General features: G+C 41.6%; 192 protein-coding genes, 1 tRNA gene, 1 other RNA gene and 1 CRISPR repeat array (2 of these 195 cut by a window edge). Of the genes, 106 read left to right on the top strand and 88 right to left on the bottom strand.

Going from position 1 to position 230,686, the window contains the following annotated elements:
* A protein-coding gene (locus UYC_RS0125450; protein WP_016874473.1) for a transaldolase crosses the window boundary here: on the bottom strand, window positions 1-37 show its 5' portion. The gene continues 959 nt to the left of window position 1, outside the view; 37 of the gene's 996 nt are visible here — the first part of the coding sequence; it begins with the start codon at window positions 35-37; its stop codon lies off the left edge, out of view.
* Window positions 38-347: 310 nt separating this feature from the next.
* A complete protein-coding gene (gene gap, locus UYC_RS0125445) occupies window positions 348-1,397 on the bottom strand; it encodes a type I glyceraldehyde-3-phosphate dehydrogenase (protein ID WP_016879711.1) in 1,050 nt (349 codons plus the stop codon).
* 323 nt (window positions 1,398-1,720) lie between these two features.
* Between gap and UYC_RS0125440 the strand changes: the two genes are divergently transcribed.
* Window positions 1,721-2,401, top strand: coding sequence for a Uma2 family endonuclease (locus UYC_RS0125440; protein WP_016874475.1), 681 nt, complete (start codon window positions 1,721-1,723; stop codon window positions 2,399-2,401).
* Window positions 2,402-2,489: 88 nt separating this feature from the next.
* On the opposite strand, the gene UYC_RS0125435 is transcribed toward UYC_RS0125440, so the two are convergent.
* The 4 genes from UYC_RS0125435 to UYC_RS0125420 all read right to left on the bottom strand — a co-directional run bounded on the left by UYC_RS0125435 (window position 2,490) and on the right by UYC_RS0125420 (window position 8,091).
* Window positions 2,490-4,871, bottom strand: coding sequence for a phosphoketolase family protein (locus UYC_RS0125435; RefSeq protein ID WP_016874476.1), 2,382 nt, complete (start codon window positions 4,869-4,871; stop codon window positions 2,490-2,492).
* 961 nt (window positions 4,872-5,832) lie between these two features.
* Entirely contained in the window at window positions 5,833-6,501 is a 669-nt protein-coding gene (gene rimM, locus UYC_RS0125430) for a ribosome maturation factor RimM (RefSeq protein ID WP_016874477.1), read from the bottom strand.
* Between the two features lie 43 nt (window positions 6,502-6,544).
* Window positions 6,545-7,828 carry a valine--pyruvate transaminase gene (locus UYC_RS0125425; RefSeq protein ID WP_016874478.1) on the bottom strand — a complete coding sequence of 428 codons (1,284 nt, stop codon included), beginning with the start codon at window positions 7,826-7,828 and terminating at the stop codon, window positions 6,545-6,547.
* 38 nt (window positions 7,829-7,866) lie between these two features.
* Window positions 7,867-8,091 carry a hypothetical protein gene (locus tag UYC_RS0125420; protein ID WP_016874479.1) on the bottom strand — a complete coding sequence of 75 codons (225 nt, stop codon included), beginning with the start codon at window positions 8,089-8,091 and terminating at the stop codon, window positions 7,867-7,869.
* 324 nt (window positions 8,092-8,415) lie between these two features.
* Here UYC_RS0125420 and UYC_RS0125415 point away from each other — a divergent pair, with 324 nt between their 5' ends.
* On the top strand, window positions 8,416-9,528 hold the full coding sequence (locus tag UYC_RS0125415; protein ID WP_016874480.1) for an S-(hydroxymethyl)glutathione dehydrogenase/class III alcohol dehydrogenase: 1,113 nt from the start codon (window positions 8,416-8,418) through the stop codon (window positions 9,526-9,528).
* Between the two features lie 336 nt (window positions 9,529-9,864).
* On the opposite strand, the gene UYC_RS0125410 is transcribed toward UYC_RS0125415, so the two are convergent.
* The gene (locus UYC_RS0125410) at window positions 9,865-11,364 is read right to left on the bottom strand and encodes a hypothetical protein (protein WP_016874481.1); all 1,500 of its coding nucleotides are present in this window, start codon (window positions 11,362-11,364) and stop codon (window positions 9,865-9,867) included.
* A 302-nt stretch (window positions 11,365-11,666) separates the two neighbouring features.
* On the opposite strand from UYC_RS0125410, the gene UYC_RS0125400 reads away from it, so the two are divergent.
* From UYC_RS0125400 to glgA, 6 genes are all read left to right on the top strand, one after another.
* On the top strand, window positions 11,667-12,029 hold the full coding sequence (locus UYC_RS0125400) for a Spx/MgsR family RNA polymerase-binding regulatory protein (protein ID WP_016874483.1): 363 nt from the start codon (window positions 11,667-11,669) through the stop codon (window positions 12,027-12,029).
* A gap of 114 nt (window positions 12,030-12,143) precedes the next feature.
* Complete coding sequence (locus UYC_RS0125395; protein WP_016874484.1) at window positions 12,144-12,821, top strand: class I SAM-dependent methyltransferase; 678 nt, start codon at window positions 12,144-12,146, stop codon at window positions 12,819-12,821.
* A gap of 170 nt (window positions 12,822-12,991) precedes the next feature.
* The gene (locus tag UYC_RS0125390) at window positions 12,992-13,234 is read left to right on the top strand and encodes a DUF433 domain-containing protein (protein ID WP_016874485.1); all 243 of its coding nucleotides are present in this window, start codon (window positions 12,992-12,994) and stop codon (window positions 13,232-13,234) included.
* Window positions 13,218-13,592: a DUF5615 family PIN-like protein gene (locus UYC_RS0125385; RefSeq protein WP_016874486.1), complete on the top strand. Its 375-nt coding sequence runs from the start codon at window positions 13,218-13,220 to the stop codon at window positions 13,590-13,592. Before UYC_RS0125390 ends, UYC_RS0125385 begins: the two co-directional genes overlap by 17 nt.
* Window positions 13,593-13,659: 67 nt before the next feature.
* Window positions 13,660-14,067: a hypothetical protein gene (locus UYC_RS0125380; RefSeq protein ID WP_016874487.1), complete on the top strand. Its 408-nt coding sequence runs from the start codon at window positions 13,660-13,662 to the stop codon at window positions 14,065-14,067.
* A gap of 194 nt (window positions 14,068-14,261) precedes the next feature.
* Window positions 14,262-15,740, top strand: coding sequence for a glycogen synthase GlgA (gene glgA, locus UYC_RS0125375; RefSeq protein ID WP_016874488.1), 1,479 nt, complete (start codon window positions 14,262-14,264; stop codon window positions 15,738-15,740).
* A gap of 87 nt (window positions 15,741-15,827) precedes the next feature.
* Here the strand turns inward: glgA and srmL are convergent, their stop codons facing one another.
* Window positions 15,828-16,853, bottom strand: a complete 1,026-nt coding sequence (gene srmL, locus UYC_RS0125370) for a PheS-related mystery ligase SrmL (RefSeq protein WP_016874489.1) — start codon at window positions 16,851-16,853, stop codon at window positions 15,828-15,830.
* Window positions 16,854-16,982: 129 nt separating this feature from the next.
* Entirely contained in the window at window positions 16,983-17,960 is a 978-nt protein-coding gene (locus UYC_RS0125365; protein ID WP_026087449.1) for a 2-hydroxyacid dehydrogenase, read from the bottom strand.
* 58 nt (window positions 17,961-18,018) lie between these two features.
* Here UYC_RS0125365 and aroC point away from each other — a divergent pair, with 58 nt between their 5' ends.
* The 7 genes from aroC to UYC_RS0125330 all read left to right on the top strand — a co-directional run bounded on the left by aroC (window position 18,019) and on the right by UYC_RS0125330 (window position 23,642).
* A complete protein-coding gene (aroC, locus tag UYC_RS0125360) occupies window positions 18,019-19,107 on the top strand; it encodes a chorismate synthase (RefSeq protein ID WP_016874491.1) in 1,089 nt (362 codons plus the stop codon).
* A 129-nt stretch (window positions 19,108-19,236) separates the two neighbouring features.
* Window positions 19,237-19,896 (top strand): hypothetical protein, encoded by a 660-nt coding sequence (locus UYC_RS0125355; RefSeq protein ID WP_016874492.1) that lies wholly within the window; start codon window positions 19,237-19,239, stop codon window positions 19,894-19,896.
* Window positions 19,897-19,928: 32 nt separating this feature from the next.
* Window positions 19,929-20,183, top strand: coding sequence for a SemiSWEET family sugar transporter (locus tag UYC_RS0125350; RefSeq protein ID WP_016874493.1), 255 nt, complete (start codon window positions 19,929-19,931; stop codon window positions 20,181-20,183).
* 71 nt (window positions 20,184-20,254) lie between these two features.
* Complete coding sequence (locus UYC_RS0125345) at window positions 20,255-21,898, top strand: B12-binding domain-containing radical SAM protein (protein WP_016874494.1); 1,644 nt, start codon at window positions 20,255-20,257, stop codon at window positions 21,896-21,898.
* 68 nt (window positions 21,899-21,966) lie between these two features.
* A complete protein-coding gene (locus UYC_RS0125340) occupies window positions 21,967-22,155 on the top strand; it encodes a CPXCG motif-containing cysteine-rich protein (RefSeq protein ID WP_016874495.1) in 189 nt (62 codons plus the stop codon).
* 17 nt (window positions 22,156-22,172) lie between these two features.
* Complete coding sequence (locus tag UYC_RS0125335) at window positions 22,173-22,625, top strand: SRPBCC family protein (protein WP_016874496.1); 453 nt, start codon at window positions 22,173-22,175, stop codon at window positions 22,623-22,625.
* 258 nt (window positions 22,626-22,883) lie between these two features.
* Window positions 22,884-23,642, top strand: a complete 759-nt coding sequence (locus UYC_RS0125330) for a hypothetical protein (protein ID WP_016874497.1) — start codon at window positions 22,884-22,886, stop codon at window positions 23,640-23,642.
* 249 nt (window positions 23,643-23,891) lie between these two features.
* Here UYC_RS0125330 and UYC_RS0125325 read toward each other — a convergent pair whose 3' ends face one another.
* Entirely contained in the window at window positions 23,892-24,710 is an 819-nt protein-coding gene (locus UYC_RS0125325) for an SDR family NAD(P)-dependent oxidoreductase (RefSeq protein ID WP_016874498.1), read from the bottom strand.
* A gap of 395 nt (window positions 24,711-25,105) precedes the next feature.
* On the opposite strand from UYC_RS0125325, the gene UYC_RS0125320 reads away from it, so the two are divergent.
* A complete protein-coding gene (locus UYC_RS0125320; protein ID WP_016874499.1) occupies window positions 25,106-25,297 on the top strand; it encodes a chlorophyll a-b binding domain-containing protein in 192 nt (63 codons plus the stop codon).
* Between the two features lie 232 nt (window positions 25,298-25,529).
* On the top strand, window positions 25,530-26,315 hold the full coding sequence (crtW, locus tag UYC_RS0125315) for a beta-carotene ketolase CrtW (protein ID WP_016874500.1): 786 nt from the start codon (window positions 25,530-25,532) through the stop codon (window positions 26,313-26,315).
* A gap of 87 nt (window positions 26,316-26,402) precedes the next feature.
* On the opposite strand, the gene UYC_RS0125310 is transcribed toward crtW, so the two are convergent.
* On the bottom strand, window positions 26,403-28,208 hold the full coding sequence (locus UYC_RS0125310; protein WP_235082940.1) for a hypothetical protein: 1,806 nt from the start codon (window positions 28,206-28,208) through the stop codon (window positions 26,403-26,405).
* Window positions 28,209-28,801: 593 nt separating this feature from the next.
* On the opposite strand from UYC_RS0125310, the gene psaA reads away from it, so the two are divergent.
* Together psaA and psaB are read left to right on the top strand one after the other, a co-directional pair.
* Window positions 28,802-31,060 carry a photosystem I core protein PsaA gene (psaA, locus tag UYC_RS0125305; RefSeq protein WP_016874502.1) on the top strand — a complete coding sequence of 753 codons (2,259 nt, stop codon included), beginning with the start codon at window positions 28,802-28,804 and terminating at the stop codon, window positions 31,058-31,060.
* A 172-nt stretch (window positions 31,061-31,232) separates the two neighbouring features.
* The gene (psaB, locus tag UYC_RS0125300; RefSeq protein WP_016879709.1) at window positions 31,233-33,464 is read left to right on the top strand and encodes a photosystem I core protein PsaB; all 2,232 of its coding nucleotides are present in this window, start codon (window positions 31,233-31,235) and stop codon (window positions 33,462-33,464) included.
* Window positions 33,465-33,560: 96 nt separating this feature from the next.
* Here the strand turns inward: psaB and UYC_RS0125295 are convergent, their stop codons facing one another.
* On the bottom strand, window positions 33,561-33,965 hold the full coding sequence (locus tag UYC_RS0125295) for a GFA family protein (RefSeq protein WP_016874504.1): 405 nt from the start codon (window positions 33,963-33,965) through the stop codon (window positions 33,561-33,563).
* Between the two features lie 223 nt (window positions 33,966-34,188).
* On the bottom strand, window positions 34,189-34,470 hold the full coding sequence (locus tag UYC_RS0125290; RefSeq protein ID WP_016874505.1) for a helix-turn-helix transcriptional regulator: 282 nt from the start codon (window positions 34,468-34,470) through the stop codon (window positions 34,189-34,191).
* 30 nt (window positions 34,471-34,500) lie between these two features.
* Between UYC_RS0125290 and UYC_RS0125285 the strand changes: the two genes are divergently transcribed.
* The 4 genes from UYC_RS0125285 to UYC_RS0125265 all read left to right on the top strand — a co-directional run bounded on the left by UYC_RS0125285 (window position 34,501) and on the right by UYC_RS0125265 (window position 37,887).
* The gene (locus UYC_RS0125285) at window positions 34,501-34,701 is read left to right on the top strand and encodes a DUF433 domain-containing protein (RefSeq protein WP_016874506.1); all 201 of its coding nucleotides are present in this window, start codon (window positions 34,501-34,503) and stop codon (window positions 34,699-34,701) included.
* Between the two features lie 157 nt (window positions 34,702-34,858).
* Window positions 34,859-35,326 (top strand): REP-associated tyrosine transposase, encoded by a 468-nt coding sequence (locus UYC_RS0125280; protein WP_016874507.1) that lies wholly within the window; start codon window positions 34,859-34,861, stop codon window positions 35,324-35,326.
* A 358-nt stretch (window positions 35,327-35,684) separates the two neighbouring features.
* A complete protein-coding gene (locus tag UYC_RS0125275; RefSeq protein ID WP_016874508.1) occupies window positions 35,685-36,593 on the top strand; it encodes a DNA-methyltransferase in 909 nt (302 codons plus the stop codon).
* Between the two features lie 265 nt (window positions 36,594-36,858).
* A complete protein-coding gene (locus tag UYC_RS0125265) occupies window positions 36,859-37,887 on the top strand; it encodes an SGNH/GDSL hydrolase family protein (protein WP_016874510.1) in 1,029 nt (342 codons plus the stop codon).
* A 93-nt stretch (window positions 37,888-37,980) separates the two neighbouring features.
* Here UYC_RS0125265 and UYC_RS0125260 read toward each other — a convergent pair whose 3' ends face one another.
* A complete protein-coding gene (locus UYC_RS0125260) occupies window positions 37,981-38,625 on the bottom strand; it encodes a response regulator transcription factor (RefSeq protein ID WP_016874511.1) in 645 nt (214 codons plus the stop codon).
* 861 nt (window positions 38,626-39,486) lie between these two features.
* Between UYC_RS0125260 and UYC_RS0125255 the strand changes: the two genes are divergently transcribed.
* Window positions 39,487-40,209, top strand: a complete 723-nt coding sequence (locus UYC_RS0125255) for a rhomboid family intramembrane serine protease (protein ID WP_016879707.1) — start codon at window positions 39,487-39,489, stop codon at window positions 40,207-40,209.
* Between the two features lie 131 nt (window positions 40,210-40,340).
* Here the strand turns inward: UYC_RS0125255 and smpB are convergent, their stop codons facing one another.
* The gene (gene smpB, locus UYC_RS0125250) at window positions 40,341-40,808 is read right to left on the bottom strand and encodes an SsrA-binding protein SmpB (RefSeq protein ID WP_016874513.1); all 468 of its coding nucleotides are present in this window, start codon (window positions 40,806-40,808) and stop codon (window positions 40,341-40,343) included.
* A gap of 257 nt (window positions 40,809-41,065) precedes the next feature.
* On the opposite strand from smpB, the gene UYC_RS0125245 reads away from it, so the two are divergent.
* Window positions 41,066-41,353: a WGxxGxxG family protein gene (locus tag UYC_RS0125245; protein ID WP_016874514.1), complete on the top strand. Its 288-nt coding sequence runs from the start codon at window positions 41,066-41,068 to the stop codon at window positions 41,351-41,353.
* A 324-nt stretch (window positions 41,354-41,677) separates the two neighbouring features.
* On the opposite strand, the gene UYC_RS0125240 is transcribed toward UYC_RS0125245, so the two are convergent.
* Both UYC_RS0125240 and UYC_RS0125235 read right to left on the bottom strand, forming a co-directional pair.
* Entirely contained in the window at window positions 41,678-43,111 is a 1,434-nt protein-coding gene (locus tag UYC_RS0125240; protein WP_016874515.1) for an IctB family putative bicarbonate transporter, read from the bottom strand.
* Between the two features lie 184 nt (window positions 43,112-43,295).
* Entirely contained in the window at window positions 43,296-44,843 is a 1,548-nt protein-coding gene (locus UYC_RS0125235; RefSeq protein ID WP_016874516.1) for a GAF domain-containing sensor histidine kinase, read from the bottom strand.
* A gap of 667 nt (window positions 44,844-45,510) precedes the next feature.
* Here UYC_RS0125235 and UYC_RS0125230 point away from each other — a divergent pair.
* From UYC_RS0125230 to UYC_RS0125215, 4 genes are all read left to right on the top strand, one after another.
* On the top strand, window positions 45,511-46,677 hold the full coding sequence (locus UYC_RS0125230; protein WP_016874517.1) for a DegT/DnrJ/EryC1/StrS family aminotransferase: 1,167 nt from the start codon (window positions 45,511-45,513) through the stop codon (window positions 46,675-46,677).
* Window positions 46,678-46,720: 43 nt separating this feature from the next.
* Window positions 46,721-47,665 carry a cyanoexosortase B gene (gene crtB, locus UYC_RS0125225; RefSeq protein ID WP_016874518.1) on the top strand — a complete coding sequence of 315 codons (945 nt, stop codon included), beginning with the start codon at window positions 46,721-46,723 and terminating at the stop codon, window positions 47,663-47,665.
* 49 nt (window positions 47,666-47,714) lie between these two features.
* Window positions 47,715-48,371, top strand: a complete 657-nt coding sequence (gene msrA / locus UYC_RS0125220; protein WP_016874519.1) for a peptide-methionine (S)-S-oxide reductase MsrA — start codon at window positions 47,715-47,717, stop codon at window positions 48,369-48,371.
* 640 nt (window positions 48,372-49,011) lie between these two features.
* The gene (locus tag UYC_RS0125215; protein ID WP_016874520.1) at window positions 49,012-49,920 is read left to right on the top strand and encodes an SDR family NAD(P)-dependent oxidoreductase; all 909 of its coding nucleotides are present in this window, start codon (window positions 49,012-49,014) and stop codon (window positions 49,918-49,920) included.
* A gap of 20 nt (window positions 49,921-49,940) precedes the next feature.
* Here the strand turns inward: UYC_RS0125215 and UYC_RS0125210 are convergent, their stop codons facing one another.
* From UYC_RS0125210 to UYC_RS0125175, 8 genes are all read right to left on the bottom strand, one after another.
* A complete protein-coding gene (locus tag UYC_RS0125210) occupies window positions 49,941-51,140 on the bottom strand; it encodes a serine/threonine protein kinase (protein ID WP_016874521.1) in 1,200 nt (399 codons plus the stop codon).
* 237 nt (window positions 51,141-51,377) lie between these two features.
* The gene (locus tag UYC_RS0125205; protein ID WP_016874522.1) at window positions 51,378-51,956 is read right to left on the bottom strand and encodes a hypothetical protein; all 579 of its coding nucleotides are present in this window, start codon (window positions 51,954-51,956) and stop codon (window positions 51,378-51,380) included.
* A 521-nt stretch (window positions 51,957-52,477) separates the two neighbouring features.
* Entirely contained in the window at window positions 52,478-55,225 is a 2,748-nt protein-coding gene (locus UYC_RS0125200; RefSeq protein WP_016874523.1) for a cation-translocating P-type ATPase, read from the bottom strand.
* A gap of 746 nt (window positions 55,226-55,971) precedes the next feature.
* Window positions 55,972-57,906: a hybrid sensor histidine kinase/response regulator gene (locus UYC_RS0125195; protein WP_016874524.1), complete on the bottom strand. Its 1,935-nt coding sequence runs from the start codon at window positions 57,904-57,906 to the stop codon at window positions 55,972-55,974.
* A gap of 256 nt (window positions 57,907-58,162) precedes the next feature.
* Complete coding sequence (locus UYC_RS0125190; RefSeq protein ID WP_016874525.1) at window positions 58,163-60,163, bottom strand: ATP-binding protein; 2,001 nt, start codon at window positions 60,161-60,163, stop codon at window positions 58,163-58,165.
* Between the two features lie 314 nt (window positions 60,164-60,477).
* Entirely contained in the window at window positions 60,478-60,888 is a 411-nt protein-coding gene (locus UYC_RS0125185; RefSeq protein WP_016874526.1) for a response regulator, read from the bottom strand.
* A complete protein-coding gene (locus UYC_RS0125180; protein WP_016874527.1) occupies window positions 60,881-63,250 on the bottom strand; it encodes a PAS domain S-box protein in 2,370 nt (789 codons plus the stop codon). The genes UYC_RS0125185 and UYC_RS0125180 overlap by 8 nt, the downstream gene beginning before the upstream one ends.
* Window positions 63,251-63,342: 92 nt before the next feature.
* The gene (locus tag UYC_RS0125175; protein ID WP_016874528.1) at window positions 63,343-63,786 is read right to left on the bottom strand and encodes a response regulator; all 444 of its coding nucleotides are present in this window, start codon (window positions 63,784-63,786) and stop codon (window positions 63,343-63,345) included.
* Window positions 63,787-64,001: 215 nt separating this feature from the next.
* Here UYC_RS0125175 and UYC_RS0125170 point away from each other — a divergent pair, with 215 nt between their 5' ends.
* The 4 genes from UYC_RS0125170 to UYC_RS0125155 all read left to right on the top strand — a co-directional run bounded on the left by UYC_RS0125170 (window position 64,002) and on the right by UYC_RS0125155 (window position 69,030).
* Entirely contained in the window at window positions 64,002-65,093 is a 1,092-nt protein-coding gene (locus UYC_RS0125170; RefSeq protein WP_016874529.1) for a DNA polymerase III subunit delta, read from the top strand.
* A 358-nt stretch (window positions 65,094-65,451) separates the two neighbouring features.
* Complete coding sequence (locus tag UYC_RS0125165; RefSeq protein WP_016874530.1) at window positions 65,452-67,179, top strand: glycoside hydrolase family 15 protein; 1,728 nt, start codon at window positions 65,452-65,454, stop codon at window positions 67,177-67,179.
* A 335-nt stretch (window positions 67,180-67,514) separates the two neighbouring features.
* A complete protein-coding gene (locus UYC_RS0125160; protein WP_016874531.1) occupies window positions 67,515-68,528 on the top strand; it encodes a zinc-dependent alcohol dehydrogenase family protein in 1,014 nt (337 codons plus the stop codon).
* 121 nt (window positions 68,529-68,649) lie between these two features.
* Window positions 68,650-69,030 (top strand): GNAT family N-acetyltransferase, encoded by a 381-nt coding sequence (locus tag UYC_RS0125155; protein WP_235082942.1) that lies wholly within the window; start codon window positions 68,650-68,652, stop codon window positions 69,028-69,030.
* On the opposite strand, the gene UYC_RS0125150 is transcribed toward UYC_RS0125155, so the two are convergent.
* Together UYC_RS0125150 and UYC_RS0125145 are read right to left on the bottom strand one after the other, a co-directional pair.
* Window positions 69,017-70,609, bottom strand: coding sequence for a hydantoinase B/oxoprolinase family protein (locus UYC_RS0125150; RefSeq protein WP_016874533.1), 1,593 nt, complete (start codon window positions 70,607-70,609; stop codon window positions 69,017-69,019). The genes UYC_RS0125155 and UYC_RS0125150 overlap by 14 nt on opposite strands.
* A gap of 117 nt (window positions 70,610-70,726) precedes the next feature.
* Window positions 70,727-72,826, bottom strand: coding sequence for a hydantoinase/oxoprolinase family protein (locus UYC_RS0125145; RefSeq protein ID WP_016874534.1), 2,100 nt, complete (start codon window positions 72,824-72,826; stop codon window positions 70,727-70,729).
* A 279-nt stretch (window positions 72,827-73,105) separates the two neighbouring features.
* Between UYC_RS0125145 and UYC_RS0125140 the strand changes: the two genes are divergently transcribed.
* The 5 genes from UYC_RS0125140 (at window position 73,106) to ptsP (ending at window position 80,476) form a co-directional block, all read left to right on the top strand.
* Window positions 73,106-74,122, top strand: coding sequence for a mechanosensitive ion channel family protein (locus UYC_RS0125140; protein ID WP_016874535.1), 1,017 nt, complete (start codon window positions 73,106-73,108; stop codon window positions 74,120-74,122).
* Window positions 74,119-75,462 (top strand): DUF2254 domain-containing protein, encoded by a 1,344-nt coding sequence (locus UYC_RS0125135; RefSeq protein ID WP_016874536.1) that lies wholly within the window; start codon window positions 74,119-74,121, stop codon window positions 75,460-75,462. Before UYC_RS0125140 ends, UYC_RS0125135 begins: the two co-directional genes overlap by 4 nt.
* A gap of 106 nt (window positions 75,463-75,568) precedes the next feature.
* A complete protein-coding gene (locus UYC_RS35755) occupies window positions 75,569-75,943 on the top strand; it encodes a response regulator transcription factor (protein WP_016874537.1) in 375 nt (124 codons plus the stop codon).
* Between the two features lie 7 nt (window positions 75,944-75,950).
* Window positions 75,951-77,369 (top strand): sensor histidine kinase, encoded by a 1,419-nt coding sequence (locus tag UYC_RS0125125; RefSeq protein ID WP_026087451.1) that lies wholly within the window; start codon window positions 75,951-75,953, stop codon window positions 77,367-77,369.
* A 482-nt stretch (window positions 77,370-77,851) separates the two neighbouring features.
* Window positions 77,852-80,476, top strand: a complete 2,625-nt coding sequence (ptsP, locus tag UYC_RS0125120; RefSeq protein ID WP_016874539.1) for a phosphoenolpyruvate--protein phosphotransferase — start codon at window positions 77,852-77,854, stop codon at window positions 80,474-80,476.
* Between the two features lie 210 nt (window positions 80,477-80,686).
* Here the strand turns inward: ptsP and UYC_RS0125115 are convergent, their stop codons facing one another.
* From UYC_RS0125115 to UYC_RS0125090, 6 genes are all read right to left on the bottom strand, one after another.
* Complete coding sequence (locus UYC_RS0125115; protein WP_016874540.1) at window positions 80,687-81,475, bottom strand: DUF2182 domain-containing protein; 789 nt, start codon at window positions 81,473-81,475, stop codon at window positions 80,687-80,689.
* Between the two features lie 8 nt (window positions 81,476-81,483).
* Window positions 81,484-82,089, bottom strand: coding sequence for a DUF1326 domain-containing protein (locus tag UYC_RS0125110; RefSeq protein ID WP_026087452.1), 606 nt, complete (start codon window positions 82,087-82,089; stop codon window positions 81,484-81,486).
* A gap of 462 nt (window positions 82,090-82,551) precedes the next feature.
* Window positions 82,552-84,891 (bottom strand): WD40 repeat domain-containing protein, encoded by a 2,340-nt coding sequence (locus tag UYC_RS0125100; protein WP_016874543.1) that lies wholly within the window; start codon window positions 84,889-84,891, stop codon window positions 82,552-82,554.
* A gap of 239 nt (window positions 84,892-85,130) precedes the next feature.
* Window positions 85,131-85,253: a hypothetical protein gene (locus UYC_RS40005; RefSeq protein ID WP_268743993.1), complete on the bottom strand. Its 123-nt coding sequence runs from the start codon at window positions 85,251-85,253 to the stop codon at window positions 85,131-85,133.
* 482 nt (window positions 85,254-85,735) lie between these two features.
* A complete protein-coding gene (locus UYC_RS0125095; RefSeq protein ID WP_016874544.1) occupies window positions 85,736-86,125 on the bottom strand; it encodes a hypothetical protein in 390 nt (129 codons plus the stop codon).
* Window positions 86,126-86,251: 126 nt separating this feature from the next.
* Window positions 86,252-87,325 (bottom strand): SMI1/KNR4 family protein, encoded by a 1,074-nt coding sequence (locus UYC_RS0125090; RefSeq protein ID WP_016874545.1) that lies wholly within the window; start codon window positions 87,323-87,325, stop codon window positions 86,252-86,254.
* A 114-nt stretch (window positions 87,326-87,439) separates the two neighbouring features.
* Between UYC_RS0125090 and UYC_RS0125085 the strand changes: the two genes are divergently transcribed.
* A complete protein-coding gene (locus UYC_RS0125085; RefSeq protein WP_016874546.1) occupies window positions 87,440-87,727 on the top strand; it encodes a DUF2087 domain-containing protein in 288 nt (95 codons plus the stop codon).
* On the opposite strand, the gene UYC_RS0125080 is transcribed toward UYC_RS0125085, so the two are convergent.
* On the bottom strand, window positions 87,718-89,196 hold the full coding sequence (locus UYC_RS0125080) for a CoA-acylating methylmalonate-semialdehyde dehydrogenase (protein WP_016874547.1): 1,479 nt from the start codon (window positions 89,194-89,196) through the stop codon (window positions 87,718-87,720). The genes UYC_RS0125085 and UYC_RS0125080 overlap by 10 nt on opposite strands.
* 140 nt (window positions 89,197-89,336) lie before the next feature.
* Between UYC_RS0125080 and UYC_RS0125075 the strand changes: the two genes are divergently transcribed.
* From UYC_RS0125075 to UYC_RS0125050, 7 genes are all read left to right on the top strand, one after another.
* Window positions 89,337-89,549, top strand: a complete 213-nt coding sequence (locus UYC_RS0125075) for a type II toxin-antitoxin system HicA family toxin (protein WP_016874548.1) — start codon at window positions 89,337-89,339, stop codon at window positions 89,547-89,549.
* Window positions 89,542-89,760, top strand: a complete 219-nt coding sequence (locus UYC_RS0125070) for a type II toxin-antitoxin system HicB family antitoxin (RefSeq protein ID WP_016874549.1) — start codon at window positions 89,542-89,544, stop codon at window positions 89,758-89,760. Before UYC_RS0125075 ends, UYC_RS0125070 begins: the two co-directional genes overlap by 8 nt.
* Before the next feature lie 40 nt (window positions 89,761-89,800).
* Window positions 89,801-90,409 (top strand): hypothetical protein, encoded by a 609-nt coding sequence (locus tag UYC_RS0125065; RefSeq protein ID WP_016874550.1) that lies wholly within the window; start codon window positions 89,801-89,803, stop codon window positions 90,407-90,409.
* Between the two features lie 92 nt (window positions 90,410-90,501).
* Window positions 90,502-91,866, top strand: coding sequence for a tRNA (N6-isopentenyl adenosine(37)-C2)-methylthiotransferase MiaB (miaB, locus tag UYC_RS0125060; protein WP_026087454.1), 1,365 nt, complete (start codon window positions 90,502-90,504; stop codon window positions 91,864-91,866).
* A 189-nt stretch (window positions 91,867-92,055) separates the two neighbouring features.
* Entirely contained in the window at window positions 92,056-92,199 is a 144-nt protein-coding gene (locus UYC_RS38140; RefSeq protein WP_157171277.1) for a hypothetical protein, read from the top strand.
* A gap of 326 nt (window positions 92,200-92,525) precedes the next feature.
* Complete coding sequence (locus UYC_RS0125055) at window positions 92,526-93,467, top strand: glycosyltransferase family 2 protein (protein ID WP_016874552.1); 942 nt, start codon at window positions 92,526-92,528, stop codon at window positions 93,465-93,467.
* A gap of 616 nt (window positions 93,468-94,083) precedes the next feature.
* Entirely contained in the window at window positions 94,084-94,728 is a 645-nt protein-coding gene (locus UYC_RS0125050; protein WP_016874553.1) for a M23 family metallopeptidase, read from the top strand.
* A gap of 337 nt (window positions 94,729-95,065) precedes the next feature.
* Here UYC_RS0125050 and ftsH read toward each other — a convergent pair whose 3' ends face one another.
* Entirely contained in the window at window positions 95,066-96,979 is a 1,914-nt protein-coding gene (ftsH, locus tag UYC_RS0125045; RefSeq protein WP_026087455.1) for an ATP-dependent zinc metalloprotease FtsH, read from the bottom strand.
* A 285-nt stretch (window positions 96,980-97,264) separates the two neighbouring features.
* Here ftsH and UYC_RS0125040 point away from each other — a divergent pair, with 285 nt between their 5' ends.
* On the top strand, window positions 97,265-97,810 hold the full coding sequence (locus tag UYC_RS0125040; RefSeq protein WP_016874555.1) for an NADPH-dependent FMN reductase: 546 nt from the start codon (window positions 97,265-97,267) through the stop codon (window positions 97,808-97,810).
* A 122-nt stretch (window positions 97,811-97,932) separates the two neighbouring features.
* Here UYC_RS0125040 and UYC_RS0125035 read toward each other — a convergent pair whose 3' ends face one another.
* A complete protein-coding gene (locus UYC_RS0125035; protein WP_016874556.1) occupies window positions 97,933-99,051 on the bottom strand; it encodes a ferrochelatase in 1,119 nt (372 codons plus the stop codon).
* A 440-nt stretch (window positions 99,052-99,491) separates the two neighbouring features.
* Between UYC_RS0125035 and UYC_RS0125030 the strand changes: the two genes are divergently transcribed.
* From UYC_RS0125030 to UYC_RS0124990, 9 genes are all read left to right on the top strand, one after another.
* A complete protein-coding gene (locus UYC_RS0125030; RefSeq protein WP_016874557.1) occupies window positions 99,492-100,064 on the top strand; it encodes a hypothetical protein in 573 nt (190 codons plus the stop codon).
* A 155-nt stretch (window positions 100,065-100,219) separates the two neighbouring features.
* Window positions 100,220-101,482, top strand: a complete 1,263-nt coding sequence (locus UYC_RS0125025) for an MFS transporter (RefSeq protein ID WP_016874558.1) — start codon at window positions 100,220-100,222, stop codon at window positions 101,480-101,482.
* A 193-nt stretch (window positions 101,483-101,675) separates the two neighbouring features.
* On the top strand, window positions 101,676-103,568 hold the full coding sequence (gene ilvB, locus UYC_RS0125020; protein ID WP_016874559.1) for a biosynthetic-type acetolactate synthase large subunit: 1,893 nt from the start codon (window positions 101,676-101,678) through the stop codon (window positions 103,566-103,568).
* Window positions 103,569-103,688: 120 nt separating this feature from the next.
* Window positions 103,689-104,750, top strand: coding sequence for a YheT family hydrolase (locus tag UYC_RS0125015; protein ID WP_016874560.1), 1,062 nt, complete (start codon window positions 103,689-103,691; stop codon window positions 104,748-104,750).
* A 562-nt stretch (window positions 104,751-105,312) separates the two neighbouring features.
* On the top strand, window positions 105,313-105,906 hold the full coding sequence (locus UYC_RS0125010; RefSeq protein ID WP_016874561.1) for a superoxide dismutase family protein: 594 nt from the start codon (window positions 105,313-105,315) through the stop codon (window positions 105,904-105,906).
* A gap of 259 nt (window positions 105,907-106,165) precedes the next feature.
* Window positions 106,166-107,638: a D-alanyl-D-alanine carboxypeptidase/D-alanyl-D-alanine endopeptidase gene (gene dacB, locus UYC_RS0125005; RefSeq protein WP_016874562.1), complete on the top strand. Its 1,473-nt coding sequence runs from the start codon at window positions 106,166-106,168 to the stop codon at window positions 107,636-107,638.
* Between the two features lie 555 nt (window positions 107,639-108,193).
* Window positions 108,194-110,971, top strand: a complete 2,778-nt coding sequence (locus UYC_RS0125000) for a tetratricopeptide repeat protein (RefSeq protein WP_016874563.1) — start codon at window positions 108,194-108,196, stop codon at window positions 110,969-110,971.
* Window positions 110,952-111,158: a hypothetical protein gene (locus tag UYC_RS0124995; RefSeq protein WP_016874564.1), complete on the top strand. Its 207-nt coding sequence runs from the start codon at window positions 110,952-110,954 to the stop codon at window positions 111,156-111,158. The genes UYC_RS0125000 and UYC_RS0124995 overlap by 20 nt, the downstream gene beginning before the upstream one ends.
* A gap of 347 nt (window positions 111,159-111,505) precedes the next feature.
* Window positions 111,506-111,745 carry a hypothetical protein gene (locus UYC_RS0124990; RefSeq protein WP_016874565.1) on the top strand — a complete coding sequence of 80 codons (240 nt, stop codon included), beginning with the start codon at window positions 111,506-111,508 and terminating at the stop codon, window positions 111,743-111,745.
* A 605-nt stretch (window positions 111,746-112,350) separates the two neighbouring features.
* Here UYC_RS0124990 and UYC_RS0124985 read toward each other — a convergent pair.
* The 9 genes from UYC_RS0124985 to csx18 all read right to left on the bottom strand — a co-directional run bounded on the left by UYC_RS0124985 (window position 112,351) and on the right by csx18 (window position 126,148).
* Window positions 112,351-113,814, bottom strand: a complete 1,464-nt coding sequence (locus tag UYC_RS0124985; RefSeq protein WP_016874566.1) for a hypothetical protein — start codon at window positions 113,812-113,814, stop codon at window positions 112,351-112,353.
* A gap of 7 nt (window positions 113,815-113,821) precedes the next feature.
* Window positions 113,822-115,759 (bottom strand): RAMP superfamily CRISPR-associated protein, encoded by a 1,938-nt coding sequence (locus UYC_RS0124980; protein WP_016874567.1) that lies wholly within the window; start codon window positions 115,757-115,759, stop codon window positions 113,822-113,824.
* A gap of 4 nt (window positions 115,760-115,763) precedes the next feature.
* Window positions 115,764-116,153, bottom strand: a complete 390-nt coding sequence (locus tag UYC_RS0124975) for a hypothetical protein (protein WP_016874568.1) — start codon at window positions 116,151-116,153, stop codon at window positions 115,764-115,766.
* A gap of 41 nt (window positions 116,154-116,194) precedes the next feature.
* Complete coding sequence (gene cmr4 / locus UYC_RS0124970; protein ID WP_016874569.1) at window positions 116,195-116,986, bottom strand: type III-B CRISPR module RAMP protein Cmr4; 792 nt, start codon at window positions 116,984-116,986, stop codon at window positions 116,195-116,197.
* A gap of 12 nt (window positions 116,987-116,998) precedes the next feature.
* Window positions 116,999-118,129: a type III-B CRISPR module-associated Cmr3 family protein gene (locus UYC_RS0124965; protein ID WP_016874570.1), complete on the bottom strand. Its 1,131-nt coding sequence runs from the start codon at window positions 118,127-118,129 to the stop codon at window positions 116,999-117,001.
* Between the two features lie 17 nt (window positions 118,130-118,146).
* On the bottom strand, window positions 118,147-121,125 hold the full coding sequence (gene cas10 / locus UYC_RS0124960; protein ID WP_016874571.1) for a type III-B CRISPR-associated protein Cas10/Cmr2: 2,979 nt from the start codon (window positions 121,123-121,125) through the stop codon (window positions 118,147-118,149).
* 243 nt (window positions 121,126-121,368) lie between these two features.
* Window positions 121,369-124,397: direct repeats of the CRISPR family, unit length 36 nt; unit sequence GTTTCCAATCAATTATTTTCTCTAGCGAGTAGAGAC.
* Between the two features lie 185 nt (window positions 124,398-124,582).
* On the bottom strand, window positions 124,583-124,861 hold the full coding sequence (cas2, locus tag UYC_RS0124955) for a CRISPR-associated endonuclease Cas2 (RefSeq protein ID WP_016874572.1): 279 nt from the start codon (window positions 124,859-124,861) through the stop codon (window positions 124,583-124,585).
* 4 nt (window positions 124,862-124,865) lie between these two features.
* On the bottom strand, window positions 124,866-125,858 hold the full coding sequence (cas1, locus tag UYC_RS0124950) for a CRISPR-associated endonuclease Cas1 (RefSeq protein WP_016874573.1): 993 nt from the start codon (window positions 125,856-125,858) through the stop codon (window positions 124,866-124,868).
* A 5-nt stretch (window positions 125,859-125,863) separates the two neighbouring features.
* Entirely contained in the window at window positions 125,864-126,148 is a 285-nt protein-coding gene (gene csx18 / locus UYC_RS0124945) for a CRISPR-associated protein Csx18 (protein WP_016874574.1), read from the bottom strand.
* Between the two features lie 215 nt (window positions 126,149-126,363).
* Here csx18 and UYC_RS0124940 point away from each other — a divergent pair, with 215 nt between their 5' ends.
* Window positions 126,364-127,560 carry a helix-turn-helix transcriptional regulator gene (locus UYC_RS0124940; protein ID WP_016874575.1) on the top strand — a complete coding sequence of 399 codons (1,197 nt, stop codon included), beginning with the start codon at window positions 126,364-126,366 and terminating at the stop codon, window positions 127,558-127,560.
* A gap of 235 nt (window positions 127,561-127,795) precedes the next feature.
* Here the strand turns inward: UYC_RS0124940 and UYC_RS0124935 are convergent.
* Together UYC_RS0124935 and UYC_RS0124930 are read right to left on the bottom strand one after the other, a co-directional pair.
* Window positions 127,796-127,868, bottom strand: a tRNA-Phe gene (locus tag UYC_RS0124935).
* Window positions 127,869-127,944: 76 nt separating this feature from the next.
* Window positions 127,945-128,790: a metal ABC transporter permease gene (locus UYC_RS0124930; RefSeq protein WP_016874576.1), complete on the bottom strand. Its 846-nt coding sequence runs from the start codon at window positions 128,788-128,790 to the stop codon at window positions 127,945-127,947.
* A 113-nt stretch (window positions 128,791-128,903) separates the two neighbouring features.
* Between UYC_RS0124930 and UYC_RS0124925 the strand changes: the two genes are divergently transcribed.
* Window positions 128,904-129,314, top strand: a complete 411-nt coding sequence (locus UYC_RS0124925; protein WP_016874577.1) for an ArsR/SmtB family transcription factor — start codon at window positions 128,904-128,906, stop codon at window positions 129,312-129,314.
* A 103-nt stretch (window positions 129,315-129,417) separates the two neighbouring features.
* On the opposite strand, the gene UYC_RS0124920 is transcribed toward UYC_RS0124925, so the two are convergent.
* On the bottom strand, window positions 129,418-130,209 hold the full coding sequence (locus UYC_RS0124920; protein ID WP_016874578.1) for a metal ABC transporter ATP-binding protein: 792 nt from the start codon (window positions 130,207-130,209) through the stop codon (window positions 129,418-129,420).
* A gap of 210 nt (window positions 130,210-130,419) precedes the next feature.
* On the bottom strand, window positions 130,420-131,442 hold the full coding sequence (locus tag UYC_RS0124915; protein ID WP_026087459.1) for a metal ABC transporter substrate-binding protein: 1,023 nt from the start codon (window positions 131,440-131,442) through the stop codon (window positions 130,420-130,422).
* A gap of 306 nt (window positions 131,443-131,748) precedes the next feature.
* Here UYC_RS0124915 and UYC_RS0124910 point away from each other — a divergent pair, with 306 nt between their 5' ends.
* Complete coding sequence (locus UYC_RS0124910; protein WP_016874580.1) at window positions 131,749-133,380, top strand: iron uptake porin; 1,632 nt, start codon at window positions 131,749-131,751, stop codon at window positions 133,378-133,380.
* Between the two features lie 479 nt (window positions 133,381-133,859).
* Here the strand turns inward: UYC_RS0124910 and UYC_RS0124905 are convergent, their stop codons facing one another.
* Complete coding sequence (locus tag UYC_RS0124905; protein WP_016874581.1) at window positions 133,860-134,585, bottom strand: DUF3891 family protein; 726 nt, start codon at window positions 134,583-134,585, stop codon at window positions 133,860-133,862.
* Window positions 134,586-134,688: 103 nt separating this feature from the next.
* On the opposite strand from UYC_RS0124905, the gene UYC_RS0124900 reads away from it, so the two are divergent.
* The 3 genes from UYC_RS0124900 (at window position 134,689) to UYC_RS0124895 (ending at window position 136,620) form a co-directional block, all read left to right on the top strand.
* On the top strand, window positions 134,689-135,579 hold the full coding sequence (locus UYC_RS0124900) for a carbohydrate ABC transporter permease (RefSeq protein ID WP_016874582.1): 891 nt from the start codon (window positions 134,689-134,691) through the stop codon (window positions 135,577-135,579).
* Window positions 135,580-135,655: 76 nt separating this feature from the next.
* Window positions 135,656-135,802: a hypothetical protein gene (locus tag UYC_RS38135; protein WP_157171276.1), complete on the top strand. Its 147-nt coding sequence runs from the start codon at window positions 135,656-135,658 to the stop codon at window positions 135,800-135,802.
* 197 nt (window positions 135,803-135,999) lie between these two features.
* A complete protein-coding gene (locus UYC_RS0124895; protein ID WP_016874583.1) occupies window positions 136,000-136,620 on the top strand; it encodes a hypothetical protein in 621 nt (206 codons plus the stop codon).
* Here UYC_RS0124895 and UYC_RS0124890 read toward each other — a convergent pair.
* Entirely contained in the window at window positions 136,617-142,175 is a 5,559-nt protein-coding gene (locus UYC_RS0124890; protein ID WP_016874584.1) for a translocation/assembly module TamB domain-containing protein, read from the bottom strand. The genes UYC_RS0124895 and UYC_RS0124890 overlap by 4 nt on opposite strands.
* A 76-nt stretch (window positions 142,176-142,251) precedes the next feature.
* Between UYC_RS0124890 and UYC_RS0124885 the strand changes: the two genes are divergently transcribed.
* Window positions 142,252-142,491, top strand: a complete 240-nt coding sequence (locus tag UYC_RS0124885; RefSeq protein ID WP_016874585.1) for a hypothetical protein — start codon at window positions 142,252-142,254, stop codon at window positions 142,489-142,491.
* 374 nt (window positions 142,492-142,865) lie between these two features.
* On the opposite strand, the gene UYC_RS0124875 is transcribed toward UYC_RS0124885, so the two are convergent.
* Window positions 142,866-143,354, bottom strand: a complete 489-nt coding sequence (locus UYC_RS0124875; RefSeq protein ID WP_016874587.1) for a hypothetical protein — start codon at window positions 143,352-143,354, stop codon at window positions 142,866-142,868.
* A 387-nt stretch (window positions 143,355-143,741) separates the two neighbouring features.
* Here UYC_RS0124875 and UYC_RS0124870 point away from each other — a divergent pair, with 387 nt between their 5' ends.
* Complete coding sequence (locus UYC_RS0124870) at window positions 143,742-144,356, top strand: superoxide dismutase (protein ID WP_016874588.1); 615 nt, start codon at window positions 143,742-143,744, stop codon at window positions 144,354-144,356.
* 100 nt (window positions 144,357-144,456) lie between these two features.
* Here the strand turns inward: UYC_RS0124870 and UYC_RS0124865 are convergent, their stop codons facing one another.
* Window positions 144,457-145,869 (bottom strand): reverse transcriptase family protein, encoded by a 1,413-nt coding sequence (locus UYC_RS0124865; protein WP_016874589.1) that lies wholly within the window; start codon window positions 145,867-145,869, stop codon window positions 144,457-144,459.
* Window positions 145,870-146,521: 652 nt separating this feature from the next.
* Between UYC_RS0124865 and acsF the strand changes: the two genes are divergently transcribed.
* Entirely contained in the window at window positions 146,522-147,598 is a 1,077-nt protein-coding gene (acsF, locus tag UYC_RS0124860; RefSeq protein WP_016874591.1) for a magnesium-protoporphyrin IX monomethyl ester (oxidative) cyclase, read from the top strand.
* 90 nt (window positions 147,599-147,688) lie between these two features.
* Window positions 147,689-148,381, top strand: coding sequence for a hypothetical protein (locus tag UYC_RS0124855; protein WP_016874592.1), 693 nt, complete (start codon window positions 147,689-147,691; stop codon window positions 148,379-148,381).
* A 99-nt stretch (window positions 148,382-148,480) separates the two neighbouring features.
* Here UYC_RS0124855 and UYC_RS0124850 read toward each other — a convergent pair whose 3' ends face one another.
* The 5 genes from UYC_RS0124850 to UYC_RS38125 all read right to left on the bottom strand — a co-directional run bounded on the left by UYC_RS0124850 (window position 148,481) and on the right by UYC_RS38125 (window position 151,604).
* Window positions 148,481-150,001: an FAD-dependent oxidoreductase gene (locus UYC_RS0124850; protein WP_016874593.1), complete on the bottom strand. Its 1,521-nt coding sequence runs from the start codon at window positions 149,999-150,001 to the stop codon at window positions 148,481-148,483.
* Between the two features lie 385 nt (window positions 150,002-150,386).
* On the bottom strand, window positions 150,387-150,605 hold the full coding sequence (locus UYC_RS0124845; RefSeq protein WP_016874594.1) for a hypothetical protein: 219 nt from the start codon (window positions 150,603-150,605) through the stop codon (window positions 150,387-150,389).
* A 170-nt stretch (window positions 150,606-150,775) separates the two neighbouring features.
* Entirely contained in the window at window positions 150,776-151,123 is a 348-nt protein-coding gene (locus UYC_RS0124840; protein WP_016874595.1) for a type II toxin-antitoxin system PemK/MazF family toxin, read from the bottom strand.
* Window positions 151,120-151,329, bottom strand: a complete 210-nt coding sequence (locus UYC_RS0124835; protein ID WP_016874596.1) for a hypothetical protein — start codon at window positions 151,327-151,329, stop codon at window positions 151,120-151,122. Before UYC_RS0124835 ends, UYC_RS0124840 begins: the two co-directional genes overlap by 4 nt.
* A gap of 89 nt (window positions 151,330-151,418) precedes the next feature.
* Entirely contained in the window at window positions 151,419-151,604 is a 186-nt protein-coding gene (locus UYC_RS38125) for a hypothetical protein (protein WP_127011319.1), read from the bottom strand.
* A 158-nt stretch (window positions 151,605-151,762) separates the two neighbouring features.
* Between UYC_RS38125 and UYC_RS0124830 the strand changes: the two genes are divergently transcribed.
* Entirely contained in the window at window positions 151,763-153,253 is a 1,491-nt protein-coding gene (locus UYC_RS0124830) for a site-2 protease family protein (RefSeq protein ID WP_016874597.1), read from the top strand.
* An 82-nt stretch (window positions 153,254-153,335) separates the two neighbouring features.
* Here UYC_RS0124830 and UYC_RS0124825 read toward each other — a convergent pair whose 3' ends face one another.
* On the bottom strand, window positions 153,336-154,556 hold the full coding sequence (locus UYC_RS0124825) for a glycoside hydrolase family 10-like protein (protein ID WP_235082943.1): 1,221 nt from the start codon (window positions 154,554-154,556) through the stop codon (window positions 153,336-153,338).
* 573 nt (window positions 154,557-155,129) lie between these two features.
* On the opposite strand from UYC_RS0124825, the gene UYC_RS0124820 reads away from it, so the two are divergent.
* From UYC_RS0124820 to UYC_RS0124795, 6 genes are all read left to right on the top strand, one after another.
* Window positions 155,130-156,806 (top strand): hypothetical protein, encoded by a 1,677-nt coding sequence (locus UYC_RS0124820; RefSeq protein WP_016874599.1) that lies wholly within the window; start codon window positions 155,130-155,132, stop codon window positions 156,804-156,806.
* Between the two features lie 19 nt (window positions 156,807-156,825).
* Window positions 156,826-157,506, top strand: a complete 681-nt coding sequence (locus UYC_RS0124815) for a class I SAM-dependent methyltransferase (RefSeq protein WP_016874600.1) — start codon at window positions 156,826-156,828, stop codon at window positions 157,504-157,506.
* Between the two features lie 430 nt (window positions 157,507-157,936).
* Window positions 157,937-158,536 carry a gamma-glutamylcyclotransferase family protein gene (locus tag UYC_RS0124810; RefSeq protein ID WP_016874601.1) on the top strand — a complete coding sequence of 200 codons (600 nt, stop codon included), beginning with the start codon at window positions 157,937-157,939 and terminating at the stop codon, window positions 158,534-158,536.
* A 587-nt stretch (window positions 158,537-159,123) separates the two neighbouring features.
* Window positions 159,124-159,879 carry a tryptophan 2,3-dioxygenase family protein gene (locus tag UYC_RS0124805; protein ID WP_016874602.1) on the top strand — a complete coding sequence of 252 codons (756 nt, stop codon included), beginning with the start codon at window positions 159,124-159,126 and terminating at the stop codon, window positions 159,877-159,879.
* Between the two features lie 135 nt (window positions 159,880-160,014).
* On the top strand, window positions 160,015-161,139 hold the full coding sequence (locus UYC_RS0124800; protein WP_016874603.1) for an aminotransferase class V-fold PLP-dependent enzyme: 1,125 nt from the start codon (window positions 160,015-160,017) through the stop codon (window positions 161,137-161,139).
* Window positions 161,140-161,255: 116 nt separating this feature from the next.
* Window positions 161,256-162,608, top strand: coding sequence for a selenium-binding family protein (locus UYC_RS0124795; protein ID WP_016874604.1), 1,353 nt, complete (start codon window positions 161,256-161,258; stop codon window positions 162,606-162,608).
* A 19-nt stretch (window positions 162,609-162,627) separates the two neighbouring features.
* On the opposite strand, the gene UYC_RS0124790 is transcribed toward UYC_RS0124795, so the two are convergent.
* The 3 genes from UYC_RS0124790 to UYC_RS0124780 all read right to left on the bottom strand — a co-directional run bounded on the left by UYC_RS0124790 (window position 162,628) and on the right by UYC_RS0124780 (window position 166,136).
* Entirely contained in the window at window positions 162,628-164,559 is a 1,932-nt protein-coding gene (locus tag UYC_RS0124790; RefSeq protein ID WP_016874605.1) for an ABC transporter ATP-binding protein, read from the bottom strand.
* A 240-nt stretch (window positions 164,560-164,799) separates the two neighbouring features.
* The gene (locus UYC_RS0124785; protein WP_016874606.1) at window positions 164,800-165,216 is read right to left on the bottom strand and encodes a DUF1824 family protein; all 417 of its coding nucleotides are present in this window, start codon (window positions 165,214-165,216) and stop codon (window positions 164,800-164,802) included.
* Between the two features lie 77 nt (window positions 165,217-165,293).
* A complete protein-coding gene (locus tag UYC_RS0124780; RefSeq protein WP_016874607.1) occupies window positions 165,294-166,136 on the bottom strand; it encodes a prohibitin family protein in 843 nt (280 codons plus the stop codon).
* Between the two features lie 104 nt (window positions 166,137-166,240).
* Here UYC_RS0124780 and UYC_RS0124775 point away from each other — a divergent pair, with 104 nt between their 5' ends.
* The 4 genes from UYC_RS0124775 (at window position 166,241) to UYC_RS0124760 (ending at window position 173,483) form a co-directional block, all read left to right on the top strand.
* Window positions 166,241-168,049: an ABC transporter ATP-binding protein gene (locus tag UYC_RS0124775; RefSeq protein ID WP_039751182.1), complete on the top strand. Its 1,809-nt coding sequence runs from the start codon at window positions 166,241-166,243 to the stop codon at window positions 168,047-168,049.
* A gap of 186 nt (window positions 168,050-168,235) precedes the next feature.
* Window positions 168,236-168,664, top strand: coding sequence for a beta-carboxysome assembly chaperone CcmS (gene ccmS / locus UYC_RS0124770; protein ID WP_016874609.1), 429 nt, complete (start codon window positions 168,236-168,238; stop codon window positions 168,662-168,664).
* Between the two features lie 317 nt (window positions 168,665-168,981).
* The gene (locus UYC_RS0124765; RefSeq protein ID WP_016874610.1) at window positions 168,982-171,339 is read left to right on the top strand and encodes an alpha-glucosidase; all 2,358 of its coding nucleotides are present in this window, start codon (window positions 168,982-168,984) and stop codon (window positions 171,337-171,339) included.
* Between the two features lie 32 nt (window positions 171,340-171,371).
* Window positions 171,372-173,483, top strand: a complete 2,112-nt coding sequence (locus tag UYC_RS0124760; RefSeq protein WP_016874611.1) for a cation:proton antiporter domain-containing protein — start codon at window positions 171,372-171,374, stop codon at window positions 173,481-173,483.
* Window positions 173,484-173,516: 33 nt separating this feature from the next.
* Here UYC_RS0124760 and UYC_RS0124755 read toward each other — a convergent pair whose 3' ends face one another.
* Window positions 173,517-173,801, bottom strand: coding sequence for a hypothetical protein (locus UYC_RS0124755; protein ID WP_016874612.1), 285 nt, complete (start codon window positions 173,799-173,801; stop codon window positions 173,517-173,519).
* A 185-nt stretch (window positions 173,802-173,986) separates the two neighbouring features.
* Window positions 173,987-174,238, bottom strand: coding sequence for a photosystem I reaction center subunit PsaK (gene psaK / locus UYC_RS36810; protein ID WP_026087461.1), 252 nt, complete (start codon window positions 174,236-174,238; stop codon window positions 173,987-173,989).
* Between the two features lie 89 nt (window positions 174,239-174,327).
* On the opposite strand from psaK, the gene UYC_RS0124745 reads away from it, so the two are divergent.
* Window positions 174,328-174,966, top strand: coding sequence for a phosphoribosylanthranilate isomerase (locus tag UYC_RS0124745; RefSeq protein WP_016874615.1), 639 nt, complete (start codon window positions 174,328-174,330; stop codon window positions 174,964-174,966).
* 82 nt (window positions 174,967-175,048) lie between these two features.
* Here UYC_RS0124745 and folE read toward each other — a convergent pair whose 3' ends face one another.
* From folE to UYC_RS0124720, 5 genes are all read right to left on the bottom strand, one after another.
* Window positions 175,049-175,756: a GTP cyclohydrolase I FolE gene (gene folE / locus UYC_RS0124740; RefSeq protein WP_016874616.1), complete on the bottom strand. Its 708-nt coding sequence runs from the start codon at window positions 175,754-175,756 to the stop codon at window positions 175,049-175,051.
* Between the two features lie 42 nt (window positions 175,757-175,798).
* Window positions 175,799-176,524: an SDR family oxidoreductase gene (locus UYC_RS0124735; protein ID WP_016874617.1), complete on the bottom strand. Its 726-nt coding sequence runs from the start codon at window positions 176,522-176,524 to the stop codon at window positions 175,799-175,801.
* 374 nt (window positions 176,525-176,898) lie between these two features.
* Window positions 176,899-177,879 carry an acetyl-CoA carboxylase carboxyltransferase subunit alpha gene (locus UYC_RS0124730; RefSeq protein WP_016874618.1) on the bottom strand — a complete coding sequence of 327 codons (981 nt, stop codon included), beginning with the start codon at window positions 177,877-177,879 and terminating at the stop codon, window positions 176,899-176,901.
* Between the two features lie 198 nt (window positions 177,880-178,077).
* The gene (locus tag UYC_RS0124725; RefSeq protein WP_016874619.1) at window positions 178,078-179,097 is read right to left on the bottom strand and encodes a long-chain acyl-[acyl-carrier-protein] reductase; all 1,020 of its coding nucleotides are present in this window, start codon (window positions 179,095-179,097) and stop codon (window positions 178,078-178,080) included.
* A 189-nt stretch (window positions 179,098-179,286) separates the two neighbouring features.
* Window positions 179,287-179,982 carry an aldehyde oxygenase (deformylating) gene (locus UYC_RS0124720; RefSeq protein WP_016874620.1) on the bottom strand — a complete coding sequence of 232 codons (696 nt, stop codon included), beginning with the start codon at window positions 179,980-179,982 and terminating at the stop codon, window positions 179,287-179,289.
* A gap of 396 nt (window positions 179,983-180,378) precedes the next feature.
* Between UYC_RS0124720 and UYC_RS0124715 the strand changes: the two genes are divergently transcribed.
* The gene (locus UYC_RS0124715) at window positions 180,379-181,206 is read left to right on the top strand and encodes a carbohydrate ABC transporter permease (protein ID WP_016874621.1); all 828 of its coding nucleotides are present in this window, start codon (window positions 180,379-180,381) and stop codon (window positions 181,204-181,206) included.
* A 321-nt stretch (window positions 181,207-181,527) separates the two neighbouring features.
* On the opposite strand, the gene UYC_RS0124710 is transcribed toward UYC_RS0124715, so the two are convergent.
* Entirely contained in the window at window positions 181,528-182,847 is a 1,320-nt protein-coding gene (locus UYC_RS0124710; RefSeq protein WP_235082944.1) for a YncE family protein, read from the bottom strand.
* Between the two features lie 487 nt (window positions 182,848-183,334).
* Window positions 183,335-184,957: a P-loop NTPase fold protein gene (locus UYC_RS0124705; protein ID WP_016874623.1), complete on the bottom strand. Its 1,623-nt coding sequence runs from the start codon at window positions 184,955-184,957 to the stop codon at window positions 183,335-183,337.
* 101 nt (window positions 184,958-185,058) lie between these two features.
* On the opposite strand from UYC_RS0124705, the gene menB reads away from it, so the two are divergent.
* A complete protein-coding gene (gene menB, locus UYC_RS0124700; RefSeq protein WP_016874624.1) occupies window positions 185,059-185,892 on the top strand; it encodes a 1,4-dihydroxy-2-naphthoyl-CoA synthase in 834 nt (277 codons plus the stop codon).
* 321 nt (window positions 185,893-186,213) lie between these two features.
* Here menB and UYC_RS0124695 read toward each other — a convergent pair whose 3' ends face one another.
* Together UYC_RS0124695 and UYC_RS0124690 are read right to left on the bottom strand one after the other, a co-directional pair.
* Window positions 186,214-186,510: a hypothetical protein gene (locus UYC_RS0124695; RefSeq protein ID WP_016874625.1), complete on the bottom strand. Its 297-nt coding sequence runs from the start codon at window positions 186,508-186,510 to the stop codon at window positions 186,214-186,216.
* 654 nt (window positions 186,511-187,164) lie between these two features.
* The gene (locus UYC_RS0124690) at window positions 187,165-187,725 is read right to left on the bottom strand and encodes a DciA family protein (RefSeq protein WP_016874626.1); all 561 of its coding nucleotides are present in this window, start codon (window positions 187,723-187,725) and stop codon (window positions 187,165-187,167) included.
* Between the two features lie 190 nt (window positions 187,726-187,915).
* On the opposite strand from UYC_RS0124690, the gene UYC_RS0124685 reads away from it, so the two are divergent.
* The 7 genes from UYC_RS0124685 (at window position 187,916) to UYC_RS0124655 (ending at window position 194,807) form a co-directional block, all read left to right on the top strand.
* Window positions 187,916-189,220 carry a RodZ family helix-turn-helix domain-containing protein gene (locus UYC_RS0124685; protein WP_016874627.1) on the top strand — a complete coding sequence of 435 codons (1,305 nt, stop codon included), beginning with the start codon at window positions 187,916-187,918 and terminating at the stop codon, window positions 189,218-189,220.
* An 83-nt stretch (window positions 189,221-189,303) separates the two neighbouring features.
* Window positions 189,304-189,981, top strand: coding sequence for a PspA/IM30 family protein (locus tag UYC_RS0124680; protein ID WP_016874628.1), 678 nt, complete (start codon window positions 189,304-189,306; stop codon window positions 189,979-189,981).
* A gap of 156 nt (window positions 189,982-190,137) precedes the next feature.
* Complete coding sequence (locus UYC_RS0124675) at window positions 190,138-190,917, top strand: PspA/IM30 family protein (protein WP_016874629.1); 780 nt, start codon at window positions 190,138-190,140, stop codon at window positions 190,915-190,917.
* A 203-nt stretch (window positions 190,918-191,120) separates the two neighbouring features.
* Window positions 191,121-191,450: a thioredoxin family protein gene (locus tag UYC_RS0124670; RefSeq protein ID WP_016879702.1), complete on the top strand. Its 330-nt coding sequence runs from the start codon at window positions 191,121-191,123 to the stop codon at window positions 191,448-191,450.
* A gap of 58 nt (window positions 191,451-191,508) precedes the next feature.
* The gene (locus UYC_RS0124665; RefSeq protein ID WP_016874631.1) at window positions 191,509-192,714 is read left to right on the top strand and encodes an LL-diaminopimelate aminotransferase; all 1,206 of its coding nucleotides are present in this window, start codon (window positions 191,509-191,511) and stop codon (window positions 192,712-192,714) included.
* 309 nt (window positions 192,715-193,023) lie between these two features.
* Window positions 193,024-193,860: an alpha/beta fold hydrolase gene (locus UYC_RS0124660; protein ID WP_016874632.1), complete on the top strand. Its 837-nt coding sequence runs from the start codon at window positions 193,024-193,026 to the stop codon at window positions 193,858-193,860.
* A 77-nt stretch (window positions 193,861-193,937) separates the two neighbouring features.
* Window positions 193,938-194,807 (top strand): hypothetical protein, encoded by an 870-nt coding sequence (locus UYC_RS0124655; RefSeq protein ID WP_016874633.1) that lies wholly within the window; start codon window positions 193,938-193,940, stop codon window positions 194,805-194,807.
* 45 nt (window positions 194,808-194,852) lie between these two features.
* Here UYC_RS0124655 and UYC_RS0124650 read toward each other — a convergent pair whose 3' ends face one another.
* On the bottom strand, window positions 194,853-195,659 hold the full coding sequence (locus UYC_RS0124650) for a creatininase family protein (protein ID WP_016874634.1): 807 nt from the start codon (window positions 195,657-195,659) through the stop codon (window positions 194,853-194,855).
* A 360-nt stretch (window positions 195,660-196,019) separates the two neighbouring features.
* Between UYC_RS0124650 and UYC_RS0124645 the strand changes: the two genes are divergently transcribed.
* Entirely contained in the window at window positions 196,020-196,235 is a 216-nt protein-coding gene (locus UYC_RS0124645) for an ATP-grasp domain-containing protein (RefSeq protein ID WP_016874635.1), read from the top strand.
* Here UYC_RS0124645 and UYC_RS0124640 read toward each other — a convergent pair.
* Window positions 196,232-196,492, bottom strand: coding sequence for a DUF7219 family protein (locus UYC_RS0124640; protein WP_016874636.1), 261 nt, complete (start codon window positions 196,490-196,492; stop codon window positions 196,232-196,234). The genes UYC_RS0124645 and UYC_RS0124640 overlap by 4 nt on opposite strands.
* Before the next feature lie 475 nt (window positions 196,493-196,967).
* Here UYC_RS0124640 and UYC_RS0124635 point away from each other — a divergent pair, with 475 nt between their 5' ends.
* Window positions 196,968-197,993 (top strand): SDR family oxidoreductase, encoded by a 1,026-nt coding sequence (locus tag UYC_RS0124635; RefSeq protein ID WP_016874637.1) that lies wholly within the window; start codon window positions 196,968-196,970, stop codon window positions 197,991-197,993.
* A gap of 119 nt (window positions 197,994-198,112) precedes the next feature.
* Here the strand turns inward: UYC_RS0124635 and UYC_RS0124630 are convergent, their stop codons facing one another.
* The 7 genes from UYC_RS0124630 to UYC_RS0124595 form a co-directional block, all read right to left on the bottom strand.
* The gene (locus UYC_RS0124630; protein ID WP_016874638.1) at window positions 198,113-199,312 is read right to left on the bottom strand and encodes an FtsW/RodA/SpoVE family cell cycle protein; all 1,200 of its coding nucleotides are present in this window, start codon (window positions 199,310-199,312) and stop codon (window positions 198,113-198,115) included.
* 178 nt (window positions 199,313-199,490) lie between these two features.
* Window positions 199,491-199,661, bottom strand: a complete 171-nt coding sequence (locus UYC_RS38120; protein WP_157171274.1) for a hypothetical protein — start codon at window positions 199,659-199,661, stop codon at window positions 199,491-199,493.
* Between the two features lie 164 nt (window positions 199,662-199,825).
* Entirely contained in the window at window positions 199,826-200,500 is a 675-nt protein-coding gene (locus UYC_RS0124620; RefSeq protein WP_016879701.1) for a hypothetical protein, read from the bottom strand.
* 577 nt (window positions 200,501-201,077) lie between these two features.
* Entirely contained in the window at window positions 201,078-202,538 is a 1,461-nt protein-coding gene (locus UYC_RS0124615; protein WP_016874641.1) for an ATP-binding protein, read from the bottom strand.
* 7 nt (window positions 202,539-202,545) lie between these two features.
* Window positions 202,546-203,097, bottom strand: coding sequence for a heme NO-binding domain-containing protein (locus UYC_RS0124610; RefSeq protein ID WP_016874642.1), 552 nt, complete (start codon window positions 203,095-203,097; stop codon window positions 202,546-202,548).
* A gap of 214 nt (window positions 203,098-203,311) precedes the next feature.
* A complete protein-coding gene (locus tag UYC_RS0124600; RefSeq protein ID WP_016874644.1) occupies window positions 203,312-204,046 on the bottom strand; it encodes an iron-containing redox enzyme family protein in 735 nt (244 codons plus the stop codon).
* Window positions 204,043-204,813 carry a class I SAM-dependent methyltransferase gene (locus UYC_RS0124595; RefSeq protein WP_016874645.1) on the bottom strand — a complete coding sequence of 257 codons (771 nt, stop codon included), beginning with the start codon at window positions 204,811-204,813 and terminating at the stop codon, window positions 204,043-204,045. Before UYC_RS0124595 ends, UYC_RS0124600 begins: the two co-directional genes overlap by 4 nt.
* 710 nt (window positions 204,814-205,523) lie before the next feature.
* Here UYC_RS0124595 and UYC_RS0124590 point away from each other — a divergent pair.
* Window positions 205,524-206,513, top strand: a complete 990-nt coding sequence (locus UYC_RS0124590; RefSeq protein ID WP_016874646.1) for a hypothetical protein — start codon at window positions 205,524-205,526, stop codon at window positions 206,511-206,513.
* 329 nt (window positions 206,514-206,842) lie between these two features.
* On the opposite strand, the gene UYC_RS0124585 is transcribed toward UYC_RS0124590, so the two are convergent.
* From UYC_RS0124585 to UYC_RS0124565, 5 genes are all read right to left on the bottom strand, one after another.
* Entirely contained in the window at window positions 206,843-207,049 is a 207-nt protein-coding gene (locus UYC_RS0124585) for a phycobilisome linker polypeptide (protein WP_016874647.1), read from the bottom strand.
* Between the two features lie 224 nt (window positions 207,050-207,273).
* Window positions 207,274-207,759, bottom strand: a complete 486-nt coding sequence (apcB, locus tag UYC_RS0124580) for an allophycocyanin subunit beta (RefSeq protein WP_016874648.1) — start codon at window positions 207,757-207,759, stop codon at window positions 207,274-207,276.
* Window positions 207,760-207,822: 63 nt separating this feature from the next.
* On the bottom strand, window positions 207,823-208,308 hold the full coding sequence (gene apcA / locus UYC_RS0124575; RefSeq protein WP_026087462.1) for an allophycocyanin subunit alpha: 486 nt from the start codon (window positions 208,306-208,308) through the stop codon (window positions 207,823-207,825).
* A gap of 403 nt (window positions 208,309-208,711) precedes the next feature.
* On the bottom strand, window positions 208,712-212,122 hold the full coding sequence (locus UYC_RS0124570; RefSeq protein WP_016874650.1) for a phycobilisome rod-core linker polypeptide: 3,411 nt from the start codon (window positions 212,120-212,122) through the stop codon (window positions 208,712-208,714).
* Between the two features lie 381 nt (window positions 212,123-212,503).
* The gene (locus UYC_RS0124565) at window positions 212,504-213,232 is read right to left on the bottom strand and encodes a 2-phosphosulfolactate phosphatase (protein ID WP_016874651.1); all 729 of its coding nucleotides are present in this window, start codon (window positions 213,230-213,232) and stop codon (window positions 212,504-212,506) included.
* Between the two features lie 133 nt (window positions 213,233-213,365).
* On the opposite strand from UYC_RS0124565, the gene UYC_RS0124560 reads away from it, so the two are divergent.
* The 12 genes from UYC_RS0124560 to UYC_RS0124510 all read left to right on the top strand — a co-directional run bounded on the left by UYC_RS0124560 (window position 213,366) and on the right by UYC_RS0124510 (window position 222,626).
* Window positions 213,366-214,547 carry a class I SAM-dependent methyltransferase gene (locus UYC_RS0124560; RefSeq protein WP_016874652.1) on the top strand — a complete coding sequence of 394 codons (1,182 nt, stop codon included), beginning with the start codon at window positions 213,366-213,368 and terminating at the stop codon, window positions 214,545-214,547.
* Between the two features lie 473 nt (window positions 214,548-215,020).
* Window positions 215,021-215,479: an ATP synthase subunit I gene (locus UYC_RS0124555; RefSeq protein ID WP_016879700.1), complete on the top strand. Its 459-nt coding sequence runs from the start codon at window positions 215,021-215,023 to the stop codon at window positions 215,477-215,479.
* 96 nt (window positions 215,480-215,575) lie between these two features.
* Window positions 215,576-216,331 carry a F0F1 ATP synthase subunit A gene (atpB, locus tag UYC_RS0124550; protein ID WP_016874654.1) on the top strand — a complete coding sequence of 252 codons (756 nt, stop codon included), beginning with the start codon at window positions 215,576-215,578 and terminating at the stop codon, window positions 216,329-216,331.
* Window positions 216,332-216,446: 115 nt separating this feature from the next.
* Complete coding sequence (gene atpE, locus UYC_RS0124545) at window positions 216,447-216,692, top strand: ATP synthase F0 subunit C (protein WP_016874655.1); 246 nt, start codon at window positions 216,447-216,449, stop codon at window positions 216,690-216,692.
* Window positions 216,693-216,844: 152 nt separating this feature from the next.
* Window positions 216,845-217,279, top strand: coding sequence for a F0F1 ATP synthase subunit B' (locus UYC_RS0124540; RefSeq protein ID WP_016874656.1), 435 nt, complete (start codon window positions 216,845-216,847; stop codon window positions 217,277-217,279).
* Between the two features lie 161 nt (window positions 217,280-217,440).
* Window positions 217,441-217,998 (top strand): F0F1 ATP synthase subunit B, encoded by a 558-nt coding sequence (locus UYC_RS0124535; RefSeq protein ID WP_016874657.1) that lies wholly within the window; start codon window positions 217,441-217,443, stop codon window positions 217,996-217,998.
* Entirely contained in the window at window positions 217,995-218,549 is a 555-nt protein-coding gene (gene atpH / locus UYC_RS0124530; protein ID WP_016874658.1) for an ATP synthase F1 subunit delta, read from the top strand. The genes UYC_RS0124535 and atpH overlap by 4 nt, the downstream gene beginning before the upstream one ends.
* Window positions 218,550-218,808: 259 nt before the next feature.
* On the top strand, window positions 218,809-220,329 hold the full coding sequence (gene atpA, locus UYC_RS0124525) for a F0F1 ATP synthase subunit alpha (RefSeq protein ID WP_016874659.1): 1,521 nt from the start codon (window positions 218,809-218,811) through the stop codon (window positions 220,327-220,329).
* Window positions 220,330-220,475: 146 nt separating this feature from the next.
* Window positions 220,476-221,423 carry a F0F1 ATP synthase subunit gamma gene (locus UYC_RS0124520; protein WP_016874660.1) on the top strand — a complete coding sequence of 316 codons (948 nt, stop codon included), beginning with the start codon at window positions 220,476-220,478 and terminating at the stop codon, window positions 221,421-221,423.
* A 148-nt stretch (window positions 221,424-221,571) separates the two neighbouring features.
* Window positions 221,572-221,963, top strand: a transfer-messenger RNA (tmRNA) gene (ssrA, locus tag UYC_RS36115).
* Window positions 221,964-222,123: 160 nt separating this feature from the next.
* A complete protein-coding gene (locus UYC_RS0124515; RefSeq protein ID WP_016874661.1) occupies window positions 222,124-222,363 on the top strand; it encodes a hypothetical protein in 240 nt (79 codons plus the stop codon).
* Window positions 222,360-222,626, top strand: coding sequence for a type II toxin-antitoxin system RelE family toxin (locus UYC_RS0124510; protein ID WP_016874662.1), 267 nt, complete (start codon window positions 222,360-222,362; stop codon window positions 222,624-222,626). Before UYC_RS0124515 ends, UYC_RS0124510 begins: the two co-directional genes overlap by 4 nt.
* 413 nt (window positions 222,627-223,039) lie before the next feature.
* Here UYC_RS0124510 and UYC_RS0124505 read toward each other — a convergent pair whose 3' ends face one another.
* Window positions 223,040-223,381 (bottom strand): hypothetical protein, encoded by a 342-nt coding sequence (locus tag UYC_RS0124505; protein ID WP_016874663.1) that lies wholly within the window; start codon window positions 223,379-223,381, stop codon window positions 223,040-223,042.
* Between the two features lie 509 nt (window positions 223,382-223,890).
* On the opposite strand from UYC_RS0124505, the gene UYC_RS0124500 reads away from it, so the two are divergent.
* From UYC_RS0124500 to UYC_RS0124485, 4 genes are all read left to right on the top strand, one after another.
* On the top strand, window positions 223,891-225,609 hold the full coding sequence (locus UYC_RS0124500; protein ID WP_016874664.1) for a diflavin flavoprotein: 1,719 nt from the start codon (window positions 223,891-223,893) through the stop codon (window positions 225,607-225,609).
* Window positions 225,610-225,771: 162 nt separating this feature from the next.
* On the top strand, window positions 225,772-227,487 hold the full coding sequence (locus UYC_RS0124495; protein ID WP_016874665.1) for a diflavin flavoprotein: 1,716 nt from the start codon (window positions 225,772-225,774) through the stop codon (window positions 227,485-227,487).
* Between the two features lie 1,275 nt (window positions 227,488-228,762).
* On the top strand, window positions 228,763-229,824 hold the full coding sequence (locus UYC_RS0124490; protein ID WP_016874666.1) for a cyclic di-GMP-binding domain-containing protein, MshE-related: 1,062 nt from the start codon (window positions 228,763-228,765) through the stop codon (window positions 229,822-229,824).
* Window positions 229,825-230,203: 379 nt separating this feature from the next.
* Window positions 230,204-230,686, top strand: the 5' portion of a protein-coding gene (locus tag UYC_RS0124485) for a trans-splicing intein-formed DNA polymerase III subunit alpha N-terminal partner DnaE-N (protein WP_016874667.1). It continues 2,151 nt past the right edge of the window; 483 of the gene's 2,634 nt are visible here — the first part of the coding sequence; its start codon is at window positions 230,204-230,206; its stop codon lies beyond the right edge, outside the window.

Raw genomic sequence — 230,686 nt, 5'->3', positions numbered from 1 at the left:
TCATTTCTCGCAATTGTTCAAGTAAATTCTTCGACATTTTTAACCTCTTGAATGTAGTTGGTTCAGGACAGATACCATTTAGCTGTGATGCTATTGATGCTTAAATTTAGTGGTAATGAGTAATTGGTTATTTAGGGATTCATTAATATTCTTGATTACTGATTACCAATTACACATTAAGAATTTTGGAAAAAGTCCTGAGTACTCCCCTCCTGGCCTATTCTAGGCAGTTTCTTTGCAGATTGGTTGTGCGATCGCATGCAATTTCGTTAAATCATTTTGCAATTTTGGTCAAAAATATCCCCGACTTTTTGAAAAAGTCGGGGATCTGAATCTTATCCTCTCAATTAAACTGCTGCTACTGCCGTGCGCTCTAAAAGCCCTTCTTTTTGTGCCATTGACAACATCAGGTCAACTACCCGATTGGAATAGCCCCACTCATTGTCGTACCACGCCACAACCTTAAAGAAGTTGGAATTAAGCTCAATACCCGCACCAGCGTCGAAGATGCTAGAGCGAGAATCGCTTTGGAAATCTGTGGAAACTACTTCCTCATCTGTGTATCCTAGTACACCTTTCAATTCTCCCTCAGCAGCCTGCTTCATAGCAGCACAGATTTCTTTATAACTAGTAGCCTTAGCTGTCTTAAAGGTTAAATCAACAACTGAGACATCAGGTGTAGGAACCCGGAATGCCATACCAGTCAACTTGCCTTTCAACTCTGGTAAAACTAGTGCTACTGCTTTGGCTGCCCCAGTAGATGAGGGAATGATATTCTGCGCCGCACCACGTCCGCCGCGCCAGTCTTTCTTGGAAGGGCCATCTACGGTGGGTTGGGTGGCAGTCATAGCATGGACTGTCGTCATTAAGCCTTCAGTTAAACCAAAGTTATCATTGATCACCTTGGCAATGGGGGCAAGACAGTTAGTAGTACAGCTGGCATTAGAAACAACTGTATCTTTGGCTGGGTCAAACAAGTTATGGTTGACACCTACCAACAAAGTCTTAACTTTTTCTGGATCTTTGGTAGGAGCAGAAATTATCACTCGCTTTGCTCCTGCCTTTAGATGGTTTGCCGCTCCATCAAAATCTGTAAAGAGTCCTGTAGATTCGACAACGTAATCTGCACCTAATTTACCCCAGGGCAATTCGGCCGGATTCCGAATTGACACGCAAGGGATAAATTGTCCATTAACAACGATACCGTCATCTTTTGCTTCCACCTGGCCCTGATACATACCGTGGGTGGAATCATATTTTAATAAGTAAGCGAGGTTATCTGGCGGCACCAAGTCATTAATACCCACAAATTCAATGTTAGGGTTATTGATGCCAGCGCGAAACACCAGACGCCCAATCCGACCAAATCCGTTAATACCTACTTTCAACTTAGCCAAGATATAATCTCCTATTCCTGAAACTCTACCAAGAGTTATTTTCTTCCCCTTCACGCTGCATTCAGCAGGGATAATTCATTTGGCTTTAGTCACTACAAAGTCTGACTTACCCGATCCTGACAGCCTGAGTCAACAAAAACGGTTTTAATTGGCATCTTTTAAGATTCTTGTAATATTCTTAGGTTTTAACTTCATAAAAATACCGACAATATACCAAAATCAACAACGTACTTAAAATCCAGAGGCGGCTAATGAGTTTATTTAAGATTGTATCTAGCGATGGCTAAAATAAATCCATAACTACTTGATGCCGCAACAATTCTATGACTATTACTCAAGAATTAGGTTCTCAAGGAGGCATCTGCCAAGATGTTATTTTTCCACCTGGTGATTTATATAGTGATGAGCCTCCCTTGGAAAGCGAACTGCATCTACGACAAATAATTTTACTTTTGACATGTCTAGAATGGCTGTGGCGAGACAGAAATGATTTCTATGCTGCTGGAAATTTGACTATCTACTATAGTCCACGCCAACTGAAATCAGAACATTTCCGAGGGCCAGACTTTTTTGTAGTGCTGGGAACCGAACGTAAAACCCGTAAAAGTTGGGCGGTTTGGGAAGAAGATGGGAAATACCCTAATCTAATTCTAGAAATTCTTTCCGATTCAACAGCGAATACAGACAAAGGTTTAAAAAAAGAAATTTATCAAGATACTTTCCGCACGCCGGATTATTTTTGGTTTGACCCATACACATTAGAATTTGCAGGATTTCATTTAGTAGATGGAGAATATCAACCTCTGCAAGCATCGGAACAAGGATATTTGTGGAGTCATCAGCTAGGGTTATATTTGGGAGTTTATCAGGGATTATTGCGGTTTTTTACACCAGATGGGCAACTAGTAGCAACACCTGAAGAAACAGCACAACAAGCAGAACAAAAAGCGCAACGTTTGGCAGCGAAATTGCGGGAGTTAAATATCGACCCGGATACAATTTAGACTCAAGCAGTGTGCTAGAAATTCTATTTTTGATAAACCCAGCTTTTTCAAAAAGCCAGGTTTATTCCTAATGTCCTAGTTTTGCCATTTAATAGGGCCACTTCCAGTCACGAATTTCCGGCATATCTTCACCGTACTTGGCGATGTAGTGTTTGTGCTCAATGAGCTTATCATGGAGCATCTGCTTTACATAAGCTGCTTTATAACCCAACTTTGGTACTCTATCTATCACGTCATCTGCTAAATTAAAGCGGTCTAAGTCGTTTCTTACAACCATATCAAAGGGTGTGGTGGTGGTTCCCTCCTCTTTGTAGCCGCGCACGTGCAAGTTATTGTGGTTAGTACGGCGATAGGTAAGACGATGAATCAACCAGGGATAGCCATGAAAGGCAAAGATAATTGGTTTATCTGTAGTGAAAATACTATCAAAGTCTTTATCACTTAAACCGTGAGGATGTTCGCTCGGTGGTTGCAATACCATCAAATCGACTACATTTACTACCCTCACTTTCAAATCGGGGAAGTTCTGCCGCAAAATGTCTACTGCTGCCAAGGTTTCCAAAGTAGGAATATCGCCAGCACAAGCCATGACTACATCGGGTTCGCTACCTTGATCGTTACTTGCCCATTCCCAAATACCAATACCTTTGGTACAGTGCTTGATTGCTGCGTCCATGCCAAGGTACTGTAAAGCAGGTTGTTTTCCGGCAATGATGACGTTGACATAGTCACGACTTCTCAGACAATGGTCGGTTACTGACAACAGGCAATTGGCATCGGGGGGTAGATACACCCGAATCACGCCTGCTTTTTTATTGACAACAATATCAATAAAACCCGGATCTTGGTGAGAGAAGCCGTTGTGATCTTGCCGCCAAACGTGGGAAGTGAGCAGATAATTGAGGGAAGCAATTGGTCTGCGCCAGGGAATGTCACGGGAAGTATCCAGCCACTTGGCGTGCTGGTTAAACATTGAGTCTACGATGTGGATAAATGCTTCGTAGCAAGAAAAGAAGCCGTGACGACCTGTAAGGAGGTAGCCTTCTAACCATCCTTGGCAAGTGTTTTCACTGAGAATTTCCATGACTCGTCCATCGACAGACAAGTTTTCGTCTTCAGGGACAGTGTCGGCTACCCAAGTTCGATTGGTAACTTCAAATACAGCGTCTAAGCGATTGGATTTAGTTTCGTCCGGGCCAACAATCCGAAAATTACGGCTTTCTTGATTTAGTTTTAATACATCCCGTAGGAAGTTTCCCATTACCTTTGTAGCTTCGGCAACAACCTTACCTGATTCGGGAACATCCACAGCGTAATTTTGAAAGTCGGGCATTTTCAGATCGCGTAGTAAAATGCCACCATTGGCGTGGGGGTTATCACTCATGCGCCGTTGCCCTTTGGGGGCAAGTTCTGCCAGTTCAGGTTTGAGTTTGCCGTGCTCATCAAAAAGTTCTTCTGGCTTGTAACTTTTCATCCAATCCTCTAACAGTTTGAGGTGTTCTGGCTTACTTGCTAACTCGCCAAAGGGAACTTGGTGCGATCGCCAAAAATCTTCTGTTTTTTTCCCGTCTACTTCCTCTGGGCCTGTCCAGCCTTTAGGGCTTTTCATTATAATCATTGGCCATTGGGGGCGCTTGCGAAAGCCATGATTGCGGGCTTCTTCTTGAATATCTTTAATTTCTCTGATGATTGTATCTAATGTTGCCCCCATCAATTGGTGCATGGCTTCCGGATCAGAACCTTCAACGTAATAGGGCTTATAGCCATAACCAACAAACAAACTTTGCAATTCTTCGCGGCTCATCCGTGCTAACACGGTGGGATTGGCGATTTTATACCCGTTTAAGTGCAGGATGGGAAGAACTGCACCATCATGCACTGGATTAAGAAACTTGTTGGAATGCCAGCTAGTAGCTAAAGCACCAGTTTCTGCTTCGCCATCGCCAACAACACAGGCAACAATTAAGTCTGGATTATCAAAGGCAGCGCCATAAGCGTGGGATAACGAATAACCAAGTTCACCGCCTTCATGGATAGAACCGGGAACTTCAGGAGTGCAATGGCTGCCGATACCACTGGGGAAAGAGAACTGTTTGAACAGCCGTTTCATCCCTTCTTCGTCTTGGGAGACGTTAGGATAGTACTCACTGTACGTGCCTTCCAAGTATGTATTGGCAACTATACCAGGACCGCCATGGCCAGGCCCGGCAATATAAATCATGTTCAGATCATCTTTCTTAATGATCCGGTTGAGATGAACGTAGAGAAAGTTGAGTCCCGGAGTTGTTCCCCAATGCCCTAAAAGTCTAGGTTTGATATGTTCTATTTTCAGTGGCTCTTTCAGCAGGGGGTTGTCGAGGAGATAAATTTGTCCAACCGTTAAATAGTTAGCTGCGCGCCAGTAGGCGTTCATTTTGCGCAATTCTTCATCTGATAACGGTTTTGTTTGGGGAGGGCTTGCTAAAGTCATATCCAAACTCCATGACAATAATTCATTTTTATGAAAGTTTATTTACCTTCAGCATGAAGATCATCTTACTTGCGAAAAATTTTTCCTGGTATTTACCAGAAGTTGATGTTAGTAGTGGTTAAAGCAAATTAGTTATTTTTTGAAATTCAAAATAAGTATGTAGAGTGTTTTGAGAACCCTTATGAGAGGCTAGCAAATAAAATATTTACTTACGAGTATTTTTAATAATAATTTTAGCTAATTATCAAAAATTACATTAATTCTTATAAAATCTGTAAATATTTTTGATAGTTTAAATATAAAAATATAACTTTGGGTAGAAGTATAATTTCTGCTTATTATAAACATTGATTTACATTCAAATCAGCCAAATAAGTATCTTCTTGCTAAAGCTGGAGAAATAATCTAGACTTGCTTCTAATATTTGGCTGGGAAAACGGCTTTTTCTTGGCTTCATCTGATTCTAAGTTTTTCTTGCGGGCTACAAACTAATCCAACAACTTAAAGAAATAGTTAAAAGCTTCTTTCTCGTCATGAGTATATAATCGAATAATATTTATCCAATATTAACTGTTTATAATTTAATTTTTGATTGTAATTAAGACTAAAACTCTCGATAAAATTCAATTTATTTTTCGTCTTTTCTATCCTGGCAACTTGCATCATTCTCAGCGAGAGCCAGAATGCTTTAATTCTCGTTACCAGGTTGAACTTGGTAACGAGGGTGGTGGGCTGCCGCCTCCGGGCTGTTGCATAAGCGTGAAAAATATCAGTATCAATTAATTAAGTCAACATAAATACACTAAAAACAGATCCCCGACTTCTTAAAGAAGTCGGGGATCTAGAGCGCATTTTACATACAACTGTGGGTAAATAGTAGCACTCTTAAACGCACTAGGTAGCCGCCTTCTCTTAGAGTAAGAGTGCAGAGATTTGAGATAGAGAAATTCGTTAGGAATTATTAACTATTAATTTCCAACAAACCGTCAGGAGGAGTAATTTCAATACGACCAGTTTCTAAATCAACCACTGGGGCGATCGCTTTCACAAATGGAATCAAAACAGTCTTGGATTTTTTGATTTTCTCCCCTTCCTCTTTTTGATGCAACTCGACTTCCAACAAATCATTGCCAGCAGACAGAACATCTATCACCTTGCCAATCAATTGCCCAGTTTCCTGCATAAAAACTGGCAAACCAATTAAATCGAGAATATGATATTCATCTTCTGCTAACTGGGGGCGATCGCTTTGGGGCACTAACAACTTACAACCGCGCAATTCTTCTGCTTGATTACGATTTTCCACACCAGCTAAGGTGATGACGTACAAGTTTTTGCCTTCGATGTAACGCCCTGCCAGTAATTCTATCGGTTGTGGTTCAGTCTGCCCAGGATGCAACAACCAACGTTTACCTGGCACCTCAAATCTTTCTGGAAAATCCGAGTCTGGGTAAACTCGCAGTTCCCCACGCAAGCCTTGAGCTGCAACAATAGTGCCGATTTCTAACCAACTATCTAATTTGGAAGATGGGGAGGTGGGGAGATGGGGAGATGGGGAAAGGAGTTGTTTATTTTTACCCTTGTTCCTTTGCTTTCCCTGCTTCTGTTGCTTCCCTGTCTCCTGATTCATCTCCTTCTGCCTCCTGCCATCTGCCTACTGCCTTGCCTAGAGCTTAAACACTCACAGATGCACGCTGATAAACTTCTTCTGCCACCTTTGCCAAACGTTGCATTGCAGTTGCGATTTCCTCGTCAGTACCAGTGAGGCTTATCCGCAAACATTGCTGCTTGTGCTGCCACTCTTCCTGCAAACCTGGGAAGAAGGTGCTACCGGGTACAACAATCACACCCACTTGCTTGAGTTGTTGGTAAAATTCCCAGTCAGTGATTGGTAAATCTTGCAACCACAACCAAGCGAAAATGGCTCCTTCACCGCGATGCAAAAACCAAGGTAAATCTTTAGGCATGGTTGCATCTAAAGTACTTTCTAAAATTGTGAATTTATTTTGGTAGAAAGAACGAATCACGGTTTTGGAAATTTCTACCAAGGCACCAGAGTTAATAGCACGGGCAGCGATCGCTTGTCCGTAGCGTGATGGGTGAATGCACAAATTTGTTTGGAAGCACTCCAGCACGTGAATCAGATTTTCATCACCAATGGCAATACCGATGCGTTCTCCTGGTAATCCTACCTTCGATAGACTCATACAGTGAATAATATTGCCACCAAACACAGGCATCATTTCGGTAAAATTTAATGCCGGGAAAGGAGGCGCGTAGGCGGAGTCAACTAATACTGGCACATCATAAGGTGCAGCTAGGGCAGCGATTTTTTTCACTTCCTCATCGCTTAAGACATTACCCGTAGGATTGCTGGGGCGAGATAAAATTACACAACCCGTACTTTCTGTAATCGATAATTGGCTAAAGTCAGGACGATATTTGAATCTATGGGCAGTCGCGTCAATATCTAGAGTTGGTTTATAAGCAATTAAAGCTTCTGGAAATAAACAAACTCCACCGTAACCAGTGTAATCTGGGCTGAGAGGCAAAACAATTTGTTTGAGTTCACCGCTGTTAGTGTAACCACCAAAAGCATTGGCGGCATAAAAATAGAGGCTTTGGCTACCAGGGGTAACCAAGATATTGCGATCGCTTAAGTTTAAACCGTAGCGCTTGTTAAAATCATCGGCGATCGCTTCAATTAATGGTGCATAGCCTTGACTGGAACCGTAGCGGCAAACGACTTCACCGTATTCTGAGCTAGCTAGTAACTCTGCCGTACAATCTCGCCATAACTGTTCTACTTCAGGCAATATCAACGGATTACCAGCACTCAAATTAATAAATTGCTGCCCTGCACCCGCTCGCAATGTTTCGATAATATCTTTCATAATCGCTCTGACGCCCGTTAAGTTAGACATTTGAGCGCCAATTTTAGTCAGGGCAGGATTCATAAGCTATGCACAATACGAGCAATCGAATAGTCTATTAATTATAGAAGAATTTCCATCTTTTCACTTAGCAATAAGGCAGAGGGGCAGAGTGGAAGATTGAAAAACTGGAACTTCGAGATTAGAAGCTCAACTTCCACCTTCAGAAGCTCAACTTCCACCTTCAGAAGCTCAAACTTCACCTTCAAAAGCTCAAACTTCACCTTCAGAAGCTCAACTTCCACCTTCAAAAGCTCAACTTTCACCTTCAGAAGCTCAAACTTCACCTTCAAAGGGACTTCCAATTAAAAAAATGTCGAATTTGTGATACATCAAAAACTACATAATTGGATAATTTATTTTTTGTTACTCTTAAAAGCTCAATCCCCGTGTCTCCCTATCCCCTTGTCCCTTATTCTAATTTCCTTCTGCCTCTCCGCAGTCGCCTCAACGGAGGGGAACCTCCGCACGGCGCTGCTCTCTGCCGTCTGCCTTATTTCCCATCTTCGCTTTTAGCTTTATTTGCTAAAAAGTTACAAACAAGTCCACAATCAATAGCCTGCAATAAACTCAGATTAGCTGACTAAGCAAGCTAAACAGGAGACTTGACAGTGGAAGTTAAAGCAGCAGTAGCCTACGAACCAGGTAAACCATTGACTATTGAAAGCGTACAATTAGAAGGGCCAAAAGCTGGGGAAGTGCTGGTTGAAATTAAAGCCAGCGGAGTTTGCCATACGGATGCTTACACTCTTTCTGGTAAAGATCCAGAAGGTTTATTTCCAGCAATTTTAGGACACGAAGGTGCTGGTGTTGTAGTTGAGGTGGGGCAAGGTGTCACCAGTGTTAAACCTGGGGATCATGTGATTCCCCTGTATACTCCCGAATGTCGTCAGTGTGAATATTGTCTGAGCTTTAAAACTAATCTTTGCCAAGCTATCCGTGCTACTCAAGGGCGCGGTGTCATGCCCGATGGCACGAGTCGCTTTTCCATTGATGGCAAAAAGATTCTTCATTATATGGGAACTTCTACTTTTGCAAACTACACGGTACTGCCGGAAATTGCCGTCGCCAAAATTCGCGAAGATGCCCCTTTTGATAAAGTTTGTTACATTGGCTGCGGCGTAACAACGGGTATTGGTGCAGTCATAAATACAGCAAAAGTAGAACCGGAAGCAAATGTAGTAGTTTTTGGTTTGGGTGGCATCGGTTTGAATGTCATTCAAGGAGCGCGGATGGTAGGAGCAAATATGATTGTTGGGGTAGATATCAATCCTAAAAAACGCGCTTTAGCAGAAAAATTTGGCATGACGCACTTTGTTAACCCCAAAGAAGTTGAAGGCGATTTAGTTGCTTATTTAGTGGAGTTAACCAAAGGCGGTGCTGACTATAGTTTTGAATGCATTGGTAATGTCAAAATTATGCGCCAAGCCTTGGAATGCTGTCATAAAGGTTGGGGTGTGAGTGTGATTATTGGTGTTGCTGGAGCAGGCGAGGAAATTAGCACCCGTCCTTTTCAGCTTGTCACTGGGCGCGTTTGGAAAGGTTCGGCGTTTGGTGGTGCAAGGGGACGAACAGATGTACCGAAAATTGTTGATTGGTACATGGAAGGCAAGATTAACATTGACGATATGATTACCCATGTGATGCCGATTGAGCAGATTAATGATGCTTTTGATTTAATGCACAAGGGTGAATCGATTCGCAGTGTGGTGACGTTTAATTAAGTTGGTATCAAGAAAGAGATTTTCTGTGGAGGCTGGTAGTAAATAATCAACCACTAACTACTGTATAGGAGGGTTTAAAAGATAAATTACGTCTGATGTGAATTAAAATAACAAGCAAAAATCATATTTTAGAAATCGACCACAGATAAACACAGATGCACACGGATAATTTATCTGTGTTTATCTGTGTCCATCTGTGGTCGTTATCGCCTAAAAATTGGATACGGCAAGATTATCAGCAAAACCCACCGTTACCAACTACTGTACGGGCGGGTTTAAAAGAGAAATTGTCGATTTAACCGAAAAATAATCAATAAAACCCGCCCCTACTAACTCCTAACGATTTAACGCCGCTTCACCACGCTGATACAACTCTCGTGCATAATCAGTCCAAGTTCCTTGTCCCCAGTAGCGAAAACAACTAGTTTGCAACAATAAGTTATATAGCAAAGCTTCTTGGTAGTCAGGGCTTTGCGTTACTGAAGAATCTTGTTGCACCAAAGAGTCGTATTTTTTGTGAAACAGAACGCTAAGTTTTTTCATCGGATCTAAGACATTTTCATAGCCTTGCACCCAACTTAAATGATTTGTCCAAGAAGCACCATCCATATGAAATTGATAGTCGCTTGCTTTTAAATCAGCGATCGCTTTTTCTACAGCTTCTGGTGTAGCATGATCCGGATCGACTCGTTGCCAAATTTTGTGTTGAGAAATGGCTTGACACGTCGGATAATCTTCAGAATTAACACCAGCTGCTTCAATTAGTTCTAAATATTCTGTACCATTCAGTGCTACTACACCTGCATAATTGCCACCGCGATCGCGGATTTCGTGATACACCCGAAATAAATCGCGGGGATATTCATTCATCATCACGCCCCCATTTTCCCCATCGGCAATTTGGGTAACTAACGAAGGAACAGCCACATTACCAATTTGCTGCTTTCCTCTACCCTTTGCTTCAAAATAGGGTTGCATCTGCGCCACTAATTTTGTATCTGAACCCTGAGTTTTAATTAATGCTGTGATGCTGATAGTTTCACCGTGAGAATTGCGGGCAAGCAAACGGTTAGGAAGATATTTATCTTCGTGGCGTAAAGCAGAACCGTCGAGACGTTCAACAGAATGTTCTTGCACCATCAACCAGCGATAGCCACATTCTTTTAACGCTTTGATGTATTCAAATAAGCTATCGGGGTGATTGGGTAGGTGCATTTCTGGAGGAGAAAAGCCCTTGACGCGCTTGAGGGCATCGTAACCAAACATCGCTGCAAAATAATGTTGCCACGCTTGAATATGCAGTTTTAGATCGGGAATGGGAGTAGAAGGAACAACTGCATGGCTCCACATCGTTCCCAACCATTCCACATAAGGCTGATATTGGGGATCGCAGGTGATGCGCTTGAGATTGTTGAAGATATCATCCCTTCCCATTTGGCATAATCCCCAGAGTAAATTGCCCGAATAGTCGAGCATAATTCGAGGATTGCAACCTTGGGAAATCAATTCGGGAATAAATTCTCCCATGCGGCTGTAACACCAGGCAAAGGTTCCGGCGTTGTGGTTATCCCCTTCATGGGGATGTTCAAACATATACTGGAGATTACTGATGAGTTGACCGTTTGCACCTGCGGGAATAGTGGGTTGATGCATATGTAGAGCGCAAGCAAATCCCGCCGTGATGTTTTCCAAACGCAGATTAGTAGTAGTCAAAAATACTGGATTATTCTGTTGAACCACTGACTGAATTTCTGCTTCCCAACCACAAATATTAGGCAATCCCGATCTTGATTCCGTTAATACAGGTAAGTTGGGTGATGATGCTGTTGCAGTCATGAAAATTCCCTGTGAGCGATCGCCTTCATTTTGACTTAATTAGTGCGATCGTCCAGAGCGAGCGCAAGAATTATTAATTATGCTATTGCAACTTACAAAGCTTATTGAAAGAAAAAACCAGCAATCAAAAGCGGCACGAGCAGTAGAACAGACACAATTAACAGAAGAGTTCCCGGATCGATTTTAATTTCTGGATCGCGCATTTTCTCAGAAAATAGGTTACAGGTTACACAAGAGGAGTGGGGGAGGGGAAGAAGTATTTATAATATTACTCCTGTCCCCTGTCCTCTATCCCCTATACTATGTCAATTCAAGTTTACGGTATACCTAACTGCGGAACCTGCAAAAAAGCTTTCCAGTGGCTACAAGACAACGGTATTGATTATGAGTTTATTAATACCAAAGAAAAGCCGCCCAGTCGCCAGACAATCCAAAACTGGGTAAAATCTTTAGGTTCTCAGTCAATGCGAAACACCTCCGGACAATCTTACCGTGCCCTTGGTGATGAGAAGAAAACTTGGACTGATGAAGAGTGGATTGAGGCGTTTGCTAAAGATGCGATGCTTCTCAAACGTCCCCTTTTCGTTAAGGATGGTACGGCAGTAATGGTTGGCTTTAAAGATAAAGACGAAGCGATCCGAGAGAAATTCGGTTTGAAAGAATAATTTGATAGAACAATTTGGTGAGAGCGATCGCATCACAAATCAAGAGTAATCTACCCATCACGAGCATAGTAGTTACGTATAATTACTATTTAGCTAGTGAAAGAATTGACAAATATGGAACCACTCAGCGATGCCAAGATAGTAGACTCATGGCAAAAGAACGCGTTAACGTGGATAAGCGCAGTGCGTGAGGAACAGATTGAGAGTCGTAATTTAGTCACAAACCAGGCAATAATTGATGCTATTTTGAGTCGCTCACCCAACTCTGTTCTCGACATTGGTTGCGGTGAAGGCTGGCTTGCCCGCGAACTTACTGCCAAAGGAATCCACGTGATGGGAGTAGATGTGATTCCCACCCTGATTGAACAAGCCCAAGCAGCTGGTGGTGGCGATTTTTTTGTGGCTTCTTATGAGGAGATTGCTGAAGGCAAGCTCAGAGCCTCTGTTGATGTCGCGGTTTGTAACTTTGCGCTGTTTGGCAAGGAACCAGTCGAAGGATTGTTTAGAGTTGTACCATCGTTACTGAAACCCCGTGGTTTATTTATTGTCCAGACTTTGCACCCAGTAGTAGCGTGTGGTGATTCCCCATACCAGGAGGGTTGGCGACAAGGCTCATGGGCTGGATTCAGTTCTAATTTCACCGATCCGGCTCCTTGGTATTTCCGAACTTTAGAAAATTGGATCGAGCTTTTTGTTGTTAGTGGATTTCGGCTGATGGAGATGCACGAGCCGATTCATCCCAAAACTCAACAGCCCGCCTCGGTGATATTTATCGCAGAAGTAGCTGGTTAACTATGCGATCGCTACTTATGTACTGTATGGCAAAATATGCAGCAATTTCCTACATATTATTCCTAAAGAGCTTTTAACTGGAAAAAGTCGCTCTAATTGCTCAAAGGGGATATTAGAAAAAAGTTTCTATATAATAACGATGACTTTTGCAAGGAGATAGAGTTACTCTCATGAAATTAGATCGTATCACCAGCAATCCCAATCGTATGAATGGACAACCCTGCATTCGTAATCTTCGCCTCACTGTTCGCCGACTAATTGAGTTACTTGCTACTTATCCTAATCGAGAAGAACTACACCAAGAGTTCCCAGAAATAGAAGATGAAGACATTCGCCAAGCTCTGATTTTTGCATCCTCCTACTTAGACGATCGGATCGTCGAACTACCTGCAAATTATGAAACTGTTGCTTGATCAGGGATTACCACGCTCTACGGCAATACTACTACGTGAGTTAGGAATTGACACAATTCATATAGGTGAAATTGGGCTATCTGAAGCCGAAGATACAGAGATTATTAAAATGGCAAGAGAGGAAGGGCGTGTTGTTGTGACACTCGACGCAGACTTTCATACATTGTTAGCTCTTGATGAAGCAACTTTTCCCTCGGTTATTCGTATTCGTATTGAAAGGTTACGCGCCCCAGCATTGACTGAATTGCTGTTGAAAGTGATTGATGAATGTGAGGAAGAACTACAGCAGGGGGCGGCTGTGACGATCGAGCCAAGCCGAATTCGTATTCGTCGCTTACCGTTGTTGCCTGATGTTTAAAGTGCCTTCTGCCATCTGCCTCCTATTATGACAAGATGGGAAAAGTGTCTACCCTAATCATTGCCCGATGTCTTCTCACAACCCATCTTTAGATGCCACACTGCAACAACTACGGCAAGTACGACAAGCGCTACTCAGTCTTCACAAAGCTTTGCTGGAGTCTGAACGTGTTGGTTATGAACAATTTTACGGACGCATTAAATCCAAAGGGGAATTTTTTCAACTAGTGGTTGGGCATGAATGGTTTGATTGGCTACATCCTATTTCTCAATTTATTGTTCAAATTGATGAAGTTATGAGTAGCAAAGAACCCGTGACGATCAACCAAGCCAATCAGCTATTGGCAGAAGCACGAATGTTGCTCCAACCTTCAGAAGAAGGAACTACCATGCAAATACGTTACTATCAGGCAATCCAACGCGATCCTGATATTGCCTTTATGCATTCAGAAGTATCAAAATTGCTTGCACGGTAAATGATGATTAGCGATCGCACTTTTCCCTTCAAGCGATCGCAAAGTTTTTATTACACTTTTTATATTCTATGGATTGCACCGTTTTAATTTATACATAATTCCTGTATCATCCCACCAGTCGCTTGTCAATGAGTACATCTTTCATATAATGAATGAGAATATAAAAATAAAGTTTTGTTAAGCGAGGAGTAGGGATGTACATTGTACAGATTGCCTCGGAATGCGCTCCTGTGATTAAAGCTGGGGGTTTAGGGGATGTCGTTTACGGGCTGAGTCGTGAGTTGGAGACGCGGGGGCATTGCGTCGAGATTATTCTGCCAAAGTATGATTGTATGCGCTACGACCATATTTGGGGGCTTCATGATGCCTACTTAAATTTATGGGTGCCCTGGTATGGCGCTGCTATTCACTGTTCTGTTTACTGTGGTTGGGTACACGGACGAGTCTGTTTCTTCATTGAACCTCATTCTCAGGATAATTTCTTTAATCGGGGTTGCTATTACGGTTGTGATGATGACAATATGCGCTTTGCCTTCTTCAGTAAAGCCGCTTTAGAATTTTTGCTCAGAAGTAATAAGCGCCCTGATGTTATCCATTGCCATGACTGGCAGACTGGTTTAATACCACCCCTGCTGTTTGAAATTTATAAGTATCACGGCATGGAGTATCAACGAGTTTGCTACACCATTCACAACTTTAAACATCAAGGAATAGCTGGTGCTGATGCTCTGCGGGCGACAGGTTTAAACCAAGAAGCTTATTATTTCCAATATGATAAGCTGCGCGACAACTTCAACCCCTTTGCTTTGAACTTAATGAAAGGGGGCATAGTTTACGCCAACGCTATCACCACAGTTTCACCCAACCACGCTTGGGAAGCTCGTTACACGGATGTTGGTTGTGGTTTAGGTCATACCTTACATTTACATCAAGATAGATTCAGCGGGGTTCTCAACGGTATAGATTATGATTTTTGGAATCCCGAAGTCGATCGCTATATTCCTTGTAAATACACCAAAGAAACCTTTGAAGATAAAGCCAAAAATAAAAAAGCTTTAAGAGAAAGACTGTTGTTACGCGATGTTGATAAACCAATTGTTGCTTACATCGGTCGTTTAGATAATCAAAAAGGCGTTCACCTTGTTCACCACGCAATTTATTACGCTCTAGATCGGGGAGCGCAATTCGTATTATTGGGTTCTGCCACAGAACCTGGTATCAATGCTCACTTCCAGCACGAAAAGCGCTTTTTGAACGATAACCCCGATGTACATTTAGAACTGGGCTTCAACGAAGAATTATCCCACCTGATTTATGCAGGGGCAGATATGATTGTGGTTCCAAGTAACTACGAGCCTTGTGGGTTAACCCAGATGATTGGTTTGAAGTATGGTACTGTACCGATTGCCCGGGGTGTGGGTGGGCTGGTAAATACCGTGTTTGATCGCGACTACGACGAGAATGTCCCCCCAGAAAAACGTAATGGTTACGTATTCTACGATACTGATTATCTTGCGATTGAATCAGCAATGGATAGAGCGATTGGCTTGTGGCACTACTATCCGGATGAGTTCCAAAAACTAGCTCTTCAAGGTATGGAATATGACTATTCATGGAATAATCCAGGGGAAGAATACGTAAAAATTTACGATTGGATACGACACCACTGGTAAGGGTGTGAACATCTAGTTTTGATTGCAAGCGATCGCCTCTCATTAAGATGGCGATCGCTTTTTTGTTGTAACTACTAAATTGCTGTTCTAGAGATTCACAACTACTCCCTGATGAATCTTTTGATAAACCAATTCTCTAAACAAATTGGCTTTTTGATTTGAAATTGATGTATGTAGACTCCTGAGAGTCATCCGCACCAAAAGATTCTTTTGATCGGGTTGGATACCCAAGCGTTGAATAGCCTGGGGTGGAAGTTGTTGATAGTGCGTTTCACTCAGTATATCTACTGACTCCAAAAGTTCGGCGTCGTCACCCAATACCTCTACTATTTGTTCGCAGATATCTTCCAATTCCGTATCTAACTCAGTCACAATTGACATATCTCGACTAATGCTAGGTTGATTGGAAACTTGGTGGTAAGATTCCAAATTTTTCATCTGCTCGGCAATCCGGGGATGGGTACTTCGCAGCAAGCGAATATCATCTATCCCTTTGACTAACATCACCAGACGATCTAATCCCCAACCAGACGCTAATCCGCTCTGAGGCGATCGCAACAAATGAGGATGAGCTTCCCCGCATTCTCCGATTTCAATCCATTTGCCATCAACTAACACTTCAATTTCTAACCCATTGCGGGTATAGGGGTGCGAAGTTTCGTTGAGGCGGTAGGATATACCTGGCAGAACAGCGTAAATAATAGTTTCGATGAATGGAATTAAAGCTTCTCTACCTAGATGCTGATGTTCATTAATCAGCCAAACATCCATTTGGTGGGGTTCGCCCACATGGCGTTTATCCACCACATCGCGACGATAGCAAATACCGGGGTGGAGGATGAGTTGTTCTCCCCTAAGGTGGGGAAGTAACTCTGGCATGATTACAGTGGTGTGAGTTCTGAGTAACCTATCGTCACTGAGGTAGCGAGTGTATTTCGGGGAACGTGACAAACTATCTGAAGGGAAATAAAGTTTGTCGAAATTGTTAGCAACTGTAGTGATGGGCGAAGAACGCCAAATACTTGGTTCTGGATATCTAGACTTGTACAAAGCCTCAGCGATTTTGTAGACAATCAGATTAATAGCGTGAATGCCATTAGCCGGGTTTGTCAAGTCAGGCTTGAGAAGTCCCGTTGGTTCATTTTTTGCCTCTCTAAAATAAATGTAATATTAGTGTAACATCTGAGCTTGCATAACGGCATTACTTAGAAAATTTCCCCACCCTACAAAAATTGTTGAATTTTACTGGTAAACTTCCGGGTTAACGCAATAAGGCAACCGCTCTCCTTTTAACCCAGCAATTAAATTCTCAATCGCCATATCTGCCATTTTTTTCCGCGTCTGACGACTGGCGCTACCGATATGAGGAGTAATAATTAAGTTATCAAGACTCAGTAAAGGACTATCGGTGGGAATAGGTTCTGGTTCTGTAACATCAATAGCGGCACCTGCAATTTGACCGTTGGATAAAGCTTGATATAAGGCATTTGGCTCTACAATTGTTCCCCGTGCTGTGTTAATTAAAATCGCAGATTGCTTCATCAGCGCAAATTGCGGTTCACTAAACAGATGGTGTGTATCTGCTGTTAGAGGAGTATGAATTGTCACAAAATCAGACTCTTGTAATAAACGTTCAAAACTAGCAAATTCCACACCCAAAGATTCTTCTAGCTCTGGCTCACATCTGTGCTTGCTGGTATAAATAATTCGCGTTTCAAAACCCTTAGCACGACGAGCTACTGCCTGTCCAATTCGCCCAAAACCAACAATCCCCAGAGTAGCACCTGTGACATTAGGCCCCAGTAACAAATCTGGTTCCCATGTTCGCCATTCTCCCCCACGCGTAAACCGATCTGCCTCTACCACTCGTCGTGCAGCTGCCATTAGTAACGCCCAAGTTAAATCGGCTGTTGCATCTGTTAATACACCAGGAGTGTGACCGATTGGGATACGCCTTGCGGTAGCAGATAAAATATCAATATTGTCGTATCCCACTGCCATTTGACTGATAACCTTAATAGAAGTTGCGGCTTCTATCAGTTGCCGATCAATTTGATCGGTTAGCAAACACAATAACCCGTCTATTTCCTTTGTCTTTGCCAGCAAAACCTCGTAGGGAGGCGGTTGGCGTTCCATCCAAACTTCTACATCCGCAATTTCTTGTAATTGCTGTAATTCAGTAGGGAGACGGCGGGTAACAAAGACTTTGGCTTGGGACATAATTTCAGGCACAAACACAAAAGTAATATTATTATCTAGACGATATCTCCTCAACATCATGGGCAACACATTTGGGCATCTTTTTCGCGTCACTACTTTTGGCGAATCCCACGGCGGTGGTGTGGGAGTTGTAATTGATGGTTGTCCTCCCCGACTAGAAATTTCGGCTGAGGAAATTCAAGTCGAACTCGATAGAAGGCGTCCGGGACAAAGTAAAATTACAACACCTCGCAAAGAAGAAGACAAATGCGAAATTCTCTCTGGGATATTTGAGGGGAAAACACTGGGGACACCGATCGCAATTTTAGTCAAGAATAAAGATACTCGCTCCCAAGATTATGATGAGATGGCGTTTAAGTATCGCCCTTCCCATGCAGATGCAACTTACGATGCTAAGTATGGCATCCGTAACTGGCAAGGTGGCGGTAGATCGTCGGCGCGGGAGACTATAGGCAGAGTAGCAGCAGGAGCGATCGCTAAAAAAATTCTCCGGCAAGTTGCGGGTGTAGAAATTATCGGTTACGTCAAGCGCATTAAAGATTTAGAAGGGGTTATCGATCCTGATGGCGTGACTTTAGAACAAGTTGAAAGCAATATTGTTCGCTGCCCTGATGCTGAATGTGCCGAACGAATGATTGAATTAATCGAGCAAATCCGGCGGGAAGGCAATTCTATTGGTGGTGTGGTTGAATGCGTAGCGCGAAATGTACCGAAAGGCTTGGGCGAGCCAGTGTTTGATAAGTTGGAAGCCGATATCGCCAAAGGTGTAATGTCTTTGCCCGCTAGTAAAGGTTTTGAAATCGGTTCTGGTTTTGCTGGAACTTTACTAAGTGGATTTGAGCATAACGACGAATTTTATATTGATGAAAATGGTGAAATTCGTACTCGTACCAACCGTTCCGGAGGTATTCAAGGCGGAATTTCCAACGGTGAAAATATCCTGATTCGTGTAGCATTTAAACCCACGGCAACAATTAGAAAAGAGCAGAAGACAGTAACTAATGAAGGTGAAGAGACTGTTTTAGCAGGCAAAGGACGTCACGATCCTTGTGTACTATCGCGTGCAGTCCCAATGGTTGAGGCAATGGTGGCGTTGGTGCTATGCGATCATTTGTTAAGACATCACGGGCAGTGCCAGGTGTTGTAGAAATACGGAGTAGTTTAAAGATAATTATTACTTTTGGAGAGTGGGTAATTTCCCCTCCTCTATTTTATTAAGTGTCGTTATAGTAGCAAATAGTACGTCTATAACAGTATTAATGCTGCTAATTTCGACATGGATAAAGAGTTTCAAAACCGTCTAAAAGACTTTACCAACTTAAAGTCCAAGTACCAAGCAACAAAACATGAAGATTCATCACCTTCTAGTCTTCTGTATCTTATTTTGCGAAAAGTAGACTTAGGAATTGAGTTAACAGACTTAGAGTTGGATTGGTTAACAGAACACAAGCTTTTTGAAACTGTAAAAGTCATTAAACAAAAGCAGCAACATAAAGTAGAAGAACTTAGAAAACTAGAAAGTGAGTTTTCACATCTGAAAGTTCAGTATAAAGTACCTAAATCTTGGCAAGATTTAAAAGATTATATTTCTTCTCCTCTTTATCCAATTCTTTGGAAGCATAATTCAGAAGTTGAATGGTTAAAAAATCATCAACTTACAGGTAGTTATCAACCTAGTTATCAACCTTACACTTTAATGGGAGCAATTTATTATGACAAAGGTGAATATCCAAAAGGAGATAATTGGTTTGCAGAAGCAATCAAGCGTGGTGCTAGAAGCGAAGATATAGATGATGAAATTAAACGAGTAGTGAGGAGTACAAAAGATGAGAATAAACGACAAGATGCGGCGAGATATTTAATATCTAAAGATTCACAACGGTATGCTTGGGCTAAGTCTTATCTGAAAAAATCAAAAGATAAGGATTGCATCTAAAATTGCGGTTAATATTTCAAAGCTTATATCCAATGGACTTTATTACTATTTTAGGATTAGTCGCTGCTACATTAACCACTTTTTCATTCTTGCCACAAATGATAAAAACATGGCAAACAAAATCCGCAAAAGATGTTTCCTATGCCATGTTGATTTCCTTTAATATAGGTGTATTTTTATGGTTATTATATGGATTTTATCTATCAGCTTTGCCGATTATTCTCGCTAATGGAACTACATTATTTTTCAACATCATAATTTTATACCTTAAAATTAAATATAGATAAACAAACTAGAGACTAGATTACTTTCTATCCTTAGTCCCTAGCCCCTAATCCCTAGCCCCTATTTTTCATCTGTGACATCTTCTGTATTTGCTGCTGAACGCCTTTTATTCACTCCTGCCACTCCCAACACCGATGCGATCGCCACTATTTTTGCCTTTCCCAACGAGTATAGTGTGGGCATAACAAGCCTTGGCTATCAAGTAGTGTGGGCTACTTTAGCTATGCGTTCAGATGTGCAGGTGAGTCGCTTGTTCACCGATATTCACGAACCACTGCCAAGAAAGCCAGAATTACTTGGCTTTTCGATGTCCTGGGAATTGGATTATGTGAATATATTAAACTTATTAGAATCTTTAGAAATTCCCATCAGGGCAGCTTTCCGCGATCCTAATCATCCCATAGTTTTTGGCGGTGGCCCCGTTCTGACTGCCAACCCCGAACCCTTCGCAGATTTTTTTGATGTCATTTTACTGGGGGATGGTGAAAATCTCCTAGATAATTTTATTGATGCTTATCAAGCAGTTAGGAATGCTGACAGGCAAACTCAACTTCAAGCACTCGCACAAGTACCGGGCATTTATATTCCGAGTTTGTATGAAGTTGAGTATCACGATGTTGATGGTGCGATTAAATCAATTCAACCTATTTCCTCAGAAATTCCAGCTGTAGTACAAAAACAAACCTACCGAGGCAACACTTTATCAGCATCAACGGTAGTGACTGAAAAAGCAGCTTGGGAAAATATTTATATGGTAGAAGTGGTGAGAAGTTGCCCAGAAATGTGTCGCTTCTGTCTGGCAAGTTATCTCACTTTACCTTTTAGAACTGCTAGTTTGGAAGGTTCTTTAATACCAGCAATTACAAAAGGTTTAACAGTCACAAATCGGCTCGGATTATTAGGTGCTTCAGTTACTCAACATCCTGAGTTTGAGGAATTATTGAATTATATTAGCCATCCTCAGTTCGACGATGTGCGTCTGAGTATTGCTTCGGTGCGAACTAATACTGTAACTGTGCAATTGGCGCAAACTTTAGCGAAACGAGATACAAAATCCTTAACAATTGCTGTAGAAAGTGGTTCTTCAAGAATACGACAAATTATCAATAAAAAGCTGGATAACGATGAAATTATCCAAGCTGCCGTGAATGCTAAAGCTGGAGGATTAACTAATTTAAAACTCTACGGCATGGTAGGAATTCCTGGCGAACAACCAGAGGATTTAGATGCGACTGTAGCGATGATGCGCGATATTAAAAAAGCTGCTCCTGGTTTGCGGTTAACACTAGGTTGTAGTACTTTTGTTCCTAAATCACACACCCCTTTTCAGTGGTTGGGAGTAAATCGCCAAGCCCAGAAACGGTTGCAGTTTTTACAGAAACAGTTAAAGCCACAAGGGATAGATTTTCGTCCCGAAAGTTATAATTGGTCAATCATTCAGGCTTTGTTATCACGAGGCGATCGCCGACTATCACAACTTTTAGAACTTACCCGTAACTTTGGTGATTCTTTAGGTAGCTATAAACGTGCTTTTAAAGAACTAAAAGGAAAACTTCCCAGTTTGGATTTTTACGTTCATACTAACTGGTCAACCGATCAAGTTTTACCTTGGAGTCATTTGCAAGGGCCTTTACCACAGTCTACACTACTAAAGCACTTGGCTGATGCTACAAGTCAATTTGATAAATCATCTGAAAAGTTAATGGCTCAATGTTAATAGTAAATAGTAAGAATACAATTAGCATTAGCTATTAACAGTTACAATCTAAAATTTAAAATAGATAGATGCAAACAACAGCAGAATATTACTGTGCTTATTGTGGCGAAGAAAATTTAACTTTTGTAGATTTGAGTGCGGGAGGGCAGCAATCTTATATAGAAGATTGTCAAGTTTGCTGTCGTCCCAATATTTTATATATCCGCATCGATGAAGACACTCTTGATATCGAAATTGATACTGAGTATGAAGGCTAGGTTTGAGGTTTTTCTTAATGCTGCACTTTAAGTATTCCTCAGTTATTGATGCACCCGTAGAAACAGTTTGGAAATTTCACGAAAGAGCGGATGTTTTGCAATTGCTTACCCCGCCTTGGCAACCTTTACAAGTAGTACGTCGTGAGGGAGGCTTGGGCATAGGTGCTATTACTGAGTTTCGTCTGGCGATCGGGCCATTGCCTTTGCGTTGGTTAGCACGTCATACTGAATATGAAGAATATCATCTATTTACAGACGAACAGATATCTGGGCCATTTGAATCCTGGGTACATCGACACAAATTTGAATCAGAAAATGGCAAAACCAGATTAACTGATGAAATTTCCTTTGCTTTACCTGGTGGGCAAACAGCCGAGTTTCTGGGTGGCTGGTTAGTACAGGTACAACTAGAAGCGATGTTTCGCTATCGTCATCACATAACTAGGCAAGAATGCGAGTCAGGTAAATAGGGGATAGGGGATAGGTGACATGGAACAGATGAGTCTCCCCGCGTACTCTTCCCAGTACCCAATCCCCATCTCGGCTAACAAGAATTTCATTTAACAATTACTTTTATTAAAGAATAAATAAAATCTCCAGAATTTTTAGTCGTTCTAGGCTTTTTCAATACGATAATAATTTCAGTTTTTCATCCGTTAAAACACTGATAATTTAACGCCACATTTTTTATATGCGGTGGCAATTTTAATGTTTAAAAGTTTAAAAATATGAATTATTTACAATTAAATGTTACTCACACAGTAACTTTACGGTTAGCCTTTGTGGGTGTGTCTTCCCTATGGTTACTGACGCCCTTTCCCAAGGCTCAAGTGATGGAAGCAGGCGACATACTGAAGAAGTCGAAAAACTACCAACTACAACCTGCTCAAGAACAAGTTTGTCCTTCCGCCAATTTAATACCTAAACGCAGTTTCCATACAGCTAAAGATTATATCTATATTTGCAGAGGAGAACGAGACGATTCTCTTGGTTATTATGTAAGAATTTCTAAAAATGGCGGCAACAAGATTACTGTACCTATAAGTAGTAAAAATGGTGAAACTTATGTTGCCATTCAAGGTGAATTAACATACATGGTTAGCCCTTATGAATTAGTAATCACCAAACTCAGCAAAGGTGGTAGTGTCTCCTTCAGAGAAAAAGTTAACAGTGCGATCGCTGCTGATGGTAAACCTTTAGCTAGGGGTTGTCCTGATGGTAATACTACCTTTGTGGAAGCTAAAACCAAAAACTTTATTGTATATATTTGCGGTAGAGAAGTTCCCAGCAGTTGCGTAGCTGTGGCTCGGCAAGGCAATCAAAAAATCATCATTCCACTGCAAAGTTATAATTCCCGTGAAGGCATAGAAGACAGCCAATTTATTGCTGTTAATGGTGACATTCGTTACTTACTTACCCGGAATGCACTAAAAGTTTCTAGGGATGGTAAAACAATAATCAAAGAAAAAGTCTTGTACTGGAATTAATGGGGTAGAAGGCAGTGGTTCGGCTCCGCTCACCAACCAGAGCTTTTGTAGGGTGGGCACTACCAAACTTTCCTAAAACCCTTATTTTAGGTTATGAAAAGTGCCCACCTTACGGTTGAGCTTCCAAACTTAAGTTTTTGTAGGGTGGCACTACCAAACTTTCCTAAAACCCTTATTTTAGGTTATGAAAAGTGCCCACCTTACGATTGAGCTTCCAAACTTAAGAAAACCTATGTCTTGTATGTATATTCAGCTATCTTTATTCTTAAAGATTTGGTGAGAAGCCCACTGAAACAAACCAGGAAATAACCGATTAACCGCCTGTGAAAAGTTGGCAGAACCAACAAATATTTCGGATTTCTGATTTTTAACTGCATCCCAAATGGCATTTGCTACATCTTCAGGTTTCTCTACCACGGGATTTTTCAGAATGTTTTCAATTTGTTGGCGACGGCTTTGAGTATCTTGCTCATTTTTCCCTCTCATCACAGCCCGTTCCATGAAATTAGATTTAATTAAATTCGGATAAATACCACAAACCTGAATTCCTTTCGGCTTTAATTCTGCATGAAGCGCTTCTGTCAATCCTGTAACGCCAAACTTACTTGTACAGTAAGGAACAAGGTAAGCGGTAGGTACTTTACCACCGATGGAACTCACATTCACAATTGTTCCTTTTCCTCTTTGAAGAAAGTGAGGCAGTAAAGCATGAATTGTATGGATATATCCCCATAAATTAGTATCTATAACCTTGTGCCAATCTTCCAGCGAAAACTCTTCTACTGGTGCTGATGCATAAATGCCTGCGTTATTTATTAACACGTCAATATAACCATAATGCTCCAACGCTTTATCTACTAGTGTTTTCACCTGCAATGGATCGGTGACATCACAAGTAACTATCAGTGGTACTGTACCACTAACGTTTTGTACCTCCTGCGCTGCTATTTCTAAGCGATCGCTATGACGAGCCGCAAGTATAAGTTCATATCCTTTGCGGGCAAATAAAACAGCTGTTGCTTTACCAATCCCTTCAGATCCACCCGTAATTAGTGCCGTAGGAGCCATATTCTTAGTTCAAAAACTTATTTACTTCCTATTAGTTTGAGCAACAATATTTAGAAAACCTTCTGACTTCCGTTAGATATTACTGGCAACTTTGCAACTACCGCTCTCTGTAGTGAACTTTAAGCAGGCGATCGCACTATCTAACAAATTACGAGCTTTTATTCAAAAACAAGAAAAATCATGTATACATTATTACTAGTTTGCTTTACAAAGCATCTTGGCTGTAGAGACCAATAGAAATATTTATTAACCTTTTGTTAGATAAAACTTTGTATATTAGCCCCTAAACTTCACCCTTTCGACTTGCTTACACTTTGGCACTAGAGATAGATAGCACTTGTTAAGTGAGTAAATACCATGAATTGTGTAGTTCACAATCTTGAGGAAACTTAACAATGGGGCCTTATCCAACTGATGCAACAGAGAAAGCATATAACGGTAGCGATCGTAATGCCTTTAAGTTTGGCTTTACACCTCAGGCTGAACTGTGGAATGGGCGCTTGGCGATGATTGGTTTTTTGGCTTACCTACTCTGGGATTATCAGGGTTATAGCGTACTGCGCGAGGTACTTAACCTCATTCACTAAACTCCGCGGCTCAAAAGCCTTACAGAGCAAGAAATTTTGCTTACACAGTCACCATCTATGCAAATATGTGTAATATTATTTAAGTAAACTTAATTTTTCTACATATTTGATTTAGATGTTACTTATAGCACAGCGCTGACCACGAACGGGGTTTTCCCTTAAGTGGTTAGTGAACTTTTTAATGACCAAATTGTGTGAATTTAAACAAAATTTTAGGCGGAGTAAAAGCCTGATGCAATCAAAACACTTACCAAACCCTCATATAGAAATTACAAATCAATTTACTATCGGTACAACAGGTATTTTCATCGCTGTTACCATAGTAGGAATATGGGCAACTAGTTTAATTTTTTTACTTTTATTTGACCTCTCTAAATTGAACATTTTAGAGTTAGTCTTGGCTATACTTGGGCAAACATTTATCTACACAGGATTATTTATTACTGCTCATGATGCTATGCATGGTGTAGTTTTTCCCAAAAACATCAAGATTAATCACTTAATCGGAACATTAAGCTTATTTTCTTATGGTTTTTTATCTTACAAAACATTATTAAAAAAACATTGGCTGCATCACCACCACCCAGCCAGTGAACTAGACCCAGATTTCCACGACGGCAAGCATAAAAATTTCTTTGCCTGGTATTTTTATTTTATGAAAAACTACTGGAGTTGGGGTCAAATAATTACCTGGATAATCGTATATAATTCTGTTCACTATATACTACATATACCCCACACAAATCTTATTCTCTTTTGGGCATTACCTTCACTATTAAGTTCATTACAATTATTTTATTTTGGTACATTTCTTACTCATAGAGAACCACAAGGAGGTTATATTAAACCTCACTTTGCTCAAACTATCTCTATGCCAACATGGTTGTCACTTATTACTTGCTATCATTTTGGCTACCACAAAGAACATCACGAATACCCTCATCTTGCTTGGTGGCAGTTACCAGAAATTTACAAATTAAATAAACTTACTAAAACTGAACTCAGTATTTCTAATTAAAAGGGAATAGATAAAAACTTTGCGCTCCTTATTAAATGCACAGATCCTCGACTTTTCAAAAAAGTCGGGGATCTTGTTTCTTTACAACTAATTTTGAACTTCCTCGCTTGATTTTTCAGGCGTTGCTGTACTTTCTGGTGCAGGAGGCTGATTCATCTGTGGTCGAGCAAAGGGTAAAGTTGGAGATGGCGCAGCATTTGGATACTGCCGACGATTAAAAAATCTTTCTAATTCTGGTTTTTCTGGCTGAGGAGCAACTTTTTGAGGTAAAAGCTTCGGATCGATTTCTTGCATAGTCTCCTGTTCTGCTGCAGGAGACTCTTTCACAATCTCAGGCAGCGTTGGAGGTAGGCTAGAAGATGCTTCTGGTGAAGGTTGCGGGGTAGATAGATTACCTGCACGACGATTCAAAAATCGACTAAATCTTGATTTTTCTGGTTGAGTAACTTGAGGTTCTGTTGTAGTTTCTGGGGCTGGAGTCTCGATAATTTCCGGTAGTGTGGGAGAAACGCTAGGAGATGGCTCTACTGTAGGTTGAGAAATGGGCGCTTTACCTGTAGAGCGCTGGAAAAATTTACCAAATCGAGATTTCTCTGGCTGAGTGGGCTGTGTTTCTGGTAACTGAGTAGCTTCAGGTTCTGGTGTAATTTCCGGTTGTGGTTCTAATGCCGGAGTTGGGCTAGGAGATATTTCTGTTGGTTGTGGGATAGGTGTTTTACCTGCTCGATTTTGGAAACGATTGAAAAAGCCACCTTTTGGTTTCTCTGGCTGAGTTGGAGGTGCTTGCTCAATTTCAGGAACAGGCTGTTTTTCTGGGAGTGGTATTTCTGGCGTAGTTTCAACCGTGGGTACAACGCTAGGAGTTGGTGTAGGTGCAACTTCCAAACTCGGCTGTTTTTCTTCCTGGGGTTGAATTTCTGGTGTAGGAGTAGGCGTGGGTTCAGCAGTCGGTACTTTAGCTGTGTAGTTGGGATCTACAATTGCGCGAACTCGATCTGCAGAAAGTTCTCCTCTGACAATTTTAGAAAGGGTGTCTTTACCCTTTGGTTCGTAGGTTATTAACCTAACTGTGCTGTTAAATTCATTTTTGACGGGATTGCCTTGGTTATCCAGAAATTCCAATTTTACCCAGTTTTTACCTGGTTTAAAGCCTTTAAGGTAAATTGCTTGCCAGCGATCAAGAACAAAACTTTCACCATTAATAGTGCAGCGGATGCGCCAATCTGCAAACTGGTTGTTAGGGTTATCTTTCGCTATAAGGTGTAAGGGCGCATTTGTCAAGTAAAAGTCTAGTAGAATCGGCTCTGCTCCATAACTGCCTTTCGGACGGCTGTAGGTTAGCAGAGGTAAATTTGGATCGGGGTTGTTATCGTCGCTTTTGGTGAAAATGTGAAATGTTGTCTGAGCATAGGCACCTTCGTTTTTAAAGCTTTCATGCCAAGGACGGGAGGCAAAAACACGCAAGGTATGGGTGCCAGGGGACAAGTCTGGTAAAACTAAGGGTTGATTTAAGTCGTAAACTGCAATGTATGGTTGATTGTCAACTATTACGTGCAGATGCGGCCCCATATCCAGTTGTGAATCTTTAAATATAGGTAGATCCTTAACCTGGAAACGGACTGTAGCTGTGTTATCTTGCAGGACTTCATCCTGCTTGGGAGTCACTATTGATACCTGAGGTCGATATACTTCTAAGGTTTGACCTAGTTCTTGAATGACTGTTGGTGGGGCAACCTCCGAAAATTGCTTCGTGGAAATTGAAGAGCTTTCTCGTAAACTACCAGATGGTTCTTGGCCGATCGCTTTATTGCCACAGCTAGTCAAATTTAATACTAGAGCCAATACCATTAGCGACTTCATGAGAGTTGCAGCCGTTGTCCGCCACGAGTTCATGTTTTTCACCCATTCCTAAACAACAGACAGATTTATGTTGCATTCTGGCGCAAACTGTCCATTCGGAACTATAGCCCAAAAGGTGAAATCCTTTTTTAGCTACTTGTTCTTGGACTGAGAATTTAAGTTTTTTAATTTAAGTCAGTACTATCTAAGATAATTATGTGGCGATTTTAACTATTTCTTCTTACAGCTATTTAACTATATTTTGGTATAAGTCGTCACGAAAAATCCAATATTTTTAATTAGATGAAGCTGTAAGAGTTAAAAACAGCGATCGCTCCAAAAAATAACCATAAATTTTGCGAATTGTTTAGCTTTGTAAAATAAATAGAGAAACTATTGACTTTTTGACCAGCGTTTTGGAATCCAAAAGCAGATGAGACAATAAATCTGGGGATTTTGAATTATTGTTAAAAAGTCTCCAACAATGTACAAGAGAAGACTTTATAATTCAACAGAAACCACTCCCCACACAAGGTCTTCATCGCGGCTCCAGATTATAAATGGAAAATGCGATTTGGTTTACAAAAACCTCGAAGACAGCTTGTGGTCACAATGATTCCTCAGTCCCTTTTAAGAGAGGAGGTCGAATGACAATCAGTCCTCCGGAGCGAGAGGAAAAAAAGGCAAGAGTGATAGTCGATAACGATCCGGTGCCAACTTCGTTTGAAAGATGGGCAAAACCCGGTCACTTCGACAGAACCTTAGCCAGAGGTCCCAAAACCACCACATGGATTTGGAACCTTCATGCACTCGCCCACGATTTTGATACACATACAAGTGATTTAGAAGACATTTCCCGCAAGATATTTGCAGCCCACTTTGGTCACTTAGCTGTAGTGACTTTGTGGTTGAGCGGGATGATTTTTCATGGCGCTCGTTTTTCAAACTACGAAGCTTGGTTGAGCGATCCGCTCAACATTAAGCCCAGCGCTCAAGTTGTTTGGCCAATTGTTGGTCAAGACATTTTGAACGGTGATGTCGGTGGTGGCTTCCACGGCATTCAAATTACTTCTGGCTTATTCCAAGTCTGGCGTGGCTGGGGTATTACTAACTCCTTCCAACTGTATTGCACAGCTATTGGTGGTCTGGTATTAGCTGGCTTGCTCCTGTTTGCTGGCTGGTTCCACTACCACAAGCGCGCTCCTAAACTGGAATGGTTCCAGAATGTGGAGTCGATGCTCAATCACCACCTGCAGGTATTGCTGGGTTGTGGTTCCTTAGGCTGGGCAGGACACATCATCCATGTTTCCGCACCAACCAACAAGTTGCTGGATGCAGGAGTTCCCCTAAGAGACATACCCCTGCCCCATGAGTTCATCTTGAACAAAGACTTGTTGACCGAGCTGTATCCTAGCTTTGCCAGTGGTTTAGCACCTTTCTTTACATTGAACTGGGGTCAGTATGCTGACTTCCTCACGTTCAAAGGTGGTTTAAACCCGGTAACAGGTGGCTTGTGGATGACTGACATTGCCCATCACCATTTGGCGATCGCGGTATTGTTCATCGTCGCTGGTCATATGTACCGTACCAACTGGGGTATTGGTCACAGCATCAAAGAGATCCTCGAAAACCACAAAGGCCCCTTCACTGGTGAAGGTCACAAGGGTCTCTACGAGAACATGACCACCTCTTGGCACGCTCAATTGGCAACTAACCTTGCTTTCTTGGGTTCTTTGACCATCATCGTGGCACACCATATGTACGCGATGCCTCCGTATCCGTACTTGGCAACCGATTACGCTACCCAACTCTGCATATTTACTCACCATATGTGGATTGGCGGTTTCCTAATTGTGGGTGGTGCTGCTCACGCTGCCATCTTCATGGTGCGCGATTACGATCCTGTTGTTAACCAAAACAACGTTCTGGATCGGGTGATTCGTCACCGGGATGCAATCATCTCTCACCTCAACTGGGTTTGTATATTCCTTGGCTTCCACAGCTTTGGGCTTTACATCCACAACGACACAATGCGCGCCTTGGGCCGTCCCCAAGACATGTTCTCGGATTCGGCAATTCAGTTGCAGCCTGTGTTTGCTCAGTGGGTACAAAACCTGCACACTGTAGCACCAGGAGCAACCGCACCAAACGCGCTTGAACCTGTTAGCTATGCCTTTGGCGGTGGTATCCTCGCTGTAGGCGGTAAAGTGGCAATGATGCCAATTGCGTTGGGTACGGCGGACTTCATGATCCACCATATTCACGCATTCCAAATTCATGTCACAGTACTAATTCTCTTAAAAGGCTTCTTGTTTGCCCGCAGTTCTCGTCTGATTCCAGACAAGGCAAACTTGGGCTTCCGTTTCCCCTGCGACGGCCCTGGTCGTGGTGGTACCTGTCAGGTGTCTGGCTGGGATCACGTCTTCCTGGGATTGTTCTGGATGTACAACACCATTTCAATTGCAATTTTCCACTTTAGCTGGAAGATGCAATCCGATGTCTGGGGAACAGTAGACGCAGCTGGTAATGTGACTCATATCACTGGTGGCAACTTTGCCCAAAGTGCTATCACCATCAATGGCTGGTTGCGTGACTTCCTGTGGGCACAAGCAGTACAGGTGATCAACTCTTACGGTAGTGCCCTGTCAGCTTACGGACTTATGTTCTTGGGCGCTCACTTTGTTTGGGCATTCAGCTTAATGTTCCTGTTCAGTGGTCGTGGCTACTGGCAAGAATTAATTGAGTCCATCGTTTGGGCACATAATAAACTGAAAGTAGCACCTTCAATTCAGCCTCGCGCTCTGAGCATTATTCAGGGTCGTGCGGTTGGTGTAGCTCACTACCTTTTGGGAGGAATTGCCACGACATGGGCGTTCTTCCACGCACATATTCTCTCATTAGGCTAGCAACCAGCATTTAGGAGCAATGAGTTATGAGTGATGGGCTATGAGTTGTTTGTAGCGGTTAACATCAACAGAACAACCACAAATTAACAACCACTAACTCAAAACTCCTAACTCAAAACTCCTTGAAAACATTGATACCTGATGGCTAAAAGTCAGAGGATTTCTCAAACCTATGGCGACAAAATTTCCAAAATTTAGCCAGGATCTCGCGCAAGACCCGACGACACGTCGGATCTGGTATGCGATGGCTACAGGAAATGACTTTGAAAGCCATGATGGCATGACAGAAGAAAATCTTTACCAAAAGATTTTCGCTACTCACTTCGGTCATGTGGCAATCATTTTCCTGTGGGCATCCAGCCTCCTATTTCACGTAGCCTGGCAAGGTAACTTTGAACAGTGGATTAAAGATCCTCTTCACATCCGTCCGATCGCTCATGCGATTTGGGACCCTCAATTTGGTAAGCCCGCAATCGAAGCTTTCACCCAAGGTGGAGCTAACTATCCGGTAAACATTGCTTACTCTGGTGTTTATCACTGGTGGTACACCATCGGTATGCGGACGAACAGCGACCTATACATGGGTTCTGTGTTCCTCCTCATCCTGGCATCAGTGTTCTTGTTTGCTGGTTGGTTGCACTTGCAACCCAAGTTCCGTCCTAGCCTCTCTTGGTTTAAGAGTGCAGAGCCTCGCCTCAATCACCACCTCGCAGGTTTGTTTGGTGTTAGCTCTCTGGCTTGGGCTGGTCACTTGATTCACGTTGCTATCCCCGAATCTCGCGGACAGCACGTAGGTTGGGATAACTTCTTGAGCACTCTGCCCCACCCGGCAGGCTTGCAACCCTTCTTTACTGGTAACTGGGGAGTTTACGCTTCTAACCCCGATACTGCAAACCACGTATTTGGTACTTCCCAAGGTGCTGGTACAGCGATTTTGACCTTCTTAGGTGGCTTCCATCCTCAGACAGAATCGCTGTGGCTGACCGATATGGCTCACCACCACTTGGCGATCGCTGTAATTTTCATCGTCGCCGGCCATATGTACCGGACTAATTTTGGAATTGGACACAGCATCAAAGAAATGCTGAACTCCAAATCTGGATTAGTACCTGGTAGCAAGAGTGAAGGTCAGTTCAACCTGCCTCACCAAGGTTTGTACGACACCTATAACAACTCCCTACACTTCCAGTTGGGTATTCACCTAGCTGCTTTGGGAACTGTAACCTCCTTGGTAGCACAGCATATGTATGCTATGCCTCCTTATGCCTTCATCGGTAAGGACTACACAACCCAAGCCGCTCTTTATACTCACCACCAATACATCGCTATTTTCTTGATGCTTGGTGCTTTTGCTCACGGTGCCATCTTCTGGGTTCGTGACTACGATCCCGAACAAAATAAGGGCAACGTACTAGAGCGCGTACTCAAGCATAAGGAAGCGATTATCTCTCACCTGAGCTGGGTATCCCTATTCTTAGGCTTCCACACCTTAGGTCTGTACGTTCACAACGACGTAGTTGTTGCTTTCGGCACACCAGAGAAGCAAATCCTGATCGAACCTGTGTTTGCTCAGTTCATCCAAGCTTCTCACGGTAAAGTACTCTACGGACTAAACGTCCTGTTGTCTAACCCAGACAGCGTTGCTTACACAGCCTACCCCAACTACGGCAACGTTTGGTTGCAAGGTTGGTTGGATGCAATTAACTCTGGTACTAACTCCCTGTTCTTAACTATCGGCCCTGGCGACTTCTTAGTACACCACGCCTTCGCATTGGCTATCCACACCACCGTTCTCGTACTCGTGAAAGGTGCTTTGGATGCCCGTGGTTCTAAGCTAATGCCCGATAAAAAAGACTTCGGTTATGCCTTCCCTTGCGATGGCCCCGGTCGTGGCGGTACTTGCGACATCTCCGGTTGGGACGCTTTCTACCTAGCTACTTTCTGGGCATTAAACACAGTTGGTTGGGTAACCTTCTACTGGCACTGGAAGCACCTGGGAATTTGGCAAGGCAACGTAGCTCAATTTAACGAATCCTCTACATACCTGATGGGCTGGTTCCGCGATTATCTCTGGGCTAACTCCGCTCAGTTAATTAACGGATACAACCCCTACGGCATGAACAACCTGTCTGTTTGGGCTTGGATGTTCCTGTTCGGACACCTAGTTTGGGCAACTGGCTTCATGTTCCTGATCTCCTGGAGAGGTTACTGGCAAGAGTTGATTGAAACTCTTGTTTGGGCACACGAGCGTACTCCACTAGCAAACCTAGTTCGCTGGAAGGACAAGCCCGTTGCTCTGTCTATCGTTCAAGCTCGTTTGGTTGGTTTAACTCACTTCACTGTGGGCTATGTTCTAACTTACGCAGCATTCCTAATTGCCTCGACGGCTGGTAAGTTCGGTTAATTCGGCTGCTAGTTTTGTAGGTAATTAATTGAAATCCCCTGCCAGTGGCGGGGGATTTTTTATGGTGGGGCAAGATGTCCACCTCAAAAGCAGGCACTATGGCATCTTGGCAATCTTAGGCAAATCCGGGTTCATGTAATCCCACGGTTGAGCACTGGCTGTATAAATATCCATAGTCGGTCGGAACCAGCTTGGATCGTCAAGACTCCCAGCCATAATGCCCATAAATTCAGGAATTGGAGGCTTGCTAAATAATCGAGAACCGCAGTTTGGGCAAAAGCCTCGACCAACAATGTTGCCGCTATCACCAATCACCTCATAGTATTTCACCTCTCCGGTGATAGTGACTGCACTCTGGGGCACAAGAAGCCCGGACGCATAAGCAGTTCCCGTCGCACGTTGACAATCGCGACAGTGGCAATTTCCCATCGCAATGGGTTCAGCCGAACATTCGTAGCGGACTGCTCCGCATAGACAACCGCCAGTAAATTTGATCGTCATAAGAAAACCTCTCCTTGGAATTTTCACTTCTTGGACGCGGGTGCAGCTCAATTCCAGTGGCTAGCAACCAAAATATGGTGCTTGCAGCACTTCTGACTTCCAAAATAGCGATCGCACAAAATTTTTTCTTACAAATTCTTGCTTTTTTTTACGGGTTTATGCGATGCTCTCGAAAAATCTTAGGTGTGACTCCAAGTAGGCGCTTAAAATGACTAGTGAAATGTCATTGATTAGCAAAGCCGACTTTATAAGTAATATCCGCAATTGACAAGTCAGTTTTAAGCAGGAGTTCGCGAGCCTGCTCGATTCGGCACTTGAGATGACAAATTGATGAGGTGAGTATCCCGTTGACTGTTTGAATAAAAATAATGAACACTAAACTTGTTAAATCCCTGATCCAATTTATTCTATACCTCTCTAATAAATAGCGATCGCCATTCATTAAATAGTCAAAGTTATGCAAAACTGGCAAGAACACATCAGCATCAATCCCAAAATATGTCATGGAAAACCGTGCATCAAGGGTACACGCATCATGTTATCAGTCATCCTTGATAATCTTGTTGAAGGACTAACTTTTGAAGAGATTATTCAGGAGTACCCACCATTGACTTTTGAAGATATTAGAGCTGCTATTGCTTATGCAGCCCAATTAACTAGAGAAGAAGAATTATTGCCGTTTCAGTTGAATAATCAAAAGAATTGTTTTGTGGGATGGGTGTCTCACCCGTCCTAGATTAAAAACAGGTAAAATTTCTACAATCTTAAGTAAAGATATTAAACTTTCTCTTTTTAGAATTTAAATTTTCTCTTTTTGGAATGGGAAAAATAAATAAAGGGGCGGGCAAGATGCCCACCCCACAAGATAAATAACAATTACCTTCCTGTCCCATATGCAAGAGCCAAAGTTTAAAATTACCCAAAGAACCTTACCTCATTGGGAATTAGATGGAGCAGTTTATTTTCTTACTTTTAATACTTGGGAAAAGTTAGAACTTACCCCAGAAGCTAGGCAAGTAGTATTTGATGCTTGTCTATTTTTTAATAACAAGAGATATAACATTTATATCTTTGTTGTAATGGCAGACCATGTCCATATACTAATTCAGCCTTGGTTCAAATTAGATAATGAATTTTGGTCACTTAGTAGCATTATGAAAAGTATCAAAGGTTATAGTGCTAAAAAAATTCCTAAGTTAATGAAACATACAGGTACAATCTGGCAAGATGAGCGATACGATCGCATTATTAGAAATGAAGAAGAGTTTCAGACATATTGGGATTACATTAGGCAAAATCCTGTCAAAGCTGCTCTTTCAAAAACTCCTGAAGATTATCCCTTTTTCTGGCAAGCTTCTTAACAAGAATTTTGTAGAAACATTTCTTGTGGGGTGGGCATCTTGCCCGCCCCTTTAAAAAATACGTACACTATAAACTAGTTTAAAATAGCAAAAAATAGCAAGCCTATATTATTGGCAAGCTTCTTAACAAGAATTTTGTAGAAACATCTCTTGTGAGGTGGGCATCTTGCCCGCCCCTTTAAAAAATACGTACACTATAAACTAGTTTAAAATAGCAAAAAATAGCAAGCCTATATTATTGGCAAGCTTCTTAACAAGAATTTTGTAGAAACATCTCTTGTGGGGTGGGCATCTTGCCCGCCCCTTCAAAGTGTATATAAACTATAAACTAGTTCTTTATTCTCAAACAACATAACCCTTGAAATCCAAACAAATAACTTTACAGCAATCTATAAATTTGATTCCCTATTACACTCAAAACTACGGTGCAATATATCTTGGTGATACCCAAGAACTAATTAAATGTATTGAAGACAGCAGTATTAATTTAATTCTTACTTCCCCTCCATTTGCGCTCACCCGTAAAAAAGAATACGGTAACGAAAGTGCAGAAAAATATATTGAATGGTTTCTACCTTTTGCCTACGAATTTAAAAGAGTACTTGCAGATGATGGTTCATTTGTGCTTGATTTAGGTGGTGCTTACCTACCCGGAAATCCTGTGCGGAGTATCTACCAATATGAGCTTTTAGTGAGGTTGTGTAAAGAAATTGGTTTTTTTCTAGCTCAAGAATTTTATCACTACAATCCGGCAAGACTACCTACCCCAGCTGAGTGGGTGACAATTAGGCGTATTCGCGTGAAAGACTCAGTAAATGTTGTTTGGTGGTTATCGAAAACTCCTCACCCCAAAGCCGACAATAGAAAAGTCTTAAAACCATACAGTGAGAGTATGAAGCAATTACTGAAAAATGGCTATAAAGCCAAAATGCGTCCTAGCGGGCATGATATTTCCGAGCAATTCCAAAAAGATAATAAGGGCGCAATTCCACCTAATTTGCTAGAAATTGCTAATACTGAATCAAATAGCGCCTACTTACGTTGCTGTAAATTAAAGGGAATACAACCGCATCCCGCACGTTTTCCTCAAGGTTTTGCAGAGTTTTTTATCAAATTTTTGACTGATGAAGGCGATACTGTTTTAGATCCATTTGCGGGTTCCAATACTACTGGTTTTGTTGCAGAAACCTTGCAAAGACAATGGATTTCATTTGAAATTAATGAGGATTATGTAATTGGCAGTCGTTGTAGATTTGTAGATGAGTAGCAGTTTCCTGTAAGAGTAGAACGCACAAAATCATCCTATGGTTAAATCTAAGGATGAAGATAGTATAAAAAATCAAATGAAATTTATACTACTAGGAAAAAACATTAAAGATACTGTAAAAACGAATCTCCTAAGCTAGCTAATTACACCGATACAGTGTAAATACTGTAAAAGGTAATTATTTAGCTGATTCAAGAAATTTCCTGCAATCAGCCGAGAAACGCTGTCATTGGACAAAATAGTAGCAATAGGAGAAACTTACAAGATGAGGAACGTTTATTTGTTGGCAGCAGGCTTAATTGCAGGATTAGCTGTTCCAGTCACAACGTTGCCACAGCCGTTGATTTTCGAGCAAAAAAGTAATCAACTACAGTTGAGTACAAACGAGAGTTCGCAGGCAGTAGCAGGTGAAACAGTAGCTTCATCGGTGGAAACTCCCTCACCAGATTTTAGCAACCAGAAATTGCCCATATCAGTTGAATCCTCTGTTCAGTCAATATACCAACCTACTCGGAGATTTTTATCTGGCAGTCAACTTTACTACCATAGATTAGCTGCTCTGAAAGCTGGTCAAATTTATACACGCTTAAGCGAAGATGAATTACAGTCCTTATCGCAGTCTGGGAAAAAGTCCCAACTCACTTATGAAGACTGGAAAAGCCTATTGGCAATGGAAGCCAGAGCAATGGTGAAAGGACAAGGCGCAAATCGTCTAAATGTCTTAGTTGGTGATTCTTTAAGTATGTGGTTCCCCAATGAAAAGCTACCTAGCGGAAAATTATGGTTAAATCAGGGGATATCTGGTGATACTTCTAGTGGCATCCTCAACAGATTGTCTGCTTTTGCCGCAACCAAACCAGAGGTAATTTACGTGATGGCTGGAATTAATGATTTGCGTAAGGGTGTGAACGATCAGACAATTTTACGCAATTATCGTTTAATTCTTCGGCGCTTACGCCAAAATCATCCAGGTAGCTTAATTCTTGTTCAATCAATATTGCCAACTCGGCTTACTTCGATTTCTAATAGCCGAATTCGTCGTATTAATAGTCAGCTAGCTTTAATCGCTCGACAAGAAAAAGCCAGTTATCTGAATTTACATGATTGGTTTGCTGACTTTCAAGGCAATTTGCGATCAGAACTGACTACAGATGGGTTACATCTAAGTAAAAATGGATATGAAGTTTGGCAAGTCGTGCTAGAGCAGATGGAATCTCACTTTGCGATTGGAAAAGTAGGGCAAGAGTCTTTAGGGCAGGCTACGCGATCGCAACAGCAACAACAGCAACAATAAATTTAGAAATAAATTATAGTTTATTACTTTTTGTAAAGTTTAATAGGTTAGTCAGATTTTATTTTTTGAATAAAAAATTATTAGCTGGTTTCGCTATTCCACCAAGCCATGTTTAATAGCAAAACGTACCAATTCTGCTCGGTTGTTAGTGGTAGTTTTTCTTAATAAACTGCTAACATACTTTTCCACTGTCCGAGGACTAAGGTGCAATTTTTGACCCATTTCAGCATTAGAAAGACCATGAGTCAAAAGTTCTAAAACTTCCTGTTCTCTAGGAGTTAGTTCGGAAAGTAACTCTACAGTAGTTGTAGGAGTGGATATACTCGCATTGTCTGGATAAGAAACATTATATGCAGATTGAATGAGTTGCGATCGCACCAAGAGATTGCGAATAGCTGCCCCTAGCTCTTCTAATTCAAAAGGTTTAGGTAAGTATAAATCGCACCCTGACTGGTAACCAAGAATTCTTTCCTGTGTTCTTGTTCGCGCTGTTAACAAAATTACAGGCAGCAACCGAAACAGAGGTTTTTGACGTACCTGGCGCACTAATTCATAACCATTCATCTGTGGCATAACAATGTCGGTGACTATTAAATCAGGATGGAACTCCTCCACCTTTGTCAAAGCCTCTTGACCGTCATTAGCAGTAATTACCGAGTAGCCAGAAAGTTCAAGATAATCGCTAATCGACAGACGAGTGCCTAGATCGTCGTCCACTACAAGGATAGTCAAGGGCATGGAAAATACACCCCTAGCATTTTTTCCTAAGAAATTTGCTTCTATAAACACTGTCAGCAAACACAGACAATAATAAGACTCTTATGTTTCATACTATGACAGGATTACCAATTCATAACACTCTGTAGAAGGAATTACATATATCTTCCATCCGCAAGAGGTATTATTTCAGTTGTATTCACAAAGTTAAACTTACATCTAAATAGCTGTAAAATCAGATCCAACTTTTTTATAATTTGTAACACATCATCAATCATAAGTCCTTAATCAAATTCAACTTAATTATACATATACATACATATATAGTTCTAACTTCAGAAATTCACAAACATGGGTAACAAAATTGTGTACAAAAAAATATATCCACTGCTTTGAATCTAGCATTAAAGTGAATGTCTATTATGACACATCTACAATTGGCAGTCTTCACCGCATAGAGATATTTTCTTATTTTCAACCATTATTTTTATGCCGTTGTTTATTCCCTAACTTTATCAATATTCCCAACTGTTTTATCAATAAATAACTTAATTCAAGGATTTTGGTACAAATTTTCAATTTTCCTTGACATATAAGCTTGTCACTTTACTTCACTATTAAGCAAATAAGTCAAGTGACGCTAAAGCAATAATTACTTTGAGCGATGATGTAGATTTTTTCAAAACACATTTTAAGTATAGCTTGATACCTGCACAATCACATTATGATTTAACTGAGGTGATTAGGTTTGGCATTTATCAAAACCTACCAACAACAGAAATATCTCTAATGTGGCGTACTAAATCTATCTAGAGGTTGGCAGAAAATACTCAACAAATTAGGTATTGTAAATCTTGTTCTAGAAAATTAACAAAAACTCCTGTGGTTCCAATTAGAGATAATAATCCGACCAAAATCACACCTTATGTTACTTATGGGCTGATTGCAGCTAACGTTCTCGCTTTTATTTATGAAGCGAGTTTACCTCCCCAGTATTTAGATGGTTTTTTTCACCTGTTTGCAGTAGTGCCACGAGAATTAACAGCTAGCTTTGGAGGTATCACCGTCAATCAACCAGTACCAGAATGGGTGACTCTGATTACTGCACAATTTTTGCATGGCGGTTTGCTACACCTAGCTGGCAATATGTTGTTTTTGTGGATTTTTGGCAACAACGTTGAGGACAAGTTGGGCCATGTTAAATATTTATTTTTCTATATAACTTGCGGTATTTTAGCAACCTTGGCTCAATGGTACTTCTCACAGACTTCCGCAGTTCCTTCATTGGGGGCAAGTGGGGCGATCGCTGGCGTCATGGGAGCATATATTATCCGCTTTCCTCAAGCAGAAGTTCTTGGCATAGTTCCCTTGGGGTTTTTCTTTCCTACCTTCCGGGTTCCGGCGTATTTCTTTCTCGGATTCTGGTTTATCCAACAAGCTTTTTACGGCGTTGCTAGCTTAGAAGCACCTACCAATATCGGTATGGAAAGTGGCGGTATTGCATACTGGGCACACGCTGGTGGTTTTCTATTTGGGGCAATTCTCGGCCCTGTGCTAGGTTTATTTAGAGAAGATTCAGAACAGGAAAAATTAACTGGGTATTAGGTATTGGTGATTGGTACTGGGTATGGGGTACTGGTGATTGGGGATTGGGCAAACAGGACAAGGAGAAGAATTTTCCCCTCTGCTCCTTGTCCTCTTCCTAGTCCCTAGTCCCTAGCCCCTAGCCCCTAATCTTAATAATTTTTCATCGCCCGTTGCATTTCACGCTGATCTTGGCGCTTTTTGATGTCTTCTCGCTTGTCATGGAGTTTCTTTCCTCTCACAAGAGCGATACTCACTTTCACCCAACCGCGTTTGAGGTACATTTTCAAAGGCACTAAAGTCAAACCTTGCTGTTCCACCTTGCCAATCAGTTTGCGAAGTTCTTGGCGATGCAGTAGTAGCTTGCGTGTGCGGCGCGGTTCGTGGTTAAAATATTGTCCGCTAGCTGTGTAAGGCGAAATATGTACGTTTATGAGCCATGCCTCTCCATTGCGAATCAAAGCATAGCCATCTTGGAGATTAACCCTACCTGCACGGATTGATTTAACCTCAGTTCCAGTCAACTGGATACCAGCCTCGTAAGTTTCGAGAATTTCATATAAATACCGGGCTTGCCGATTGTCACTAATAACTTTGTAACCGTCACTCTTATCGCTCATTGAGAATTGTACTTGTGCCTAAATGATGAATGAAAAATCTTCTAAACTGGCTAATGAATTTATAAAGGGCTATTAAACCAATATAAATGCTCAACTGGATATTAGTCTTATCCTAGCCTTGAGAGAGAATAATAGGAATTTATATATCTTAAGCGTGAGTAAAGAGAAAGTTTAGTTTATAGCCGCAGATTGATTCTGTTTATTGGGTGACTAGATACAGTGGTGAATAACTTAGAAACACGCGAGGAACTTTTACTATGAAAACTAATCTCACCCAAGCTGTAAGTGCTGGCGTTGTCGCCTTGAGCATGGCTATTTTGCCTTTAACTCTACCCGCACAAGCACAAGTTCAACAGACTCAACCTGGAGTCCAAACCACACCTGCACCACGTACTATAGTTGAGGAAGACGAAGGTTTCGATTGGGGTTGGCTAGGATTGCTCGGACTTTTAGGTTTGGCTGGTTTAGCTGGCAGAAAGCGCAATGACGAACCCACTCGATATCGCGATCCTAATGCTGTGGGTAGCACTACCTACAGAGAATAAATTTACCGATCAAATCTAAATTTGCTCCATAACACACACTGTTGGAAAGATGACTATATACAAAAAGCCTTGGAGGAAAATGTATCCAAGGCTTTTTTCAATTCATTTGATCACGGTGAAATTCTACAACCAAGCATGAAAATTTCTCTTGTCTGTTCCCTATCACCCTTCGGGTACTCTGCGAGAAGCCGCCCGGAGGGCGTCTACGCCAGTCCCCCTACCCTGGCGGGAAGCCGTACCTACTTCTATCCGCTCCGCGTCTACCGCGTCTACGTGACGGAGACCGCCAAGACGGGGGCTGGTCTCACCTGCCCCCTATCCCCTTTAGTTTGGTGCAGGTTCTGAACGAAGTGAATCTACCTGTTGAGTTTGAGCTTGATGTGAAGATGTCCAGTAGCTGGCAACTAAACCTACCAATAGCCACCAAATACTATTGACTGCTGGACGATACCACACGGTATCTACAAAACCATGACCCAGCATACCAGCCAAAGCCGTGATCGCTCCAATTAACCACAAACCGTCTACACTTGTTGATTGCCGAAATCTTTGCAGTTCCGACCAAGCTGTATTAAATATTACTATTAAAAGCCAGGCGAAACTAGCTAAACCAATAATTCCAGTCTCTACAGCCACTTCTAACAAAATCGAATAAGCGCTGAGGGCATTATAGCGAGGCAGTTGGTAGAACGGATAAATTTTATTAAAAACGTCATGTCCAGGGCCAATACCAAATACTGGATAGTCTTGAATCATTTTGATCGCTGCCATCCAGACATTGATGCGGAAGTTATTACTGCTATCACCACGCCCAGCAAAAATACTGAGAATGCGCAGGCGAAAAGTTTCTGAAAATCCAAAAGCGACAACAAACGCAGCCACAAAAAACCCTAAAAGCATAGGTACTAACCACATTCGCCAAAACCGGGGTAGGTACTCACCGTACCAGTAGCGCAGTAGCAACACCAGAACAACTAAACCAACAGCCAAACCAATAAAGCCACCACGGCTGTCGGCAAAACGGAAGCAGGCTAAATTGACAACCACCATCGTCATTGCTAAAGATTTTTGCACCCAACCCCGCCAAGCAAATACCGCTACTAAACTTAAAATCACAGCTGGCAGTAAATATCCAGCTAGCAAATTGGGATTTCCTAAATAACTATAAACTCTTGCATTCTTCGACAATGGCGATTCGGGATCAACCCAAGTTGCCAACTGTGCAGCACCAAAAAACTTCTGGCGCACCCCATAGACACCCACAAGTAAAGACATATGCAAATACAAAATCAGCAACCAAGAGCGAATCCGGGGTGAGGTGAGTATCCTGGCGCACAGTGCAAACAGCAGCAAATAGAGTGTAAAATTTATTAGCCCTGCTAAAGCTGCCTTTTTTTCTGGAGACAAGGCTGTAGCAACTACAGAAACTCCCCAAAAAAGCAATACCAACAAGTGAATTGGAGTGACAAACAGGGTATTTGGGGATGTGACTTCATCAGATAAAGTCAAAAGTAGCCAAAAGGCTCCACAAGCTAACAGCAATATCCCCAGCACTGCTGTATTATTCACAGTAAATGGTGCTAACAATAACACCAAGCTTACTAAAGCAGCCGAAATTATTTCTCCCCACTGCATCAAGATACTGGTTTGCCGCCAAGATCTCAATAAACCCACCAAAAAATTGTGTAGGTAGCTAGTGCCAAGATATTCTTTCAGTGGTAAATCGGATAAAGTAAATTTTTGCCAGATTAAATTCATAAGAGACTGTAAGCAATTAGCACAGAGTGCAGATTTAATGATACTTAGGGTAGCTCTAAAAGTTGAAAAACTTTCAACTCATAGTCCATGCTAATTGAAGACAGTTAATGCTTAAAGGCAAAAGAGAAAACTTGTATATATATTTTTGTGTTTGCCGTGCTGTGCCAGCCTAAAATTGTGTGTACTAAGAAGAAGTATTTGATGAAACATCACTCATTGCTTGGGCTTTTTGTTGATTCAGTGGCAAACTTAGGACATAACGGTATCCTGATTCTGATGAGCCTTGAATCGAAATGTAACCGCCATGTAATTCTGCCAACTCACAACTGAGCAACAAACCTAATCTCTCACGGGAAAGATTACCATGCTGCTGAGTCATCTCCAGGATACTCGAAACGGAAATTCTCCCGTTATGAAGCTGATCTATTGCTACTGGTAAGTTCAGTGTTGCTTCTTGGTTTTCTGGATGATCGTAAGTTTTTGTTTCACCTGCTAGTTCAAGTAATGGTGAGCTATTGAGACGAAAGTAGGGATCGACTTCTGTGATTCCGTCTCCTAACCAAGGATGGGAAACCCAAATCGTAATATTGAGTGTATTCTCCTTGTGAGAGACATGAATTCGGACAACGCTACCCGTAGCAGATAGTTGAATCACGCTGAAAATCAGGTGATACAACATTTGTCGCACCTTGTCTTTATCCAAAGGCCAAATGCGATTACGCCCTGGTTCAATAGAGAGGCGAATATCTTGCTTACAGCGATTGGCAGCTTCTTCAAGAGTATTTATCGCTTGTTGACATAGCATTTCAACATCTACAGGAGCAATATTTAGTGTTGTTTGGCTTTCATCCATTGCTCCGAGTTCAGTAATTTCATTAACTAAGGAAAGCAAGTACCGACCGCTATGTTGGATAATATCTAAATATTCTCTTTGCTTAGTAGTCAAAGGGCCGTAGATTTCCCGCCCAAGCACGCTAGCCATACCCAACACAGATGTTAAGGGTGTACGCAACTCCTGAGTTAACTGCTCCAAAAGCTTCAACTTGAGTTGGTTGGTTGGAACTGAATCTGTTTGAAATGCGGCTGGACTAATTTTGATTTCACTAGTACTAGCTTCTGGAAGTGACCAATTAGCAGTACTGATAGAAACTGTACTGCCTGGAACATTTTGTAGCAACCGATTGCGCTCAAATTCACTCATGCTCCAACGAGCGATGATTTGCAAAAACTCAATATCGCGATCAGTAAAATTGCGTGGTACCAAGTCCATTACAGCTAGCGCACCTAAACAATTTCCATAGGCGTCAATCAGTGGTGCTCCTAAATAAGCGCGAATGCCATAATCTTGCACTAACCTACTCGCAGCTAGCTCTGTATTTGCTAGGTGTCTAGTATCATTTATTACGACAGCCTGTGCACCTTCTACAACCTGAGTGCAAAAAGATTCCCAGCGTAACAATTGGCGATTTTGCGCCAACTGATTCATTAGCCCTAGTCTGGATAAACCCACTGCCGACTTAAACCAATGACGTTCCTGATCCACAAATCCCAAAATAGAAATCGGTGCTTCTAAAAAATGGGCTGCCGTTTGAGTGGCTTCTTCAAACACAGGAATGGTTTCTGGCTGTCGTAAACCTAATTCTGACAAAGCCTTAAGGCGTTGTTGCTCTCTAGTTTCTGGGGATTCCCAACCATCCTTTAGGGGTAAAAACTTATTTTCAGGCTCCACCATTCCCACCACTACCTTGATAATTTATCGATACTGTAATTCATATAACCACTGTTTATGGGTTATTCGCTACTCTTAAGCATTCCCCAATTTCGCTTCGGATCAACAAAGTAAGAGTAAAATTTTTAACTTACTAAAACTTTTTCATCCAGCTAACTACTTCTTTTGAAATAGTTGGTTGCCTCAGTAGACAGTACATATTCTCTATCTCTTATGCTGTGAATGTAATCCGTATTTATTGCAAAGCTGATACCCAAATACGTTAGTCTCGAAGTTGAACTGGGTAATATAAAACTTAGAAGCAAATAGAAACTAAACATTTACCCTAGTCTGTTCCCAAAAACATACTATAGAGCAATTTTTTTAAATAGAAGTAGCGTGTCTATTTTAAAAGAGTTGTGAAACTGTTAGCGAATGTTGTTTTTTCAAAAATTCTATAAATCAAAAATCAACAATGAGTATATAAAATATTTCACAACTTTATATTTACAAATTTGTTATTTTAAATTCAATTTCGAGAAAATCGTGAATCAAATCAATAGCTTTTAATAACTTGTGAAAACAAATGCATACTTGGAAGACACGACAAATTACATCAAGTATGGCATTAATTTAACAAGTATGTTAAGACTCTATTAATAAAAATTAAATATTAGATTTTTGAGTATTTATGAAAATGAATAATACACAGATTGCAATTCCTTTTGTAAACTTAAATTTCCAACATCAGTTAATTCAAAATCAACTGCAACAAGCAATTCAGGCTGTATTGGAACAGGGAGATTTTATTTTAGGAAAAGCACTTGCAGATTTTGAAGCTGCGTTTGCTGCTGCTTGTGGCACAGAATATGGAGTTGGTGTAGCCTCCGGCACCGATGCGATCGCCCTTGGTTTACAAGCTTGTAAGATTGGTTTTGGAGATGAAGTAATTCTGCCAGTAAACACTTTTGTGGCAACGCTGATTGGAGTTTTGCGTGCAGGAGCAAAACCAATTTTTGTCGATTGCGATCCTCGTACAGCTTTAATTGATTTAGAGGCAGCGGCAAGAGCAATTACATCGAAAACAAAAGCTATTATTCCCGTACATCTTTACGGTCAAATGGTATCGCCAAAACAGCTTTTGGACTTAGCTGATACTTACAAATTACTAATTTTTGAAGATGCAGCACAGGCACATCTAGCCGAGCGAGAAGGATATCGCGCTGGTTCAGTGGGAATTGCAGCAGCTTTTAGTTTTTACCCCAGCAAAAATTTGGGAGGAGTGGGTGATGGAGGAATGCTCGTAACGCGAGATCCAGATGTGGCTCAAACTATGATCCGTTTGCGCAATTATGGTGCATCTCAAAAGTATTTTCATACGGAAAGTGGTACAAATAGCCGCTTGGATACAATTCAAGCTGCTGTATTGCACCAAAAATTACCATATCTTGCCCAGTGGAATCACGATCGCCTCCAGATTGCCCAGGATTACGACACTGAACTAGCACCTTTGGCAGCCAATGGAATTATTCCTATCGAAAACCATAGTGGTGAAGGACACGTTTATCACCTTTACGTGATGAGAATTTGTGATTCTTGCCCTGTAGAACGTTCTGAAATTCAAGCACAACTCATGGCAGCAGGAATTCAAACAGGCATTCACTACCCAATTCCTTGTCATCTCCAGCCAGCATTTGCTGAGTTGGGTTATCAAGTCGGTGACTTTCCTCATGCTGAAATGCTGGCAAAGCAAATCTTATCGCTACCGATGTATCCAGGCTTGAGCAACAGCCAAGTTAAGGAAATTTCGAGTGCGATCGCTGCTGAACTACCAACGCATCTTCCCGTTGCAATCTAGGTGTAATGGTTAATGGTTTGATTATTGACTCTAGCTAAAAATTATGATCGTTCGGCGTCAAGTAAAATATTGGCTTTCGCCACAATTGTTCAACCTGCTAATTGTCGGTACTTTAGGGCTGCTGTATGCTCCCGTTGTGCTGCATTGGCTTGATGGTTGGTTGCACAAAAATATTAGTACAGAACACGAATATTTTAGTCACGGTATAATCGGTTTACCCTTTGCTGCTTATATAACTTGGACACAGCGAAAATTATGGCAAAGACTGCCAGATCGTACTCATCCCTTGGGCGCTGTATTGTTGTTGGTAGGGGGAGTTTTTTATCTGAGCGGACTTAGCGAATGGGTGAATCTTTCCTTTAGTGCGATCCTAACAGGATTGTGCTTGTGGCTCAAAGGGATTCCAGGCTTGAAATTGCAAAGATTTCCCCTGCTATTAATTTTTCTGGCAACGCCAACTTTAGTTCCTTACTTAATTGCTCCTTATACTTTCCCCTTGCAAAGCTTCATTGCTGGCACTGCGGGCTTTATATTAAATCAATTTGGTATGGCGGTAACTGTCGATGGCATCAATATATATGTAGAAGAACGGATTGTGGAAGTTGCCCCTTACTGTGCGGGGTTAAAAATGCTGTTGACAACTCTTTACGTTAGCTTGATGCTACTTTATTGGACTGGTGCTCTGTCTTCTCGTCGCATAAGCATTTCATTTCTATCTATTGCCGTGTTAATTAGCGTGAGTGGCAATATTGTTCGCAACACTTTACTGGCATACTTTCACGGTACAGCTCAAGAAGGTGCTTTTCATTGGTTGCATGACAGTTGGGGTGGAGACATATTTTCGGGAATATTGCTGTTATTGTTAATACCAATTTTGAATTGGATTAATAGCTATTTCTCTGAAACTACACTAACTCAGCCAGAGGGGGGAAATTATGAAGAAGATAGAAGAGAAAACCCACCCACTAGCGATCGCCATAATCTTTAAAATATGTAAGTAAAGTCAAAATATTTCTCAGAATTCAGAGATAAAATCAATGGTGCTATTTGGATTTGGTAAAAAATTATCCCTGCCCACTCCCGATCAGGCTTTGCCAGGGCGGGCTGAGGCTATGCCAGTCACCAATCGTCATTATGTTAACGGCAATCCCATCAAACCTCCATTTCCAGAAGGTATGGAAATAGCCATATTTGGTATGGGGTGTTTTTGGGGTGCAGAACGCAAATTTTGGCAATTATCTGGAGTATACACTACAGCAGTCGGCTACGCAGCAGGCGTAACGCCCAACCCCACATACCGAGAAGTCTGTAGCGGCATGACAGGTCATAATGAAGTGGTTCTGGTTGTCTACGATCCCAAAGTAATTAGTTACAGCGATATACTCAAAGTCTTTTGGGAAAATCACGATCCCACTCAAGGAATGCGTCAAGGTAACGACGTTGGCACTCAGTACCGTTCTGGCATTTATGTTTATTCTGAGGAACAAAGAAAGTTAGCAGAAGCATCGCGAGATGCGTATCAAAAAGCTCTCAAAGAAGCAGGTTACGGAAATATTACTACAGAAATTCTGGATGCGCCTGAGTTTTACTACGCAGAAGACTATCACCAGCAGTATTTAGCCAAAAATCCTGGTGGTTATTGCGGCTTAGGTGGGACAAATGTTAGTTGCCCTGTAGGATTAGTTGAATCTTAATTTTTAAAGTCACAGCTCCCCGACTTTTCACAAAAGTCGGGGAGCTTATTGTGAACTAAAATTGCAAAGCAAAAATCATATTTTAGAAATCGAACACAGATGGACACAGATGAACACAGATAATTTATCCGTGTGCATCTGTGTTTATCTGTGGTCGTTATCACTTAAAAATTAATGTGAGTTCAGTTAATTGACATTAAATGTTTATTTCTAAAATTTTTAGAGTAGCTTATTTTATTGAAAAATAAGCATTTTTTGGAATATTTGTGAAAAAAAGTAAGTTATCTCTCAACGAATATTAAGAAAAACTTATACAAAAAATACAGTTTAGTCTGCATACATATATATGCATTTGTTGCTTATGAGTATTAAGAAATACTAATTAAAAAATATTGCAGGTGCTTGATTTAATTGCTAGATTGTGTATGTGCAAAGATACACGTGAATCCTAAGTATTTAGGAGAGGAGCGAACTATGAGTTATATCCATGCTGCCGATCGCGTCAAGTGTTGATTTTCGGTTGTGGATGTTTAGTTAGATAAAATTTCGTCTTACTGATACCGGATTGCGAAAAAGCTCTCATAGCATCTGTAGATGACAAAGGTGCGGTAAGACTAGAATTCTGGAGGTTTTTAATTCCATGAATATTCAGGGCAAAGTGGCTCTAGTAACAGGGGCTTCCCGTGGGATTGGACGTGCGATCGCTCTAGAACTAGCGCAACAAGGCATGAAACGACTGATCTTAGTGGCACGCGATCGCCATAAGTTAGCAGAGGTAGCCAAAGAAATCGAGGCAATGGGAGTAGAAGCCGCGATTATGGCAGTTGATTTGACTAAGCCAGTGTTTGTTCATGTTGCGATCGCCCAACTGTGGCGCAGTTACGGGCCAATTCATATATTAGTCAATTGTGCAGGCGTCGCATACCAAAACTCTTTTTTGCAATCTAAACTTCCCCAGGTTCAAGAAGAACTATCTCTCAATTTATTGGGAACTTACTCTTTAACTCACATGATGGCTCGACGGATGGCAAGCCGCAGAGAAGGGGTAATAGTTAACGTTTCTAGCTTGATGGGGAAAGTAGCCGCTCCAACGATGGCGACATATTCAGCTACCAAATTTGCGATCGTTGGATTTACTCAAGCTTTGCGCAGTGAGTTAGCTCCATATAATATTCGGGTGATGGCATTGCTGCCAACTCTTACAGATACAGATATGGTACGAGATTTAGAGTTATTTCGTTGGGTAATGCCAATGACTCCTCAAAAAGTAGCGAAAGCACTTGTTGCTGGCTTACAAAAAGATTCACCAGAAATTTTAGTGGGATGGCAAAGTCATATCGCAGTCTGGTGTCAACGCCTTGCTCCTTGGTTGCTGGAGAAGGTATTACAAATTGCAACTCCAAAGGTAGGGGATAGGGGACAGGGAACAGGGGACAGGGAACAGGGGATAGGAAATAGGGGACAGGGAACAGGGGACAGGGAACAGGGAACAGGGAACAGGGAACAAGGATTTTTACTACAGATCCACTCCCCCACTCCTCTTCTGTAACCTATAACCTGTAACCTGTATTACAACAAAGATGCGATAAAGGCGATCGCTCCTCCCCACAAAATCAAACTAAAAGGTGCACCAATTAAAAGTCCAGCGATCGCCCAACCTCTTTGATGCTCTTTAAAGTGTTGCACGCTGCGCCAGCGTTTGCTTCTCCAAGCCCATTCATTACCTTTGGCACCAAGTAAGATTGTCATAATCCACCCGACTGAGGGAAATAAACAGATCAATCCAATCCAAACTTGATTAGTCCATAACCAAAACCAAGGCATGAGAAATGCACCCCAATTCCAGCCGAGAATTTCATCAGGGACTTGTTCCTTGGTATTGTTGATACCGCACCCAGAGTTGTTAATTAATTCTCGTGGCGGTAATTCTACCAACTTATTTCTAACTGACTTGTTAACAACCAAACCTGATTTTAAAGCTTCTAATGCTTGGCGAGCATTGGCAAATCTTTGTTCTGGTGCTGGTGCTGTCATTTTCTCTAGCCAGCCAGCAAAACTGGAACTGATGGTAACTCGCTCAACAAATTGAATCTGCAAATTGGATTGAGGTAATTCAGATGGAGAAATGCCAGTTAGTAAATGAATCAACGTTGCTCCGAGTGCATACAAGTCGGATGCTGGAGTTGCCTTACCACCATATTGCTCCATGGGAGCGTAACCATAGGTTCCCACAATGGTAAAAGTTACTCCCTCTCTAGTGGCTTGATTTTGAACTGCGCCAAAATCCACTAAATAAATATGATTATCTGCTCCCCAGATTAAATTACTCGGCTTAATATCCCGATGCAACACTGGTGGATGCAACTCGTGCAGAACTTTCAGAATATTTAAAACCTCAACGGCAATTTTGCGAACTTGCTTTTCTGTAAATCTATGTCCTTGAGCAAGTTTTTCTTTGAGGGATATACCAGGAATATATTGTTGTACTAAGCCAAACCAGAGTACTCGGTCATCAATACAAAAATTATCGACATACTTGGGAATACGGCGATGATTAAGATTTTGAAGAATTTGTGCTTCTCGCTCAAAAAGTTTAAGGTCATCCCACTGTACAGTACCACCAAAGACTAGGAGTTTGACAACAACTAGTGCATTTTCTGGATCGGGGGCTTGTAAATCATTAGCTAGCCAGGTTTGGCGAACTCCATTGTTACCAAGTTGGCATTGAAGTTGATAACGGTTTTGTAAGATTTGGTTTACTTGCAGCATCTGAAACTTGCTTTCTCACCAGCCTGATTATTTCAATCTAGCTACAAGTACAAACTCTTATAACACTCTCAGGTAGTACCTTCTTAATGGATTGCCTCAGCTGGGAGTGGGGATCGGGGATTGGGGAATGTGGGGAGTGTGGGAAGCGGTTTCTCCCCCATCTCCCCCATCTCCCCCATCTTCCCTCCCCCCTCTCATCCCAGCCCCTAGTCCCTAGTCCCTAGCCCCTAGCCCCCTTTACTGAGTTAATCCTTCAAACATACCCCTAACAGCAGCGACAGCATCTTGAGTTCGCGCCCAAACACTCTGATCGGGATCTTTACCTGTAAGTTCTCGCGTACCCAATACTTCCATTACTCCTTTCAATTGCTCTTGATGAGCGCGATTTTTAAAGTTCACTTGATTTAAGGAACCAATTGCCTCTTTTACATCTTCACCAACCACTTGAGATGCCTTGTGGACAATCAAGCCAGTCATCACGGCTTGGTGCTTGATCCGTTCGTAAGCAGAAACTTTTTGATACAACGTCAACTCAGTTCCATCCATCAAACGGTTCACTTGATCTATATACTGCCGGATATTGTCTCTAGGCTGAACTGAACCACCATCAAACTTAGCGAGCACTTCCTGAATAACTGCAAGATTTTCTCGATCATCTCTGATAAAGTCATTCAAGCGATCGCTAATCTCGGTATCGCCACTCACAGCAGGCTGTAATTTTTCTTCGGTAGCAATTAGCAACTCTTGTAGCGCTTTGAGATCTGCAATCTCCATAGCGATCGCACTACGCTTTGTGTCATCCAAAGTCGCAACCATAGTGAATTTTCCTCAAATCAGAAGCAAACAAGATTAATTTTTTATTAGTTATTTACTCTTAGTATCTCTCTTGAGATATATTATCATTTATTTTTTAAACTTATTGCTTGGAACGTAAGTGATAACGCAAGTATTCGGCTCAATCATTCCTAAATCAGGTGACTTGTGGATTTACTTCACCAACTGCAAGCTCCCCGACTTCTAATGAAGAGCCAGGGAGTTGTGTTGCAGGACTTACGCACGAGTTATGGAATAATAAACCGCAGAGAAGCCAGTGCGCCCTTGCGGGTTCCCCGACTTGTAGCAACTGGCGCGACGCAGAGAGCACGGAGTCAAGAGGATTTTAGAGAGATTTTGCGTAAGTCCTATTGAGTTTATTGGTGTTGACTTACTTCTTGAGAAGTTTTAACAAGAAGTTAGGTAGAAATCAGGAGCTATTTTGAGAATTGGCGTGCATAGGCGGGGAAAATAGACAGCCAGGAGGCAGAAGTCGGAAATGAGGAGGAATTCTGGATTTTGATTTAATTTGGTGGATCAATTTTATTAACGATCGCAGCCCAAACGATCATCGGTGAACCTACAGCCAAACAGAACAACCACTGTTGGAGAGTTAACGGTGCTGTTTCAAACACGTGATTAATCAATGGCACATGAGCAAATACAATCTGTAAAGCGATCGCTCCCACAATTCCCAGCCCAATTGCGGGAATATCCACATTTTCTTGGATCGTGCCATCCATCTTGGCAATTAAATTCGGAATTAATTGGCTAATACTCAATAGGTAAAAAATTCGTCCCGCAATTAAGGAATTAATCGCCATTGTTCGTGCTAAATCAACGTTACCTGTAGTTTGGCGAATATACTCAAAAACACCAAATATCACAATCCAGTTAAACAGAGAAATTGCTAAAATTCGCTTGATTCTACTACCAGATAGCAATGGTTCATTGGGGCTGCGTGGTGGCTGTTTCATCACGTTTTGCGGCTTTGGCTCAAAGGCTAAAGGCACTGTCATGGTGATGGAATTGATGACATTCAACCAAAGAATTTGTAATGACAAAATTGGCAAATCTCTAGCTAACAATGTGCTTAACAAAACTGTCATTGATTCTCCACCATTAACAGGGAGAATAAAGCACATAGCTTTCAAAAGATTTTTATAAACAGCGCGCCCTTCCTCAACCGCTGCTTCAATAGAGGCAAAGTTATCATTAGTAAGCAGCATATCAGACGCTTCTTTGGCAACTTCTGTACCAGCGCCGCCCATTGCAATACCAATGTCTGCTTGCTTTAAGGCAGGGGCGTCGTTAACACCATCCCCTGTCATGGCGACAATTTCGCCTTTTGACTGCAAAGCTTCCACCAAACGCAACTTTTGTTCTGGTGCAACGCGAGCGAATACTACACCCTCTTCTGCTACTTGGGCTAGTTCCTGGCGATCCATCTTTGCTAGTTCTGCACCAGTAAAGGCTAGAATCGAGCCATTTTTATGAATTCCCATGCGGCGAGCGATCGCTTGGGCAGTCACAGCATGATCGCCCGTGATCATCTTGACTTGAATTCCTGCTTCTTGACAAGCTTGCACTGCTTTAATTGCACTTGCGCGTGGTGGATCTATCATCCCTTGCAATCCCAAGAAAATTAAACCAGTCTCAATATCAGGATGATCCACCGTCATTTGCTCATTGCTGACTGACTTTTTCGCCAACGCCAGCACTCGCAACCCCTGCCGCGCCATAATATTTACTTCTCGTTCGATAGTTGTTTGGCGTAGAGTTTCTACACAATCTATCGGGCGGGGTTGTCCATCAGTATTCAACATCAAAGTGCAGCGTTTGAGAATTGCCTCTGCCGAACCCTTAACATAAATACTTTTACCTCTGGAAGTCTCATGCAAAGTTGCCATGTACTGGTAATCTGACTCAAAGGGAATCGCATCCAACCTTGGCATTTGTCTTGCTAAGTTAGATTGACTAAAACCCGCCTTATTCGCAGATATAATTAACGCTCCCTCTGTCGGATCGCCAACTACTACCCATTTGCCGTTTTTATTTTCCATGTGGGAATCATTGCACAACAATCCAGCAAACAGACATTCCTGCAAACCTTTATCACTGTTTAAATCAACTGGTTTGTCATCTTGAAGTATTTCTCCTTGCGGTTCGTAACCAATACCAGTGACAGTATACTGATGCCCTCCTGCATAAATTGCTTGTACTGTCATCTGATTTTCTGTGAGAGTGCCAGTTTTATCAGAACAGATCACAGTCGCGCTTCCCAAAGTTTCTACTGCTGGCAATTTCCGGATAATGGCGTGCCGTTGTGCCATGCGGGAAACACCGATGGCTAGCGTTACAGTTACTACCGCTGGTAACCCTTCTGGGATCGCACTGACGGTTAACGCTACAGCTGCTTCTAAGGCATCTTGCAAATTTCTATGGCTGAGTCCTACCACAAAAGTCAGACTCGCTAGCCCCAAAACCACACGCAGCCAACTCTGGCTAAATTTATCAAATTTTCTAGATAAGGGAGTAGAAAGGTTGGTATGTTGCTCCATTAACTGAGAAATTCGACCTGTTTCAGTCTCGTTCCCAGTAGCAACTACTACACCTATAGCTTGACCAAAGGTGACAAAACCACCCGCGTAAGCCATATTCTTACGCTCTGCGAGAGGGGTTTCTGCTTTTAAAGATTGAGTATTTTTTTCTACCGCTACCGATTCGCCAGTCAGTGCCGACTCATCTACTTGTAAATTTCGTGCTTGTACTAACCGTAAATCTGCTGGTACTTTATCACCAGAAGCAAGTAATACGATATCACCAGGAACCAAATCTCGTGAAGGGATGCGTAATTTTTGACCATCGCGAATAACTGTTGTTTCCGTAGTAATGGCTTGAGCTAGTGCCGCGATCGCTCCTTCGGCTTTTGATTCTTGGATAAATCCAATCATTGCGTTGGTGGTAGTGACGCCCCAAATTACCCCTGCATTCACAAAACTACCAGTAATTGCTTTCACTAAACCTGCACACAGCAAAATAATCAACAGTGGCTGGTTAAATTGCAGGAGAAATTTCAACCACCAAGGTTTACTTTTCTTCCCAGTCAGTTCGTTAGCACCAAAATCAGCTAATCGCTGTTCTACTTGTGCGCTGCTCAAACCTTTATCTAAATCTGTTTCCAGGCAGGCGATCGCTTGTGCTATTTCCATCGCGTGCCAATCCTGGGGCTGCTCCTGTGGCAGTGCGACTGCAGATATAGTTTGAACCATGATTAAATTCTTTTTAAATCGTGTTATTTATGTTCTAACACTTTTTTTTAGTGCTAAATCAAAATTCACACTAATAATATTGAATGAAAACCATAATCTCTTTACAATAGTTGCTAAAATTAGTGGCGTGGCAAGTAGCCGCTTGGAGCATCTACAAGGAGGACATTGCCGACGACAGTCGCCACCTTATACGGGAAGCGGCCTTATTTTTGTGAGCCGATACATTCACAATGCGAGTCATGCATTCACAATGTATGCCGATACATTCACAATGCGAGCCGATACATTCACAATGCGAGTCATGCATTCACAATGTATGCCGATACATTCACAATGCGAGTCGATACATTCACAATGCGAGTCGATACATTCACAATGCGAGTTATGCGTTCACAATGTATGCCGATACATTCACAATGCGAGTTATGCATTCACAATGTATTAGCGTGACAAGACTAAATTTGTGCATTATATTTTGTAGGTTGGGTCGAGTGTACGAGACCCAACATCTTGATTCATGTTGGGTTGCGCTGCGCTTAAACGCCAGGTGACGCCACTTGACGCCAGTCGCTACAACGCGGGGAACCCGCGCAACGCGCTGGCTCCTTTATGCCGGGGAACCCGTCCACCGCAATGGCTCCTTTATGCCGGGAAACCCGTCCACCGCACTGGCTCCCCAACCTACACATAATGCACTATTTTAGCTGTGTCAATCCACTAAACTCTTTTTTTAACCTTTGCGAAGGTTATTTAACTTTAACGCCTTGCCAAAGTTTGATCGCGATTGCGACTAATTGCTCTGGATCGATGGGCTTAGTGAGATGGTGCTGAAATCCAGCGGCAAACGCATCAGTCTGATCTTCTAATGTAGCGTAGGCTGTAAGGGCGATCGCCGGAATCTCTCCTCCCTTTTGAGGCGGTAGGGCACGGATTTTACGCATGAGGGAGTAACCATCTTCTGTTGGCATTCCAATATCGGCGATCACTAAATCGGGTTGAAACTGCTGCAATACATCTAAGGCTTCACGGGCGGATGCAACTGTCATCACCACTGCCTCATACTGTTCAAAGATGATAGCTACCAGTTCACGGGAATCGATATCGTCATCTACTACCAAGATTTTCATTCCGGTTAATGAACTGGGCGCCAAGGAGGCAGAAAAGAGGGGTAAGCCTTCTGTTTGGGTACTACCATTCTCTTTGAACGATGGCAAGAGCACTGTAAAAGTCGTGCCTTGTCCTTCGCCGGGGCTATCGGCTTGAATCTGTCCGCCGTGCAGTTCCACCAATTGCCGCACAATTGCCAATCCCAGTCCTAATCCTGTATAAGAACGAGTTTTGCTGGCATCTGCCTGACGAAATCTTTCAAAAATGTGGGGCAAGAAGTCGGCTGAAATGCCTTTGCCCGTGTCGCTGACTTGAATCCGTACCTGTTCATCTGCCCGATCTAGGCGAACAGTGACTTGTCCTCCTTGAGGCGTGAACTTAATTGCGTTGGAAAGCAGATTCCAGATGATTTGGTGTAGTCGATTTTCATCGCCCAAAATAAATTCAATCGTGGAATCGAGATCTAGCTCTAGGCGAATCGATTTAGCCTCTGCAGAGAGCCACACGGTATTAATCGCATTTTCAATCACCGATACAAGATTAACGGGCGCGATTGTTAATTGCATCTGCCCCCGCATCAAGCGAGACATATTGAGCAAGTCTTCTATCAGCTGCTGTTGGCGTTTGGCATTGCGTTCGATTGTGTCTAAATATCGTTTCTGGGCGGCAACATTCAAGTCATGATTCTTCAAAATATGAGACCAGCCTAAAATGGCGTTTAAGGGCGTGCGCAATTCGTGGGAGATTACTGCTAAAAACTCATCCTTGAGTCGGTTGGCTTCTGCTAGCTTTTCGGCGTGCTCTTGCAGTGCCAGTTCCGACTGTTTGCGATCGGTGATATCCAGAGCAACCCCAGTCATCCGTAGCGGTTGAACTGCATTATTCAGAATTAATCGTCCCCTAGAAGCGATCCAGCGAAGTGTGCCATCGGCTAGCGGCACCCGATACTCCACCACAAAATCGGCTCCCGTCTCCAGCGCACTACGGCTGGCTTGAACAATCAATTCGCGATCGCCTGGATGCACTAGTGCCAGAAAAGCATCGTAGGTTCCTGCCAAGCCACCGGGCGGCAGATCGAATAGCTGTTCACCTCCTTCTGACCAAATGATTTCGTTTGTCGATGCATTCCAGTCCCAACTCACCATACGAGCGGCTTTGAGGGCGAGCCGAAAGCGTTCTTCTGCTATTTGCAATTGTTGTCGGATGCGCTGCTTTTCTAAGCTTTCAACAACGGCTCTAGAGAGACGCTCAATTCGTTTGTCTTTGAGCACATAATCGTTCAGCCCTAGCTTCATGCCTTCAACGGCTATTTCCTCATTGCCACTGTTGGTGAACATAATCGCCAGACAATCGGGGTAACGGGACTTAACCGCTCGCAGCACCGCCAGCCCATCGCTCCACAACAATTGGTAATCGGTAATGAGCAAATCAAAATCGCCTACCTCTAGTGCTAGTCCAAATTGTTGAGCATCAATGATTTCCTTGATTTGCACATCTGGAAATGCCCTGCGTAATTCGCGATTAGCAAGGAGGCGATCGTTTGGACTATCATCAATCAGCAAGATGCGAATCATTTTTTTATCTTACAGAGTTGCCTCAGGTAAGTAGGTTATAGTTACCGATGATGCAAGTATGTAGTAGTTTTCAGGTGATTTGCCCTGCCATCTTCCCAACCGAAGAGGAATCGCACCTGCCAAAGTTTCTTAAAATCGGATACTTGGGAAGTTTGCATAAGCTTAACAGTGCAGTGAATTACCTTAAAAATGATGCTTCATAACTGACATTAGACTAAGAGAATTTTCGGTTGCATCTTACTTACGACAGGCTTTTTTAATCTTGCTGCTTTGTGCGGTCATGTTCGAGTAGCTCAAACCAAAATCGGCTGCCTTGTCCCGCTGCCGATTCCACGCCTACTCGTCCTCCCATTCGCTCGATCGCCCGCCGCACCACTGCCAGCCCAATTCCCGTGCCAGGGTAGGAATCTTCCCCATGTAGCCGTTCAAACACTCCAAAAATTCGCTCTTGATACTGTGGCATAACGCCAATGCCGTTATCTTCTACCCAAAGGCGCACGCGATCGCCTCCTACTTCTTTGCTCTGCTTCTGCGTCCACACCCGGACTTGCGGCTGAACGCCCGCAGCGGTAAATTTGATGGCATTTGAGATTAAATTAGAAATAACTTGAACTAGGGTTTGAAAATTTCCTTGCACCGACAGCAAAGGGGCTTCAACTGCGATCTGGGCTTGACGCTCTTGAATTTGCACTTGGAGTTGATCGATCGCATTGGTAACTACCAGGGTAAGATTTACAGGCTGTAACCGCAGATTGCGCCGATTTAAGCGATTGTAAGTCAGTAAGTCTTGCAACAGAGAATCCATCCGCTCGATCGCCTTGATAATGCGGTGAACTAAATCTTGTCCTTGGGAGTCTAGGCGATCGGCATAATCTTCCTGCAAAATCCGGGCAAACCCTTGCACAGCTCGTAGCGGTTCTCGCAGATCGTGGGAGATGGAGTAGGCGTAAGTTTCCAAATCAAGATTGGCTTCTTCCAGTTGTTGGGTGCGATCTTGGACAAGTTGCTCTAACTCTTCGGTGTAGCGATTTAGTTCCTCGCGCAGACGGGCTTGCTGCACAGCAATGGCTAACTGATTGGCAATTTCTGTGATAATTTCCATGTCATCATCAGACAACGAACCAGGCTCAGAAAAGCCCAAACCGAGGATTCCCGCCATTTGCCCTTCAATTAAGATGGGAATGCTGACTAAGCTGCAAATGCCTTGCTCAACCAACCGTTGCAGGGTGGAACTGGAAAACTGAGTTAAGTCCAACTCGATTGCCCTCTGTTCGAGCCAGCGATCGTACTCACCAAATTCGCTCAATGCAAAGCGTTCTCCTTCTCGGAGCGGCGGTTCGCCTTCAGAACGCACGGCAAATACAGTGGCTTGTTGAGCATCAAAATCAAACAACGCCACAACCAAAAGCGGCGCTAGCACCAAACCATAGAGCGATTCTAGTGCAGGTTGAGCAATGTTCTGTAGGGTTTCTGCTTGCAGAATCGCCCGATCGAGAGTTTGTAGAAGTTGGAGGCGATCGGCATAGCGTTTGAGCACGGCTTCTGCTCGTTTGATGCCTGTAATATCTTCGGCTAGCCCCTCAACAACCGATTCCCCGTTAATTGTGTTTAAGGTTTCACTGACAAGTAGCCACAGATCGGCTCCTGATGCGGTGGAAAGTTGCACCTGGCGTTCTCGTTTTTGATGAAGAACGAGAGCTTCTGGAGCAGAGAGTAGAGCGGCAGTTTGCCGAGAATCTAGCTCCGACAAGGACTCTACCCCAAACAGTTGCAGAAATGCGCCATTTGCTTCGATCATCTGCTCCCCCTTGGCGCGAAACACACCCACATTCAGTTGATTGAGCAGCGATTGCAGGCGAAATTCAGTTAGCGCTGCTCGGCGTCGTTCCTCGGCTCGTTGCAACGTCACCCGTACTACTGCTGGAATCCGGACAAAGTGCTTGGGAGATTTGAGGATGTAGTCATCCAAGCCGCGCTTCATCGCCTCTACCGCGATCTCTTGCGTTCCGGTATTGGTGAACATGATCACAGGACAGTCGGGATAGCGAGCTTTCACCCTTTGTAGAATCTCTAAACCGTTGCTCCAATGCAATTGATAATCGGTAATCACCAAATCGAATCGATTCATAGCCAAAGTTTGCTCAAAGCTTTCTATATCGACAATTGCTTCAAGCTCTATGTCAGGAAATTCCCGTCTCAGTTCTCGTGCAATCAATAAGCGATCGTTGGCATTGTCATCAATGAGAAGAAGATACATGCCCTCAGTTTAATGTGTTATTTATATGGTGTTTTACAGCTACAGTATTTAGTCAACTGCCTTGGGAAGTAGATAACCCAGATAGTTGATTGTAATTCAATACCGTTCAGTTAAGGTCAGATCCCCCCAACCCCCCTTAGAAAGGGGGGCAAAAGGTGGTTAATTTCCCCTTTTTGAAGGGGAGGCAAAAAGCAGTTCATTTTCTTCCCGCTTTATTGCCGTGAACTAAGGGGGATTTCCGAAAAATCAACATCACTAACTAAACCGAATTGGATTTTAATTTTGCCTAACCACTTAGCAAAAAAGTCAACAACTCAACTTAGCTCAAGTGTTTCTAAAGCCTTCATAAATCGTTCAAGGGTAATCGGCTTAACTAAATAAGCCTTGGCTCCCAGCGCGTAAGCTCGTTCAATGTCTTCATTTTTAGTTGAAGTTGTCAATACTACAACGGCTAGGCGCGGCACCATCTGCTGCTGTAACCACTCCAGCACATCAAATCCGCTTTTACGTGGCATTTTTAAGTCAAGGAGCAAAAGACTTGGCAGTGGAAATCGCGCTCGATCAGCGTAATCCCCTTCTCCTGCCAGATAGGCGATCGCCGCTTCCCCATCTACCACGATCTGAAGCACATGAGAGAAATTGGCTTTCAAAAGTGTCCGCCGCACCAGCAACACATCGCCGGGATTATCTTCTGCCACTAGAACCGTGTAAGCTGGTTTATCCATATTCCGCCCTCCGTAGCTCTAGCCAAAATCGGCTGCCTTGCCCTAGCTGTGATTCCACGCCAACCTGCCCGCCCATCCGCTCAACTCCTTTACGGACGATCGCCAATCCAATGCCTGTGCCGGGGTAGGATTCTTCCCCATGCAGTCTTTCAAATACGTTGAATATGCGTTCATGATAATGCGGATCAATGCCAATGCCGTTGTCTTCTACCCATAGTCGTACCCACTCACCGCGAGGTTCTGCATAAATTCGTACCTGGGGTGAGCGATCGGCAGGCATATACTTAACTGCATTTGTAATCAAATTTGTCAAGACTTGCACCAGTGTCGGATAGTGTCCCATCACATCGGGAAGTGGGCGTTCAACCGTCACCTGTGCCTGGCGCTCTTGTAGCTCCGACGCTAAACGCTCATCGCAGACTTCTGCAATCACTGAGTCTAACCGCAAAGGGCGCAGATTCATCTCGGTTCGACTCAGGCGAGAGTAGCTCAACAGATCCGTAATTAATCTTGCCATCTGCTGTGCCGAACTCACAATGTGCTCGGCATATTCTCGTCCCAGGGGATCTAGTTGATCGCCATAGTCTTCTAACAGAGCTTCGGCTAGTCCTTGCATGGCACGGAGGGGAGCTTGCAAATCGTGAGAGACAGAATATCCGAAGGCTTCTAAACTTTCGTTAGCAGACTGTAGCGCGGCTGTGCGTTCAGCAACTCGCTGTTCCAATTCTGTGGTGTAGGCTTGCAGTTGCTCTCGTAAGCGTGCCTGCTGAATAGCGATCGCCAACTGGTTTGCTACTTCCTGAGCTATAGTTTGGTGCTCAACTGTAAATGTCGTAGGCTGATTGGCAAATAAATTTAGGTCGCCAATCAATTCGCCCTCAACCAGCAATGCCACCCGCAGCATACTCCGCATTCCTTGAGCAAACTGTTGCTCTAGCATGGGTGAGCGACGCAGCATCGAACCCAAGTCCTCAATATACTGAATTGGCTCGCGCTGCTGTAATACCTCAAGCGGCATCAGTTCTGCGATTGGAACCACCGTGCCTGCTTGTTGCCCATCGACTTGTCCTGCCAAAAATTGAGCTTCATTGGTTGCAAAGTTAAACAAAATAACAGCCGCCTGCTGATAGGGAATTAAGCGAGCCAGCCGTACCAACGCTGCATCAGCGATCGCTGTTGTGGAATCTGCTCGCAAAATCGCCCGATCAATTGCTCGTAGAGCTTCCAGCCGTTGGTTGGCGCGGGCAAGATTCACTTCGGCTTGTTTGCGATCAGTAATATCCCGTGCCACCCCAATGAGTCCAATTACTCGTCCTTCAACATCGCGATAGGGATCTTTGGTAGAGAGGTAGGTGTGCACCCCATCGGCTTGAGTGACTTGTTCTTCTATCACTTCTGTCCGCCCGCTAGTCATAATGCGGCGATCGTTTTCTTGCAGCACCGCCGCTTCTTCTGCTGGAAGTAGCTCGGTATCGTCTTTGCCAAGGATCTCGGCTGGCGATCGCCCGATAATGTGGGCAGTAGTTGTGTTGATCAGCAGGTAACGTCCCTGTTTATCTTTAACAAAAACAGCATCATTCGTACCTTCAATCACCGATTGCAGCAGGTTGTAATTTTCCTGCAATGCTTGCTCGGTGCGATGTAGGGCAGTCAAATCGAGCACAAACCCAATCACTTCATCGGCAGTTTCTTCCAGTAGGGCAAGTCCCATCAATACGGGCACGTAAGTGCCATCTCGGTGAATTAAGTTCTGCTGTGCAGGTGGACTGATATGGTTTTGCTGCAATTGCTCAATCCGGCGATCAATCAGCGCTTGCTGGCTGGAGGGTGTCATTCTGTGCCAGTTGAGTTGTCGCGATCGCAAATCTTCCCGCGTGTAGCCTACCATCTGCAAAAAGGCATCGTTTGCATCCCGAATCGAGCCGCTAATCCAGCCGTAGATAATGCCAATGATATTGGAGTCTGTTAAACGACGAAAGCGTGCTTCACTAGTTCGGATATTCCGCTCTGCTTGTTGCCGTGCCGCGTTCATTTCATTGATCAGTAAGGAGACACACACAAATAAACCCAGACGCAAACTGCCTTCCAGTGTGGTGATGGAAAACGACAACACGGGGGCAAGAAAAAAAAAGGCACTAGCTAATCCACCAATGATAGTAGCCAATAACCCTGCTTTACGCCCCCCATATAAGGAACTAAAGACAACAGATGCCAGAAACAGCGTAAAGGTGCCACTGGCAATAAAGGGCGAAAACAGCAATGAAAGCAGTAGCGCTAGCCCACTGGCAATAATAGCAATCCCATAGTCCTTTAGCCTTACGGGACGACGAACAAATTGTCTCCATCTTCGCGGGTGCACCATAAATTCATACAGGCAAGCAAGCTGGTTATCCTGTTACTCTCTTTTAATCTAAATTGTATGCACCGCTACACGTTGAATTTGTTACTTAAAAATTATGCTCTAGAATCAAAAGAAGGCAAAAGCGCCACAATCGATCGCACAGTCTCCACCAAATCTTCCAACCGTAGCGGCTTGACAAAGTACGAATTTACGTGCAATTCCGTTGCTCGCTCAAATTCATCTGGATCGTTGGAACTGCTCATTACCACTACTGGCAAAGGTTGTAGCTCTGGCTGTTGCCGAATCCAGGCTAATAATTCCATCCCGGTGATGCGCGGCATCTTCATATTAGTCATGACTAAATCAGGAAAGGGATAGCGTTGGCGATTGGCATACTCTCTTTCTCCTTGAAGATAAGCGATCGCCTCTTCCCCATTTCTGACAACATAGAGCGCGACGGGTGAATCGAGGCGGCTAAGTGCCCGCTCCACCAACATCAAATCGCTGGTGCTGTCTTCTGCAAGCAGAATCGTTCGTTGTCCAGGATGCGATGCCATTTGAGCTTTCTATGCAGGTTTATTTATAGAATAGGGTGAGTTCGACGAGTTGAAAAAGGTATAAAAAAAGCTGAGACTGTATTCAGAGTTTGTGCTATGTGTTTTCAATAACTAAAAAACTTATAATTATCATCATCCCTCGTAATAGTTACCATCAACAATGAAAGTGAGTATGCTCTCCCTGACGGAAGCTTGAATTCGGAAGGCAAAAACGCGTGAATTTGGAATTGTCTACCCCCTTAGAATTAATTGGGCGCTCGGCAGAATTTCAGCGGATAGTGGAAGTTCTGGCACAGGATGGCGACTTGCTGATTGTGGGAGTACCGGGAAGTGGGCGACGAACTTTAGTCCGAGGGGCAACTTCGGCAGTGGGAGCGATCGCGCTAGAAATAGACTGCATCCGCGCCACAGATGGAGAAAGATTTTTACAATTGCTAGCCGAGGCAATTAATCAAAGCTTTGATGCAGCACAAATCCAAGACTGGGTTGCCAAAAGTTCAGGAGATTTTTTTCGGTTTCAGTGGGAAGAAAACGGCGGTAAACTTTTGCTTGTGCGATCGCTGAACCAAAAGCAATTGTGGCAAGCTTTTGAAATGTTGCTTCAGCTTCCTCAAATGCTAGCCGATGCTCAAGATCGGCGAGTCGTGATGATTTTGCAGAGTTTCCCCCACATCCGTTCCTGGGATCGCAATGGTTTGTGGGAAACCACCCTGAGACGAGAAATTCACAAACAAACTCGTGTCAGTTACGTACTGGTAGCAACTATTGCTGAAACAACTCACCATACAGAAGAAACTAACTATCCAATCGAAACAGTACAGTTAGCTCCCTTAGCCAGAGATGTTTTAGCTGTGTGGGCAAGGGAAATTTTGCAAGCAGTAGGACTAACATTTGATTCTCGCTCCAAAGCTCTGCAACTGTTTTTAGATGCTGTTCAAGGACACATTGGTGATGCGATGTCATTAATTCGCCGCTTGCAAACTTTATGCCGTCCCCATGAATTAATTACTGAGCAAGATGTAGAGCAGGCAATCGAAGCACAGCTCAAAGATTTATCTATTACTTATGAGTCCTTGTTGATGTTACTCCCAGGCAATCAAGTACATCTTTTAGAATGCTTGGCTTGCGATCCCACTGACAAACCCCAAAGCCGAGAGTATATTCAAAAACATGGTCTTTCTCGTGGCGGCAGTTTGCAAGGTGCATTAATCGGACTTCAGCACAAAGGACTGATTTACGGTGCTGAACAACGGTATCAATTGGCATTACCACTACTGGGTTTGTGGTTACGTCGGCGTTTGAGCTAACAGGGATAGGGGATAGGGGACAGGGAACAGGGGATAGGGGACAGGGAACAGGGGATAGGGGACAGGGAACAGGGGACAGATAAAGCAACAGATCCTGATGTAGAGACGTGCCATGGCACGTCTCTACAATGTCTATTTGTCGCATTCTTTTTTCAAATTGGTATAAGAATCTATCTTGAGCTAGGTTTATAAAGAAATGTTAAGAAACAATACTGTTTATATGCTTTGACAAGAGAGAAAAGCTAAGTCACAAAATAGCCATTTTGATAATTTCAGACTTTAGCATAACTCAAACAACTGCGATCGCCTGTTTATTAGCAGGGGCAAGCTCGTTCGATACTCTATTTTTGATAGCAATATGACCAATGACAAATTCCCAGAGATTCGCGATTTAGCAATTATTGGCGATCGCCGTACCGCTGCACTGATTGATACTAAAGGGACTGTTGTTTGGTATTGTCCAGAACGTTTCGATCGCCCTTCGTTGCTAGCTGCACTGCTCGATCCAGAGCGGGGAGGAGCTTGGAGTGTGCGATCGCCTGATACTACTTTTGCCAGTCGCCGTTATTTGGAAGACACTGGAGTATTAGAAACAACCTTCGCAACCACCAATGGTAATTATTGGCAGATTACTGATTGGATGTGCTTAGGAGAAAAGCTGCCACGGGGAATTTGTCGTTTATTTTCACCTGTACCAAACGAGGTGACAGTTACTCTCCAGCCTGCCCCAGACTATGCTCAACATCCGCCAGATCTGCAATATCTTGGTCAAGCAGTACAAATAGATCGGCGCTATTATCTTTATGCTTCTCATCCCCTCATACTAGAAAAAGATTGTATCTACTTCAAAATTTTGGAGGGTGAATCAGGTTGGGCTTTATTAGTTGATGAACAACTCGCCTCTGTCACAATCGAAAAGATAGAGACTTGGCTCGAAATCACTCAGGCTCGATGGCAGAAAATCGCCTCATACGCAATTTACCATGGCCCTTATGAGCGTGAAATTGCCAATTCCCTGCGAGCATTGCGTATGCTCACCTTTGAAGACAATGGCGGGATAATTGCGGCGGCTACCACCTCCCTGCCAGAAGTTGTTGGAGGAGAACGAAACTACGATTATCGCTACGTTTGGCTGCGTGATGCAGGTATGATCGTCAGCGCCCTCATCCGTGCAGGCAGCAATGGTGATGAAGAGCGGCGCTTTCTCGACTATATCTGTGGTTTTGCTTGTAACTCAGATAGTATGCCGCTAAAACCATTCACAACCCTAGATGGAGAACCAGTTCATCTCGAAAAAACCCTAGATTGGGTTGGTTATCGCGGCAGTCAACCCGTTGTAATTGGGAATGCTGCCAATAGCCAATTACAGCTTGATGCTTTCGGTAATGTGCTTTTAGCAGCTAAACTCATTTACAATCGCTTCGACACACGCGAACACTGGTTTTTGATTGAAAAGATAGCCGATTATTTAGTAGAACATTGGAGCGATCCCGATCACGGTTTGTGGGAAGAACAAGTAAAACGTCAGTACACTTCAAGTAAAGTAATCGTTGCTTGCGGTTTGAATTATATTGCCGAGCTTGCCGAAAATGAAGCCCAAGCCAAGCGTTGGCGATCAACAGCACAGGAAATTAAACAGTTTGTTGCCTGTGAGTGTCTAAATTCGGAAGGTGCTTATGCAGCTTTTGCTGGAGGTGAAGCGGTAGACGTTTCAGCAGCACTTTTTCCTGTATGGGGTTATACTGCTGCTGATACACCAGAAATGCTAGCCACAATCAAAGTCTTAGAACGCGAGCTTGCTACTGGTTATTTGTATCGTCGCCACTTAGAGCAATTCGACTCTAAAAAGGAAGGAGCTTTTTTGGCAGGAACCTTCTGGGTAGCGCAGTACTGGGTGATGCGTCGAGATTTTCAACGAGCGCAGGTAATCATAGATGCTGCCTTAGAGTACGCGAACGATCTGGGTTTATTTGCTGAAGAAGCCGATATCAAAACTAAACAAATGTTGGGAAACTTTCCTCAAACCTTCGTTCATGCTGCTTTTATCGGTGCAGTCATTGACTTGAAAACAGCACAAGAGCATTAAGAGGGGATAGGGGACAAGGGATAGGGGACAGGGACAGGTGACAGGGGACAGGGGATAGGGGACAGGGGATAGGGGACAGGGGATAGGGGACAGGGGATAGGGGACAGGGGATAGGGGGGATAGGTGACAGGGGATAGGGGACAGGGGATAGGGGGGATAGGTGACAGGGGATAGGGGACAGAGGACAGGGGTTAACAAGTAAAAATTAACTCCTACCTACTAACTACTGTACGGGCGGGTTTAAAAGATGAATTGTCAGTTTTAACCCAAAGTTAATCCATAAAACCCGCCCCTACTAACTACTAACCACTAACCAATGACTATGGAGTAATTTTATGAAGGTTTACGAACTTCAAAGTAATGCAGGTATTGATGCACTGAAATTAGTGGAACGAGCAGAACCCAAGCCCCAGGCAGGGCAAGTTCTAATTCGGGTGCAGGCTACATCCCTCAATTATCGCGATTTAATGGTTGCAGAAGGAAGCTATGGCTCTGGACTAAAATATCCTCTCATTCCCATGTCTGATGGTGCAGGTGAAGTTGTGGCGGTGGGTGAAGGTGTGACACGAGTCAAAGTTGGCGATCGCGTGGCTGGCATCTTCTTTCAAGAGTGGATCTACGGGCAACTCAACCGACAGAAAATGAAATCTGATTTGGGAGCCGGTATTGATGGGATGTTGGTGGAGTATGTCGTTTTACACCAAGATGGACTAGTAATATTACCTGAACACCTATCCTATGAAGAAGGTGCAACTCTACCCTGTGCAGCCGTTACGGCATGGCACGCGCTGGTAACCAAGGGCAATATCAAAGCAGGTGAGAGTGTATTGTTACTAGGTACAGGTGGAGTATCCATATTTGCCCTTCAATTTGCCAAAATCCATGGTGCGAGGGTGATTATTACTTCTAGCAGTGATGAGAAATTGGCACGAGCGAAAGAATTAGGTGCAGATGAGACGATTAACTATAAAGTCAACCCAGATTGGGAAAAGAAAGTTTATGAAATGAGCGATCGCACTGGTGTAGATCATGTAGTAGAAGTAGGCGGTGCAGGAACTTTGCCAAAATCTCTGCAAGCAGTGCGAATTGGAGGACGCATTAGCTTGATTGGTGTGTTATCAGGTAGAGGAACAGAGGTAGATCCTTTACCAATCCTGTTTAAGAGTTTAACTGTGCAGGGGATATATGTAGGTAGTCGGGAAATGTTTGAGGCGATGAATCAAATATTTTCCCAGCATCAAATTAAACCTGTAATTGATAGGGTTTTTTCGTTTGCTGAAGCGCACCAAGCTTACCGCTACCTCCAAAGCGGCTCTCACTTTGGGAAAGTCGTGATTAAGTGTGGTTAACCAGAATTTAGGAGGCTACAACGAAATGCAAATTGAACCATACGATCCCCGTCAACTTGATGCCGTCATTCGTCTTTCGCTTCGGGCATGGGCTCCGGTTTTTGATTCGCTTCAAAAAGTGATGGATCTTGACGTGTATCATGAATTCTATCCCGATTGGCGTGTAGACCAGCAAAAGGCTGTTGAGAAAGTCTGTGCTGCTGCAGACACAAAAGTGTGGGTTGCGATCGACTCTGGTTCAACCGTGGGCTTTGTAGCCGTGAAACTCCACTCCGAGAGCAAATTAGGAGAAATCTACATGATCGCCGTCGATCCAGACTATCAACGTCGAGGCATTGGCACCGCTCTGGCAGAATTCGCTCTTGATTGGATGAAAGTTGCTGGAATGTCCGTTGCAATGGTCGAAACTGGAGGCGATCCTGGTCATGCGCCTGCACGTTATACTTATGAAAAGCTGGGTTTCAGGATGTTACCAGTCGCCAGGTACTTCAAGAAGTTGTAGGTGCGGAAGGTTTGAAAGCGATCGCACCAAATCCACCACCACCAGGGGTTGCGATCGCAAAAACATCTCCAGCTCGCATCTCGACTGTTGCTGTGCTGTCTAAATTCTCTTGTGTTCCATCTTGACGCTGTACCCAGTTGCGTCCAACTTTTCCAGCTTCCCCGCCATTTAATCCAAAGGGAGAGACACGGCGATGACTAGAAAGAATATTAGCTGTCATGGGTTCAAGAAATTTAATGCGGCGAATCACACCGTTACCACCTGAATATTTTCCTTTGCCGCCGCTACCGAGACGCAGGCAAAAGCTTTCTACTTGTACAGGATAACGAGTTTCTAAGATTTCTGGATCGGTTAAGCGGGAGTTAGTCATGTGGGTTTGAACTGCATCAGTACCATCAAAGTTAGCCCCTGCGCCAGAACCACCGCAGATAGTTTCATAATATTGATAACGCTCATTACCAAAAGTAAAATTATTCATCGTTCCCTGAGAAGCAGCATTTGCACCCAAAGCCCCATATAAAGCATCAACAATGGTTTGCGATGTCTCTACATTACCTGCTACCACTGCTGCGGGGTAGATTGGGTTGAGCATACAGCCTTCAGGAATAATAATTTCTAAAGGTTTAAGGCATCCAGCATTGAGGGGAATACTATCTTCAACTAGAGTACGGAAAACGTATAAAACTGCTGCTTGAGTTACAGCTTTGGGAGCATTAAAGTTACTGTTTAGTTGCTCAGATGTGCCAGTAAAATCAATAATTGCACTGCGATTTTCTCGATTAATTGTCACTTTAACTTGAATTAAAGCACCGCTATCCATTTCATAAATAAATGAGCCATCCTTGAGAACATCAATTGCCCGTCTAACTGACTCCTCGGCATTATCTTGAACAAATTTCATGTAAGCTTGCACTGTCTGAAGCCCATACTGCGAAACCATTTTACGCAGTTCTTGTGCTCCTCGTTCATTGGCGGCAATTTGTGCATTAAAATCAGCGATATTTTGATTGGGGTTACGAGCAGGATAAGGATGATTTAACAGTAACTCTCGAACTGCTGCTTCCCGAAAATGTCCCTGCTCAACTAGAAGAAAATTATCAAATATAATTCCTTCTTCTTCTACCGTAGTACTGTGAGGGGGCATGGAACCGGGAGTAATGCCACCAATATCTGCTTGGTGTCCACGAGCAGCAACATAAAATAGGGGACTAGAGCCTAAAGTATTTTCATTGTCATTCAAAAACACAGGGGTAATTGCGGTGACATCAGGAAGATGTGTTCCGCCATTATAAGGATTATTAGATAGATATACATTTCCCGGTTTTATAGTGTTGCCTTTATTATTAATTAAACTACGAACACTTTCACTCATTGAACCTAAATGTACGGGAATGTGAGGAGCATTAGCGACTAATAATCCAGCAGAGTCAAAAATAGCGCAAGAGAAATCCAAGCGTTCTTTAATGTTCACCGATGCTGCCGTGTTTTGCAGAACAATTCCCATTTGTTCAGCGATAAATTGATAGAGATTTTTGAATATTTCTAAGCGGACAGGATCGGGTTGAGATGTAGTGTGCATTTTTAACTCCTCTTTGATATTTTATTTATGAAATAACACTCTAAAAGTCTCTAATCAACCTATCAAAACAGTGCTTGCTATTTCCGTTTTTTAGAGGAATGAGATAAATTTCGTTACTTAACATGAACGCTGTAGAATCAAATGATTACGCTCATTTAATCTGGCTTGCCAGTTAGGTTCAACTACAATTGTGCTAATTTTTTCGACAATGATAGCCGCACCATAGATCCAATCTCCCGGTTGTAAATCTTCCCGGCGATAAACTGGTGTATCATGCCATTGATCAGCAGTAAACATCTTAACTATTTCCACTGGTTGAGGTGTTAATTCTATAGGGCGAGTACGAGTAATTAAAGGTTCTTCAGGAGTATCCATTTTCTGAATTACCTCCACTGCAATCGACTCCACAATTAAGGGTTTTTCTGCCTGAGCAAAACCATAACTAGATTTATGTTTATCGGCAAATGCTGTTTGCATTATCGTTATATCTGCATCAAAATCAACGCTTAAAGTAGAAATTGTTCCTTCATATTTCAAATTTAATTTTTGAATTACTTCTGCGGCTACGCTACTTTCAACTTGACTAAGTTCACTTCTAGCTTCGGTTTCCAAAGTTTCCATTAATTGCATTAATTGAGGAATTAATGCTGGATTTAAAGGCTGCTCTACTCCTCTAACTCTGGTGGCTCTCACATCAGCTAATCCCATACCGTAGGCAGAAAGAACACCAGCATAAGGGTGCAAAAATATCTGCTTCATACCTAAAGTATCAGCAATTAAACAAGCTACTTGTCCGCCTGCACCACCAAAACAACAAAGTACATATTTAGTAACATCATAACCTCGTTGCAGACTGATTTTTTTAATTGCATTTGCCATATTTTCGACAGCAATAGCAATAAATCCTGCTGCTACTTGTTCGGGAGTACGATAATTTCCTGTAACTGAGGCAATCTCTTGGGCTAATTGGTTAAATTTCTCTAAGACAACATTTTTATCTAAAGGTAAATTGCCATCACTTCCAAAGACAGATGGAAAATATTGGGGATGAATTTTACCTAACATTACATTAGCATCTGTCACCGTTAAAGGCCCGCCCCGTCGATAACAAGCAGGGCCAGGATTTGAACTAGCCGATTTCGGCCCGACACGATAGCTTGAACCATCGAACATCAAAATTGAGCCACCACCAGCTGCAATCGTATTAATTGATAATACGGGAACTCGCATTCGTGCCCCAGCAATTTCCAAATCTAATTGGCGTTCATACTCTCCTTTAAAATGGGCAACATCTGTACTTGTTCCCCCCATATCAAAGGTAATTACTAAATTAAAACCTGCTCTTTTGCTAGTTTGCACTGCACCGACAATACCACCAGCCGGGCCACTTAAAATACTATCTTTTCCCTGAAACTGTTCGGCTGCTACCAAGCCTCCGTCAGATTTCATAAACATTAATCTGACGTTAGGTAATTGACTTGCTACTTGGTTAACATAGCGGCGCAAAATAGGAGTTAAATAAGCATCTACAACAGTTGTATCTCCTCGACTCACCAATTTCATTAAGGGGCTAACTTGATGAGATACAGAAATTTGTGTAAAGCCAATTTCTTGAGCAATTGTGGCTACTTGTTGCTCGTGTTTGGGGTAGCGATCGCCGTGCATAAATACAATTGCACAACTACGAATTCCTGTATGATAAACTGCTTGTAAATCTTGTTTTACTTGTGCAATATTAACAAGTTTTAATTCATTGCCATGAGCATCATAGCGTTCGTCTACTTCAATGACTTGTTCATAAAGCATCGTTGGTAAAATGATGTGACGAGCAAAGATATCAGGACGGTTTTGGTAACCAATCCGCAACGCGTCTTTAAATCCTTTCGTAATAATTAATACTACTCTATCTCCTTGCCTTTCTAACAGTGCATTAGTTGCAACTGTTGTCCCCATTTTGACTACCTCTATCGAGGTATAGGGAATAGGTTGATAATTTTTTAACCCAAAAATATCCCGAATTCCCTGAATAACCGCATCTTGATATTGTTCAGGGTTTTCAGATAGTAATTTGTAGACTATTACCCATTCTTGATTAGGTACAGGCACGATTAAAAACCGTTCCTGATGTTTTGAGAGCCTATCTATAATAGTCTGCTCATCTGTCACAGCAACAATATCTGTAAATGTGCCACCTCTGTCTGCAAAGACTTTTAACATAGTTCGATTTCGTCTATTAACTAAAAGTAGAGTAGCAGTTATGTTTGGAATAGTTCTACTTACAGCGGTTTTCTGTAAGGTGGGCATTGCCGTCAAAGCCTATTTAGTAAATTGTAAATATTGGAGAGCAATGCTCACGCTACAATTTGTGGTCTAATCATGTGAAAAGCACTGTAAATACAATCTTCCTTGCGTCACAATATTTCAAAGTCCTTAGATAGATTTTCGCTCTGCAATTATTGGCTATTATCATCCTCGACTAACAAGCGAGTGTAGGTAATGAACGCAGATATATCCAATGCTTGGCAAAAGGTTCAGGCAATGGTCAATGGTTTTTTTGCCCTGTTGCCAAATATTGTCTTGGCGTTAATTGTTTTTGTCATCTTTTTCTTTGTTGCAAGGACAATTAAGCAGGTGGTGAAGCGATTAACTAGTAACCGCCGTCATGCACGGAATTTGGGAATGGTGCTAGGAAGGCTGGCGCAGGGTGCAACTATTTTGTTAGGTTTGTTTATTTCGCTCACGATTGTGATTCCCACTCTCCGGGCTGGAGATTTGGTGCAATTATTGGGAATTAGCGGGGTTGCGATTGGTTTTGCTTTTCGGGACATTCTGCAAAATTTCCTGGCAGGGATTTTAATTTTGCTGACAGAACCGTTCCAAATTGGCGACCAAATTGTATTTAAGAATTTTGAAGGAACGGTTGAAAACATTGAGACACGAGCCACAACCATTAAAACCTATGATGGTCGTCGAATTGTGATTCCCAATTCAGAATTATTCACAAATTCTGTGCAGGTAAATACTGCTTTCGATCATCGCCGCTTAGAATACGATGTTGGCATTGGCTACGGGGATGATATTGATAGAGCCAAGCAGTTGATTTTGGAAGCCATGCACGAAACGGAAGGGGTGCTAAGAGAACCTGCCCCAGATGCGTTGGTAATGGAGTTGGCAGAAAGCACGGTGAATATCCGCGCTCGTTGGTGGATTCAACCGCCCCGTCGCGCTGATGCCTTAGATGCACGAGATAAGGTGCTAACTGCAATTAAAAAGAAACTCATAGCTAATGGTATTGATTTACCATTCCCCACCCAACAAATTCTTTTCCACGATCAAACTGAAGAGACTGATGGCGATCGCTCTCGTCAACGCGAAGGTTGGCCTGCTGGTAAGGGGAAAGTGCCAAAGCCGCGCAGTATCAGTGATTCGCTCAGAAAGCTTGCCGAAATGCGCTCCCAAAGCAATGGTAGTACAGGAGACAGTGAGGCTGTATCTACTCGCGATGAAGTATGAAAAACATCAAACTCAGCAAAATTTGGGACTCACTCCACTCCAGTTATTGGTTTGTACCAACAATTATGGCAGTGGCAGCAATTGCCTTGGCATTTACAATGTTAACACTTGACAGGCAAGGCTATTACGGGCCTTTTGAACAGTGGGGATGGATATATACTGGCGGGCCTGATGGCGCACGTGGTTTACTTTCAGCTGTAGCTGGTTCCATTGTCAGCGTTACCGCTACAGCTTTTTCGATTACAATTGTTGCTTTGCAGCTAGCTTCATCGAATTTCGGCCCGCGTTTACTGCGTAATTTCATGCAGGATACCGGAAATCAGGTTGTATTAGGCACATTTATTGCTACTTTTATTTATTCCTTGCTCGTACTGCGGACAATTCGAGGGGAAGATGGACAAGACGAGTTTATACCGCAGATATCAGTGACAGTCGGTATTTTGTTGGCGCTTGTAAGTATTGGTGTACTAATTTACTTTATTCATCATGCTTCTACTATTATTCAGGTATCTCATGTAATTGCTGAAGTGAGTACGGATTTAGATCGGGCGATCAAGCGTCTATTTCCTGAAAGAATCGGACGTAGTCTGCCGGAACACCAGGTAACAGAAATTCCTATAAATTTTGACTCAGAAGCTTATCCAATTAAAGCTACTGGTAAGGGTTATATCCAAACCATTGATGACGAAGAATTAATGAAGATAGCCTGTAAGCAAAATCTGCTGTTGCGGATCAAGTCTCGACCGGGAAAGTTTGTTTTTCCAAGTACGATTTTAGTTATGGTTAGGACTGAGGAAGGTGCAGATGTCAAGACACGCAATTCCACATCTCTACAAAAACAGATTAACGATGCCTTTATTCTGGGCAAGGAACGTACTGAACAGCAGGATATAGAGTTTCCGATTGAGCAATTAGTTGAAATTGCTCTGCGTGCTATTTCTCCCGCAGTCAACGATCCATTTACTGCTATTCGGTGTATTGATCGCCTTGGAGCTGGGCTTTCTCACCTTGCCCAAAGGAATTTTCCTTCCCCTTATCGCTTTGATGACAACAATAACCTGCGAGTAATTGCTGAACCAGTAACTTTTGCAGGGTTAGTTGATACCGCTTTTAACCAAATTCGTCAGTACAGTACCACAGATGTAGCAGTGACAATCCGTTTAATGGAGGCGATCGCTCTGATTGCTACTTATACCCAAAACCCCAAATACCAAGCTGCTTTACGTCGTCATGCAGAGATGATTTTGCGCAGTAGCCAAGCAGCTTTATCGGAAGAACAAGATCGCAAGGATGTCCAAGAGCGGTATCATCGAGTCATGAAAGTCATAGGACAAGATTGAGAAGTAAATTTGTATCTGTAGACAGATGTCTTAAATATTACATATAAGATTAGATGTTGTCATACAGTGCTTGAATTTTCCAACAATTACCAACTTTAAAGTAACTATGCCCCACGTATTACTAGTAGACGATGAAGAAGCGTTACGAGAAAGCCTTTCTTATACTTTACAAAAAGAAGGCTACACCGTAACCACAGCAGCAGACGGTCACAATGCGATTAAGCAGTTTCACAAGCAAGTGCCAGACGTAATATTATTAGACTTGATGCTGCCAGAAGTTGATGGCATGGAGGTTTGCTGGCGAATTCGCGCTTTCTCTGATGTGCCAATTGTCATGCTCACTGCTAAAGACCAAGACATTGACAAAATCTGGGGTTTAGAAGCAGGAGCTGATGATTATGTTACAAAACCTTTCAATACTCGTGAACTTTTGGCACGCATCAAAGCCGTGCTGCGTCGTCGTGCGGAGAAGCAATCTTAATCGATAAATGGGCTGGTTACCTCAAATTAAGTGGAATTCCATCCACACAAAGCTATTAGCGACTTACCTGCTACTGACTACCTTGGGAACCTCACTCATGGCAGGATACATTCTCTGGTCGTTCCATGCCTATTTTATGAAAATGAGGCAGACAGAGATGCGAAACTGGAGTACTGCGCTGGGTGAAAGTATTGCTGACGCGCTTGAAAACAATGATCGCAGCAGAGTCGAGCTAACTGTACGGCGTTATGGTGCTGCTGAGACAATTACCTTACGCGTATTTGATAGTCAGGGTAAACTGATTGCCACATCTGCTAACCCTCAACAAGACAGACAGATTGCAGATTGGCGGACTGTGCCTGGTATTAGTGCGGCCTTGGAAAATCGAGAAGAGCAAGGTGTGGCAAAAGGAGTCTTAAGTAATGATGATAGATTATTTATCGCCCAGCCGATAGTGCGTAACGGTAAGTTATTGGGTGCAATGCGAATGTCTATCACCCTGCAACAATTTCAACGTCAGTTTGCCATAATTATTTGGACAGTGCTAGGAACATTAGTATTCACGCTTGTACTTTGTACCATTATTAGTGAATGGTTGGCGCGTAGCCTTTCTCGTCCAATTCAGACGATGAAAAATTTTGCGATCCGAATGGGTGGGGGGCATTTTGGTGATAAACTCCAGATTCGTCAAAGTAACGAGTTAGATCAGTTAGCACTAGAATTAAACCGGATGAGCGAACGCTTGGCATCGCTCGATCAGGAACGGCGAGCGTTTTTGGCAAACGTATCTCACGAACTCCGCACTCCCATTAGTAATGTTCTAGTTACAATTGAAGCTCTCCGCAGTGGGGCTGCTTCTGATGCGGCTGTGCGCGATCGCTTCTTTCAAATTGTCGAAGACGAAACCAAGCGGCTGTCACGGTTAATTCATGACTTGCTGGATTTAGGGCGCTTAGAAGCTGGGGTGTCACTCCTCGAACAGCAAAATATCGAACTTTCCAGCTTGATTCGGCGTGCGGTTAGAGCTGTAGAAACGCGAATGCAAAATTCGCAAATTTCTGCTCAAATTAACGTTACTGATTTGCAAATCAAGGGCGATCCAGAAAGGTTATTGCAAGCATTTCTCAATTTGTTAGATAACGCCATTAAACATTCAGTCCCTAATTCTCAAATATTTATTACTGGCTATAGGGAAGGTAAACAAGCAATTGTGACAATCTGCGATCAAGGCAAAGGTATAAAGGACAGCGACCTTCCCCGTATTTTTGAGCAATTTTACACTGGCGATCGCTCTCGCAAAGGGCGGGGAGTGGGCTTAGGTTTAGCGATCGCCAAACGTATTATTGAAGCTCACGGAGGTAGCATTAATGCTAGTAGCAAGCTTGGTGAGGGGGCTACGTTTACTATTTGTTTGCCGCTGACGTGAAAGTAGGAACTAGTGACGTGACCGCCTTAAAATAGTGCATTAATTGTAGTGACAGTCTTGAAAGTCATTATTTATTTAGGAACTGGATTAGGGCTTGCTATCACTCACCAAATTGTCGTCGAAAAACATCAAGGGACTCTGGAAGTAAACTCTGTTCTTGGATAAGGGTCAGACTTTATCATGGCTCTACCAATTTAGACAGCTAATTGCAAACAGTAAAAGGCGATCGCTCATCTGAAGTTAAGTTTTTGACACTACAAAAAAATAAAAAGATCTCATACTAAGTGACGCAAGGTGATGATAAAGTTGTACGATTGCAGACATCTTAATGTTTTCTGCTAAAAATGGAGATTACCAATGGACACTAAAAGCCCGGTAAGTCAAAATTACGATCAACACTGATTTTGACGTTGCACAATGGAAGTAAGTAACAAAGGGGATTGGGCAAGCAAAAGCTTTTTAATTAATTTAATGGTATTGCCGTGGTTGGACTTGTCATTGTTTCTCACAGCAAACGATTAGCTGAAGGAGTGCGGGAGGTGGTAGCGCAGATGGTTCAGGGCAAAGTTTCCTTGGCTGTTGCTGCTGGAATTGACGATCCACAGAACCCGCTCGGTACAGATGCTATACAAGTTTATGAAGCGATCGCCTCTGTTTACAGTGAAGATGGCGTTCTCGTGTTGATGGATCTGGGTAGCGCTTTGATGAGTGCAGAAATGGCACTAGAGTTTCTTCTACCAGAACAACAAGCAAAAGTACACTTGTGTGCAGCACCTCTAGTAGAAGGTGCGATCGCAGCAGCAGTTGCAGCTGCATCTGGTAGTGATATGCAGCGAGTGATTGCAGAAGCCCAAGCAGCATTACTACCAAAAGCAGCTCAATTAGGTGTTGCCATTAGTCATCCGTCATCAATCATTGGTGAAGAACAAGTGACTCATGATATGGGCGCGCCTGAAGAGGCTTCTCTCAGTACAGGACAAATAACAAGAGAAATTCATCTGACTGTTCATAATAGGTTAGGTTTGCACGCTCGTCCAGCAGCTAAGTTTGTAGCGTGTGCTACTCGATTTCAATCGCAAATTCAAGTATGTAATTTAACTAAAGGTAGCGGTTTTGTACGTGCTGACAGCATTAACCAAGTGACAATGTTAGGGGTGCGTCAAGGACACGAAATTGCTATTACAGCCACTGGTGCTGATGCAGATGAGGCTTTAGCTGCACTAAAAGCATTAGTAGAAAGCCATTTTGGTGAAGATGACAGCGTTTTAGAATCTCATGCTATTCCCCCTTCTCCCCATCTCTCCACGCCAGGTGCTTCTGCGGAGGGAAACCCTCCCGCAGCGCTGCTCGCAACGCACTGGCTCCTTTCCCCTTCCTCCCTAAAAGGAATTCCTGCCTCGCCTGGAGTGGCGATCGCACCTAGCTTTCAATTTAAAAAAACAACGGTTGTCTGGCACCACGCCGCACCTATTCGTATTCAGGAATATCACGTAGACAATCCTGAGGCTGAGTGGCAGCGGCTACAGGCAGCGCTACGAATTGCACGACAGGAAATTCAGGCGTTACTGACACACTCTTCAATTCAAATTGGTGACGCGGAAGCTGCCATTTTTGATGCTCATTTACTATTTCTTGAAGATCCAATGCTGCTAGAGACTGTGCAGGAAAGGATATTTGCACTGCACCTAAATGCAGAAGCTGCATGGGGTGCGGTGATTGAGGAGGTGGCGAATAACTATCACCAGTTGGAAGATCCATATTTGCAAGAGCGAGTAGCAGATGTAGTAGATGTGGGACAAAGAATTTTGCGAATCTTATCGGGTACTCCCATCACTACTGTGGATTTATCCCAACCAGCTATTTTAGTTGCTAGCGATCTTACTCCTTCTGACACAGCTAGTTTAGATCCGACAAAAGTTTTGGGCATTTGTATTACTGCTGGTAGTGCCACTGCCCACAGTGCGATTCTGGCACGTTCGTTAGGTATTCCTGCTGTTGTTGGCTTACCATCAGAGATATTGCAGGTTGCAGATGGAACGCTGCTGACGGTTGATGGTGAGACTGGTAATGTATGGATAGAACCAGAACCAGATACTTTGGCTGCACTTGAGGGAAAACGGCATACCCAGCAAACTGCCCGACAACGAGCACTAGCTGCGGCACACCAGCCTTGTTTAACCCGCGATCGCCACCAGATTAGCGTACTTGCAAATATTGGCAGTATAGAAGATACACAACAAGCTCTAAATATGGGTGCAGAGGGTGTAGGATTGCTGCGTACCGAATTTCTCTATCTTCATCGTACAAGCGCTCCTTCTGAAGAAGAGCAACTAACAGTTTATCAAGCGATCGCTCAAATTCTGGGCACTCATCCTTTAATTATTCGCACGCTTGATGCTGGTGGAGATAAACCACTGCCCTATTTAGGAATGCAACCGGAAACTAATCCTTTCTTAGGCTGGCGCGGCATTCGTTTTTGTTTAGATCGTCCCCAAATTTTGCAAACTCAATTACGAGCAATTTTAAAAGCTAGTGCGCGACATCAAGTTAAAATCATGTTTCCGATGATTGCGACTGTTGCAGAAATACAGGCGGCTAAGGCGATGTTGGCTGAGGTGCAAGCAGAACTACGTCAAGCTGGCATTCCCTTTGATGAAAAAATGGAAGTAGGGATAATGGTGGAAGTGCCATCAGCAGTTGCCATTGCCGAACAATTAGCTCAAGAAGTAGACTTTTTCAGTCTTGGCACCAACGATCTCAGCCAATACGTGATGGCGGCAGATCGCACCAATCCACAAGTGGCTCCTTTAGCTGATGCCTTGCATCCAGCGGTATTGCGAATGATCCAGCAAACAGTGCAAACTGCTCACGCTGCTGGTATTTGGGTAGGATTGTGTGGCGAAGTTGCCGCAGATCCCTTATCAGCACCAATTTTACTAGGGTTGGGGCTAGATGAGGTAAGTTTAAGTCCTCTCGCTATTCCGGTATTTAAAGAAGCGATCGCTAAATTAACAATGGCACAAGCACAGGCGATCGCAGCTACAGCATTGCAACAAGATTCTGCTGCCAAAGTTCGAGAAGTTGTTTTAAATTCTCTGGTTTTATGAGTAAAAGGCAGATGGCAGAGGAGGCAGTGCGCCCTTGCGGGTTAAGCGCGTTGTAGCAACTGCCGTGGCAGAAGGTAAAAGGATGTTTATGCGGTGTTTTTGTAGGCGATCGCTTGATTTTTGTTAATAAGAAGCCTTCATGAATTGCATTCACCAATAGCAAATAAAAAAGCTTTCTTCCCTTCTGCCGTCTGCCATCTGCCTCCTGCCTTAGCTTAAACTCGGTAAAAGCATACTTATTCCCCACCCAATCAGTAACAATCCAGCAACTCGACTTACCCAAACTCCAAAAGGAAACATTTTTTCTATCAAAACAAATCCGGCAATAATTGCCACCCACAGGAGATTCATCACTCCAGTTACAAATAAAAGCAGCATGAGAACCCAGCAGCAGCCGACACAATAGCCACCATGCCGGAAACCCATCATAAAAGCACCTTGAGTTCCTTCTCGCCACTCGCTCATCAGAAACCCAATCGGAGATCGGCAGTAAGACAAACAAGCTTGTTTGAGGGGGGTTAACTGAAAAATGCCGGCAAAAAGAAGTAGTAAGCCACCTAAGATGGGACTTGTGCTTACCATCATTGGGGAAAGCAAGGCAGCAGAGTGAAGTCCCCATTGTGCTAATGTTACCAAAAAACTGAATCCTGTCCAAATTACTAGATATCCCAACAGGAAAGCACCAGTTGGTACCAAAAGACGATCGCACTCACGGCGTTTGCGGTAGATTTTAGCAAAAGCAAGAACGATGGGTGATGCTGAGGGAACCATCATCGCTACCATCATCACTGCCCACATCACAAACACCATCACCAGATCAAAAGCTTCCCAGGTGTGCATATGGGGCATACCTATTGTCATATCCATATTCCTTATGCCCCATGCCATTCTCAGTATATATATCCACGCCAAAACAGAGATAGTAACCAAACCAAAGAGTACGATCGCACGATCTCGCTTGAGCAAAGCTTCTATCTGTGTTTGTTGATTATTTACCATAACTGTAATTAGGAAGCTTGGTAAGAGAAGGGCGAAAAGAAACCATTCTTCTGTGAAATATTCCACGCTAAGTCATAGTCTTGATAATTCAACTGGTTAGATTTTGAGACTACAGCTGGATGTTTAGGAGCAACCGCTAATGGATGATTGTTTACGATCACAGCAGTTCCCTCTTGCCCAGCGATCGCTTCGATCTCGGCTTCTGCAATGTTGGGAATTTGCAAACTTCGCCGTTTTCCCTGTGCTTGGTAATCAATAGTTACACTTTTGACACCCAAAATTTCACCCACATGGGATGCCATAATTGCAGGATGCCCTCCTGCTTGCCCAGAGAAAATTTTGGTTAAGGCTTCCTTTTGAGCTTGAGTAGCGCGATCGTCTAAGTAAATAGCTACTTTCCATTCTACTTCCATCATGTGACCAGGTGAGTGGATAGCAAATGCAACATTTAGCCCATCTAAGGAGACATCCTCAAAATTACCCCGATCAATATGCCAGCCAATCAAAACCGTGCATTCTCCTTCTGTTGGCGAACTCAAAAAAACACATGGGCAGGCGACATCACAATTGCAAGCCTCAAAATACGTGCCTGCAAGATTCCATTTCGCATCCATGATTATGTCTCCTTATTCTTTAAATTAGAAGTTTATTACAGTGCTTTTCAGATGATTAGACCACAAATTGTAGGGGAGCCAGTGCGGTATTGGGGTTTCCCCAAGTGGAGCAACTGGCGTTGGGCATTGCCCGTCAAAGCCTATTTAGTAAATTTTAAATATTGGAGAGCAATGCCCACCTTACAGAAAAGCGCTGTAAGTTGAGTTTCTTGAAAAAAAATCTCTCAATTAACTAAAGTTACGGAAATTTTAGAAATTAAAAATAGGGTAGATATTCTGATTACTTTTAACACTATCAATACCCAACTTATCAGTCTAGAGTATAAGCAACAGCAGAACATGGTATTTGGTGCTGCATTTTACATCCAATTTTAATGCCAAACTTATAAAAGCGAGCTATAGCAATACTAGAGGATAATTTTACGTAACTCTCCATAAGCAAATATTTTGACTTCTTTGCAATTAAACTACCTGCCAAATTTTGATTGTTTGATCGGAACTACCACTGACGATAAATTTACCATCTGGGCTAACAGCAATAGCATTTACTGTTCCTGAATGCCCAGTCAGAGTTTGTAGCAATTCCCCTGACTGCAAACACCAAATTTTAATTGCATTATCAGCACTGCTGCTAAAGAGAGTTTGCCCATCTGGGCTAATGGTAACTGATTTCACTTCATCTGAATGCCCAGCAAAAGTGTGCAACATTTTTCCACTATCGAGATCCCAAATCTTGATCGTGTTATCAGCACTTCCGCTAAAGAGAACCTTGCCATTGGGATGAATCGCAACCGAGTGTACTTCACCCGTATGCCCGCTGAGGGTGCGTAGTGGTTCTCCAGTGCGTGGGTTCCACAGTCGAATTTTGCTATCACTGCTGGCACTGGCTAGGATTGAACCATCAGCACTGATGGCAGCAGCGTGAACTGAGGAAGCGTGCCATAGGGTACAAATGCGATCGCCTTTATGCAGGTTCCAAATTTTGATTTTATTACTGCCGCTAGCAAGAATTAGTCCATCTGGACTGATAGTAACGAAGTTTACTGGCTTTTGATGTCCCAATAAAGTGTGCAGCAGTTTACCAGTGGCGAGGTGCCAGACTTTGACATTACTTTTTGGGTGTTGACAGCTACCTATAGCGAGAAAATTCCCATCCGGGCTGATTGCCACTGATGACACTTCTCCTACATTTTCATTTAAAGTACGGATCGATTTACCAGTATTGAGATCCCATAGCTTAATTGTTTTGTCTGCACTACCACTAACTATAATTTGCCCATCTGGGCTAATTGCTAAAGATGTAATTTTGCCAATATGTCCACTCAGGGTATGGCTAAGATAAGCATAATTTTCTTGGCGTTTAATTTTCAAGTTAGCGATCGCATACAAGATTTCCTCAACTTGGGTAATACCCTGAATATCACCAATTGCTGCAAAATATTCTCTTAATTTTTGGAAATATTCAGTGTCTTCTATCCTGGCTGCCGATCGCATAATTTGGAGTGGATTATTGACTTGCACTGCTCCTATTTGTCGCAATTGCAGCCATGTTTTGATTGAATATTCTAGTTGTTGCCGAGCCAAAGAGCGATCGCTCAGGTGAGAGAAACTGTGAGCTAACTGTAAAGCCAATTCTGGAATCCAATCACGACGCTCTGTTTCCAGAGCTTGGTAAATTTGTTGATACCCTTCGGCGATCGCTTGCAGTGATTGCAAATCAACTGGACTGTTAATTAAACTCGGTAGTAAATCTGGTAAAAAGGGAGGTACATCATGATGAACCAAGTGATAAACATCTGCTACCCAGCCAGCAACTAAACAGTGACAAGTAATTAAAACCTGACAAAGTTGTTCAAAATCTTGACGATTAACCTGATATTGCAAAGATAACTTACTAACATCAATTCCCTTAGCTTTCCATTTTTCTTCCTTTTCCAATAATGCTAAATTAATAGCATTTTCTCTACCCAGATAGTTGATTTCCTCCAGATTTTCTCCCAAAGCTATTAATTCATCTCTAATTTTTCTCCATTCTAAGGCACGGTTTTTTGCCGACTGCTGAATAATTTCTCTATAAGGTATGCGAGAAATTGTTTTGTAGTAATAATGTTCTTGTTCAATTCCCCAATAACCAATCCGGAAATTTAAATAATCTCCATCTGCTTCTGACTCTAAAATCAAAACAGGCTCTGTTTTCAAAATTCCAAACAGAGCCTTAATACTTGATTCACTATGAAAACGCTTACTCTCCCAAGCTCCTGCTAAAAATTCTGTTGGTCTAACTAAATTTTGTAGAGAGTAATGCTTGCCAAGGAAATCTCGTAATCCTTCCGCTAATATTAACTCTATATTTGTATAAATTTCCTCCGGACGAGTATCAAAATTATCAAATTTCACTTTAGGAGGAGCCAGGAAAATTTTGAGTGGCTTGCGTTCTGTCGTGACAGAATTTAGAATTTGTGAAGGGTATAAACGCAAAGGCCAACTATCAAATATTTTCTCTACTTCTGGTAACTTGAGGGCTGTTTCTTGTTCTTGAGTTGCTATTTGTAATTGTGTTTGACGGTAGAAAACTGCTAACTCTTGTTGCTCTTTGCGTTGGTTTTTTTCTTCTTCAAATCCTCCCAACAAACTCAGTTTTTGACTAGCACCACTTACAGTATGAATGATTTCTTGAATATGTCTGGGATACTCATCTTTATTTGTTTCTTGACGTACTTCATTACTTTTTTGTACTAAACTTGCAATCACAGGTGCAAATTCTAGTACTAATTGAAGTAATAACCTTAAGCCTTGCTCCATACAGAGATGCCTGTTAAATAAATAACCTTAATATCCTTCAGTGTCTTTAACGCCATAGCTCAACAGAATTAAGCATTACTGCCATTCATTAAAATTCCTATATATGCCGATCCTACTACTTGAATAGGGCCGATGGGGCAATTAATTAGAAAAATAGTAATAAATAGCTAGAAAGCAAGCTAATTAAAAGCTAGTAATCTAATAATGAGAAAATTTCCTAAAATTATCTTAAAAACCTCTTAAAATTTCAAAAAATCAAGGTGAGTAGTCAGCAGTTTATTTTCTCCCCAAACAAAGGAATTATTAGCAGCAAGTAAGCGATCGCTGGCGATGAGATGGCGGAATATAGTTTTCTCTATCACTTAAACATAGTCAATATCCTACACCTAATTAAATCAGATTACCCTCTAACCCTTTGCTTGTGCTTGATGTTTGTAAGCATAGTAATAGATTTGTAAGTAGATTGGCACAAGTATTTGTAGTATAGGTAGCGCTTACGCTCTGCCCATCATAATTTTGTAAAAGTTGGGTTTTGTTCTTTAACCCAACTTACATTAAAGTTTTATATTTAACTATGTCTAGACTAATATATAAAATTTTAGTTAAGAAGCAGTAAGGGGAGATACACCTCAATTCATTGCCTGAATAAGGTTAAGATGAGCTTTTTTTGCTAATTATGCAAAAATTTAGCCAATTTTATTGTTGCTAATCTTCTCTTTCCTAGTTTCTAGTACTCTGTTCAGAATAGTTTTACAGGATTAAAAATTCTCTGCGTTTGGTGTGTCAGCCTCAACAAATTATTTTTTTGTTGACAGATTACTAGTCGCTCATCCCTACTATATAGTCAGAATCTGATTCCTAATTGTCCGTTGACACCGCGAACAGAGTTGTAACCAACACCTAAAAAAAGGTTATCACTTGCGCCTACCTGAACTCCGCCAGAGACTGCAACACCCTTATCTTCGGAATAGTAACCCAATCCTACATAAGGTGAAACTATTGGCAAACTCAAAAATCTTAGCACATCTACACCAGTAGCGCTATCAGGGCCGATTCCAAACTCAGCACCCCAATCAAAAGCCCTGGCACCTATAGAATAGGTAACATCACCATCTTTGCCACCCACCGAAACCCAAGGTTGTGGTACTAGTTGAGCATGAGTGCGTTGCGGGGCAAGTAAAACGAACAAACCCAATGATGTCAGCAGTGTTTTGGCAATAAGTCTTGTTTTCACGTTTCTCTCCTATGAGTCTATTGCCAACAGTGACGAATTTTACTTGACTTGGGTGCCAGATGGAGATTGGAGTCATTTTGGCGATTTAGGCGATCGCGTTTTCAAAGAACAGTACCGTCAAAGTATTTACTCCAGAATATTTTGCGAACTTTCTGTAGTTATATCCTCATAATCACAAAATACAAACTCTGGCTGTACTATCTTCTCTTCCTCAGCTAAAAGTTCAGCAGCTTTCTGGTAATCCTCCATAACTCCTTGCCTATCTCCTAACTGAGAGCGGGCATTCCCTCGATGATTGTAGATTTCAGCATCTCTGGGACTAATCTGCAAAGCTTGATTAAAATCCTCAATCGCTCCCTGATATTCTCCAAGTTCAGAACGAACAAGCCCTCGCTTCTTATAGGCAATCACAGACTGGGGATTGAAACAAATAGCATGGGTAAAGTCTTTAATCGCTTCTTCATAATTACCCAAAATAAAGTATGCATTGCCCCGCTCATAATAGGCTTCGTGATGATTAGGAGCTAGTAGAAGTACCCGGTTAAAGTCCCGAATTGCTCCTATATAGTCGTGTCTGTGAGCCTTTTTGATACCCTGTCTGTTTAATGCGTCTGGCGTTTCTTCGGCAAGTGAAAACGATGATGACGATTCTGCTTCAAACCAGTATTCTGGGTATTTCTTGTGTAAGATTACTTGGTCAAAGATTCTTGCTAACCAATCTGCAAAGGAAGAGGCAATCCGCGCTTGTCGCCAGTCTGCTGGAGCAAGTTCGTGAAAACAATCTAGTACTGCATACTCCAAGTTGGTTTTTTGTTGTGGATCGAGTCCGCAGAAATCACCAGTTCCAATCCTCTCTAAATAGCAAAAAGCAATCAGCGAATCCCATTCTTCGTCTGTATATATCTCTTGCTTTTCTTGATTGAAATCAACGAGGTTATCAGTTCCATAAATAATCAGCCCAGAATCATCCCATATTGAGCGATCGTACGTTTCGCCCAAGTCAGTACAAAAAAAATTAGCTCCGTTGTGACGCAACAAGAATTCCCGATAACTAGGTGGAAGTGTTACACCAAGAGCTTCCTCACAAGCTCGAATCTCTGTTTCTGTTGCTGGTGGATTTAGGATGAACGTCCAGTCTAATGAGAACTCTTGAAAAACCTGCTGTGCTTGTTCAATTCTTTCAGGAAGCCATTCAAACATAGAATGAATATGTCAGCTAATAGTCTTAATATTCAGAACAGCGGATGCGAAATTGTGTTTTTTCTAATATGTTTTGAACATTCACCAAATTGATTTTGCAAAGTTCTAACATAAATGATGGATTACTTAGCAGAACTCAAAAGCTACCTAGATGAGCAAGGACGCGTGAAAGAATGGCCCTCGAAACGAAATCGAGGCAAGTTCCAAAAGCTAGTTTTGGAGTACCTGGCAACAAAATTTGAGCCTGGAGTAACCTACACAGAAAAAGAAGTCAATGCCCTACTGAATCAATATCACACCTTTAACGATCCTGCTCTATTGCGACGAGAATTATTTGAGAGTAAACTAATCAATAGAATGCGGGATGGTTCTGCTTATTGGTGCAATCCTCTTCAAAATTGACGTGACCAATCGCCAGGCCAGCGTTCTACCACCACTTTAGTTTGAGTAAAAAACTCTACTGCATGGTTACCCTGTCCGTGCAAATCACCAAAAAAGCTTTCTTTCCAACCACTGAAAGGGAAAAATGCCATTGGCGCAGCAACACCAATGTTGATACCAATATTTCCAGCCTCAGCCTCATACCGGAATTTACGCGCCGCCGCACCGCTAGTAGTGAATAAACAAGCCATATTACCGTATTGACCGCTATTCACTAATGAAATTGCCTGATCTATGGTATCTACATGAAGCAAACTTAAGACAGGGCCAAAAATTTCTGTACGGGCAAGTTCACTGCCAGGATCGACATCTTGCAAAATTGTCGGTTTAATAAAATTCCCTGCTTCATAACCGGGTATATTTGGATATCGACCGTCTACTAGCAATCTTGCCCCTTCATTTGCTCCTTTTCTAATTAAGCCTTCAATTCTCACCTTGCTTTGAGCATTAATAACTGGCCCCATTTCTACACCAGGATCTAAACCATTACCAACGACTCGTTTTTTAGCTGTTTCGGCGATCGCCTCTGTAAATGTGTGCCGTGCTTCCCCAACTGTGACAGCAAAAGAAGCAGCTAAACAACGCTGCCCAGCACAACCAAAAGCACTGTCAGCAGCGATACGGGTAGTCATTTCTATATCTGCATCTGGTAAGACAATAATTGGATTTTTCGCCCCGCCTTGGCATTGCACGCGCTTTCCATTTGCCGCTGCCCGACTGTAAATATATTTAGCTACAGGTGTGGAACCAACAAAACTTATTGCCCGAATTTGAGGATGATCTAAAATTGCATCAACAGCTGCTTTTGCCCCATTAACTAAATTCACCACACCTTTGGGTAATCCAGTTTTTTCTAGTAACTGAAAGATTTTCTGCATCGTTAACGGTACTTTTTCCGATGGTTTAACGATATAGGTGTTGCCACAGGCAAGGGCATAGGGCATAAACCAAAACGGAATCATCCCCGGAAAGTTGAAAGGAGCAATAACCGCGCATACTCCCAAAGGTTGCCGAATCATGATTTCATCAATGCCCCTGGCAATATCTTCCAAATTCGTTCCCTGCATCATCATGGGGATACCACAGGCGACTTCCACATTTTCAATCGCCCGGCGCATCTCGCCTTTCGACTCAGCTAAAGTCTTACCGCATTCTTGGGTAATTGTGCGGGATAAGTCCTCAAAATGTTCTTCTAATAGATTCTTAAGTTTGAACAAATACTGCACGCGTTCTGTAGGTGGCGTGCGACGCCATGTCAAAAAAGCTTCTGCTGCTGCTTTAACAGCTTGATGTAGCTCAGATGCAGGCGACAGAGGAACTTTAGCTAATACTTCTGCTGTTGCTGGGTTGGTTACGTCTAAAAATTCTGTAGCTACCGATGCACACCACTGACCATTAATGTAGTTGGGTAATGTGATAATTGGTTCCATTGGTTGAATATTAAATTTGCAGAATAAAAATTCGGGAATATGAATATCTTAGTCGTTCAAAATTTCTCATGACCGTTAGGGATAGTGGGGCTTGCTTTATTCTTAAAATAAGTTAGTAAACAACTTGCCGGAAACCAGCGATGCCAAAGAAAATCCGGGAACTGAAACAAATGTTGCGTCAAGCTGGTTTTACAGAACTTCCAGGCAAAGGAAGTCATACTAACTGGATACATCCTTTGTATACTGGAAAACTTACAATTTCTGGTAAGGATAGTGCAGACGCTAAACGTTATCAGGAAAAAGAAGTCCAGCAAGCTATTCTAGAAGTAGAGGAGAAACACGAAGATGAATAAATTTAAATATCAGATGATAATTCAATGGTCTGATGAAGATAACTGCTTCTTAGTGGGATTCCCTGATTTTCCTGGACAACGTTGGCGTACTCATGGCGATACCTACGAGTCAGCAGTACAAAATGGTATTGAAGCATTAGAGTCCTTGATTATGGCATACGAAGTGACAGGTGAATCGCTTCCAGAACCAAGTATTTATAAAGCCGCATAGCTTGGTGGCAGACATAAAAGGTGGTATAGAGAATCCGCTCATGTCCAAGTTAAAAATTCTCCGCGAAGATGCTAACTACTCGTTTCGTTCATACTTTGAATTACCCAATGACACAGATGAGGTATTAGCAGAATTCGGTTATGCTTTTGCTCGCACTCGCTTGCAACTCCCCAGAACCAACCGTCAACTAGAACGGCTCAACGAACTGCGACAGCAAATTGAAGAAACTATCCCTTATGTCAGCCTTAGCAGTGAAGCCGCAAAACGAGAAATTTTGATTGCGCCAGTTTTAAGTAGGGTAGCGGTTATCAGCAAGCGAATCCTACGAATTGAGTATCCCTTAAAGGTAAACAATTTACTGCAAGGCAACCTGGATTATTTGATTCAATCTGAACATAGCCTAATTGTCGTAGAAGCAAAACGAGATGACTTAACGCGGGGGTTTACGCAGTTAGCGGTGGAAATGATTGCGCTGTCTATGTTGGAGAACGCACCCGATACAATATATGGAACAGTGACAATGGGAGATGTATGGGTTTTTGGCACGCTGGAAACTGCTTCACGCACAGTAACGCGAGATATTAGTTCCTACACCCTGCCCGATAATTTAGAAGAAATAGTCAAAATTTTTGTTGGGATTTTGGAGTAGAAGTGTAACTAGTAAGTTTTGGTAATTGGTAACTAGAGTTAATACAATTAAAGAAAACCTTTAAAATTATTAGAGCTTAAGTACAATCGCCCATGACAACTGCCAGACGCCATTATCACATCACCACCTTCGGTTGCCAAATGAACAAAGCTGACTCAGAGCGCATGGCTGGTGTTTTAGAAGACATGGGCTTTGAGTGGTCAGAAGATCCTAATGATGCAGATATAATTCTCTACAATACTTGTACAATCCGGGATAATGCCGAACAAAAAGTATATTCTTATCTCGGTAGACAAGCAAAACGCAAGCACGAAAAACCCGATCTAACGCTGATTGTTGCTGGCTGTGTTGCCCAACAGGAGGGCGAAGCACTGTTGCGGCGAGTGCCAGAATTAGACTTGGTTATGGGGCCGCAACACGCCAACCGTCTGAAAGATTTATTACAACAAGTTTTTGACGGCAACCAAGTTGTAGCCACAGAGCCAATTCATATTATGGAAGATATCACCAAGCCACGACGGGATGCTACCGTTACTGCTTGGGTAAATGTGATTTACGGCTGTAACGAACGCTGCACTTACTGTGTCGTTCCCAATGTGCGCGGTGTTGAGCAATCTCGAACACCGGAGGCTGTTCGCGCTGAAATGGAAGAATTGGGGCGACAAGGTTACAAAGAAGTCACGCTCTTAGGACAAAATATTGATGCCTACGGACGAGATTTGCCGGGCGTAACGCCAGAAGGAAGGCATAAGCATACTTTTACAGATTTGCTTTACTACGTTCATGATGTGCCAGGAATTGAGCGCCTCAGATTTGCGACTAGTCATCCTCGTTATTTCACAGAGCGCCTAATCCGGGCTTGTGCGGAATTGCCCAAAGTATGCGAACATTTCCACATTCCCTTTCAATCTGGGGATAACGAAGTATTGAAACGGATGGCAAGAGGTTACACTCACGAAAAATACCGCCGGATTATTGACACAATCCGTGAGTATATGCCAGATGCGGCAATTAGTGCCGATGCGATTGTGGGTTTCCCAACAGAGACGGAAGCACAGTTTGAAAATACACTCAAACTCGTAGAAGATATTGGTTTCGATCAATTGAATACCGCAGCCTATTCCCCACGTCCGGGAACACCCGCCGCCCTATGGGATGAGCAAATTAGTGAAGAAGTCAAAAGCGATCGCCTGCAAAGATTAAATCATCTGGTAGCCATCAAAGCCGCCGAGCGATCGCAGCGTTATCTAGGACGTATCGAAGAAGTTCTTGTCGAAGATCAAAATCCTAAAGATACAACTCAGGTAATGGGGCGCACACGCACCAATCGCCTTACCTTCTTTACAGGTAGCATCAACGATCTAAAAGGCAAGTTAGTAAAAGTTAAAGTTACTGAAGTTCGCGCTTTTAGCTTGACGGGTGAACCTTTAGAAACAAGGGCAGCGATGGCAGTTTAGTTTCTTTGGATTACTTCAGTAAAGCAGGAAATAATGCAGTTTTGTAGTAAAATGTACAGAAATTTATCTGTTGTTTTTACAATCTTCTAATAGGTTTAGTACTCTTTATAAAGAATAAAGAAGTTATTTGAAACCTTTGTAAATTATTTAGTACCTATGCTAAAGGCAAAGAGCTAGATAACAGAAATAATGCAAAGGTTTCTTATTTTCTCCTACCTGGAGGAATCAAAAAGCAATCATGTTAAGCAAGGTAGTGAAGCGATCGCTTTTTATCAAAGAAAGCATCTGCCTGGCTTATCTTACTTACACCCTGCTTTCTTAAAAACTGGTTAGCTCCTTTTTTCCGGCAGATGCATAAACGCAAGTATATGAAAACGCCAAGGAAAGTTTATAGAAGATTTACAGTAATTTTCTGAAAAGACTTTACATAATATCTAGCACATATCAAGTATCTTGTTGTCCTGCAAGTGTAAAATCTTCCTCAACCAATATAAATTTATTATGAAATTTATTGTTTTTTGCTCTGTATGTATATAATACTCATGATATTATAATTTTCAGATAAAATTATTATCTTTGCCATAGAAAGATAAAGCTCTTATCTGGGTACAAATAAAAACTTGCTTATTTGTTCAAAACTATACAATCTAAATTAAATTATGCCAACTGTTTCTGTTGTAATGACTGTCTATAATGGTGAAAAAACCATTGTAGAAACAATATCATCAGTTCTCAAACAAACTTTCAGTGATTTTGAAATTATTGTTGTTAATAATGGTTCAACTGATAACACTTTAGAAGTATTAAAAAATATTCAAGATCAACGCCTAAAAGTTTTTTCATATGAGCATGTAGACTTACCTACATCTCTCAATCGTTGCTTTTCTCATGCAACCGGAGAGTTTCTTGCTTTTCTGGATGCTGATGATTTATGGACAAGTGATAAATTGGAATTACAAGTGCAAGCCTTGCAAAAAAATCCAAAAGCAGGTATTGCATATAGTTGGACTAATTTTATCGATGAGCAAGGACAATTGTTAGGTAAAGGTGAGCCTATATATTTTAAAGGTAATGTATTGGCGAATTTATTAGTATGTAATTTTATAGCTAGTGGTTCTAACGCTTTAATTCGCAAAAAAGCGATTGAATCTGGAGAATACTTCGATCCTGAATGTGGAAGTTGCACTGACTGGGATTATTGGCTCAGGATTGCATCTAAATGGGAATTTGTATTAGTTCCTAAATACCAAGTTTTTTATCGCCAATCTTCACATTCCACCTCATCTAAAATTGAGCAGATGGAAAAGGCTTGTGTTTTTGTCGTTGAAAAAGCCTTTAAAACCCTTCCACCAGAATTTCAATATCTCAAGAATCAAAGTTTAGCTACAGTGTATCAATACTGCACGCGTAAATATTTGCAGAACTATAGTAATAGTATTGATAATTTGATTCAAGCTCGTAAAAAGTTGTGGATGGCAATCAGCTTATATCCACCAATTTTGCTACAAGGAAATACTCAACGTCTGATTATAGGACTTATTAAAAGGTGGATAGTCACAGAACTACTAAAAACTTTGTTTTTAGCTAGCCGAGCATCTTAAAATTAAGGCAGCGAGTACAAAAGATATTGATTTTAAGCACTAAAGCATTTGTCTAAAATTTAGTTGTTTTTACAGTTATTTACTTGTATTTTGCTGACTTGGTATTATCGTAAAATACAAGTAAAACAACTCAAGATTTTAATTTGTGTTTTTAATAATTAATTTAGTGTTAATTCTAAAATTTTCTCATTAGTTACTAATCAGTTATCATTTACTCAGTAAACTTACTACCGTAAATTCTACAAGATATAACTTAGCTCTAAAAACGCCTCAGTCTAAATTAAATTAAAAATTCATCAAAGAGCCGAAAATATACTGTTTTATATATGTCTTAGGAATGTCATAACCTTAAGTATGATATTGCGATAAACTGCTTGCAGAAGCCAGGCAATTGGTAAGAGTGAAAGTTCAACATTTTTCATCTCTTGTAATGGTAACTTTTGCAAGAGATTTAAATATGTATACCAGAATAATATATTTTTTCTATTGACTGAGAATTAACTAGCTCAGAATCAATAGTTTTTGCTGGATTGCGCTCAGTTTTATCCAATTATTCATCTATTTAACCAAACTTGATATTACCAAAAATCAATATATTAAATTGAGGAATACATAAATGAATAAGCTGCAAAAAAGAATCATATTTTTTGGAACCAGCCTATTTATAGGATTGAATATTATCGGTTTAATCAATTTATTACCGAAATTAAAAATAGCTACGGCTGTTGAAATCAAAATCACACAATTACCAAAAGAAAACACTTGGTTAGCAGCCTCTTTCCCTGTAGAAAATTTTCAGTCATATTCTTCTCCCTTTGGCTACCGTCGTTCTGTTGATGGTAATTCTAATTGGGAATTTCATAGTGGTTTAGACATAGTTGCTCCCCAAGGTAGTTACATTCGCAATTGGTGGGCTGGTAGGGTAATTAAAGTAGGCGATCGCAGTGCTTGCGGTACCCATATAGTTATTAAATCTGGCGAGTGGGAACACACTTACTGCCACATGGAAGGACACGTTGAAACCACAAATGGTCGTCGTTTTCTTAGCGATCGCACAGGAGGAATTCAAGTTTGGGAAGGCCAGCAAATAAACGCTGGAGTCAGAATAGGACGAGTTGGGATGACTGGACGTACTAAAGGCCCTCATCTCCATTGGATACTAAGATATGGCAATAATTATGTAGATCCGGCATTAGTTCTTCGGCAGATGTTCTCCGAACAAGAACTAGCCAAAAGCGCAACACTTAGAACTATCCCTTAAAAGTCACAAGTAATGATTGAGAAATCAAAATTTGTTCGTGATTATGGGTATTAGTTAGTGGTTAGTAGGGGAGGCAGCGCGCCCTTGGAGGTTAAGAGGAGCTAACGGAAACGTCTCCGGCTCCACGCCACATGCTTTATGCCGGGAAACCCGTCCACCGCAGTGGCTCCTCCGTTGTAGCGACTGCCGTACGGGTTTTGTTGATTATCTTGCCGTTCAAACAGATAATTTATCTTCTAAACCCGACCGTACAGTGGTTAGTGGTGCAGTTCTTAATTAAAAACTACTATTTACTATCCACAAAACCTACTAACTATTAGCTATTAGCTACTATCTACTAACCTTGATTAGACACTGCTAATTGTTGTTTTTCTGGCAATTGAGTATATTCAGAAACAATTTGACGGAATTTCTCTCCTTCTATTGTCTCCTGTTCTACCAACAAGTCCACAAGCCGATCTACGAGCGATCTATTTTCACGAATGATGCGACGGGCTTCTTGATAGCACTCAACAGCAAGCTCCCGCACCTGTCTGTCAATTTTAGTTGCCATTTCTTCGGAATACTCATTGCGACTTACCCAGTCTCTGCCCAGAAACACGTCATTATTTTGGGTTTCTAAAGCCACTAAACCTAACTCAGACATCCCGTACATCGTTACCATCTTTCGGGCTAGGTTGGTTACCATTTTTAAATCGTTACTAGCTCCGCCTGTAACTTCAGCTTCTCCAAATACCTCAGTTTCTGCGGCTTTGCCTCCCAAAGTCATGGTGATGTTGTCTTTGAGCCAAGCGCGAGTGTAAAGACCACTATCTATCATCTCTTCATTTAGAATTTGTTGGGAGAAACCACCAATTCCACCAGAACGAGGAATAATTGTCACCTTATTTAAGGGATCTGCCTGTGGTAAAAGTGTTGCCAACAGAGCGTGCCCCACCTCATGATAAGCAATCAAGCGCTTTTTCTTACTGTCCAACAGTGGATTGAGAGTAAACCCTATTGTTAGGCGATCAATCGCATCGTCAATTTCTATCTGGGTAATTGCTTCCTTACGTCTGCGTGCTGTCAGAATTGCCGCTTCGTTGAGCAGATTAGCTAAATCTGCTCCTGTAAAACCTGGTGTACGGCGAGCAACAACTTCCAGAGAAACTGCTGGGTCGATTCTTTTGTTTCGAGCATGGACTTTTAAAATTTCCAAACGTCCTTTGCGATCAGGTGCATCTACAATCACTTGCCGATCAAATCGTCCAGGACGCAATAATGCTGTATCCAAAACATCTGGGCGGTTGGTAGCAGCAATAATAATGATGCCTGTGTTGCCTTCAAAACCATCCATCTCAGTCAATAACTGATTGAGGGTTTGTTCTCTTTCATCATTACCACCACCGATCCCCGCACCCCGTTGTCTTCCTACGGCGTCAATTTCATCTATAAATATTAAACAAGGAGCATTTTCTTTTGCTTTCTTAAATAAATCGCGGACACGAGAAGCACCAACGCCTACAAACATTTCCACAAATTCTGAACCGGAAATGCTGAAAAAAGGTACACCAGCTTCCCCAGCAATTGCTTTTGCCAAGAGAGTCTTACCTGTTCCGGGCGGGCCTACTAATAACACTCCCTTGGGAATACGTGCGCCGACAGCAGTAAATTTTTCTGGTTGCTTGAGGAAAGTAACAACTTCTTGCAGTTCTTCTTTGGCTTCTTCAATACCCGCTACATCGCCAAATGTGATGCCAGTTTTTGCCTCCATTTGAAAACGAGCTTTGGATTTCCCGAAATTCATTGCTTGACTGGAGGCATTAGTAGAACGACGTAGGAACAACAACATTAAAGCAATCAGTGGCAAAATCCACATCAGATTGATTAAAAGACCAACCGCAGCCCTACTATTAGCAGAGGAAACTTCTTCAAACTGAACCTCTCTATTTGCTTTCAGTGTAGAAATTAACTCTGAGTTTTGCTCTAAAAGTTTTACCTGTAGCGGTTGTGCATCGGGTTGTTGTCCTTTTAGATACACCCTTGCGATCTGTTCGCTTTCGTCTAGTTCTACTCTTTTAACTTCTCCGCGATCAATCTTCTGAAACAACTCGCCATAAGTAAGGGAGTCACGCTCTGCTTTTTGTGCCAAGGCAGGAGTACCCCCAACAAATCCTGGCAACATCATCAAACCGGCTGCCAGCGCCCCTGTCAAAGCTATGCGCTTTTTTGGTTGCTGTTTCATAGGTGTCTTTTTCTCAAAACTTCTCATAAACAATTACCTTTTGTCGGCTGCCATAAGTTGAGCGCTGGTTTTTATGGCTTTTATCTAGAAAGAGTTGAAATAACTTTTTCTCACTCTAGTGTAACTTCCACAAAAACTCATTCCCAATTTTGCATAGCCGCACTCCTGGATCTTTCTAGCGATACCTTCAAGCCTCAGAAAAAATTAATATAATATAAATATACATAGTCATAATGAATTCGACTTGCAAAAACCCTCCTTTAGATAGTGGAAATACTTATTAAAGCTAACTACTAGTTTGTTGATTTAATTATGGTCAAAATTGTCGGTATTGGTGGTAGTTTAAGATCTGGCTCCTATAGCCAGATGGCTTTACGTCTAGCAGCGCAACGCGTAGAAGCTTTAGGCGCAGAAGTAGAAATTCTCGATTTGCGAGAAATGCAGTTACCGTTTTGTACTGGGGGACAAGAGTATCCAGATTACCCAGACGTGCAACGGTTACAAGATGCTGTTAGCAGTGCTGATGGGTTAATTTTAGCGACACCAGAGTATCACGGGAGCGTGAGTGGTGTCCTCAAAAATGCCTTGGATTTAATGAGTTTCGATCAGTTGTCTGATAAAGTTGTTGGGCTAATTAGCGTCTTGGGTGGACAGTCTAACAGCAACGCCTTAAATGACTTGCGAGTCATTATGCGCTGGGTACACGCTTGGGTAATTCCCGAACAAATTGCTGTTGGTCAAGCATGGAATGCTTTTAACTCAGAAGGTAAGCTCCTAGATGATAAGCTTTCTCAAAGATTTGACCAATTTGCCCAGAGTTTAGTTGACAATACCCGCAAGTTGCGAGGCGTGAATTAGGGGATAGGGGGACAGGTGACAGGGTACAGGGAACAGGGGACAAGGGAGGAATTGTACCAGACGCTTCGGTTCCTTGCGTCTCTACCCGATCCCCGAACCCCAATCCCCAATTCCTGCTCTTCTTAATGATGGTGATGGTGGTGATGGTTGATCGCTAAGTGCGAGTTAACTGTTATGGCTTGTTCTGTTAATAACTCTTCAATGTGAGAATTTGCCCATTGGGCTGCCATAGCTAAAAACTCAGGGCGATCGTTGACGCAAGGCATCTGCACGAAGTTAACACTCTTATGCTTTTTCTCTAATGCATGAATAATATGATGTACATCCAATAGAGTTTCGTGGTTTTCTGTCGCAAAACCAATGGGCATAAACATTACAACTTTTGCACCTAGTTGAATGAGATTTTTCGCTGCTTGTTCGGCACTTGGTTGCGTCCATTCAATCAAGGGTGTGTCGTGGTTTAACCAACCTACAGAAATTAAAGGATAACGGTTAATTAATTTATCGCGCACCAAGTCGTATAGTGCCTGACTCTCGGTAATCCCAGAGGTGAATCCTTTAGCTTTATGGGGACAACCGTGATTCATTAACACAATACCAATTTCTGCTGGTAGGTAAGCTTTGGCTAAGTCACTGGCAATTTTTTCTTCTACAAGATTAGCCATCAAATCGATGTAGGCTGGTTCGTTGTAAAAAGAAGGAATGTAGCGTAGCCCTTTGAGCCAGTGTTCATTACCATCAGTCAATTCTGATAAAGCTTTGTTAACTTGCTCGATCGCTATACCACTGGTAAAGATGGAATCAACTACCAGTAATGGGTATATCAAAAGTTTGTCAAAGCCTTGGTTTTTAATTTCTGCTAAGACTTGTTTAGGAAGGAAGGGAGCGCAGAAGTTAAAAGCTTTGAAGACTTGAACTTGATCGCCCCAACTTTGTTGCAAACTTTTTTCTATACCTTCTCGTTGCTTTTCAAATATAGCGTTGTGGGGAGAAATAAAATCATTGTGCTGGTGTCCCCACTCATGGCGATCAAATAAAGCCAAAATTCTAGCCAAAGGGGGATAAATCCAAGTGGGTACTGGTGCAAATTTTGCTGTTAGGAGATTTAAAGCCTGTTCGTTATAGTTAGCGAAATCTTCATAGCTTTCGACTTCACCATAGCCCATCAACAACACGGCTACGCGTTGTTGACTTGGTAAATGCTCGTGGGTATGTTCTAGTTTTTCCGGCGTGGCAACCACAATCTATTCCTCAATGTAATTAGAAGAGGTTGTTTTTCTTACTACTTAATTATTATCCTATCCCCCCGGAGAGGATAAATACACTTAAAAGAACAAAGCTTAAAATTCATACCTGGGATGGGGGATTAGGGATTAGGGACTAGGGACTAGGGACTAGGGTAGGGGACACGGGGACAGAAAGAAGCAAGGGTGCAGGGCGCAAGGGGGAGAAACCACTAACTACTAACTACTAACCACTACCTACTAACCACTAACTACTAACCAATGACCAATGACTAACTAACCATTTTGTGTCAGATTTAATAGACCGGAATTAAATTTTTGAGCTATTAATAGTATTTAGTGTTAACGAATACCTTTTTTGCTGCTTGGCAACACTAAATTTTTACGAGTTTTTCTAGACGCAAAATGATTGTGGAAACTGCTAGCAACAAAAACGGATGAGCATAATTATTTGCCCTGGAATTCATGAACCAAAGTTAACAGAGAATTTTACTTCTAGCTTGAGTGCGTTATTTACTGATACCTCAACTAGCAAAAATTCCGTAGATATACTAATTTACCCAACAGTTGGTTATTCGTCTTTATCGGCATTTCATATTGTGCAGTTTTTGTCCGATCGCTTGGGTAACGAGCAAAAAGCGCCTGTGATGTTCATAAGTTTTAGTGCTGGCGTAGTTGGAGCGATCGCAGCCGCATCCTTGTGGCAAATTCTTGGAGGGTATGTTAAAGCTTTTATTGCCATAGATGGATGGGGAGTTCCATTGGTGGGAAATTTCCCTATCCATCGAATGAGTCATGATTATTTCACCCACTGGAGTTCCAAAATACTTGGTTGTGGGCACAATAACTTTTATGCAGACCCACCTGTCGAGCATTTAGATATGTGGCGATCGCCCCAAACTGTACAAGGTTGGTGGGTAGACTTGTCTGTTGGGGAATCGCAGCTACCAAAACGTCTAAGTGCGATTGAATTTTTGTATATGCTTTTTATGCGTTATGAAGAAAATTAATCCGGAAAACATAGGGATTAAGCAGGAGTGAAAATGTGATGGGGTGATAGGTTAAAAATTAACTTTAAACCCCCCTAAATCTCCCTCACTCCAAGGCAAGCACGAGGCACTGCCCCCTACTATTCCCTGCTCCCCCAACCCCAACCCTGATTCTGATGTTTCCAACTGAACCTGCTGCCGTTAACAATGGATTTGGTGTTCTGCTCAAAAACCGTGGCTTTATGCTGCTGTGGATTGGGCAGTTATTATCCCAGCTGGCTGATAAAGTTTTCTTTGTTTTGATGGTAGCCCTACTAGAAAATTATCCACCTCCGATCGGTTTGGCAGAAAACTCCATGTATTCAACTTTGATGATGGCGTTTACAATACCAGCCATTCTGTTTGGTTCTGCCGGAGGTGTCTTTGTTGACCGCTTTCCGAAAAAAATCATCATGGTTGGCTCTGATTTTGTACGCGGTCTGTTAACGTTGCTAATTCCCTTTTTGCCGCGGGAGTTCCTGGTTCTTTTGTTAATGACTTTTGCTATCTCTACAATCACGCAGTTTTTTGCCCCCGCAGAGCAAGCAGCCATTCCGCTGATAGTACGAAAAGAAAATTTAATGGCAGCTAATGCGCTGTTTAGCAGCACGATGATGGGTGCTCTCATTGTTGGGTTTGCGATCGGTGAGCCAATACTGAGTTGGGCGAAAGATGTATTAGGGCCAAATTACGGACAAGAGCTTGTTGTCACGATCCTATACCTATCTTCTGCGGGCATGATGCAGCCAATTAACTTTAAAGACAACAGAACTCTTGATAATAGTGAGGCAATCATCCATCCTTGGACAGACTTTAAACAGGGCTTACGCTATCTTAAAAGCAATCGTTTAGTCTTAAATGCCATGCTGCAACTAATAACTTTATATTGCGTATTTGCTGCTTTAACGGTGTTGGCAATTCGATTGGCAGAGGAATTTGGCTTAAAAGAGAAACAATTCGGCTTTTTCTTGGCAGCCGCAGGGGTAGGAATGGTCTTGGGAGCAGCAATTTTGGGGCATTGGGCTAATAAAGTGCATCACAAGCCTTTACCCTTGTTCGGATTTTTAATGATGGCTATAGTTTTGGGAGTATTCACCTTTACCCATAATTTGTTGTTAGCATTGGGGCTTTGTGCCGTGTTGGGAATTGGTGCAGCTTTAGTTGGTGTGCCAATGCAAACTTTAATTCAACAGCAGACACCACCTTCAATGCATGGTAAAGTGTTTGGATTTCAAAATCATGCCGTTAACATTGCTCTGTCGGCTCCACTAGCAATTACTGGCCCTGTCACTGATGCTCTGGGTTTGCGCAGCGTGCTTGTCGGAATGAGCGTAATAGTTGCTGTAGTTGGCGTTTGGGCTTGGCAAAATACCCGTAAAGTTTTGGAAGATGTGATTTAGAAGGCAGGAGGCAGAAGGTTTTTTCTCCTACACCCCTATACCCTTACACCCCCACACCCATTTTCAATTCATAAACCAGTCTTTTATGTCAAGAATAGGGAACAATCTCAATTAATTATGAGAGTTTTAAATTAAAATGAAATTTTAAATACAGAATTTCAGCTTTATCTTAGCTATCACGTGAGGTTTGACTGTGCGATCGCGTTCCCAAATAGGTGCCCCACAAATTGAGAATCCCACCCAGTCTAATGTCTCCTTGTCGCCAGTCGCAACGCCCAGACGGGCTTCTGGTGGTTTTGCATTGCTTGACAGTCTCAAACGCCACGGCGTTGAATATATTTTTGGTTATCCTGGCGGCGCGATTCTGCCAATTTATGATGAACTTTATTTTGAACAAGCCTCTGGCGGCATTAAGCATATCCTGGTAAGACACGAACAAGGCGCAGCCCATGCCGCAGATGGCTACGCCCGCGCTACGGGTAAGGTAGGAGTGTGCTTTGGTACTTCTGGGCCAGGGGCGACTAATTTAGTCACAGGTATTGCCACTGCCTATATGGACTCGATTCCGATGGTGATTGTCACAGGACAAGTACCACGGAAAATGATTGGTACAGATGCATTTCAAGAAACTGATATTTACGGAATTACGCTGCCCATCGTCAAGCACTCTTACGTAGTGCGCGATCCCAAAGACATGGCGCGAATTGTTGCTGAGGCATTCCATATTGCCAGTACGGGAAGACCTGGCCCTGTTTTGGTTGATGTCCCCAAAGACGTGGCATTTGAAGAATTTGACTATGTACCAGTAGAACCGGGTTCGGTAAAATTGCCTGGATATCGCCCGACAGTAAAAGGTAATCCCCGTCAGATTAACGCCGCAATTCAACTAATTCGCGAGAGCCGCCGCCCTTTGCTGTACGTCGGTGGGGGTGCGATCGCTTCTGGTGCTTACGAAGAACTTCAAGAACTAGCTGAATTATTTAATATCCCTGTCACTACTACGTTGATGGGTTTGGGTGCCTTTGACGAACATCATCCCCTGTCTTTAAATATGTTGGGGATGCACGGCACTGCTTATGCTAACTTTGCTGTCACCGACTGCGATTTACTAATATGTGTTGGTGCCAGATTTGATGACCGCGTCACCGGCAAGCTGGATGAATTCGCTTCCCGCGCTAAAGTTATCCACATTGACATTGATCCCGCAGAAGTAGGCAAAAATCGCGTTCCCGATGTACCCATCGTTGGAGATGTCAAGAACGTCCTCACTGATATTTTGCGGCGATGTCAAGAATTGGATCTCAAGAGTACACCCAACCAAACCCAAGAATGGTTGAGATTAATCAACCGCTGGAAGGAAGAGTATCCACTGGTAGTACCCCAGCATCCAGATAGTATGTCACCGCAAGAGGTGATAGTGGAAGTAGCCCGGCAAGCGCCCAATGCTATCTATACTACTGATGTCGGACAACATCAAATGTGGGCAGCCCAATTCCTCAAAACAGGGCCGCGACGCTGGATTTCTAGTGGTGGTTTGGGAACGATGGGCTTTGGCTTACCTTCCGCCATGGGTGCAAAAGTTGCCTTCCCTGACCAGGAAGTTATCTGTATCAGCGGTGATGCCAGCTTCCAGATGTGCTTGCAAGAGCTTGGAACTCTAGCGCAGTATGGTATTAATGTCAAGACTGTAATTGTAAATAATGGCTGGCAAGGCATGGTACGCCAATGGCAGCAAGCTTTTCACGGCGAGCGTTACTCATGCTCGAACATGGAAGTAGGGATGCCGGATGTTGAGTTACTGTGCAAAGCTTATGGGATCAAGGGCATAGTCATCAATAGCCGGGAAGAATTGCCAAATGCGATCGCCGAAATGTTAGCTCACAATGGCCCGGTAATTATCGATGCCCATGTCACCAAAGACGAAAACTGCTACCCAATGGTAGCCCCCGGTAAGAGCAACGCTCAAATGGTTGGTTTGCCCAAGCAGGCTCCAAAAACCGACGTAGAACCCGTATATTGCGGAAATTGCGGTGCAAAAAATGCTCCTAATAATAACTTTTGTCCTGAGTGTGGGACTAAGTTGTAAGAGCAAAGCATAGCCAGACAAAATGAAATAGGGTGGGTTGTGCCCACCCTATTTTTTGGTTTGTGTTTGCTAAGGAGCGATCGCGCAGCAAGCAGGTAGAATTTCTCACAAGTCGAAATTATGTATTTCCCGCCCTATAATCCGCCGCTATTTTTGCAAAACGGTGTAGCAATGACTGTCTACGCTTCTTTGTGGGGATCTCTTAACTGGGAAAAGTCTACAACATTCCCCGAACCGCCTTACAAGGAGCAAATTTTTATCGGTGGGCAAGGCATACCCATTTTTGGCTGGGTGGCTATACCTAACAACGCTCACAGCACAATTATCGGCACCTACGGTATTACAGGGGATTTAGAAAACCAATGGTTTCTTAGGCTTTTAGGACGTAAGGCATACGCGCAAGGATATGCTGTAGTCTTATTTGATTGGCGTGCTCATGGCAAAACTGCTAAGTTATCACCGACGCTAACTAGTGATGGTTTATATGAGGGAGAAGATTTTGTCCGCATTGCCGCAACCGCGGCAAAAATGGGATGTCCAAGCAAATTTTGGTTCACAGGTTATTCTTTAGGGGGGCAGTTAGCGCTGTGGGGAGTAAAAGCAGCGATGGAACTGTCTGAGAGCAAAGAAAATCTAGGCATTACAGAAAGTGACATTGGCGGTGCAGCGGTAATTTGTCCCAACTTAGATTCGCGACGCTCTCTTACTTATTTAGTTAGTTACCCAGCAGGTAGATATTTTGAAGCCAGGATTGCTCAGAGCCTGAAAAATTTAGCGTGGCAAATTCATGATGCTCATCCTGGAAGTTTCGATCCAGAGGCGATTAAAAGAGCAAATAGCATTTGGGCTTTTGACCGAGAACTAGTGATTGGACGATTGGGTTTTTCTTCACCAGAGGCTTACTATGACGCTAGCAGTCCTTTGCCATTACTTAAAAGCTTTTCAAAACCGACTTTGATTATTTACGCACAAGACGATCCGTTTTTCGATCCGGCGATCGCCCCCGATTTGCAAGCAATCTGTGCTAAAAATCCAGCAATAGATTTGTTACTTACTCATTATGGTGGTCATGTTGGCTATTTAAGTAGCAAACAGTGCCAACGCCAAGCACAAGACTCAGATCCATGGTGGGCGTGGAACCGGATTTTACAGTGGCTTGAGCAACAACTAAAACAGATATAAATACTATCACAATGGGGAAGTCAGTACAAAATAAGTGTAGTAAAGAAGATTTTCATTAACATTTCTAAGGTAAAGCAAGTAGCGTGATAATACTTATTTTTATTATTTCAGGGAAGTTTTTACACCATAACATGCAATAATGTACAACAGAGGTAATACAAGTGATAACGCTCAGTTATGAGTACAAAATACTGCTACTCAAAGATTATGTAGGACTGATCGAACAATGTCTAGAAGTGTGCCGCGAAGTCTGAAATTATGCTTTACATTCATGTCAGTATTGGTTGCTATCTCGGATCTGTCTTGTTAATCCTTGTTTCATTACCTGCAAGTACATCATCTCTGCGGACGAACCATACCCTAGTTACAATCAACAGACTAAGTCACTAAACTAAAGCGAGAAAATTTAATTCTTTCCCGTTCAATTTCAAAAGGGTTTTATTCAAAGCAAGTGTGGATATTGAAAAAATAGCCACCTACTTTGCCATGCCGTCTTTGCAGCGTGATGTACAAGTACCAAATGGAAGTTAACTCTAGTTATTTGTCATTACAGCAGGAGGTCATGGTGATCAAGTTTTCGCCGCTAAAATCTTTGTTTTTCATAGGAGTCAGCCTTTGCTTGGTGCTGGTTTGGGGATTTCTAATGGGGCAACCAAGTATGTCGCAGTCTGCGCTACGAGCACAAGTCCAGATTACCGGTGACGACATTACTGGCACCCTAAATCTGAGTCAGCGTCAAGATGGTGTGGTCAGAATTTGGGGGCAAGTTCAAGGCAATCCGACTAAGCTGACTCCCGGTTTGCACGGTTTCCATATTCATTCTGTAGGTGTGTGCGATCCTAATGCCGATCCTGCTTATAGCAGTGCCGGTGGGCACTTTGATCCTGGCCCTTTCGGTAATGAACTTCCCGTACAGGAAAACCACCCTTATCATATGGGCGACTTGCCGAACTTAGAAGTGGATGCGGCGGGCGTTGCAACATACAGTACGCAGACTAGCCGAGTCACACTAAGTGAAGGCCCCCTCACCCTGTTTGACGGAGACGGTAGTGCAGTCATCATCCACCTATTAAAAGATCAACAAAAAGCGGGTGGTACGGCAGCAGAAGCTGGTGGGGCAAGAATAGCCTGTGGAGTTGTAACTCTTAGTCAATAGACCTTAAATATAAAAATATCGAACGCGATCGCTAGCTACATAGCAGTCTGATCTAATTTGTGATTCACGAATGATTTAGGGCTGCTATAGCTGCGATCGCACACTAGTTGAAAACGATTCATCAATCCACACCACTTTAATATCTGGTAAATTCTCTACATCAGGAAACTATTAATTTGCTTAGGCTGTCTGCTGATATTTACAGTGACTTGCTGGATAATTCCTGTTAGTCAAATTATGCGATCGCTAAGTCTAGACAATGCCTAAAAAACTTTCTACTAGTTTGCTAATACTATTTTTAAGTGTACAAGTAGGTATCAACCATCAAATAGTAAAAGCACAAACCCCAGCATCTACAGTACCAACAACTACCCTTAAAACAATTTGCCCTGCCCAACTAGGAGCAGCGGTAGATACCATTATTAACCGCTCTGAATTCAGTCGGGCGCGCTGGGGAGTATTAGTACAAAATCTGGGTTCTACTGAAACACTTTACAGTCGGGACGCTCAAAAATACTTTATTCCAGCATCTAACACTAAATTACTAACCACAGCTGCCGCACTAACAGAACTCGGTGCAAATTACCGCATTCGTACTTCTGTGTATCGCGATGGTGATAGGTTGCGTGTAGTGGGTAGGGGAGATCCCAGTTTAACTGATGCCCAGCTGACAACATTGGCTAAACAATTTAAACAAAAGGGTATCAACGAAATTAAGCATTTGATGGTTGACGATAATTATTTTCAAGGAGATATTGTTAATCCCAGTTGGCAATGGGAAGATTTGCAATCAGGCGATGGTACACCAATAAACAGTTTGATTGTGGATCAGAATTCTTTTAGTTTTATTGTGTCACCGCAAACTTCAGGTAAACCTCTAAAAGTAATTTGGTTAAATTCCGAGCAGAAAAAACAGTGGCAGATAATAAATCAATCGGTCACAGTTGAAAAAAATCAACCTAGTTTTATCAAGGTTAATCGCGAGCTAGAAGGTTCAGTACTACGAATTAAAGGTCAGTTACCAGAAGGTTCCCAATCACAATTTGTAAATTTACCTGTGTTTGCACCTGCAGAATACTTTTTACAGCGTTTTCGTAGTGTCTTGGCAGCAGAAAAAATTACTGTTAAACAAGCATCAGTTTTAGATAGTAATAGCAAAAATGAGATAGAAGAATTAGCTTTTATTCAATCTCCTCCACTATCAGAATTAGTAATGACAGCAAATCAAGATAGTAATAATTTCTATACTGAGGCATTGTTAAGAGCATTAGCTATTAAAAAACCAGCAACAAAAAATCAAAGCACGGCTGATGTCGGTTTAGAAGTTTTAAAATCAACTTTAACTCAGTTGGGAGTTGAACCAACTAGTTATGTTTTGGCAGATGGTTCGGGTTTGTCGCGCAAAAATTTAATTAGTCCACAAGCTTTAGTGCAAACTTTACAAGGAATGGCGCAGTCATCACAAGCAGAAGTGTTTCGTGCTTCTCTACCTGTAGCGGGTATGAGCGGCACTTTAAAAAATCGTCTGGTTGATACGCCGGCAACGGGAATTGTACAAGCAAAAACAGGAACTCTGGGCGGTGTTGTTACTCTCTCAGGATATGTCAATGCGCCTGGTTATAATCCGGTTGTATTTAGTATGATGGTAAATCAAACTGAACAGCCTGCGAGGGTTGTGCGGCAAGCGATGGATGAAATTTTGGTGATGTTAGCGCAGTTACAGCGTTGTTAAATTATTTTCATAACTTACTAAAGCCAATCATAACTAAACTAACCCTGGTTAATTAAGAGGATGTTTTAAAAGTTTTGGGCGAATATAATTCGTTACTACACAAACTAAGCTCCTCCACAAGGAGGCTCAGAACTTCGGAGTTTTGTTTGTCTGTATAGCTGCGATGTCCAATCGCCAGGGTTAGTATTGATTTAGACTTTACAAACATCCTTTAAGAGATGATTTATAAAGTAAATCCTAAATTCTAGTGGGCTGCTAAAGCTAGTTTGGTGTATTAAGAGTAGATTGAGTTTCACATTGCTCAACTCAAATTATTGTGAAAGCGATCGCCTCATATATCGTTAAGTTTATTTAAAAGTTTTTATTTATTTATAAAAGACTTCTCAAATATTAAAAAAAATGATATCGTACAGCCATTATTATTTAGAACAAAATGGCGTTAGTTTAGAAATATGAACTATATTAGTCTCTATCTAATCAGCTTCATAGGCTGAACTAATTTTTTATTTTTACTCTAGCTTAATTAATTTATCTATTTTACTGAAATGAAAAATTATGTTTAAATTTTTAAAGTCTAATCGGAGAAATAAAAAAAGAGAATTTTTGAAAAATTTTTCTGATTTTTTATCACCTTCAAATATCATCAATCCTACAGATACACCTAAAAAACTGAGAAAATTTTTACAGGAAGAATTTGAGAAAGGTAGTAAAGAGGAAGATTACAACAATATTATTGATGGATTAACTAAAGGTATCGACGATTTTATAGAAAGTTATATTGATTTATACATATATAAACAAAAGACAGAAGCAAAAAGAAAAAAATTTAGACGCATTTGGTCTTTTGTTATTCTATTTTTTTCAGTTGTATCCATAATTCTTATTAGTAGTATAAGTATTGAAATATCTAGGCATCAAATACTTTTTACTTTGGTAGTTGGAGCATTACTTGGAATTTTCCCTATTTCATATATTGCATACAGTTATTATAAATCTGAAGTACAAAAAGACCGATTAGAAAATGATTTAAGATTATTGGGATTAGTTTCTGAAGAAAATATTAATGAAATCAGTGAACTTTACAATACTGTATATAATCCTTTCCAATTTGGTGTATATATTATTTTATTTGTTACTCTAGCATCTCTTATATTTGCAGCATATTACAACAAAAACGAGCTAGGTGTTATCAAAAGTCTTACAGTTGAAATAATTTTTTATGCATTTCTTGGCTCTTACTTTTTTGGTATACAGTTGTTAATTAGAAGATATAATACTTTCGATTTACAACCACAAGTTTATAGTGCTGTTATCCTAAGAACTCTACTTTCAGCAGTTATCACTTTTAGTATCGCTTCATTAATTGGAGGAATTGAGAAGATCGCTCCAAATTCATCATTGCCTCAAACAGCGGTAATGACTCAACAACAAAGCCCTAATCAACCTCCCGAAAATCAACAACAAAGCCCTAATACAGATTCTTTACCTTGGCAAATACTAGCTTTTTTAATTGGAATTTTTCCTACTCGTGGCATCCGCTGGATAACCTTTATTGCTAATCGTGCTTTAAGTGCACCTATTGAGCAATACAATGAATATCCACTCAAAAATGTTGTAGGTATAAATACTTGGCATGAAGCTAGACTTTCAGAGTTAGGTATTGATAATGTTCAAAGTTTAGCTACCACAGATATATGTAAGTTACTTTTATCTACTCAATTTGATACTCAACAAATAGTGAATTGGGTAGATCAAGCAATTTTATGTATGAAATTAGGCTCGAAAGTGGAGCGTTTACGTGAATTAAATATTAGTACATTTCATGAATTACAAATAGCTATTTTGGAAGTAAACTCAGACGAAGATTTTAATTTTAGCTCAAGAAAAGCTAATGGTTATGAAGGAAATCTAAAGAACAATGACTGTGAGCAGCAAGATAAATACAAGCGTTTATCGTCAGCGCTTGGATTAACATCCGATGATATCAAGCTTTTGAGCAATTATTCTAATTATCCAAATTATACTCATATCAAATCTTATTATAAAGGCGCTCCTGAGGTAGCCAGTAAGCAAGCTGCTACTGGAAAACAGTTTCTAATGAAATCTTTAAGCAGGCAAATTACTATTAGTGGTATTCTCTTAGCCTCTTATAAGGATGAGGAGACTGGAGGAAATGTATCTATAAGCATTAATGAGCAGAAAGAAATAGAGCAAGAAATTAAAGAATTAAAAATATTCTTGAAAGAAAATCCTCATCACGCTAAAGAATATGTCAATTTAGGAACTCGCTATTATCTACTGAATCAAGTTACTGAGGCAATGAGAGCATATAATCAAGCTATCAGTTTAGATTCTAATTTGGCAGAAGCATATAATAATAGAAGTGTGCTATTTATAGATGAAGATAATTATGAAAAAGCAATTCAAGATACTAGAAAAGCTATTAGAATAAATCCTAATTTTGATGTAGCCTATAGCAATCTAGGATTAGCTCAATTGCGTCAAAATAATGCTTTTTCAGCAATTGATAGCCTCACAAAAGCAATAGATTGTAATTGTCGTCTTGCAGCAGCCTACTATTATCGTGGAGTAGCTTATAACACTATTTCAATGGGAGAAGAACATTTTAGGTTAGCTGTTGCAGACTTTGAGAGAGCATACTTACTTAGTTATGAAGGTGATGTTTTATGGTCTGCTTGGGGATTAGCCTTAAGTAGTTTGGGAGAATATGAAGAAGCTATAGAAAAGTACGATGAGGCTATTGCTAGAGCTGGAATTATTTCTGCTCGGCTTTATGCTCGGCGAGCTTACGCTTGTCTACAATTCGGAACATCTTTGTATAACGATGAAAAAAATACTCAACTTCAAAAAGGAGCTATCTACTATCAAAAAGCCTATTTTGATTTTGAGAAAGCTACTGCCCAAGAAGATAACGCTCCAGCATCTGCATTTGCTAATTTTGGATTGCTTAAAGCCTTACAAGGAGATATGAAAGCAAAGGAAGGGAAAAACGAGGAAGCTAATAAATATTATGATGAAGCTATTCAAAAATATATTAAAGCCATTGAAATATATCACAAAACACTTCCTAAATTTAACAATCAGGATGATTATCGAGATAACGGCGAATTATACGAGTTTCATGGCAATTTAGCAATGTTTTATCAGAAAGTAGGCGACTATGAAAACGCTAAATCTAATTATTCACAAGCAATTAAACTTGGTGACAACACAGTAGGAACCCACTTTAATTATGGAATCTGTTTATTTAAATCCGGAAATTCTATCCTGGAGAATACTATTCATAGCTATAATGAAGACTATAGAGGATAAAAATTTAGATCGAGATAAGTTAGGAATTGCACTGCAAGAATTCAGAGATGCTAAAGAAGAATTTATAAAAGTAATAAAATTAGCAAATAAGGAACATATATTAGTGAAAAAGTCTGAGCAATACATACAGTATATCGATGTATATATAACTTTTATAGACACAGTATTAAAAAACAATAGTTGTTAATCGATAAGCACAAATTAGGTTTTTGTATGATTTTTTATATTAATTATTTGCCAATTATATTGAGAAGCTGCAATTTATAGCTATTCAAGCGAGTTTTATTTTTTATATGTTTATAGCTGTACAAGTTAGTTATATCAAGAAAAACCAACATCTCGGAACTTTTCTTTTTTGTATTGTAGGTACCTGATGAAGTTGTAATTTTTTTATAGGTAAATTATCTGAATTAAGTAGCTAATTCTACGTATATTGACTAAATTGCCTCATCAGAGCGAAAATATATATGGGAAAGTTTATCTTCCTAGCACAAACGTTGCTATTAGATACCAAGTAAAAAAAGATGGAGAATTATGAGAAAAAATAAAGAGCAGTTAAACTATTCAACAATTCAACAAAATGCCCCTTGGGGTGCATCAACAGTCATAGGCGCTTTAAACCTCTCAGACAAACGCTGTGAAAAAAATCACACCATCACTAAGGTGCCAATTACTCGCGGTGTTTATATTGGGGGTGATGTTAGCATTGGTGGAGGAGAGTCGGTTGGTCTTTACTCTTGGGTTGATGATATTCCTGATTTTGATGAGGAATAAGCTAACGTTAGTGTTTTAATGTTACTCAACAGGAGCGTGTTGCGTCCTTTAAATTTGCAACGTCAACGCAGATGAGCTAAATTCCAATGACTGCAGTGGCGATCGCTAGCAAAGGTAAGGATGGTTCAATCTCTCCCTTGCTAAAGGGTTAGAGGCAAACAAAGGTAAACTTGGTTAGTGGATGCTTCAGCTAGCGATCGCGTTGGCAACTTAGCGATGTGATTACGACGTTTAGCAAAGTCTTTGGTAAGGCATTAGGACTAATATTTGTAAACCTAAAAACCACAAACTCCTTGAAATCTTAAGATTTCAAGGAGTTTATTGTAAGTGCCAGTTTCCGCTAATTCAAAAGTACCGTTTGAGCTTAGGGAATTGACCCTAAAAAAAGTAGACAAACTCAAGCATTAATTAAGATGATCCGTATACGGTGATCCGGGTGAGCCGCAATATTAGAGTTACTGGAGCGATCGCAGGATTCTCACAAGCATATATAGGGACTAGTTTACCGAGCAGGAATAGATAAGTGATTAAACCTGCTGATCCGTCCGGCTTCGGTTCCTAATTACCTGCCAGTCAGTCTGCTTGCTATGCCAGTTGTGCGATCGCTACTGCATTAGGTTATTACTGTGGAATCTAGTTGCTTGCAACACTTGGTCATGTAGTTTATTAAAAATGCTGGCTTGAGCTAAAGTCCTAAAAGACTGCCCTGTAACTAAATTCAGGCAATTTAATATTCGTGTCTGCCATTGTTCTGAGTTGGTCACATCTTTACCCCAAGCAGTGAATAGTTCTCTTTCTGATAAACCCTCTAAGCGATGAGAAAGATTATTTCGCATCTCCCGTGCTGGATGCCAAAATGCATAAAAATCATTACTATTTATGGTCGCTGGGATAGCAGCGGCTACTAAATCTCGGAGAATCCTACCATAAAGAGAAATCTCTGAAATTTGCTTTTGTGATTGATTAAAATGAGTGCTTAAAGTAGGATACTTCTGTAAAATTGAGTCTTTTATTAATGGGTATTGATTAGGTTCCTCTATCAAGTCATTGGGAAAAGATTGGTTTGCCCACAAATATAAAACACCCTCAATAGCCCGATGGCTATGTAACATTGCCTCTGTAGTGTTTTGTTGTTGCAAGCGAACTACACCCAAATAAGCTTGTTCATACGCAATCCAAAATTTCTCATGAATTGTTGGTATTGTCATAGAACTTCTAGCTAAGGAGAGAAACTTTCCAAACTGTCTTTGATTCCAAAGTATTCCTGCCTTCAATAAATTTGGTACAGCACCAAAACTTGAAGATGACTGCTGAAAATAAGGTAGTAGTAGATCGTAAACTTCAGCATAGTCATATCTAGCTAACAACTTCAAAGCCTGCTGCTGAGTCCTGTCCCAAAGATAATTGTTTCCCAAGAATGGGCCACTGTAATCTGAGGGAATTCCAGCTTGATTTGCTTGAGTATTTTGCTTAAACTCAAAAAATTGAATGCGATCGCCATACAAGCTCAAACCAGAAATCCTTGACGCTTCTGAAGCTTGACCTACTCCTCCCTTGAGACAAAGCCATATAGGTTGATCTGCTTTAATGGTAATTTTCTCTCTCCAAGTTCGCCGCCACCAATAAAACATCTGCTCAAAATTAGAAGGATTAGTTCCATCTTGGCCCAAGGAGATAATTTCAACACTAATATGATTAAATTGATTGACAATCCATGCTTTAATCAACTCTGCTGCATATAGCGTGTCTTTCTCTCGCTCTCGCACTTCTAATTTTTGATCGGTCGCAATTAAATAAATTCTTTCAATATCTGTGGCTTTTTCACTGAGAAGCTTACCAATGATGACTGGCTTAATTCGCTCTTGATAAATTGTAATTTTGTCTAGTAAATATTTAGTTAAGTCTCGAAAACTGATATTATGTAGTCCTTGATCGGAAATTACCTCTGCTTGTTCACCAAGGATATCTGCATTTTGCATTCGATCATCGCCAATGTTATACCAAGTACCAGAGGAAATTTGGAACATCAAATCTCTAGTACCAATTGTTGCAATTAAAACAGCTTTCATAGAGATATTAAGTTAATGGGTAAACTTGAAAGTAGCTTTGACCAGAAGTGCGATCGCGTAATTCTTGTAAATATTGTTGACGTGGATTAGCAGTAGCACCAAAAACTGTTACTACTTGGTAATTGCCTAAATCTGCAATCCATATAGGAGAAGGAATAACTTTACGTTCTCTACTACTTGGATAATCTTTCTTAACACCACCACACAAGTTTTTAGCAACAGTATAATTTTCTATTTCTAATTTGTGAAAATTTTGATGTAAAACGTCTAGTGCATATCCCTTGTTATCATTTTCTTCAGTATTAACAACTATAATTTTGGCATTAATATCTAAAGCTTCCATCCAAGTAAATGAGTTGACTGTTCCACAATTTCTTAGTTGGTTAGAATTGAAATTTGCGCCTAAAGCTTGTAGTGCTTGATAAAAAGCTTCTAATCTTTGTCTAAATAATTTCTGAAATTCTTGAGGACTATCTGGTAAATTCCAAAATGAGTCATCCCTGTCAGGTATAAGTGTTGAACCGCGCCACCAGGGAGCAGCTGGACGATTTTGACGAGAATAGCAAGGTCTCCTTGCTCCCTGACCAATGCCTCCCAAATGAAACATTAGCCAAGTGAGATTTTGGCATAGTTTTTTAATAGCACCTTGCTTATCTTGCGGTGCTTCAGAAGAGTAATGTAACGTTAAAATCCCCTGCTGTACTCCACAAGGGTCGTTTTGACCATCACGATTTGATCGCGGTTCTTTTTGTGTGATTTTACCCTCTAGTATTCTCACCATCAACCAACCGCGTTGTTTGGGATCAATTGCACCAAATAGTTTAGCTTCCCAATCTTTTGCTAATTTAGGTTCTAATACTCCTAATGCAAAAGTGCGGAACCAGTAGCGTAACATTGATTTAAAGGCAACAGGACGTACTTCGGCATCAGGTAATGTATCTGGCCTTAACCTACCTTGTCTGTCAGGTCTTAAATTACCTTGAGAATCTTTTTGGTAAGGTTGGGAGGAATTTTTATATTTTTGCCTCCCATGAATCAATTGCCCTTCTAAAGTAAAGTCTATTCGGAAAAACTCGCTTTTCTGAGTAACTTTACCTGCTCTAATTAATTCTCCATAGCCTGTGTTAATTTGAGAACCAACACCAGATTGTAAGCCTGTAGTTAACCACTCTTTTACTTGATTTAATAATTGGCTATCATTACAGCCGCTAGCTAGGCGTATACCAATCAAAAATGTAGCTTCCTTAAGGCAGAAAAAAGGATTAGGATTTGGCTCATATTTCATTGAGTTACCATCCCACTTCCAAATATTATTTGCCATATCTATCGCCAGTCCCCCAGAAGGTTGATTGGGTAATGGATAAGCATCGAAGAAGATAACTTTTCCTGCCTGATGCGCGGTATTTTTTGTCTCTAAGGAACCAAAATAAGGGGCAACTTCCTTTTCTGCTGCTTCCCAGTTCAGGCGTTTTTGCACCATGATTTCTCTAATTGCCTGATTTCTAGCAACACCCCGTAATGTACTAGAAGGTATATAGGGCATTCCTAAGGCATCAAAGGTAGGTAGGAGAATGCTTTCTGGGCCTCGATGCCCACCTACGCGAATCCGCCAGGGGCACCTGAGTTGAAATGTATCACTAGCAATTAGTTGAGTGCGTTTGGTTAGCTGAGTGAGGCGATCGCTATAATTTGCTTTTTCCTCAGCCATCTGGAGTAACTGCACTTTCGTGGCATCCTTGTACTCGCTATCAAGCGATCGCATCCAACGCAGATATTCTACAAAGCTAGCTGTGGGATCTGGGGTCGGTTCATTTGTGGGATCGAGCCAAGGCGAAGGTATATTTGGATTACCCGATGGCTGCTGAGAATAATTAGCAGGATTGTGTCTTTGAAGGGCTGGTGGTTGCTGGGATTGTCCGGGTTTTTTGGGTCTGTCAAATACCATTAGCTTATTCCCCTTTAATATCCCAATAAATAGCAGCCGCCCAAAAGCTAAATTCCTGTGCCAATGCCAGTCCTAATCCTGTTAAACCCAGATATTCTTCTGTTCCAAGATTTTTTAGTACTGCGAGTCCGTTATTACCTGCTAAATTTTCTACTGCTGATAAGCTTTCTAAACACTCAAAAAATTTTTTAACTACTTGTTTTTTGCCTTCTTGATTCAAAGCTTGTTCCTCTGCTTTGAGACGCATCATTCCCCAAGTAGATAAATAAGTATAGAGTTCAACAGCTTGGTTTTTCTGCTCTTTGAGGCGAGTTTCATCCTGACTTGTCAGCTTTCGCAATCCATCTAAAGCATCATATACGGGTGTGGCAATTGTTCGTGGATCAAATGTCATTACTTCTTCCCCCTATTAGCTTGCCTTTTAATATTTATTAGTTAATGCGCTGCCAACCACTGCTGGACAAATCCTCGTCCTAAACTTTCTTGCCCTCCTATTTGGAGAATTTGATTCTCTGCTAACAATGCTTTAAAATCGGCACTAGATTGTTGGGCGCTGCCATTGGCTTGCGATGTTGTTCCCCACGAAAAATACATGAGAGTGTCAGGGGGAATCGCTTCTTCATAACGAAATCCACCTTCTACAGATTTATGCTCATCTAATTTAATTTTTACCTGTCGCCACAAACTCATTTGAATTAAGGTGGCACAATGTTGATCTGGGAGAATCAGCACCCGATTAATGGCGCTAGATTCTGGTGTTTGCGGCACAAACTTTTTCCAATCTTGCCAAGGCTTTAATTGATCGGCTTTCAGAATCGCATCTTTTAAGTAAATGTTAGATTTCCCTTTGATGAAATTGCAGCTATATTCATCTGGCAGAACAGAAATATTACCATTCAAATTTAGCCATCGGCGCAGTAGCATAGGACAACTAATCCAGATGACGCTATGACTCAAAGAAGGCACAGGTAGCCAGAGAATTGAAGCATCACCAATCCAAATATCACCCTGCTCTAGTTGTTGTGATTCTTTTAAATCTGTGCCAAATAGCTTAAATCGTTTTCCGCGATCGGCAACGGATGCTCTGAGTCTACCTCGAATAGTACTTGAAGGTATGTAAGGTAAATTAGTATGGGATTCACGGGCAATTCCTAATAAATTACCTTCTTGGGTTGCACCACCTGTATGTAATGGAGAAAGTAGATAGAGATAAATAGAATTAATCATATTTTCCTTGTCTTATTGCTCTTTGTAATTAATCCACAGTAATTCGGAATATCCGAGTTTCCGCCATTTATGCACCTGGGTTTGTTCGTTATCTTGGAACAGCGATCGCGGCTGATTCAAGTAATACAAACTCCCAGGAGGTGCGGCAAAAGCTTGGGGTGCAGGGATGCTTTTATTGATTTCATCTTTGTCACGAAAGCGGCAACTGATCGGTACTGCTTTATCAGTAGCGACACTAACTAAATCTCCCCGTGTTTGATTTTTGTTGACGGTATGAGCTAATTTCCACTCCCAGGGAAAGGCACGGCACAAAGACTTTGCTGTACCTTGATCTTTATCCTTGCGTTCAAATACGCCAGGAGTCACTAAATAAGCTATCGACTTACCTCCACTCTTAAAATTCTTCTGAGACTGCTGTTGCAAGCTTGCCCACTGCTCATCCAATTCATGGCAACGCTGTAAAATTGTGCGATGCCCTTCCCCTCCTAATCGTAAAGTCGTGGGAGTATCAATTTCTTGATCTATAGCGATCGCTAAACTCCATCCAGCATGGAGACGAATTCCATTCTCTACAAAATAACCATCAGCAGCTTTCACTTGCCTTGTCCCTTCTTCAAGAGAATTATGCGATCGCGTTTCTACTGTCCAAGGTTGATCTTCATAACTTCCACCTTCAACAATCCAATCTTCCTTATCTATATGACCAGTTTCTAAATATTTCTGAACAACTTCATAGGGCAAATACTGCCGAAACTTTTTCTCACTACTACTAGCGCTGTAATTATCTTCCTCATCTGCCAATTGACCTGGAGGTTTAACCAAGGGAGAAGGTTCAGTTTTATCCCACAAAGCTGCTTGTAAATAAGAATCAGAGTTCCATTCTAAAGGTACTAAGGGCGTTGACTTATAAAATCCCAGAGGGCGTGGTAAGTAAAGTTTATTACCGGATTCAGTTTGCCGACACAGAAATGACCCAATGAGGCGGAAGTCTTTCTTTTGTGAAAATAAACCGCGCAATGCGCCAGCGATTGTATGACCATTGGGCGGAAATACACTCCCAGCCCAAGCCCTTTCTCCTGGAGTAAAGGGTTTGGCATCGCGCAATAACAGCAGATCTAGTGGCGTTAAAGTATACCAGAACATCAGACACCACCTCCTAATTAGATGTCACGATTGCGAAGGGTAAAAGCTGTAAGCTTTAGCCAGTGTTGCACTTCTGAATCTCTATCAATCTCAGAAGTTGTTTCCCATAAAGCCCCTAGAAACTCAGCTAAATTCTGCTGAAATTGGTTTTTGGCAACTTCATCTCCAAGGAATTGATCGCGCCGATCGCAAAATGCTTTTGTCCAAGGTGCGATCGCTTCTTTTAGAGGTGCGGGATGCTGGCTCCAAAGACTGGCGGCTTGTTCAAAAATGGCAGCATCTAGTCTCTTATATTCTTGGGAAAAGGGTTTGAGAGTAAGTTTCTGCCACTGATGGAATACTTGGAACTTCGTAGTTGCCTTTAAAATATTGCCATTGCCATACAAAACCCGAACTTGCACCGCGTCTTTTTGTGAACCCTCAGGAGATTTGTGTTCCTTGGCTTTTTTTTCTGCTTCCCAGAGATTTTCTAGGGCGATCGCTAATGGTACGGAATGATGGGCAATTACTATACCAAAGCTAATAGTGGCTACTCTACCCATCGTGAATAGAGGACGTTTGGCTATTCGTATTTCTGTTAGCGAAGAGGATTTAGCTGGGGAATTATACTGCCAGTAATCACCTTCATTATTAAACTCACCTCTAGGGTCTCGATCGCCTCGAAAGCATTGGCGGATATCCCATAACCACTTATCCCATTCCCAAAGATTGGTGTAAGCTAAGACATCATCGCCACCACCATAAATTAAGCGCCCAGCGTAACGCTGTTCAGTCAGATAGGGAACTAATTGATTAGAAAAGTCTAATAGGGCACGACTGAGGGCATTATGAGTAGATGGCCCCATACGTTTTTTGACTTCCAAAAAGTTTTTCAAGCTGTCTTGAGATACCGATAACCCTGAAGGAATGTAATCTCGATAATTTTGCAGCTTTTCACCTTTTAGCCATTTACTCATATCATCGCCATCACCTGCGGCTAACACATACCAATTAGCCGGGTTATTATTCGGATAGTATTGAGATAAAGTTGTTTCAATTAGATTGCGATAGTTATTTCTCTCCTCTTCAGGAATATTTAAATCTTCTATCAACCAGCCTGAATTTAAAAATCGCGGATGGAACTGTGCTAATTTTGCATCTTCATTTTCATCAATCCAGGGAATACCCCATTTTTCTGTAATTACATCTGGAACAGTATTCTTTTCTTTTATTAATAAGTTTTTTACAGCCCTACAAGCATCATTAAACTTGTTTAGCTGTTGGCGATCGCTATTTTTTAAATAACCCGCGACACCTGAAGTTAAATCAGGGTAAGAAGCGGCAATTTGCTCCTCAGATAATTGCAACAAATTGGGTAAAATTTTATGTAATCCTCGCTTCACAGTCTCCGTTGCATTTAGCTGTTCTCTACCATCAAATAATCCTGCGTGCTTTTCCCAGAGTTTTTTCGTTTCGCCTTCAGTTATCCAATCCTGACCGGGATGTACCACTGGCCCAATGCCAGAGACGGTAGAACGCGGGCCAAATGCTGTGGGAATTTGCCAATTACGAGCGTTTTTTACTGCTGCTAGCCCATATCGATTGGCATCAAAAATATGTGCCCACCAAGACCCAACATTGACACTAAATTTTCTTCCTTGTCTTTCCCAACGCTGCTGATATGCATCTCTGAGAAAGTCAATTTCTTTGTCTAGAAATAGTTTTTGAGGATGGTTATTTAATAAGTTATATGCTTGATTTTGAGCATCTAGCCAAGGGGTAAATTCTGCTTCTCTGTCTAGAGGAATTGCCGCATTTTTTAGTGGTTCGCCTTCTTTACCAATGGGTAAAGCCGTCCAATAAAACTGCCATTGGGATTGTAACCAATCTTTCCAGGTACGACTATCAGCTTGTAAATCTGGCATCCAGCGGCGATGATTTTTTAACTCCGTCAAAACTAAATGGCTGATTTGTTGCCACTCTTTTAAAAGAGTCTGCTTGGCGGTTTGCATCGCTGCTTGGACTTTATCTTTTGGCAGAACTAACACCAATACATTGGGAAATCCTGCTGTTAGGAGTGAATCTGCTGCCGGTTTATCTATCCATTGAGCAAATTCTGGAGCTTTTTCTACTGTTTCTAATAATAACCAGCGATCGATTAAAGGCTGTTGGTAAAGGCTGGGGTAAAGTAAGCTATCAGGCCCGTATTGCAAGGCTAGTTGCCAGCAGACTTTAGCTGAAAGATAGTGCAAAAGCCAAGAACCTGCCCAAAAATCCCGCATTTTGCGACTGGCTTTAATTAGTTCTTGAACTGGGCTAAAAGTGAAGCTAGCTAAATAAGGATGAGGTAAGGCTTTATTTGCAGGCCAATGTTTAATTTCCGCTTCTGTTAAGTCATATCCTGCTAAAGCACCAGCAAGGGCAGCAGTTATACTAGCATGACTCCAAATCGAACTATCTGGTAGCCGAGTTTCTGCCGGCATCAGCATCAAGGATTCATCATTAAATTCCTGGCAAGCAACTTCTGGTAAACAACGCCATAACCACCAAAACATTAATTTTGGACATTGTTTGATAGCTGACGGTATTGCTTCTAGTAGCTTTTGCTCTTTAGCGTCTAAGTATTCTTTTCTATTTGCTAACAGTTCTGAATGTTGCTTAATTTTAAAGTCGCGTTTCTCTCCAGAGAGCAAATGTTTTATTTCTAAGCCTTTGTTACGGTCGTTGCTAGGAGCATAATTTATACTTTGCGTGACGCTACCAATGGCACCGCGATCGCTTGCTGAAGAGATATAGTCTGCCAGCTTAATATGTTCCAAGATTTTACCCTGAGACTGTTCTGGGTTCCAGCCATTGTTCACCCAGTTCTGCATTACTTCTAGTTGTTGCCAGAAACTATTGCTACCTCGGCCAGTATTATTATGTAAAGCTTTCAGCACAGGATCGTGGAGTAAACCCCAGATTTTAGCTTGCCAGTATGCTTCCGACACAGGTGAAATTCCTTGTAGTCCATACATTGGCTATTGTATAAATTGATATTCATATTTGTCTAATAACAGTATATATTCTGAAATAATTATTTAAGTCGAGGATATCCTTTAGTGGTAAGGCTTTGAGCGAAGTAGCTCAAGTTTGGATAAATATTTTCTTATTTATTGACTTTTTTGGGTAATTATGCATAGTTGCGCTAGTAAAAAGCCTTCGCGAGTGCGAAGTTGCGTTGACTCGTACACGGCGATCGCTGCTTCTTCGCCAGGTAGCTTTCCAATCAATTATTTTCTCTAGCGAGTAGAGACAAGATTTAAGAGAAGGTCTTGATTCATATCATTCAAGTTTCCAATCAATAATTTTCTCTAGCGAGTAGAGACAACCAGCATTACATTTATCGGTAACTTGTCTGAATATTTCCAATCAATTATTTTCTCTAGCGAGTAGAGACAAATGGCTATTCAAATTTGGCGATCGCCCAATTGAATTTCCAATCAATTATTTTCTCTAGCGAGTAGAGACAAAGAGAACAGTTTATAAGAGAGATAGAAACTAAGTTTCCAATCAATTATTTTCTCTAGCGAGTAGAGACACCAGAAAAACGGACAAAAAGATCCGTAAGCAAAAGATGTGTTTCCAATCAATTATTTTCTCTAGCGAGTAGAGACCTTGGTTACTATTGCACCTGCTCAAGCTAATCCAAAGTTTCCAATCAATTATTTTCTCTAGCGAGTAGAGACCTCATACTCATCCATGTAATTAATCTCATTCATTGAAGTTTCCAATCAATTATTTTCTCTAGCGAGTAGAGACTACAGCACAAAACGCAATTGAGGGGTTGTCTGCACCAGTAAGTTTCCAATCAATTATTTTCTCTAGCGAGTAGAGACCAAAGAAGAATTAAAAACTTTCAATGAAATAGTTAAGTTTCCAATCAATTATTTTCTCTAGCGAGTAGAGACAATTTTCAGACACGCACAAGCATCTGCAAGCGAACACGAGTTTCCAATCAATTATTTTCTCTAGCGAGTAGAGACAGTTTCTAGAGTCAGCTTATTATTTAGCTGGTATAGAGTTTCCAATCAATTATTTTCTCTAGCGAGTAGAGACTTAGGTCTTTCTGGCTATTCTCCTGAAGCTGCTGAGTTTCCAATCAATTATTTTCTCTAGCGAGTAGAGACGAGGTGGGTTGATCCTAAAAGCTCCTCTGAATTTATCACGTTTCCAATCAATTATTTTCTCTAGCGAGTAGAGACTTGATGAAAACTCCAGGTAATGAACAAGATGCCCACTTGTTGTTTCCAATCAATTATTTTCTCTAGCGAGTAGAGACGATTAAGTTTCAGATTCTGGAGAAAGATTTCTCTAAGGTTTCCAATCAATTATTTTCTCTAGCGAGTAGAGACTATTAGATGTTGTACGATTTGGAAGTCATACAACACGTTTCCAATCAATTATTTTCTCTAGCGAGTAGAGACCAACATCAACCATCCTCTCAATCTCAGCGGATCCTAGTTTCCAATCAATTATTTTCTCTAGCGAGTAGAGACCTCCTCGTGATGCGGTAGACGAAGAGGAATTAATTGATGTTTCCAATCAATTATTTTCTCTAGCGAGTAGAGACTGTAAAAACAGGAACTAAACTAAAGTCTTTTGACCAACGTTTCCAATCAATTATTTTCTCTAGCGAGTAGAGACTCCGGATCAATCTTACGCGGGCGCGGCACTAAAAACGTTTCCAATCAATTATTTTCTCTAGCGAGTAGAGACACACTCCACTAGATCCTCAAGGCGGTCATCTTCTCCGTTTCCAATCAATTATTTTCTCTAGCGAGTAGAGACGTGGTTCTGTGGTGCAGAAGATGAATACTGTTTTGGGTTTCCAATCAATTATTTTCTCTAGCGAGTAGAGACATGTTTTTGAGGTGGACGCAGCTAGTAATAAGTTTCCAATCAATTATTTTCTCTAGCGAGTAGAGACCCTCCTCATACATTGGGTTTTCGGATAGGCTCTAAGAGAGTTTCCAATCAATTATTTTCTCTAGCGAGTAGAGACTCTGCTCTAGTTCCCATAGTATGGGTTCCCCATTGTTTCCAATCAATTATTTTCTCTAGCGAGTAGAGACGGCAAGAAAACCCCACTGTTCATGCCTCCTGTCTGGGAGGTTTCCAATCAATTATTTTCTCTAGCGAGTAGAGACGACCCCTTAGCCCTGGCTTATTCATTGTCTATCCTCCAACGTTTCCAATCAATTATTTTCTCTAGCGAGTAGAGACCGCAAAGTCTTAACAACTCCCCGCGCACGTATCAAGGTTTCCAATCAATTATTTTCTCTAGCGAGTAGAGACCCGTTACACACAAGCCAGTAATGGTCGTATTCTGGGTGTTTCCAATCAATTATTTTCTCTAGCGAGTAGAGACATACTTTAAGTTATTGGGAAGTAGAAAAATTATTTTCTGTTTCCAATCAATTATTTTCTCTAGCGAGTAGAGACAGTAATAAAAAATATGCAGACAACAAAGCCTTATGAGTTTCCAATCAATTATTTTCTCTAGCGAGTAGAGACAATTCAACTGAATTACCTTCTACTGTCAATGCTCAGTATGTTTCCAATCAATTATTTTCTCTAGCGAGTAGAGACCCTGATTTGATTCATTGTTTACTGCATATTTTAAGTGTTTCCAATCAATTATTTTCTCTAGCGAGTAGAGACTTTCAATTTATTGAAGAAGTTGCCTTTGCTCTTAGAGGTTTCCAATCAATTATTTTCTCTAGCGAGTAGAGACAGAAGCGATCGCAAAGCTCATGAAATTGTTCAACGTTTCCAATCAATTATTTTCTCTAGCGAGTAGAGACTTCATCACATTAGACAGAAAAATCATTAACTCTGAAGTTTCCAATCAATTATTTTCTCTAGCGAGTAGAGACATCTTGCAGGCCTTGGCGGCGGCGCCGGCCTTGGCCGCGTCGGGTTTCCAATCAATTATTTTCTCTAGCGAGTAGAGACTCGCCGGGCTTGAGGCAGGCGGCTATGCGGTGCTCGTTTCCAATCAATTATTTTCTCTAGCGAGTAGAGACTCAAGACGAGCACACGGCAGACGCGCCACATCCGCTCCTACCGTTTCCAATCAATTATTTTCTCTAGCGAGTAGAGACTATTTTCGGCGAAGAGGTAGAAGTGCTTAAAGGCCGTTTCCAATCAATTATTTTCTCTAGCGAGTAGAGACAATTGTGTCTCTACCCACTCAGAGTATGGCTTTGAGGTTTCCAATCAATTATTTTCTCTAGCGAGTAGAGACCCCTTTATCTTAAACCCTTACCCGGTAAGGAGTCCAGAGACGCTTTGCGACCGATCCGATTTTTCTACCCATAACTGCCAATAAATCAGAACAAAAAACGAATGAAACCCTTACGGGACAAGCCAACGGCCGATTCTACGAATTTGCGTTATTTCAGCCATTTTTGCGATCGGCCGCAGCAACAGCTAAATAATAGTTGAACCAGGCATTTCTGTCACTGGAGGCCCACCCCAAACTTGAATTTGATTTAAAGTGTGAGCCGACAAAGGATAAAAACGTATTTTATCCTCCGATAACTTTACTTTCTTCCGCAATCGCTGATGTAACTCATTATATTGTGAAGTTGTCAACACACATTCAAAAACACTGTACTGTACTCGAATTCCGTAGCCTTCCAACAAATCTGAGACTTTTTTACGCCGCTTATCGCAAGGAATATCATAAGCTACCACATACAAAAGCATAAAATTAGCGAATCAGATAAGGCTGATAAACCTGTGCTGGATTATAGACAAATTGCTTATAAGCTTTCACCTGAGTGGTAAGAAGATGCCATCGTGGTTGCTTGTCTCCACCATCTATTTGTACTTCCTCCTCCATACGTTGTAAAAAAGCTTTTAAATATTTTTTTCTTCCCAAATCATTGAGATAACAACCTCCATCCCGGTATTCAAAATCATTCTGAGCATCCATGACATTTTTATTCACCAGCCATAGCACTAGAGAATCCACAATTGGTGCACGAAACTCCTCAATTAAATCAGAAGCAAGAGCAGCATGACGTTCTGAGCCTTCGTGCAAACAGGCGTAATAAGGATCGAGTCCCTGGAGTTCAATTAATGCCAGCAAGTGATTCCAAAGTACCTGATACCCAAAACTTAATATGGCATTTACAGGGTTTCCGGGAGGACGACGGCTACGTCCCACAAACACAAATTCAGGATTTGTCAAGCATTCGCCAAATACAGAGAAATACTGTGCTGCACCTGCACCTTCAAAACCCATGAGCCGCTCCCAGTTATCAGCAGTCGCCGCTTGCGAAACCAGGTGATCTAAATTTTGTAGCACTTTTGAAAGCAACTCAGACTCTTGCCGTCGTCGCTGCCGCCGCAACAGAACTCGACTATTTTTTAACTTTGCCTGTACGATCGCTCTAGCAGTAATTAGCCGTTCCACCTGTGTCAGTTGTTGCTGATAGCGGCATAATTGTCGATACCCCCGTCCAATTGGTAAAATCCGCCCATAACAGTATCCCATGCGCGAAAGGTAGACAATGGGAATCTCTCTCCACAAGCAAGCCCGAATCGCTTGTGTGCTGACTTGCGACTTGCCAAAAATCAAAATCTGTTCCAATAGCGGTAGCTGTACCTGACCCTGAACTATCTCTCCCTGTTTGACAATTAACGTTTCTTTTTGCAGTGAAACATAGCAATTTTGCTGAGACACATAGAGAGTTCTCATGATTTCTACCTCCAGCGCCGGAATGCAGATGGCCGTCGCTGACGAGCAAGATTGTACTTTGGGGAGCCAGAATCGGAAATTAAATCAGCATTCCCTGCTGGTTCTAACCAACCAATTACTCGATCTGCCACACTGGAGACTATATAAGTAGTGAATGTCACTAGTACCGTATTGATAATCACAGCCGCTAGACCCAAAGGTGCAATCAGCAAAATGACAAGGGTAATGCTGCCAGTAGAAACAGATACTAAAATGTTACGTACTCTAGAAGCACGAGGCGAGATATACATATTGATAAACTGTTAATTTATACAGGCTGATAATTACCAAGTTATTGGATTAGTAAAAATCAAGCTCTTAAAAGCCAATAATTGTATTTTTGGCTCAAACTTGTCTAAAAGCTTTTATACAGAGCGTTAGATTGATACAAAATTTGACAAGATAATATTTTTTACCTTTGGACACCCAAGTTCTACATCTCGTAAACTGGAAAAGCATCACATCTATGCCGAAAAAATCTACTTCCCATTCCTACGGTGATGTCAAAGCTTTTGAACGGTTAATGCTGCTGATTGCAACTTTACTAAAGCACCCAGGTGTAGGTAGTCCAGAGTTTATGGAGTCAAGCGATCGCGAACACCATAATTCCCTCCAGCAAGTTCAACTTTGCCTACAAAATCTCGCAGTTTCCTACGGAGTAGAGTTACCTAAAGGTTATCCTTCCATTCCCACACTCCGTAAAGACCTAGAAACCTTACGCCGCTACGGTATTCTCGAAGACCGGATGTATCGCTGGGGATACTATTTAGGTACTGGTGCCATGTCGCAAGAAGAATTGAAAGTAGCTTTCAATGCTTTGGCATCTCAAGCAAAATACCAAGGTGATGGACTTTTGCGGCGTATTTACCAAACTCTCAGCAAAAGATTGCGGGGCTTGGATTTAGAACTTCAAGGCGAATTTTTTTATCCCGTTAGACAGCATCTCAATCGCGCCATAGTCTATACAGATCCAGAAGAAATGGCAGCCTTAGGGCAAAATCGAGATACTCTATTTCATCAGTTGGCAGTTTTAGAAAAAGCGATTTGCCAAGGGCAGACGATTGAAATCTCTCGCGGTAGCGATCCCTACGGTCATAGCCGCATTGGCCCACAACGAGTAGTACCACTACAGTTAATTTATCAAGATATTGCTTGGTATTTGCTCTACGAACATTATGAAAATGGGCATTTAGCAATTGGGCGTTTGAATCGCTTTAAAAATTACTGTCAAGTTTTGAACGAGTCAGGCAGAGGTTTAGAGGCGCAAAGAAATAGTCTTGCTAAAGCTTACCAATTACTAGAAAATGGCTGGGGCTTGTATTTAGGAGAACCACCAGAGCAACAACTAGAACTCCAAGGAAAGTTAGAGTTAATCACAGCCAAAGTGCGTTTTTTTCCTCCAGTGGCAACTTTTATTCAGGAAGGGGAACTGCGCCATCTCAAGCAGAAAATCGTCTTGGGTGCCAAAAATGCAACTACTGGTAAACCTAGCTATGTAGATTATGTAGTCTCCCTACCACCTCGCTCATTAGATGAGTTTAGTATTTGGGTTAATCGCTACATGGATAAAGCACGAGTTATTTCCCCTCCCCAATTGGTAGAGAAGCACCATCAAGCTGCTAAGGCTTTACTCGCCCAATACCAATACAATTCAATAGAATAGACACTCCCCTAGCTAAACAAGTTTCGCTACGCTCACTTACAAGGAAAAGTTCGGGGATTCTTGGTTCAATGTTGCTCCTAGTTTGCTCTACACCATTTACACCATTTTTGTGTCTACAACTATCTAAAAATGTCTAACATTCACGTCAAATTTAGAACATTTGTTCTCTATTACTAAGTAATTACAAAGTAAAAACCCCCTGAGACCCAAGAGTTTCAAGGGGTTTTAATTTAAATGCCAGGAACCGGATTTGAACCGGTGACACGAGGATTTTCAGTCCTCTGCTCTACCAACTGAGCTATCCCGGCAGACGCTTTTCTTTTCAACGATTTACTAATGTAGCAAACATTAAATTGAATTGCAATAGTTTCAATAAAAAATTTTTCAAGCGGTTTTCGCAGTCAACTTGATCCAACAAAAAACGGCTATAAACACCAGAAACTGCACAAAAACAATACTTGGGCCAGAAGCAAAGTTGAAAAGACCAGAGAAAATCATACCAGCGATGCTGGTGGTGCAACCGACAATCACCGACAATAGCAAAAATCGGCTAAAGTGGTGACTCATTAGCTTGGCAACAGAAGCGGGAATGACTAGAAAGGCATTTACTAGTAAAACGCCGACAGCTTTAATCGCCACGGCGACAGCTAATGACAGCAAAACCACAAAGCAGTATCGATACAACTGAACTGGAATTCCTTGGACTTTTGCCACGGCAGGGTTCAAGGTTAACAAAATTTGCTGGTGTAAGGTTGATAATAGGAATGTGCCACTTCCCACCAGTACTAGCAGAGTTAAAATCAGGTCTGTTAGATTTATGGCGAGAATATCGCCGAATAGCACTCCCATCAAGTTTCCCCGATATCCTTGAATGAGGCTACTTAAAATTACACCGATCGCCAATGCTCCTGAGAGGACTATACTGAGAACACTGTCGCTAGCTAAATCGGTTTTATCGATAAAGTAGAGGACGACTACACCGAAAGCCAAGCTGAACGGCAGCAACATCCAGGTAGGATTTAACTGTAGCAATACACCTAAGGCTACACCTACTAATGCTGCATGACCTACAGCATGGCTAAAAAAAGATAACTGACGCAAGGTGACAAAACTGCCAAGTAAACCACCAAGTATTCCCATTAATACAGCACCAGCGATCGCCCGTTGCATGAAGGGAAATTGTAGTAGTGTCAGCAAATCATTCAAATTTGTGACAGCAAATAAATTCATGTCTCAATATTTATACACAATTAGTTATATTGAAAGTATAGATATTTTAATATTTTAATTTTCACTCAGTCATAACTTTGATTAAAGAATAGTTTTAAAAAGTTTTTGAAAAAATGTTAACTAAAAATTCTTTTACTGACGCGGTTAATTCTAGTTCTAGAACAGAAATTATTGAATATAAACAAAAATCTAATCAAGATATTGATGTGCAACCCCTTTCAGAAAAGCTTCTAGACAGCGATAAAGCCCAGCGAATGGCAGAGTTTTTTAGTTTTTTAGGAGATGCTAATCGCCTGCGCATACTCTCCCTTTTAGCTGAAAATGAACTTTGTGTGGGTGATTTGGCTGCGGTACTGGATATGAGTGAATCTGCTGTATCTCACCAACTACGAAATTTACGAGTGATGCGTTTGGTTAGTTACCGAAAGCAAGGGCGTTACGTTTTCTATCGTCTCCATGACAGCCATGTTTTGCATCTGTATCAAGCTGTTGCCGAACACATTGATGAAAAGGATGAAGGTTAAGTCAGTTAGCAGTTATCAGTTAACAGTTATCAGTTATCAATTCCTATTTTTGATAACTCTTTTCTATTACCTGTCCTCTGTTCCCTATTACCTGTTTCCTAATTTAATGATGATGTTGATAATGACTGAATCCTGGGCCGTATGTTGCTAATAGGTTTTGAGGTGATAAAGCAATTGATGGAACTCCAGTACAAATAATAGTTTGATTGAGGCAAATAACGCGATCGCAAAATTGGCTAACCATATTAATATCATGAGAAACCTGCAATACTGTCCAACCTTCCTCCTGCTTGAGTTCATTTAGCAAGGTGTAAAAATCCGCAGTACCTTGTACATCTACTCCAGCAAAAGCTTCATCCAGTACCAAGAGTTTTCGAGACATTACCAAGCAATAAGCTAACAATACTCGCTTTAGCTGTCCACCACTCAGAGTTCCTATTGCTTGATTTCGCAGATGGGAAGTATCGGTTCGTCGTAAAGCTGTGGTTATTGCTGCTGTTTTTTCTTGTCTATATTCTTTGAAAGCACTAAGAGAGAATTTTCTTTTACTGTCTTTCCCAATTCCTAGTTCTTTCACCCATCCCAAACCTACTAACTCGCTAACAGAAATGGGAAAGCTACGATCAAAGATAAAATGCTGCGGCATATAGCCTAATTTATGTCGTAAATCTCCAAGCTTAGATATTGGACGACCAAATATTTCGACTTTGCCAGCACTCCGGGGAATTAAGTCTAAAATTGCTTGTACAAGTGTACTTTTACCTGCACCATTAGGGCCAACTATGGCTGTGTTTGTTCCTGGCAATAATTCAAAAGAAACATCTCGAACAGCAGAATAGCTACCTTGGTATACAGACAATCTCTCAACTTTTAAAATAGGAATTTGATTAGTCATTAGTTATTAGTCATTTGTCATTTGTCATTTGTCATTAGTATCATTCAAAACAGACAAATAACAAAATTCATTTAAGTTAAGTGAACATGATGAAACGTAAAACTCTTATTGCCAGAAACTAGATAGAATAAGCTTTTGTCCTTCTGCCTACTAACGGATACGTCGCTTGGCCTCTACCGCTTCTAATGCTTCCAGCCTTCTACTTACTTGCTACTGACAAGCTGATTCTAATGTTTGTAAATTATTTCTCATTGCCTGGAAATAATGCTGTGGATCGGTTGGCCCTGTTTCTAAAGAATCCAGAGGACGCAAGTCTAAATTTAAGTCTTGAGAAAGACTTTTGAGTAATTTATTATCTGTTCCTGATTCGCCAAACAAAGCTTTAACGTTATATTTTTTGACGGTATTAACAACTTTTTGCACGTCTGCTGGTGCGATTTGGTCTTCGGGAATTTCTACTACTGCCACTTGCTTGAGGTTATACCGTTTCGCTAGATATGGATAGGCGTCATGAAAAGTGACAAAAGTGCAATTGGGGTACTTTTTCAAAGTTTGCTGGAATTCATTATTTAAACTTTCTAATTGCTTGATATATGCAGCCGCGTTTGCTTCATAAGTAGCTTTATTTGCAGGATCTGCTGCTATTAAACCATCTCGAATATTGGTAACTTGTTCTTTTGCCAATACCGGATCTAACCAAACATGAGGATTACCTTCTGCGTGATCATGTTTGTGTCCATGATCGTGGTTATGTCCTGTTTCGATCACGGGTGAAATCTCATTCAAAGGTTTAATTCCGCTACTAGCATTAACTTGAGTTAGTTTCGGATTTTGAGCATTTTTAACGATGCCTTCCAAAAATTCCTCTAAACCTAAGCCATTTTTTACCAGTACATTTGCAGTCGCGATCGCTCTCACGTTTTCAGGCGTAGCTTGATACTCGTGTACTTCCGTACCAGGAGGCACTAAGATTTCTACATCTGCCACATTTCCGGCTACCGCCTTGCTAAACCAATACATTGGTAAAAATGTTGCTACTACCTTGGGCTTTCCAGACTGAGGTACAGAGGTAGAAGCAGCATCTTGTGCTGGTGTTGGCTGTTGATTAGTTTCTGCTTGATTCTGATTGGTTTGATTGCAGCCAACTCCAATAGACAAAACGAGTACAGCAATTAAGGATATAAGACCACTTCTATATTTACCTGTTCTACTTTCTACCTGAGCCTGGCTCACAGCACTTTCTCCTCCGTAAAGATAGGGACGTTGATCAAGAACTCTATTGACAACGATACCTATTTTAACTCTAATATAAAAATAATTTTCATTCTCATAACTCAAAGTTCACACCCAGATTAAAATGTAAAATTAATTACATGATTGTTAACGGTTTCTTGTTGATAAGTTTGTCCTAGAATTAGCTGCCAAATTATAATTTCTAGGTTCTTTGTTAAAAAGATTGCTAGTAAATCTTTCTTAAGAAAATCTGCTTTTGGGAAGTGGTGTTAGAGAATCTTTAATTTAAGTAGTGTGAGGAATAAAATGCAAAAACTTTGGAAAACTCTGCTGATGAGTCCGGCAGTGTTTAGCACAATGCTATTTTTTGGCTCTGTCGCAGTTGCACAAGAAAAATCCACTCTCTCAGAAATAACTGAACCGCAGTTAGTAGCCAAGCCCGAAAAAAAAGCCCAGAGCAATGCAGAACAAGTAGTAGCGCAAGTAACTTCCGTTTCTCAGTTATCGGACGTGCAACCTACAGACTGGGCATTTGGTGCATTACAGTCACTGGTTGAGCGTTACGGATGTATTGCTGGATATCCAAATGGTACTTATCGGGGTAATCGGGCAATGACGCGATATGAGTTTGCGGCAGGTTTGAATGCTTGTCTGGATCGCGTCAATGAACTAATTGCTACTGCCACTGGTGATTTGGTACAGAAAGAAGATTTAGCCACATTACAAAGGTTACAAGAAGAATTTGCCGCAGAATTAGCTACTTTACGCGGTCGTGTAGACGCTTTGGAAGCACGTAACGCTGAACTAGAAGCAAATCAATTTTCGACTACTACTAAACTAACCGGGCAAGTTGTTGCTGCTATCACCGATGTCTTCGCAGGGGATAATGTTAATGGTGTAGATGCAAAAAACAACAATACAACTTTTGGAGCACGGGCGCGTGTCGAATTAAATACAAGCTTTACAGGAAAAGATACTCTGTTTACCAGGCTTCAAGCAAATAATATTCTCAACCCAGATATTGGCACGCCAGAGGGAAGTTTGTTCTTTGCAGGTGAAGATGGCACGACTGACGTTGCAATAGATGCACTTTGGTACAGATTTCCCTTAACCGAAAGTACAGAGGTAATCGCTATAGCCAATGCAGGTGCTGCGGATGATGTTACCACTACAGTGAACCTCTTTGACGGAGATGGTGCATTTGGTGCTTTGTCTACCTTTGGTACACGTAACCCAATTTATTATCAAATGGACGGTGCAGGGTTTGGAGTCACCCAAAATTTTGGTGATGCTTTGGCGCTGAGTTTAGCATATTTGGGGAGTTCCCCCAACGATCCCTCCTCTGATAATGGTTTTTTCAACGGGCCTTATGGTGCATTGGCACAGTTAACCTTTAAACCAAGCGATCGCTTCACTATTGGTTTAACTTACATCAATGCCTACAATCAGGAGTTGGGTGCTGGTAGCAGTAGGGCAAACCCAATATCCTTTTTAGATCAAAATTTTGGGACTGGTGATGTACCTTTTTCCAGTAACTCCTACGGTGTACAAGCATCCTTGGGTATTAGCGAGCAATTTGTTTTAGGTGGTTGGGTTGGCTACACAAATGCTCGGAATTTATCCACAGCAGGAGGAACTATTGACCGTGGAGAGCTTGATATTTGGAACTGGGCAGTAACTCTGGGTTTCCCAGACCTTGGTAAAAAAGGTAACTTAGCAGGTGTTATTGTTGGTATGGAACCCAAGGTGACAGGTTCTAGCATCAATGAAATCGATACAGACGGGAATACTTCCTATCATGTAGAAGCGTTCTATCAATATCAGATTAGCGATAACATCACTATTACCCCAGGAGTGATCTGGCTAACTGCCCCGGATCATAATAACGATAATGATGATGTTATTATTGGGGCATTAAGAACTACCTTCAGTTTTTAATAAAAAAAGACCAGCTTCCCACAGCTGGTCTAATAAAAATTTCTTCTTCGCGTTGTCTTCTCAATAGAGTATTACCCAAGCTTCGCGTTCCCAAAGCGCAGCGGGCAATTTTTCTTAACAATCATTGTAACAGCCTACACAGATTTTTAGTTCAGCTTTACCAAAAAAAAGAAATGAGCAAAGAAAATTAGCCTCTATCTTTAAGATGAATTTAAAAGATGGTAGGGGAGAGAGGAAGACAAGGGGACACGGAGACAAGGAGATGGGGAGATGAGGAGAGTGGGGGTTGGAAGCAATAAAAAATTAACCATTAACCACTAACTACTAACCACTGTAAGGGCGGGTTTTAACAACAATCTCTCTATAACGACGAAACATCTCAATAAACCCGCACGGCAGTCGCTACAACGGAGAGAACCTCCGCAACGCGCTGCCTCCCCTACCAACAAATGACCAATGACCAATGACTAATAGTAATCTTACTTGACAAAAGTCCACTCTAAAGTTTTGATTGGTGCGGCTTGCAGTGCTTGTGAGAGTTCGGCACTACTGTCAAATTTCAATTGTTCTAGGTAGCTAGCTTCCAGATTAACTGTAAACTGTTCTTCTAAGAAAGGCCAGGGTTTAACAGTTACATTACCATCACCATTTTGAATGACATCATAGCGATTACCATCAGGCAAAGTAGCAATTTCTAGAGCACGTTCACCAACAGGTAACTGACGTTGGCAGAGGATAAGTGACAAGCGATCGCACCATTGAAAAAAAGCATAAGCTTCGGCAGCGTCATCTTTTTTAATATTCAATTCCTGACGCCATTGCTGTTGGTGCTGTAATTGTTCGTCCAAAAAGTCATCCAATTCTGGTGACTCTCCCCGCTTGCCCTCAAGTAAAAAGCTCATGTGCATAGAAATGAGCATTGCTACCCATCTGCCCCGATAGCGAGCATTTTGTACGAGTCTTTGCATTTTTGGCAGATGAATTTCGGAATCGAGGGTAAAGTCTAGCGGTGCGCCAGCTTCGGTAATGTTCTTTTCTTCCCATTCTTTTTCCAAATCATCGTGATGGGAAATAGCTGCAACAGTCTCCAGCCAACGCACAGGACGTTTTTTAGGGTGCCAATGTCCAGCAAGTTGCGCGGCTAGCAAAGCATGAGCGCGATGGTAAATTACTTCCCAGCCTTTTTCGTCTTGGTTAACAATCATGAAGCAGCCTCAATCATTCGTGTAATATGAGTTAGCTTTCCTTATGCTGCAAAACTTGTGGCTGTAAATCCATCTTCCGAATGTACGAAATATAAGCGCCGTTATGAATAATTTGACGCCGAAAAATTGGATATTCATCAAACAGCGACTCACTCCTTACCTTTTTTTGCTGCCTGCTTTAGTTATCTTGGTATTAACCGTGTTTTGGCCTGCACTGCAAGCTTTTTACCTCAGCTTTACTCGCTACGAATACGATTTAACTCAGACACCAGAGTGGGTAGGCTTTGCTAACTTCCGCCGTCTATGGGGCGATCCTGTTTTTTGGCAAACATTAGGAAACACCCTGTTGTATTTGGTAGGTGTGGTGCCAATTTTAGTGATTGCTCCTTTGGTACTGGCGATTTTAGTAAATCAGAAACTACGGGGTATGCATTGGTTTCGGGCTGCATATTACACTCCTGTAGTTATCTCAATGGTAGTGGCAGGAATTGCTTGGCGATGGTTGTATGCAGAAAATGGATTGCTCAATCAGCTACTCAAAGGTATTTTTCCAGAAGGAATTCCTTGGTTAACCAGCCCCCGGTTTGCATTATTTAGCGTTATGGCTGTCACCATCTGGAAAGGATTGGGCTATTACATGGTGATTTATCTAGCTGGGTTGCAATCAATACCTGCTGATATATATGAAGCGGCAGCAATTGACGGTTCTGATGGTGTCCGCAAACACTGGGATATTACTGTACCCTTAATGAAACCCTATCTAGCTCTGGTAGCGGTTATTTCAGCAATATCCGCAACTAAAGTTTTTGAGGAAGTATATATTATGACGCAAGGTGGGCCGCGCAATAGCTCAAAAACAATAGTGTACTACTTGTACGAACAAGCATTTAATAATTTGGAAATTAGCTATGCCTGTACTATTGGGTTGGTGTTATTTTTGATAATTTTAGGGTTATCAGTTCTGCGATTATCAGTCAATGGTGTGAGTACTTAGTACAGCTTTGCATTAATTCGTAGCTTTTTTAAACGCAGAGGTACGCAGAGTCAGCGTGGAGGGGCGCAGAGCCTTTATGAATTTAATTGGCTATGAACTTGTAAAATACTGCGGGCGATCGCTTCTTACACCATACACGGGTAAGGCAAAAGTAATTTTTATTACTAGCACCAAAAGCTATTTACTGGTAAAAGTAGAAAATTTCAGTATTATCTCAGTATAGTTATTCCAAAATTTAAATAAACAGTCTATTTCTTTACTAATTTAAGTAAATATCACAGGCGATGAACTGTTAAATTAAGTTCATGCTGATATTTTCAGCGATGCATATATATCAGCAGCATTTCCAGCATCTACCTTTACAAGTGAAATTTCAAGGAAGTATTAAACTCAAAAATTTTAGTTTTATTGTCAAAACAGATGTTAACTAATCTTGATTTAATTCGAGAATTTATTAAGCTATCTATCCAGCGCAAAGAAGTTTTATTGGCAAACCAAACTTTAAAAGCTGAAAAAGTTTATAGCAGCAATAATTTGATAGCAAAAGCAGAAGGAATGATTGTTACCACAAAAGTAGATGACACATCTATTTCATTCTTTATTAAAGCTAATTCAGCTTATTGGGAATTAATAAATCAGGTATTAGCCGAATATAACTTTATTCTCACAGGCAATATAGATAATCGTGGTTTTTATCAGTATCAATACTGCCAAGTACCGGAAGGCTATCAAATGCATTGCAGCAAGGCGGTAATCTTATGGCGAGCTTGGTGGAAACATCGCAAGCACGTTTTGGGTAGAGGAATTCCCTTAGAACTTCTCATCCGCATCCGCCATGCCAAACGACATACATGGTATCCCATCAAAGATTTAATTATTAGCGATGGAGTTCTCTACGTCAAAACATTAGGAAGTGAGATTGCTGTTCACTCAGACGATCTCATTACCTGGTTAAGCAGAATAGGCGATCGCTCTCAAAATCAAGTTCAACTTACTATATCCGATCTCCTAGAAGCGGAACACTCCCAATCTTTGGGCTAAAACCTATCTTCATACTCCAGTACCGCTCGATTATCACCAGATAAATCAGTGGAAGTACGTAGACGCAATTCTGGATTGAGGCGGTAGTTAATACCAAATTGGGGAGGTTTATCACTTGTCAAAATTTTAAGCGCAGAAACAGAAAAACTACGGGAAACATCAACTCCAGCCTCCATCGCCAAATCTACCGAAGAAGAATTTTTCTTGGTAGTGTTTGTGTCATCAAAAGTGATAGTAGGAAACAGACGCAGTTCGCTCAAACCAAAAGCATTACCAATTTGGTTAAATGTTCGCTGAAGATTCAAAGCCGAACCCGCTAAGTTAACAAGTCCTAGTGTAGTATCACCACGTCCTAGTGTTTCTACAAAACTACCTCCAAGCAAGGCTACTATTTCTGTTTCACTACGAGAAGGATTGCTTGTTAATTCTAGATGTTGGTTGAGTTGACTGGCTGGCCCATCAATTCTAGCTTCTACACGAACTGTATTGACAGGATCAAAAGTTGTAATAATCCCATCGTTAATTTCTGAAGATACAGATGAACTAGTAACTTGTAAAGGATTTGCGTCTAAAACACTGGCAATTAAGCGAATATCCAAGTCAGGATTTTGATTGCCTCTAAAAGTTGCTGTATGTTCATAACCACGAGCAAGATTAAACTGGGTTGTAAATAAATTTACATCTCCATTTCGCAATCGAATCGTTCCTTCAGGTTCTGGTTTATTTAGGGAACCATTAACGCTGAGAGAGCCAGTAGCTCGGAAACTGAGAATCGGTGGCAGGGCAATTTCTACATTCTTGCCGAGTACGATTTGTAAATCGTCTAAACGTGTCGCTGTGCTGCCAGCATTAGATTTCTCTTGTTTGATGGCTTTTAAAAGCGCATTTTGTTCATCATTGGCATTAGCAACAGCGTTGGCAGATTCTGTGAGTAAAACTTGACCGTCAGATAGTTTGAGATTACCACCAATAGCCGGATTTAGAGCAGAACCAGTAATCAGCAAGTCTCCGCTCACGCCTCCTTCATACCTGCCCTTCAGATTCACTGCTAACTGATTCAGGGAAACATTGAGAGGATTGTCTATTGACTGTTGTGAGTTACTGAAAACGGGTATCTCCCCTTGAGCAATGACGTTACCTTTGCTAAATTTGCCTTGAAGACTTTCTACTTTAATACGGTCAAAATTAAACTCTACTTTTCCTGTTACATCTGTCAGTTTTTCTGGTAGAGCCTGAGCTGCAAAAGTAGCTCCCTTAACAGTAGCAATACCCTTTAGAACTGGCTGTTCTGTTGTTCCGCTTACTGTCAAGTTTACATCTCCCTCGCCTTTCTCAAAGGCTACTTGGTCAGTCAACAAGTTTAATACTGCCAATCCTTCGTTTTGAACTTTCACATCAAGACTGACTTGATTGCTATCTGGCATGACAGAAGCAAAAGGCAACTTGTAGGGAAGGCTACCAGTGATAGTAACTGGTTCCGAGCCAGAAACCATTACATTACTACCAAAATTTAAGCGCCCATTGTTGTAGCTAAAGCTAGTACTTGCTGACTCTACCCCTTTTTGGTTTAGAGTTCCTTCAGTGATGTACAATTCTCCTCTAGCTAGGGGATTAGCTGTACTACCTGCTAATGTTGCTGTCGCGTTGATATTACCTGTTAAACCAACAGGTAGGTTGACATAATTATTCAGTAGTTGAAGAGGAAGATTTGTTACCCGCAGTTGTCCAGATTGTTCTGTACCACCAATATTACCAGTAAAAGCAATCAGCCTATTGTTTGATTCGAGGCGCAAAGGTAGTAATGTCAGTACACCATTTTCAAAGCTGCCTTGGGCAATTACCCGCTCTGCTGTGTAAAGGCGCTCTGGTTCGTCTTCTCGTCCCCAAACAAAATTTTGACCGTTGAAATTAAACTTTACTGCCATTTTGTTAGCAGTGGCTGTATCAACAGCAACTTCACCATTGAAAGTTCCTTTTAAATCTGCTAAATCTGGCACGAAAGAAGCATCACGACGCTGTTGCTGCTGCTGTGCTAACAATGCCTCAATTTCTGAAAAACGCTGGATTTGAGTTAGTAAGGGTTGATTTGCTAAACCAACTGATACTGTTTTCAAGTCACTGGCGCTGCCATAGCTTGGTGCAGTAGTGACACCACGTTGAAAGTCTTTAATGTCGAATAACTGTAGTGTTGTTAAAATGTCTTGGATTTGACCTTGGTTAACTGTCAATTTACCTTTAATTTGCGGCCCTGCGGCTGTTGGTGCAAAAGTACCAACCATAGCGTAACGGCTGTTGCCTCTAATAAAGGCACTATCGTGGAGAGTTACCTTACCATCTTGATAACGAAATTGAGCCGACAAGCGATCGCCACTGATGCGAGCTAGTTGTGGTTTAGCGATCGCAATATCTCCTGCCGTTGCCCAAGTTTTTTGATTAATTTGTAAATTGCCCGATAACAACCCTGCAACCTTACCAGCGCCCAAGAAAGTGGTAGCAGGCACGCCCACATTCAAAACTGTTAAGGGAAAATTTTCTACTTTCGCCACCAAATTATCGCCCTGTACTGTTCCTGTTGCAGCAGCTTCCTGCCATTTCACAGCAAAAGCAGTGGGACGATTATTTGCATCTAGGTTGAAGGCAAGTTTGTCACGCGTACCTGAGACATTTAAATTTAAACCTTGTCCCTGCACTGACTGAATATTTCCAGTTAATACTGGCTCAAAAGCAAATTTATTTACTGCTAAATCCCTCAGTGCAAGTGTTCCTAATAAATTGGGTGTAGGCAGTTTTCCAGTAATTTGCCCGCTAAAATCAGCTTTACCTGCTACATCAACTGCATTAGGTAACTTGATAGGTAATTTATTTAAATTGTAATTTTTTGCTTTGACATTCAGAGCTAACTCAGCAATTTCCGGTATGATACCTGAAGTAGCTTTTGTCAATATGTAACCATTAGCGTTTAAATCGCGAGCAGTTGCTCGTTCAATCAGCAACTTTTCTCCATCCCAGCCAATTTCCGCTGTGAGTGGCTGTTCAATACCAGCGATACCCTGAGAAAACTGTAACTGACCGAGCGCTCGCAAATTCTGGAGAGAGGCAAAGTTTTGTGTCTCTAAATTTCCAGCAATTTGAATTTTGCCGCCTAAATTACCTTGCAACTGCTCCGAAAACTGATTTAATTTCACACCATTAGCATCAACTACAGCTTGATAACGACCGTTTGCCAATTGGATATTTGTAGCAGTAATTGTGCCACCCGCTACATTCAACTGAGCTTGTCCTTTCGCTTCGATAGCTTGCGGTTGGAAGGATTCCAAGGAACCTGCGATATTTAATTGACCTTTTAACCTTCCTTGAAACTGCTGAGGTAATTGTGCCAATTGTTGCAATTGCAAGTTATTTGCTTGCACCTGTGCTTGATAAATACCATCAGCCAGTTGAATATTCGAGGCGGTAACCGTGCCACCACCCACTGCTAAACGTGCCGAACCACTGCCCTGTAAAGTCTTCAGGTTGAAATCATCTGTATTGCCTGAAATTTGAAAATTACCCGCCAATGCTCCCTGTAATGCTGGGGGAGAGCTTTTCAACAGACGCCCCAACCGCACGCCATTTGCTATGAGTTGAGCAGAAAAGCTTTTTTCTCCCAGTTGAATTTTAGAAACTGCCACCGTACCATCTGCAACTTGAACTTTGGCGTTTTGAGTGTCAATGCTGGCAATTTTGAAGGGAGCGGAGGTGCCTGAGAGGATGAGACGACCGTTCAAGTTAGCATTATTGAGAGAGACATTTTGCAGTTGGCTGGGGTTGATGAAGCGTTTTAGTTGTATCTGGGAAGCATCAGCTACAGCTTGCCAGCGCTGTTGATTCCAATTGCCAGCAGCCACCAACTTGCCACCACCTACGCTCACAGCTACATTCCGGAAAGATAAACTGCGATCGCCCTTCACCACCACTTCACCAGTCGTGGGATACTGAGCTTGGTTAGCCCGAAATTGCACTACCGTTTGGGCGTTATCAGCAGCACCAGTCAGTTTAGCTGTAGCGGAGACGGTGCCAATTTGGAACGGGGTTTTGGAGTTGTAAAGGTAGGCGATCGCATCTCCCGGAACATTCTTGGCGGTTAAATTAAAATCTAACTGGGGAGTTGTGCCCAACTCAACTTTGCCAGTACCCCCAATCTCACCACCGACTTTTGTCTGTCCTTGAATATCTTTAAATGTAATTACAGCTGCTGTCGGCGAATATTCAAACTTACCCCTAGCGCTATTAAAATCAACTTTGTCGATACGAGCAGGCTTAATAGTAGCAACTGTACCTGAAAGAATGGGATCGGTGGGTTCTCCAACCAACTGCAAATCTGCTTTTACTTCCCCAGTTACAGGTACAGGCAGTTTGAGTTTGAGAGTTTCTTGAGCAGCCTCTACACTGACGGCATTGACACGCCCTGTCAGCTTGTAACCAGCTTTAGTGTCGATAATGCCATTAGCAACCAGCGGTATTTTACCGTAACTGGTGACAAGATTATCTAGCTTTACTTCCGTGTCTTGAAAGCGAAGCGTTCCTAGTGAATTGATAAATGGCTGCGGTACGCGGGGAACTTGAGCCTGAACATTTTGCAAACCAACACTACCAGATAACAAAGGCGGCTGAGTTTGCCCCAATTGAGCTTGCATCTGCAAGTCGCCATTTACCTTACCAGCCTGCAATGCCAGTGGTAATTTAATCAGGCGAGTAATATCAGAGGCTAGCAAATCTTGCCCCCGTATTTTTAAATTGGTTGCTAGTGTTTTCGGGCGGATATCTCCTTGCAAAGAAAGGTTACCACCAGTATTTGCTTTGCCTGCTACATCAAACTTTATTAATTCGTTTTTTTCTAATAATTGGGCAGTTCCGTTTAATTGGGAAAATGCCACCGCAGAGAAGAAACCAGGAGGAAATACAGATTGGATAGCAGGAGAAGATGTTTCTGGTTTACTTTCTCCTACTCCCGCAACTTTAAAAATTTTCTCTTGTTCTTTTCTCCATTCCTCGTTCGGTACTAATGTCAACTGGGCATCGCGAAATCGCAGTTTATCCAACTCTGTTTGAATCGGCCCGCCTTTACCTGGCTTTGCTAAGGTAGTAGTAGTCCAGCGTCCTTCCTCATCCTGCTCAATGTAAACGTTTGGATTAACTAAAGTGACATCTAGCTTCAGATTTTGGGCAAAAAGTAACCACAATGGATCAAATCTTACTTCTACAGCTTCAACTTCAACATAGTCTGGATCTGTAGGTGTTGCCGGAATAGCTGAAGCCCCAAACTTTACTCCTGAGAGCGAAAATTCTTTCACTTCTCCTATTTTGACAGGACGATTGAGTGTATTCGTCAGGCTTTTTTCTGCCAAAGGTGTTAAATCTTTGTGAATAAAACTCTGTAACCGCCAAGCACCCCCTACAAGCCCAAGTAGTAAAAATCCACCTAATGTAATGCTGCTACGGCTCAATAACAGCAACCACAGACGCTTATTGGTAAGGGTTTTGGAATGATGCTTAGGATTTGGAGATTTACTCATTTGGTTTTACCGTTTACTAGTTGAGTTTGGCTGGCACACTAGTAGAATTCACTGATGCTATTAGCTGGTTACAGCTATGCCATTACCAGCATACAAACCTATTTTGGATTTGGGCTTGGAGATTAATGGCTGGCTAAACGTAGATGTTGTCTATGGTAGCTATAGGTTTGAGCGCCAATATCCACAAAGATACGGCTGGGTTGTAAGTATCTTACTGATAAATTTGGAATTCTTTGCTCATAGTTTTGATATTTTATTTGCAAGCGATCGCTCGCTTCACATTACTTTAAAATCGGGAATTGTAAAAAACTGGTGACGAAAAAATATTTTAATCATCGCCAGACAAGCATAAGAGGAATATAAACTTATCAACCTAATCTAATCTCTAAAGTCCAAAATCGGTATACCGAGTAATACTGGAGCGAGCGGAAAAATTAAGACATACCGCCATGTATAAAGTTTACAGGAAGCCGTAAGTAGCGCTTGCGGAACAACTGGGTACTGGGGATTGGGAAGAGGATGGGGGGACAAGGAGACAAGGAGAACTGGGGAAGCTGGGGAAGCTGGGGGAGTAAACGTGAATAAGGATTCTCCACTTTCTCCCCCTGCTCCTGAAGCTCCTGAAGCTCCTCTGCCCCTCTGCTCCCCTGCTTTTTTCCTAGCCCCTAATTTCAACATCGGCTCGCACACTTATAACCCACCGCGATCGCGCTCTAGATCGTAAATAACTTTCTCAGCATACCAATCTATTGTTTTGTTCGGATTCTTTTGTTTTGCCTGGTTTAAAAGACGTGTTGCAGCATCTCTATCGTCATGCAACAGGTTGATAAGTTTTCTTTGCAGTTTGCGGCTAGCCTGCTCAAGTCTAATAGTAGAAGTTTGTTGCTCCCCAAATGAAAAATTATTTTGGCGGCGATTCCCTTTTTTGCTTAACATAACGCCAGTGGCAATACCACCTGCTACCAATGCTACCAACATCAGTGTGGAATTACTGCCTTGTTCTTCAGATTCGTTAAGCTCATTATTGACGGAACTAGCAACAGCAAGCTGTGACATTTGTTGCTGATTTTGTGGTGCCATGCCGGATGCCAACCCAGTTGCGAGAAGGCTAGCTGCAAAAGTAGTAGTCAAAATTTTAACAGGATCTACAGATTTAAGAACAGAAAAAGCGTGAGACATTTTGGTAATGAATAAAAAGACTAGTGTCAGTTCTATACTTCTAGTTTGGTTAATAACTATGACAAAAGTGTGTCAATCTAGCCGGATGCAATGAATGCGATCGCTTCATGCTAGAGGAATAGGTACTGGAAGCATTCTGAGCGCGACATGACAATGCTCGACAAATCAAGCTAGTTGACACTAATCTCATAATTTAAATCCTCGAAAAACCTATATATAAAAACTTTTCTTGTTCTTATCTCATTTAAATTGTTGCAACTCATATTCATTATGACTATGATGGATTTAAGAGGATAATTTATTGCTCAGATGTAAAGCTTTGCTATCAGCACTTGTGAAGCTGATCTAGATAGTTTTCTTGCCAATTCATACACATAGGAGAGACACATGGCTCATACATTAGCGCCATTGCCTTATGACTATGCTGCATTGGAGCCGTATATAGATGCTCAAACTATGCAGTTGCACCACGACAAACATCATGCTGCCTATGTCAATAACTTGAATGCAGCTTTAGAAAAGTATCCAGATTTGATGAATAAATCCATTGAAGAGTTAATCATCAATCTAGAGCAAATACCATCAGAAATTCGGACAGTTGTGCGGAACAATGCAGGAGGGCACTTTAACCACACCCTGTTTTGGAAAAGTATGAGTCCAAATGGTAGCAGAACACCAACTGGAGCCATTGCTGAGGCAATTGAAGTAACTTTTGGCAGTTTTGACAACTTCAAGCAGCAGTTTAACGAGGCTGGAATGAAGCAGTTTGGCAGTGGCTGGGTATGGTTGACTTTTAACCGTTCTGGCAAACTCGAAATTGTCACAACTCCCAATCAAGATAGTCCCCTCACCACTGGGCTTTACCCATTGCTAGGTAACGATGTTTGGGAACACGCTTATTACCTCAAGTATCAAAACCGTCGAAAAGACTATCTAGATGCTTGGTGGAACGTAGTAGACTGGGATGAAGTCAATCGTCGGTTTGAAACAGCAAGGCAGTAAGACCAAATAGCATTCTCAACAACCGTAGGGTGGGCACTGTCCACGATGTAAAAATAAGGGTTTGAGGAAAGTTAGAGAGTGCCCACCTTACAAAAATTGTTCACTTTTTGCGGCGAGCATACTTCTTTTTAATGCGTTGCACTTGTTGCTGAAACTCCGCGCCTTTTTCAGGATTTACCATCGCGACAAAATTAGCAAAGCCGCTAATGGCAGCGATTAAATTGGGAGAATTTCCCCAATGTTTGCCTTCTAAACCGTCTTTTTCAATTTGATATAAAGTAGCGCGGAACTGCTTTAATATCTTTTTGGAAACATTGAGTTTATTGTTTACCACTACTCCCGTAACTTCCTGCTGACGGGATTTGCGGAGAATTCGAGTTTTGTCTTGATTAATGGCAAAGCCTTCGTAAGTAACAATTGATTCTGTGCGTTTGAGAAGATTGCAGATATGTCGCAAGCTGTCGCCAGAGGTAGAAAAGGTAATGTCATCGGCGTAGCGGGTGTAATTAAAACCCAAACTTCCCGCCATTATTGTTAATTTTCGGTCTAATCGGCGACAAAGGAGATTGGTAATTGCCGGGCTGGCTGGCGAACCTTGGGGAAGATGTCTTTCTCCCAGTGCTACATAATATGTCTTGCCATCTAATTCCAATTCTTCAACTTCGGCGGCAGTACACAGCAAACTAAATATTGTTGCTGCTGCTTCTGAGTAACCGAAGGACAGAAAAAGCCCTTTGACGCGTTTGTAAGAAATTGCAGGAAAAAAATCCTTGAGATCGAAGTTGATAATGACATCAGCGCCAACATGGGGAGTGGCATTGGTGACAATGGAACGTTGGATACGAAAACCATGTGCTGCGTCATGAACTTGCAATTTTTGGAGAATATTCTCTAAAATCCAGTGCTGTACCTGTTTTAAATTAGGCATCGGTGCTGAGATCAGCCTTTCTCCACCAGTTTTTTTAGGGATTTTAAAACGGATGTAGTGGGATACAGTAGCAGTTTTGCGATCAAAGGCCAAAAATCTTAGTTTACCAACACTAATTTCCATTGCTGCCGCAATTTCTTCCGCAGTGTTGCAAAGTGGTAAATTTAGCAATCGCAATCTTTCCTCATTGCCTTGGCTGTTATTTAATCCAGCAGATACACCTTCACCAAGATAAATAATCTCTTGTTGTTTCTTGCGGTTCCACGCCTGGGCACGTTCTTGCCGTTCCCTTTCCCGGCGTTCTTTTGTTTCTTGTTGCTTGCGCCGCGACTCTTCCAAACGCTGTTTCAACATCTGCTTGCGCAGTGCTTTTTCATTCTGGAGGCGACTACTTTCCCGCCGCAGCTGTTCTAGTTCCCGTCTAATTTCCCCAGCGCGGCGAATTTCGTCTGCTGGATCTTGCGGCATACTACCTTGAGCAGGCCAAAAACCGTAGCGGATCATCTCTTCGAGGATGAATTCCTCTCTACCCATTTTGCGAATGCGATCGTAGAGTTCCTCACGAGTACGGGGTTGATCGGTCATAGTTTCTGGAGTGACGGAGTGATTAGGGATATCACCTAATGGAATGATAAATTTTTCATTGGCAACAGATTTGTCTAGTTTATTCGTGATTTTTGAAGTTGGGTAGATTAGTTATTGGTCATTGGTCATTGGTCATTTGTTAGTAGGGGAGGCAGCGCGTTGCGGTGAGTCCAGTCCCCGTCTTGGCGGTTCCCGTCACGTAGACGCGGAGCGGCTTCCCGCCAGGGTAGGGGAACTGGCGAACCCGAAGGGAGGTTCCACGCCACATGACGCCAGTCGCTACAACGCGGGGAACCCGCGCAACGCGCTGGCTCCTTTATGCCGGGAAACCCGTCCACCGCAGTGGCTCCTCCGTTGTAACGACTGCCGTGCGGGTTTATTGAGATGTTTCGTCGTCATAGAGAGATTGTTGTTAAAACCCGCCCTTACAGTGGTTAGTAGTTAGTAGTTGGTTGCCCCCGCGTCTCCTCCCTCCTCCCTAACGATTTTGTTGCAACTCTTAATGTTTTATCCCTCTGTTCGTACCCTGCGCCTTGGTAGACTGATTTTTAATACACAAATATTTTATTCTGGTCTGTTGCGCCACTTGAAAGCAAAAACCTTGGCTTTCTAGGGCATTCAACACTAAAAAGTCATTCATGGCAATTGCGACATGGTAGATTCCCTAAAAAAACCAGGTTTTGAAGAATTGCGTCCGGGCATTAAAGTTCCGGCAAAAGATACCCTATTAACACCCCGTTTTTACACTACTGACTTTGATGCGATGGCGCGGATGGATATCTCCGTCAACGAAGACGAGTTAAAAGCTATCCTGGAAGAATTTCGTGCTGATTACAACCGCCATCACTTTGTTCGGGATACCGAGTTTGAACAATCCTGGGATCATATTGACGGGGAAACTCGTCGATTATTTGTTGAATTTCTAGAGCGTTCTTGTACGGCTGAGTTTTCTGGCTTTTTGCTGTACAAAGAACTTAGCCGCCGTCTCAAAGACAAAAGCCCAGTACTGGCGGAGTGTTTTAGCCTGATGTCACGGGATGAAGCGCGTCATGCTGGCTTTTTAAACAAAGCAATGGCAGATTTTAATCTGTCGTTGGATTTGGGCTTTTTAACCAAGAGCAAAAATTACACCTATTTTGAGCCGAAATTCATTTTCTACGCTACTTACCTTTCGGAGAAGATAGGTTATTGGCGCTATATCACGATTTTCCGTCACCTGGAAGCACATCCAGAAGACAGAATTTATCCAATCTTCCGCTGGTTTGAAAACTGGTGTCAGGATGAAAACCGTCATGGAGATTTCTTCGATGCTGTGATGAAATCTCAGCCGCAAATGCTCAATGACTGGAAGGCACGGCTGTGGTGTCGGTTCTTCTTGTTGTCAGTGTTTGCGACGATGTATCTCAATGACATCCAGCGCTGCGATTTTTATGCCTCGATTGGGTTGGATGCGCGAGAATACGACAAATACGTGATTGAGAAGACAAATGAAACTGCTGGGCGAGTGTTCCCGGTAATGCTGGATGTAGAAAATCCAGAGTTTTATGAGCGCTTGGAGATTTGTGTCAAGAATAATGAAAAATTGACTGCGATCGCTAGCTCTAATACTCCTAAATTCTTCCAATTCTTCCAGAAACTACCCTATTACGTTTCCAACGGTTGGCAGATGCTGCGGCTGTACTTGATGAAACCTATTAATGCTGCTGCTATCGAAGGTAGTGTGCGCTAAATTGTCCAGGTTTTGCTAAAAATTAAGTGGTTCTGCTGAAGGTAGAACCACTTTTTTTTTAGAACCGCCGCGACACAAGGACACCAAGGGATGAAAGGCAAGTTGTCAATTTTATGCTTCGGATTAGGTATTAATTTGCTTTTGATGACTGCCCCTAGTCGATGCGAAACTCCAAAATCCCAAGCTCAAGATTTAGATTTAAGTCCAGAGGTTATCAAAAATAGTCCTGTTTTGCAAAGATGGCGGCGTCGAGTACCAAATGTATTAGAAGATATACGTAGAGAACCTAGTTTTCGTACCAGAGTACGGTTAGGTTATTCTTACTTTCCCTCTAGTGGGAATGCGATTGGAATTAATTTTGGTGTAGAGGATATATTTATCGGTCGTAGTGGCTTGACTGTGAGTGGAGAATATCAGGCAGCATTCAATGGCAAACGTGAAACATACGGTACAGATTTGTATTATTATCTACGCCCTCTGGGCAGCTATGTCAACTTTGCACCGCTAGTAGGATATCGATATTTACAAACCGATGATTACTCAACAGATGGGGTAAATGTGGGTGTGAAATTGCTGTTGGTGTTGTCTCGCGGTGGTGCAGCCGATATTTCTGTCACGCAAAGTTGGGTTTCTCCTGGTAGTAGCGAAGAAGTTGGTTTTACAACACTGTCTTTAGGTTATGCCCTTACTCCCCATCTACGTTTATCTACAGATATTCAGCAACAAAACTCTCGCGGAGATAAAGATAGTCGGGTGGGTGTAGTTTTGGAATGGATGCCGTAACTGGGGATAATCAGTTTACAGTAAACAGTTAACAGTTATCAGGTGTATTGGTGTTAACTGATAACTGATAACTGGTAACTGAACACCCAATCCCCAATTCTATGCTTTGTAACGCTTGAGGTTTTTGACTGGGGGGCCGTGCAATACTTTACCATCACAGCTATAACGCCCTCCATGACAAGGACAATCCCAGCTTTTCTCAGCACTGTTCCAATTGACAATACAGCCTAAATGGGTACAAGTTGCTGAGACTGCATGAATTTGTCCTTCTTCGTCTCGGTAAGCAGCAATTTTGTGACCATTAATAGTGAGTAACTTGCCTTCGCCTGGAGCAACATCAGCCAAGGAAGAACGCTCAAGTCCTTTAAGGCGATCGCCTACCCAATGAAATCCTACTTCTAGATTGTTCTTTAGAGATTCGACTGTCACAAACGGAGTAGCACGGGTAGAATTGTAGATTTTGAGCCAAGGATTATCAATTCCCAAAATCAAATCAGAAAGCAGCATTCCCGCTAATGTGCCTTTGCTCATACCCCAAAGGCTAAAACCTGTTGCTACGTATAAATGATTGCTTAAAGGAGTTACCTTGCCAATGTAAGGCAGCTGATCGAAGGAAACCATATCCTGCGTAGACCAACGGTACTCAAATTGCTCCACTCCAAAACGGGAACGAGCATAATTTTCTAACTTCAAATAACGTTCTTCTGTATTAGTAACAGTACCAGCTTTATGTCCCCCACCGCCTACTAATAACAGCAATCCTCCGTCTGGAGCGGGAGTTGTCCGAATTGAGTAATAATCATTGCCAGTACCAATATACATTCCTTCCGGAGCTTTAGCGGGGTCAATACGGGCAGCAATAATATACGAACGCTTGGGATAATTTTTAGCAAAAAATAATCCTTGATCTAAAATCGGTGCATTAGTAGCAATAATTACAGTTTTTGCTGTAACAGTTGCAGTTGCTGTCACTACTTGACAAGGATTTCCTTCTTCAACATTCCGCACGCGCGTGTTTTCAAACACATAACTGCCATTACCCTCAATGAGTCTGGCAAGATGCAGCAAATATTTACGAGCATGAAATTGAGCTTGATTGTCAAATTTTACCGCTCCTGTAATTGGAAATGGCAAAGAAGTTTCTGTTACAAACGAAGCAGGTAATCCTAACTTAACTGCTGCTTCAAATTCTGAGCGTACATCGTCTAATGTTTCTGTTGTCTCTGCAAACGTATAAGCGTTTCTGCGACTAAAATCACAGTCAATATTTTCTTCTTCTACAAACTTTGCAACTCTTTCAATCGCAGCTTGATTAGAATTTGCATAAATCTGCGCTTTCTCTTCACCAATTTCCTTAATTAATTGAGCATAAATTAGCTGATGAAGTGAAGTTACTTTGGCTGTTGTGTGCCCGCTAACACCTGTTGCAATTTGCTGGGCATCAAGCAATACAACAGTTTTGCCAGCACGTTTGAGGAGTATGGCAGCAGTAATGCCAGCAATTCCTCCCCCTACAATTGCGATATCAACTGATATGTCATTTGTGAGAGATGGAAAAGTTGATGTGTGAGGAGTTGAAGCAATCCAATAAGAAATTGCTTTTCCAGGGAGTTGAGACATAGTATTTTATAAGACAGCTGTGCTAATACCATTTTTATATTCCAAATCTTATAAAAACTTCATCTTCCAGGAGTTGAACAGCCAGCTTTTACATTTTTATATCGAAAGATATATAGCAAATTAATTTGATTTAGTGCTATGGCAGTTTTTAAGAAGAGTTCAATCTTAATAAATATAAATTTTTGTAGTTATTCACAAAACAATTAAATTATTGACTGTATATCTATGCCTGTTTTTACCTAAACTCAAAAATTGCGATCGCACAGTGTATCCGTAGAGGGGTTCGCCGTAAGGCGTTGGGTTAGCTAGCGACTTCCCGTAAGGGTAGCACTCAGCACTAGACGTTTGAATTTACGTACAAAACCTGTACTCCAAACTAAATTTTTCACTCATCTAACTCCGCCATCAAATCAGCGACAGAACCGCGTTTGACATTACTTTGTTGGTAATCTTGCCTAGCTTGTGTAACTTCTTTTAATAACTCATTCCGTCGCTGTTGGCTCAAACGCTTACTAATAATATCAACAAGTATCGCTTGTTCTTCTGGGTCGAGTGCTTTCACAATATCAAGTGCTTGCTGAAGTGTTGATATTTTCTCTGCCATCGACTTTATTATGTAATTTGAATAAGTAGATTATAGCTATAGTCACCCAGGCATTACCCGATTTTTTCAAAAATTCGGGGTTAAATTCTGCACTTGCTTATTCTGGATAATACGATCGCAATCAAAACCAAAAAGCGATCGCTAGATTTAGCGTATGCGAATAAATCTAATTATTTTAATTGGAAAGCTTGAATCATTATTGTATTAAGTTGTTGTAAGTGCTGAGTACCTAGCTTGCCCAAGCATCTAACAATTAACTGTTTTTTTAGAGTTGCAATTCGGGTTACCCGAACTTTTGATGAAATTTTTAATCCGGTAGTTGAAAACTCTGGATCAGAATCTTTGATAGCAAATTCATCTGCTGTCAAATTATCAACATTTTGAGATGAAATAAAGCAGAGCGTAATTTCATCTTTTTTAGTATCTGACCACAACACTACAGCAGGTCTTAGTTTTGTTTGACTCAAGTCAGTGAATGGAAATTGAGTCAGAACAACATCACCTTTATTCAAGGTCACTCTAAAGATTCTCCATCTTCAATAGTGTAAATATCAGGTTCATCATGCAAAAAATCAAATGTTCCTCCTTTTTGTGCAAGGTAGGTTAGTTCCACAATTGAAGGATAAGGTATATCACTAAATAGTTTTTTTTCTAGTAAAGTTCGCTCTGCTGTTGGCAAAGAATTGATAACTTGTACTAAAGATTCAACAAGTTGGATATTCATATACTAGAGCTATAAGGTAATAGCGATTGAACATAGTGCTATTGTAATGACTTTCTGATTCTCTCACTGAATTATTGCAGGAGCAGAGGTTATAATCGCCTGTTTTTACCTAAACTCAAATCTTGCGATCGCAAAGCGTGTGCGACGCACTCTCGCTTGCTTAATTGATCTGAGTACGATCGCACTGTCGCGCACCTATAAATAAACAGCGATCGCTTGTCTATTTCATCAAAGTGGTGAAGTAGGCTGTCATCTAAGTAACAATACGATCGCACCGTTGCTCACCCAAGCAAATAGACTCAATAGGCGATCGCATTCACCTAAAGTATCTACACTAAGATATTGGGCCAGTTACAGCCGTCGTTATAAATTATTAATATCCGTGAATACCTGACTTATTCAGGCTTGGTTGAACAAAGCAAAGGGTTTGGAGATGTTTACTACGTCAGAAACTCCTATAGTTGCGACTATCGTGCTGGTCGCTTTTGGTATCTTAAGTTGGGGCTTTTATCGTGCCAGACCTTATGGCAAGTTGGGAATCTTAGCCTGGTTACAGTCAGTGGTATTGATGGCTCCCTGGCTGCTGTTTTTTGGCTTATTTGCCACGGGAGTGTACATCAATATAGTTGCCATACTCTTTTTGTTAGTGTTTTCGGCTGGAATATATATTTACCTGGGCAGACAGTTACGTCAGCTTGGGCAGGATGAATTGCTCAGACAAAGAGCTACCCAGAAACTAGCTGCTTCAGAAAGTAGTTCCACAGAAGAGGCAAAACAGCCAGCAGTAACAGTACAGCTGCAGCCTGAGATTGTACCGATTCCTGAAGAGGATTTAAGCATTATTAAAAGTATTTTCGGGATTGACACTTTTTTTGCCACAGAAACCATTGCCTACCAGGAAGGAGTAATTTTTAAAGGGAATCTACGCGGTGACTCAGAAGTAGTTTATAAGCGTCTGACAGAAAATTTACAGGAACGTCTAGCTGATAAATACCGCCTATTTTTAGTAGAAAATACGGATGGTAAACCTGTGGTAATTGTTTTGCCCAGCCGCAACGATCCGCGCCCGATGACGTTAGCCCAAAAAGTTTTTGCAGTTATTCTTTTGGTAGCAACCATTGCTACAAGTTTAGAAGCTGCGGGAATACTACTGAATTTTGATTTTGTTGCCAATCCAGAAAGATTCCCCGAAGTTTTACCGATTGCTGCTGGTATATTGGCGATTTTGGTAGCTCACGAAATCGGACATTGGCTATTCGCTCGTCGTCACCAAGTTCGCCTCAGCTGGCCATATTTTCTCCCTGCCGTGCAGATTGGCTCTTTTGGTGCCATTACTCGCTTTGAGTCTCAAATACCCAACCGTAAGGTATTATTTGATGTAGCCTTGGCAGGGCCAGCTGCTGGGGGAATTGTTTCTTTGTTAATGCTGGTAGCTGGATTGCTGCTTTCCCACTCAGGCAGTATGTTTCAATTACCAAATGAATTTTTCCAAGGTTCAATTTTGGTAGGAAGCTTGGCGCGAGTTGTCCTCGGTTCGGCTTTACAATCGCAACTGGTAGATGTGCATCCGTTAGTGATAATTGGTTGGCTGGGATTGGTAATTACAGCTTTAAACTTGATGCCTGCAGGACAACTTGATGGTGGGCGTATTGTCCAAGCAATTTATGGGCGCAAAACCGCAGGAAGAACGACGTTCGCCACATTAATTTTGTTAGGGTTAGTTGCTCTTGGCAATCCTCTGGCAATGTATTGGGTGATTGTAATTTTGTTCTTGCAACGCGGCTTAGAACGCCCTAGCTTAAATGAACTCACTGAACCAGATGATGCACGCGCTGCTTTAGGTCTTTTGGCTTTATTCTTGATGATTGCCACTCTCCTGCCCTTAACCCCAGGTTTGGCTGGAAGGTTGGGAATTGGAGGTTAAAAAGAAGGATGAAATTAAGTATGAAGTATGAAGGCTGAAGGCTGAAAAATTTCATACTTCATACTTCACACTTCATACTTTCTTACGGTTTCCACCCTACAAGCAGATTTGGGTAAGCTGTTGGTTTAGGAAAGAGTTTCTGAAAGCCAGATTGGCGTTTTTGCGGCGGTTCTTTAGTTAAGTTCCACAAAGTTTCGTAAAAGAAAAAGGATACCCCAGCGAAGTTGCGATCGCGTACTTTTTGTACTTGTTGTTCAATCTGATCCATTGATACATATTTGCGTTTTAAGCCTGTCAAAATGCCGATGCTAACGGGGATATGACGCTTTGCGGCTTTCACTTCTGGATACTCTAGTTCCTTGGTAAAGACTTTTAAATCATCTCTATATACTTGGATAATTAAGTCTTCTACGATTCCCATCCTCTCCCATCTTTCCCAGTCTGCTAAAAAGAAGGGGTAAGAAAAGCGCTGGGGATTAGGTGAAACGGATACAATACAATTGTTTTTCGTGCCTTTGATTGCTGTAAATACCCGCTTCATAAAGTCGGTGATTTTGTTTGCTCGCCACCTCACCCATTCTGGATCTTGAGGATTTTTTGGGGGAGCTTTACCACGGTGTTCTTTTTTGTAGAGTGCCACTGTGTAGGCGTCGTATCCCAATTCTGAGGGTAAGCCGAAATGGTCGTCAAATTGAATGCCATCAATGTCGTAGTTTCTAACTATTTCGACAATTAAGTTTTGAATAAATTGTTGCACATCCGGACGAAAAGGACTAAGCCAAACTCTGTCGTGAATGCCTTCTTTAACAATACGAGTTCCGTTGCTGCGTTGGGATAGCCATTGCGGATAACGTTTTGCTAGTTGAGAGTCGGCAGGAGCCATAAAGCCAAATTCAAACCAGGGAATGACTTTTAAGCCTTGCTGATGTCCTACTTTGATCACTTCTTTGAGCATATCTCGCCCTTGTAATCCTGGTTCCGGATCGAGCGATCGCCCAATTACTCTTTGTGCAACTTTGCTAGGATAAAGCGTCCAACCCCAATTCCACACAGTAGGATAGACAACGTTAAAGTTCATTTGTTTGAGATCTTGCACGGCATTTTTAAGGCGATCGCTCTCAAACAACACATTGCTATCAATATTGGTTAACCAAACTCCCCGTAACTCCGATGCTTGCGATCGAGAAGGAATATTTTGAGCTTGTAAAGGGAAAGACAACAACACTGTCGCTACTATAGAGAGAGCTATCACCACAACTAAGAAAACTATGTTACTTTTTTTGCTCTGTTTGTTACCTGGCATAATAAGCTCAATATAGAGTTTTAAACTATTTTTAATCATTAAATATGTAAACAAGCTGTAAGATAGTTTACATATCTAACGGCAAAAATTCAGTATGTCTAGTATAGACATAAAGAATGTACCTCATAATTTATGGGTTGCTCGCTTATGCAAAACTAACCAGATGGTTTTATTTTTCCAGTAATTCCCAGTTTTTAAGGATTTATTATGTAAAAATCTATTTACATCTATGTTTCGCAAAATTTACGTATTCTTTTATATACTTATAAGTAATATAATATACTAAAAAAATTTCATACAAGTAAAGTTATAAGGTTTGAGAGTAAATACCCTCATACTCTTTCCCGATACCAATCTCCAATATCCAGAATCCAATCACTTAATGTTAATTTCTTCTCACGAAGAAGGAACAAAAAGTAAGGTTAACTGCGTCTATATTTGTGTAATTTTTGCAAAAAAGCTTTGTTTTTATCCTGATAATTTTATTTAAAGCAGGATATATCTTTATTATTTATTATTAGCTATTTTTGTAATTAATGAATATTAACTAATTACTGGTTTGGCAATTTTCCTATGAAAACCGTCCTAAATAATCGTCATATCCTCAAACACACCCAGATTCTTACTGCTTTGATATTGACTGGTAGTTTGTCAGTTAGTAGTGGCGTAACACTATTAAAAAGCGCCACAGCTAGTCAAAACAATTCGTTAGCAGAAACAGTCAACGAATTTCAAAAAGGAAATATTAAAAAAGGTGGTTTACCACAGCCAGTGGCTAGGGCTGTATTGCAAAATCTCTCTCGTCAAGAAGGAATTTTGCCCAGCAAACTAAAAATTATTGAATACAGTCAACAGACTTGGCGCAACGGATGTCTGGATTTACCCAAGCCTGATGAACTCTGTACCCAAGCATTAGTTCCAGGTTGGCGGGTTATAGCGTCTAATGGCAGCCAAAGATGGATTTACCACACTAATAGTAGTGGAAGTAATTTACGGTTAGCAAATTCTGATACTCCCACAAACAACCAATCAAAAAACTTACCAAACTCAGTTAGAAATGCTGTTTTCAAAGCTGGATCTAAACGCTTGAATCAACCAATTTCTCGGTTCAAAATCGTTGAGGCACAACGAAGAACCTGGAGAGATGGCTGTTTGGAATTAGCTGACCGAAATACAAATTGCATCCAAGTTTTAGTACCAGGTTGGCGAGTAGTTGCTAACGCAGATAATCAAACTTTGGTTTATCACACCAATGAATCTGGTTCTATCATCAGATTAAATCAACGAGAAAGCCAAATTAGTAGTAATAAGTTACCCCAAAAAGTGAGCGATGCGATTTTAAAAGCAGCATCTCAACGCACAGGATTGCCAATTTCTCAACTACGCATTACTAACGTTAAACAAATAACTACTGATGGTTGTTTAGGTTTAGCACGTCCTGATGAAGCTTGCATTCAGATTGCCCAAAAAGCTTGGGAAGTAACTGTACAAGCACCAAAACAACGCCTAGTTTATCGTGCTAGCCAGGATGCTTCTCAAGTTAGGCTCAATGAAAACGCAAGTCGCGTTACCTTACCAAAATCCATTACCAACGCTGTTTTGGAAGATGCATCTGAGGAGTTGGGATTACCTGTTTCTCAATTGCGTATAGTTGAGGTAGAACGGCGAGAATGGCCAGATCGCTGTTTGGGTATCAGTGAACCACTAATTTTATGCACCCCCAGTATTGTACCTGGTTGGCGAGTAACTGTTGGCGATGGAGAACAGCGTTTGGTTTATCGCGTTGGTGAACCAAATACAATCAAGTTTGACAGACGAGCTAGCAAAATTACTCGCAACGATAGCTTGAACCCTGTGTCAATTCCAACAAGCGAATTGCCACCACCATTAGAAAGTGGGATGGTTTTTCGCCAAATTTCCAGTGGCGGCTTTGCTGGTAGAACCTATGAAACTGTGCTGCTCGATGACGGAAGTTTGATTCGAGTTCGCATAGGTGATGCTAACGACTCAGAACGTAGCGTTCGCCGAATTTCTTTGCAGCAACTGCGACAGTTTCAAAGACTGTTAGCAGAAAATGGATCTGATTCATTCCAGAATTTGAGTTATCCAGCCCCCACAGGCGCTGCGGATTACATCACCTATACTTTAACTAGTCCAGATGGTACGGTTCAATTCAACGATATTTCTCAAAATCGCTTACCCAAAAATTTGCAGGTAGTACTTAAAGCCTGGAATCAACTGATTCAGTAGCATACATAAAAAAGACAACATGAGTGAGACGCCAACTCAAAAGATTCAGAACGATTTTGATCGAATTGCACTGTTAGAACCAGCGCAATGGGATCACAACAGCCACTATCACGGTTTTTTACTTAAGCAATTACCATCTAATTGCGAGAGTATTCTAGAAATTGGCTGTGGCACTGGCGTTTTCACTCGCCTTTTAGCTGAACGTTGTGACAGAGTGGTTGCAATAGACTTATCTCCAAAAATGATAGAAGTTGCTCAACGACAGTCTGGAGGTTATGCAAATATAAAATTCCAGGTTGCGGATATATTGAAGTGGGAGTTTCCAGTTGAGCAATTTGATGTCATTGCCTCTATTGCAACTATTCATCACTTACCAGTTGAGAATTTATTGCCTAATTTGCAGGTTGCTTTAAAACCAGGTGGAAAGCTAGTGATTCTAGACTTGCTCAAAAGTGAGAGCATCCAAGACACTTTGAGCGATTTAATGGCTGTTCCACTTAACTTGATATTTAAAATCCTCAAAAACAGGCGCATCAACCCGACGCGGGAAGCAATAGAAGCATGGAGAGAGCATGGGCGCACAGATAATTACCTCACCTTATCGCAAGCAAAGCAAATCTATACACATTTCCTGCCAGGAGTGAATGTGAGAAAGCACTTGTTTTGGCGTTATTCAGTAGTATGGGAAAAATCATTATAGCAATCTGCTAACTCAAATCTTGCATATATGCTCTTGTCAGCCAAGAAATTTATTTCTTGGCTAAAAGCTAAAGTCAGTTAAAACTGACTGAAAATCTTACCTAGTCAGTTTTAACTCAATAACAGTAAGGTGGGTACTTTTAATAACGCAAAAACAAGGGTTTGAGGAAAGTTAGACAGTGCCCACCCTACAAAAATCGTAATAAAGTTTAGTTGTGGCAGTTTTAACTCAGAGCTTGCACTACTCTCAAAAGTAAGGTGGGCACTGTTCACAACATAAAAACAAGGATTTGAGGGAAGTTAGACAGTGCCCACCCTACAAAAATCTAAATGTTCTTATTTAGAAACTACTGTTGGCAACCGTAATACTGATAAAAATATTTGTATATTATAGTGTAATTAAAAATTTGAATTAATACTGCTAAAGACAGATGAGCAAACAGGGCAGACACTTACATCACAGTTGGGTTCAGTCTCAAGAGCCTGCCAACTTAGACTTGAGACTGCAACCGATACAACAAAAAGAGCCAATGTTTTACTATTTTGCCTATGGTTCGTGTATGTGTCCGGTAGATTTGAAGCGATCGCTTGGCGAAAATACCCACTGTTATGTAATTGGCTCTGGAATACTCAAAGGCTATCGACTGGGTTTTTATCGCTATTCCCCATTTCGTAAATGTGGGGTATTGGATATAGTCAAAGATTCAGCCAGTACAGTACACGGTGTACTCTACCAGCTACCGATGCGGGTGAGCGATCGCTTGGATGAACGAGAAGATGTGCCACACGGCGGTTATCGCCACGAATATATAGATATTCACTGCCAAGGGCAAGTTTACAATCGTGTTCGTACTTACGTAGTAGTTAATAAATTATCAAAAGAATTTGCACCTAATGACTGGTACTTTAATGTAGTCTTGCGCGGTGCAGTCACCTGTGGATTACCAGAAGAATATTGCTGGAATTTATTTAATCATATGTACCAATTGCAACAGAACCATCAACTGCAACAAGTCCGGCGATCGGCTTAAGCACCAAAATTACTTGCTTAGAACTATAACATTCAGAAGATTGGTACTATCCAAGTTAGCGAAAAGTATTAAAGCGAATATTGCCAGGAAATATAGTGCCACAATCCTCACATTTTTGTTTGGGAAAGCGTTTGGAAGCGTGATGTATTGTAGGCGATCGCTTTCCTCAGACGCTTTTGTCACTCTGAGAGAAAAATAGGGTGCCACTCTAATAACAACTCCCTAGATAGACCCCAACCTCAAACACCACAAACTAAAATATAAATTGAGCCATTCAACGGGTGTAGTGAATTTTTGGTTCCATACGGGTGTAATAAACAGGCGATCGCATCCAGTTTGGTTTTACTGACAACCACCATCAAACAACATAGTTCTGTTTGTATCAATTTGGTTCAAAACAAAATAGTATTCAAAATTTTGCCTACATAGAATTTAATATTGTTTAGATGAAACTGGTTGAAAACGTCAAAGCCAGTGCAAAAGAAAATAAATAAATTAGCTGAGAACATTAGTTCAAAAATTTGGAACCAATTCCCAATTATTAACCTGAAGATGACAGACTCTCAACCAAGGGTTAGGAGGTTTCAATGGAACGCGAGTATTTTTATTCGATTATGAATGGACAGGGAACATTGGATTATGAGATTTATTTAAATACTCACGCTTTACTTTCCTGCCAGAAAGACTATCAGGAATTGTGCAACCAAGATGAACTTCAGTTTCAAATTGTTCATCAGTCAGAAGAACTTTGGATGAAGCTTATTGCTTATACACTTTTAGATATTGATGACTATATTCAAAAAGAAAATACTAACAGAGTTATTACGCTTTTTAACCGAGTTCATGGAATCCAAAAAATCATGATCCAACAATTGAGCCTTTTGGAAACCATGTCACCAAAAGAATATCAGGAGATACGCATACACTTAGGAAATGGTAGTGGACAAGAATCTCCTGGTTTTCGCACTATTATGAAAATGTATCAACCTTTGTGGAAGTCTTTTAAAACTTTTTATTTGGATAAACATGGACTGACTTTAGAAAAAATTTATGATACTGAGTATTCTCATTGCAATGCTTACATGATTGCAGAAGCTTTAGCAGAGTATGATGAACTGTTCCAAAAATTCCGTTATCATCACATTCAACTGATTCATAGAACTATAGGAATGGGTTCTCAATCTTTGAAAGGACGTCCTGTAGAATTGCTAGAAAGTGGAATGCGTATGAAATTTTTTCCAGAACTTTGGGAAGTCAGAAATAAAATGACCGATGCTTGGGGATTACAATACGGTAAAGTTAGAGAATCTATTGCTAATAAGGAAAAGTCTATTGCTATCTAATTTCGACTTAATTTATGTAGCTATAGGTGTTTTTATGTTCAATTTTATTGTGAGATATAAATCAACAAAATATTAGTATTTGTCGTAAAAACAATCAAGTTTATAAATGACTAATTCAATGTTATCGGATTAGTAATGGTGAATCAATATAAACAGCGCTTTTTTATTCCTGAAGGTATTTATTTACTAAACCACTCCGTAGGATGTCTTCCCCAAAAAACAGCTTTAGAAAAAGAGTATTTCTTTGATTTATGGAAATTACAGGGTGGTAATGCTTGGGAGGAATGGCTGAAATTAATCGATGAATTCTGCAAATCTCTCTCTACTTTAATTCATAGTAATTCTGAGGAGATTTGTCCTCAAACTAATGTGTCTTCCGCAATTTGTAAAATTCTACATTCGCTTCCACCACGTCAAGGCAGAAGCAAAATTATACTTTCAGAAGTTGATTTTCCATCGATGGGATTTGCTTTATCTCAAATGGAGAGGAGCGGCTACCAAATTCAATTCCTACCTGCCAAGGATAATCAGTTATTTTTAGATAGCTGGAAACAGCATCTTACAAAAGATACTCAACTTGCGTTTATTACTCATGTTAATTATGGTAATAGCTTCTTAAATCCGGTCAAAGAAATCATTCAATCTGCCAGAGAACAAGGCATCTTTACAGTAGTTGATATTGCCCAATCTGTTGGTGTGATACCGATTGATGTTACTGTATGGAATGCTGATTTTGTAATAGGTTCGTCTATTAAATGGTTATGTGGAGGCCCAGGTGCAGCATTTCTTTGGGCGAATTCGGAAAGTATTTTAAGTTTTGCTCCAGTTGATGTGGGTTGGTTTTCTCATGAAAATCCCTGGGAATTTAACATTCATAATTTTCAATATGCGAAGAACGCTAAACGTTTTTGGGGAGGAACTCCCTCTGTTCTCCCTTTTGTTATTGCTAAGGTAGGTATTGATGAAATTAACAGCATTGGTGTAGATAAAATTCGCTCTCACAATTTAGTATTAACAGAACGTCTAATTCAGGCTGCTCGAACCAAAAGGTTAAGTGTGCTTACACCTACTGAAGCTTCAGAGCGTGGAGGAACGGTTGTTATTCAATTTAATAATCCTCAAAAAGCTTATGAAAAATTCAAAAAGGAAAATATTTTCATAGATATTAGACCCAACTTTGGTTTGCGTTTTTCCCCTCACATATACAATGATGGGGAAGAAATAGATAAAGTCATTTATTGGATGCAAGATGAAGATTAAAAGATATATCTAGAAAATCTTTAAGACAAAGTTTTGATTATACTTCCAGTGTATGCATCCGAGAAAATAGGAATAGTCTGCATATGATTTCTAAGAATTCATCGGAGGTGTAAAATATGACTCATGCTTGTTGCGGCCCTGGCTACGCTTCTCCAGAAGCGGCAATTAAAGCAGAACGCGAAAAGATTCTTTATGCGATCGCCCTCTATACAGGTACAGGTATCGAAGCACCAGATTATCTTGCCACTGTAGATGTCGATCCCAATTCCCCGACTTACTCTCAAGTCATTCATCGTCTGCCTATGCCCTATCTTGGCGATGAATTACATCATTTTGGCTGGAATGCTTGCAGCTCGTGTCATAGTGATAGCAGTAAATCTCGGCGCTTTTTAGTTATTCCTGGACTGCGTTCTAGCCGAGTTTATATTGTTGATACGGCAGATGCCCGTACTCCCAAACTTTATAAAATCATTGAACCAGAAGAAATCAAAGCAAAAACCAATTTAACAGCCCCTCACACAGTCCACTGCCTAGCCGATAGCCACGTAATGATTTCTATGTTAGGTGATGGTGAAGGCAATGGCCCCGGCGGCTTTTTGTTGCTGGACAAGAATTTTGATATTGTCGGGCGCTGGGAACGTCAAGCCGACGCCATGCGGTTTAATTACGATTTCTGGTATCAACCGCGACATAATGTCATGGTGAGTAGCGAATGGGGCGCACCGAAAACTTTTTATCCTGGTTTTGAGTTGAATGACGTAGCAGCCGGAAAATACGGGCATCATTTGCATTTCTGGGATTGGTCAAAACACGAAATTATTGAAAGTTTTGATTTAGGTGAAGAAGGAACCATCCCCTTAGAAGTGCGTTTTCACCATAACCCTGAGAGTACGCATGGATTTGTTGGTGCTGCACTCAGCAGTAATGTTTGGCACTGGTACAAATCCAACGGACATTGGCAAATAGAAAAAGTTATTGATGTAGCCTCGGTGGAAGTAGAAGGCTGGCCAATTCCCGTACCATCTTTAATTACCGATATCCTGATTTCAATGGACGATCGCTTTGTTTACTTCTCCAACTGGTTGCACGGCGATATTCGTCAGTATGACATCAGCAACCCTTCCCAACCCCAACTCACGGGACAGGTTTGGTGCGGTGGTTTGCTTGGTAATGGCAGCGAAGTTCAAGCTCATAAATTGGCTGGTGGCCCGCAGATGCTACAACTAAGTTTGGATGGTAAGCGGCTTTATGTCACAAATTCTCTATTTAGTAGTTGGGATAATCAGTTTTACCCGAATTTATCCAAGACAGGTTCCTATTTGTTGCAGATTGACTGCGATACTGAAAATGGCGGTATGAAAATTAACCATGATTTCTACGTTGATTTTAGTAAAGAACCAGCTGGCCCCGCTCGTGCGCACGAAATGCGTTATCCAGGTGGCGATTGCACCTCTGATATTTGGGTATAATTGATACTGTTGATATTCTCTAAGACTCCATTTCAGCTAATTCTAACCAGCGCTCTGTTGCCACATCTATGGCTTGCTTTAGTGTTTCCACCTCTTCGTAGAGTTTTTGTACTTGGGTGTAATTGCCTGGCGGCACTTTGGAGAGCGCTTTTTCTGTTTCTGTTTTCTCAGCTTCTAATTGAGCAATTTTACCTTCGAGTTCTTCAAATTCCCGCCTTTCCCAAGTTGAGAGTCTGCGCCGTTTTTTCTGTTCTGGTTGTGGGGGTTGAGAATTTACTTTCTCTGCCTCTAAATTTTTCGGCTTTTCCTTAGTATTATTAGTTGCTTGCTGCTTTTCTTCTTCAGCTTTTTTGTAATCTAGATAAACTGAGTAATTACCAGGATACTGTCGAATATTTCCTCCTTCTTCGAGGGCAAAGATAGTATCTACTGTCCGATCGAGAAAATAGCGATCGTGGGAGACAACAATCACACAGCCGTTAAAATCTTCTAAATATTCTTCCAGAATTGCTAACGTTTGTACATCCAAATCATTCGTCGGTTCATCTAATATCAAAACATTCGGGGCACCCATCAAAACGCGCAATAAAAATAAGCGTCGTTTTTCTCCTCCAGAAAGTTTATGAATGGGAGCATATTGCTGATTCCCAGGAAATAAAAATCGCTCTAGCATTTGGGAAGCAGTAATTTTAGTACCGTCAGAAATTTGAACGTATTCCCCTTCTTCTTTAATGTATTCAATCACGCGCTGATTTTCGTTCAACGCTGTCAATAATTCTTCAGAATGTTGGTCAAAATAGCCAATGTGAATGGTAGTACCAATGTCCACATTACCCGCATCCGGCTGCACGCGCCCGGTAATAATATCCATCAATGTAGACTTACCCGCACCATTACCACCAATAATGCCAATCCGGTCTTCTGGGTTAAATTCGTAGGTAAAATTTTTAATTAAGGTACGCCCATTGTAAGCTTTGGAAATATTTTCCAGTTCGATAACTTTTTTGCCGATCCGACGACTGGCTGTAGAAATATCAACTTTTCCCTGAGCTTGTTTAAACTCAGTTGCTTGCATATCACTAATCCGATCTATTCTAGCTTTTTGTTTAGTACTTCTGGCTTTTGGCCCTCTTTTCAACCATTCCAATTCGCGCCGCAATACTCCCTGAAATTTACGCTGACTGCTCAGAGCGGATTCTTCTGCTTCGGCTTTCTTTTCTAGATAGTATGAATAATTCCCAGAGTAGGTATAGATGTCGCCTCGATCGATTTCTATAATGCGGTTGGTGACGCGATCTAAAAAATAGCGATCGTGAGTAATCAGCAACAGCGCACCACGATAGCGATTTAAATAACTTTGCAGCCACTCGACAGAATTTGCATCTAAATGGTTTGTTGGCTCATCCATCAATAATAAATCTGGCTCTGATAGCAAAGCTGTGGCTAAAGCGATACGCTTGCGATAACCTCCAGACAAAGTTTCGATGCGAGCATTAAAATCTGTAATTCCTAATTTGGAGAGGATGATTTTAGCGTTGGTTTCTAATTCCCAAGCACCATTTGCATCCATACGCTGCATTACCGCAGAAAGGCGAGACATCAACTGACTATTGTCTGGCTCGTGAGCTAATTGTTCGGAAATTTCTTCATACTCACGTACCAAAGCCATTTCTTCACCACTATCAGCAAAAACTTGCTCTAAAACTGTATGATTCTCATCTAAATCTGGCTGTTGGGGCAAGTATATAATTTTCGCACCAGAATTAACAAAAATTTGCCCGCCATCAATTGGTTCTAATCCAGCAATCATTTTTAATAATGTTGATTTGCCAGAACCATTAGTACCAATTAAACCGACTTTATCAGTTGCATCTAAACTAAAGCTTGCATCTTTAAGAATTTCTTTAATGCCAAAATCTTTTTTAACTGATTGCAGTGTAATCAGACTCATAATAATTTCAAATTTAAACCTCTTGCACTCATTCTATTGTTAAACAATTCGACCACAGATGGACACAAATAAAATCTGTGTTTATCGGTGTCTATCTGTGGTTGTAATTAATCTAGATAGTGATTGTTGCAAGAAGTCTATGGTTTTGGTAGTCAACTTTTGCTCAGATCGTGCTACTACGAGCCTTTTCTATCGCATCATTATTGTAAATGGTACATTAACTTACCATTATTCACCCTATTATACAAATAAGTCTAGGGGTAAATGACCGTACATTTCGTTAATACCATTAGGAGAAAAAGACTGACATGATACCAACACACCGCGATGATGCCCAAAATAAGAATCGATATGGCACACACCATTTTTGCCATTTAATTTAATATAAACAGGCCCTTCAATTGCAGGTAAATTACTTGGTGGTTCATAACCCAAAGCCAAGGAATATGTTTTCATCGCTAACATCCCTTCTGCTTCTGTATCAGCACAAATACCTAAAATTTGGTAATCAGAAAGTTTGGCAATCAAAAGTAAAGCTTCACGAATTAAAGTTTTTTCTGACGGCTTAATTTTTGGTGCAATATCTACACAATTGAACTTATTCAGAACTTTTTTGGCGTCTGCGATCGTGAAGTTAGTCTGATTTTTGCTTGACATAAATCTGTTTATTATCTACTAGGTGTGTACTCTGTTGCTGATGAGGGCTAGATCTACGTTTCAGTTGAAACTTAGGTTTATTCCTGCATATTACTTACATTAAAAAGGAAGGGTACACTGCTTTGAGAGTCTTTACCAATGACAAGAACTTTTGGCATTTGAGCACCACCGTTTTTCCACGCTTCAATTGCTTCCTTTTGTAGAACTAACTGCCCTCCTTGGGCTTTTAGTGTTTCTGCTAAAAGTCTTTGAGCCTCAGCTTTTCCCTTGGCACGATTAATATCTGCTTGTGCTTCTTGTTCAGCTTCCTGTGCTATGTAGACAGCTCTTTGCGCTCTTTGTTCCGCAATTTGTTTATCTTCAACTGCTTTTGCAAATTCTGGAGAGAATGTTAAGTCAATCACACTAGTATCTAAAACAATTATCCCATATTTATCTAAGCGTTGTCCCAAAGCTGTATCAAAATCTTCCTTTAGTTCATTTCTTTTGGTAATTGCCTCTTCTACTGTCCTCCTTGCCGCTGCAATTTTAAAAGATTCTTGAGTTTGAGGAGCGATTATTTTAGAGACAATATTCTCTAAACTTCCCTGTTTTCTTCTAATTTCAACTACTTGTTGAGGATCGATGCGGAAATTGATAGCAAATTTAGCTGTTAGTTCTTGCAAATCTTTGGTAGCACTTTGAGCAGGTATTTCGTATTTTTGCACCGTTACATCATATACATCTACTCTAGAGATAAATGGTGGTTTGATATGAATACCCTCTAGTAAAGCTCCATCTCTTGCTTTACCCAAAATACTTAACACCCCCGCTTCGCCTGGATTAATAATGATAAAGGAATTGAGAGCAAATATCACAAGTATTGCTATTGCAACACCTGCTACTATGCTTTGCCAACTACCAAATTGCTGATTTTTCAAATCCTATCTCCTTTGATTATTGTTAAGTATTTCTAGCTATATGGTGACGCTTCATTAATGGCAAACATGGTAGTATCAGTTCTTTGACTTAATCGCAAACGGCAGTGACTACGGTATTCAACTCTCGTCAGGTGGTAAAAAAAGATAAAGATTCAACCCATCCTCTCAAACGTCTGCTGAACTATGGACAGCAGTATCGCAAAGAATTTTGGCAAGCTAGTGCTTGTTCCATTATTAACAAGCTGATGGACTTAGCACCACCAGGGTTAATTGGCATCGCGGTTGATGTGGTAGTAAAGCAGCAAGATTCTATCATTGCACAGTTGGGAATCAAAGATATTTTTGGACAATTTTTAATTCTTGCTTTTTTGACTGCCATTATTTGGATTTTAGAATCTATTTTTGAATATGCCTATGCCAGACTATGGCGTAACTTGGCACAAACCATCCAGCATGATTTACGTCTGGATGCTTACAAACATTTACAAGATTTGGAACTGGCATACTTTGAAGAACGCAGCACAGGTGGTTTGATGTCTATCCTCAGTGATGATATCAACCAACTGGAGCGTTTTTTGGATACAGGAGCAAATGACATTATCCAAGTTGCAACAACTGTAATCATTATTGGTGGCGCTTTCTTTATTGTGGCTCCTAGTGTGGCTTGGATGGCAATGTTACCTATACCTTTTATTATTTGGGGAACATTTGCTTATCAGGATGTGCTTGCGCCTCGCTACGCCGATGTTCGAGAAAAGGTAGGTTTACTTAATTCTCGCCTAGCGAACAATCTCAGTGGAATTACTACTATTAAAAGTTTCACTGCCGAAGATTACGAAATCTCGCGTTTAGCAGTAGAAAGTGAAGCATATCGCCGTAGTAATGCCAAAGCAATTAGACTTTCTGCTGCCTACATTCCTTTAATTAGGATGCTGATTTTAGTGGGATTCACAGCATTGTTATTCTATGGTGGGTTGGCAGCGGTTCGAGGCACAATTTCTGTAGGCGCATATAGCGTTTTAGTTTTTTTAATTCAGCGCTTGCTGTGGCCTTTAACTAGATTAGGCGAGACTTTTGATCAATATCAACGAGCAATGGCTTCCACCAATCGAGTCATGAATTTGTTGGATACTCCTATTGCGATGCATCCGGGAGATGTGCCGCTACCTTTAAAAGAAGTGCGTGGGGAAGTGGAATTTAAGCATATTACTTTTGCTTATCAAGGCAGGCAACCAGTAATCAAGAATTTGTCATTAATGATTCCGGCGGGGAAAACGATCGCTATTGTTGGTTCTACTGGTTCTGGGAAAAGCACTTTAGTTAAACTTTTATTGCGGTTTTACGAAGTGCAGTCAGGAGAAATCACTCTAGATGGTTTTGATATCCAAAAGCTAAGATTGCAAGATTTACGTCGCTGTATTGGTTTGGTGAGTCAGGATGTATTTTTATTTCATGGTACTGTGGCAGAGAATATTGCCTACGGAAGCTTTGATGCTAGCGAGCGAGAAATTATTATGGCAGCTAAAATCGCAGAGGCGCATGAATTTATTACCAGTTTGCCCCAAGGATATGAAACAATAGTGGGCGAACGAGGGCAAAAGCTATCGGGCGGGCAACGCCAACGAATAGCGATCGCCCGCGCCGTACTCAAAAATCCGCCAATTCTGATTTTAGATGAAGCCACCTCAGCCGTAGATAACGAAACAGAAGCAGCAATTCAGCGATCGCTAGAACGCATCACTGTCAATCGAACAACGATCGCGATCGCTCACCGTCTTTCTACTATTCGTAATAGCGATCGTATCTATGTCATGGAACACGGAAAATTTGTCGAGTCTGGAACTCATGAGCAACTGCTAGAGCAAAACGGAGTTTATGCTAGTTTATGGCGCGTCCAGTCTGGTTTAAGGTAAGTATGTCAACATTGCCTCTTGGCGTGAGATGATTTTCTATTAAGAGGCTGCACATTAACACCCTCAGGCTAGAAGCCTGAGGCTACACAGACCAAGCCTGCCTCCGCAGGCTAATAATATGCATCTTCATATAGAAAGTAGAACTAACCTGTCCCCTATCCTCTATCCCCTGTCCCCTAGTTAAATATGATATTTGGTACTACCCAACCGGAATCACCAGAGAATAAGTGGCGTCGCCAACTCGATCAATTTATCAAAACCCATCAGCAAGAACTGGCGGCACTAGCTTGGGGCTTGTGGTTAGAAAATGGTGACAGCAAAGGTACTATCGGTATTGACTTGCAACCAAAGCCGCATTTTGTGTACTGTCCCCAAGAAGCAGTAGAGAACTTAAATCTGAAAGTTGAGAACAGACTTCAGGAAATTTTGGGAATTGTGGCGCATTATCAACCTGAAATGGAAGTCGTGATGATTGCTATTGGAAAAGACCAAATTAAGTTAATTCATTTTGAATCACAACCAGCACCGCCAGTTTGTTTTGAACAAGTTGGCAAGGATGTTGATAGCTTATTAGAAATGTTAGAGCAACGTCTGAGCGAACAGCTGCAAGGCTAGGATGATTGAGAGCCAGAGGCTCTAGTTCTCGTTTCTCGTTACCAGGTTCAACCTGGTAACGAATCTCTTTTCTCTAGTTCCTAGCCGTTATTTCCAAGTCAGTCGGGAATTACTCCTTTCTTGGTTGAAATTACCTATATGTACTAGCGTGCGTTACGGATTATCCTAACGTACTGAATTTTTTTGTCACACTGATGAAAAATCTTTTCGATGTGTGACAAAAACTATAAATTTTCTTGAGACGATAGATAAAGTTAATTTAAATACATATAACTAATAGTATTGTAAGTAATTTCATCAGTATAGGAAGTAAGAATATGCCTTCTCCCCAGGACTACCAGGAAAACACCCCAGAAGCGTTAACTTTTAAACAGCTACAGCAACTCCAAAAACAGGTAAAACGACCAAAGTCCAGAGTGCGTGCTTCTGGTTGGGTAGTAAGGCGGCTCCTGCGAGTGCTGACTAAACCTTTCCGGATCATTTTTCGTCCAAAAGTTATCGATTTTGGTGCGATCGCTACAGTTGTTCCTAGCCAAACTTATCAGTTAGGGGAATTTACAATCAATTGGCAGGGTGCTGATACACAGAAGCCCTATCTGTACATCAATCATGCAGACAATCCATCCAAGATAATATGGCACACACCTGCTGGTCAGAATTTTATTGCTGGTGCGAAAGTACACCTGGAAATTATTGAGGAACGCGGTTCGGTAGAGATTGATGAAAATAGGAAGTCCCAATTTCCCAATCAAACGGTAGATCGGATTGAGGAAGCAGGAGATTTCTTAGTGATTTTTGGACGTCTCCAGGAATCACGATCTCAAGGCGAAAGCGCCCAATACGCACTATACTTCCGTACTTCTGGCTCGAAACAACTCGATTTTTACTTGCATATCATTGGTGACGACATCAATCTAGCTCAATTACGATTTGCTACATCGGCTGACGAACACTTTTACGGCTTCGGCGAGCAGTTTTCTCGAATTGATTGCAAAGGTTATGAAGTGCGAATTGTAACCGAAGAAGGTGGAATCGGGCGTGGAGATCCCGGCCCCAAAACCCTGAATTTGCTAGGGGTAGCAGGTACAATGTTCTCCAGCTATGCTCCAGCACCTCATTTTATTACCAGCAAAATGCGATCGCTGTTTTTGATGAATACCGAACCTTCTGTATTCGATCTGCGAGAAAAAGAAACAGCCAGCGTGAGAATTTTTTCTAACCGGATGCAGGGGCGAATTCTTGCTGGTGAGACTCCATTGGAGTTGATAGAACTGTATACCGCCCACACGGGGCGGATGGCACCTCTTCCGGAGTGGGTGAACTATGGTGCCATTGTTGGGATGCAGGGTGGCACTCGGTTAGTACAATCTGTCTGGGAAAAGCTACGCGCTTTCAACACTCCCATTGCTGGTTTTTGGTTACAAGACTGGGTAGGGCAACGCAAAACTGCGATCGGCAAACAATTGTGGTGGAATTGGCAGTTAGATGAAAATACTTATCCTAACTGGAAAGAATTAGTAGCCGATTTAGCTCAGGAAGGAATTAGTGTTGGTGTGTATATCAACCCTTTTTTAGTCAATCCTCCTTCAGAACAAATTCAAGGTAGACGAAACCTTTACCAAGAAGCAGAAGAACAAGATTTTTTGGTCAAGGACGAAGCAGGAGAGATTTATCTTGTGGATAATACTGATTTTGCTGCCGCTCTTGTTGATTTAAGTAACCCGAATGCCCGTGAATGGTTTAAAAGCCTAATTAAAGAAGAGATACTAGGCAACGGTGCAAAATTTTGGATGGCAGACTTCGCAGAAGCAGCACAGTTTGATGGTAAGTTTTATTCCCAAGAATCAGGACTCAGCTATCACAATCAGTATGCAGTTGACTGGGCACAAGTAAATCGGGAGGCGATCGCAGAAGTTGGTAAAGAAGGTGAAGTATGGTTTTTCAATCGCGCCGGATACCTCAAAACTCCTCTTTTTAGTACAGCTATGTGGTTGGGCGATCAAAACGTCACCTGGAAAGAAAACGACGGTATGCCCAGCGCCCTGAAAGGATTAATTAGCGGTGGAATATCTGGGTTTAGCATTAACCACAGTGATATTGGTGGCTACACGAGTATTGCCTACCCAATTTTGCTCGCTTTGGGTATTGGCTTCAAGCGTTCTAAAGAACTCCTCTTTCGGTGGATGGAAATGAATGCCTTTAGCCCAATATTCCGCACCCACGAAGGTAACCAGCCCGATGCCAACGTCCAGTTTAATACTAACGATGAAACATTAGCCACTTTCAGTTACTGGGCAAAAATTTATGCGGCGTTTGCTGGATATAGGAAAAAATTAATGGCAGAAGCAGCAACAACAGGATATCCGCTCGTTCGCCATCTATTTTTACACTATCCCGATGACCCCAATACTTACAAAATCGAAGATGAGTTTTTACTGGGAAGTGAGTTTTTAATTGCACCAGTTTTAAAGCCGGGCGCGACTAGTGTTAATGTTTATTTGCCCATTGGTAAATGGGTTCACCTGTGGAGTGGCAATACTTACGGTAATGTAGCCCAAGGCATGTATCAGCAGATAGATGCTCCTTTAGGTCAGCCGCCTGTATTCTACCGTCAGGGTTCACCTGATGCTCAGGCAGTTTTGGAAGCGCTGAAGGAGAAGGGTTTACTCAATTAAGGCAGTTAGCAGTCTTCTCAAAAGTAGCCATTGTGAACATTGAACTACAGCTTTTGAATTTGCGTGAAATCAACCTAACTCAGCAGTTAGTTTTTGCACCTGTCTTTGCACAGATATTTCAACCAATTACCGATCCGGTTGCCATCTTCCTAATTATTCTGGCAATCATGCTTGTTACGCCTCTATTATTTGAGCGTTTCAAGTTGCCAGGAATTATTGGCTTGATTTTAGCAGGGATAATTGTCGGGCCTTATGGTTTGGGTTTGCTAGAACGAGACAAAACAATAGAGTTGCTCGGTACGGTAGGGTTGCTGTTTTTGATGTTTCTTGGTGGACTCGAAACCAGTTTAGACGATCTCAAACGCAACGCGAATAAAGCTTTGACCTTTGGATTAGCAACGTTTGTGATTCCCATGGTTCTAGGCACAGCAGCAATGTTGCCCTTAGGATATAGCTTTTTAGCCTCGGTATTGGTAGCCTCTTGTTTTGCTTCTCACACGCTGTTGGCTTTACCTGTTCTTTCCAAACTTGGGATTATGCGGAATCAGGTTGTCACTGCCACTTTAGGAGGGACACTGATTACAAATGTGCTAGCGCTGTTGGTGCTAGCGATTGTTGTCAAAGCCAACCAAGGTAATCTTACACTTGGCTTTTGGCTGTTTTTGATTCCATCCCTGGCAATCTATACTTTTGCTACCCTTTGGGGAGTACCAAATCTAGGTCGTTGGTTTTTTCGTCGCTTCGGACATGATGAAGGGGCAGAATTTTTATTTGTATTGGCGGCTCTATTTATTGTTTCTTATCTTGCCAAATTAATTGAAATTGAGCCAATTGTTGGAGCATTCTTAGCAGGAGTGGCTATTACTCAACTCATTCCCCAGATGAGTCCGTTGATGAATCGTATTCAGTTTATTGGCAACACGCTGTTTGTGCCTTTTTTCCTCATTTCTGTGGGAATGTTGGTAAACCCTCTTATCCTCGTCAAAGATGCCCGTGGTATCTTAGTTGCTGTTGTGATGATTGGGGCAGAATTCGCCAGCAAATTTTTAGCAGCTTGGGGAACAGCTAAGGTATTTAAGTGGAAAATGCCCAGTACGATGGTGATGTTTGGGCTTTCAGTCGCCCAAGCCGCTTCTACACTAGCAGCTATTACAGTTGCGTTTAACATCAAGCTAGTTGATGAATTAACTGTCAATGGAATTATCGCGATGATATTGGTAAGCTGTATTGCTTCCCCCTGGATTGTGGAGCGGTGGGGAGGAAAAATTCAGCAAGAGACTGCCCATGCTGCTAACTCTAAAACAGAAGACTTGGAACATTCGGCAACGTTAAGTAATTTAGCAAATCGTGTTTTAGTTCCGGTTGCTAACCCCAGTACAGAGGATAACTTGCTCAATTTGGCTATTATCCTCACTAAAGAAGGCAACGGCACTTTATTACCACTACACGTCATCATTTCAGATAAACATGGATCTGTGGGTGTAACAGCAAAGACGCAACAAAAACGGCTGTTGGATACTGCTGAAACTCTTGCCCACGCTGCTGTAACTCGTGTTGAACCTATCGGTAGGATTGATGATTCCATTGATTTAGGTATTTTGCGAGCAGCCCAAGAAAGAGATGCCAGTTTGGTAATTTGTGGTTGGAAAGGTTACTCTACATATCGGGAAAACTTCTTCGGTGGTGTAATTGATAACATTGTGCGGCGTTCAACAGCACCTGTGTTGATTACTCGTTTTGCCCAGCCAATAGAGAATACCCAAAGAGTATTGTTAGCTATAACTGACTACAGAGTTTCTGCTGCTACGCTCCGCCAAACTCTCAGCTTGGCGAAAATCCTTTCAGAAGCGCTCAAGGCTCCCCTGCAAGTGTTACAAGTATTGTCCGAACCAGTACAATATATACCCAATCTAGAATCAATGGTAGGCGATACTGAAATTCCCATCCAAAAAATCCGAGGAAATTCAGTCAGAAAAATCTCAGAATTACTCAAAGCCAATGATTTATTGGTTTTGCTTGAAAGCACTCATCGTTTCGGTCAACCAGCATTGGGAAGAGAACCGGAAGCGATCGCCCGTGCCAACCCAGAAACGTCTATTACAATCGTGCACTTTCCGGAGCGATCGGGCACACCAGAATCATGATGTGCCTTTGGAATTTAAATTATATGCTGATTGTTAACTTGCTAGATAGCGAATATTGGTTAATCCTAAGTAGGCACCAACACCAATCAAATGACCGGCAGCCATTGCAGCCAGGAATGTACCAACGCTGGGATTATTGAACACTGAAGGGAAAGGTAAAGGCATTTTCGGCCCGACATGAGGATACCAAACGACACGGGGAATGATCAAAAGACATAATAGGCAAGCACCAATGATAATGACTGGCTGTGCCAAGCTCCATCCCGCGCCACTGTAAGGAACAGTAGGTTGAGCTGCTAATAAGATTGATGAAATCATGTTTACTTCTCCTGCATAAATCAATGGATTTAGCTTTAAAAATGCGACGTGATCGCCTTTTTATGGTCACGTCTATGCTCTACCTGATTTAGCATCTGCATCCTCCCTCTACAGGTAGGTTAAAACTCTTCCCGTAGTTAGGAGGATGCAGGAGAGAAATTTGAATCAGAGCTTTAGATCAAAAACTAAATACTACCGATATTAGTCAGCCCTAAAACAATACCAACGCCAAGCAAATGACCGAAAGCCATTGCCGCAATGAATGCAGGAACGCTCAAAGGTAGCCCAGGTAATTTCGGGCCAACTTGAGGGCGCTCAATTCTGGTAGTCAGTAAAACTGCTACTATACAGCTAACACTGATAATGATTCCCACTGTAGGACTCCACGCTGGTGTAGCAGGAACGGTGGGTTGGGCTGCTAGTAAAATTGAAGAAATCAAACTTGTATCTCCTCAAAAAAATATTGACATAGACCACAAAGATTATAGAATTGCCAGCGACACAGAAACTCTGAAATTTTTATTTTATGCGGGTTAAGATTTGCGGCATTACAAAACCAGAACAAGGTAAAGCAATCGCTTCTTTTGGCGCAACAGCTTTAGGATTTATTTGTGTTTCTACCTCACCCCGCTACGTATACGTAGAGCAAATTCGAGCAGTGGTGGCACTTTTACCTAACAATATTGATACAATTGGTGTATTTGCAAATACTAGCGTTGAGGAAATTACGCAGATAGCTACTGACTCTGGACTAACTGGCGTTCAATTGCACGCAGACGAATCACCAGAATTTTGTCAAAAGTTACGTGTAAATTTGCCCGACGTAGAAATTATTAAAGCTTTAAGGATACGTAATGCCGCAGATTTTGACAAAGCAATTGCCTATAGTACTTGTGTAGATACGCTACTACTTGATGCCTATCATCCCCAGCAACTAGGTGGAACAGGTAAAACTTTAGATTGGCAAATATTACAGCAATTTAACCCCAGCTGTCCTTGGTTTTTAGCTGGGGGACTGACGCCGGATAACATCTTAGAAGCCCTCAATCAAGTTCAGCCCAGTGGCATCGATTTATCGAGTGGTGTAGAACGTGCCCCTGGGGATAAAGATTTAGATAAGGTGGCTAGGTTGTTTGAGAGGTTGGGGCTAGGGGCTAGAGGCTAGAGGCTAGAATAATATACAACTTTGACTAAATACTTGATTCCTAGTCCCTAGTCCCTAGTCCCTAGTCCCTAGTCCCTAGTCTCTAAAATATTGCTGCTTGGTGACGAATTAAGTTAAAAAATTCTTCGCGGGTTTTTTGCTCTTCTTGGAAAACACCCACCATAGCGCTGGTAACAGTCCAGGAGCCAGGTTTTTGTACACCGCGCATTACCATGCACATATGGGTGGCTTCCATCACCACTGCAACGCCTTGTGGTTCCAAAATTTCCTGAATAGCTTCGGCAATTTGCCGAGTTAATCTCTCTTGCACTTGTAAGCGGCGAGAATACATTTCCACAATGCGAGCCAGCTTACTCAATCCGACAACTTTCTGGTTGGGAATATAGGCAACATGAGCTTTGCCCATAAACGGTAACATATGGTGTTCGCACAAGCTAAAAACATTGATATCTCGAACGAGCACCATCTCGCTGTGTCCTTCGTCAAAAATAGCTCCGTTGACTATTTCTTCCAAAGACTGATTGTAGCCACTGGTTAGAAAGCGCAGTGCCTCTGCTACTCGCTTTGGCGTTTTTAGCAGTCCCTCGCGTTCCGGATCTTCTCCTACACCTACCAGGAGCTTCCTGACGGCATCTATCATCTCCTCGATTGGTTCCTCTTGGGAGGGATGCAATTCTGCTGGATGCCCGTCGTGAGTGTTGCGATCTGGTCTGGTAGTTATGGCATCGGTTAAATCGGGTATCAAAGGAGATTGAAAGCGATTGGAACCGTTGGAACGAGCTATAGTCATGGTATGATTCTTGAATAGGTTTTAAAGTCAATAACTGGGCGTTTAAAGGGTGCCGGCACTGGGCATTACAGTTAACTCATCAATTACTGCCTGCTGTGGTAATAATGCAGCGTGGACAATTGATTGAGCAACAATTTCTGGAGTTAGCATTTTTGAGCGGTCAAAGTTGACGTTGACAGTTTCTTGCTCCCAGAGTTCGGTATTGACAGCACCGGGACAAACAGTTGTAACGCGAATGCCATAGGGACGTTCTTCTTGTGCCAAAGTTTGGGAAAGAGCAATTAAACCAGCTTTGCTGACACAGTAGGCTCCCCAATTGGGAAAAGCTTGTTTGCCTGCTATCGACGCAACGTTAATAATCGTACCTCGGTTGCGATCGCGCATTCCCGGCAAAACTCCCATAATGCACTGAAACACGCTGGTAAGATTTAAATCCATAACCCGCTGCCAATCAGATAGAGAAGTTTCACTCAAGCTTGCTGTATAACCTATACCAGCATTGTTTACCAAAATATCTATGTCCCCAAAGTCATGGTTAATATCTTGTATCTTTTCTTGTACTTGGGATACACAAGCTAGATCCAAAGAATAAGCTTTCGCTTTCACCCCTGCGTGTCTAGCTGCTTGTGCTGTTGCCTCTAACTTGTCAACAGAACGACCAATTAGAGCTACATCCACTCCTGCTTTAGCAAAAGCCAAAGCAGTTGCTTTGCCAATCCCACTACTTGCCCCTGTAATTAGGGCGCGTTGTTTTTGCTCAAAACTCATGCTCTTTTCCAGTTTTTGGGCGGACGAAACCGCATTTCCATAGCTTGATTCAAACTTTTCGATTTGCTGCCATTAATTAAGCAAACCTAAAAATTAAATGAATTTGCTTGGACAAGTGCTAAACTCCATAGCCAAGGTGGGAATACTATAAAGTGCAATTAATCAAGCTTCTCCAAGACAAATATCGGGATGTTCGCCTTGGCAGCAAGGTTGCACTCTTGGTTTTCTCATATATAAATTACAAACCAATCTCCAATCTGAGTTGATTTGCAAAAATGCTAACGCCTATGACTCTTAAAGATTGTTAAAAATCTTTACAGTGCCACAGGCAATTATAGCATTGCTAATATGCTAATCAATAATTTTCAGTGTTATCAGTGAGCAACTTCGGTAAAAACACCCATTTTGCGGAATTTATCGTACCGGAGTTGGCGACGTTCGGCAGGAGTTAAGCGCCCCAATTCTTCCAAGTTATCCAACAAAGCACTTTTGAGAGCTTGAGCAGCTTTGAGTGGTTCGGAATGAGCGCCACCTATAGGCTCAGACAATATCTGATCGATAATGCCTAAGTTTTTCAAATCATAGGAAGTCATTTTCAAGACAGCAGCCGCTTGTGGAGCTTTGCTAGCATCCTTCCACAAAATAGCTGCACAAGCTTCGGGCGTGATCACGGTATAAACAGAGTGTTCAAACATCAAGATGCGATCGCCGACTCCAATGCCCAAGGCTCCTCCCGATCCGCCTTCACCAATCACCGTGCAAATAATTGGTACATCCAAGCAGAACATCTCGCGCAAATTGTAGGCGATCGCTTCTCCTGCACCTTGTCGTTCAGCGACTACTGTGGGTAAAGCTCCGGGTGTGTCAATAAAAGTCAAAACAGGCATCCCGAATTTGTTAGCGTGTTCCATTAACCGCATTGCCTTACGATAACCACCAGGAGTTGCCATACCGAAGTTACGGGCAATATTATCTTTTGTGTCGCGCCCCTTTTGATGCCCCAACATTACTACAGGTTGTCCTGCCAAGCGAGCCACACCACCAATCAAAGCCGGATCGTCAGAACCACTGCGATCGCCATGCAACTCGAACCATTCATCAGTGATAGTCTGAATGTAATCTAAAGTACTTGGGCGGCGGGGATGGCGAGCGACTTGCAGTCGTTGAGACGGAGATAGACTAGTAAAAATTTCTTCACGCAGTTGCATGGCACGTGCTTCCAATTGACGAATTTGATTAGAAACATCGACGCCATTTTCTTCTGCAAGTTTGCGAATTTGTTCAATCCGGCTTGCAAGTTCTGCCAGCGGCTTTTCAAAATCCAATAGTAGTGGTTTACGCTCAGTAGTTGCCATAGTTAGAGATTAGGGATGAGGTATTAGAGATTAGATATTGGGACTAGGGACTAGGGGAGCCAGCGCCGTGCGGAGGCTCCGCTCCGTTAAGGCGACTGGCGTGCTAGAGGCTAGGGGCTAATCAATTCAAAATTCAAAATTCAAAATTTTTTATTTCCTGTTCCCTGTTCCCTATCCCCTGTTCCCTATCCCCAGTACCTAAACTAGCAGCGGTCTAAAGCCGTGTTTTACCGACACCTGACCAATATGATCCATCTTCTCTACAGTAATCTGATTGCGTCCCCAAGAGAAGTTCGTATACAACTTCTCAAACTCCAATAGCATTGATTCTGCAAAACAAGCAAATAACTGACGGGCTGGAACATCCATGTTAACGATTTGCATGATTTTCCAATCAATATCCAAAGAATGTTCAACAATACCGCCATTAAGGACGTAAACACCAGGATGCTGAATTTTAGTACCCAGGTTTTTCGGATAGCCTCCATCGATGAGCAAACAAGGTTGCTTTAATGATTTGGGGTCAATTTCTACGCCTTTAGGCATACTAGCAACCCAAACTACAATATCAGCTAGGGGTAGAGCTTCTTCCAAAGCCAGGATTTTCCCACGCCCAAGTTCTGCTTGCAAGTTTATGAGTCGTTCCTCGTTACGAGCGATCAATAATAGATCTTTAACATCGGTTCTCGCATCCAACCAACGACAGACAGCACTGCCAATATCTCCGGTTGCACCACAAACAGCAACTGTTGCTTGCGACAAATCAATTCCTAATTGTTTTGAGGCTTGCTCAACCTGCTTGCAGATAATGTAAGCAGTGTGGGTGTTCCCCGTTGTGAAGCGTTCAAATTCTAGTTTGATGTTGCGGACTTGCGGGAACTGCTCTAACTTAAAATTTTCAAAAATAATCGAAGAAAACCCGCCCAAAGCCGTGATATCTATTCCGTGCTTTTGAGCATGAGCCATGGCGTTGAGGATTTTACGCGTCGCTGTTTTAATCCGGCGATTTGCCAGCATTTCTGGTAGAAAGCAAGATTCTACATACTTACCTTCTATTTTTTGCCCAGTGACGCTGGTAACGGTAATGTGATCGACGATTTGGGGCGGAGCACTGCACCAAAAATCTAAACCTTGATCGGCATATTCTGGGTAGCCTAATTCTCTGGCTACCGCCTGCGCGTGTTCTAAACTAGTAAGATGTCCGATGAGACCAAACATGAACTATTCTATTAGGCGTGAGCTTCGCCAAAAGCGTGGTGGAATGGGAAAGATGTTAACTAACCCTTAAAAATACTACACAAAGCGTAAGATTATCCAGACTTAAAGTAGCTGCTGATACGAAGTTAAGGTAAAAGGTAAAAAGTCTGCCTTTTACCTTCGCTCTGCAAGCTCTACCTGCTGCAGTAATTAGACGGTTCTGAGTCCGTAAGCTGACAGGCGCATGATGTCACGGGTGTTGAAACCGATGTTACTCAAAGCTTCTCCGTACTGAATCATAAAGTCTTCTACCAAAGCCTCTTTCTCCATTGCTAGAGTCTCAGCATCTTCTTGAACTTGATTGAGCATTTTCCAGACTACAGGTAAGTTTTGACGATTTGCTTCTTCTAACTCAGCCTTGGATTCTTGGAAGTGTTCTTGTAGCCAAACTTCACCGAAATTCAGATGAGTATACTCATCTTTAACCACACCTTCAGTAATTTTGCGGGCAAATGGATCAGCAACAGGAATATAAATGTTGTATGCGGCGATCGCAAAACATTCAATAATTAAAGACTGAATGAGCAAGCAAGTGACAATCTTGCCTTCTGCGGCTGCATCTCGGAAATTTTGGTGCAGTTCAGCAAAAAACTGCTTGGCAAATTCCATATCTGGTGTCACCTGGAGATTGCGCCCGCAAGCTTCAAAACCCTTCTTATGACGGCTTTCCATTTTGGAAAGGCGAATTAGTTCATCCTGATGTTCTGGCAGCAGTTCAGCGAGGCGAAGATAATTTTCATGGGCTTCTTGCTCCCCTTCAATCACAATTGCATTAATACGGCTATAGGCATCTTTGTAAGTTTCGCTGTGGAAATCAATTTGAAATTGATCTGCTAGCTGCTGCATTTTATCTTCACTCCTGAATATATAGAGTATTAGACCCCAAATTTGTATTTAACCCGATCTATGCAGGGCAATAATCATCCCTGGGTTGAGGTATGTAGATACCAGTAGGAAAGGCTCGCGAGCAAGTTCCCCAACTTAAGTGGACTGCTATCGATTTGCCTTACGCCGGATGCGTTTTTGCAGGGTAGGGTAGCATGAAGTCATCAAGTAACACTTACCTTTCCACCCTCTAAATTCTTACGTCTGCCTTCATCCTTAAATTTACTCACTGTGGTTTAATTTAACTTAACAAGTACTATGTTATAGATTATCTGTTGCTGGCAGCGTTAGCGTAGCTCCTCCGGAAGGAGGTTTGCGTTAGTTCCATCAAAAAATGCTTGGATCTGTTTATCATTCATGTCAAAACCAAGCTCAAATCTCAAATATCCTCTCATTTGGAGTCTGGGAGTATTATTGCTAGGGGCCATTGTTGTCCTGCTACCCCTATGTGTGGTTTTCCTGACATCTTTTGCACCATCTGGGGCAACTCCTACACTTTTCTCCAAAAATAGTTGGTCTTTTGCGAATTACCGCGAAGCATGGCAACGAGGTAAGTTTTTGCTGGCGTTTGCTAATTCTACCTTGGTAGCCTTAGCTGTTACAGGCTTTCAGATTGTGACTTCGGCATTGGCAGGCTATGCCTTAGCCAGGCTAAAATTTCGTGGGCGGCAAGCACTATTACTCATTGTACTGGCAACGTTGGTAATTCCCTTTCAATTGTTAGTAATTCCAATATTTTTAGTTTTAAAGTGGGGACACTTAATCAACACTTACTGGGCATTAATTTTTCCAACTGCTGCTAATGGTTTCGGTATTTTCTTGCTGCGGCAGTATTTCCTAACTATCCCGGTAGAGTTAGAGGAAGCAGCCGCAATTGATGGTGCAAATCGACTGCAAATCTTATGGCGAATTATGTTACCTTTAGCACGTCCAGCCTTGGTAACTTTGTTTTTGTTTACCTTTATCGGTGAATGGAATGACTTATTTAAACCATTAGTATTTACCACACGACCAGAATTAAGAACTGTGCAGCTAGCATTAGCAGAATTTCAGGAGCAATTTACTAATAATTGGCCCTTACTGATGGCAGCAGTAACTATAGCCACGATACCAGTATTATTGTTATTTCTTATCGGTCAACGTCAGTTGATTCGAGGTATTGCTACAACGGGAATGAAAAATTGAGTTATGGGTGGAGGTAAGGGAACTCTCAACAGGGAACAGGTGATAGGTAATAGGGTACAGGGAAAGAAATTTTCATCCTTTGTTGTGAATTCTGTTTATGATGTCTTTTGCACTCATTCTATTTTCTTTCAAAAAAACGACCACAGATAAACACCGAGAAAATCTGTGTTTATCTGTGTCCATCTGTGGTTGTAAACCAGTCGGCCCAGCAGTTTTTTGTTCGTTACATCCCGTGAAGAATGGAGAGGGAGAATAAAAGAGCGTCAGCAGCGCTTTGCGGAGGCAGCAAAGGATGTAAAACGAACTGCTCAAGAACCATAATTATTTCATCCGTACTCTGATTCCATGTGCATCAGCGCGTTCTACGTTGTTAGAGTCAATATTACTGATGGGTACAATACGCCTCACCATACCACTTTTACCACCTTCGGTAACTTGTACGATACCCAAGCCAGGAGTACTACCAGTCGAAACGTGTGGATCGCCGCTCAAAGGATTAGGGCCTCGCAGAGAGAGAAAAACTAGATTACCTGATGGAGCAATATCCATCAGATCGGGAGTCGGATCGTTACTGTATGCTCCTACCAAGTCAATCGTATTGATGCGTGTGTTCGAGTTTACAGAAATAACTTCTATCTTGTTTGCAGCGCGATCGCCTACCCACACAAAACGCTGATTCTTTGTAACCACCATGCCGTGAGAATCGCGATCGGGAGTGGTGTCGTCAGAAAAGATGACTTTTGGTGCAGGTGCGTTGGGCGGGTTTAATGGGCTGTAACCAAAAAGTGGAAACTTATACACATCAAACTCCGAAAGATTGCTAGCAGTTCCACCTCCAGAGTTCATATACATATTGCTTCTAGCTTCAACACCACCACATCCGTTGCCATGCACTGTCTTCATGTCATACTCAGCCAATATTTTCATTGGGCTTGACTTTGGATCTACAACAAACATTCCACCTCCACGCAAGGTAACAAACCCCAGACGACTTGATAAATCGAGAATAGGACAGATGGGTGCATTGTCTGGTCTTACACCTGCCGACTCGCAAGCTACCCCATTCGGAGTTGTACAATTGGCTAGGTCTATTGTTGCATTGGGATTAAGCGTGTAAGTGTTAGTTTGATAATCCGTGTCAATTCGTTCTAATAATTTGCCATTCTGATTCGCTACTAAAATGTAGCTGTTATCTGGTGAAGGAAAGGCTGCGTGCGCTTGTTGTACACCACCTGCTCCTTTACTAGTTCTGATGCAGGCAATTGGCTCTCGCTTTTTGGCATTATAAATTACCACATGCCCGCTCGCCACAAAGGAAACAATAGCATGGCTATTGCTGGAATTAAATAAAAGCATATGTGGTCGAACTGGGTTCGCGCCAGTATTGCTTGAACAGATCTGTGCAGTTTTTCCTGCCAAGTCAATCACGCTAGTGGGTTTCACAGATGAAAGATTCTTGCCCATTAAGTCGGAACCGTCATAAATATAAATCTTGCCTCCGTAGGAAACTCCAGGGGAATTGGATTGATCCACCAACCAAACTTCAAAATTCTCCTTGGCGATCGCCTGCCCATTCCATCCCAAAACTACCAAAACTAGCAGCGCTCCACTAAAAATTGACCAATTTTTCAACTTGAACATGGCTTCAATGATTTTATTCAATATCAGGAACTGTTGCCAAAGATTTAACACCACAGTTCACATCATTAATTCTTGGATGTGAATAAGTGCAACTTTGGCAGTAAAAACTTTGAAGACTGGATCGAGTAGTGAAAGAAACTTATTGAATATCAATCAGATAGAAAATTTATTTTTGATATTCTTTACACGCAGCTTTTTACCCAGTCTTTCTTCTGGGAAAAACTTTACTAGATTTAGATGTCAAATTTTATCTATAAGCTCTATAGCCCAGAGAAAGGAACTTTATTTTTAGGAGATTTATGTACTAGCAACTTCATATTTTGTGAGCCAAGGATTGATGTGAAAAGCAAATAGCCGTTTTTCTCTTCCTGCCTTGAGACAGGATTGATTTTAGTTATTGAATGTGTCTGACGCTAACTATCTCTGACTTTGGTGAGTAAGTTATCTTAGGTTAATTCTTACTTACATTATTTTTAAACTTAATCTTCTATTTTTTCACATTTCTTGATATTAATTTTGTTTTTGATAATAACGATTTAGACATATTAGAGCGTGTAGTTTCATCAATTCTATGTAACAATTTAGAAACAATGCTAATGATTATGATTTCATTTCCTAAATCAAACCTTGCTTTAGGTTTCTCTTCTAGACAGGAAATTTCATCACATACATTACATAAAGCTTGTACTATTATAGATATCTTGTCTTGAGGGATTTCATTTTCAGGGTAATTTTCAAGCTGTTCCAGAAATACTCTGAGTTGTGTAATACCGTCGGGTCGTTTTTGATGAGCCAGTTCTAGAAGTTTGTTGCTAAATGTTTTGGCATCATCAGCTAAAGCAAGAATGGATTGAAACTGGCGATCGCTTAATTCACCTGTTGTTAAATTCAGCCGAAAATAGATAGGAAATATTTCTGGACAACATATACGACGTTGGTTACAGCATTCTAATTGTTGTTGTCTATCGTCATGCTTAATATTACCCCAAACATCTTCTAATTTGGGAAAAAGCTGCACGAGCAAATATTGAACAGGTTGTTTATCTCGTTCGCTGAGTTGAGCTATCCAAGTATTTACTAAACTTTTAATTTTCTCGTTTGAATAATTATCGTCCTCTATAAAAGCAGGAAAATTATTGTAGATTGCTTCATAAATTAGAGGGCAAAAAAGCCGAAGCGCTTCTATAGCAATAAAATCAACTGCATTCACCTCTCCTTTAACTACTGGATAAGTTACTGTTAGCGTATTAGTCAAGCTAACAATATCACTAATTTTAGTAATAAAGTGGTCTATACCTTGTAAGTAAATAACACCCCAGCGATTTGGTTCAAATAGTTCCTCAGGGGTATCAGCTATGATGCCATTCAGTTTTTCAAACAGTAATCTACGTAGCGAGGTTTTATCTGGAGTAGGAATTTCAAAAGCAAATTGGATGATTTTTTCTAATGATTCTCCAGTTTCTGCAAGTGCTTTGACAACTACCTCTTGATTGAAAAATAAAAGATAGACAACATTCGTAAAATGGGGAATTGCTTTGAAAATACGAAAGAGTGTTCTAATATCATCAGCACTAAGTCTATCAATATCGTCGATGGCGATAACTATTCGTCGTGGTTGCTGGGCAACTGTCTCTTCAACTTCTTCTTTGATTTCAGAAGCTTCTTTCTCTTCCTCATCAAATAATTTTGCTACTGCCTTGGTAGCTTGAGTATAAGGAAGCGGGATTTCTGAAATAACATTAGCAATATCTGCTATTCTCTCTTTCAAGCCTTTGGGCACACTTGTGACTTGGCTTAAAACATCTTGTAATTGGTCAAAAAATTGTCTTGTAATGTTTTCATTTCCAGAAAATAACCAAGGATTAAAGCGGACTATGATTGGTTGCTCGTTTTCTGGCTTTTGTTGGAGATATTTGATGACAAAATGCAGTAACGTAGATTTACCAGAATTCCAACCACCATACACGGCGATCGCAAATCCTCCCGAAAATTTCATTTTACAGATAGTATCTGCAAGATACTGAGCAAAGGGTGCATATCCTAGCTTGTCTTGTTCGGGTGTAATCAGAGGATTGTCGGCAGATTGAGAATTTATTTCTGTCTGTGCCATGAGAAACTTCTCCTACTCGTAACGCAATCGTGGCACAGTTAATAGGTGGTGTATTCCCTATCCTAAGATACAATTTTCAACTTCAAGAGCATTCCACAGTTATGCAAATTGACTGGCAAACTGCCAAAACCTACGAAGACATTCTCTATCACAAAGCCGATGGCATTGCTAAAATTACCATCAATCGTCCGCACAAACGCAATGCCTTTCGTCCTAAAACCGTTTTTGAACTTTACGACGCCCTTTGTGATGCCCGTGAAGATACTACTATAGGTGTAGTTTTACTTACGGGTGCTGGCCCCCACACTGACGGTAAATATGCTTTTTGCTCAGGAGGAGACCAAAGTATACGCGGAAAGGCAGGTTATATAGATGACGACGGCATTCCCCGCTTAAATGTGCTGGATTTACAACGCCTGATTCGATCAATGCCGAAAGTAGTGATTGCTTTAGTCGCTGGCTATGCGATCGGTGGTGGACACGTTCTCCACTTAGTTTGCGATCTCACCATTGCTGCTGACAATGCCATTTTCGGACAAACTGGCCCTAAGGTGGGCAGTTTTGATGGTGGTTTTGGAGCAAGTTATCTCGCTCGCATAGTTGGACAAAAAAAGGCACGAGAAATTTGGTTTCTTTGTCGTCAGTATGACGCCAAACAGGCACTGGAAATGGGCTTAGTAAACTGCGTTGTGCCAGTAGAACAATTAGAAGCAGAAGGTATCCAGTGGGGACAAGAGATTTTAGAAAAAAGCCCAATTGCGATTCGCTGTTTGAAAGCAGCATTTAATGCTGACTGTGATGGACAAGCTGGTTTACAAGAACTTGCTGGTAATGCCACTTTACTTTATTACATGACAGAAGAAGGAGTCGAGGGCAAACAAGCATTTTTGGAAAAACGCCCACCTAATTTTCGCCAATATCCTTGGTTACCTTAAAGCTAAAAAATCGCTCCTAAATACTAAGGAGCGATTTTTTTAGATATCAAGGTTTATAGACCTCTTGAGAGGGAGTGTTCACACTTATTTTAATAAAAGTTACAAGCAAATTTTATCTTAGACTGCCTGCAAAGCAATTCTTTAATGACTATTAACTCTCGTTCTTGCTTCGCTTTGCAAATATCAAATGTAAAAAGTTGTCTCTCAAAAAGTGTATGTTTCATATTTTTGGTTAGATGAAATTCACCCTGACGAATGCATTTAGACACTATACAAATTTTACTTTCGTAACTTAACTGCCTTTAGTTTGATACCACACAGCTAACTCATTACTACTTTTGCTTTCGGCTGTTCAGTAGTGTTGCTAACTGTTCCTTCAATTGAAGCGATAGCTACTTTCTTGATCTCTGAGGGGATCGCTGGTGTTGCATCTGGCAAATTCCAAACGTCTTCCAAACTTTCCCATGAGGGAGCAAAGGGTGGAAGGGATAAAGAACAAGCCTTCCAATTAGCTTGCACTGGCGCTCCTAACTGCTGGCACACACCACCACGACGACCCTCTGGCTGATAGTAACGACAATATCTACAGGCAGAAGTTAAGTCTTTAATAGTTTTCATAATATAGTGCCTTTTACGGCTCATTTACATATCTAATTTTGCATCTAGATATAAATACTGAATAACAGCCAAAAAGCATATTTTTATCTAGGTTATAGCGATCCCTAAGAAATAATTTGCTTTAGAATCTTTTTAGCTTTGTGTTATATATTTCAATTATTTTAGTTAACATTACGATACATTTACGTTAAAAGTTTGTTTTTACTTGCTTTTGACTGAAAATTGTTAGGGATCAAGGCTAAAAAGTAAGCTCTCAATTCTTTTAAACTTTAAATTCTAGCAAAATATACACATCAGAGCATTAGGCCAGTTGTATATTTTGCCATATTTATCATTGCAAAAAGGTAGCCTGTGTAACGTTTGAAGAGGTTAAAAGTTCTATCCTATGGTAGAAGAATATGTTGGAGAATAAATTAACTAACAAAGTTTTGTTCAAGTATGAAGCCACGATCGCAATAAAGGAGTAATCTAAAAACCTCCTGCTAGTAGAGAAATATCTTGACGAACAAACTTGCGATCAAGCTAGTGTTGTTACTCTAGATGTGAATAACTTTAGTACTCAGCACTATTCAAGTTGCCTTGGTGGCACCAGGTTTAACCTAATTAAATTTAAATCCAGAAAATCAACAATTATAGTTGTAACAAAAATTACAGTTAAGAGTCAAAAGAATTGGAGAACTTTTTAGCAGCACACAGAGAACAGACTTGCCAGCGCTGAAGTTCACCAGGGGGAGTGGGGCACTGACATTGGGGACACAAGGGTAAATGGTGCGATCGCGCTTGTACAGTTTTTGCCCAGTCAGCAAAGGCTGTATTTGCATTTTTGGCAGTTAATGGAACCTCAGGAGGTAAGTTCATTTCCTCATCCAAGTAGCTCGGATGATGATGCGGCAGGAGTGTTTGTTTACTGGCAATTTCTTTTTGAGAGTGCCAATAAGCTGTCGAAAAACGAATATCTAACAAAGGAGCAGGCAGTAATGTATTTATCTTGACAAGCAGACGTTGACGCTCAAAAGTCAAGTTTTGTGCCCAAGCAGCACTAGAAACAGCCACGTACAAAATATCACGTTGTATAGAGAGTGGGCGAGTATGGGCAGCGATCGCAACTCCAACAATTTCAGCCCAACAGCCAAGCAAACGTTGAAATGGCTGCTGTTGTAATTTCGTCTGTATTTCTAAACTACCTAAAATATTATTAACTGAGTTCAAAGACATCCTGGTATAGGCGTGTCAAAATAGCATCTAGATAATGAGATAACCTTATGCTAATTTCGCTAACATTAGTACAAGTGTATATTGAAATTTAAATTAAATTTTTAGCGATTAGCTAACAGTTTTTAGCTAGCCGTTTTTAACTTTACTATTATTCCTAATTTCGGCAGTCTAAATTTGAGGCAGATAGATAATGAGTCAAAATCACCTGGAAGATTCGGGTGTACAGTCGTCTAAAACACCTGGCTTGAAGCCAGTTCTAGCAGCAGCACTGGCAAGTTTAGAAGTACAACTAGATCAAGAGTTAACCCGATATCGGCGAACGCGGTTGGCTGCATATAGAACACTCAATCAGCCTAGGATGCGTGCTTCGATGAGCAATCAAGCTCAGAAGCTAGCTGCTGCGGCAACAGTGGTAACAACCCAGCCATCACCAATTGCTGAAAGTGTTAACGAAATTTCCTCGCCCCAGGTTTCATCAATCATACAGTCAACACCCGTAGCAGACATCCATGAGGAATTGCCAAAGCCTGTAAAAGAAAACTTGCCAAGACAGCACACTCTGCAAATCTCCTCTACATCTGCCACAGATGAAAAACCAGCTTTGCCAACACTAAATTCTGCCAATATCGTTCCTGCAGCGATCGCGGAAAACAAGAGTGAAGATATTGTCAAACCACAAGCTACTCCCAAACCACCAGAGGACTATTTAGAATCATCAGAAGCACTACTGCGGAGTTTGGCACAAGAACCACCCCAAACAACTAAAACTCGCACTTCCGGCGACAGTCTGCTATCACCCATAGGTATCGGCTCGATGCTGTTGTTGTTACTATCGAGTCTTACCCTTGGTTATGTAATGTTTAATCCGAAAAATTTGCCCCGGTTTAGTTTCAACAATTTGTTTCAACGAAATGCCTCCAACTCAGAGGTAAAAACTGAAAACGTCAGCAGCAATACTAAAATACAGACGCAAGCACCGCTCACCCCCATCCCAAAGTATCCTAATTTAGCTACCAATGAATTCACAGAGGTGAAAACCCCAGATGATGTAGTTGGTTTAGCACCTACAGCCACACCAATTTTAATATCAACACCCAACCCAGTTGTGACTCCAAACTCTGCAGTTTCCCCCACAACTGCTGCCCAGCCACCGCAATTGCCGATCGCAACACCCAGCCCAGAGATTACTCCCACAACTGCTGCCCAAGTACAACAGCCGACTGCCACAACCTCACCCTCTGCCCAACCAACTCCCACCCCACAAAAGCTGGATGATGCAGAAATTAAACCGTTGGCGGATGGTTTCTATCATGTGGTCGTAGATAATCAAGGTGAAAATAGTTTAGCCAAAGCCCGGCTAGCAGTTCCTGATGCCTATTTGTCACCGGAAAAAAAATTTATTTATCTAGGAGCCTTTAAGACAAAAGAGCAAGTCAAACAACATTTGCAAATGTTAGAGACAAAAGGAATTAAAGCTAGGGTACAGCAGCCATAACAAGTCAGACGATAAGATACCATGAGGTAAATATCTACTCAGAGCTTTGCTGCTGACTGGCAAAATATCAATGGAGGGCCGACATGGGACTGATAGACCGTATCGGGCGGGTAATTCGTGCTAACATCAATAGTCTAATTGGTACTGCAGAAGATCCAGAAAAGGTCTTGGAACAAGCTGTAATCGAGATGCAGGACAATTTGGTGCAGTTACGACAAGCAGTAGCAGCGGCGATCGCCAGCCAAAAACGCACCGAACGGCAGGCGGCTCAAGCTCAGTCTGCGGCTGAGGAATGGTATCGTCGCGCCCAACTAGCACTACAACAAGGCAACGAACCTCTAGCACGGGAAGCTCTTACCAAACGTCAAGCTTATCAAAAAACTGCCATAGATCTCTCAAACCAGATCGAAGAGCAAACCAGCGTTGTGGCTAGATTAAAAAAAGATATGCGGGAACTCGAACTCAAAATTTCTGAGTTGAGAACTAAAAAAGATATTTACATTGCCCGTGCTCGTTCTGCTGAAGCTTCTGTACGGCTGCGAGAAATGCTCGATGGAGTTTCAGGTACAACAAGCTTGAATGCCTTTGAGCGCATGGAAGACAAAGTTTTACAACTCGAAGCTCAAAAAGATGCTATTGCCGTTGCGGGTACAGATGAACTAGAAAAAAAATTTGCAGTCCTAGAATCTAGTGTTGATAACGATTTGGCACAGATGAAGGCACAACTTCCTAGTAGTAGGGAAAATACCCAATCCTCATGATAGAGAAAATTGGGCAATGACGAATTTAAAAGCATATCTTAATCAATAAAACTAATATGGGGGAGGACTGAACCTGTCTAGAAAGATTAAATTTAAATAAGTAGGCATTAAATAGTAAAAAAGTAGCGCGTAAATCTCAAAAGGAAAAACAAAGTTATGGGATTATTCGATCGTATTAGACGAGTAGTCAGCGCCAACCTCAACGACATGGTCTCTAAAGCCGAAGACCCTGAAAAGATGTTGGAACAAGCCATCATAGAAATGCAGGAAGACTTGGTACAACTGCGTCAGGGAGTGGCTCAGGCGATCGCTGCTCAAAAACGTACTGAAAAACAGTACAATGATGCTCAAAATGAGATTAATAAGTGGCAACGCAATGCCCAACTAGCTCTGCAAAAAGGTGACGAAAATCTAGCCAGACAAGCACTAGAGCGCAAAAAGACTTTTACGGAATCAGGAACTGCTCTCAAAGCTAGTCTAGAGCAGCAAACTGTTCAGGTAGAAACCCTCAAGCGCAACTTAATCCAGCTCGAAAGCAAAATTTCTGAAGCCAAAACCAAAAAGGAAATGCTCAAAGCTCGGATCACCGCTGCCAAAGCCCAAGAACAACTCGAAGGCATGGTACGTGGCATGAATACCAGCAGTGCAATGGCAGCATTCGAGCGTATGGAAGAAAAAGTTCTCATGCAAGAAGCTCGCGCCCAATCGGCGGCTGAGTTAGCTGGAGCAGACTTAGAACAGCAATTTGCTCGTCTGGAAGCTAGTAGCGACGTAGATGATGAATTGGCAGCTTTGAAAGCTCAGATTTCCCTACCAGGTGCTACACCTAACCAACAGCAATTACCACCAGAAACCTCTGCGCCCAAATCTAATCAACAATCTGAAGTGGTTGATGCCGAGTTGGAATCGCTACGCAAGCAACTGGATCAAATGTAAAATATATAGTTCCTTATTCAAGTCAGTCCCACACCTATTGGTAGTGGGATTTTATGTCCCCAAGCGACGACCATCATAAAAGTTAATAGTTGATCGTAAAAATCACTATTGACTCTTAACTATGGATGATTGGCGACTTTGGGATAGAGTAATTTGTGTGTCAATTTATAACGATAAAACGATATCACCTGATGGAAACTGGAATGAATAAGGGTGTAAAAGCCATAACTGATGCTGAGTTTGAAAACGAAGTCATGCAAGCCGGAAGCCCGGTATTAATTTACTTTTGGGCTTCCTGGTGCGGCCCTTGTCGATTGATGTCACCATTGATAAACTTAGCTGCTGATACCTACAGCGATCGCTTAAAAGTGGTGAAAATGGAAGTCGATCCCAATCCAGCCACCGTTAAGCAATACCAAGTAGAGGGAGTACCCGCTTTAAGGCTCATTCAAGGAGAACAACTCCTAGCATCGACAGAGGGTGTCATTGCCAAAGACAAATTACTCGACCTGTTAGATACTCATTTAAATTAATCATTAGTCATTGGTCATTGGTCATTAACAATGGCTAATGACGAAGGACAAACAACATATGCTGTTTGCACAACGTTTACAATTCCTCCAATCGAATGTATTTGCCGACATGGATAGAGCCAAGGCAAAAGCTTTGGCTGCGGGACGGCAATTGATAGATTTGTCATTAGGATCTTCGGATCTGCCAGCTGAGGCACACGCAATTGAGGCGATCGCCCAATCTCTCTACGATCCAAGTACCCACGGCTACTTACTGTTTCACGGTACGCAGGCATTTCGTCAGGCTGCTGCTGTTTGGTACGAGCAAAGATTTGGCATTCCCGTCAATCCAGAAACCGAAGTCATACCGCTCATTGGCTCCCAGGAAGGAACAGCTCATTTACCACTGGCTGTACTCAATCCTGGGGACTTTGCTTTGTTGCTCGATCCGGGCTATCCTTCCCATGCAGGTGGAGTCTACTTAGCCAGCGGTCAAATTTACCCCATGCCACTACGGGCAGAAAACGGATTTTTACCAGTATTTGCTGATATTCCCACACCCGTTCTGGCACAGGCACGGATGATGGTATTAAGCTATCCACACAATCCAACCAGCGCGATCGCACCGTTATCCTTCTTCCAAGAAGCCGTTGCCTTTTGTCAGCAACACAATCTCGTTTTAGTTCATGATTTCCCCTACGTCGATTTAGTATTTGAGGAGGTAGGGGACAGGGGACAGGGGACAGGGGACAGGGAGAACTCTTCTCTAGCTCCCTCTATTCTTCAAGCCGATCCAGAAAAAAGTGTCTCGATCGAATTTTTCACTTTGTCCAAGTCCTATAATATGGGTGGTTTCCGGATTGGTTTTGGTATTGGCAATGTCGAGTTAATTCGGGCTTTGCGGCAAGTCAAAGCAGCAGTTGATTTTAATCAGTATCGCGGGATTTTGAATGGCGCGATCGCTGCTCTGACTGGTAGCCAAGAAGGAGTGAAAAAAACTGTTGCTACCTTCCGTCAACGTCGGGATGTCTTCGTGAATGCGCTACACAGAATTGCTTGGCAAGTTCCCACTCCCAAAGCAACAATGTATGTTTGGGCAAAGTTACCAGAGCCTTGGAGTCAAGATTCGATAAGATTTTGTACTCAGCTAGTCGAAAGTACAGGAGTAGCAGTTTCGCCTGGTGCGGGCTTTGGTAAATTTGGCGAAGGTTATGTTCGCTTTGCTTTGGTGCATGAACCAGATATTTTGGAAACTGCGGTGCAAAGAATTGCGGAGTTTTTGTAGGAAAATTATTCGCAAAGTGAAAATCTGGGAGTATACGAAATAAGGCTTGTAGTGGATTAAACTTACGCACGAGTTACTGAAGAATAAAACCGCTCCAGGCGCAAAGGGCACGGAGGAAGAAGAGTTAGAGAGGTATTTGGCGTTAGTTCTGTGGTTGAAAGATGAATGTGATCGTGTTTGTAGTTAGTAGGAGTTAGGTTAAATAACGATCGCTAATTCCATCACTAAGACTGCAAAAGCGATCGCAACCCACAGATGCATCATTCCTGTACCATTGAAGCGGAAAGCTTTCTCTCCACAATACTAATGATGCCTGTACGCCAAACCTTATCAAAGCCTGATATTCAACTTTCTTATTTAGAGTGGAATCAAGGTCAAGAACCTTTATTATTACTGCATGGTTTAGCCGATCATGCTTTGGTGTGGTCTAGTTTGGGAGATTATTTGGCAGCAGAATATCATATAGTTGCGCCAGATATGCGCGGTCATGGGGAAAGCAGTAAACCTGAGCAAGACTATAGTTTTGAGAGTGCGATCGCTGATTTGGAAGCACTGATGGATCGCTTAGGATGGGCAAGCACTCATGTTGTTGCTCACTCATGGTCTGGTAAACTAGTTTGTATCTGGGCAAGGCAATATCCACAGAGGCTGCGGAGCATGGTTTTAGTCGATCCAATTTTCATCTGGAAAATGCCCAGCTTCCTGAAGGTAACATTTCCGCTGTTGTACCGCGTTTTGCCGTTTCTAAAAGCAATGGGGCCATTTCATAATTATGAAGCAGCACAACAGCAAGCCCGTCTATTAAACCAATATCAAGGATGGAGTCTTTTACAGCAGCAAGTCTTCCAAGCTGGTATAGAACAAAAATCTGATGGTAGCTGGGGTAGTAAATTTACCATTGCCGCCCGTGATGGAATCTTTGATGAAGTTATGCGGGTTCCTGGCTTAACAGTTCCTATTCACATCCCTACTCTCTTCGTACAGCCAGAAAAAGGTGTGAACCGCCAAGATTGGCAATTGAAACCTTACAAAACATACTTGAGAAATCTACAATTGTGTCAGGTTCCCGGAAATCATTGGCCGTTTTTGACACAACCAGAAGTATTTAACCAAACAGTGGAAAGTTTTTTGAAAAAAAATAGATAGATGCGCAACTTTTACCTTTTAACATCTGTCTAAAGAGGTATTAGCAAACTACTCACTTGTACTATTCTGGATCGGTTATGAGCTTTTGTAAGAATCCCAACTGCCCTCAACCAAATCATCCAGATCACGATAAAAACTGTTGTCAAAGTTGCGGTTCTTCGTTGGAGTTGGCGGAGAATGGGAATAGAGAAAATTTAGCACCGCCAAATACTACAACTTTACCACCACAACAAATGCCGCGAAAAAAAGTACCACTATCGGCATTAGTTACCGCGCTGTTAGTCTCACTGGGGTTAATTAGTGTCGCAGCATTAGCAGCGCGATCGCCTCAATTTGCTGCCTATCCTCCAGATTACGGACAAATTCCCCAAAAGAAAGGTAAAGTTGCTTATTTTCCCTATCAAGAAGGAAAGGATAGTAAGGACAGAACAGCGGAATTTAATATAGCTATTTTGTCAAAATATAAATGGCTCTTGGGCAGTGAAGAACAAATAAAACATAAGAATAAAATTATAAATATTGACGACTTAAGAGCAAATCTCGAACAAGAGGGAATACAAACTATTATGGAAAACCCAACTGAAATTATTTCAGTGGGTACAGCGGTTTGTGAAGGAACACCAGAGATTGATGAACGTAAAGCTTTTGAACGTGCGAAACAAACTCAAGTTCTAGTCAAAAAATTATTTTTTCATGTATCTAGTGTCAAAGATTATCGGCTCTTAAATCTCGGTCAATTTCACCGTCAAGATTGTCAATCAAAACGTGATTTAACAGCATATCAAAGAAGTATTATTATTATCGGCGTGCGGAAAAAATCAGAGGGTGTAATCTTAGATGAAGCACTAAGAAATAGACTGAAGAAAAAACCTTTTGCTGATTTTAAATTAAAGGATTATTCGTTAGGTTCTGCTGAGAAGTTTAAAACCATACCCAGCAATTTTTAATCTCCCTTTCTCCTTCTCCAAGTCTTCCCTTCTGCCATCTGCCTTCTACCCATTTGCTTGGGGTTGTTTAAACGCATAGATATCTTTGATAACTTGCACCCAACCATCAGATACAGATTCGAGGATGCGATCGCCTTTTTCCTTTGTTGCAGTCGTCGGATCGCCGACAACTCCGCTTTTACTTAAATCCCGTGTTGCCCAAGCAAAGCTTAATTTACCTTCTACACTCAACAAACTATCTTCTGGCTGCTGTGGAGGATACTCAGCTACAGCTTTTTCCATCTTGACTTGGTTTGGCAAAATCGACAGCATGATGCTAGTTTCGGCATCTCCGGCATGAATCCCCAATCGTTTTTCTTGAGGCGAGAGTAATTCCCAAGTAATGTGTGGAACTCGCCAAGTAAACAGCGGAAATACCAAAAAGTCGCTGTAGTTAATGTGCAAGTCTCTAGCGGCAATTTCCATTACCTGTGGTTGCCCTCCGTGGGAGTTCATTAACACCAGTTTTCTGAACCCAGCCCGGTAAACACTTTCTCCTATTTCCACGATTGTTGCCAAAAGAGTTTCAGCACTCAAGGTAATCGTACCGGGAAAGTGCCAATGCTCGTTAGATTTGCCGTAATAAAGAGTTGGTAAGGCATAGGCAGGAATTCTTACATCAAGTTTTTCTAAAGCTTTTCCCAGTACAGCCACACCAATGGCAGCATCTACTATCAACGGTAAATGAGGCCCATGTTGCTCTATTGCCCCTACTGGTTGAATTAATACCACATTTTCCTTGTTTGGCATTGCCTGAATATCAATCCAACTTAAGTAGGGGAAAAAGCGCTCTGGAGGAATAAAGCTGTGCATAAGCTGTTCCACATTTAACTTACATAACATGGGCGGACAAGATGTCCACCCCACAAGAGTTTAGCCTCATTTCAATAGCAAACTAGATGTTTTTCAGCTTATTCAAGAAAAATTAAAAATTAAGTCGCACCAAATCATAGATTGATTGGAAAATCCAATTTTATGATGATCGCGACCACAGATAAACACAGATGCACACGGATAAATTATCTGTGTCCATCTGTGTCCATCTGTGGTCGATTTCTAAAACTTTCTTCCCTTCTAGCTTGAAAATAATCTTTAATTTTAGGTTAACTTAAGGTTAATATCAGGTTATGCTAAATTAGAGGTTTTACTTCTACTAATGTTTGAAGAGGGCGATTGCACACCCCAGAAGAAATTCAAATCGGAGCTAAGGTATTGATTTTAAGTCCGGCTTATGTTGCTGGAAGAATTGGAGTAGTTTGTGGGCGAGAAGTACTCTCAGATAATCTACCAAGCGATCGCTGGCTGATCCAAGTTGATTCCGAAAATATTGTGGTGTCGCTTACCCGAAATGATTTCCAGGTGCTACCTCAGTGGGAAAAGGATCTTTAGGATTTTTCTATCGACTGTGTTCCAATTCCCAGATTTTTTTTGCTTAGTTTTAAATCTTTCCACAGAGTTTTCATTTGAGTGTAAGCTTCTTCAGGCGTGAGTTTACCCGATGTTGCAAAATTGGTAAGATAGCCAACTTGGTGAGCGAATTCTTGGAGTTTGGCATTAAAAGCTACGTTTTCAGGTTGAGCTTTACCGTAGTAGCGACTGCGAGGATAGAGAAAGCCGTGTTTATTTTCCTGATTCAACTGTGACATTGATTTACCGCTTCATGCTCGTATTTGATTATTTAATACGTTTAACCTCGCAATCACACAAGTCATCTTTTTTACAATTTAAGATTATTTAAATCAGTCGCAACCTTCATGTGGTGAGCAATTTTTGTAGGGTGGGCACTGCTTAAATTTCCTCAAATCCTGATTTTACTTTATGGACAGTGCCCACCTTACGGTTATGGAGAGTGGTGCAAGACATTAATGAGCACAGTTCCAAGCAAGAAATGAAAGTGAATCTATCCCTTATGCCTACTGCCCGGTTGGTGAGCGGAACCGAACCACTGCCCTCTGCCTTTAAAGCTAGTAGTCAGCTGATTAACGTGAAATGGTATTAAATCATCTATTTTGAGTATGAAGCTACAGGTAGATGGGATTTGACATTTGCCAGTCTTATGAAAGATGGATTTATTCTTAATAAAAATTAATACATAGAAAGGAAGAGTGGAAATGATAAACAATGCAATTAAAGCCAATTAGTCAACAGGTAGTGGCGATCATCGGGGCTTCTAGTGGAATTGGGCGTTTGGCAGCCTTAAAGTTTGCCCAGCGCGGAGCAAAAGTGGTGGTTGCGGCTCGCAGCGAACCTGGATTAAAGTCCTTAGTAGAGGAGATTAGAAGCGCTGGTGGTGAGGCGATATCTGTAGTTGCAGATGTAAGTGAGTTCGAGCAAGTTAAGGCAGTTGCCGAGAAAACTGTGGCAGAATACGGACGGCTAGATACTTGGGTGCATACCGCAGCGACAGGTATATTAGCACCTTTTGAGAAGATTACGCCACAGGAATTTGCACGAGTTGTTGATGTTACCTTAATGGGACAAGTATACGGCGCAATGGTTGCGTTACCTCATTTGAAGCGTGAAGGACGTGGGGCATTAATTCATATATCCTCAGTGGAAGGTAGGCGGAGTCTGCCACTGCAAAGCCCCTACTCTACCGCCAAGCATGGTTTGGAAGGTTTCTTAGAAGCCTTACGCGTCGAGTTGCAACATGAACAATTACCCATCAGCGTTACTTCTATACTGCCCTCAGTAATCAATACACCTTACTACAATAAAGTTCGTACCAAACTAGGGGTAAAACCTACAGGAATTCCTCCATACTATCAGCCTGATATTGTTGTTGACGCCATTCTTTATGCCGCCGAACATCCCACACGTGATTTTATTGTTGGGGATGTGGGTAAAATTTTAGATCTGCTACAAAAAGTTTCGCCTTCTTTAGTAGATTCACTGTTGCTACTTGTGGGCTTTGCCGGGCAGCGCACAACTGAACCAAAGTCAGAGGATGCACCAGACAATGTTTTTGCTCCCATCTCAGGCTATGACAGAGTTGAAGGAGATTTTAGTAATCTTGCAATTCCAACTTTCCTGGATTGGTTGGATATGAATCCCTACCTAAAGTGGAGTGCTTTAGCATTCACAGCATTTGCAGTATTTGGTACTGCCATGTTTCTGGATGGATGGCATCCCAGAAATGAAGTTTGATTTTTTCTGCTTTTGCGATCGCACGCTCATTTTAGTATACGGATGAAATGAATAACCTCCTTAGTCTTAGCTCAAGGAGGTTAGCATTGATTGTGTCCAATAACTTGCAAAATATGTAATCAGAGTTTTGTTTTACTATATTGTCGGCGTTGTGGTCTATTCTTGGGTAATCCTCGTAAGGGTAATACCTCAGCTTCACTACTCTCCCGTGCTACCCGAATCAATAACCCAGCTGCCACTAGACTAGCCATCATAGAATTACCACCATAACTAAACATCGGTAATGGCAAACCAGTAGTCGGTAAGGCACCTGTAGCAACACCAATGTGGAGTAATGATTGTCCTACAATCAAAATTGTCACACCGATCGCCACAAGTCGGTTGATGGGATGAGTTGTTTTGAGAGCAACAATTAGTCCTAAGGTGGCAAACATCGCTAAAATAAACAACAACACCATACTGCCAACAAAACCAAATTCTTCTGCAAACACCGCAAAAATAAAATCGGTGTCTTGAATTGGTAAGTAAAATAGCTTTTGCTGAGAAAGCCCAAATCCAGCACCCCAAGTGCCACCAGAAGCTACTGCTAGCAAGCTTTGCACTAATTGATAGCCATCTCCGGTAGCATCAGCCCAAGGATTGAGGAATGACATCACCCGTTTGCGCTGATACTCTTTGATGCTGATACTGAGTACTGCTAAGGCTACTCCCCCAATTGCTGTTCCTCCCAAGTATTTGTACGGTAACCCAGCTGCTAAGGCAATTAGCCAAATAGTCATGCCGCAAAGTGCAGTTGTACTCAAGTTAGGCTGTGCCAAAATCCCCAAAATGACAAGACAAAAAATACCCAACCAAGTGAAGCGAACACGCCAACTTAGTTTATCCCATTGACCAAAAAGTCTCGCACTTTGTAGCACTAAAAATGGTTTAATCAATTCAGAAGGCTGAATTGGAATTGGCCCAAGAGCAATCCAACGAGAGGCGTCAAAAGCTTTTTTTCCTAGCCCTGGCACGAGGGTGAGAAAAATAAACCCCAATAGCAAAAAGACAAACCAATGGGATACACCCAAAATTTTGCGCAGGGGTAAGTTAACCGTGATGTTGAATAAGATTAAGGCGACGAAAACCCAAATTAATTGGCGCTTAAAGTAATACAGCCCATCATCATGACGAGCATCAGCAACAGGATAGGATGCCGAAAATAGTATTACTAAGCCAAAGAATAACCAAACTAATGTTAACCAGCGTAATAGGCGTGCCTCTAATGCCCAGCTGGACACAGTATTATCAAATAATGGAATCAGGCGGCGTAGATTCACGATCTGTACGGATTTAAGTGTAATGTTCCCAATTGACGTTTAATGATAGTACGCTCTAGAGCGATCGCGCTCCTCAAACTCGATTGACATTCAGAACTCCCTCAATTAACCACATTGCTTGTACAACGCCTTTAATATAATCAGGTACAGACAGAATAATCTTGGTATTTATCCTGTTTCAAATCTTTCTGAGTGTCTCAACAGCATCTGTGATACTCCCTGCAGGGCATACCACAGAAACCTTATTATGCTGGCGATCGTGCAATCGTTTAAAAGCGAATGCTACCAAAGGTACACCTACTGCTGCACATTCGTAAACCGTGTTGTAACCACCACCTCCCACTACCACGTCTGCCGCAGCTTAACATTCAATTACCGGATGGTAAGATATACATAAATCTTGCGCACTCTAGAGGGCAACTAGCAGCTAAAATTTTAGTGCGATCGCGCTATTTTTCTATATTGGTAACTCAAAGCAATTGCCAATTAACTATAGCTCAAAGTATGCAAAGTTTATTTTCCCTCTGTCAACTTTACAGCATAAGCCAAAGCCGCCTGTTGTTCGCGAGTTAGGGCATCTAAGCCAAAGCAAGCAAATGCAATTGGTGATAACTCCGACTGTGTAGAGAAAATAGTTTTATCATCTGTATCTCTCAAAGAGGTTTTACCCTCTTTGACTTCTACCTTGTACAGTAGCTTTTTATTTGCTTTAAGAATATCGAACCCATAATCACGCTTTTTAATTCGATAAATTTCTCTATTTGTCCAGTCCTCTAACTTATAATCTTTCTTACCTTGCTTTCGGAAAGTATATAACTCTTTATTGTCAGAATTTTCAAGCTTCCAATGTTCTTTTTCAAAAACTACATATCCTAAGGTTTTATCCGAAGAATTCTTAAGTTTAAATTTGCCATCAACTTCAGTTTTAATTATTGCTATATTTTTGTGATTAGCATCAAATAAATTTGCATCACTTGCTTTTTTCTTAAGCACAAATAAATCTGAATTATCTTCTTTTTTAAACTGAAATTTTTCTGTATCATCAGCGAAATCAGGAGTAGAAGCTTGCTGTTTAAGAGGTGTTTTTTGTGGAGCAAACATACCTGAAGATGAGTTGGCAACCTTAGTACAGCCAAAATTATAACTGATTAAAAGAACCGAGATAAAAGTAAGTATGACTTTTTGCATAATTATTAATTCTTTAAGTATTGATTGACTTAAATGACGTCATTTGCTCAATTTAAGAATTGATAAAGACTTTCAAAATATTAATTTAGAAAAATAAGGTAATTTTAACGCATCGTCAATTTCCTCTTTCAAAAATTAACGTCGTCATTCTGTTGTGATTTTTATTTATAAATATAAAATTTAATTAATTATTAAAAATGATAATTATCAATTAAAATATCGCAGCCGCAAGTATAACAAACTAAAAATACAGCGTCAATAAATATATTTAAGTATTAGAGTTAGCGATCGCGCTTCTTTAAGTAGGGTGGGTACTATGCCCAACGCAAAAATAAGGGTTTGAGGAAAGTTAGGCAGTGCCAGCCTTAAAAAAATTGCCATCAAGCAACTGGTAAAAGATATGAGTATCATAACCAGTCACACTGTACTACTGGCTAAATCCCCTAAGTCTGGCACAAATCTTTCTGCGATTGATAAAAAAATTTCATAAAAGCAAAAAGGAAGCAGCTTTTTATACTGCTTCCTAAAGAGAAGGGTAAGATAAAACATAAACAACATTTAAGTATGCTCAGTAATATTAACTTTCTTGCATTACATAAGTCAGTGATTCAAGATTATTCCCTGTTTGGCTATCAACTGATAAAGGAATCTTGATCCAGAACTCGGTTCCTTGATCTGGCTGTGAAACACAACTAAGTTGTCCTTTGTGTTTTCCCACTACTATTTTATAACTGATTGACAAACCCAACCCTGTACCTTTTCCAACAGGTTTAGTTGTGAAAAATGGATCAAAAATTTGTGATTTAATAGACTCAGGTATACCTGAACCATTATCGGCAATTCTGATTAAAACAAAGTTGCTTTCCAATAATTCTGTAGCAATACTAATTTTACGTTGATTAGCCTGACTTTCTTCCGTAGATTTTTGACTGTTATGACTATCCAGCGCATCAATTGCATTACTAATAATATTCATGAATACTTGATTAAGTTGACCAGGATAGCATTCTACTAAAGGCAAATTTCCATATGTTTTCACAATTTCTATGCTAGAACGATTTGATTGAGCTTTAAGCCGATGTTGCAAAAGTAGTAAAGTACTATCTATTCCTTCATGAATATTAACCCTTTTCATCTCAGCTTCATCTAAGCGGGAAAAGTTACGAAGAGATAAAACTATCTCTGTAATGCGTTCTGCACCTATTTTTATAGAATTGATGATTTGTGGTAAATCATCAGTTAGGTATTCTAAATCAATGTTTTTAATGTAATCCTGAATTTCTGTTATTTGATTGTAATTATATTTTTGATAAAGCTTAACTAAGTTTAATAAGTCTTGTGCGTATTCTTCAACATAATTTATATTGCCATAAATAAAATTAATGGGGTTATTAATTTCATGAGCTATTCCTGCCACCATTTGTCCAAGACTAGACATTTTTTCCGCTTGAACTAATTGAGCTTGGGCATCTTGCAATTCCATTAAAGATTTTTGTAATCTTTCAGCCTGCGATTTAGCAATTTTAGCTAAATTTTCTTTGATTTGCAGAGCACTCTTTAATTCCACTTGTTGCTGGGTTAGTTCTGCTGTTAACTTTTCAGTATCAGCTAAAGCTGTATTCTTAGCTTGTAGTAAAAAGATAAAATCAACGATTGGATCGTGAATTGCAAAATCCTTGAGTTTAAGGCCAAAAGGGGCAAGACTATTAGTATCAGTTATCCAGGGGGAACCAAGAAAAAATACTACATCCTGTTCTACTTGATATACCATTTGCCCCTTCAGCTGCATTCCATTGTGGAGAAACTCCACAATAAAAAGAGCGCGAGACTGTTTGATAAAAACATCAAAATCAATTGGAATATTTGGGCGATTGATTTGAAAATACTGCTCAAGAGATTTGCCTATAATTTCTTCGGGACAAATACGCTGTAGAACCGTACCAATTTGTACAATTTCCAAGTCGCGGTTAATTACAAAATGAAATGGAAATGCTTTTGCAAATGAATCAAACGAAAGACTCAACTGAGTAAGAATCATGTTGTTCTCATTGTGGTTTGTATTTCACCAAAAATTCATCGTGTTCAGCTCCTTCTTCCCGACTTTGGGTTTGGGCAATATCAACTTCTGTATCAAATCTTTTTCCCAATCCCTTGACTAAACCAATTACCATTGGAGCTAGTCCTTCTCTAGTTGAACGATAATGTAAGCTTAAAGATTCTTCTTCTGTATCTGCACACTCAAAAGATGGAGGTTGAAGCTTAGGAAAACTAATTCCTACGCGAGCATGAAGGTTATCGAGATTTTCTAAAAATTCAACCAGATTATCTCCACTCATATCCATCAGTTCACCATAACCCTCCTGTGCTGTATACTGCACCCAATATTCTCCAAAAGCTTGCATGATTTCTTGAGGTGTTAGATTCAGTACAGCACTAGCAGCTTTTACTAGCCTATGAGTGATGTCATCAGGATAAGCTTCCATTCTGATAAAAACATCGACTTCTATTTCTGCTTTCTGCTTAATTTCTTCCCAAGTCTTTTCGTCAAACCGACTACATACCATATCTTGAATTGCTTTATTGACTAACCCGTACATTCAGCCTCCTGATTTGTGTATCTAATTTCAATTGTTTGCTTGAAGTTCAATTCAAAAATAAACTTTATACACCTGTTTTGAAATTTTTTATCGTAGCCAAACTTTGGTTTTGCTTTAACTCTATAGTTGGAGAAAATAGAAAAATAAAGTAGGCTGGATGCTATTTTAGTCGCTAAATCCAGCATACTTACAACAGTATGTTCACCTTTCCTTGCTATACGTTCATAAGCATCAATGAATTAGCAATCAAGCTAGACTCATTTATTTGACGCTGAACTCCATTAAAAAATTGCACGCGAGCATTCATTGCTTCTAGAATGGCAAGTTTTATCTTTTCTAATTCTTCATGCGTGGTTAGCCGAGGTTCAATCAGTGCTGCTAGCTTTGCTGCATGGCTATCATCCACATCAATATGGACTTCAAAAAATTTTAGAGATTCTTTTGGTAAAGGTGCAGCACCAATGATGCCTTGATATAGTTGGGTATACAGCGTACTTACAATACCTTCTGAAGCGTAACATACTGCACCAAGTGCACCTAAAAAACCATACTGATGCGGTATCTGTAGGTAGGTATTAACTAAGGCTTGAGTTTCAAGAGTTGGAGCTTGGATGGCAAGAATTTCGTCGTCAATACCAAGTGCCCTTGTGAAGCGGCGAAATAACTCTGGATGAGACTGATTTAAATCTCCTTGCCCCATTTCGTCAAATAGATTTTCTAGGATTACTAACTGAGCACTTTCATCTTTACAGCAAGATAAGATTCTAGCCAGGATACGATTAAATTCTTTAGAGAATTTATACATTTGCACAGCTAGTACTTGTACCTCTTGCAGAGACAATTGTCTAGTACGACAACGGTTTAAAAACTCATGATTCCAAAGAGAATGATTAGCAGTAATTCCACGTAAAGATTCCTGAATATTGGCAAAAGAAGACAAGTTTTTCATCGTGATACCTGTATAGCAAGATGAAGTGGTAAATCAATCAAAGGGCGGAAGAATAATTCATCGAGTGCGATGTGTTCTGGGGTAACTCGTAATTCTCTGAGCACGGGCATTGTATTGAAGCCAGCTTTTTTGAGGGCATCAAAATAGTCTTCAAAGGTTTTATGAACTAATTGCACATTTAGCCAAGAACCGTCTCTTTTCCATATCCGCCCTGGAAATTGCCAATCTCGTTTACTGAAGTAGCCTCTACCTTCAACTTCAAAATAGAAGGGATAGGCTGCTTCTCGCATATAAGGAAAGGATGGATGGGGAACACTGAAAACAAATTTACCCCCAGGGCAAAGTACACGTGCAATTTCTGCGATGCATTGCTGGGTTTGAGCAGTTGTTAAGTAGTTAAAAAGAAAAACAGCAACTACCAAGTCAAATGTGCGATCGCCAAATTGCTTGAGTTCGGTAGCACATCCTACTTCATAGTGAATACCTAAGGAATCTTCCGCTTCCTGCAACTTTGCTGCGGCAATCATGCCTTCAGAAATATCAACACCACATACTTGTGCTGCACCTCTTTTGCGTAACTCTCGGCTGCAATAACCTTCACCACAACCAAGATCCAAAACCCGCAAACCCTTAACAGGCTCACAAAGTTCTAACACAAACGGGCGTGCTGTAAAGTCAGATAGTGAAGAAGGTTCTCCTCTAATCCACTGTGATGCTGTACTGTCATAAAGGTTTTTAGTGGAATTTTTATTATTTGGGCTTGTCATTTTGCAGTTCTTTATTTCTTCCAATTAAATCGATTGAGTTAAGCCCCTGATGTTTAAGCAAATGATTAACATTAATTTTTCAATCCTTCTCAAAAGAGCATATTTAAGAAGCTAAAATCTGACCAATAGAAAGAATATGCACAACAAACAATTTTGCTCGGCACTCTTTCAAAAATGTTAACCAGGCTTATACTTAATTACTGGTCAATTAATCTGCTCTTCTTCAATTCAAATTAGATTTTCACCAGCTACACTATAGTTTTAGCAATTGTATATTTTGTTGATAATGTTGATTTTACTGATTTTTATAACTTCTCTAGAGATGAGGCTGTGAATCAAGCTATAACTAGCTGTTTCAAACACTTTATATTGATTTACTAGTAAATTTATAGAAAGCTATACAATATCTTAAGTAAATTTTATGTTTTTTAGACTAAGCTTCATAATCTAATCTGCTTTAAAAATATGAAATATTTCTCCCATAATCTTTATTTCTAATTTATAAAATTTATCCGGAGTATCACTCTTTTAACTCCATTTATATTCCTTCAAGATAAAATTATTGGTTTTCATTAGATTTAATTAGTTAGCACTCTGTAAGAATCTTCTATTAAGAATCTAGAAAACCAGTAGAGTTTATTAGTCAGAAATCATATTTCTCTATTTCTAAGCCCAACTTATTCAATTGCAAAAATTAAGAAAGGATAATTATGGAAGGATTATTAGCCAGAGCAGAACTTAACAATCAGTCAGAATATGAACGCGCGATCGCATTCTCTCAACTAGGCGATCGGCTATTTGATGAACTTAGCGATCGCATTTCTACCAAGCGGCAGTACAGACTATTGTTTGAGCACAAATTAAAGCCTGAACTGTTCCAGCAAATCAAAATTGCAGCGGCAACTTACATTTCAGCTTGTTTAAATAGCCCCATCATTCTTTCAGAAGCGGAAATGCTCCAAAAACTTCTGAAAGCAAGAAATACTTTACCCAACTATACCGGAACTGGACTTTTAATGCCAAAGCGCGAACACACTCTGGCTTTTAACCTTTTTCAAAAAAGCGTTGCTGAAGCTTTTTATCAATTGGGAGCAAACGACTTAATCGATGCAGTAGATTTGCCAGTAAATCTGCGCATGGTATATGGCAAAACCGATCCAGAAAAATCTCGTTTACCCTTTGCTAGCTCAAAATGTCATAGCGATGTTTGGGCAGGAGTTCCGGCAGATGCAACAGTTGTAATTTTGCCGTTGTTTGGGGACATAGAAAATATAACTATTGAAGCTGGTGAAATGCCCTGCGAAATGGAACTACAAGCAATGCGGGTAATGTCCGATTTTGATGAAGGTAGAGATATTCCAATGGTTGTCTCTTACCCAGAAGCACAATTACAACACGGCACTATGTACTTCAACGATGCTCGCGGATTGCACCAAACAGTCAGACGAAAAGCAGAAGGATTAAGAATTTCAGTAGATTTTAGATTTCGCAGAAAATTCAACGAAGCATACCGGGCAATGGTACCACCGAGTATTGGTGGTGTGGAAGAAGATATGAGCGTACCCTACCAAGAGTGGTTGAAAGTGGGTAAGGAAACGCTAATTGTATTCGATGAAAGTATTGAAGAGATAAGGCACAAAGCAGGGTGCCCAGTTCCGCTATATACGCGTGGATATCGTCTTCTGAAAATGTTTGATTGAACCTCTTGCACTTAATTCTATTTTCAAACAAGCCGATTTTTACAAGAACAGGACTTATGTAAAAACTCTCTCAAACTCTTATTTCTTTGTGTTCTTTGTGCCCTACCCTGCGGGAAGCCGCTCCGCGTCTATGTGGTTTATTTTTTGTTACTGCTGCATAAGTTCTATAGAACACTATAAAATTTAGTTAGTTAACATAAATAAACTAAAAACACAGCTCTGCAAATTCTTGGAGAAGTCGCAGAGCTTACACAGAGATAATAATACGAAAAAGAGGTCAAACAGACCTCTTGCAACTCCCTACAATAATTTGGTCTATAGCAATTATATTAAGCTAAACCAGTATTTGTTCCTTGCTTACCAGTAGCTAATTCTACTTTAACGATTTTGCCACCCATTTTTTGAATACGTTGCTGTTCGCGGAACCAGTTTTCATAAGGAACTAACTTAGTGAAGTAAGTATTTTGCAATTCCCGCTGAGTGCGAATTCTAGTTTGGCTGGGAACACAAGCAGTAATTTTAAATAAGCGCGACATTTTCGTAAATCTCCTGTAGCGAAAGTGAAAACTTTTTTATTTCAAAATCTTGTCTTTCTTGTCTTTATTCATTCCAAGGCTGGAAATCAAGCGTCAATACTAGACAGTTATCACTCATCATTTATTTATTTAGCTTGATAAGCGACATAACGCCCTAGCACTCACGACTGATTTCCAGACCTTAAATTAAAGTCGCACCTAAATTCTTAAGCGCAAACTATCTCCTAGCTCAAGCCAGAGCTGATATAGTCGAAGTAAACACCCATTTCTTTACCAGCGTCGGGGCCTACCAAGCTAGCGGTTACTTCCTTCATTGCTTGGATAGCTTGTACGGTAGCGCCGATGGGTACACCCAGAGAGTTGTAGGTTTCCTTCAAGCCATTGAGTACGCGCTCGTCCAAAATGGAGGGGTCACCAGCCAACATAGCATAGGTAGCATAGCGGAGGTAGTAATCCAAGTCGCGGATGCAAGCAGCATAACGGCGAGTGGTATACATGTTACCGCCGGGACGGGTGATATCAGAGTACAGGAGGGACTTAGCCACAGCTTCTTTCACGATCGCAGCAGCATTAGCAGCGATGGTGGTAGCAGCACGTACACGTAGTTCTCCAGTTGAGAAGTAGCCCTTGAGCTTCTCTAGAGCAGCAGTGTCCAAGTACTTACCTTGAACGTCTGAAGAATTAATAACAGCGGTAATTGCGTCTTGCATGTTGTTATTTCCTTATTTCCAACTTGATTGCAATACTTCTGTTTAGCACAGAAACAGCTTTACCTACGCCAAAGCACCAGCGACGTAATCGAAGTAAGCGCCTGCTTCAGAAGCATCATCAGCAGACAACAGGGAAGCAGCAACATTCTTCATTGCGCTTACACCAGCAGCAACGGCATCGATGGGAGTACCAAGAGACTTGTACATTTCACGAACACCCACAATACCAATTTCTTCGATTGGGGTGACATCACCAGCTACAACACCGTAGGTAACAAGGCGGAGGTAGTAATCTAGGTCGCGCAAGCAGGTAGCGGTCATTTCTTGACCGTAAGCGTTGCCACCAGGAGAAACAACATCAGGGCGCTTTTGGAAGAGCTGATCGCCAGCTTGCTTAACAATCCGCTCACGGTTGTCTGTCAACACTTGAGCAATCCGTAGGCGCTTTTCACCACCAGAAACAAAGCTCTTAATCCGATCCAGTTCGCCAGGGCTGAGATAGCGGGCTTCTGCATCTGCATTCACGATGGACTTCGTGACGATACTCATTAATGGATTCCTCCAATACGAATAAAACCAGAATTTGATTAAACTGGTGCGACTTTTAAGTGGCTGATTTAGCTTGTCTTCTCTTTTCTTAGACTCAGCAGTTATTAAAGATGCTGGAAATATTACATTCCGATCTTGCTTGAGTAATTAGGAGTGAACAAGCTTTTAAATTCAGCTACCTTCCGGAATTATTTTCGGGCATTATGTTGAGCATATATGACTGCTTTTAACAGTTTGTAACATTCCTTTTCATGTTTAAGGTCGCACCACTATTGTGAAAGCAATGTTACGAAAAGTTGCAACAAGAGCCAGAACAAGCTAGAGGAGCCGAGGGAGCGTGTAACTCCCCTGGTTTCCTCTGCTGTAAAACTACCAAAAGATAGCCAAAGAAAATGAAAAGTCTTTAACCTTGGCTATAGCGCCCAGTTAATACAGATGGAGACAAGCTAGACCAAGACTGCTTGACTAAGTCTGCTGCTGCCTTAACACTGCCCAGGTAGTTACCCGCTGGTAAAGATGGATAACGCTGATAAGGCACTACATCCTCACCAAAGTAACGAGCATACTCTGGACTGTTTACCATCGCCTCTACAGCTGCTTTCAAGCCACCATCAGCCAGTAGTTTGTTGTACTGGCGAATTTCTGCCTGAGTTGCTGGTGCGCGTCCCAACAGGTGACGGAAGAGGAATTCGATCACCTTGGTGTTGGGATAGGGGGTATAGAAGCGCTTGCGATAGATTTCAGAACTAGCTAGATCGCGCACAAACTCGCGTACAGAAATTTCCCCGTTCCGTAGTTTGCTTTCTAAATCAGAACGGCGGAAATACTGAGGAATCTGGCCGCTAAATACGTCCATTACCTGAACGTAAATGGCGTTCATCACCTGTTGCATTTCTGCTTGGTTTGCCCCTACAGTCATGCGGTAGATGCGTGCGGGTTTGCGGCGGGTAGTGCCTACACCCACTTCTACCGATTGTCCGCGTCCATCGTTAAAGGAACGACCTAGTTCAATAAACAGTGGCTTGCTCTTATCGATCGCCCTTGCTTGTGCCGCCATATCTGCGATCGCCTTCGCCATAATTGGCATTTGGGCTACATTCATCCGCGACTTGGTTGGCTCAAAGCTGGGGATAACAATATCCTTGCTCTGCTTAGTTAACTGGTTATACAACTTCTGGCTATTCGGGAAGTTTGCCGCTGGTAAAGTTGTAAAGCGGTTGTAAGGAACCGTATCTTCACCAAACGCTTCCAAGTATTCTGGAGTATTCAGCATTGCTCGAATAAATGCGCGAATACCCTGAGTCGCAAGAATCTGGTTATACTTTCTGATTTCTGCCTGATCTGCTGGTGCCCTTCCCAAGAAGTGCTTAGTTCCCAGTTCAATCACCTTGGTATTGGGATAAGGTGCGTAGAATTCTTTTAGGTATAAGCCAGAACACCCTAAACCTTCAATGAATTCCTTAACAGTGATTTCGCCGTTACTGAGCTTGCTTTCCAATACCTTGAATTCTCTGGAAGAAGCAACGTAAGGTGCTATATCCCGCTCGAAAATCTGCCGATAGGCAGCGCTAATGGCAGTTTGTACGGCGACTTTGTCGTTCGTACCCGCCACTAACTTAAAGATTTTCCTTTGTTCGCGCTTCTTGCTAACGCCTTGGTTGATCCGGAACTGAACATCAGGCTCTGTCCGGCTTTCCTTAACAGTTCCAAGTTCTACAAAGCGTGGTGTTTCTTGCTTCTCAACTTTTGCACCAACATCTTCGCGAATGCTGCCAACGCGGAGTTTCCGCAAAGCTACACCACCTGGGGTCAAATACCGTTCGTATGGAACCGTATCTTCACCAAACGCCTCGCTGTACTCCTCAGAGTCAATGATGGCGTCAACTAAGGCATAAAAGCCCTTCTTGGAGCAAATATCAAAGTACTTGTTGTTTTCTTGACGACCGTAGGTTGGACGCCCCAACAAGCGGCGATGGATGTACTCGATCGCCTTACATACATACAGCGGTGTCCAGTACAGTTTGCGGAATAAATCTGACTTAGCCAAAGCCCGAATAAACTCACGTACAGAAATTTCGCCGTTTTCTAGCTTAATTTCTTGCACTTTGAGTCGCTGTCCTTCGTAGACATCGCGACCGAAAACTTGCAGGTAAGCTGCTCTAATGACCGCTTGAGTAGAACTCTCGGAGTATTTAACGCTTGCGCCCTTGCCAGTTCCTTTACTCAGTGTTCTGGGAATTTGATCCAAGCGGAACACTTTTGCACCCAAAGTACCAGGAAACTCACCACGAGCACTGGGGTTGCCAGTTTGGTTGTTAGTCGCCGGGCCTTGGTGAATGAGGATGCGTCTTGTATCCTTACCAAAAGGAGCAGGACGGCTGCTGGGATTGCGAGTTTCTTTCGGGAAGATGGCTCCAAACTGAATTTCTAGCGGATCATTACCGGAACCGTAGGGATGCTGATCGGGCAATGGCTGCTCATAGTCAGCAAAGGTCGTGAGAAACTGAGGTACTTTGCGGAAAGGCGCACTGTATTTAAACAGATCTTGCTGTGGCCCCCAGTTTCGACACTCTTGGGCTTCTTGTCCCAAACCGCGAATATAGGGTACTGTTTCTTCGCCAAAGTAATCAGAGTATTCCTCAGAATCTACCAAAGCATCGATTAATGCTGCTAATCCACCTTTGGAAACAATATCAAAGTATTTTTGTACCTCTTCCCGACTACTTGGCCCCCGCCCCAAGAAATGACGGAAAGCAAGTTCTAGAGCACGGCTGTTAATAAAAGGTTCGTAAAATTGTTTGCGATAAAGTGGAGATTTGCCAAGACGGCGAACAAACTCTTTCATAGAGATATCGCCATTCTTGACCTGAGATTCTAGGTAAGAAATAGACAAGCTGTAAGCGCGGGTAATGTCACGCTCAAATATTTGCCTATATGCTGCCTTGACAACCTCAGTTTTTTCTGCTGCGGATAGCCCAGGCTTCATCACAAACTTTTGACGCCGTTCAGCCGCATTAAAGTAAATTTGAGGCAGTTGTAAACCTTGTTGGTCGCCAGAAGGACGCTGCCGCAGTTTATTAGAAGGGCTTGGTGCTTTGAATTCTGTAATCAAAACATCCATGTACTGAGACACAATGTCTGCTGCCTCAGCATCTTGGCGGAAATAAGAAAGCGCCGCTGCTTTCATTTCCTGCAAAGCCACAATTGTTGCTTCACCAGAGCAAGCGTTTTCAATGATTTCCCGTAAACCGCGCGTATTCACAGCGATGATGTTGGGATCGCCAGCAACGATCGCATAAGTCGCATAGCGCAGGAACCAGGATAAATCCCGCAAGCTCTTCGCCATGTTGGCAGGGCCGTAACGGGCAATGTTAATTGGTCGGAAACCGGGGGGAGTAGGGCCGCTCGGTGAAGAGTTAAAGATGGAACGTAAATTTTCTAGGAAGCCACCACGAGTTTCTACGTAGGTAACAGTTCCCAATTTCATTGCATCTCTAACATCCGAGGAAGATGCAGCAGCCGCTACTGCCATTGCCACTTCTGGTTCTCTGGGCTTTTCTAAAAAAGCCATTGGTGAACCACCAACAAAAATTCTGTTGGCAGCACGAGAAACAATAATCTCGGAATTGTCTGTTAGGATCTGGGCAATTTCTAAACGTCTTGCACCAGACGCAAAATAATTTGCCAGTTCACTCAGCTCACCAGCTCCCAGAAAGCGATCTTGCTGCTCTGCCTGGGAAATGGTTGATACTGCTAGGGTTTGATATAGTTGCGGACGTGCAACTGAGCTTCCACCACTTGCCTTAACACTCATCGGATTTGTAAAACTCCCATCATATGCGTTTATGTGTTAAGTCTGAGCCAGTTTTAGGCTTGACACATGGATATATTTATGCACTCCCGTGTCGCCTTCTAATCTGCCAGAAAAAAATTAACCCAATCAGCTTTTAGATTAGAACGTTTTGCGATTTATCTGGGGCTTTATTAAGAAGTGTGTAGAAACTGTAGCGTTAATGTATCGGTTATTTAAGACGGCAACTCCAGTTTCCTGAGAAAAAACCTAAGTTTTGTATCTTAGGGTAACAAAGCCCCATGCAAAGAGTTTGCTAAGAGGGTATTTAGTCAAGTTCATTTTATCTGACAGCCATAAAATTTATGCGATTTCATGTGTCAGAGTCTTTGAGGCAAACATCTCCTAAACCACGTGTTTAAAATAAGCGTTTTGAGTAAACAAAGGTACACAATTACTTACATTAAAAGCTGCTGCTAACTCAACATCGGACTCAAATCCGCGTGCAATTAATTCTTTGCCAGAACTACATTTTTGTAAATATGCCAATAAATCTTTCTGAAAAGTATGAAATGCCGCCACAGCAATTTCTGCTTCTGGCGATAAACTGCCATGTAAATAGCTCAGAATTGCCCCTGCACCAATCAAATCCTCAAACGCTAATCGCAGGCTACTATCCTCTTGCCACTTCTCGCCAGCAGGAATCACAGCAATTTTACTGCCATACCTTTGGGCAAACTGAGCCACAACTTCACAGTTTCGCAAGCAACCAGCTAAGGTGGGTGTAGTTCCCGTAAGCAAGGTGAGGGTAGAACCATTAGGTGAGGGCAAAACTAGTCGAGTTCCTGTTGGAATCTGAGTTAGCGATGCTGGAGAAAGAGAGTATCCACTTGTAGACAAACTCTGTCTATGACTTGCCAACTCTGCCTGCACCGACTTAGCATAATCTACTGCTGATTCGTCTTTAATTGGATACGGAAAAATTATCGCGCCATTATTAGTGGCAATTTCCACACAGGTTGAAAAAGAAAGTACATCAACGATTACAACCACATCACTGATGGGAGCAAGTTGGAAAATTCCTTGTTGACCCCACTCACAACGCAAATCGTATTCTAATTGATTAAAAATCATGTTTTTCACTCCTTCCTTCTGCCCTCTGCCCTCTGCCTTCTGCCTCCTGCCTTCTGCCTTCTACTCAAACGCGATCGCCTAAATAGCAACCACAAGCGATAAACTCAAAAATACTGCGATTACAGCTCCAGATATGTCCGACTCACAAACCATTAGCGCTGCTGTTGCCAATTTATACAACACCTACCCCTTTCCTCCAGAACCGCTACTAGATGAACCACCCCCAGGTTATAACTGGCGTTGGCATTGGCTTGCTGCCTACAACTTCTGCACCGGACGAAAACCTCAAAAGCAAAATATCCAGATTTTAGATGCTGGCTGTGGCACGGGAGTAGGAACAGAGTACTTAGTCCACCTTAATCCTGAAGCTAATGTTGTAGGCATTGACCTCAGTGCTGGTGCTATAGAAGTAGCAAAAGAGCGTTGCCAGCGTTCTGGAGCCAACCGCGTTGAGTTTCATCACCTCAGCTTGTACGACGTGGAACAACTTGCGGGTGAGTTTGACTTTATTAATTGCGTAGGAGTACTGCACCACTTACCCGATCCGATTCGTGGTATTAAAGCCTTGGCAAAGAAGTTAGCCCCTGGCGGCTTAATGCACATCTTTGTATATGGAGAGTTGGGACGCTGGGAAATTCAACTGATGCAAAAAGCGATCGCTCTCCTTCAAGGTGAAAAACGAGGCGACTACCGCGATGGTGTTCAAGTCGGACGAAAAATATTTTCTTCTCTACCAGAAAAAAATCGAATTGTCAAGAGAGAAAAAGAACGTTGGTCACTAGAAAATCAGCGCGATGAGTGCTTTGCCGATATGTACGTCCATCCCCAAGAGATAGACTACAACATTGAGACTTTATTTGAATTAATTGATGCATCGGGATTGGAATTTATTGGTTTCTCTAATCCTAGTTTTTGGGATTTGGAGAGACTTTTAGGCAAAGCACCAGAGTTAATTGAGCGGGCACAAAATTTAAGCGATCACCAACGTTACCGCCTCATAGAATTACTCGATCCAGAAGTTACCCATTACGAATTTTTCCTCGGTCGCCCTCCCCTAGCTAAAGCTGACTGGTCAGAGGATAAAATCCTTTTGGCAGCTATTCCCGAACTTAATCCCTGTATAGATGGCTTTCCCAGTCAATGTATATTTAATTACGATTACCAAATAGTCAACTTGTCACCAGCAGAGTTGGAGTTTCTCCAAAATTGTAATAGTCACTCAACAGTGGCTGAGATTTTGGCAAATGTGCAGCTTAGTTTAGATGAAGTCAGAAAATTCCTCAAGCAGCAGCTGATTTTATTAACGCCTGCTTAATTATTCAATAGTCATTGGTCATTAGTCATTAGTCATTGGTAGGGGCGGGTTTTGCTGACTATCTTTCGGTTGAAAAAGACAATTTATCTTTTAAACCCGCCCGTACAGTGGTTAGTTGTTCTCCCCATCTTCTCTGCTCCTGAAGTTCCTCTGCTTCCAACAGCCACTATGCAGAGCCACTAAACCCTCGTTCCAGGTTGAACCTGGTAACGAGAACTAGAAATGGTACTGCCATTAATTTAGAAAAACACACAGTCCAAACAAGCATGAGATAGCATAGTAGAGGCACTAGAGGAGAAATAGTTTTCTTCCTCGCCCATTTGGCCTTGCTATCTTGCACTCTCCACACTCCGTTTCCATTGGTTAACAGTTAAGTGAATTGTTTTTTTCTAAAGTATTGTTACTCAATCGTGATATGATTTAGCTGGCTGAATGTGCAGTCAACATAATTAGCTGTACTGGTTTCGAGTCCCGTGAGCTTGTCTGATGAATCAACTGATCCCACACCAACAACACGACAAGATACTCAATCTGGTTTTGAGGACACAGAACCAGTAGACTCCATGCAGGAGTTTTATAAACTCTATCAGGAGTTTTTGGTAATTACACTTGTCTTGACGGGGATTATTTTTATCTCTGTGTGGATTTTTTATTCCCTAAACATCGCCCTAAATTATCTTCTTGGGGCAGCTACTGGCATGGTTTATGTGAGGATGTTGGCAAAAGATGTTGAGCGATTGGGTCAAGAAAAGCGGCAGCTGAGTAAAAATCGGTTTGCTTTACTAGTAATCATAATTCTAGTGGCATCTCGGTGGAATCAGCTACAAATATTGCCTATATTCTTGGGATTTCTCACTTATAAGGCAACGCTCATCTTCTACGTCATCAGGGAGTCATTTCTCTCTGCTTTACCGAATCCTCGACAACCTTAAAAAGGCTGAATGTGAGGTTTTGGGAAGAAAATCTACACCAGGCTCCTGTTCCTGTTCTCCAGCTAAGATTGGAGAAATAATTGATATGGGAAGGAAATGCTGAATTTTCTGAACTTCTTCAATTCTGTTCCCCTTGCCGAATTAGAAGTCGGTCAACATTTCTACTGGCAATTGGGCAATCTGAAAATACACGGGCAAGTTTTTCTCACCTCTTGGTTTGTGATTGCCATTCTAGTACTGGCTTCACTAGCCGCGACTCGGAACATCCAGAGAATTCCCAGTGGCATACAAAACTTGATGGAATATGCCTTGGAATTTATTCGCGATCTAACGAAAAACCAGCTTGGTGAGAAAGAGTACCGTCCTTGGGTGCCATTCATTGGCACACTGTTTTTGTTTATTTTCATCTCAAATTGGTCGGGTGCTTTGGTGCCGTGGAAGATCATCAAACTACCGTCGGGCGAGTTAGCTGCTCCGACCAATGACATCAATACGACAGTAGCACTGGCGTTGCTGACATCTTTGGCTTACTTTTACGCCGGTTTTAGCAAGCGCGGTCTGGGATACTTTAAAAAGTATATCGAGCCGACACCGATCCTGCTACCGATCGCGATTCTAGAAGATTTCACCAAGCCTCTGTCCCTAAGCTTCCGACTTTTTGGTAACATCTTGGCGGATGAACTAGTGGTGGCAGTGCTGGTTCTTTTAGTTCCTCTGTTCGTGCCTCTGCCGGTAATGGCTTTGGGGTTATTTACCAGTGCCATCCAAGCCCTGGTTTTTGCCACATTAGCAGGCGCGTACATCCATGAGGCGATGGAGGGACATGGTGGTGAAGAGCATGAGGCACATTAAAGTCCTCAGTTGATGCAATTTTAGATTTTGGTAACTCGAATTTTGAGTTCGATTCAAAATCTAAAACCTCAAATCAAAAACCGTTCGTTCTGTAGTCGAAGTAAGGAAAATCAAAATGGATCCATTAATTTCTGCTGCTTCAGTTCTTGCTGCCGCTTTGGCAATTGGTTTAGCTGCAATTGGCCCTGGTATTGGTCAAGGAAATGCTGCTGGTCAAGCAGTAGAAGGTATTGCCCGTCAGCCAGAAGCAGAAGGAAAAATTCGCGGTACTCTACTGTTAACCCTAGCTTTTATGGAATCACTGACAATTTATGGTCTGGTGATTGCGCTGGTGTTGCTGTTTGCTAACCCATTTTCCTAAGACTTAAAACTCTTTATGTAATTAACAGACGTGATTGTTCACGTCTGTTGTCTAGAGTGACCCTTTATATTTATTGGGTCTCTAGTCACACAATCAAGGGTTGACTGACAATATTGCTATGAAAACTGCTGTCCCAGCCAAAGAGGAGAGAAATGTTTGATTTCGATGCTACCTTGCCCTTGATGGCATTGCAGTTCCTGCTGTTGGCAGCTGTATTGAATGTGATTTTCTACAAGCCACTGACCAAGGCATTGGATGATCGCGATAATTACATCCGAAACAATAACCTGGAAGCTCGCGAGCGCTTGGCTAAAACTGAGCGATTGACCAAAGAATATGAGCAGCAGCTTGCGGATGCTCGCAAGCAAGCCCAAGTGATTGTGACTCAAGCTCAGGAAGATGCTCAGAGAATCACTGCTGAGAAAATCGCCCAAGCGCAAAGAGAAGCTCAAGCTCAAAGAGAACAGGTGGCTCAAGAAATAGAACAGCAAAAGCAGGAAGCTTTACGTTCTTTAGAACAACAGGTAGATGCCTTTAGCAGGCAAATTCTAGAAAAACTATTGGAACCAAGTTTAGTAGGGAAATAGAGCTTTTAAAAGCTCGCAATATCGGTTCCAAAAAAGGCAGACGCGCAGCGGGGCGTAGTCTCTGTAAGCGCTGAATTAAGTGTCACGCATTGACACTTTTTTCCCTTTTTTCCTTTGGGGAAAGTTCTAAACTTACTAGCAAGGGAGCAGCGCAGTTGTAGATGGGTATCATAGGAACTGTCTTATTACTAGCCACAGAAGCATTGGCAGAAGCAGAATCGGCGGAAGGCGGTTTCGGTCTAAACCTAGACATTTTAGAAACCAACATCATTAACTTAGCGATTCTGATTGGCGTATTATTTTACTTTGGGCGTAAAGTTGTAGGCAACACTTTGAGCGATCGCCGCTCAAATATTGAAACAGCTATTCGGGAAGCAGAAGAGCGCTTAAAAGAAGCAGCTGGCCAGCTTTCCGACGCACAGCAGAAGTTGACCAAGGCACAAGCAGAGGCACAACAAATTCGCAAAGCTGCTGAAGAAAACGCTCAGGCAACTCGTGAAGCAATTTTGGCTAAGGCAGCGGAAGATGTGCAACGTTTAAAAGAAACTGCTGCCCGTGATTTAAGTGCAGAAACAGAGCGAGCGATCGCTCAACTGCGGCAGCAGGTAGTCGCGATGGCATTGCAAAAAGCTGAGTCAGAACTCAAGAGCGGGGTTGCTGACAATGCCCAACAAACATTAATTGATCGCAGTATCGCGCTACTGGGAGGCAAGGGATGAAAACTAATATCGCAACAGCCGAAATAGCCCAGCCTTACGCAGAGGCTTTAATGTCGATAGCGCAATCAAAAAACCAGACAGAAGGGTTCGGTGAGGATGTACGCTCTTTGCTGAACTTGTTGTCCGATAGCGAGCAACTGCGGAACTTTTTTGGTAATCCTTTTATTCCACCAGAGGATAAAAAGGCAGTCATCAGTCGCATCTTCGGTGAAGGTGCTAACACTTATCTTCGTAACTTTTTGATGCTACTGGTAGATAGACGGCGCATTCTCTTGCTGGAAGATATTTGTCAGCAGTATTTGGCGCTTTTGCGGCAGATCAAACAAACAGTGTTAGCAGAAGTAATATCTGCTGTTCCTCTGAGCGAAGCTCAACAACAAGCAGTCAAAGAAAAGGTCATAGCTATGACCAACGCTCGCGAAGTAGAACTAGACACCAAAATCGATCGTGACATCATCGGTGGTGTCATTATAAAAGTGGGTTCTCAGGTAATTGACGCAAGTTTGCGCGGTCAACTGCGTCGCCTTTCTTTGCGCTTAACCAGTGCCTAGAAAGTTATGAGTGATGAGTTATGAATTCTGGGTTATGAGTAACAGATTTTGATTCTGAACTTGTAACTCTCAACTGCTAAGTAGAAGGCAGCTATGCTGGAGGCAGTAGGCAGAAGGTAAAAAGCTTCTCCTATCTAGTTTCTGACAATAAGCATTTTACGTTTAGTTCTGTCTACCTACTTAAAATTTAATTCCTAACTCCTAACTCTAAACTCCTAACTTTTGAATCTTTCCGTCTCGACAGCAAGAAGATAGACAAATGGCAATTAGCATCAGACCTGACGAAATCAGCAGCATTATCCAGCAACAAATCGAGCAATACGACCAACAAGTCAAAGTTGCTAACGTTGGTACGGTTTTGCAAGTAGGTGATGGTATCGCCCGCGTTTATGGCTTAGAAAAGGCTATGGCGGGTGAGCTATTAGAATTTGAAGATGGCACCATTGGTCTAGCCCTCAACTTAGAAGAAGACAACGTGGGTGCGGTGTTGATGGGTGAAGGTCATGAAATTCAAGAAGGTAGCACCGTTACCGCTACTGGCAAAATTGCTCAAGTGCCAGTAGGAGAAGCCTTAATTGGACGCGTTGTTGATGCTTTGGGTCGTCCTATTGATGGCAAGGGAGAACTCAAAACCAATGAAAGCCGTTTGATTGAATCTCCAGCACCCGGTATTGTAGCGCGCCGTTCCGTACACGAACCCATGCAAACCGGAATCACTGCTATTGACGCGATGATTCCCATTGGTCGCGGTCAGCGAGAGTTGATTATTGGTGACCGTCAAACTGGTAAGACAGCGATCGCAATTGACACCATCCTCAACCAAAAAGAAGAAGATGTAATTTGTGTCTACGTAGCGATCGGCCAAAAAGCTTCCACCGTGGCAAACGTCGTGCAAACACTGCAAGATAGAGGCGCGATGGACTACACCATTGTCGTTGCTGCCAATGCTAGTGACCCCGCCACCCTGCAATACCTCGCTCCTTACACAGGTGCAACGCTAGCTGAGTACTTCATGTACAAGGGCAAAGCTACTCTAATTATTTACGATGACCTTTCCAAGCAAGCCGCAGCCTATCGACAAATGTCCTTGCTGCTGCGTCGTCCTCCCGGACGGGAAGCTTATCCTGGAGACGTGTTCTACATCCACTCTCGCTTGTTAGAACGGGCAGCTAAACTGAGTGACGAATTGGGTAAAGGTAGCATGACTGCCCTGCCAATCATCGAAACTCAAGCAGGTGACGTATCTGCTTACATTCCCACCAACGTGATTTCGATTACCGACGGTCAGATCTTCCTTTCTGCTGACTTATTTAATGCTGGTGTGCGTCCTGCAATTAACCCCGGTATTTCCGTATCGCGGGTAGGTTCTGCCGCTCAAACCAAAGCAATGAAAAAAGTTGCCGGTAAGTTGAAGTTAGAGTTGGCGCAGTTTGATGAACTGCAAGCCTTCGCGCAATTTGCTTCTGACTTAGATAAAGCCACCCAAGACCAGTTAGCACGGGGTCAGCGCTTGCGGGAACTCTTGAAGCAGCCACAAAACTCACCTCTAGCAGTGTATGAGCAAGTAGCACTTCTCTATGCTGGTATTAACGGTTATTTGGATGACATCCCTGCCGATAAAATTACGACTTTCTCTAAGGGTTTACGCGAGTACTTAAAGACTAGCAAACCTCAGTATGTTCAAGGTGTGCAATCACAGAAAGTACTGGGTGATAGCGAAGAAGCTGCCTTGAAGGAAGCAATTAATGAATACAAGAAGACCTTCTTGGCAACAGCATAATTAGGGGATAGGGGTTAGGGACTAGGGGCTAGGGTTGTAGATTAAATCCCCTAAATTCTGGTAATACTCATCTTCCCAATCCCTAACCTCTAATTCTTAATCTCTCTAGTCCCTAGCCTCTAATCCCTAGTCTCTAATCAAAGATTATGGCTAACCTCAAAGCAATACGCGATCGCATTCAATCGGTTAAAAATACCAAAAAAATTACAGAAGCTATGCGGCTGGTGGCGGCAGCGAGGGTACGTCGTGCCCAAGAACAGGTACTATCCACCCGCCCCTTTGCCGATCGCCTCGCCCAAGTACTCTACGGTTTGCAAGCGCGTCTGCGGTTTGAAGAAGCAAACCTGCCCTTGCTCAGAAAGCGGGAAGTTAAGTCAGTGGGGCTATTGGTGATTTCAGGCGATCGGGGTTTGTGCGGTGGTTATAACACCAACGTCATCAAGCGTGCGGAAAATCGTGCCAAGGAACTCAAAGCCGAAGGTATAGATTACAAATTTGTGATCGTAGGGCGCAAAGCCGCACAGTACTTCCAACGTCGCGATCAACCAATTGATGCTGTCTATACCGGCTTAGAGCAAATTCCCACCGCAGCTGAAGCTTCCAACATTGCTAACGAACTCCTTTCTTTATTCCTTTCAGAAAGCGTAGACAGAATCGAGTTAATTTACACTCGGTTTGTCTCTCTAGTTAGCTCTCGTCCGGTAGTGCAAACTCTGCTTCCCCTTGACACTCAAGGTTTAGAAACCGCAGATGACGAAATCTTTCGTCTGACAACTCGCGGTGGTCAGTTTGAAGTAGAAAGGCAGAAAGTGACTGCTCAAGTTCGGTCTCTTCCCAATGACATGATCTTCGAGCAAGATCCGGTACAAATTCTGGATTCTTTGCTACCTCTTTACTTAACTAACCAGCTATTGCGAGCGCTGCAAGAATCAGCAGCAAGTGAACTGGCAGCGCGGATGACAGCCATGAGCAATGCCAGCGACAACGCAGCTGAGTTAATTAACACCCTTACCCTGTCTTACAACAAAGCCCGGCAAGCTTCAATCACTCAAGAAATTCTTGAGGTTGTTGGCGGTGCTCAGGCGTTAAGTTAGGACAACGGGACTAGGAAGAGGACAAGTTGAGGAATTGTAGAGACGTGATTAATCGCGTCTCTACCCAATCTTTGAAAATCGAGAAATTTTCTCAATATAGTGTCTAAGTTTAAAACTGCACACTATAATAAGAATATAAGAACCTCATGGGTCCGCACCGGTTTCGACAGGCTGGCGAAAGCTACTCTGTGATTCAGGTCGAGAGTGAGTCATCTCTCGTAAATCCAAGGCTCAAAAAAAAAGTAAATGCGAACAACATCGTAAAATTTGCTCGTAAGGAAGCTGCTGTAGCAGTTGCCTAAAAACCTCTAACGGTTCGAGCGCTTCTAGTCTGACTCCGTTAAGGGCTAGGGGCAAACCCCAACGGATGCGTTAACAAGTTTCCTCTGGTAGGCTTGTTGACAAAGACTTCACCAGAGAATCCTACCGTTCGGGATAATGAACGTTCCCCGCCTTGAGGGTAAGAAAGGCTAAACCTGTGAATGAGCGGAGGGTCAATACCCAGTTTGGACAGCAGTTCGACTCTGCTCGGATCCACTAAGAATAATCAAGTCCACCTGACACTAATATGTGTAGGTGGATTTTGTTTTATGGTAGGAACGTAAACTCTACGATAGGTATCATCGATTATAATGAGAAGCCTTTAGGTGAAACTAGGGGCGGTGACAGAAAAAGTAAAAATAATCATTCCTAACTAACAATGAAAAGTGAACAAGAACGCGAACAATTAATTAAAGATATTAACGTACTGCTAAATCAAGCTTACGACAGCACTTTAGATGAAATTTATGCTTTCTTGAAAAAAATTGAAGATGAAGAGGATGAAGAAGATTTAAAAGCCTACGAGCAAGCTAAAAAATCTGCTGAGATTGACGGCTCGATGTCATGGGAAGAAGCTAAAAAAGAACTGGAAACAGAAAGAAAAAAGGAAGTAGCGTGAGTTATAAAGTTGAAATCTTAAAGGGGGCATTAAAACAACTAAAAAAATTATCGCCAGAACTTCAAGAACGTATACAAGTTAAAATTGATGATTTAGCCATAGAACCCCGCCCCAACGGGGTAAAAAAGCTAAAAGGTCAAGAAAATGCTTATAGGATTAGAGTAGGTGATTATCGCGTTATCTACGAGATTTTTGATGATGTTTTACTAGTAAATGTTGTGGAAATAGGTCATCGAAGTAAAGTTTATAAGGATGAAAGTTGACTAGAAGAAATTCTACAACTTCAGTGATACCCTTTTTTTGACTTAATCCATTCGATTTTGCACTAAATTGGCTCTGTTGCTAGAGCAAGACGGTTATAGATGCTCTTTAGAGAAAATATCCAAGGCAAACATCAAGCTTGATAAAATCATTTGTGTTTAAACGTTATTGAAACTCTTTAGCTCAAACCTTTGTTTTTGGCTCAGTGCAAGATTTTAATTAATCGATGAACGCAAATCAATACTAATAAACACGAGAACGTGATACAAATCAAGCCCGTCCGCACGGGTTATTCAAAAAGGGGGTTTATACTCGGATTTCGTATTCAATGAAATCAATGCAATCTCAAAATTTTTCGACCCACAAACAATAAGTTGTGGGTCTAAGTGTTGTTATTTACAGATTTCTATGCTTGCTATGTATGGTTTTTCCAAGGGATTGCGGTGAAAAAATTTGCTAGTTCCCTGAGTACGGATAAAATATACTCAATGTATTCTCTAGAAGCTTTATCATCATTTAAGCATAGCTCGCGAAGGTGTTGAATGTAGTCTTGAAAGCTTTTTTCTACAGCATCTGCTCCCTTATCAAAGGCTTTACCAGTGTCCTGCCAGTACTCATCAACTCCTTGAAGAAACTTGTTGAGTACTTGTTGTTCTTCAAAATGACTAACCATTTTCTTGGCTACACGACGCTGCCATGATTCTCCAAAAAGTGACCATCCAATCATCGCAGCTGCTGCAATTAGTCCTATTCCCAAAGTTATGGGGCCTCCAATGCCAGCAACATAAAGATACGACAGTTGCTACACCTCCGCTAATAGTGCTACAGAGATATAAATCTGCTCTATCATTTTGCAGATTTCTCTGGGGAGTAACAGTAAAAACTTGAAAATCAGAAGAAGTTCCTATTATCTGATTTTCTATGTTTATTTTGCGACAAACTCACTCTAATTAATAACAATTAAAATTAGATACAACGGTTGCAAAATTTATGCTTTTCGTTACAAAATCATTAGCAGCAATAACATTGCTATGACTTTGCTGTTGTAATTTTTTATAGAATTAGCTGCCATATTTTGCTATAATTCGCAACTTTAAAAACGAGCATTAACTACACTTTTTCAGTCACAGTCTATGCCAAAAAATAGACATTTTGGCTACATATTGACTTTTCAAAAACATAGAGTTTTGAACAACTTTACAAAAATAATTATGAGCAAAATAAGAAGTGAAAAGCAGACTGATGATTTGTGCTCGGAGACTCCTAATGGCAGCGCTCACAGAGAACGTCCAAAAACGACTTACTATACAAACTGTTGAAATTGCTCCCAACACGACGGCAATCCGTTCTCTTGATTGGGATCGCGATCGCTTCGATATAGAATTCGGGCTACAAAATGGTACAACCTACAATTCATATTTAATTAAGGGCGATCGCATTGCCTTGGTCGATACTTCTCATACGAAGTTTCGCGACTTGTATTTAGAAACTTTGAAAAAACTGGTCAATCCAAAAGCGATTGATTACATTATTGTCAGCCACACAGAGCCAGATCATAGCGGCTTGGTGGAAGACGTTCTCCAATTAGCACCCAGAGCTACCGTTTTAGCGTCTAAAGTTGCACTCCAGTTTCTGGAAAATTTGGTACACGATCCGTTCTCGAAGCGGATTGTTAAAAGTGGCGATCGCGTCGATTTAGGACAAGGACACGAAATCGAATTCGTTAGCGCCCCAAATTTACACTGGCCGGATACTATCTTCAGCTTCGACCATAAATCCCAAACTCTCTTCACCTGTGATGCCTTTGGGATGCACTATTGCAGCGATGACACCTTCGATGTCAACCTAGAGGCAATCGAACCTGACTTTAGATTTTACTACGATTGCTTAATGGGGCCGAATGCTCGTTCGTTGCTAAATGCAATGAAGAAAATGGGCGAACTCGGAAACATTAAAATCATTGCTAACGGACATGGCCCTTTACTCTACCATCATCTTGATGTTCTGAAAGAGTGTTACCAGAGTTGGAGCCAAAAACAAGCAAAATCAGAAACGATTGTTGGCTTGTTTTATGTCTCTGACTATGGATGTAGCGATCGCCTCGCCCAAGCCATTTCCCAAGGTATCCAGAAAACTGGTATCGGTGTGGAAATGATGGATCTGACTACCGCAGAGATCCAAGAAATCCAAGAACTAGCAGCTAGATCGTCAGGGATTGTGATTGGTATGCCTCCAACGGCAAACGTTGCGGCTCAAGCTGCAATTAGTGCATTGTTGGGCGTTACCAAAGAAAAGCAAGTCATCGGATTTTTTGAATGTTACGGCGGCGATGATGAACCAATCGATCCGCTGCGCCGAAGATTCGTTGATTTTGGTGTGAAAGAAGCCTTTCCAGCAATTCGCATCAAAGAAACACCCACCCCAGCCACATACCAATTGTGTGAAGAAGCGGGTACTGACTTGGGACAATTGCTAGTTCGCGAGCGCAACATCAAGCAACTTAAGTCCATCGACGTTAATTTGGAAAAAGCCCTGGGTAGGATTAGCAGTGGGCTTTACATCATTACCGCCAACAAGAATGGAGTCAAAGGAGCGATGCTTGCTTCCTGGGTAGCACAAGCCAGCATCCAACCTTTAGGATTTACAGTCGCTGTTGCTAAAGATCGTGCGATTGACTCATTGTTGCAAGTCGGCGATAAGTTTGTCCTTAATGTTTTAGAAGAAGGAAATTACCACGAACTGAAAAAACATTTCCTCAAGCGTTTGCTTCCGGGGAGCGATCGCTTTGCCGGAGTGAAAACTCAAACAGCTAAAAACGGTGCCCCAATTCTCACAGACGCTCTTGCTTATATGGAATGCGAAGTCAAGAGCAGCATGGAATGTAGTGACCACTGGATTTTATACTGCAACGTCACTGATGGTCGAGTTGCCAAAGCCGACGGCTTGACAGCTGTTCGCCATCGCAAGGTAGGCAACTACTACTAAAGAAGGCAGGGGACAGGTGACAGGTGATAGGGAACAGGGGATAGGGGATAGGAGTAATATTCTAAATACTTCTTCCACCCTCCTACTCCCCCATCTTCCCCATCTCTCCCTCTCCCCATCTTCCCCCTATCTCTAGAAATTCCCTCTCCTCACACAAAGCCTATGAATAATCCCAATCCTCGTGACGTACAGGTTTTACCAATCGCCACAAATACGACTGTACTGAGAGCGCGTAGTTGGACACGTCTGCGCTTTGAAATTGAATACGCACTTGCTAGAGGTACTACCTCGAATTGCTACTTAATCAAAGCTGATAAAACTGCTATTATCGACCCGCCGCCGGAAACTTTTACTCAAATTTACTTAGACGCATTGCGGCAATGTCTCAATGACTGGGAAGGCTTGGATTATGTAATTTTAGGTCATTTTAATCCTAACCGCGTTGCCACCCTCAAAGGGCTTTTAGATTTAATTCCAAAACTCACTTTTGTTTGTTCCATTCCCTGCGCCGCCAATTTACGTGCTACTTTTCCTAACCGTGAGTTGAAAATTATCACAATGCGGGGGAAAGAAACCCTCGATTTGGGACAGGGCCATATTTTGAAGTTTATTCCCATTCCCAGTCCTCGCTGGCCGACAGGGCTTTGTACTTACGACCAGCAAACACAAATACTTTACTCTAATAAATTATTCGGCGCGCATTTGTGTGGCGATGAAATTTTTGATGAAGACTGGGATTTGTTGAAGGAAGATCAGCGCTACTACTTTGACTGCTTGATGGCTCCCCATGCTACTCAGGTACAAGCAGCTCTGGAGAAAATATCAGAAGTGCCAGTGAGGATGTATGCTCCTGCTCACGGGCCTTTAATTCGCTATGGCTTGTTGGAGCTTACCAAAGCCTACGAAATATGGAGCCGATCGCAAACCGATCGTGAAATTAGGGTTGCCTTACTTTATGCCTCAGCTTATGGCAATACAGCAACTCTTGCCCAAGCTTTTGCTTTGGGACTCACTAAAGGAGGAGTGGCTGTAGAGTCGATCAACTGTGAATTTGCCGAACCTGATGAAATTCGCTCTGCCATTGAAAAATGCGATGGCTTTATCATGGGTTCTCCCACCATCGGTGGTAATGCGCCTACTCCCATCCACACAGCCCTTGGTATTGTTCTATCCGTTGGTGATAATACTAAACTGGCGGGTGTCTTTGGTTCCTATGGTTGGAGTGGTGAAGCATTTGACTTAATAGAAGGAAAACTCAAAGATGCTGGTTTTAAGTTTGGGTTTGAAACCTTAAAGGCAAGGTTTAAACCTACAGACATTACTCTCAAAGAGTGTGAAGAAATGGGTACAGACTTTGCCCAAACACTGAAAAAAGCTAAAAAACAGCGAATGCCTCAACCAGCTGCTACTCCTGTTGAACAGGCGATCGGTAGAATCATTGGTTCAGTTTGCGTTGTCACAGCCAAACTTGGTGATGTCTGTACCGGAATGCTTGGTGCTTGGGTATCACAAGCTACCTTTAACCCTCCAGGAATTACTGTTGCGATCGCTAAAGATCGGGCAGTTGAATCTCTAATGTATCCAGGCGGTAAGTTTGTTCTCAACGTTCTGGGCGAAGAGAATTATCAAGATTACATGAAGCACTTCCGTAAATCTTTCGCCCCAGGAGAAAATAGATTTGCAAGTTTTCCTACAGCAGTTGCAGATAACGGCTGTACAATTCTCACCGATGCTCTAGCCTATCTTGAATGTTCAGTCAACAAACGAATGGAATGTGGCGACCATTGGGTTGTATATGCGATTGTTGACAATGGTAAATTACTCAAACCGGAAGGTGTGACTGCTGTTCATCATCGCAAAGCGGGCAATCACTATTAGCCATAAGTCATTTCGCGTTGCGATCAGATCTAAAGACAGAGAAAAAGTTTACCTCAGCGAAAAAGTTAAATATTCCCTCAAACCCACAAAAGTGGGTTTTTTTAATGGCTATGATCATGATAAGTGTTAAATTTACTGATAGTTAACTGCGCTTGCGGATTTTGTTTTATAGTAATCTTACTGGCTTTTAAAAAAGCGATCGCTCCGCAATATATAGGCAATTTCTCGCATCATTTGTAGATTGTTCCTGTTTCAGGATTTGAGATTCCGGATTAAATTTCCCGAACCAGAATAATCAGTCAGTTCATTTAATTTTTCTATTCTTTGGTATGTTAGATTCTATGCTTTTTTTGAGTTTTATACATTTAAATCGTTATTTTAAATACCTATAAAAAGGTAACATAAAATATTGAGCAATAGGGTTGCCCAATTTTCCGCAATTGCCCTAAGGACAATTGAATATATATTGTGTACGGTTTAACTAGGGAATCAGTAACGGGCACCTTGAATATCAGATGCCGTCTACTGCTACGACAGTTTTATAGTTTTTTCATGCTCTTATGACTCCAAAACACACCAAAATCAGATTTCCTCTCTGGCAGTATCTGAACCAGCCCCTTTTTAGTAGTGAGACTAAATTAGTATTAGATCCTCGTCGCTTCGCATATCTTTACAGGATTGAACTTCTTAAAAGGTGCTGGACTAAAGAATGTGACGCAAAAGGGCCTTTTTAAAACTAAATAACCGGAATTAGAAATTGACGATTTTCAATTCCACAACATCAATCAATGCCCCTAGTGCAAACTATGGGGCGTTGATCGTAAATTTTAAATTTTATAAAGCTGTAGCGATCGCACAGAAGGTATCAATATATTTAAACCTTGTTCAGAGAACGAGGTTTTTTGCCGTCAAGCACAGCACTCACAGTTATATCTTCCATCACATTAACTGTTGAGTGAGATTTAAATGTAATCACTGTACTTGAGCTACAAATGATGCAGACATGGCTTCATACAGGGCGGCATCATCATTATCGAAATTCGAGCCAAATAGCGCCTTGAAACTAATACTCTTAATTCAACAGTTATTATAGTTGTTATGCAATTATACGTATAACTATAATTGTTTTTATACAAATCAAATACTTCATTTAATTTTTACATCATTTTTATTTAATTTTTAATTAACTATTGTTAACCTAGTTTTTACATATTTAGTGAAACGGTTAGAAATCGTCTTAAATATAGAATTTGAAAAATATATATCGAAATCATAATGACTAATATAGAGAGTAGTAATTACAAGCAAAAAATTTTGGGAGAGTGTTTAATTAATGCAGGTTTGATAACATCAGAACAACTAACAACAGCACTTTACGAACAAATTTTCACTGGCAAACAATTGCAAGAAATTTTGATAGTTCATGGTTGGGTTGAGCAGCAAACAATAGAATTTCTTATGGATAATGTAGTATTTCCAAACTTATCAATATTTGATAATAAACAATTCTTAAAAAGTGAATATGAAAAGCAAAGTAATCATTTTATAAAACAAAACTCTCAAACTAAAAATAGATATACTGATTTAGCAAATACTGCTTTTCCTTTGCAGAAAATTTTAGTACATCTCTCACCCAAAAAAACTTTACAATTCCTGATTGTGTTAATAGTAGGTCTTTGTCTAGTTAGTATTGCTGGACAATTGACCTTGTACTTTCTTCCTGACTATTCTTCTAGAGAATTCTTTGCATTCTTATTTAATGTTGATGAAGAGACAAATATTCCTAGCCTTTACTCAGCGTATGCTTTGCTAGTTTGCTCTATTCTTCTGTTTTTAATCGCCTCTGCCAAAAAAATAGCTGGTGAAGCTTATATTAGCCACTGGAAAAGCTTATCATTCATTTTTATGGCTCTGTCTTTGGACGAATTCATGAGCTTTCATGAAAGGTTGATTGAGCCACTACAAAATTCATTGAATACAAGTGGCTTTCTTTACTATGCTTGGGTGATACCTGGTACTATCTTTGTACTCATTTTTCTACTAGCATTTTTAAGATTTATCACTACTCTTCCCACAAAAATAAAACGCTTATTTATAATAGCTGGAACTATCTACGTAAGTGGTGCTATAGGGATGGAAATGTTGGGTGGCTATTATACTAATTTGTATGGCGAGAAGAATATAATTTATGCTATTTTAACAACTATTGAAGAATTTTTAGAGATGCTAGGTATAGTTATTTTTATTTATGCTTTAATGTCATATATTAGTACTTATATTAAAGGCATATCTCTAAATATTATTATTAATCATAATCAACAAACTCTTAATACTTAAACCAGTGGTCTGTTGCAAAAGTTTTGATAGGTTTGTAGTAAGCACAAAGAGTGCTGCACTCATCAAGGACTAAAGTCCTTACTACGAACTTATATAACCATCAAAATTAATGACATTAACTACTAGATAGAATGCAGATGTAAATTTATATTCCTAAACGGCGATTATAGCCTGTTTTTTGTTCACTCTATAATCAACACTTCATGAATAGCCACCTCAAATTACTGCCTGGCAGTGATGCGAGGTGGTTTGCACCTTGAGAAAAAGTGCGATCGCTTATCTACAATGAGTAGAATTTGCTTGCTAGCATACATAGAGGCTGCACAGCTGTAGTTTAATGGAAAACACTTGTGTTGTTCGCTCATCGTAGGGAAAACGTATGTCCTTTGTTCCTTTGCACATTCACAGTGATTACAGCCTGCTGGATGGTGCGAGTCAATTGCCAAATTTAGTGGATCGCGCAATCGAGTTGGGCATGAAAGCGATCGCCCTAACGGATCATGGTGTGATGTATGGAGCGATCGAACTCATAAAAATCTGTCGCAGCAAGAATATTAAGCCAATTATCGGCAATGAAATGTATGTCATTAACGGCGATATCACCAAACAAGAGCGTCGTCCGCGTTATCATCAAGTTGTTTTAGCAAAAAATACAAAAGGTTATAAAAATTTAGTAAAATTAACATCAATTTCTCACCTCCAAGGTGTACAAGGCAAAGGTATTTTTTCCCGTCCTTGTATTAATAAAGAATTACTCAAAGAATATCGTGAAGGCTTAATAGTTACTAGTGCTTGTTTAGGTGGTGAAGTTCCTCAAGCAATTCTTGCTGGCAAACCAGATATTGCTAGAAGAGTAGCACAG

It is taken from the genome of Chlorogloeopsis fritschii PCC 6912 (assembly GCF_000317285.1).
Lineage (GTDB): Bacteria > Cyanobacteriota > Cyanobacteriia > Cyanobacteriales > Nostocaceae > Chlorogloeopsis > Chlorogloeopsis fritschii.
This window is presented reverse-complemented; position numbering and strand designations above follow the sequence as displayed.

What these genes read in the sequence shown, in the direction of transcription:
- UYC_RS0125440 (WP_016874475.1), top strand. Translation starts at nt 1,721, where the DNA reads ATGACTATTACTCAAGAATTAGGTTCTCAAGGAGGCATCTGCCAAGAT.
- UYC_RS0125435 (WP_016874476.1), bottom strand. Translation starts at nt 4,871, where the DNA reads ATGACTTTAGCAAGCCCTCCCCAAACAAAACCGTTATCAGATGAAGAA.
- rimM (WP_016874477.1), bottom strand. Translation starts at nt 6,501, where the DNA reads ATGAATCAGGAGACAGGGAAGCAACAGAAGCAGGGAAAGCAAAGGAAC.
- UYC_RS0125425 (WP_016874478.1), bottom strand. Translation starts at nt 7,828, where the DNA reads ATGAATCCTGCCCTGACTAAAATTGGCGCTCAAATGTCTAACTTAACG.
- UYC_RS0125410 (WP_016874481.1), bottom strand. Translation starts at nt 11,364, where the DNA reads ATGACTGCAACAGCATCATCACCCAACTTACCTGTATTAACGGAATCA.
- UYC_RS0125400 (WP_016874483.1), top strand. Translation starts at nt 11,667, where the DNA reads ATGTCAATTCAAGTTTACGGTATACCTAACTGCGGAACCTGCAAAAAA.
- UYC_RS0125395 (WP_016874484.1), top strand. Translation starts at nt 12,144, where the DNA reads ATGGAACCACTCAGCGATGCCAAGATAGTAGACTCATGGCAAAAGAAC.
- UYC_RS0125390 (WP_016874485.1), top strand. Translation starts at nt 12,992, where the DNA reads ATGAAATTAGATCGTATCACCAGCAATCCCAATCGTATGAATGGACAA.
- UYC_RS0125385 (WP_016874486.1), top strand. Translation starts at nt 13,218, where the DNA reads ATGAAACTGTTGCTTGATCAGGGATTACCACGCTCTACGGCAATACTA.
- UYC_RS0125380 (WP_016874487.1), top strand. Translation starts at nt 13,660, where the DNA reads ATGTCTTCTCACAACCCATCTTTAGATGCCACACTGCAACAACTACGG.
- glgA (WP_016874488.1), top strand. Translation starts at nt 14,262, where the DNA reads ATGTACATTGTACAGATTGCCTCGGAATGCGCTCCTGTGATTAAAGCT.
- UYC_RS0125365 (WP_026087449.1), bottom strand. Translation starts at nt 17,960, where the DNA reads ATGTCCCAAGCCAAAGTCTTTGTTACCCGCCGTCTCCCTACTGAATTA.
- aroC (WP_016874491.1), top strand. Translation starts at nt 18,019, where the DNA reads ATGGGCAACACATTTGGGCATCTTTTTCGCGTCACTACTTTTGGCGAA.
- UYC_RS0125355 (WP_016874492.1), top strand. Translation starts at nt 19,237, where the DNA reads ATGGATAAAGAGTTTCAAAACCGTCTAAAAGACTTTACCAACTTAAAG.
- UYC_RS0125350 (WP_016874493.1), top strand. Translation starts at nt 19,929, where the DNA reads ATGGACTTTATTACTATTTTAGGATTAGTCGCTGCTACATTAACCACT.
- UYC_RS0125340 (WP_016874495.1), top strand. Translation starts at nt 21,967, where the DNA reads ATGCAAACAACAGCAGAATATTACTGTGCTTATTGTGGCGAAGAAAAT.
- UYC_RS0125335 (WP_016874496.1), top strand. Translation starts at nt 22,173, where the DNA reads ATGCTGCACTTTAAGTATTCCTCAGTTATTGATGCACCCGTAGAAACA.
- UYC_RS0125330 (WP_016874497.1), top strand. Translation starts at nt 22,884, where the DNA reads ATGAATTATTTACAATTAAATGTTACTCACACAGTAACTTTACGGTTA.
- UYC_RS0125325 (WP_016874498.1), bottom strand. Translation starts at nt 24,710, where the DNA reads ATGGCTCCTACGGCACTAATTACGGGTGGATCTGAAGGGATTGGTAAA.
- UYC_RS0125320 (WP_016874499.1), top strand. Translation starts at nt 25,106, where the DNA reads ATGGGGCCTTATCCAACTGATGCAACAGAGAAAGCATATAACGGTAGC.
- crtW (WP_016874500.1), top strand. Translation starts at nt 25,530, where the DNA reads ATGCAATCAAAACACTTACCAAACCCTCATATAGAAATTACAAATCAA.
- UYC_RS0125310 (WP_235082940.1), bottom strand. Translation starts at nt 28,208, where the DNA reads ATGAACTCGTGGCGGACAACGGCTGCAACTCTCATGAAGTCGCTAATG.
- psaA (WP_016874502.1), top strand. Translation starts at nt 28,802, where the DNA reads ATGACAATCAGTCCTCCGGAGCGAGAGGAAAAAAAGGCAAGAGTGATA.
- psaB (WP_016879709.1), top strand. Translation starts at nt 31,233, where the DNA reads ATGGCGACAAAATTTCCAAAATTTAGCCAGGATCTCGCGCAAGACCCG.
- UYC_RS0125295 (WP_016874504.1), bottom strand. Translation starts at nt 33,965, where the DNA reads ATGACGATCAAATTTACTGGCGGTTGTCTATGCGGAGCAGTCCGCTAC.
- UYC_RS0125290 (WP_016874505.1), bottom strand. Translation starts at nt 34,470, where the DNA reads ATGACATATTTTGGGATTGATGCTGATGTGTTCTTGCCAGTTTTGCAT.
- UYC_RS0125285 (WP_016874506.1), top strand. Translation starts at nt 34,501, where the DNA reads ATGTTATCAGTCATCCTTGATAATCTTGTTGAAGGACTAACTTTTGAA.
- UYC_RS0125280 (WP_016874507.1), top strand. Translation starts at nt 34,859, where the DNA reads ATGCAAGAGCCAAAGTTTAAAATTACCCAAAGAACCTTACCTCATTGG.
- UYC_RS0125265 (WP_016874510.1), top strand. Translation starts at nt 36,859, where the DNA reads ATGAGGAACGTTTATTTGTTGGCAGCAGGCTTAATTGCAGGATTAGCT.
- UYC_RS0125260 (WP_016874511.1), bottom strand. Translation starts at nt 38,625, where the DNA reads ATGCCCTTGACTATCCTTGTAGTGGACGACGATCTAGGCACTCGTCTG.
- smpB (WP_016874513.1), bottom strand. Translation starts at nt 40,808, where the DNA reads ATGAGCGATAAGAGTGACGGTTACAAAGTTATTAGTGACAATCGGCAA.
- UYC_RS0125245 (WP_016874514.1), top strand. Translation starts at nt 41,066, where the DNA reads ATGAAAACTAATCTCACCCAAGCTGTAAGTGCTGGCGTTGTCGCCTTG.
- UYC_RS0125240 (WP_016874515.1), bottom strand. Translation starts at nt 43,111, where the DNA reads ATGAATTTAATCTGGCAAAAATTTACTTTATCCGATTTACCACTGAAA.
- UYC_RS0125235 (WP_016874516.1), bottom strand. Translation starts at nt 44,843, where the DNA reads ATGGTGGAGCCTGAAAATAAGTTTTTACCCCTAAAGGATGGTTGGGAA.
- UYC_RS0125230 (WP_016874517.1), top strand. Translation starts at nt 45,511, where the DNA reads ATGAAAATGAATAATACACAGATTGCAATTCCTTTTGTAAACTTAAAT.
- crtB (WP_016874518.1), top strand. Translation starts at nt 46,721, where the DNA reads ATGATCGTTCGGCGTCAAGTAAAATATTGGCTTTCGCCACAATTGTTC.
- msrA (WP_016874519.1), top strand. Translation starts at nt 47,715, where the DNA reads ATGGTGCTATTTGGATTTGGTAAAAAATTATCCCTGCCCACTCCCGAT.
- UYC_RS0125215 (WP_016874520.1), top strand. Translation starts at nt 49,012, where the DNA reads ATGAATATTCAGGGCAAAGTGGCTCTAGTAACAGGGGCTTCCCGTGGG.
- UYC_RS0125210 (WP_016874521.1), bottom strand. Translation starts at nt 51,140, where the DNA reads ATGCTGCAAGTAAACCAAATCTTACAAAACCGTTATCAACTTCAATGC.
- UYC_RS0125205 (WP_016874522.1), bottom strand. Translation starts at nt 51,956, where the DNA reads ATGGTTGCGACTTTGGATGACACAAAGCGTAGTGCGATCGCTATGGAG.
- UYC_RS0125200 (WP_016874523.1), bottom strand. Translation starts at nt 55,225, where the DNA reads ATGGTTCAAACTATATCTGCAGTCGCACTGCCACAGGAGCAGCCCCAG.
- UYC_RS0125195 (WP_016874524.1), bottom strand. Translation starts at nt 57,906, where the DNA reads ATGATTCGCATCTTGCTGATTGATGATAGTCCAAACGATCGCCTCCTT.
- UYC_RS0125190 (WP_016874525.1), bottom strand. Translation starts at nt 60,163, where the DNA reads ATGTATCTTCTTCTCATTGATGACAATGCCAACGATCGCTTATTGATT.
- UYC_RS0125185 (WP_016874526.1), bottom strand. Translation starts at nt 60,888, where the DNA reads ATGGATAAACCAGCTTACACGGTTCTAGTGGCAGAAGATAATCCCGGC.
- UYC_RS0125180 (WP_016874527.1), bottom strand. Translation starts at nt 63,250, where the DNA reads ATGGTGCACCCGCGAAGATGGAGACAATTTGTTCGTCGTCCCGTAAGG.
- UYC_RS0125175 (WP_016874528.1), bottom strand. Translation starts at nt 63,786, where the DNA reads ATGGCATCGCATCCTGGACAACGAACGATTCTGCTTGCAGAAGACAGC.
- UYC_RS0125165 (WP_016874530.1), top strand. Translation starts at nt 65,452, where the DNA reads ATGACCAATGACAAATTCCCAGAGATTCGCGATTTAGCAATTATTGGC.
- UYC_RS0125160 (WP_016874531.1), top strand. Translation starts at nt 67,515, where the DNA reads ATGAAGGTTTACGAACTTCAAAGTAATGCAGGTATTGATGCACTGAAA.
- UYC_RS0125155 (WP_235082942.1), top strand. Translation starts at nt 68,650, where the DNA reads ATGGATCTTGACGTGTATCATGAATTCTATCCCGATTGGCGTGTAGAC.
- UYC_RS0125150 (WP_016874533.1), bottom strand. Translation starts at nt 70,609, where the DNA reads ATGCACACTACATCTCAACCCGATCCTGTCCGCTTAGAAATATTCAAA.
- UYC_RS0125145 (WP_016874534.1), bottom strand. Translation starts at nt 72,826, where the DNA reads ATGTTAAAAGTCTTTGCAGACAGAGGTGGCACATTTACAGATATTGTT.
- UYC_RS0125140 (WP_016874535.1), top strand. Translation starts at nt 73,106, where the DNA reads ATGAACGCAGATATATCCAATGCTTGGCAAAAGGTTCAGGCAATGGTC.
- UYC_RS0125135 (WP_016874536.1), top strand. Translation starts at nt 74,119, where the DNA reads ATGAAAAACATCAAACTCAGCAAAATTTGGGACTCACTCCACTCCAGT.
- UYC_RS35755 (WP_016874537.1), top strand. Translation starts at nt 75,569, where the DNA reads ATGCCCCACGTATTACTAGTAGACGATGAAGAAGCGTTACGAGAAAGC.
- UYC_RS0125125 (WP_026087451.1), top strand. Translation starts at nt 75,951, where the DNA reads ATGGGCTGGTTACCTCAAATTAAGTGGAATTCCATCCACACAAAGCTA.
- UYC_RS0125115 (WP_016874540.1), bottom strand. Translation starts at nt 81,475, where the DNA reads ATGGTAAATAATCAACAAACACAGATAGAAGCTTTGCTCAAGCGAGAT.
- UYC_RS0125110 (WP_026087452.1), bottom strand. Translation starts at nt 82,089, where the DNA reads ATGGATGCGAAATGGAATCTTGCAGGCACGTATTTTGAGGCTTGCAAT.
- UYC_RS0125100 (WP_016874543.1), bottom strand. Translation starts at nt 84,891, where the DNA reads ATGGAGCAAGGCTTAAGGTTATTACTTCAATTAGTACTAGAATTTGCA.
- UYC_RS0125090 (WP_016874545.1), bottom strand. Translation starts at nt 87,325, where the DNA reads ATGTTTGAATGGCTTCCTGAAAGAATTGAACAAGCACAGCAGGTTTTT.
- UYC_RS0125085 (WP_016874546.1), top strand. Translation starts at nt 87,440, where the DNA reads ATGATGGATTACTTAGCAGAACTCAAAAGCTACCTAGATGAGCAAGGA.
- UYC_RS0125080 (WP_016874547.1), bottom strand. Translation starts at nt 89,196, where the DNA reads ATGGAACCAATTATCACATTACCCAACTACATTAATGGTCAGTGGTGT.
- UYC_RS0125075 (WP_016874548.1), top strand. Translation starts at nt 89,337, where the DNA reads ATGCCAAAGAAAATCCGGGAACTGAAACAAATGTTGCGTCAAGCTGGT.
- UYC_RS0125070 (WP_016874549.1), top strand. Translation starts at nt 89,542, where the DNA reads ATGAATAAATTTAAATATCAGATGATAATTCAATGGTCTGATGAAGAT.
- UYC_RS0125065 (WP_016874550.1), top strand. Translation starts at nt 89,801, where the DNA reads ATGTCCAAGTTAAAAATTCTCCGCGAAGATGCTAACTACTCGTTTCGT.
- miaB (WP_026087454.1), top strand. Translation starts at nt 90,502, where the DNA reads ATGACAACTGCCAGACGCCATTATCACATCACCACCTTCGGTTGCCAA.
- UYC_RS38140 (WP_157171277.1), top strand. Translation starts at nt 92,056, where the DNA reads ATGCAAAGGTTTCTTATTTTCTCCTACCTGGAGGAATCAAAAAGCAAT.
- UYC_RS0125055 (WP_016874552.1), top strand. Translation starts at nt 92,526, where the DNA reads ATGCCAACTGTTTCTGTTGTAATGACTGTCTATAATGGTGAAAAAACC.
- UYC_RS0125050 (WP_016874553.1), top strand. Translation starts at nt 94,084, where the DNA reads ATGAATAAGCTGCAAAAAAGAATCATATTTTTTGGAACCAGCCTATTT.
- ftsH (WP_026087455.1), bottom strand. Translation starts at nt 96,979, where the DNA reads ATGAGAAGTTTTGAGAAAAAGACACCTATGAAACAGCAACCAAAAAAG.
- UYC_RS0125040 (WP_016874555.1), top strand. Translation starts at nt 97,265, where the DNA reads ATGGTCAAAATTGTCGGTATTGGTGGTAGTTTAAGATCTGGCTCCTAT.
- UYC_RS0125030 (WP_016874557.1), top strand. Translation starts at nt 99,492, where the DNA reads ATGAGCATAATTATTTGCCCTGGAATTCATGAACCAAAGTTAACAGAG.
- UYC_RS0125025 (WP_016874558.1), top strand. Translation starts at nt 100,220, where the DNA reads ATGTTTCCAACTGAACCTGCTGCCGTTAACAATGGATTTGGTGTTCTG.
- UYC_RS0125015 (WP_016874560.1), top strand. Translation starts at nt 103,689, where the DNA reads ATGTATTTCCCGCCCTATAATCCGCCGCTATTTTTGCAAAACGGTGTA.
- UYC_RS0125010 (WP_016874561.1), top strand. Translation starts at nt 105,313, where the DNA reads ATGGTGATCAAGTTTTCGCCGCTAAAATCTTTGTTTTTCATAGGAGTC.
- dacB (WP_016874562.1), top strand. Translation starts at nt 106,166, where the DNA reads ATGCCTAAAAAACTTTCTACTAGTTTGCTAATACTATTTTTAAGTGTA.
- UYC_RS0125000 (WP_016874563.1), top strand. Translation starts at nt 108,194, where the DNA reads ATGTTTAAATTTTTAAAGTCTAATCGGAGAAATAAAAAAAGAGAATTT.
- UYC_RS0124995 (WP_016874564.1), top strand. Translation starts at nt 110,952, where the DNA reads ATGAAGACTATAGAGGATAAAAATTTAGATCGAGATAAGTTAGGAATT.
- UYC_RS0124990 (WP_016874565.1), top strand. Translation starts at nt 111,506, where the DNA reads ATGAGAAAAAATAAAGAGCAGTTAAACTATTCAACAATTCAACAAAAT.
- UYC_RS0124985 (WP_016874566.1), bottom strand. Translation starts at nt 113,814, where the DNA reads ATGAAAGCTGTTTTAATTGCAACAATTGGTACTAGAGATTTGATGTTC.
- UYC_RS0124980 (WP_016874567.1), bottom strand. Translation starts at nt 115,759, where the DNA reads ATGGTATTTGACAGACCCAAAAAACCCGGACAATCCCAGCAACCACCA.
- UYC_RS0124975 (WP_016874568.1), bottom strand. Translation starts at nt 116,153, where the DNA reads ATGACATTTGATCCACGAACAATTGCCACACCCGTATATGATGCTTTA.
- cmr4 (WP_016874569.1), bottom strand. Translation starts at nt 116,986, where the DNA reads ATGATTAATTCTATTTATCTCTATCTACTTTCTCCATTACATACAGGT.
- UYC_RS0124965 (WP_016874570.1), bottom strand. Translation starts at nt 118,129, where the DNA reads ATGTTCTGGTATACTTTAACGCCACTAGATCTGCTGTTATTGCGCGAT.
- cas10 (WP_016874571.1), bottom strand. Translation starts at nt 121,125, where the DNA reads ATGTATGGACTACAAGGAATTTCACCTGTGTCGGAAGCATACTGGCAA.
- cas2 (WP_016874572.1), bottom strand. Translation starts at nt 124,861, where the DNA reads ATGCTTTTGTATGTGGTAGCTTATGATATTCCTTGCGATAAGCGGCGT.
- cas1 (WP_016874573.1), bottom strand. Translation starts at nt 125,858, where the DNA reads ATGAGAACTCTCTATGTGTCTCAGCAAAATTGCTATGTTTCACTGCAA.
- csx18 (WP_016874574.1), bottom strand. Translation starts at nt 126,148, where the DNA reads ATGTATATCTCGCCTCGTGCTTCTAGAGTACGTAACATTTTAGTATCT.
- UYC_RS0124940 (WP_016874575.1), top strand. Translation starts at nt 126,364, where the DNA reads ATGCCGAAAAAATCTACTTCCCATTCCTACGGTGATGTCAAAGCTTTT.
- UYC_RS0124930 (WP_016874576.1), bottom strand. Translation starts at nt 128,790, where the DNA reads ATGAATTTATTTGCTGTCACAAATTTGAATGATTTGCTGACACTACTA.
- UYC_RS0124925 (WP_016874577.1), top strand. Translation starts at nt 128,904, where the DNA reads ATGTTAACTAAAAATTCTTTTACTGACGCGGTTAATTCTAGTTCTAGA.
- UYC_RS0124920 (WP_016874578.1), bottom strand. Translation starts at nt 130,209, where the DNA reads ATGACTAATCAAATTCCTATTTTAAAAGTTGAGAGATTGTCTGTATAC.
- UYC_RS0124910 (WP_016874580.1), top strand. Translation starts at nt 131,749, where the DNA reads ATGCAAAAACTTTGGAAAACTCTGCTGATGAGTCCGGCAGTGTTTAGC.
- UYC_RS0124905 (WP_016874581.1), bottom strand. Translation starts at nt 134,585, where the DNA reads ATGATTGTTAACCAAGACGAAAAAGGCTGGGAAGTAATTTACCATCGC.
- UYC_RS0124900 (WP_016874582.1), top strand. Translation starts at nt 134,689, where the DNA reads ATGAATAATTTGACGCCGAAAAATTGGATATTCATCAAACAGCGACTC.
- UYC_RS38135 (WP_157171276.1), top strand. Translation starts at nt 135,656, where the DNA reads ATGAATTTAATTGGCTATGAACTTGTAAAATACTGCGGGCGATCGCTT.
- UYC_RS0124895 (WP_016874583.1), top strand. Translation starts at nt 136,000, where the DNA reads ATGTTAACTAATCTTGATTTAATTCGAGAATTTATTAAGCTATCTATC.
- UYC_RS0124890 (WP_016874584.1), bottom strand. Translation starts at nt 142,175, where the DNA reads ATGAGTAAATCTCCAAATCCTAAGCATCATTCCAAAACCCTTACCAAT.
- UYC_RS0124885 (WP_016874585.1), top strand. Translation starts at nt 142,252, where the DNA reads ATGCCATTACCAGCATACAAACCTATTTTGGATTTGGGCTTGGAGATT.
- UYC_RS0124875 (WP_016874587.1), bottom strand. Translation starts at nt 143,354, where the DNA reads ATGTCTCACGCTTTTTCTGTTCTTAAATCTGTAGATCCTGTTAAAATT.
- UYC_RS0124870 (WP_016874588.1), top strand. Translation starts at nt 143,742, where the DNA reads ATGGCTCATACATTAGCGCCATTGCCTTATGACTATGCTGCATTGGAG.
- UYC_RS0124865 (WP_016874589.1), bottom strand. Translation starts at nt 145,869, where the DNA reads ATGACCGATCAACCCCGTACTCGTGAGGAACTCTACGATCGCATTCGC.
- acsF (WP_016874591.1), top strand. Translation starts at nt 146,522, where the DNA reads ATGGTAGATTCCCTAAAAAAACCAGGTTTTGAAGAATTGCGTCCGGGC.
- UYC_RS0124855 (WP_016874592.1), top strand. Translation starts at nt 147,689, where the DNA reads ATGAAAGGCAAGTTGTCAATTTTATGCTTCGGATTAGGTATTAATTTG.
- UYC_RS0124850 (WP_016874593.1), bottom strand. Translation starts at nt 150,001, where the DNA reads ATGTCTCAACTCCCTGGAAAAGCAATTTCTTATTGGATTGCTTCAACT.
- UYC_RS0124845 (WP_016874594.1), bottom strand. Translation starts at nt 150,605, where the DNA reads ATGGCAGAGAAAATATCAACACTTCAGCAAGCACTTGATATTGTGAAA.
- UYC_RS0124835 (WP_016874596.1), bottom strand. Translation starts at nt 151,329, where the DNA reads ATGAATATCCAACTTGTTGAATCTTTAGTACAAGTTATCAATTCTTTG.
- UYC_RS0124830 (WP_016874597.1), top strand. Translation starts at nt 151,763, where the DNA reads ATGTTTACTACGTCAGAAACTCCTATAGTTGCGACTATCGTGCTGGTC.
- UYC_RS0124825 (WP_235082943.1), bottom strand. Translation starts at nt 154,556, where the DNA reads ATGCCAGGTAACAAACAGAGCAAAAAAAGTAACATAGTTTTCTTAGTT.
- UYC_RS0124820 (WP_016874599.1), top strand. Translation starts at nt 155,130, where the DNA reads ATGAAAACCGTCCTAAATAATCGTCATATCCTCAAACACACCCAGATT.
- UYC_RS0124815 (WP_016874600.1), top strand. Translation starts at nt 156,826, where the DNA reads ATGAGTGAGACGCCAACTCAAAAGATTCAGAACGATTTTGATCGAATT.
- UYC_RS0124810 (WP_016874601.1), top strand. Translation starts at nt 157,937, where the DNA reads ATGAGCAAACAGGGCAGACACTTACATCACAGTTGGGTTCAGTCTCAA.
- UYC_RS0124805 (WP_016874602.1), top strand. Translation starts at nt 159,124, where the DNA reads ATGGAACGCGAGTATTTTTATTCGATTATGAATGGACAGGGAACATTG.
- UYC_RS0124800 (WP_016874603.1), top strand. Translation starts at nt 160,015, where the DNA reads ATGGTGAATCAATATAAACAGCGCTTTTTTATTCCTGAAGGTATTTAT.
- UYC_RS0124795 (WP_016874604.1), top strand. Translation starts at nt 161,256, where the DNA reads ATGACTCATGCTTGTTGCGGCCCTGGCTACGCTTCTCCAGAAGCGGCA.
- UYC_RS0124790 (WP_016874605.1), bottom strand. Translation starts at nt 164,559, where the DNA reads ATGAGTCTGATTACACTGCAATCAGTTAAAAAAGATTTTGGCATTAAA.
- UYC_RS0124785 (WP_016874606.1), bottom strand. Translation starts at nt 165,216, where the DNA reads ATGTCAAGCAAAAATCAGACTAACTTCACGATCGCAGACGCCAAAAAA.
- ccmS (WP_016874609.1), top strand. Translation starts at nt 168,236, where the DNA reads ATGATATTTGGTACTACCCAACCGGAATCACCAGAGAATAAGTGGCGT.
- UYC_RS0124765 (WP_016874610.1), top strand. Translation starts at nt 168,982, where the DNA reads ATGCCTTCTCCCCAGGACTACCAGGAAAACACCCCAGAAGCGTTAACT.
- UYC_RS0124755 (WP_016874612.1), bottom strand. Translation starts at nt 173,801, where the DNA reads ATGATTTCATCAATCTTATTAGCAGCTCAACCTACTGTTCCTTACAGT.
- UYC_RS0124745 (WP_016874615.1), top strand. Translation starts at nt 174,328, where the DNA reads ATGCGGGTTAAGATTTGCGGCATTACAAAACCAGAACAAGGTAAAGCA.
- folE (WP_016874616.1), bottom strand. Translation starts at nt 175,756, where the DNA reads ATGACTATAGCTCGTTCCAACGGTTCCAATCGCTTTCAATCTCCTTTG.
- UYC_RS0124735 (WP_016874617.1), bottom strand. Translation starts at nt 176,524, where the DNA reads ATGAGTTTTGAGCAAAAACAACGCGCCCTAATTACAGGGGCAAGTAGT.
- UYC_RS0124730 (WP_016874618.1), bottom strand. Translation starts at nt 177,879, where the DNA reads ATGGCAACTACTGAGCGTAAACCACTACTATTGGATTTTGAAAAGCCG.
- UYC_RS0124725 (WP_016874619.1), bottom strand. Translation starts at nt 179,097, where the DNA reads ATGTTTGGTCTCATCGGACATCTTACTAGTTTAGAACACGCGCAGGCG.
- UYC_RS0124720 (WP_016874620.1), bottom strand. Translation starts at nt 179,982, where the DNA reads ATGCAGCAGCTAGCAGATCAATTTCAAATTGATTTCCACAGCGAAACT.
- UYC_RS0124715 (WP_016874621.1), top strand. Translation starts at nt 180,379, where the DNA reads ATGTCAAAACCAAGCTCAAATCTCAAATATCCTCTCATTTGGAGTCTG.
- UYC_RS0124710 (WP_235082944.1), bottom strand. Translation starts at nt 182,847, where the DNA reads ATGTTCAAGTTGAAAAATTGGTCAATTTTTAGTGGAGCGCTGCTAGTT.
- UYC_RS0124705 (WP_016874623.1), bottom strand. Translation starts at nt 184,957, where the DNA reads ATGGCACAGACAGAAATAAATTCTCAATCTGCCGACAATCCTCTGATT.
- menB (WP_016874624.1), top strand. Translation starts at nt 185,059, where the DNA reads ATGCAAATTGACTGGCAAACTGCCAAAACCTACGAAGACATTCTCTAT.
- UYC_RS0124695 (WP_016874625.1), bottom strand. Translation starts at nt 186,510, where the DNA reads ATGAAAACTATTAAAGACTTAACTTCTGCCTGTAGATATTGTCGTTAC.
- UYC_RS0124690 (WP_016874626.1), bottom strand. Translation starts at nt 187,725, where the DNA reads ATGTCTTTGAACTCAGTTAATAATATTTTAGGTAGTTTAGAAATACAG.
- UYC_RS0124685 (WP_016874627.1), top strand. Translation starts at nt 187,916, where the DNA reads ATGAGTCAAAATCACCTGGAAGATTCGGGTGTACAGTCGTCTAAAACA.
- UYC_RS0124680 (WP_016874628.1), top strand. Translation starts at nt 189,304, where the DNA reads ATGGGACTGATAGACCGTATCGGGCGGGTAATTCGTGCTAACATCAAT.
- UYC_RS0124675 (WP_016874629.1), top strand. Translation starts at nt 190,138, where the DNA reads ATGGGATTATTCGATCGTATTAGACGAGTAGTCAGCGCCAACCTCAAC.
- UYC_RS0124670 (WP_016879702.1), top strand. Translation starts at nt 191,121, where the DNA reads ATGAATAAGGGTGTAAAAGCCATAACTGATGCTGAGTTTGAAAACGAA.
- UYC_RS0124665 (WP_016874631.1), top strand. Translation starts at nt 191,509, where the DNA reads ATGCTGTTTGCACAACGTTTACAATTCCTCCAATCGAATGTATTTGCC.
- UYC_RS0124660 (WP_016874632.1), top strand. Translation starts at nt 193,024, where the DNA reads ATGCCTGTACGCCAAACCTTATCAAAGCCTGATATTCAACTTTCTTAT.
- UYC_RS0124655 (WP_016874633.1), top strand. Translation starts at nt 193,938, where the DNA reads ATGAGCTTTTGTAAGAATCCCAACTGCCCTCAACCAAATCATCCAGAT.
- UYC_RS0124650 (WP_016874634.1), bottom strand. Translation starts at nt 195,659, where the DNA reads ATGCACAGCTTTATTCCTCCAGAGCGCTTTTTCCCCTACTTAAGTTGG.
- UYC_RS0124640 (WP_016874636.1), bottom strand. Translation starts at nt 196,492, where the DNA reads ATGTCACAGTTGAATCAGGAAAATAAACACGGCTTTCTCTATCCTCGC.
- UYC_RS0124635 (WP_016874637.1), top strand. Translation starts at nt 196,968, where the DNA reads ATGCAATTAAAGCCAATTAGTCAACAGGTAGTGGCGATCATCGGGGCT.
- UYC_RS0124620 (WP_016879701.1), bottom strand. Translation starts at nt 200,500, where the DNA reads ATGCAAAAAGTCATACTTACTTTTATCTCGGTTCTTTTAATCAGTTAT.
- UYC_RS0124615 (WP_016874641.1), bottom strand. Translation starts at nt 202,538, where the DNA reads ATGATTCTTACTCAGTTGAGTCTTTCGTTTGATTCATTTGCAAAAGCA.
- UYC_RS0124610 (WP_016874642.1), bottom strand. Translation starts at nt 203,097, where the DNA reads ATGTACGGGTTAGTCAATAAAGCAATTCAAGATATGGTATGTAGTCGG.
- UYC_RS0124600 (WP_016874644.1), bottom strand. Translation starts at nt 204,046, where the DNA reads ATGAAAAACTTGTCTTCTTTTGCCAATATTCAGGAATCTTTACGTGGA.
- UYC_RS0124595 (WP_016874645.1), bottom strand. Translation starts at nt 204,813, where the DNA reads ATGACAAGCCCAAATAATAAAAATTCCACTAAAAACCTTTATGACAGT.
- UYC_RS0124590 (WP_016874646.1), top strand. Translation starts at nt 205,524, where the DNA reads ATGGAAGGATTATTAGCCAGAGCAGAACTTAACAATCAGTCAGAATAT.
- UYC_RS0124585 (WP_016874647.1), bottom strand. Translation starts at nt 207,049, where the DNA reads ATGTCGCGCTTATTTAAAATTACTGCTTGTGTTCCCAGCCAAACTAGA.
- apcB (WP_016874648.1), bottom strand. Translation starts at nt 207,759, where the DNA reads ATGCAAGACGCAATTACCGCTGTTATTAATTCTTCAGACGTTCAAGGT.
- apcA (WP_026087462.1), bottom strand. Translation starts at nt 208,308, where the DNA reads ATGAGTATCGTCACGAAGTCCATCGTGAATGCAGATGCAGAAGCCCGC.
- UYC_RS0124570 (WP_016874650.1), bottom strand. Translation starts at nt 212,122, where the DNA reads ATGAGTGTTAAGGCAAGTGGTGGAAGCTCAGTTGCACGTCCGCAACTA.
- UYC_RS0124565 (WP_016874651.1), bottom strand. Translation starts at nt 213,232, where the DNA reads ATGATTTTTAATCAATTAGAATACGATTTGCGTTGTGAGTGGGGTCAA.
- UYC_RS0124560 (WP_016874652.1), top strand. Translation starts at nt 213,366, where the DNA reads ATGTCCGACTCACAAACCATTAGCGCTGCTGTTGCCAATTTATACAAC.
- atpB (WP_016874654.1), top strand. Translation starts at nt 215,576, where the DNA reads ATGCTGAATTTTCTGAACTTCTTCAATTCTGTTCCCCTTGCCGAATTA.
- atpE (WP_016874655.1), top strand. Translation starts at nt 216,447, where the DNA reads ATGGATCCATTAATTTCTGCTGCTTCAGTTCTTGCTGCCGCTTTGGCA.
- UYC_RS0124540 (WP_016874656.1), top strand. Translation starts at nt 216,845, where the DNA reads ATGTTTGATTTCGATGCTACCTTGCCCTTGATGGCATTGCAGTTCCTG.
- UYC_RS0124535 (WP_016874657.1), top strand. Translation starts at nt 217,441, where the DNA reads ATGGGTATCATAGGAACTGTCTTATTACTAGCCACAGAAGCATTGGCA.
- atpH (WP_016874658.1), top strand. Translation starts at nt 217,995, where the DNA reads ATGAAAACTAATATCGCAACAGCCGAAATAGCCCAGCCTTACGCAGAG.
- atpA (WP_016874659.1), top strand. Translation starts at nt 218,809, where the DNA reads ATGGCAATTAGCATCAGACCTGACGAAATCAGCAGCATTATCCAGCAA.
- UYC_RS0124520 (WP_016874660.1), top strand. Translation starts at nt 220,476, where the DNA reads ATGGCTAACCTCAAAGCAATACGCGATCGCATTCAATCGGTTAAAAAT.
- UYC_RS0124515 (WP_016874661.1), top strand. Translation starts at nt 222,124, where the DNA reads ATGAAAAGTGAACAAGAACGCGAACAATTAATTAAAGATATTAACGTA.
- UYC_RS0124500 (WP_016874664.1), top strand. Translation starts at nt 223,891, where the DNA reads ATGGCAGCGCTCACAGAGAACGTCCAAAAACGACTTACTATACAAACT.
- UYC_RS0124495 (WP_016874665.1), top strand. Translation starts at nt 225,772, where the DNA reads ATGAATAATCCCAATCCTCGTGACGTACAGGTTTTACCAATCGCCACA.
- UYC_RS0124490 (WP_016874666.1), top strand. Translation starts at nt 228,763, where the DNA reads ATGACTAATATAGAGAGTAGTAATTACAAGCAAAAAATTTTGGGAGAG.